Here is a 230,686-nt window from a genome sequence, read left to right as displayed (position 1 = left end):
CCCCGAGAGCAGCCAGAGTCGACCGTTTCCGCCGATTTCAATCATCACACATCCCCAATTCCCCACAGGTCCCAACATCATCGGTCAGGGTTTCCCGCACGGCAATGGCCTCCGCTCGTGATCCGCAGAACTGATTGCAGCAGGAATGCAATGTCGTAGGGTCAGCAGAGCCCGCCTCGTCGACGAGCGGCGCGGCGGCCGATCGTGAGGAGCGCCCGTGACGCAGCCGTCGCCGCAGGTCCCGCAGGCCGAACCCGAGCTGGTGGGGGTACGCAACTTCCGCGACGTCGGCGGGCTGCCGACCACCGACGGGCGGCGCGTCCGGTCCGGTGTGCTGTTCCGCAGCGGCCACCTCGCCCATGCCACCGACAGCGACGCGGCGTTCCTCGACTCGCTCGGCCTGCACACCGTCTTCGACTTCCGCAACGCGGCCGACATCAAGCTGGAGGGCCCGGACGTCTCCCTGACCGGCGTGCGGAACGTGAACCTTCCGCTGTCCGACCCGGCCGACGGCGCCGGATTCTGGACCATGGTGCGCGAGGGCGACCTCAACACCCTGCGTGAGCTGCTGGACGACGGGCGTGCCGAGCGGCGGATGATCAACGCGTACCGGGCCATCATCACCAGCCGCATCGTCGAGCACGGCCGGGTGCTCAGCGCCATGGCGGAGGACAGCTCCCCGGTGCTGATGCACTGTTCCGCGGGCAAGGACCGGGCCGGTCTGTCGATCGCGGTGACACTGCTCGCGCTCGGAGTCGAGCGGGAGGCGATCGAGGCCGACTATCTGCAGTCGGCCGCCGCCCACCGGCGTTACAAGATCTGGCGCAAGGGCAATCCCGCTGACGGGTCCGACCCGATGTCCCCGGAGGTGCTGGCGCTGCTGAGCCCGCTCTTCGACGCGCGCACCGCCTATCTGGAGGCGGCCTTCGAGACGATAGAGGAGACCTGGGGCGGCCCCGAGCGCTATCTCGCCGAGGGGCTGGGGCTGACCGCCCCGCAGCGCGAGCGACTGCGGGACCGGCTGCTCACCGCCTGACTCAGCCCTGCCCTCAGGCCCCGGCCTCGGGCTCGGTGACCCAGCCCGCCGTCAGCACCAGACCGGTGGCCCGGTGCACGGCCAGGAACGCGAACGGACGGTCGTAAGAGACCGTGACCAACCGGGCCTTCTCCTGCGGCGGGCCCCCGCCCGGCGCCACGGCGAACGCGGTCACGGCCGCCGCCCAGAACCCCTCGGCACTGAACGACGCGGTCATGGACTGCTGACCGGAGGAGAGCGCCAGCGGATTCGGGCTGATCCCCGGGAAGTGGCCGCGTGAGGTGTCCTGGGCGCTGCGCAGCCCGAACAGCTCCGCGTGACGCAGCAGATCGTGCCGGGCGGTCACGGTGAACTGCGGAGTGGTGAGGAAGAGCGAGGGGGTGGTGTCCCAGCTGGTGGCCTCCATGACCGTGACGCCCGGCCCCGCCTCGCCCAGCGGCAGCGCCGAACCTCCCCGGCCCGGGTACGCCCCGGCGACAGCGCCGATCCCGGCCTCCAGCACCTCGCCGCCCGCGGCCCCCTCTGCGCCGAGGACCAGATGGACGTCGAGCCCGTTGTCGCCCGCGACCCCCGACAGGGTGAGCGGCCCGGCCGGGGTGTCGGGGACGACCCGCAGCACCCCGTCGAGGTCGCCCGTCGTCCGGCTGAGACCGGCCAGCGTCCGGCCCTGCCACGGGCCGCTCCGCGGCTGGAGGAACCCCGGCTGGAACGGCTGCTGCCAGGCCGTCTTCACCGTGAGCGCGCCCGCCAGCACCAGCTGGGTGGTGGGCGTCAGCGGCACCGGCATCTCGGCGATCGCGCCCCGGGTGCACCGGGAGGCCCATGCGTCCAGCTCCTTGCCGTCGCGCTCGGTGTCGCCGGTCAGGGTGGACCGTACGCCCTGCGGAAGCTCCGCCTCCCAATCGGGCCGCACCGGCAGGTCGTGACGGGTCCACAGTCCGGTGGCGGCGTCGACGCCGTCGATCGCGGCCAGCGTCTCGACGGCCGCGCGGCCGAGCGCCGTCGCGTCCTCCGCCCCGACGCCGAGCGCCGCCTCCAGTTCGCCGCGGGCCGGGCCGTCGGCGGCGCCCGCGAGCAGCGCCAGCAGCGGCCAGGCCCCGGCGCCGGTGAAGACCGTGCCCTCGTCGTCCGTCACCGCGGCCCGCGCCCAGCGCCCGGTGAGCGCGTTGACGGCCCGTACGACACTCGTATCGATCATTACCCTGGTCCCCCGTCCGGTCAGCGGTGGGCCACCGCCTGCTTGACGAGAGTCCGGCCGAACTCCCACATCAGACCGCCGCCCCCGTGTGCGTCGTCCATGACCGCTGTGAACGCCTCGACGAAGCGGTCCACTTCCCGCTCGCCGATGATCAACGGTGGGATCAGCTTAATGACCTCCAGATGGTCGCCGGAGACCTGGGTGAGGATGCGATGGCGCTGGAGCAGCGGCGCCACGACCATCTGCGCGAACAGGCCCTTGCGCGCGGCCTGGAGCATCGCCCAGCGGCTGCGCAGCCCGAGGGACGCGGGCTTGCCGAACTCGATGCCGATCATCAGCCCGCGGCCGCGCACATCGTGCAGCAGCTCGTAGCGGTCGATGAGCGCGGTGAGCCGGTCGCGCAGCAGCTCGCCGGTGCGGCGGGCGCCTCCGACGATCTGCTCGTCCTCCATGACGGAGAGCACGGCGAGCCCCGCCGCCATGGCCTGGGCGTTCGCCCCGAAGCTCGCGGAGTGCACCAGCACCCGGTCCATGGAGGAGTAGACCCGTTTGAAGATCCAGTCCTTGCCGAGGGTCGCGCCGACCGGCACGTACCCGCCGGACAGCGCCTTGGCCACGCACACCAGGTCCGGTTCGACGCCGTCCTCGTGGCTGTAGGCGAAGAAGTCCCCGGTGCGGCCGAGTCCCGTCTGCACCTCGTCGGCGATGAGCAGCGCCTTGTGGCGGTGCAGCAGCTCCTGCGCGGCCCGCAGGAAGCCCGGCGGCGCCTCGTGCACCCCCTTGCCCTGGATCGGCTCCACGACGAACCCGGCGACGTCCCCGCGTCTCAGCTCCCGCTCCAGCGCGTCCAGGTCGCCCATCGGGATCGCGGTGTCGGGCAGCAGCGGCGCGAAGCCGTCGCGGAAGCCGTCCTCGCCGTTGACCGACAGCGAGCCGGTGGTCAGCCCGTGGAAGGCGTGCTCGCAGTAGAGGACGCGCGGTCTGCGGGTCGCGTAGCGGGCGAACTTGAGCGCGGTCTCGACGGCCTCCGTACCGCTGTTGCCGAAGAAGACCCGGTCCAGGTGGGGGGCGTGGCCGAGCAGCTTCTCGGCGAGCAGCCCGGGCAGCGGCTGGCAGTCGAAGCGGGTCAGATCGGCGAGCGAGGCGTCCAGCACGTCGTGCAGCGCCTTGCGGACGACGGGATGGTGGCGGCCCAGGCCCATCACCCCGAATCCGGCGAGCATGTCCAGGTAGTCCTGGCCCTCGTCGTCCCAGAAGTACGCGCCCTCGGCCCGCTCGTAGACCTTGTCGAAGCCGATGGTGTGCAGCATCCGCGGCAGCTGGTGGTTGAGGTACCGGGTGTGCAGGTCGTACCGCTCGGACCCGCGCCCGGCCAGGAGTTTCCCGAGATCGAACCCCGAGGTGACCGGGCGCTGCTCGGCTGCTGTCATGCGTCCCTCTCCTTGGCGGCGGCCTCCCCGGAGGCGGTGCGCACGTCGACGCGGGCGAGGGCCGCGCCGATGTGGCCCGCGATCTCGGCGGGGGTGAGTCCGATGTCGGCGAGCACTTCGCCGCGCTTGGCGTGCGGCAGGAACGCCTCGGGGATGCCGAACGTCCGCAGCGGCAGGTCGACCCCGGCGTCCCGCAGCGCCTGGCCGACGGCCGCGCCCACTCCGGCGCTGCGCACGTTGTCCTCGACGACGGCCACCGCGCGGTGGCGGGCCGCGAGCGCGGGCAGTTCGGGGTCGACGGGCTTGACCCAGCGCGGGTCGACCACGGTGCAGCCGATGCCGCGCTCGGCCAGCAGCTCGGCGGCGCGCAGACCCACCGGCGCCATGACCCCGGCCACCACGAGCAGCACGTCGTCGCCGCGGGCCAGCACATCCATCCCGCCGACGCGGTCGAGCGCCGGGATGGGCTGCCCCACCGACTCCTTGGGGAAGCGGACGACGGTCGGCGCGTCGTCCACGTCGATCGCCTCCCGCAGCTGGGCGCGCAGCTGGTCCGCGTCGCGCGGGGCGGCGATGCGCAGGCCCGGCACCACCTGGAGGACGGACATGTCCCACATGCCGTTGTGGCTGGGCCCGTCGGTGCCGGTGACGCCCGCCCGGTCGAGGACGAAGGTCACCCCGCACTTGTGCAGGGCGATGTCCATCAGCAGCTGGTCGAAGGCGCGGTTGAGGAAGGTCGCGTAGACGGCGATGACCGGATGCAGCCCGCCGGTGGCGAGCCCGGCCGCCGAGACCGCCGCGTGCTGCTCGGCGATGCCGACGTCCCACACCCGGTCCGGATACGCCTCGGCGAATCCCGCGAGGCCCACCGGGTCGAGCATCGCGGCGGTCAGGGCCACCACGTCGGGCCGCTCGGCCCCGATGGCCACCATCTCCTCGCCGAACACCGACGTCCACGACCGGCCGCCGGAGGGGATGAGGGGCGCGCAGGTGAGCGGGTCCATCGCGGCGACGGTGTGGAAGCGGTCGGCCTCGTCCTCCAGGGCGGGCCGGTAACCGCGCCCCTTCTCGGTGAGGCAGTGCACCAGGACGGGGCCGTGGAACCGCTTGGCGCCGCGCAGCGCCCCCTCGACGGCCTCCATGTCGTGCCCGTCGATGGGACCGACGTACTTCAGCCCCAGGTCCTCGAACATGCCCTGCGGCGCGAACGCCTCCTTGAACCCCTTCTTGGCGCCGTGCAGCGACCCGTACAGCGGCTGTCCCACGACGGGGGTGCGCTGGAGGACCTCCTTGCCCCAGGCGAGGAAGCGTTCGTAGCCGTCGGTGGTGCGGAGGGTGGCGAGGTGGCTTGCGAGGCCCCCGATGGTGGGTGCGTAGGAGCGTTCGTTGTCGTTGACGACGATGATCAGGGGTCGGTCGCGGGCGGCGGCGATGTTGTTCAGCGCCTCCCAGGCCATGCCGCCGGTGAGCGCGCCGTCGCCGATGACCGCGACGACGTGGTCGGTGCGGCCGCGAAGCTCGTGGGCCTTGGCGAGGCCGTCGGCCCAGCCCAGCACGGTGGAGGCATGGCTGTTCTCGATGACGTCGTGCTCGGATTCGGCGCGGGACGGATAGCCGGAGAGCCCGCCCTTGCCGCGGAGCTTGGAGAAGTCCTGGCGGCCGGTGAGCAGCTTGTGGACGTAACTCTGGTGGCCGGTGTCCCACAGGATGCGGTCCACCGGCGAGTCGAAGACGCGGTGCAGGGCTATGGACAGCTCGACGACGCCCAGGTTGGGGCCCAGATGGCCGCCGGTCCTGGCGACCGCGGTGATCAGGAACTCCCTGATCTCCTGAGCGAGTGCGGCGAGTTCCTCCCTGGTCAGCGCCTTGAGGTCGTGCGGGCCCCGGATGTTCTCCAGCATCGGCATGCTCGGTTCCCCTCCTCGTGTGTCAGCCCACGGCGCTCTCGCGGGCCGCCCGCAGCGACTCCTTGAGCGAGCCCATGGTGGCCAGGACGGCCGTGGGCTCGTAGCCGCAGTGGGCCATGCAGTTGTCGCAGCGCGGGTCCTTGCCCCGGCCGTACTTGTCCCAGTCGGTCTCCTCGATCAGCTGGCGGTAGGTGGGCACATATCCGTCGCTCATCAGGTAGCAGGGCCGCTGCCAGCCGAAGAGCGAGTAGTTGGGGATGCCCCAGGCGGTGCAGGGGAAGTCGGTCCTGCCCTCCAGGAAGTCAAGGAAGAGCGGGCTGTGGTTGAGCCTCCAGCGCCTGCGGTTGCCGCCGGCGAACGCCTTCCGGAACAGCTCGCGGGTCTGCTCGACCCCCAGGAAGTGCTCCTGGTCGGGCGCCTTCTCGTAGGCGTAGGCGGGCGAGATCATCATCTCGTCCACCTTGAGGTCGTCATTGAGGAAGTCCAGCACCTCGACCACGGTCTGCGGGGTGTCGGTGTTGAAGAAGGTGGAGTTGGTGGTGACCCGGAAGCCCCGCCGCTTGGCCTCCCTGATCGCCGCCACCGCCTCGTCGAACACCCCCTCCTTCGCCACCGAAGCGTCGTGCCGCTCGCGCAGCCCGTCGATGTGCACGGCGAACGCGAAGTACGGGGAGGGGGTGAAGTCGTCCATCTTCTTTCGCAGCAGCATCGCGTTGGTGCACAGGAAGACGTACTTCTTCCTGTGCACCAGCTGCCGGACGATCTCGTCGATCTGCGGATGCATCAGGGGCTCACCGCCCGCGATGGAGACCATCGGAGCGCCCGACTCCAGCACCGCGCCGACCGCCTGCGCCACCGGCATGCGCTGCTTGAGCACCCCCGCCGGATGCTGGATCTTCCCGCAGCCCTCGCACTTGAGATTGCAGGCGAACAGCGGTTCCAACTCCACGATCAGCGGGAACTTGTCCCGCCGCTTGATCACCTTCTGGTCAAAGAGATACGTCGCGACCCGGATGGTCTGGCGGAGCGGCATGGCCATCTAGCTCACCTCCTGGGAGAAGAGAGGAACGGTGCCAGTCGAAGAAAGCGGGAAGAACAGTTCGTAGTACCCGGAAAGCCGATATTCCACCGCGCAGTGTCCCGATGCGGACCAGCTCATGTTCAGGAGCGTCCACGATCACCCGGACGGCCGCAACAGGGCGTGCCCCTGCGCGCACCGCGCTGCGCAGGGTGGCGGCGGATTCCATGTCCACCGCGATGGCCCCGGTGGCGTGCAGTTCGGCCCGCTCCGCGCCCCGCACCACATGGTTGGAGCCGACGAGGGGCCCGATATGGACGGTGCCGGTGCCGGTGCCGGTCCGCCCGGCGCCGCCGCGGGCCCGCCGGGCGTGGCGGGCCAGCACCTCGGCGAGGAACCGGCTGTCGTGGCAGGGGGTGCGACCGGCCGGGTCGCGGGTCTCGTCGGCCACCACCAGATCCCCCGGGTGCATCCCCGGCGCCAGACCGGCGCAGAACCCGGTGGCGACGACGGCGGTACGCACCGCCGGACCCGGCCCCTCGGCCAGCGCGCGGCTCACCGCCCGCTCCGCCGCCTGCGGTCCCATGCCGGTGCGCAGCACCGTCACCGGCCCGCCCGAGCCGGGACCGGCCCCCCGCAGCGCGAAGCGCTCGATGCCGAGCGCGCAGGCGATCAGCAGCGGGGCGCCGCCGGTGTCCGGGGCCGGTCCGGAGGCCATCACGTCCTCCGCGGCCGCGCCCCGGTGGCCTCACCGCTCACATAGCGCCCGAGTGCGGTGAGCGGGAAGACCAGCCGGTACAGGTGGTAGTTGATGGAGAAGTCCCAGGGGAAGCCGGTGCCGGTGAAGTACGGCTCGTCCCAGGAGCCGTCCTGCTCCTGGGTGGCCGCGAGCCAGCCGACCGCGCGCTCGACCGCCTTGCTCTCCCGCTCCCCCGCCGCCAGCAGCGCCAGCAGCGCCCACGCGGTCTGCGAGGCGGTGGAGGCGCCGCGGCCCATCCACTCGGGGTCGGGGTACGAGCGCTGGTCCTCGCCCCAGCCGCCGTCCTCGTTCTGCACGCTCTCCAGCCAGCGCACGGCCCGCCGGACGGCCGGGTGGGAGGCCGGGATCCCGGCGGCGACCAGGGCGGGGACGACGGATCCCGTCCCGTACACATAGTTGGTGCCCCAGCGGCCGAACCAGGCGCCGCTGGGTTCCTGCTCGGCCAGCAGCCAGGTGATGGCGCGCCGGGTGCGCGGATCGCGGGCGCCGCCCTCGTGGGCCAGCATCTCCACGACATGGGCGGTGACATCCGCCGACGGCGGGTCGATGACCTCGCCGAAGTCGCAGAACGGCAGCCGGTTGGGCAGCGGGCTGGTGTTGTCGACGTCGAACGCGCCCCACGCGCCGTTGCGGGACTGCATGCCCAGCGTCCAGCGCACCCCGCGCCGCACGGCCGCCGCGATCCGCTCCGGCCGGGGGTGGTCGACGCGGCGCAGCGCGAGGATGACCTCGGCGGTGTCGTCGATGTCGGGGTAGTTGTCGTTGTGGAACTCGAAGGCCCAGCCGCCGGAGGCGAGCCGGGGCCGCTTGACCGACCAGTCACCCGGCCGGTCGATCTGCTCGTCGAGCATCCAGTCGGCGGCCTTGACCAGGGCGGGGTGGCCGGGGTCGAGCCCGGCGTCGGCGAGGGCGATGGCGGCCAGGCACGTGTCCCAGACCGGGGACTGGCACGCCTCGATCATGCGGCTGCCGTCCTCGCGCCAGACGGCGAAGCGGTCCAGCGATTCCAGCCCGGCGCGCATCACCGGGTGGTCGAGGTCGTAGCCGAGGAGGTGGAGCGCGATCACGGAGTAGACGGCGGGCGGCTGGATGCCGCCCCAGCAGCCGTCGTTCTCCTGCCGCTCCACGATCCAGCGGGCGCAGGAGCGCAGCGCCGCCCGGCGCAGCGGGCCGACGGCCACCTTGCGGTACAGGTGCAGGGCCCGGTCCAGCCGCTGGAAGGCGCCGTCCCAGGAGGCGAGCGGGGCGGCGGGGTGCGGCGGACGCGGTCTTCGCGGGTCGGCGTGGAGCTCGTCGAGAGGGAACGGGGCGGGGCGCACCGGGCGCTTCGCGGAGACGACGGTGAGCGGCACGATGGTCTGCCGCGCCCAGCAGCCGAAGTCGTAGAGGTTGAGCGGCAGCCAGCTCGGAAAGTAGATGATCTCCGGTGGCAGCTCGGGCAGGTCCTCCCAGGCCCACCAGCCGAAGAGGGCCAGCCAGATGCGGGTGAAGACGCGGCTGTTCGCGATCCCGCCCTGGTCCCGCACCCACGCCGAGGCGGCCGCCATATGGGGCGCTTCGGGGGCGTCACCGGCCAGCCGGAGGGCGACGTACGCCTCGACGGTGGCGGACAGGTCAGGCGGGCCGCCGTGGAAGGTGGCCCAGGTGCCATCGGCGTTCTGCTGCGAGCGGATGAAGCGGCCCGCGGCGTCGAGCACGCCGGGTTTCTGGATGCCGAGGAAGTGCCGGAGCATCAGGTCCTCGGCGTCCATGGTGACGTTGGTCTCCAGGTCGCCCTTCCACCAGCCCTGCTCGTCCTGGCGGGAGAGCAGATGCTGGACCGCGCGGCCCGTCGCCTCGCGGGCGAGCACTAACGTCTCGGACTCGGATGACTCGGACGGTTGGACGGTTGTCGCTGTCATGGCTTCCCCTCTGCAGTGTGATCTGCCGTCGTTGGGGCCTGCTGTCGGCCGGCACCGGGCTGGTGCCGGCCGGCACGACTGCGAGCCTGGTCCTACGGGACGGGCCTAGGCGCGGTCGGTTGTGATCATCTCTCCCGGACGACGACGAAGTCCGCGAGCGCCACGAACTGTTCTCGTACCTCGCCGGGCATGTCCACCTCGTCGAGGGCCTCGATCGCCCTCGCGTACTGCCGCCTGGCCTCCTGCGAGGTCCAGTCCCGGCCGCCCGCCTCCTCGATCAGCGCGGCGCGGGTCGCGAACTCCTCCTCGCTGAAGTCGGCGACCTCCTCCTCCGGCTTGTGCGCGTCGGCCGCGAGGATCTGGGCCAGGTCCTCGGAGGCCCGGCCGCCCGCGGCCAGGGCGGCGACGACCGGCAGCGACTTCTTGCGCTGCCGCAGGTCGCTCCAGGTCTGCTTGCCGGTCGAGACCGGGTCGCCCCAGATGCCGAGCACGTCGTCCACGGCCTGGAAGGCGAGCCCCAGGTGGTAGCCGTACCGCTCCAGGGTGTCGGCGGTGCGGTCGTCGGCGCCTCCGAGCACGGCGCCGATGGAGGCGGCGCAGGCGAGCAGCGCGCCCGTCTTGTTGCCCTCCATCTCCAGGCACTCCTCGACGGTGACCCGCTCCCGGTGCTCGTAACTGATGTCCTGCGCCTGGCCGTCGATCAGCTTGCGGGTCGCGGAGGTGAGGCGGCGGGTGGCCCGGCCCGCCTCCGCGGTGCCCAGCTCCAGCAGTATTTCCCCGGCGAGGGCGAAGAGCGCGTCCCCGACCAGGATCGCCTGGGCGGGACCGTGCACCTTCCACACCGTGTCGCGGTGGCGGCGCTGCTCGTCGCCGTCCATCAGGTCGTCGTGCAGCAGGGAGAAGTTGTGCACCAGCTCGACCGCGACCGCGCCGGGCACCCCGACCTCCGGGTCCGCGCCCGCCGCCTGCGCGGACAGCAGCGCGAGCGCCGGGCGCACCGCCTTGCCGCCGTCACCGGCGGCGGGGTGGCCATCGGCGTCGATCCACCCGAAGTGGTAGGCGGCGACGGTGTCCATGGGCGGAGCCAACCGGTCCACCGCCGCGCGCAGCACCGGCGTGGCAAGCGTACGGCCGCGCTCCAGCAGCGCGATGACGCCTGCGGAGTCGACAGCTGGGGTCGCCGGGGTCACGGTTACTCCTCTGGGTTCTGTGGTGGTGCTCATGCCGCCTCCTTGGGCGTCCCCCCGCCTACGGCGGGAAGCGGAATCACATGCGGGCGGCCGGTTTCGGAGAGGGCGGCACGGGCTGCGGTGAGCCCGCTGCGCACGGCGCCTTCCATGGTCGCGGGCCAGCCGGTGGCGGTCCACGCACCGGCCAGGTACAGGCCGGGCGCGTCAGTGGGGGCGCCGGGCCGCAGCCGGCCGACGCCGGGGACCGGGGCGAACGTCGCGGTGCGCTCCCGGGTGACGAAGAAGTCCCGTACCCGCGCGCCGCGGGCGGCCGGGAGCAGCCGCTCCAGCTCCGGCAGATAGCGGGCGCGCAGCTCGGCCACGGGACGGTCGATGTCGCCCTGGGCGGCGGACTGCGACACCGCCAGATACTGGCTGTCCCCGGCCCCCGGCGCGTCCCGCAGCCCCGAGGCGTCCGTACGGTCGAAGACCCACTGGACGGGGCTGCCGAGCGCGGCGAAGAACGGGCGGCGCAGCACGGTGCGGTCGTAGACGACGTGCAGGTTGAGGATGGGCGCGGTGCCGATGCGCAGCAGCCGGTCCGGGTCGCCGAGCGCGCCGTCGGGCAGCAGGGCGTGCGCGTCGCGCTGCGGTACGGCGAGGACCACGGTGTCCACCGGCTCGCCGAGCGGACCGCGGTCGGTGTGGGCCGTCCAGCGGCCGCCGGTGTCGGCGCGGACCGCGGTCACCCGGGTGCGCAGCTCGGTCCGCACGCCCGCCGTGTCCAGGGCGGCGCGGGCCAGGGTGTCGTGCAGCTCGCCGAGCGGGGCGCGGGCCCAGCCGATGTCGGCGGCGCCCGCCCCGGAGAGCAGCCCGGTCTTGAAGACCATCGCGGCCAGGGCCAGCGAGGCCTCCCCGGCGGTGGCGTTGAGGGTGGCCACGCCCACCAGGTCCCACAGCGCCTCGACGGCGCGCGGCGACTGGCCGTGGCGGCGCAGCCAGCCCGCGAAGTCCTCCGCGTCCAGCGCCGGGTCCAGCGGGTCGAGCCGCCCCAGGGCGAGCGCGGCGCGGCCCACCAGGGCGCGCTCGGCGAGCGAGAGATGGGGATAGGTGGCGAGGCTCTTGGCCAGGTGCAGCGGCACCGGCAGGCCGGTGCGGCGCAGCCGCCCGAGCCGCCGCCCGGGGCGGGCGGCCGCGTCCACCACGGGGACGTCCAGCCGGTCCTGGAGCCGGGTCAGCCGGGCGGCGCCGATCCGGTCCAGGAACCACTGGTACGCGGTGCAGCAGCGCAAGTAGACGTGCTGCCCGTTGTCGACGGTCAGCTCACCGGCCGGTGAGGGGCGCTGGAACGAGAAGGCGAGCCCGCCGAGCCGGGGGCGCCCTTCGAGCAGCGTGACGCGCACCCCGGCGTCGGCGAGCGCGAGCGCCGCGGTGGTCCCGGCGAGCCCGCCGCCGATCACCAGCGCGGTCCCGCGCGGGTCACGGACGAGCGCGGCCGCCCCCTCGGGGCGGCCTGCCGGGTCCGGGCCCGGGCGGTCGGCGGAGCGTGTGGTTCCGGCTGTCATGTGTTCACCCCCTCGGGTGAACACGACGCCGCATCGGGCCGCGAGGTTGCCCCGGTCACCGAAGCCCCCCGGCTCCGCGGCGGACGGCTGCGCGGGCGTCGAGACCGGCGAGGCCGCGCACCGCGACGTACGCCTTCTCATGGCCCGGAAGCGAAACGCGGCCGCGCAGAACGGCCGCGGGATCGTGGGCGATCCGCTCCAGGAGTCTGCGGTAGATGCCCGCCATGGCGGCCACGCACGCTCCGCTGCGCCGGTCCAGCATGGGCAGCAGCCGGTATCCCTCGGCGAAGAGCGCCCTGGCCCGCCGGACCTCGAACTGCACCAGCCCGGTGAAGTCGGCGTCGGGCGGGGCGACCGAGGTGTGGAAGGCGGCGGTGCAGCCGAACTTGGCGAGGTCGTCGGCGGGCAGATAGGTGCGCCCGGTCACGGCGTCCTCGCGGACGTCGCGCAGGATGTTGGTCAGCTGGAGCGCGAGGCCGAGCGTATCGGCGTATTCGGGGGCGCGATCGGCGTCGCGTGCGCCGGGCACGGTACCGAACACGCCGAGGGAGAGCCGCCCGATGGCGCCCGCCACACAGCGGCAGTAGTCCTTGAGGTCGTCCCAGGTCTCGTAGGTCTCCCCGGCCACGTCCTTCAGCACGCCGTCGATCAGCTCGTCGAGCCCGCCGAGCGGGATCGGGAAGCGCCGGGCGGCATGGCTGAGCGCGACGGCCACCGGGTCGGTGTCGTCCTCCTCGATCGCGCCGCCGCGGATCCGGTCGAGCAGTCCGCGGGTCTCGGCGAGCCGGGCCCGCTTGGCGTCGGCGGCCAGCGCGCCGTCACCGATGTCGTCGATGCGGCGCGAGAAGGCGTAGAGCGCCGACATCGCCTGGCGCTTCTCGGTGGGCAGCAGCCTGATGCCGTAGGCGAAGTTGCGGGCCTGGTGCCCGGTCACGGCCTCGCAGTAGCGGTACGCCGCGAGCACTGGCGCGGACGCGTGCGGAGATCCGTCCACGGTCCGGCTCACCCCTCTCTTCGCAGTGTCGCCCCCACCTCGCGCAGCAGGCTGAGCTTGGTGGGCCTGGGCGGTCCAGGGAGTACGTCATGATCCGCGGCCGCGACCGCCCGCAGGGCGGCCCGCCCCCCGGCCACGAATCCGGCGAGCAGCACCTTGAGCCTGCCGTGGACGCTACCCACCAGGGGGGTGCCTTCATTCAGCAGCTCTCGGGCGCGTTCCGCCTCGTACGCGACCAGGGCACACACCGATGCGCCACCCTTCGGGGCGGCGAGGTCGGCCTCGGACACTCCGAAGCGTTTCATGTCCTCCGCCGGGAGGTAGACGCGGTCCCTGCGAAGGTCCTCGGAGACGTCCTGAAGGTGCTCGATGATCTGGAGGGCGGTGCAGATCGCGTCGGAGCGGCGCACCCGCTCGGGGGTGGCGGTGCCGGTGATGCCGAGGACGAGCCTCCCCACCGGGTTGGCGGACAGCTCGCAGTAGTCCAGCAGCTCCTGGAAGGAGCCGTACCGCCGGACCCGCTGGTCCTGGCGGTTGGCCTCGATCAGGCCGCGGAAGGGCCCCGGGGTGAGACCGTGGCGGCGGACGGTGGGGCGCAGCGCGCGCAGCAGCGGATGGCGGGGCACCGCGGCCGGGGTGTCGTCGAAGACGCGGTCGAGATCGGCCTCGAAGGCGTCGAGCATCGCCACCGGATCGTCGGCGAGGGACCGGTCGAGGCCCAGCAGCTCGGCGTCGGCGCCGCCGGGCGGCAGATCGCCGTCGCCGATGTCGTCGACCAGCCGGGCGTAGCCGTAGACGGCCATGAGGTCGGCGCGCCAGGCGCGGGGGACGAAGAAGGGTGCCACGGGGAAGTTCTCGTGCGCGGCCTTGTCGAGCACGGCGCGCGTGGCTTCCTGTCCGCCGCTCAGGCTGCCCGGCATGGTAGAGGACCCGCTGCGCTCGTCCTCCGCGGTCACCGTGGACAGCCAGGCGTACGGGCGAGGGCCGGCACGCCGCGCGGATCCCGGTGACCGGGGCCCGTGGGCGTACTGGAGATGGGCCGTGGAGCCAATGCCGTCACATCCCCCGTTCTACACCGGTTACCAGCGTCGGCACGATCCGGACACGCCGCGCCGACACGTCAAGGACGTCCGGCCGCGCACCCCCGATCGGGTGACAGCCGCACACGTCCGACATGATCCGGTCGGGCATGATCCGGTAGGGCATTGCTACAGCTTACGCCCCTCCACGCACACACGTACGGGACCGCACCCCTACGACGTCCCGGCCGCCCGGACCCCTGCCGGGCGGCCGGGTCAGGCCGCGTCGTCGTAGAACTCGATGATGTCCAGCATGGTGCACAGGTCGCGCAGCTCGAACTCGAAGAACGACTTCCCCTCCGACAGCCCGAACGACATGTGCCCCAGCGCCTCCATGGAGATCACCCCGTACAGCCGCGCCCAGCAGCGCAGCATGACGGCGATGGCACCCGGCGGCATGTCGACGCCCTGGTCCTCGCTGAGCGCCCCGAGCTGACGGGCGAGCGCCGGATCCAGCTGCTCCTCCTCGGGGGCGGGGAAGCCCCGCACCCGCCACAGGTCGGAGACCAGGTCGGAGAAGACGGACCCGAAGACCCAGCCCATGGTGCGCTCGGGCTTGGTCTCCTCGCGCCCGAGGCCCGGGGCCCAGGGTCCGAGGATGAGCCCGAACTCGTGCGGGTGCTTGATGGCCCACACGCGCAGCGCCCGGGCGCCGCCGATCAGTCTGCGACCGGGCTCGCCCTCGGGGAGCTGCCCGATGACCCCGCGCATGTAGCGGGCCATCTCCGCGAAGATGTCCACCCGCAGCTGAAGGATCAACGCGTCCCGGCTGCTGAAGTAGCGATAGACGGCCGGCGCGGTCATGCCCATCTCACGGGCGATGGCCCGGATGGTCACATTTTCCGGGCCCTCCTGAACCAAGAGCGTCCGGGCGACGTCCTTGATTTCGCGGATGGTCGCAATGCGCAACCGCTCACGCCGTGAGTACGGTGCGACGTGCGCTTCCCCTGGCGACACGCGTCCCCCTCCCTCATACCCCGCCGCTCGGCAACCCGGCGTACACGCACACGATACAGCGCCTCCGTTTAGTGAACAGCGGCAGCGGCAGTACCTCTGCGTCACCCACGGCGCGCGGACGGCCCCGGGAGAGACGGCGCGACCGCGCCCGAATCCGAGGGACAGCCGGTCGGCGGCCTGCCGCGGCGCCGCGAAGCGCCTCCGACGGCCCGTCCACGCCCCACCAACGGGGCGAAATTCCACCTGGTGGACGTGTGTTCACCAGGTCCCTCCCCCGATGCGGAATGCAGCTTCCGCTTGCCTCGTGGTCATCAATTCCCGGCAGCAGTCGCACGCGTCACCCCCCGTAAGCCCGATGGCCCCTTCCGACCACCACCTTAGTAGGGCGGGGTGACAGTGCGTGAGCTTTTCCACAGGACGGGTGCACGACGAAGGGCCGGGACCGCCTCGCGGCCCCGGCCCTCCCAGGTTTTCGGCTACTTGCCGGTTTCCTTCTCGTACGCCTTGATGACCTCGTCCGTCGGACCGTCCATCAGCAGCTCGCCCTTCTCCAGCCACAGCACCCGGTCGCAGGTGTCCCGGATCGACTTGTTGTTGTGACTGACGAGGAAGACCGTTCCGGCGTCCTTCCGCAGCTCCCGGATGCGGGCCTCGGAGCGCTTCTGGAACTTCCGGTCACCGGTGGCCAGGGCCTCGTCGATCATCAGGACGTCGTGGTCCTTGGCCGCCGCGATGGAGAAGCGGAGCCGGGCCGCCATACCGGAGGAGTAGGTGCGCATGGGGAGGGTGATGAAGTCACCCTTCTCGTTGATGCCCGAGAAGTCCACGATGTCCGCATACCGCTCGCGGACCTGCTCGCGCGACATCCCCATGGCCAGACCGCCCAGTATGACGTTCCGCTCGCCGGTGAGGTCGTTCATCAGGGCCGCGTTGACGCCGAGCAGCGACGGCTGGCCGTCGGTGTAGACGCTGCCGCGCTCGGTGGGCAGAAGCCCCGCCACGGCCTTGAGGAGCGTCGACTTGCCGGATCCGTTGGAGCCGATGAGGCCGATCGACTCACCCTTGTACGCCACGAAGGTGACGCCGCGCACGGCGTGCACCTCGCGCATACCGGGGGCACCCTTGCGGCGCATGATGCGGCTCAGGGCGGCGGTGGCGCTGCCCTTGCCCTTGGGGCCGCCGTTGACGCGGTAGACGATGTGGACGTCGTCGGCGACGACGGTGGGCACACGCGCCTCGGCGGGCATGGCCTGCTCGACGGTTTCGAGAGTCTGTTCAGCCACGGCCGTACTGCTCCTCTGCCTTCCAGAAGTACACGAAACCCCCGGCCCCGAAGAGCACCGCCCAGCCCAGCGCCAACGCCCAGACGTGCGGGGGCAGGGCCTCGGGCATGCCGTCGATCAGCGCGTACCGCATCAGATCCATGTAGACCGCCGCCGGGTTCGCCAGCAGGACGTCGGAGACCCAGGAGTGCGCGCCCGCCTTCTGGAGCATGTGCTCCAGCGGGTACATCACGCCGGAGGCGTACATCCACGTGCGCAGGATGAACGGCAGCAACTGCGCCAGGTCCGGAGTCTTGGCGCCCATCCGGGCCATGATCAGGGCCAGACCGGTGTTGAAGACGAACTGGAGCGCCAGGGCCGGGATGACCAGGAGCCATGCGAAGCCCGGGTAGTGCCCGAAGCCCAGCAGGACGATGACCAGCACGATCATCGAGAACAGCAGCTGCTGGAGCTGCTGGAGCGAGAAGGAGATCGGGAGCGAGGCCCGCGGGAAGTGCAGGGCCCGCACCAGACCCAGGTTCCCGGAGATCGCCCGCACCCCGGCCATGGCGGAGTTCTGCGAGAAGGTGAAGACGAACACACCCGTCACCAGGAACGGGATGTACTGCTCGTTCTTCATGCCGCCCCTGCCGCCCAGCAGCAGGCCGAAGATGAAGAAGTACACCGCCGCGTTCAGCAGCGGCGTCGCGACCTGCCACAGCTGGCCCAGCTTGGCCTGGCTGTACTGCGCGGTCAGCTTGGCCTGGGAGAAGGCCAGGATGAAGTGGCGCCGACCCCACATCTGGCGGATGTACTCGCCGAGGCCCACCCGGGCTCCGCTGACCGACAGCCCGTACTTCTTCGCCAGCTCGGCCGGGGACAGGCCGTCGTCAGGTGATGGCGGGGCGCTCACGGCGACCGCACTGTCGTGCGTAGTCTCGCTCACAGTTGACACTTTCGTCTTCAGGGTGCGCTGAGCGGGGCCGCGCCCCGGTCGCGCTCGATGCGTATCTGATACGAGCTTGTCAGATGACAGGAGGCCGGCCCAGTCGGGTCAGGCGCCATACCGTACGCCACTTCATGGGCCGCCGTGGACCGCAAGGGGTCTTCCAGCCTTCGCGGAACCCTCCCAACCAGGCACGAAGCGCGGTTCCGGAGGGTCGCCTGGCCAGTGTGAGCAGCAGCCAGACGCCCAGATACACGGGTACGAGCAGGGCCGGAAGGTTTCGCCGGGCCAGCCAGACCCGGTTGCGCGCCACCATGCGGTGGTAGACCGCGTGCCGGCTGGGCGCGGTGGTCGGGTGGTACAGGACCATGTCCGACCGGTAGTCGATCATCCACCCGGCGTCCAGCGCACGCCAGGCCAGGTCGGTCTCCTCATGGGCGTAGAAGAAGTCGTCCGGCAACCCTCCGACCTGCTCGAACACCGCCGTGCGGACCGCGTTGGCGCCGCCGAGGAAGGTGGTGACACGCGAGGAGCGCATCGGGTCGGCGGCGCGCAGCCGGGGTACGTGGCGGCGCTGGGTGACGCCCGTGTCGGGGTCGGCGATGCGGAAGGAGATGATGCCCAGCTCCGGGTCGGCGGCGAACGCCTCCCGGCACAGCTCGGCCGTGTCGGTCTCCGGAAGCAGCCCGTCGTCGTCCAGGAACAGCAGGACGTCGACGTCGCGGCCGCCCGGTCCGAACGCCTCGATGCCGACGTTGCGCCCCGCCGGGATGCCCACGTTCTCGGGCAGCTCGACGGTCCGTACGGCCTCGGGCAGCGCCGGAAGGGGCGAGCCGTTGCCGACGACGACCACCTCGATCGGGTCGCCGTCCTGCTTGGCGACCGAGTCGAGCAGGGCGCGCAGCTCCTCGGGGCGGTTGCCCATCGTGAGGACAACCGCTCCGACCTTCATCGTGCCGCCCGTCACTTGAGCCTGCTCGACGCGAGGATGGACACGAGGTGAAGCAGGGTTTGCAGAAGGGCGATACCGGCCAGTACGGCAACGCCCAACCGGGTGAAGAACAGATCGCCGCGCACCTGGTCCACGACCGCCAGCACGAGGATGAGCAGCGACGCCTCGATCCCGAGGATCAGCCGGTGGAACTGGAGCGCCGCGGCCGCCTTGCGGGCCAGCGCCATCCCGGACGAGCGCGGCTCGGAGGCCGCCTCCTTGACCGGGGGCAGACCGCCCTGGTGCCGGGCGACCCCGACGAGGTCGGTCTCGGCCTTGATCAGGATCGCGCCGAGCGCGGCCAGCGTCCCGAGGAACGCCCACAGCCAGTCGATCCGCCCCGAGCCCCACAGGTCGGCGGCGCGCAGGCCGAAGCCGACGAGCACCGCGGCGTCGCACAGGTACGCGCCGACGCGGTCCAGATACACACCGCCCAGCGAGAACTGCTTCTTCCAGCGGGCTATCTCACCGTCGACGCAGTCCAGCAGCAGGTAGAGCTGGACCATCAGCACCCCGAGCACGGCGCCCGCGATCCCCGGCACCAGCAGGGCCGGGGCGGCGAGGACGCCGAAGACGGTCATCAGATAGGTCAGCTGATTGGGCGTGACCCGCGTGTTCACCAGGTACCGGTCGCACCGCAGCGAGATCTCCCGCATGTACAGGCGCCCGGCCCAGTGCTCACCGCTCCGCCGGTCCTTCACCCCCGCGGGGTGAACGACCGGGCGGAGTTCAGCCACTGATGGCTTGACTGACTGCTTTGGCATAGTCGGCGTATGCGTCCCTGATCGCGTCGGATGAGAGGTCGAGGTGTTCGAGGATCGTGTAGCGCCCGGGGCGGGTCTTCGGCGCGTACTCCACGACCTGGACGAACTCGTCCACGGTGAAGCCGATCTCCTCCGGCGTCACCGGAAGACCGTGCCGGTGCAGCACCTCGGCCATGAACGCCGACTGCTCGTGCTCCCCGCGCAGATACATCGCGAACGCCCCGCCAAGGCCGCACTGCTCGCCGTGGCTCGCCGCGCGCTTGGGGAACATGAGGTCGAAGGCGTGGTTGATCTCGTGGCAGGCGCCGGACGCCGGACGGGAGTCGCCCGCGACCGACATCGAGATGCCGGTGAGGACCAGGCCCTCGGCCAGCACCTGGAGGAAGCTGTCGTCGCCGACGCCGCCGGGGTGGCGCAGCACGGCCTCGCCCGCCTGGCGTGCCATGGCGGCGGCGAGTCCGTCGATCTGCTCGCCCGTCTCGCGGGCGGACAGCTCCCAGTCCCGCACCGCGGAGATGTTGGAGAGCGCGTCGCCGATGCCGGAGCGGACGAACCGGACCGGGGCCTCGCGGATCACATCGAGGTCGATGACCACGGCGATCGGGTTCGGCACGCCGTACGAGCCGCGGCCCGCGTCGTTGTCGAGGGTCGCGACCGGTGAGCACAGACCGTCGTGCGAGAGGTTCGTGGCGACGGCCACCAGCGGGAGGCCGATGCGCGCCGCGGCGAACTTCGCACAGTCGATGATCTTGCCGCCGCCGAGCCCCACGACCGCGTCGTAGTGCCCGGACTTCATCCGGTCGGCGAGCTTGATCGCGTCATCGATGGTGCCGCCGCCCACCTCGTACCAGCTCGCGCCGGGCAGCGCCGGGGCCAGCCGCTCGCGCAGCAGGGCCCCGGAGCCGCCGCTGATCGCGACGGCGAGCTTGCCGGAGGACGAGATCCGCTGGTCGGCCAGGACGTCCGCCAGGTCGTCCAGGGCGCCCGCGCGGATGTCGACGACGAGCGGCGAGGGGATGAGCCTCGTCAGTACTGGCACGCGATCTCACGGCCCTTCGCCAGATCGTCGTGGTTGTCGATCTCGACCCACTTGATGTCGCCGATGGGCTCCACGTCGACCTTGAAGCCGCGGTTGACCAGCTCCTGGTAGCCGTCCTCGTAGTAGAGGTCGGGGTCGCGCTCGAAGGTGGTCTTCAGCGCGTCGGCGAGATCGGCGGCGGCCTCGCCCTCGATGAGGGTGACGCCGATGTACTCACCGGTGGCCTCGGCCGGGTCCATCAGCTTGGTGATCTTCTGGACGCCCTTGGACGGGTCGCTGACGACCTTCATCTCCTCGTCGGCGAGCTGCTTCACCGTGTCGAGGGCGAGGATGATCTTCTGGCCGTTGCCGCGCGCGGCGAGCAGGGTCTTCTCGACGGAGACCGGGTGCACGGTGTCGCCGTTGGCGAGGATCACGCTGTGCTTGATCGCGTCACGGGCGCACCACAGGGAGTAGGCGTTGTTCCACTCCTCGGCCTTGTCGTTGTCGATCAGGGTGAGCTTGAGGCCGTATTTCTGCTCCAGGGCCTCCTTGCGCTCGTACACCGCTTCCTTGCGGTAGCCGACCACGATCGCGACCTCGGTCAGGCCGACCTCCGCGAAGTTGCCGAGGGTCAGGTCGAGGACGGTGGTCTCACCGTCGACCGGCACCAGGGCCTTGGGGAGGGTGTCGGTGTAGGGGCGCAGACGCCGTCCGGCGCCGGCCGCCAGCACGAGGCCGATCATGCGGGTTCTCCTGTTTCGTCGTGGACAGCGGGTGCTCCGGAGGACACCCAGAAGCGGATGCTCTCGATGAGCACCGTCAGCGCGATGACCACGGCGAGCGCGGTCAGCGCGATGGTGAAACCTTGGTTCGGGCCGCCCTGGCTCCGGCCGTGCAGCAGCGCGGCGATGGCCGTGACCACCAGGATCCGCCCCTCGTGCCCGCCGATCGCCCGCACCAGCCAGTGCGGGGGCGCCCCGGTGCCGCCGCGGATGCGGTACACCGTGTCGTAGTGATGGTAGGCGACGGCCGCCACCAGCCCGAAAGCAGCGGGCAACGCTCCGTTCACCTGCGAGCGGGCGGCGAGGATGAGGAAGGTCCCGTATTCGGCGGCCCGGAACAGGGGCGGCACCAGCCAGTCGAGCGGGCCCTTGAGGGGGGCGGCGACGGCGTAGCCCGCGAAGACGGCGTAGAGCGCGGCGCCCGCGACGGCGAGCCAGGACCCGGCGGGCAGCGCGGCGGCACCGGCGACGAGCAGCGCGGCGCCGAGGGCGGCCGCGACCGGGGACAGATGGCCGTGGGGCTTACGGGCCGCGGCCTTGGCGATCAGCTCGGCGAGCGGGCCGGAGTCCGCGAGGTCGGCCAGCGCCCGCGCGGCCCGGTCGGTGCGCTTCGCCTTGCGGGTGAGCGAGCGCAGCACGCGCCCGGCGGTGGTGTAGCAGGCGGCCAGCGCGCAGCCGATGAGCAGGGCGTAGAAGGTGACGCGGGGCGTGGTCAGCGCGGTCAGCACGGCGATCATCGCCCAGCGCTCGCCGATCGGCAGCACGATCATGCGCCGCACCCAGACCGTCCAGCCGACGCTGTTGAGGCGGTCGGAGAGGGCGGCGGTGGGGCTGGAGTTGCCGGTGGCGTCGTGGTTGGCCTCGGTGAAGGAGAAGTCCACGACGTGGCGGCAGGTCTGGAGCACCATCGCGCCGAGCGCCAGCGCCCATACGTCGTCCCCGCCGCCCGCGTTGGCCGCGCCGAGGGCGAGGCCCGCGTAGTACGCGTACTCCTTGGCGCGGTCGAACGTCGCGTCCAGCCAGGCGCCGAGGGTGGAGTACTGGAGCGAGTAGCGGGCCAGCTGGCCGTCGGTGCAGTCCAGCACGAACGAGGCGATCAGCAGCACCCCGGCCGCGACGAACCCGGGCCGGGTGCCGGTCGCGGCGCAGCCCGCCGCGATGAGGGCGGTGAGGAGGGAGGCGGTGGTGACCTGATTGGGGGTCAGTCCGCGGCGGGCGCACCAGCGGGCGATGTAGCGGGAGTAGGGGCTGATGCAGAAGGTCGTGAAGAAGCCGTCGCGCGCCTTCACGGCCGTGCGCAGCCGCACCTTCTCGTCGTCCACGGCGGCGGTCTCCGCCAGCGCCGCCGCCCGCCGCTCCGCGTCCACGGGCACGGTGGCGACGAGCACGCCCAGCTCGGGCCGGTGCGGGGCGGCGCCTTCGGCGTCGAGGGCGGCGGCGACATCGTCCACGAGGCAGTCGGTACGGGGGGCCGCGTCCGCGACCGCCGTGCCCCCGGCGCGCGGCGCGCCGTCCGCGTCCTCGGCGGGGGCCGCCGAGACGCCCGGGGTACCCGCCTCGGCGGACGCCAGCGCGCGGGTCAGGGCGGCGCGGGCCTCCGGCTGGGCCGTCAGCGCACCGGGCACGGCGGCCGCGGGGAAGCGCGGGTCGGTCAGCGCCAGGCGCAGGGCGTGGCCGTGGCCGACGAAACGGGGGTCGACGAGGGCCACCCGCTCACGCGGCGGGACGGCGGCCAGCTCCGTCGCCACCCCGGCCGCGTCGGCCGCCGTGCGCACGTCGAAACCCAGCGACCGCAGGTCGTCCTGGAGAGACGAGCCGGCGACCGGGGCACCGGTGAGAATCGCGGTCGACAGACGAACTCACTCCTTGGCAGCTGACATGGTGGCCGCGCCGCTCTGGCACAGGCCATAAAGCCCTGGGGACATCCCCTCGGAACAGCGGGCAGCGTGCGTCCCGGTCCCGGGTGGGGCGGGCGGCATGTCGGCAGAGGCTATCGGATCGATGGGAGCGACCGTTCACCGCACATTCACCACGCGATCGGGTGAACGACCGCTTCCGCGCGCCGCCGATCATCATGGTGGATGGCGTGTCTCCTCGACAAACGGGCGCCGCGCTGACCTGTGGATAGGGTGCCGTCATGACGTGGCTGATCACAGGTGGTGCCGGATATATCGGGTCGCATGTCGTGCGGGCGATGGCCCGGGCGGGCGAGCGGGTGGCCGTGCTCGACGACATCTCCAGCGGAATCCCCGGGCGGCTGCCCGAGGACGTTCCGCTCGTGCGCGGCTCCACACTGGACCGTGAGCTGCTGGACCGTACGTTCGCCGAGCACGGCATCACGGGTGTGGTGCATCTCGCGGCGAAGAAGCAGGTCGGGGAGTCGGTCGAGCAGCCGCTGCGGTACTACCGGGAGAACGTGCACGGCCTCATCGTGCTGCTGGAGGCCGTGACCGCCGCCGGGATCGGCAGCTTCCTCTTCTCCTCCTCCGCCGCCGTCTACGGCATGCCGGATGTGGAACTGGTCACCGAGGACACCCCGTGCGTGCCGATGAATCCGTACGGAGAGACCAAGCTCACCGGAGAATGGCTGGTCAGGGCCGTAGGAGCGGCGCATTCGATGTCGACGGCCTGTCTGCGCTACTTCAATGTGGCGGGTGCCACGCGGCCCGAGCTGTCCGACACCGGGGTTTCCAACATCATCCCCATGATGTTCGAGCGGATCACACATGGGGAGGCTCCGAGGATCTTCGGTGACGACTATCCGACCCCGGACGGCACCTGCGTCCGCGACTACATCCATGTCGAGGATCTGGCCTCCGCCCACCTCGCCGTGGCCCGCCGGCTGGCCGCCCGGCCGGGCGCGGGTGATCTGACCGTGAACATCGGCACCGGTCAGGGCGTCTCGGTGCGCGAGATGGCCGACCTGATCGCCGAGGTCACCGGCCGCCGTGAGCCCGCCCCCGTGGTCGAGCCCCGCCGCCCGGGCGACCCGGCCCGGGTCGTCGGCTCGACGGACCTGATCGCCGGGGAACTGGGCTGGAGCGCCCGGCACGATGTGCGCGCGATGGTGGAGTCGGCCTGGGAGGGCTGGTGCCTGAACCACCCCGAGGCGCGCGGCTGAAGCCCGGCCCCAGCACGGCTCGACCGGACGGCGGTATCCCTGCCCGTGGCGTGGCCTAGGGGGTGTCTTGTCGGTCAGGCCGGATCAGCGAGCGGCGTCCGGGGGCACCTCCCAGCGGTAGCTGGGGGAAGCTCGCAACCCGCGTGAGGAGAGCGCAGCGGGCACCTCCCAGCGGTAGCTGGGGGAGGCGCGGAGCGCGACGAGCGCGGGGCCGCGAGATGCCGTGCCAGGCGTCGGGAGCCCGGCATGATCGGCAAGACACCCCCTGGGCGTAGTTCACTGGGACAGGGGCCGCCCCTGGCAGGAGGGCCGTACGGACATGGGCGCAGGTCATGACCACCGCACCGCGGGCACCGCGCATCGGTGGCGGCTGCGGCTCGCGCTCCTGATCACCCTCACCGTGATGGCCGTGGAGATCGTCGGCGGGCTGCTCGCCGATTCGCTCGCGCTGCTGGCGGACGCGGGGCACATGGCGACCGACGCGCTCGGGCTCGCCATGTCGCTGCTGGCGATCCATTTCGCGGGGCGCCCGCCCAGCCCCCGGCGTACGTATGGATACGCGCGCGCCGAGATCCTTGCGGCGCTGGCGAACTGTCTGCTGCTGTTCGGGGTCGGCGGCTACATCCTCTACGAGGCGGTGCTGCGCTTCCTCCACCCCGCCGCGACCGAGGGCCGTCTGGTGATCGCCTTCGGGGCGGTCGGGCTGGCCGCGAACCTGGTGTCGCTGGCCCTCCTGCGGGGCGGGCAGCGGGAGAGCCTGAATGTGCGGGGCGCGTTCCTGGAGGTGCTGGCGGACGCCCTGGGGTCGGTCGCGGTGCTGGTGTCGGCCGGGATCATCCTGGCCACGGGGTGGCAGGCGGCCGATCCGATCGCCTCGCTCGCGATCGCGCTCATGATCGTGCCGCGTACATACACCCTGCTCCGGGAGACGCTGAACGTCCTCCTGGAGGCGGCACCGCGCAGCGTCGACACGGCCGCGGTGCGCGCCCACATCCTCGCGCTGCCCGGCGTGGAGGGGCTGCACGACCTCCACGTGTGGACCATCACCTCCGGAATGCCGGTGCTCTCCGCGCATGTGGTGGTCGGCCGACCGGTGCTCGACGCGGTCGGTCATGAGCGGCTGCTGCACGACCTCCAGGGATGTTTGGGGGAGCATTTCGACGTCGCACACTGCACGTTTCAGCTGGAACCGGGTGGACATGCTGATCACGAAGCCCGGCTGTGCCAGTGACACGTGCATGGGTGCGGCAGACTTGAGGGCCAACGTCAGAACTATGAGGACGGTCATGCCGATCACACCCGCAAGCGGTCCCTCCGCCGACACCGCCGCCGCGTCCCCCGCGCCGAACGGATCGACGGAATCGATCATGCTTGAACTGGTCGATGAGGACGGCGTCACGATCGGCACCGCGGAGAAGCTCTCCGCGCACCGGGCACCCGGGCAGCTGCACCGGGCGTTCTCCGTCTTCCTCTTCGACGAGCAGGGGCGGCTGCTGCTCCAGCGCCGCGCGCTCGGCAAGTACCACTCCCCCGGCGTCTGGTCGAACACCTGCTGCGGCCACCCGTACCCCGGTGAGCCGCCGTTCGTGGCCGCGGCCCGCCGCACCGGTGAGGAGCTGGGCATCGCGCCCGCGCTGCTCGGCGAGGCGGGCACGGTCCGCTACAACCACCCGGACCCGGCCTCGGGCCTGGTCGAGCAGGAGTACAACCACCTGTTCGTCGGGCTGCTGAAGGAGACGCCGCGGCCCGACCCGGAGGAGATCGGCGAGACCGCCTTCGTCACGCCGGACGAACTGACGAAGCTGCACGCGGAGGGCCCGTTCTCGGTCTGGTTCATGACCGTGCTGGACGCGGCCCGGCCGGCGATCCGGGAGCTGACCGGGGCGGCCGCAGGCTGGTGAGCGGCCCGCCGGGGGCGGGGTCCGGCGCGGCGGGGCCCGGCACGACGGGGCCCGTGGCGGCCGGGGTCAGCGGCAGGGTCGCCCAGACAGCCTTGCCGCCGCTCGCCGTGTGATCGACGTCGTACCTCCCGCCGGACTCCTCCGCGATCGCCCGCACCAGCAGCAGTCCGCGGCCGCCGGTCCGCCCCTGATCCGCCTCCAGCTCCAGGGGCCTGGGCCGGTACGGATGGTCGTCCTCGACGGCGACCCGCACCCAGCCCCGGCGGATCGACACCTCGACGGCGATCTGCGGGGACAGCACCGCCGCGTGCCGCACCGCGTTGGTGACCAGCTCGGAGACGATCAGCAGCAGATTCGGCACCAGATCGCCCTGCCCTGAAACCCCCTGATGGGCCAGCAGATCCCGCACCGCGTGCCGCGCCTGCGGTACGGAGGACTCCAGGGCCGGGGCGGTGAACCGCCACACCCCCTCGCCGACCGCCGGTCCGCGCGGCGGGGCGTGCCCCGGTTCGGAGGGGACTCTCCCGACGATCTCCATGCCCGACACACCCACCCATCGCCACGGCTCGACCTCTCGGATCGAGTGTGGGAACGGTCAGGTACGGACCGGCGGAGAGTACACAACTTGACGCCTATCGACCGCTTTTGTTCGTTGGCGTATGCCAGGGTCACTCGCTCGACTGTTCCTGCCCGTCTGAATGACGCCCCCTGGTGCCTATGGCTCGACCTGCCCGCCGCGGTGGCCCCGGCGGGAAGGTCGTCACGGCCCGGATACGATCCGCCGCATGGAGCCCTGCCTGCGGCACGACGTCACGGACGGCATAGCGACCGTCGTCATCCGCAATCCCACCAAGCGCAACGCGCTGACCCCGGCCATGTGGAGCGCGCTGCCCCCGCTGCTCGACCGGTTCGCCGCCGACCCCGCCGTACGGGCGCTGGTGCTCACCGGCCACGGGGACACCTTCTGCGCGGGCGCCGACATCGGCTCGCTGAGCGCGACGTACGAGGAGACGACCGGCCTCGCGCTGCCCGCCGAGGAGGCCCTGGCGGCCTTCCCCAAGCCGACGCTCGCCGCGGTGCGCGGCTACTGCGTGGGCGGCGGCTGCCAGCTCGCGGCCGCCTGCGATCTGCGGTTCGCTGAGGAGGGCGCGCTCTTCGGGATCACCCCGGCCAAGCTCGGCATCGTCTACGCCCCCGGCTCCACCCGGCGGTTGGTCGGGCTGATCGGACCGGCGACCGCCAAGTACCTGCTGTTCTCCGGCGAGTTGATCGACACCGAGCGGGCGCTGCGCACCGGCCTGGTCGACGAGGTGCTGCCGGTCGGCGAGCTGGACAAGCGGATCGCGGAGTTCACGAGGGTGCTGGTGTCCCGGTCGCAGCTCACCCAGGCGGCGGCCAAGGAGTTCGCGGCCGGGCCCGCCGAGGAGGAGCGGGTCGCGTACTGGCGGGAGCAGGCGCGGATCAGCGGGGAGGCCGGGGAGGGGATCGCCGCCTTCCTGGGGCGCCGGGCGCCGCGCTTCGGCTGGACCCCACCGGGCCCCTGACCGCCCCCGCGGGCCCGGCTTTCGGACTCGGCTGTCAGCTTTTCCTACCAGCCGGTAGCGTGCGGGCCATGACCACTCTTCCCGAGCGCGCCGCACGGCGCTGCCACTCCGTCGTCAATCCGCTGCACTCCTCCGTCTACTTCGCCCCGGACTACGCCAACGAGCTGGCCGCACTGGGCCTTGAGGAGCGCGGCGCCGTCTACTTCGTGGGCCGTGCGGCGGCGTTCGGCCGGGTGGGTCCGGGGACCGTCACCGCGACCTTCTACAACTTCAAGCACGAGCTGGTCGCCCGCCACATCCCGCGCGCCTGGGACGTGGTCTCCCCCGAGGACGCCCTGGCGGCCCGGCTGCGGGCCGCCGACTCCGTACTGCGGCGGCTGCTGGGGGACGACGCGCTGGCCTCGAAGGAGATGGCCGAGGCGGCCGAGCTGGCGCTGCGCGCCACCGAGGCGTGTTCCCGCTCCGCGCGCCCCCTGTACGCCGCCCACGCCGACCTGCCCGTACCCGAGGCCCCGCACCTGGCGCTGTGGCACGCCGCCACCCTGCTGCGCGAGCACCGCGGCGACGCCCATCTGCTGACCCTCGTCGCCGCCGGGCTCGACGGGGTGGAGGCCATCGTCAGCCATGCGGCGACCGGCAAGGGCATGTCCCCGAAGTGGCTCCTGGCCACCCGTGGCTGGACGGCCGAGGAGCTGGCCGCCGGACAGGACCGGCTGCGGACGCGCGGACTGCTGGACGAGGCGGGCGAGCTGACCCCGGCCGGTGCCGAGCTGCGCGAGTCCCTGGAGGACGAGACGGACCGTCTGGACGCCGCGCCGTACGAGCACCTGGGCGCGGCGGGCGTGGCCCGGCTGACGGAGCTGGCCGGGGCGTTCACGAGCCGGGCCATGGAGGCGGGCGCCTTCCCGGCGGACCTGCGGGGCAAGGGCTGACCCACTCCTCTGAGGTCGGGGGCGGGCCCCCTCGGATCGGGGCGGGTTTGCGGGGAGCAGGGCGGGATACCCGCTTGATGAGTGATCGGCCGCCCTTTTCACCGGGCGCCCAACCGCGCGCCGCGCACGCCGGCGAGTGCCCGTGCTCCGCGTACGTGCGGCGCCCGGCGGCGGCTGCCGTCCCGCTCCCGACCCGAGGGGAGGACTGAAGTGCTGAGAGCCATCGCGGATGTGCTCCGCGCCATCGGTTCCGCGATCGCCACGGTGGTGACCCTTCCGTTCCGCGCCGTGGCCCGGCTGTTCGGCGGGGCCGCCGACACCGCGGGCGGCGCGCGCCGCCGCAGGCACGTCTGAGGCCCGTACGCGCCCACTGTTGTGGTGCGACACCCGCCGAACACGTCGTCCGTGACCGCTTCGTCAGTGCCACCTGCCACAATGCAGTTGCAGTGCAGACCGAAAGCGGAGCGTGATCGTGACGACGTCCATCGAAGGCAGGATCGCCGAAGAACTCGGCGTACGGGAACGGCAGGTCAAGGCCGCCGTCGAGCTGCTCGACGGCGGCTCTACCGTGCCGTTCATCGCGCGCTACCGCAAGGAAGCGACGGAGATGCTCGACGATGCGCAGCTGCGCTCCCTGGAGGAGCGGCTGCGCTATCTGCGGGAGCTGGAGGAGCGGCGCACCGCGATCCTCGAATCGGTCCGGTCGCAGGGGAAGCTGGACGAGGCGCTGGAGGCGCAGATCCTCGCCGCCGACTCCAAGGCCCGTCTTGAGGACATCTACCTCCCGTTCAAGCCGAAGCGCCGCACCAAGGCGCAGATCGCCCGCGAGGCCGGTCTCGAACCGCTCGCCGAGGGGCTGCTCGGCGACCCGACCGTGGAGCCCACGGCGGCGGCCGCCGCGTTCGTGGACGCCGAGAAGGGCGTCGCGGACCCCGCGGCCGCGCTGGAGGGCGCGCGGGCGATCCTCACCGAGCGGTTCGGGGAGGACGCCGACCTCATCGGTGAGCTGCGCGAGCGCATGTGGGAGCGCGGCCGGGTCGCCACCAAGGTGCGGGACGGCAAGGAGGAGGCGGGCGCCAAGTTCGCCGACTACTTCGACTTCGCCGAGCCCTTCACCGACCTGCCCTCGCACCGGGTGCTGGCGATGTTCCGCGGCGAGAAGGAAGAGGTCCTGGACCTCACCCTGGAGCCCGAGGAGCCGTCGGAGGACCCCGGCCCCACCTCGTACGAGCGGTCCATCGCGCACCGCTTCGGCATCGCCGACCGCGGCCGCCCCGGCGACAAGTGGCTCGCCGACACCGTGCGGTGGGCGTGGCGCACCCGCGTCCTGGTCCACCTCGGCATCGATCTGCGGCTGCGGCTGCGGCAGGCCGCCGAGGACGAGGCCGTGCGCGTCTTCGCCGCCAACCTGCGCGATCTGCTGCTCGCCGCCCCCGCCGGGACGCGCGCCACGATGGGTCTCGACCCCGGCTTCCGTACGGGCGTGAAGGTGGCCGTCGTCGATGCGACCGGCAAGGTGGCCGCGACCGACACGATCTATCCGCACGTCCCGCGGAACCAGTGGGACCAGTCGCTGGACCGGCTCGCCAAGCTGGCCCGTGAGCACGACGTCGACCTGATCGCCATCGGCAACGGCACGGCGTCCCGGGAGACCGACAAGCTCGCGGGTGAGCTGTGCGGAAAGCACCCGGAGCTGAAGCTGACCAAGGTGATGGTCTCCGAGGCGGGCGCCTCCGTGTACTCCGCCTCCGCCTTCGCCTCCCAGGAGCTGCCCGACCTCGACGTCTCGCTGCGCGGCGCGGTGTCGATCGCGCGACGGCTCCAGGACCCGCTGGCCGAGTTGGTCAAAATCGATCCGAAGTCGATCGGGGTCGGTCAGTACCAGCACGATCTGTCCGAGGTAAAGCTGTCGCGGTCGCTGGACGCGGTCGTCGAGGACTGTGTGAACGGCGTCGGGGTCGACGTCAACACGGCCTCCGCGCCGCTTCTCAGCCGGGTGTCGGGTATCGGTGCCGGGCTCGCGGAGAACATCGTCGCCCACCGCGACACCAATGGGCCCTTCCGCAGCCGCAAGGCCCTCAAGGACGTGGCCCGGCTCGGGCCCAAGGCGTACGAGCAGTGCGCGGGCTTCCTCCGTATCCGCGGCGGTGACGACCCGCTGGACGCGTCCAGCGTGCACCCCGAGGCGTACCCGGTGGTGCGCCGTATGGTCACCTCGACCGGTGGCGATGTGGCCACGCTCATCGGCAACGCCTCTGCGCTGCGGTCGCTGCGGCCCGATGACTTCGTGGACGACGCCTTCGGTCTGCCGACCGTCACCGACATCCTGAAGGAGCTGGAGAAGCCGGGCCGTGACCCGCGCCCCGCCTTCAAGACGGCGACCTTCAAGGAGGGCGTCGAGAAGATCGGCGACCTGGCGTCCGGGATGGTCCTGGAGGGTGTCGTCACGAACGTGGCCGCGTTCGGGGCCTTCGTGGATGTCGGTGTGCATCAGGATGGGCTGGTGCACGTCTCCGCGATGTCCAAGACGTTCGTCAAGGATCCGCGGGATGTGGTGAAGCCGGGGGACATCGTGCGGGTGAAGGTCCTCGATGTGGACATTCCGCGGAAGCGGATCTCGTTGACGCTGCGGTTGGACGACGAGGCCGCCGGGGCCGGTGGGGGCGGCGGTCGTTCCGACCGCTCCGAGCGTTCCGACCGCTCTGAGCAGGGGGGTGGCGGACGCCGTTCCGCCCCGAAGCAGCGCCAGGGCGGCGGCGGGCGTGGCTCGCGCGGCGGCGGCCAGCGTGGCGGGGGCGGGCGCGATGCGGCTCCGGCCAATGGGGCGATGGCGGATGCGTTGCGGCGGGCGGGGTTGGTGGATCCCAAGCGGCGCTAGCGGTTCGGGGGGCGGGGTGGTTTTTCCCCACCCCGCCCCTTCCCGATTCGGGGGCTCCGGTCCGGAACGCGGGACGGGCACCCGCGTCGTCGGATGGCTGGGGGCTAGGGCTCGGTGATGTGGCCCTCTGATACGTGGAGGCGGCGGGTGGTGTGGACTGCTTCCAGCATGCGGCGGTCGTGGGTGACCAGGAGCAGCGTGCCCTGGTAGGACGCGAGGGCGGATTCCAGTTGCTCGATCGCCGGCAGGTCCAGGTGGTTGGTGGGCTCGTCCAGGACCAGCAGGTTCACGCCCCGGGCCTGGAGCAGGGCCAGGGCCGCGCGCGTCCGCTCGCCCGGGGACAGCGTGGACGCCGGGCGCAGCACATGCGCGGCCTTGAGGCCGAACTTCGCCAGCAGCGTCCGTACGTCCGCGGGCGCCATCTCCGGCGCCGCCGCACCGAAGGCGTCCAGCAGCGACTCGCCGCCGAAGAACAGCGCGCGGGCCTGGTCGACCTCGCCCACCACCACCCCCGGGCCGAGTGACGCATGGCCCTCGTCCAGCGGGAGGCGGCCGAGGAGGGCGGCCAGCAGGGTGGATTTGCCCGAGCCGTTCGCGCCGGTCACCGCGATCCGGTCGGCCCAGTCGACCTGCAAGTCGACGGGGCCGAAGTGGAAGTCGCCGCGCCGCACCTCCGCACCGCGCAGGGTCGCCACGACCGCGCCCGAGCGCGGGGCCGCGGCGATCTCCATCCGCAGTTCCCACTCCTTGCGCGGCTCCTCGATGACCTCAAGACGCTCGATCAGCCGGTCGGTCTGGCGCGCCTTGGCGGCCTGCTTCTCGGTGGACTCGACGCGGGCGTTACGGGCGATCTTGTCGCCGTCGGTGGCCTTGCGGCGGGCGTTCTTGACGCCCTTCTCCATCCAGGCGCGCTGGGTCCGGGCCCGGGCCTCCAGGCCGGCGCGGGTGTCCGCGTACTCCTCGTAGCGTTCGCGGGCGTGACGGCGGGCGGTCTCCCGCTCCTCCAGGTAGGCGGTGTAGCCGCCGCCGAACAGGTTCACCTGCTGCTGGGCCAGGTCGAGTTCGAGGACCTTGTCGACGGTACGGGCCAGGAACTCGCGGTCGTGGCTGACGAGCACCGTGCCCGCGCGCAGTCCCCTGACGAACGTCTCCAGGCGCTGGAGCCCGTCGAGGTCGAGGTCGTTCGTCGGCTCGTCGAGCAGGAAGACGTCGTACCGGCTGAGCAGCAGCGAGGCGAGACCGGCGCGGGCGGCCTGGCCGCCGGAGAGGGCGGTCATGGGGCGGTCGAGCGAGATGTCGAGCCCGAGGGAGGCGGCGACCTCGTCGGCGCGTTCATCGAGGTCGGCGGCGCCGAGGGTGAGCCAGCGCTCCAGCGCGACGGCGTACGCGTCGTCCGCACCGGGCGCGCCGTCCGCGAGCGCCTGGGTGGTGGCGTCGAGGTCGGTCTGGGCGGCGGCCACGCCGGTGCGGCGCGCCAGGAACGCCCGTACGGTCTCCCCCGCCCGCCGCTCGGGCTCCTGCGGAAGGTGCCCCACGGTGGCGTGCGGCGGGCTGATCCGGATGGCCCCCTGCTCGGGGTCGGTGAGCCCGGCGAGCATCCGCAGCAGGGTCGACTTCCCCGCTCCGTTCACCCCGACGAGGCCGATGACCTCGCCCGGGGCGACGACGAGGTCGAGCCCGGAGAAGAGGGGGCGGTCACCGTGTCCGGCGGCCAGGTCCTTGGCGACGAGAGTGGCAGTCATCAGACGGCCGATCCTAACGGCCGCCGCGACCCGTGGGCCCGCCATTTCTACGGGGTCAGTGGGGCCGTCAGGACCGTGGACGTCGTGTGGGCCGCCAGGTAGGACTCGCCGCGGAGGGTCTTCGGGGGGAGGGGGAGGCGGTGGAGACCCGGGGGCAGGGGGGCGTCGTGGAGGGGGTGGGTGTGGGGGCGGGAGAGGCGGTCCAGGCGGTGGGCGGCGAGGCGGACGCGGCACTCGGAGGCGACCTCGACGAGCGCCTCGCCGTTCCGCGCGGCGAGGCGGATCAGGCGGCGGTCCGGTGGGGTGGGATCCAGGGCCTGTTCGACCTGGGCGACGAGCAGGGGGACGATGGGGGCGAGGCCGGTGATGAAGACGGCGTCGGAGCGGGCCCTCGCGAAGGCGTCCCGTACGGCGTCGCGCTCGTCCTGACGGATCGTCCGGCCGAAGAACACCACGGCGTAGCGGCGGAGTTCGGCCACGTGGGCGCCGACCGCGTCGAGGGTGATCTCGGCGCCGATGCCGGTGCGCCGCAGGGCGGCGGCGAGCTTGGCGAAGAGGGCGGCGCGGCTGCCGACGAGGAGGACGCGGCGGTGGGCGGAGAGGTCGTGGGCGTCGGGGTCGCGCAACAGCCGCTCCAGTAGGGCGCGGTACTGCTCGCCGTGGAAGCGGTAGGGGCCGATGCCGTGGCAGGGGTCGGCCGGGGGCCGGTCGGTCTGCCATTGGACGTCCCGCCAGACGATGTCGGGTCCGTCGCATGCGATGACGGCGGTGACCATGCCACAGGCCGGTCCTTCGCATTCGGGGCAGCCGTAGAGGACGTACCGTCCGCCGTCGAGCGGTGGCTCGGTCTCCAGCAGGAGTCCGCGGATCTGGTCGGCGAAGACGGTGGGGCCGAGGTCGGAAGCGAGCGGGGTGACGGCGTCGAGGTCGGCGAGGCGGGGCAGCGGCGGGCTGCCGTTCACCTCGAAGTCCAGGAAGTCGCGGTGCGTTCGGTACGTGCCGTCGGGCAGGACGCCGCCGGCGCGCATGGCCGGTACCAGCCCGAACGTCGCGTACTCGGAGGTCATCCCCCAAGTATTCCCTCATCGGGGCAGTGTCACCGCGACGCGCCTATAACGGGAGGAAACCGAGCGCGCTGGGGTGACAACCCGCATCGCGTACGACCGGATCGCCGTCGCCGTGGGGTACGTGGTGGGGCAACCGCGCCGCGCGCTGTCGACCGGCGCTGGAGGTGCTGGGGCTGCACTCGGACCGGTCACGGGCGGCGGCGTGCCATGGCGGATGGCGTCGGTGAAGGCGGGGAGTTCGGCGAGGTAGGGCACGCCGGAGCCCCGGGCCGGATGCGCGGGGGCGCATCGGCTCGGGGCTCCGGCGGGTTGCGGTGCGGTGCGGGGTCAGCGGGTCGAATCGCTCGCGCCGACCCGGTCCTCGGCCGTCGAGGAGGCGTCGGCCTCGCCCGTACCGGCGGCACCGTCGATGTTCTCGGCGGGGTTCTCGGCGGGAGCGGCGGGGCCGATCCGGATCTCGAAGTCGCCGTCGTACTTCTCGTGTCCGGCGATGACGGCCATCTCGACCGCTTCCTCGCCCTTCTCGCCGCGCACGATCAGCGGGTCGCGGCGCAGGTCCTTCAGCAGGGCCCAACACAGGCCGACCATCACCAGGGTGAAGGGCGCGGCCACCAGGATCGTCAGGTTCTGCAACCCGGTGAGCGCGTCGTCACCGCCGCCGCCGACGAGCAGCATGACGGCCGCGACGGCGCCCGTGACGACACCCCAGAAGATGACGACGAAGCGGCTCGGCTCGAAGGAGCCCTTCTGCGAGAGGGTGCCCATCACGATCGAGGCGGCGTCCGCGCCGGAGACGAAGAAGATGCCGACGAGGATCATCACGATGACGCTCATGACGCTCGCGATCGGGTACTGCTCGAGCACGCCGAACAGCTGGCCCTCCGGCGTCGTCTCCTTGCCCAGCTTGCCCGCGGCCTGAAGCTTCATCGACGAGCCGCCGAAGATGGCGAACCAGATCAGGCTGACGGTGCTCGGCACCAGGATGACGCCGCCGACGAACTGCCGGATGGTGCGGCCACGGCTGATCCGCGCGATGAACATGCCGACGAACGGCGTCCAGGAGATCCACCAGGCCCAGTAGAAGACCGTCCAGTCGCTCAGCCAGCTAGCGACGGTCTGGCCGCCGGTCGCCTCGGTGCGGCCGACGAGCTGCGGCAGGTCACCGATGTAGGAGCCGATGGAGGTCGGCAGCAGGTCGAGGATGATGATCGTGGGACCGGCCACGAAGACGAACACGGCCAGGAACAGCGCCAGCACCATGTTGATGTTGGACAGCCACTGGATGCCCTTGGCGACGCCCGACACGGCGGAGGCGATGAACGCGACCGTGAGGACCGCGATCACGGCGACCAGCAGCCCGGTCCCGACGTTGCTCTTCCAGCCCAGCACCTCGACACCGCTGCCGATCTGGAGCGCGCCGAGTCCGAGGGACGCGGCGGAGCCGAAGAGGGTGGCGAAGATCGCGAGGATGTCGATGACACGGCCGCCCGCGCCGTTGGCGTGCCTGCTGCCGATCAGCGGGGTGAAGACGGCGCTGATGGTCTGGCGGCGGCCACGGCGGAAGGTGCTGTAGGCGATGGCGAGGCCCACGACGGCGTAGATGGCCCACGGGTGCAGCGTCCAGTGGAACAGCGTCGTGGACATGGCGATCTGCATCTTCTCGGCCGAGGTGCCGGGGTCGGTCCCGGGCGGCGGGGTGACGAAGTGCGCCAGCGGCTCACTCACCCCGTAGAACATCAGGCCGATGCCCATGCCCGCGCTGAACATCATCGCGACCCATGAGACGGTCTTGAACTCGGGGTCCTCGCCTTCCTTCCCGAGCGTGATCTTGCCGTAGCGGCTCATCGCCAGCCACAGCGCGAAGATCACAAAGCCGGTGGCGGCGAGGATGAACGCCCAGCCACCGTTGTGGATCAGTCCGGACAGCATGCTGTCCGAGACGCTCTCGAGCGCGCCTGTGAACAGGCATCCCCAGATCACGAACGCGAGGGTGAGTCCGGCGGAGACGCCGAACACCACGCGGTCGGTCTGGGGAGCCTTGGTCGGATCGGGACTGCCGGGAAGGTCTGCCGTGACCGGAGGGTCGCTTCTTACGTCCCCCGTGTCCTTCTGCTTCTCCGTCACGCATGAACCTTTCACTGGGTTTAATGGGTCGACGTTCCGGCTACCCACTAGTCGGATGCGTATGTCAGCACGACCCTCGTTGTGTCAGCACGTGTTCACGGGCTGACCTGCCGTGAGGTGATACGCCGCGCGGCCGTCGAGCAGCAGCGGGACGAGCGCCCGCAGCGACTGTCGCAGGGGGACGAGGACCTCGTGACCCGCGCCACGCAGGGCCTTCACCCGTATACCGTGCAGGGCCAGTTCATCGCGTACGTCGGCGTACTGCGCGGCGTCCAGCCGGTAGCCGCACGGCGGGTCCTGGAGGACGTCGTCCTCCCCCGCCGGGTCGTTGTCGGCGCCGCCGAGGTACACCGGACCGCGGTCGGCCCAGCCGGCGAGCCGGGCCGCGGTCGTGGCGGCCTCGATCCGCGGGCGCCGCTCCCTTACGAAGGCGAACGCGCCATCCAGCGCGGCGAGTTGGGAGCCCACCCGGCGCTTGTTGTTGACGGCGGGGTCGTCCTTCTCGGCGTCGGTGAGCGGGTCGACGCGGGTCTCGACCAGCAGCCCGAGGCTGTTCTTGACCCCGGCGGTGTTCCGCAGGATGCGCTCCTGGCCGTCCCCCGCCACCTGCTTGACCGGCTCACCGGTCTCCGGGTCGGTCCAGATGCCGTAGACGCCGGTGGAGAAGCCCGCGGACTCGGTGTGCGGGCGGACGTGAGCGTCGGAGAGGGTGCGCGCCTCGCGGTGTACGGGGTCGGCGGTGTTGAGGTTGCGCGGCCACAGGGCCAGCAGGTCCTTCATGTAGTACGGGACGGTGGCGCCGTACTCGTGCAGGTCGTAGACGGTGTCCGGGCGCCAGTCGCGGATGACGCGCGCCATGGCGCGGCCCTCGGCGGTGGTGAGCGCGATGTGGTCGCGGTTGATGTCCGTGCCGTCGGAGTTGCCGCGGGTGTCGGCGGCGCGGCCGTCGGGGTTGGCGGTGGGCACGACGATGACGTTCGTACGCTCCAGGAAGCGGCGGGTCTTCGGGTCCTTGGCGTAGGCGAGGTCGCGGATGGTGGTCAGGCACGCCTCGCGGCCTGATGGCTCGTCACCGTGCTGGGAGCAGATGAGCATCAGGGAGTTGCCGCGGGCGGCCCGGGCGGCGTCGGCGGGCGCCGCGGGGGCGCCGATCCGCACCAGGTTCAGGGGACGCCCCTGCTTCGTGGTGCCGATGGTGTCGACGGCGACGCGCGCGCTGGCCCTGTCGACGGCCGCGAGGAAATCCGCCTCCTCGGCCTGGCTGGTCCAGCGCTTGCCCTGGCTGGTCTCGAATCCGGTGCGCGGCGGCGCTCCCGGCTCGGCCCGCGCGGGGGCGGCCAGCAGCGATCCGGTGAGCAGCGCGCCGAGCGCGCCGCAGGCGGTGGCGGTGCGGATGAGGGGCGCGGGTGAGAACACGGTACGGACCTCCTGGGTGAGGGAGCGGTGAGGCGCCCGGGTGCGGGCGCCTCACCGTGGGGACTTCCGGGTCAGCGCAGGGGCAGGGGCGAGTCGAGGTGCGGGGTGCGGACGCCGCGCAGCGGTGCGCGCTCGGCCCCGGGTGCGGCGGCGCGTTCGGTCCTCAGGGCGCCGACCAGCGGCAGCCGTGCCGAGGTGCGGTGGAGGTCGAGGGTCAGCCGGGGTGTGGTGGCGGGCGGTTCGAGGAGCCCGGCGTCAGTACCGGCGATGATCAGGCCGAGCCGGTGGCCCGCCGGAATCACATGGTCGGTGGCGGCCAGGTCGAGGGTGAGGGTGTAGGGCTTGCCCGGGGTCAGCGGGCGCCCCTCGCGGGCGTCGGCGTAGTGGCCGAGGTCGGCCCAGCCGCGGCTGAAGACGGTCTGGTCGACCGCCTTGGTGTCGGCCGCGGTCACCTTGAAGCAGGCGCTGTCGCCCGCCGTGCTGCTCCCCCAGCAGGTGCGGTCGTCGAGGGTGACGATGCCCTCGCCCGCCGCGCCGTAGTCCCGGATGGTGTCGGGTCCGAGGTCGACCAGGACGGCGGAGAGGTGGGCGCTGGTGGTGGAGGGGGTGGCGGTGACCGTCACGCTGCCGGAGCCGGACAGGCGCAGGTCGCGGGTGAGCGGCGGCGTGCTGAAGCCCGCCTTGGCCGGGGTCGCCCGGTCGATGTCGGCGGCCCATTCGGTCTCGCTCAGCCGGGGGTCGTCGGTGAAGGCCGTGGTGGCGCCGGGCCGGGCCCGCCCGGTACCGAGGACGCCCACCCCGGGGGCCGTGCCGGGAGTGGGTCGCAGGGTGGTCTGCCGGGTGCCGGACGGGGGCCAGACGCGGTCGGTCGACCACTGGTCGGGGGCGCGCTCGACGTCGGCCATGGGGGTGCGCTCGATGCCGTTGTCGATGCCGAGGAGGTAGTGGTCGAACCAGCGGTGCAGGGTCGTGACCCAGGGTCCGCGGCGGAAGTCGAACGGGTCGACGTGGCCGGTCTGGGACAGCCAGATCTTGCGCTCCACGCCCGCGTCGGCGAGCGCGTTCCACCACTGGCCGAGGTGCTTGGTGCGGACGTTGAGGTCCTGCATGCCATGGACGGCGAAGACGCTGGCGCGCACCTTGCGGGCGTCGGGCACGTAGTCGCGCGCGCTCCACAGGCCGGTCCAGTCGCCGCTGCGCGGGGCGCCGTCGACGAGACGTTTCTGTACGGCGGCGCAGCGGCCGTGCGCCGCGTCGCTCTCGACGGCGTCGGCGAGCCCGTCGGGTCCGGAGCCGAAGAGGGCGGCGCCCTTGGCGAAGTAGTAGTCGTACCAGGAGGAGATGGCGCCGATGGGCACGATGGTCTTCAGGCCCTTGACGCCGGTGGCGGCGACGCCGTTGGCGATGGTGCCGTCGTAGCTCTTGCCGATCATGCCGGTGCGGCCGTTGGTCCAGGTGGCCTTGACGGGTCTGCCGCCCGCCGCGGCGCTGTATCCGGTGGCGCGGCCGTTCAGCCAGTCGACGACGGCCTTGGCGGACTGGATGTCGGAGCGGCCGCCGACGTCGGCACAGCCGTCGGAGCGGTTGGTTCCGGCGAGGTCGACCAGGACGGTGGCGTAGCCGCGCGGGACGAAGTAGTTGTCGTAGAAGAGCGGGAACAGGACCGGTTTGCCATTGGCGTCATAGGTCTTGGTCTGGCTCTCGTTGCCGCGTCCGCAGCAGGAGTAGTACGGACTGGCGTCCATGATCACGGGGACCTTGCGGCCCTGCCGTGCGGGTTCGCTCGGGCGCACGATGTCGACGGCGACCCGGTCGGTCCTGCCGTCGGCGTCGCCGTCGAGCTTCGTGTCCACCCATACGGATTCGCGTATGGCGTGGTCGTACGAGTACACCGGTCTGCTCTCCCGGACCGTGGCCGCGTGGGCCGGTGGGGTGCCGAGGGGCGACAGCGGTAAGAGGGTGGCGGCCACCAGTGCGGTGACCGCCGGAAGGAGGTGCCTGGCCCAGTGGATGCGGGGTTTCCGCCTACGTAGCAGCACGGCCGGACGGTAGCGCGAGTGAACTGGTGTGCAGAAGAGGGCGGACGGTGTGGCGGGCGACTGCCCGGGCCCGTGTGGCGGCTGGATGTCGATTGCATGTCAGATATCGGATGGACGGGAAGTGCGTGACGGGAGTACATAGGGTCGCGAGTGATCGTTCTCCCCTACGAGTTGGAGGACTCGTGCGTCACCACAGACTCCTCGTCCCGGGCGCGGCCGCGGCCTGCCTGCTGCTGGCGATCCCGGCCTCGGCGGCCGAACCGGCGCCCGGAGCGCCCGGCATCGGGGACTCCTACTACCTCTCGTACGGCAACGGCGGGTACGACGTCTCCCACTACGACCTGCGGCTGAAGTACCAGCCGACGAACGACCGCCTGGAGGGGACGGCGACGGTCGTCGCCACCGCGAAGCAGGATCTGTCCCGCTTCAACCTCGACTTCGCGCTCGATGTGCGCGAGGTGCTGGTGGGCGGCAAGAAGGCGGCGTTCACGAAGACCGGCGACCACGAGCTGGAGATCACCCCGCCCTCGGCGCTCGACTCCGGCCGTTCCTTCACCGTCGTGGTGCGCTACAGCGGCACCCCGTCGAAGGTGGAGGCGGGCGGCTTCACCGGCTGGCAGCGGACGCCGGACGGCGGGGTCGCGGCCAATGAGCCGGAGTCGGCGTGGTGGTGGTTCCCGAGCAACGACCATCCGCTGGACAAGGCCACGTACGACGTCTCGGTCGCGGTGCCGGACGGCACGCAGGCCATCAGCAACGGCACCCTGGCGTCGAGCAGTTCACAGCTGGGCTGGACCCGCTACAACTGGCGCTCCAGCAAGCCCCAGGCCACCTATCTGGCCACGCTCGCGGTCGGCAAGTTCGACATCACGAAGGACACCACCGCGGGCGGGCTGCCCGTCATCAACGCCTACAGCAAGGACCTCGGCGAGAACGCGGGCGCGGCGCGGGCAAGCGTCGAGCGCACGGCCGAGGTCGCCGACTGGGAGTCCACGGTCTTCGGTCCGTACCCCTTCGAGGCGCTGGGCGGCTATGTGCCGAACGTGTCGGCCGGATTCGCCCTGGAGACCCAGACCCGGCCCTTCTACGGCCCGAAGAAGTTCGCCAAGGGCTCGAACGTGTCGGTGGTCGTGCACGAGCTGGCGCACCAGTGGTTCGGCGACAGCGTCTCGCTGAAGGACTGGCGCGACATCTGGATCAACGAGGGCTTCGCGAGCTACGCGCAGTGGCTGTGGTCGGAGAAGGAGGGCGAGGGCACGGCGCAGGAGCTGGCGGACTACACGTACGCCTCCTACCCGGCCGACGACCCGTTCTGGAAGGTCGAGCCGGGCGACCCGGGCGCGGCGAACCAGTTCCACGAGGCGGTGTACGACCGGGGCGCGCTGGCCCTCCAGGCGCTGCGGAACCGCGTCGGCGACAAGGCGTTCTTCGCGATCCTCAAGGGGTGGACGACGGAGCACCGGTACGGCAACGCCTCGGTGAAGGACTTCGTGGCCTACGCCGAGAAGGTGTCGGGGAAGCCTCTCGCCTCGCTCTTCGACACCTGGCTGTTCACCCCGTCGAAGCCGGGTGCGGCGCAGGCGAAGGGTGCGGAGCTGAGCGCGGCGAAGGCGCCGGTGCGGCCGAAGTCCTGGCAGAAGATCCAGGCGGCGCACTCCGAGAAGTGACGCTCCGAGAAGTGGGGTGACGACGCCCCCGGCCGGTGCCCGCGCACCGGCCGGGGGCGTTCACCTTCGCGGTCAGTCCGCGGTGAGCGGGCGCAGCGTGAGGGTGTAGTCGTACGCCTTGTCGGCCTTGACCCGGTACTGGTCGCGCACCGGGTTCGGGGTGTCCCCGGCGCCGGTGACGGCGTGGTCGGCGTGCAGGGTGTTCCAGCCGTCGTTGCGCTTCAGGAAGTGCGGATAGGCGGCGCGGTCGAGGTCGTCGTACGCGCTGGCGCCCACCTCCAGGTCGCCCGAGACCAGCAGCCCGCCGGTGCGGCCGTCGGTGAGCGAGGCCCAGCGCACATCGTCGTGGTTGCCGTGGTCCTGGGGCTTCAGGTACTCCACGTACTGGTCCTCGACCGAGGAGGACCACACGCCCATGGGCGTGCCGTCCTTGCGGTCGTTGAAGTTCTCGACCGGCCCGCGGCCGTACCACCGGAACGTGTCGTACCGCTCCGGCACCTTCAGCTTCATGCCCACCCGCGGCAGATACGACAGCTTCGCCGCCTCGTCGCGCGCCTGGACCTGGTGCCGGATGCCGATCTCGCCGGAGCCGTCGACACGGTACGTCATGGTCTGGTCGAAGGACGCCTTGGTCGCCTCGGGTGGGGTCACGGTGGTGGTGAACGCGACGGTGACCGTGCCGTCGTCGCCCGGGGTCACCTCCGTGCCGATGTCGGTGGCGCGCAGCCGGTCGAGGCCGAGGGAGCGCCACTGCTTGCCCTCGGCGGTGCCCCAGTCGGAGCGCTCGTTGCTGATGGGGGCGCGCCAGACGTCGAGTTCGGGGCCTGAGGTGATCAGTTCGCGGCCGCCCGCGCGCATCGAGGTGAGCGTGCCCTTCTTCTTGTCGAAGGTGTAGCGGAAGTCCTTGCCGGTGACCTCGACGGTGTCGCCCCGGTCGGTGGTCTCGGTCCTGGCCTTGGCGTCGCCGGTACGGGACGGCTCGGGGACCTTCGTCCCACCGACCGCGAACTGCCCGAAGGAGACCACGTGTCCGGCCTTCGCCCAGTTCGTGTCGTGGGCGGTCACCGCCTGGACGGTGAGGTAGCGCTCGTAGCCGCCGGGGTTGGCGGGCGGGGCGGGCAGCTGGACCTCGTCGCTCGCGTCCGGTCCGACGTCCAGGGCGCGGGTGCCGCCGGCGACGGTCTTGGCGCCCTCGGTCACCTTCCAGCGCAGGCGCAGATCGGAGGTGCCGGTGAAGACGCGCTCGTTGGTGACCTTCACCTTGCCGGTGCGGGCGTCGGCGTCGGTGATCCGGATCGGTGCCTGCACCCAGGCGAGCTGGGCGGTCTCCGGCTCCGGCTTGCGGTCGGCGGTGACCAGGCCGTCGACGCCGGATTCGTAGAGGCCGTAACTGAGGTAGTCGCCCTTGCGCTGGAAGGTGTCGAAGTCCAGCGCGATCAGGGCGTCCCGCTTCGGGTCGGCACCGGCGGCGAGCCGGGCCGCGCCGAGCGCGGTGTCGTAGACGCGGACCTGGTCGATGGTGCCCTTGGCGGTGCGCCCGGGGTAGCCGTCCTCCATGGTGTCGGCGTTGCGGCCGACGCCGAGGTCGTAGCCGGTGTAGTCAAGCGGGCCGCTCCAGGCGGTCTCGGCGAGCTGCTTGCCGTCGACGTAGAGGCGCAAGTGCTCACCGTCGTAGGTGCCGGTGACGCGGTGCCAGGCGCCGGTCCAGCCCTCAGGCACGTCCGCGGTCACCGTGCGGGGCTTGCCCTCGCTGGTGATCGTGAACTCCAGGGTGTCGGCGTCCTTCATCCGCAGCACGTACTGGTCGCCCTTGCTGACCATGGTGAAGTCGCCGGTGAACGGCTCGGCGGGCTTGACCTGGGCGTCGAGGGTGACCGCCTTGCCTGTCAGGTCCAGCTTCGGATCGCGGTAGGTCTCCACGAAGTCGTCGAGGCCGGAGAGGTACAGCGCCTTGCCCTGCTTGCCGTCGACCACCTTCGGCTTGCCGGAGAGGCTGGCGGCGACGCGGTTGCCGGAGGAGTCGGGGGTGGTGATCAGGGGGCGCTTGATGTTCTGCTCGGCCCAGTCCCAGATGAAGCCGCCCTGCGCCCTGGGGTACTTCCGCATGACCTCCCAGAACTCCCGGAAGTTGCCGAGGCTGTTGCCCATCGCGTGCGCGTATTCGCCCATCACGATCGGCTTGGTGAAGGATTTGGCCTTGGATTCCAGTGAGGCGGGGGTGGGATAGCGCGGGCCCGCGACGTCGGCGAAGGGAGCGTCGCCGTCGGGGCGGTTGGGCTGGTGGTACAGCGGCCGGGTCGGCTCGTTCTTCTTCGTCCACTCGGCCATGGCGTAGTGCGCCTTGCCGAGCCCGGCCTCGTTGCCGGTGTCCCACATGATGACGCTGGGGTGGTTCTTGTCGCGCTCGACCATGCCCTGGTGGCGCTCCAGGAACGCCTTCTGCCACTCGGGCTTCTCGGCGAGGCAGTCGTCCGGGCAGTTCTCGAAGCTGTGGGTCTCGACCTCCATCTCGTCGTCGATGAGGATGCCCTCACGGTCGGCGAGTTCGTAGAGGTACGGGTCCGAGGGGTAGTGGGAGGTGCGGATCGCGTTGACGTTCAGCCGCTTCATCAGCCGTACGTCCTGCTCCATGCGCGCCCGGGTGGCGTGCCGGCCGGTGGTGGGGTCGGTCTCGGCGCGGTTGACGCCGCGGATGAGGATGCGCTTGCCGTTGAGCTTGAGCTGCTGGTCCTTGACCTCGACCTCGCGGAAGCCGACGCTCTGTTCGGCGGTCTGGGTCACCTTGCCGTCGGCGTCGCGCAGCGTCAGCTTCAGCTGGTACAGGTTCGGCGTCTCGTCCGACCACTTGGCGGGGTTCTTCATCTCCGCCGTCAGCTCGGCCTTGCCGTCCTTCTCCTCGGCGGTCAGCCGCCGCACTTCGCGGCCGCGCGGGTCGTACAGCACGCCGGTGACCCGCTGCCCGTCCTGCTCGCCGCCCTCGGCGCGCGCGATGTCGACCTGGGCGCGGAGGGTGGCGTCGCGGTAGTCGGCGTCGAGGTCGGTGGTGACGTACGCGTCCTCCATCCGGGTCTTGGGAGTGGAGTACAGCGACACGGAGCGGAAGATGCCCGCGAAGCGCCACTGGTCGTAGTCCTCCAGGTACGAGCCCGCGCTCCAGCGGTGCACCTGGACGGCGACGCGGTTGTGCCCTGGCCGCAGGTAGTCGGTGACGTCGAACTCGGCGGGGACGTAGCCGCCCTGGTCGTAGCCGACGTAACGGCCGTTGACCCAGACGAACGCGGCCGACGTCATCCCGTCGAAGCGGAGCACCTGGCGCCGCCCGTCCCAGCTCTTCGGCACGGTGACGTCCTTGACGTACGCCCCGGTGGGGTTGACGTCGTGCGGCACCTTCGGGGGGTTCTCGGGCACCATCTCGCCGTCGATGTTGCGGAAGATGGGGTGGTCGAGGTCGTCGGTCTGCCAGGTGTGCGGGACCTTCACACGCTGGAATCCCTGGGAAGAGGACGCGTCGTAGTCCTCCTTCCAGAAGCCCTGAGGCGCGTCCTCGGGCTTGTCGGCGAGGGCGAAGCGCCAGCTGCCGTCGAGGCTGCGCTGCCACTTCCCCGCGTCCTGCCCGGTGGGCTTCAGCCGGGTGTGCGGGGGCTCCTGGCCCTCACCCGTCTTCTCCGGGTCCTCGAGGTAACTGTGCACATCGGCGGGGAACTTGCCCGCGTCCGGCGCTCTTCCGGCGGCGCTGTCCGCCGTGGTGAGGGCGGCCCCCAGGGCGGTGGCCATGGCGGCCGCCACCGCGATCAGTCGTGTGCCGTACCTGCCGCGTACCGTGCCCAACCCGACCCCACCTCACATATTCGCAAGAAAACGAACACAGCTGAACAGCGATGCACGCTATTGGCCAGGTAAAGAGAGCGTCAACGGTGCGGACGGATCTCTGTGCGATCAGATAAGGCCGGAAGGTTTCACAGTGATGATGAGACAGCAATACTGATGCACCCGACTCCGCCCGACTCCACCCGACCGCCGGGCGGCACCCCCGAGAGCGAGGCACGCCGATGACCACCCCCGACAGCGAGGGGCCGACCAGCGAGGAACCGCCCCTCACCGTCGACGAGCTGGCGGCCCGGGCCGGGGTGACCGTCCGCACGATCCGCTTCTACGGCACCCGCGGACTGCTTCCGCCGCCCGCCATCGGCCCGCGCCGGGTGGGGCACTACGGGCCCGGGCACCTGTCGCGGCTCGCCCTCATCGAGGAGCTACAGCACCACGGCATGACCCTCTCCGCCATCGAGCGCTATCTGCGGCAGCTCCCGGCGGACCTCAGCGCCGACGACCTCGCCATCCACCGCGCCCTGGTCGCCTCCTGGGCGCCCGAGGCACCCGAGGAGACGACCCGCGAACAGCTGGCCCGGCGGGCCGGGCGCGAGCTGTCGGACGAGGACATCGACCGGCTGGCCGCTCTCCACGCGCTGGAGCGCACCGACCGTCCCGATGCCTTCCGCGTCGACCCCGGAGTGCTCCACCTCGGCCTGCGGCTGCTGGACGTCCCGATCGACCTGGAGACGATCCTCGCGGCCCATACGGTCGTCACGGAGCACAGCCGCTCCGTCGCCCGCGAGCTGGGCAGGCTCTTCCGCGACGAGGTGTGGGGCCCGGAGCGGGAGCCGGAGTCCGGCGGCGGGGCGGAGCGGGTGGCGGCGAAGAAGTCGCTGTCGGCGGACATGCAACCGCTGGTGGTGCAGGCCCTGGTGATCGCGTTTCAGCGGTCGATGAAGCAGGAGCTGCGGGCCTGGTACGGCACGGACGCCCCCTGAAGCCCGCTACGACCCGGTGTGCTCCCCCACGAGCGCGTCCGCCAGCTCGGCGGGGCGGACGGCGAACGGTGAGTGGCTGCCCGGCAGCGTCCGCACGGTGAAGGGCCGGTCCGGCATCGCCGCGTCCGCCTCCGCGATCATCAGATCCTGCACCGCGGGCGTGAGGGCCCGGTCCTCGGCGCACCGGATGAAGGTCCGCGGGACGCGGCCCCACCGCTCCCGGGTCAGGGCGACCGGGGTCGTCGGGATCGCGAACGGCATGTCGGGGCTCAGGGCGTGGCGCCAGCGGGCGAAGGACCCGGCGGGGACGTCGTGGTAGTACGCGGTGCGCAGCTCCTCGGCGTACTCCGGATCGGTGGACGCCGGATTGACGCGGAACGCGCCGATGGCCTCCGGGTCGCCCACCATCAGCCCCCCGCCGCGGGTCGCGGCCTGCTCAGGGGAGGCCATGTAGTCGCTGAAGCGGGGGCGCCCGGCGGGCACGACGGACGTCAGATAGACCAGCTCGTCGACGAGTTCGGGCGCCTGCTCGGCGGCCAGGGACGCGCTGACGCCACCGGCGCTGTGCGAGACGAGGACGACCCTTCGGTGGCCGCGCACCGCGCGCAGCGCCGAGACGACGGCCCCGGCGCACTCCTCCAGGGTCAGCCCGGCCAGCGCGGATTTCTCGGTCGCGAAACCAGGCTGGCCGGGGGCGTGATAGCCCGAGGGCACGGGGGCGTCGAAGCCGTGCCCCGGCAGATCGACGGCGAGGCTCACCGCGCCGAGCCCGGCCAGGGCGCGCTGGGTGGGCGCCCACTGCCAGGAGGAGTGCCAGGCGCCGTGGACCAATACGTACATGGTGGGTTGATCGTTGCTCATGGGAACAGTCCACCTGTTCGACATGGCATTATCCACGGCCATATCTCGCCATCGGTGCGCCGATATCCGCCAGATATCGGCGCACCGAAGGCGGTTCTCCGTTGAGGCCGAGCCCAGATGCCTGCTCCTCCGGCTTGAGCAGCGCGGCCGCATGGAGCACACCGCCATCGTCCGCTTCCTGCTCGCCGCCCTCTGCGCCGCCAGCCTGACCCGGTCACCCCCAACGCGCCCACGGGCGAGAACGCGGGCGCGGCAGCCGTTGATGAGTCGATGGTCAGACCTGAATCCGCCGGGCCGATCGCCGACGCCAGTTGCCCACTACCGAATAAGCCACCAGAACAAGGGCGATGGCTGCTGCCGCGACGCGGGTGACGCTCCATGTCGTTGTGACGATCGACGTTTGCAGCGAGCCTTCGTCACGCAGTCGCATAGAGCATTCGACGATGGCCACGAACGGGACGACCAACCGGCAGGGCAAACTGTACGGCCCATTGCGCGCCATGTTCCCGGCCACACCCAAGGCCGCCCCCAAGAGGCAGGCAAAAAAACACCATACCGCAGACATCGACAAGAAGTCGCCCCAAGAAAAATACGTCGTCTGCCCGGTCTTGTCGCTCAAGTCCGCCGTCTCGAAATCGCCCTGACCTGCCTTCGCCAGGTAGTAGGAGAGTACGGCAACCACGAGTGAGATCACCCCGATGGCGGTCGAGCGCTTTTTCGACTCGCCCATCATCCCCAGACAGAAGGCAAGGGCGGCCCAACTCCACCCGGAGCTAAAGGTTACATGCACCACATTCCCCACCCCGCCAGCAGCGGAGGCGAACAATGGGCCGCAGATCCCGACAATCACACCTGCAGCCACGGCAGAGGCATAAGAAATAAAAGAAGAATGCACGAACACACATCCTTGCGGGCTCCGGCATCCGGGGTCACATGGCATTTTAGTACCTCCGGGCCACGAGCGACGCCGGACACCGCGAGCGGGGCGAGCGGAACTCCTGATCAACCGCTTTGGGGCATCCAGCGGCCAGGAAAATGCGACATCGTGAGGCTTGACAGTGCGCTCTGGACCTAGAGCCGCATCAGCCTAATAAATACCCCAATAGGTGTAGCACGTGTGACCCATACCCGACTTACCGTATGCCTTGGCCCAAACATCGGCCTCTCTGACATCTTTATCGGTGTTACCGCCGATGGCGATGCTCGCGGAGTGCTTCTTGGACGGGTGGATGTAGTCCGAGTAGCACCCCTTGTAGGCGCCGTCCGTCCCTGTCCCGTAGCTCCACGTCCCACCGCCGACCTTCTTGCTGCCCAGAGGGGTCGCCGACCCTTCCGACGAGTTCAGGGGAATAGCGGCCACTCCCCAATCCGTGGGCTGCTCACCGTTCGGGCCGATCAGCCCCGCCGGAGGAGCGACAGAGCTGGACGAGTAGGCGTAGGCCTGGGGCCGCGGATCTGCCCCAGCCGGCCCCGCGGTGACCAGGGACCCAGCGGCCGCCGCCATGGACACAGCAAGGACAACGATCACTTTCCTCGACACTCGGGCTCCTTTTGATCTCCTGAGATTCAGCACGACCATCCTCAGTGACCACATCACCCTAGTAAAGGCTTAGAATAGCTTTACCTAATAAATGACCAAAATCGATCATTTAAAACTTTTCCAAGCCTTATTGTGGCGTATTTTCTGCGCAATTTTAGGCATAGCACCATCTAGGAGTTCCGATCCGTGAAGCGCTCGCCGCGCTCCGCCTTCTCCAGCAGCAGCGGCGACGGCGCGAACCGCTCGCCGTACGCCGCCTGGAGTTCCCTGGCACGGGCCGCGAAGCCCGCCACGCCGCCCTCGTAGCCGTTGATGTACTGGAGCACCCCGCCCGTCCAGCCGGGGAAGCCGATGCCCAGGATCGAGCCGATGTTGGCGTCGGCGACGGACGTCAGCACGCCCTCCTCCAGCAGCCGCACCGTGTCGAGGGCCTCGCAGAAGAGCATCCGCTCCTTCATGTCCTCGAAGGGGATCTCGGCGCCGGTGTCACTGAAGTGTTCGCGCAGCCCCGGCCACAGGCCCAGGCGCTTGCCGGTGGCCGCGTCGTACTCGTAGAAGCCCGCTCCCCCGCTGCGGCCCGGGCGCCCGAACTCGTCCACCATGCGGTCGATGACCGCGTCGGCCGGATGCGGCCGCCACTCGTCGCCCGCCTCCAGCGTCGCGCGCCGCGTCTCCTCGCGGATCTTGCGCGGGAGGGTGAGGGTGAGTTCGTCCATCAGGGAGAGCACCTTGGCGGGGTAGCCCGCCTGGGCGGCGGCCTGTTCGACCGAGGCCGGGTCGATGCCCTCGCCGACCATCGCCACGCCCTCGTTGATGAAGTGGCCGATGACACGCGAGGTGAAGAAGCCGCGGGAGTCGCTGACGACGATCGGGGTCTTGCTGATCTGCCGCACCAGGTCGAAGGCGCGGGCCAGCGCCTCCTCCCCGGTGCGCTCGCCCTTGATGATCTCGACCAGCGGCATCTTGTCGACGGGCGAGAAGAAGTGCAGCCCGATGAAGTCACCGGCGCGCTGCACCCCCTCCGCGAGCATCGTGATCGGCAGGGTGGAGGTGTTCGAGCACAGCAGGGGGTACCCCCGAACGGAGTTTGGGGGAGCGTCCGGCGCCACGATGGACTCGATCTCCTGGAACACCTTGTGCTTGAGCGCCGGGTCCTCGAAGACCGCCTCGATGACGGCGTCACAGCCCGCGAGGTCGCGCGGGTCGGCGGTCGGGGTGATGTGGGCCAGCAGCTCGTCGCGCCGGGCCTCGCTCGTACGGCCCTTGGCGACCGCCTTGGCCAGCAGCCCCTCCGCGTACGCCTTGCCCTTGGCCGCCGCCTCGTCGGAGACGTCCTTCAGCACGACGTCGATCCCGGCCTTCGCGCAGGCGTAGGCGATGCCCGCGCCCATCATCCCGGCGCCCAGTACCGCGACCTTGCGGACTTGGCGGGGCTCGATCCCCTGCGGCCGGTTGGCACCGGAGTTGACCGCCTGGAGGTCGAAGAAGAACGCCTGGATCATGTTCTTGGCGGTCTGGCCGACGACCAACTCGGTGAAGTACCGGGCCTCGATGGTCTGGGCCGTCTCGAAGTCGACCTGCGAGCCCTCGACGGCGGCGGCCAGGATGTTGCGCGGCGCCGGGTAGGGGGCGCCGTTCAGCTGCTTGCGCAGATTGGCCGGGAAGGCGGGCAGGTTGACGGCGAACTTCGGATCCGCCGGGGTGCCGCCGGGGATGCGGTAGCCCTTCTCGTCCCAGGGCTGCCGCGACTCGGGGTGCGCGTCGATGAAGGCCCGCGCCCGGGCCAGCAGCTCGTCGGCGGTGTCCACGACCTCGTGCACAAGCCCCGCCTCCAGCGCCCGCCGCGGGGCGTACCGGGTGCCCTGGAGCAGCACCTTGAGCAGCGCGTCGGCCACGCCGAGCAGCCGCACCGACCGTACGACGCCGCCGCTGCCCGGCAGCAGGCCGAGGGTGACCTCGGGGAAGCCGATGCGGGACGCGGGGGCGTCGAGCGCGATCCGGTGATGACACGCGAGCGCGATCTCGAACCCCCCGCCGAGCGCCGCCCCGTTGATGGCCGCGACGACGGGCTTGCCGAGCGTTTCGATGCGGCGCAGCGCGCGCTTGATGCGCAGGTTGGTCTCGAAGGCTTGCTGGGCCTGGTCAGGCCCCAGCGTGACCATGTCCTTGAGGTCGCCGCCCGCGAAGAAGGTCTTCTTGGCGGAGGTGACGATGACGCCGCGGACCGCCTCCCGCTCCGCCTCCAGCCGGTCGGCGACCGCGTCGAGGGAGGCGATGAAGGCGGCGTTCATGGTGTTGGCGGACTGACCGGGATCGTCGAGGACGAGGGTGACGACGCCGTCGTCGCCCTGCTCCCAGCGGATGGTCGAAGCGGTCGAGGCGGTGGCGGAGTTGCTCATCTTGCGGTCTCCAGGGGCGAGGGGTGAAGGGAAGCGGGTCGGATGTCGGTCGCGGACGACGTTGGGGGGCCGGGCTCCCCGTCGCCCCCGCCCTTCCCAGGCCGGGCCCGATGCCCGGGACCGGGCCGGGCACTGGCGGAGCCAGGAACCCGGTGCCCGGGGCCCGGCACCCAAGGTCGGGGGCCGGGGCGGAGCCCCGGTTCGGGGAGGGGCGGGGTGGGGAAAGGCCCGCGGCCACGGCCTACAGCCGCTCGACCACCGTTGCGATGCCCATGCCGCCCCCTACGCACAGCGTCGCCAGTCCGTAGCGCTCGTCGCGGCGCTCCAGCTCGTCGACCAGGGTGCCCAGGATCATCGCGCCGGTGGCGCCCAGCGGGTGGCCCATGGCGATCGCGCCGCCGTTGACGTTGATCTTGTCCAGGGCGAGGCCCATGTCCTCGGCGAAGCGGAGCACGACCGCGGCGAACGCCTCGTTGATCTCGACCAGGTCGATGTCGTCGATGGTCAGCCCGGCCTTGGCCAGGGCCTTGCGGGAGGCGGGGGCCGGGCCGGTGAGCATGATGGTGGGGTCGGCGCCGGAGACCGCGGCGGAGACGATACGGGCGCGGGGCGTGAGCCCGTAGCGCTCGCCGGTCTCGCGGTTGCCGATGGCGACGAGGGCCGCGCCGTCCACGATGCCGGAGGAGTTGCCCGCGTGGTGGACGTGGTCGATGGCCTCCACCCAGTGGTACTTCTGCAAGGCCACCGCGTCGAAGCCGCCCGCCTCGCCGATCGTCGCGAACGACGGCTTGAGCCCGGCCAGGGTCTCGGGCGTGGTGCCGGGGCGGATGTGCTCGTCGTGGTCGAGGACGGTCAGCCCGGCGCGGTCGCGGACCGGGACGACGGAGCGGTCGAAGCGCCCCTCCTTCCAGGCCAGGGCCGCCCGTTCCTGGGACAGAGCGGCGAAGGTGTCCACGTCGTGGCGGGTGAAGCCGCCGAGGGTGGCGATGAGGTCGGCGCCGATGCCCTGGGGGACGAAGCCGGTCTCGTAGTTGGTCATCGGGTCGGCGAACCACGCGCCGCCGTCGGAGCCCATCTTCACGCGCGACATGGATTCGACGCCGCCCGCGAGCACCAGGTCCTCCCAGCCCGAACGGACCTTGGCCGCGGCCAGGTTGACGGCCTCCAGGCCCGAGGCGCAGAAGCGGTTCTCCTGGACGCCCGCCACGGTGACGGGGAGCCCGGCCGCGATGGCCGCGACCTTGGCGATGTCGGAGCCCTGGTCGCCGAGCGGGCTGACGACGCCGAGCACCACGTCGTCGATCGCCGCCGGGTCCAGGTCGGGGAATCGCCGCCGGATCTCGTGGATGAGGCCCACGACGAGGTCGACGGGCTTGGTGCCGTGCAGGGCGCCGTCGGCCTTGCCGCGTCCGCGCGGGGTGCGGATGGCGTCGTACACGTACGCTTCGGTGCTCACGTCTGATGCCTTTCGGGGGTGGGCGGTTCAGGAGGCCGAGTCGGTGGGCGGCGTCGCAGCGACATCCGGTACGCCCCAGTCGCGTGCCACCTCCGCTGCGTGCGCGCCGGGCCTCGCGGGGCCGCCGCGCACCCGGCCGGGGGTCGCGGAGAAGCGCGGGGCGGGCGCTGGCTGGGTGATGCCCGCCTCGTCGACGAAGGTGCCGCGGGCGGCGAGCTGCGGATGGCGGGGGGCCTCGCGCAGCGACAGGACGGGCGCGACGCAGGCGTCCGACCCCTCGAAGACCGCCGTCCACTCCTCGCGGGTGCGCTGCTTGAAGCGGTCGGCGATGACGGTGCGCAGCCGGTCCCAGCTGTCGATGTCGCTCCGGGCGGGCACCTCGTCGGCGACCCCGAGCAGGTCGATGAACTCGGCGTAGAAGGCGGGTTCCAGCGCGCCGACCGCCATGTGGCCGCCGTCGGCGGTCTCGTACGTGCCGTAGAAGGGGCTGCCGCCGTCGAGGAGGTTGCTGCCGCGCCGGTCGCGCCAGCCGCCGGCCGCCATCATGCCGTGCAGCACTGCGGTCAGATGCGCGGTGCCGTCCACGATCGCCGCGTCCACCACTTGGCCGGTGCCGCCGGAGCGGGCGTGCTGGAGGGCGGCGAGGACGCCGATGACGAGGTAGAGCGAGCCGCCCGCGTAGTCGCCGAGGAGGTTCGCGGGCGCCACCGGCGGGCCGTCGGCCTCCCCGGTCATGCCGAGCGCGCCGGTGATGGCGATGTAGCCGATGTCGTGCCCGGCCGTCCCCGAGAGCGGGCCGTCCTGGCCCCAGCCGGTCATGCGGCCGTAGACGAGCCGGGGGTTGCGCTCCAGGCAGGTGTCGGGGCCGAGGCCCAGCCGCTCGGCGACGCCGGGGCGGTAGCCCTCGATGAGGATGTCGGCCCGCTCGACGAGGCCGAGCGCGGCGTCCCGGCCGTGCTCGGACTTCAGGTCGAGCAGGACGGAACGCTTGTTGCGGTTGGCGAGGTCGTACGCCGGGTCGATCTTCAGCCCGCCGGGGCGCCCCGGCCGGTCGATCCGTACGACGTCGGCGCCCAGGTCGCCGAGGAGCATCGCCGCGAACGGCCCGGGCCCGATCCCGGCCAGCTCCACCACCCGCACCCCGGCCAGCGGCCCGTGCCCCGTCGTTCCGCCCACGTCTGCTGCCGCCGCCATCCGGGTCCGTCCTCGCGCCTGAAGTATGACACCACCGCTGTAACACCGCCGATGCTAGGAACGCACCCCTCATTCCACAAGCCCCCACCCGGAGCGGGGTGTTCAGCCCGGCGTGTCCGCCGGGAGCGGGCGCTCCCGCAGCAGCTGGTCGCCGGTGAGCGACGGGTCCACCAGACGGCCCAGCCGACGCGGCACATCGGCCCCCACCAGCACGATCACCACCAGCGTCAGACCGGAGGTCAGCACCGCGAGCGCCTGCCCGAGCGGCATGCCCTCCGCCAGCCGCGCGCCCAGCACCGGGGCGACGGCGCCGCCGAGGGCGCCGGTGTTGTAGACGAAGCCGAGGGACGCGGCGCGGCTCATGGTGGGGAAGTGGCTCGCGATGTACTTCGGCAGGATGCCGGAGATCCCCTGGCTCAGGGCGAGCAGACAGAACAGCAGCACCCCGAGCCCCACGAGGGTGTCCCGCACCGCGAACACCGGGAAGACGAAGCACAGCGAGGCGAGCAGGGTGTACGCGTAGGCCCGACGGGTGCCGAACCGGTCCCCGGCGAACCCGGCCAGCCAGCATCCGGCCATCGTGCCGAAGCCCGCGTAGAACATGGCGTCGGCGACCCCGGAGGGCGCGTACCCCAGCTCGGTCTTGAGGTAGGTGGGCAGCAGCGCCTGGATGGGCCAGCTGTAGAGGAAGGCGCAGAAGACCGTGCACATCAGCGCCACGTACAGCAGCCAGCCCCGGCGCCCGCCGAGCTGGGCGGCGAAGGCGAGCAGGGCGCCCGCCGCCAGCAGCGACAGCGGCCATCGCCAGCCCGCCCCCAGCGGGGTGAAGACGCAGAACAGCGCGGCGCTCGCGGCCACCGCCAGGGCGGCGTTGAGGTAGCCGCGGCGGCCGGTGAACAGCGGCCGGAAGGGGTTCGGCCGGGCGGCGCCGGACGCGGCCACCTCCTCGCGCCAGTCCCCCGCCTCGGGAAGCGCGCGCCGCACCCACAGGGCGACGAACACCGGCAGGACGCCGATGTAGAACATCCAGCGCCAGCCCCAGTGCGGTACGACCCACTCGTACAGCTCGGCGGCGAGGATCGTGCCGCCCGCGTAACCGGAGATCAGAAAGCCGGAGGCACGGTTGCGGAGCTGGGCGGGCCAGCTCTCCAGGGCGTACGTCGCGCTAGCGCTGTATTCGCCAGCCATGCCCATGCCAATCAACAGCCGGGCGGTGAACAGGCTGAAGTAGTTCCAGGCGAAGCCGCACGCGAAGGTGCCCAGCGAGTAGAGCAGGATGCTGGCGATCATCGCGGGCTTGCGCCCGTACCGGTCCCCCATCGCGCCGAGCAGCGCCCCGCCGAGCCAGCGGGTGATGAAGGCCCCCGAGACCAGGCTCGCCGCCGACGCCGCGCTCAAGTCGAACTCGTCGGCCATCTCGGTCAGCACGAGGGTGATGAGCACGAAGTCGAAACCGTCGAGCAGATAGCCGATCCACGCGGCGAACAGCGACTTCCACTGGCGCCCCGAGACCTGGCGGTACCAGGGGACGCGCGGCGTCCCGGCCTCCTCAGTCACGGCAACAGCCCTCCCTCTTCCAGCAGTTGACGCACCGTCTTCACCGCGTCGCCTCCGAGCGGCACCTGCGGCGCGGCCGTCGCCGGGCAGGCGATGACGCCCAGCAGGTGCAGCGCCGCCTTGAAGGCGCCGAGCGCCGATGAGCTGCCGCCCAACGCGGCCGGGTCCCCGGCGTCGGTGAGGGCGAACAGCGCCGCCAGCCGGTCCTGTTCGGCCGCGGCCCGGTCCCAGTGGCCCGCGCGGGCGTGCCGGTAGAGCCGTACGTAGCCCGCCGGGTCGACGTTGCCGAGCCCGGGGACGACGCCGTGCGCCCCGGCCAGCAGCGCGCCGTCCACGGCGAGTTCGGAACCGGTGAGCACGGAGAAGGTGTCGGTGAGGCCGCGGCGGCGGGCCTCCACCAGCAGCCGCCGCAGCGCACCGTCGTCGCCGCTGCTGTCCTTGAGCCCGGCGAGCGTGCCGTCCGCCGCCAGCGGCAGCACGATCCCGGGGGTCAGCTTGGAGTGGACGGAGGCCGGGATGTCGTACGCGAACAGCGGCAGCCCCGCGCCCTCGCGCACCCGCCGGAAGTGGTCTGCGACCTCCACCGGATGGGTACGGGTGAAGAACGGCGCGGTGGCCACGATCCCGTCCGCGCCCAGCGCGGCGGCGGCACGGGCGTGGTCCACGACCCGCTCGGTCGCCGTGTCGATCGCCCCGGCCAGCACCGGCACCCGCCCGGCCGCCGTCCCGACCACGGTCTCCAGGACGGCACGGCGCCTGCCGTCGCCCAGATACGCGGCCTCGCCGCTGGAGCCGAGCGCGAACAGCCCGCTCACCCCCGCGCCGATCAGCCGCTCGGCGAGGGCGGCGAGCGAGGCCCGGTCGACGTCACCGGCGGGAGTGAGGGGGGTGCACAGGGGCGGGACGACACCGGTGAGCGGAGCCGGAAGACTCATCAGGACCCTGCCTTCCTTATGGGGCAATATGGACATCGGATGTCCTATGTGTGGGGCGAATCTGACTCAGCGCCAGCCCCCTGTCAAGTACGCCCACCTCGAGCGCACCGTCCAAATCCCGCCAGACATCGCGGCGCCCGCGGCCGACGATGAAACGCATGAGCGACAACGTGACCTATGAGATCCGGGCCCTCGCGCCCGAGGTGGCCGCGCAGCTGCGCATCCGGGACGACGCGGGCGATCCGCCGCGCATGGTGGTGGACGACGAGGAGGGCAACAGCCCGCTGCGCTGCTGCCTGGGCCGCAGCCGTCCGGGCGAGACCATCGCCCTCGTCTCCTACGCCCCGCTGCGCCGCTGGGCCGAGGAGACCGGCGCCGACCCTGGCCCGTACGACGAGCAGGGGCCGGTCTTCCTCCACGCCGAGGAGTGCGGCGGCTGGACAGGACCCGGTTTCCCGGCCGGCATGTGGGGCGACCACCGGGTGCTGCGCGCCTACTCCGCGAAGGGCGGCATCCTCGGCGGACGGCTGCTGACCGGCGGCGGGCAGCGGGCCTGCGAGGAGACCCTTGCGGAGCTGTACGCGGACCCGGAGGTGGCCGTGGTGCATGTGCGCTGCGTCGAGTTCGGCTGCTTCGTGGCCGAGACGCGGCGGGTGGGCTAGGGGGTGTCGGGCCAGAGGATGTCGGCCAGTGCGCGGCGGCACAGGGCGTCGGCGCGGCGGGTGGTCTCCGGCTGCCGGTAGTCGCGGGCCAGCGCGAGCGTGTGCGCGCACGCCTCGTCGAGGGTCACCCGGTGGCCCACGGACACGAACACCGGCTTCACCCCGTCCCGGGTGCGCAGCGCCCGGCCGACCTCCTCGTCCCCGTCGAGCAGCGGCGTCCAGTCGCCGCGGCGCGGTCCCGGCGGTTCGTGGCGGAAGGTGAACGGGTTCTTGGCGACGCCGATCGTCGGCAGCCCGGTGAACACCCCGAGATGACTGGCCAGCCCGAAGCGGCGGGGGTGGGCGAGGCCGTAGCCGTCGCACACCACCACATCGGGGCGGTGGCCGAGCCGCCGGTCGAGGGCGCCGAGCGCCTCCAGCACGGCCGGGATCTCGCGGAACGCCAGCAGCCCGGGTACGTACGGGAAGCCGACCCGGCCGACCGCCGTCGCCTCCTCGGCGACGGCGAGGGTACGGGCGTCCAGCGCGACGGCCGCCGCCGCGACGACGCCCCGCTCGTCGTCGTACGCCACATCCACCCCGGCGACGGTCCCGCCGCCGGGCGCCGGCACGGACCCGCCCGCCACCCGGACCGATTCCCGCAGCCGTTCCTGCACGGCGGTCGCCTCGGCCTCGGTGGTGGGCCAGTCGTGCGGGAGTTGATAGCGGGGATCGATCGCGCTGGTCATGACCGGTCACGCTACCGGGTCGACGGCTACCGGGTCGGCTCCAGGCGGGCGATGCGGCCCTTCTCGCCCGAGGCCCAGCAGGTGCCGTCCGGGGCGCAGTCGACGGTGTCGTACGAACCGGGGTCGAGCGCGCGCCAGGTGCGGCCGCCGTCCGCCGTGACGTCGGTGCCGGTCGGGCCGACCGCGAGGGCCCGGTGGCGGCTGTGGGGCAGCCAGGCGACGCCCGAACGGTAGGCGGACGGGGGCCGGGTGGCCGGGGTCCAGGCGGCGCCGCCGGTCGCGGTGACCGCGGCCGCGCGCGGGGACGGCTGGTCGGGGCGGTAGTCGCCGCCGACGGCGAGGCCGTGGCGAACGTCACGGAAGGCGAGGGCGAAGACACCGCGGGCGGGATCACCTGCGGGGAGCGGCGCGTCGGCGACGGTCCACGTACGGCCGCGGTCGGCGGTGTGGAACACCCGGGCGGTGGCGGCGCCTCCGGTGGCGAACCACGCGTCCCGGCGCCCGGCGCTCACCAGGCACTGCCCGCTCGCGGCGAACGCGGCCTCGCCCGCCTGCGCGGCGGGCATCCCGCCGGAGGGCAGGACCCGCCAATGGCGGCCGCCGTCACCGGTGGCGAGGATGCGGTACTTGCCGTCGACCGGGTCGCTGAGCGCGATGCCGTGGCGGGCGTCGAAGAAGGTCAGGCAGTCGTAGAAGGCGCGCGGCTCGGGATTACGGAACGTCTCGCTCCAGGTGGCGCCGCCGTCGTCCGTGCGGAACACCCGCGACGCCTCGCCCTCGCCGATGGCCAGGACCACCGCGCGCCGCGCCCCGAACGCCTCGACGTCGCGGAACTCCAGCCCCTCCGCGCCGGGCGGGGACACGTTCCGCCAGGTGCGCCCGCCGTCGCTCGTCCGCAGCACCGTGCCCTGCGTCCCCGCGACCCAGGCGGTCCCGCGGTCCACGGCGGCGAGTCCGCGGAAGCGGGCGTCGGTGCCGCTGTCCTTCAGCCGCCATCCGGTGTGCGCACCGGCCGGTTGGCCCTGCGCGGGCGAAGCGAGGGCGGCGGCGAGCGCCGCCCCGCAGAGTCCGGCGGCCGCCAGGCGTCTCATCGTGCCCATGATCCCCATGCCCGTCATGGGCGTGGAAGCTAGCCCATGGGCGGTACGCCGTCCATATGGCCGCACACACGACGGTGCCCGCGGGAATCCGCGGGCACCGTCGGTCGGTCGTCAGCCGTGCCGGGTCACTTGTTCACGCAGAGCTTGACCAGCAGCGACACGCAGTTCTGCGAATCGTCGGTGGGCGCCGCGGTCGGCGTGTCGGGCTGGCCCGGCTTCCCCTGCGGGTCCTTCGTGCCGCCGCCGTCGCCGGAGCCGTCCGTCGGGTCCTGCGACGGCGACGAGGGCTCGGAGGTGGGGTCGGACGTGGGCTTGGACGTCGGAGTCGACCCGGACTTCGTCGGGTCGGGCGATGCGGTCGGCTTCCCCGACGACGGGTCCGACGGAGCGGACGACGGCGCGGTGGACCGCGACGGGGACACCGCGCTCGACGGCACATCGGCCGGTCCCGGCGCCTTCGTGGACGGACGGCTCCGGGACGCCTCCCGCGTACCGTCCGCATGCGGCGCGTCCGGCTTCCGCGACGCGGCGTTCGTCGCGTCGGTACCGGATGAACCGGAAGAAGCAGAAGAATCCGAAGAACCCGAAGAACCCGAAGAAGTGGACGAGTCGGAAGGTTCATGGCTCGGCGCCGACGCCGCCGCGGGCTGTCCGGCCTCCGCCGCACCGCCGTTGGTGAGGGCGAGCCCCGTCATGACCGCCGCGCCCGCCAGGAACAGCACCCCGGCCCCGGCCACCGCCACCGCGACCGGGCCCGCCTCGCGGACCTGCCCGTGCATCAGGTGGCTCATCGACCGGCGGCCGGAGACCAGCGGGCCGTTCGCCGGGGCCGCGTGCGCGCCGCCGATCGGCACGGTCGCCGGACCGCCCACCCCAGCGGTCCCGGCGCCCGCCGCGGCGGCGCTCGTCGCGGCCCAGGCGCCCACGGCGGCCAGCGGCCGCAGATACGGCGCGGTGCCCCGGTCGTACAGCGCCACCAGCGCCGGCCCTGTCAGCGCGGCCAGTCGGCCGTCGGCCGCCACCAGCCGCTCCATGCGGGCCCGGCAGTCCCGGCAGCCGTCGATGTGCACCGCGATCTGCTCGGCCTGGTGCGGTTCGTCCGTGCCCTGGACATGGCCGGGCAGCGCGTCCCAGTGGCCACCGCACGCCGCGCTCGCGGGCGTGCCGGGATGGGCGCGCAGGAACTCGTGGCGCAGGCTCTCCCCGGCCCGCTCCACGAGTGTGGCCGACGCCTCGGGGGTCGTCCCCAGGCGACGGGCCGCCTCCTCCGGCGGCAGGTCCTCGGCCTCGGCGAGCCAGAGCGCCTTGACCCAGCGCTGCGGCAGCTCGCCGAGGACACGTATGAGCGGTTCGAGGAGCGACGCCTGCTGCGGCGGGCCCCAGTTCACGGAGGCCACCGCGAGCCCGCGGACGGCGCCCGTCAGTTCGCCCGGTACGGCGTCGGCGTCGAGCGGTTCCCCCGTGCGCAGCCGCCGCCAGACGCGGAAGTGCGCTTCGGCGACGAGATCCCCCGCCGTCCAGGGGTTGCCGGTGAGGGTGCGGGCGTACCCGACAAGTCGTGGATATTCGGATTCGTAAAGCCGGGTGTACGCGGCCGCATCCAGCGCCGCGGGACGGATCGTCATGGTGGAACAACCCCTGGGGTGGGTGCCTCGGGAGAGCGGAGTGCGGCGGAAGTTTTGTAACAGCTCCGCACGGCACCCGAGACCGTGCATGGATTTGGCAAGCCTAAATGCCGTATGTCCCCCCGAAAAACCGGTCGTGACGCACGTCACGCCCCGCGCGGGTGCACTGGCCAGTCGGCCCGTACGTCTTATGGACGTAGAGACGGCGAGGACCCGCAGCGAGGACCCGCACCGATCGCAAGGGAGCAGGCGTTGTGACCACTGTCATCGATCAAGCAGTCCAGGCCCACCTCATCGCGTCGACCCCGGAAGCACGCGCCATCCCGGCCTGCCTGCGCTACGAGCGCGACGACCCGTTCGCCGTCCGCGTCTCCTTCCCGCCCGTCGCGTCCCTCGACGGCTCCGCCGTGGAGTGGACCTTCGGGCGCGAACTGCTCGCGGCCGGGCTGCGCGGGCCCGCCGGCAGCGGGGACGTCCAGATGTGGCCGTGCGGAACGCAGCGCACCGTGCTGGAGTTCCACGCGCCGGAGGGCATGGCGATGGTCCAGTTCGACACCGCGGACCTGCGGCGGTTCCTGGGCCGCTCGTACGCGGTGGTCCCGGAGGGGGCCGAGGGCGGGGAGCTGCACCTGGACGACGGGCTGGCGTCGCTGCTCAGAGACTGCGCCTGAGAGAACTCCGCACCGATCAGCTGGTGCTCGTGGTCGCGACGGCGGTCGCCGCCGACAGCGCCGTGGCGACCGCGGCGGCGAGCCCCGCGCGCACATGGTCGACCACGCCCTCCAGCGCGGCCCCGGGCGCGCCGCTGCGCGCCTCCAGCTCCTCGATCCGCCGCCGGTGGGCCGTGAGGTCCTGGTGCGTGACGACGGTCGTCAGCCCGCCCGCCGCGGCGAGCGCGATCAGCGCCGCGTCCCGCTCGGACACCTCGGCCACGGGCTGTCCCCCGTGCAGGACGCGGACCGCCTCGTCCCGCATCCCCGCGACCGGCTCCGGCCGTTCCAGCGCGTACTCCTTGACCGGGAACAGTCCGAGCACCCGGCGTGAGGTCGTGCGCAGATACCCGGCCGCCCGCAGCTGTTCCCGTACCGCCTTCTCGGTCAGCTGCGGCTGATGTCCCACCCAGGTGCCCCAGGTGCGCGGCCGGGACTCCTCGATCAGCTCCAGCAACCCGTCCAGCGCCCGGTCCCCGGTCCGCGCGTCCGGCACCGGCTTGGGCCGCCCCCGCGCGTCGGCCAGCAGTTCGCGCTGCGCGAGTTCGGTGAGCGCCCCGGCCTGGACGAGATAGCCCAGATGGGTGACGGGCTTGCCGGTGTCCGGGTCGAAGGCGAGCAGGTAGAGCATGGCGGCGAGGGAGAGCGAACCGTTCGGCACGGGATCCTCCGGGCGGTGGCGTGGCGTGATCCGGTCGGGCGGGTGCACTGACCTTAGGGCGTGTGCCCTCCCCCGGCCGCGGCGACGCGCACCCCCGGTGCGTGCGCCCGGTTCCCGATGCGGGACGCGGGAATGTCCGCACGTACGCTGACTTGGGGGGATGACGCCCTCCTGGAACGCGCCCAGAACGTTCCAGCGGTACGGAGGAGGGGGACGGGGATGGGGATGGGGCCGATGGGCAGACCCGACGACGAGGTCGAGAGGTACGCCGCCCCGGACGCGGCGGCGGCTCGGGCGCGGCGGTTGGCGAAGGTGCGGCGGACCGACGGCGGCACGGGCGGGCCGGGGCGGGGGCGGTTACGGGCCGTCGCGGGCGACGCGGCGCCGGGCGGGGTGGCGTCCGGTGGGGCGGGGCGGGGTAGGTGGCCCGCGCGGCCGTGGGCCCTGGTGGCTGGCGCGGCCGCCGTCCTCGTGCTCGCCGTCACGGCCGTCGAGGTGCGCTCGTCGTCCGGCGGCGGCGGACCGCGGCGCGACACCGCCGCCCCGCCCGCGGCGACCTCGACGGCGCCCGAGGCGCCCGCGACGCGTCCGCCCACCGCAGGGGCCACCGCCCGCGGCAGCCTGGAGCGGCAGGAGAACGGCGGCGGGCCGCGGTCGAGCGGCGCGCCGCGCACCAGGACATCCGCCCGGCTGCCCCTCACCCTCAGCACCCGCTCCCACGTCTGGGAGAACGGCTGCGACCACCGCTACCTCATCGACCGGCCGCCCACCCGCGTCGCCCCGCCGCCCACCGAGCAGGACGCCCCGGCCTGGGCCGCCGCCCACGGCGCGGTGCACGGCGGGACCACCAACGTCGAGGTGACGGTCCGGGGCCGGGCGAAGGAGTCCGCGGTGGTGCTGCGCGCCCTGCACGTACGGGTGGTGGGGCGCCGCACGCCGCTCGCGTGGTCGTCGTTCGCCATGAACAACGGCTGCGGGGGCTCCCTCACCCCGCGCGCCTTCGCCGTCGACCTGGACGCCGCGCGCCCGCAGGCGCGCCCCACCGACGGCAACGACGAGGGCACGCCGATCCCCGCCGTCCGCTTCCCGTACCGGGTCTCCGCGTCCGACCCCGAGGTCCTGCTGGTCAACGCCCGTACGACGGGCTGCGACTGCAGCTGGTACCTGGAGCTGGAGTGGACGAGCGGGGACCGCTCAGGGACGGTGCGGATCGACGACGGGGGCGCGCCGTTCCGCACCAGCGGCGTCAAGGGCCGTCCCGCGTACGGGTACGACTACGCGGACGCCGCCTGGCGCGAGGACGGCTGACACCCCTACTCCCCCGCCGTCGTCAGCCGCAGCGCCGCGTCCCGCACATCGGGGTGCGGATGCTGCCGCAGGCCCCGCACCCGTTCCCGCCAGGGCTCCGCCCATGCCGTACGGGGGCCGCCGATGCCCGTGAGCACCGCGGCGAACAGCCCGGCGGCGTGGCCGCCGTCCTCCTCCAGCTGCCAGGCGGCGCGCAGCAACGCCTCGCCGCCGCCCGGCCGGGAGGCGGCGTCGAGCCGGTTCCGCAGCAGGTCGGCAGTGCGGGCGGCGAGCACGGGGCGGGAGGTGTGCAGCCGGGCGAGGCGGGCGAGCGCGGCGGTCAGGGCCGTCGGCCGGGCATCCAGGTCGAGGGCCTGGACGAGGACCTGGGCGGCCTCGGGGACGAACGTCTCGTATCCGGCGAGCAGTTCGGCGGCGCCGAGCGCGTGGCGCCGCATCTCCCGTGGCCGCATCCGCCCGTGCTGGGCGAGTCGATCGGCCAGATGGCGTACGCGCTGGCGGGCGGGCCGGTCGCGGTCCGGTTCGGCGTCGGGCATGCCGGTCCGGGCGTCGGCGGTGACGAGGGCGGCCAGCGCCCAGGCGAGCGGGTTGTCCTCGGCAGCGCCGTCGGGCGCGGTGGCCATGAGGGCGAGGAGGGCGTCGGCGGCGGACCGCCAGTTCGCCCGGTTGCCGAGGTCGGTGACGGCCGCGACCAGCAGCGCGGCCGCGTCCGGCGCCCACGGCGACCAGCGGGCGAGCGCGGCGTGGCCGGAGGCGGCCACCTCGGGGTCCTCGGTGTCGCAGACGACGCGGATGAGCTGGGCGTAGCGCTCGCGGTGGAGTTCGGGGAGGTCGAGCGGGCGGGCGCGCAGAACTGCGTGGCGCAGTTCGCGGCGCCCGCCCGCGGCGGCGGTCAGCAGTTCCCAGGCGCGTTTGGTGCCGAGCAGCCGGGCGGCGAAGCGGACGCAGACGGCCTGTACGTCGGGGTGCTGGCCGGGGAGCCCCTGGGCGTCGGCGAGCAGGGTGGCGGCGTCGGGGACGGGGAGGTGGGTGGCGGCGAGCCGGACGGCCTCCTTGCGGCTGGTGACCTTGGCCGGGACGGACGGTACGGCGGTGGCGACGCCGTCGGGCGCGAGGACGCCGCGGATGAGCCGGTCCAGCCGGGACGGCGGGACATGCCGGGCGGCCGCGGCCGCCGCGTACACCGCCACCCGCGCCCGGTCGCCGCCCGCGTGGGCGAGCAGCAGGGGCAGGGCGTCCCCGGGGCGGCGGGTGCGGGGCAGGGCGGCGAGCGCGGCCTCGGCGAGCGCCACGTCATCGGCGGCCGCCCACGTCCGGACGACGGGCGCGCCGCCCTCGTCGAGCGGCGCGGCGCGGGCGACGGCCGAAGCGCGTTCGTCCGTCGGCAGGGCGGTGTCGGCGGCGGCCTTCGCCAACAGGCGTGCCGCGGCGACCTGTTGCCGGGGCAGCCAGCGGACGGAGTCGCGGCCGGTGGGCGGGGTCCAGTGGGTGCCGTGGGTGAGGAAGCGGCCGTACGGCGGGGTGTCGCCGAGCACCAGGTCGAGCAGATCGGTGCGGCGCCGGGTCAGCACCGCGAGGACCGGCGGCAGGACGGCGGCCGAGGGCTCCTGGGCGAGGAGTTCGGCCACCCGGGCGTCCCGTTCGCGGGGCGGCTCCAGCCACAGGGCGATCGCGGTGCGGGCGGTTTCGCCACGCCCGAACGCGATGGCCTGGCCCAGCAGTTCCTGAAGCTCCGGCAGGGTGTGGGCGCGCCGACCGAGGGAGCGGACGAGGGCGAACGTCAGCTCGTGGTCGACGCGTTCGGCGCCCGCCTCCAGCCAGGGGCGCAGCGCCTCCACGACGGTGTGTTCCTGGCCGCGCCGCAACTGGTGGTCGAGGCGGCCGAGGTCGGCGGCGCCGACGCTGCCCGCGAGCCGGGTGACGGTACGCAGGCCCCAGCCGAGCAGTTCGCGCCGCCCGGTGACGGCGTGTTCGCGCAGCAGGGCGACGGCGAGGCGGCGCAGCGCGCGACGGGTGGCGGTGGAGGAGTCACGGGCCTGGATGGCGTCGGTGGCGACCCGGTCCAGGGGTTCGGCCGCGTCGTCGGTGAAGAGCGCGGGCGATAGGGCGGCGAGCGCGTCGAGCGCGGCGTGGCGCACCGGGTCCGGCTCGTTGCGCAGCCCCTCCAGCTGCCGCAGCAGCGCGGTGACGGCGTCCGGGTCGCCGGAGCGGGCGGCGTTGCGGATCAGCAGCGGGTAGGCGGTGGCGCGGTCGTCGGCGGCGGGGCGGCGGGTGGCCGCCAGCAGCTCGTCGTGCGCCTCCTCGACCGGCAGATACGCGACCGCTTCGAGGACCGTGGCCCAGTGCGCGCCGCGCTCGCGCGCCTGCTCGGCCATCCGGCGCGCCTCCGCGTGGCGGGCCGCGCGGGGCAGCGCGTCGAGGACGGCGGGGGCCAGGACGGCGTGGGCGCGGTCCCGTTCGGCGGTGGCGGCGTCGAAGAAGGCGGCGCGGCGGGCGGGCGGCAGGGCGGTCAGCAGCCGCGCCATGGCCTCGTCGTAGTGGGCCAGGGCGCGGCCCAGGGCGTCGAGTTCGGGCGGGTCGGCCGCCACGAGGCGGCGCAGCACGGCCCGTTCCAGACCGCGGCCGCGCACCAGGTGTATGTGCTCGGGCGTGAGCAGCAGATCGAGCGTGCGGCCGGGGTCGGCGGCCACCAGGGTGCCCAGCCGGTGCCGCAGGGGTGGGGGCAGCGGGCTGTGGCAGCGCCGCTCCAGCAGGTCCAGTACGCGGTGCGGTTCGGCCCGGGCGGCGAGCGCCACGCCGGGCGCGTACCGCGTCCACCAGCCGGCGCGCAGCGCCACGGGCAGGGCGGTCAGCTGCCGTTCGGCCTCGTCGAGGACGGCGGCGGGGTGGCGGGCGGTCAGCGGCCGCCAGCTGCCGATCGCGTGGAACAGCGCGGGCAGCAGCCGTACGGCGGTGTCCGCCCCGCAGCCGGGCAGCAGCCGCGCCGCCTCGGCGTCGCCCCAGCGCTCCCGCAGCGGGTCGACGAGCCGGTCGGCGAGGGCGGTGCGGTGCTGGGCGACGACGGTCCGGACGAGTTGGCGCCGTACGGAGGCGGGCGCGTCCTCGAACGCCGCCTCCAGCGCCTCGTCCCCGACCCGGACCCGCAGGGCGTGGCCCCGTACCAGGGGGTCGGGGTCGGCGAGCCGCGCCTCCAGATGGCCGGTCCGCCCGCCGATGGCCGCCGCGGCGGCGGCCAGCCGCCGCTCGTACGCCCCGCGCCCGGCCAACTCGCCGATGACCACGGCCAGCCGCCCTTGCGCACTGGCCGCCCGCACCCATCCGGCCAGCTCCCGCATGCGCCGCGGATACGGCAGGGGGTCGAGGGCGGCGATCAGTTCGTCGGCGAGGACGCGCGGCGCGTCGGGGTCGTACACCATGCGGAGGATTCTCCCCGCCGGGTCGTTCTCCCCCACCCCGCCCCTTCCCGAACAGTGGGCTTCCGCCCCCGGCCCCCGGCCAGGAGCCGAACGAACGCGGCCCCCAGCCACGCCCCCGCGCGGGACCCCGCCCGGAAGGCCGGGCACCCCCGGAGCGGCTGGAGGCGGGTGCCCCCGGGCAGGGGCCGGGCAGGAGGCCCAACGCCCATGCCGGGACCGGACGCTCCGGCACACCCCGGAGGCACGCCCGAGTGGCCGGAGGCTGCCCGGCACGGAGTGGCGCCACAACGTCCGGCCAACGGCCGGACGGGATGCGGAATCCGCGGCCTCACGTCTTCAGGTCGGAGCAGAGCGGGATGGTCCGGCGCGCCCTGGAGGCACCGCCCAGGTGGCCGGGGCGGGCCCGATCGGACGCGGCGCCCCTCGCGCCAGGACCCGGACCGCAACGCCAGGGCCAGGCCCGCGGCGCCGGGGGCGGCGTGCCCGGGAGGCCCAGCGGGCGGGCGTACGTCGTGCGGGGGCGCCCCGGGGCGCTTACGCTCGGTTTGTGGACCGGCCGTACGGGACCCCGTGCGTCGGCCGCCCGCCCGGGCTCGGGTCCGCCGAGAGGCACCTCCCAGCGGTAGCTGGCGGAGAACCGAGCCCCAGGAAGAGGGGGTGCTCATGCCGGAGCTGTTCATCGGCGGAGAGTGGACCGCCGCCCTCGACGGAAACACCCGGGAGATCCGCTGCCCGGCGGACGGGTCCCTGGTGGCCGCGGTGGACGAGGCCGGGCCGAAGGACGTGGCCGCGGCGGTCGCGGCGGCGCGGGACGCGTTCGACCGCGGGCCGTGGCCGGGCACTCCGGCCGCCGAGCGCGGGCGGCTGCTGTTGCGCGTCGCGGACCTGCTGGAGCGCGACAAGGCGGATCTGGCCCGCGCCGAGTCCCTGGACACCGGCAAACGCCTGGTGGAGAGTGAGTACGACCTCGACGACATCGCGGGGTGCTTCCGCTACTTCGGCCATCTGGTCGCCACCGGTGGCACGGACCGGGTGCTGGACACGGGCAGCCCGGAGATCGACAGCAAGGTGGTGCACGAGCCGGTCGGGGTGTGTGCCCTGATCACACCGTGGAACTACCCCCTGCTCCAGACGGCCTGGAAGGTGGCGCCCGCGCTGGCCGCCGGGAACACGTTCGTCCTCAAGCCCAGCGAGCTGACCCCGCACACCGCGATCGGGCTGCTGCGGCTGCTCACGGAGGCGGGCGTGCCGCCGGGGGCGGCGAATCTGGTCCTGGGGGCCGGGTCGACGGCGGGCGCGCCGCTGGTCACGGACGAGCGGGTGGACATGGTGTCCTTCACCGGCGGCGTGGTGACCGGCCGGTGGATCATGGCGGCGGCCGCGCCGACAGTCAAGAAGATCGCCCTGGAGCTGGGCGGCAAGAACCCCAACATCGTGTTCACCGACTCCGATTTCGACACGGCCGTGGACTACGCGCTCACGGCGGTGTTCCTGCACTCCGGGCAGGTGTGTTCGGCGGGTGCCCGGCTGCTGGTGCAGGAGCAGCTGCACGACGCGTTCGTGGACGAGGTGGTGGCCCGCGCCCGGGCGATCCGGCTCGGTGGCCCGTTCGACGAGGACGCCCGCACCGGACCGCTGATCTCGGCGGCGCACCGCGACAAGGTGGCGTCGTACGTGGCGGCGGGGCTGGACGAGGGCGCGGTGCTGCGCTGCGGCGGGGCGCCGCCCGACGAACCGTCGCTCGCGGGCGGCCACTACTACCTGCCGACGGTGCTGGACGACTGCACCCCGGACATGACGGTGGTGCAGGAGGAGTCCTTCGGCCCGGTGCTCACGGTGGAGCGGTTCCGGGACGAGGACGAGGCGGTGGCGCTCGCCAACGACACGGTGTACGGGCTGGCGGGCGCGGTGTGGACGCAGGACGCGGAGAAGGCGCACCGGGTGGCGTCGCGGCTGCGCGCCGGAACGGTCTGGATCAACGACTTCCATCCGTACGTCCCGCAGGCCGAATGGGGCGGGATGAAGCAGTCCGGCATCGGCCGTGAGCTGGGCCCGGCGGGGCTGCACGAGTACCAGGAGGCCAAGCACATCTGGCGGAACACCGCGCCCCGCCCGCTGCGGTGGTTCGTATGACGGGGGCCGATCCGCCCGAACCACACCGCCACGGCCGCCGCAAGGACACGGCACACGACGACGACTCGTCGCTCGCCGAACTCGGCTACCGGCCAGAACTCAAGCGCACGCTCGGCAACTTCCACACCTTCGCCGCCGGGATCAGCTACATCTCCATCCTGACCGGCACCTTCCAGCTGTTCTACTTCGGTGTGACACACGGCGGCCCGGCGTACTGGTGGTCGTGGCCGATGGTGTTCCTCGGCCAGCTGATGGTGGCGCTGTGCTTCTGCGAGCTGGCCGGGCGCTATCCGGTGGCAGGGTCGGTGTACAACTGGTCCAAGCTGCTGGGCGGCCCGCATGTCGGCTGGCTGGGCGGCTGGATGATGATGACCGCCTCGATGGTGTCGCTGGCGGCGGTGGCGCTCGCGTACCAGATCACGCTTCCGCAGATCTCCTCGTGGTTCCAGTTCGTCGGCGACGGCAGCAGCGGCACGGAGCGGGCGGCCAACGCCGTCGTGCTGGGTTCGATCCTGGTCCTGTTCACCACCCTGGTGAACGGGTTCGGGGTGAAGCTGATGGCCCGTATCAACTCGGCCGGGGTGGCCATCGAGCTGATCGCCGCGATCGTGCTGATCCTGCTGCTGGCCGCGCACCTCACCCGCGGCCCGGCCGTCGTGACGGACACCTTCGGCCGCGGCGAGGGGCAGTCGCTGGGCTACTTCGGCGCGTTCCTCACCGCCTCGTTGGCCTCCGCGTACGTCATGTACGGCTTCGACACGGCGTCGTCACTCGGCGAGGAGTCCGTGGACCCGGGCCGCAACGCGCCGCGCGCGATCCTGCGGGCGCTGATCGCGTCGTTCCTCATCGGCGGGCTCATCCTGCTGTTCGCGCTGATGGCGGTGGGGAATCTGCACGCGAAACAGCTGGCGGTGGACGGGCTGCAATACGTGGTGCTGTCCACCCTCGGGCACACCATGGGCGAGATCATGCTGTGGTGCGTGGTGATCGCCATCACGGTGTGCGCGCTGGCCGTGCACACCGCCAGCATCCGGCTGATGTTCGCCATGGCGCGGGACAACAACCTGCCCGGCGGCTCCCGGCTCGCCCATGTCCATCCGCGCTTCCAGACCCCGGTGCTCCCGGCGATCCTCATCGGCCTGGTGGCGATCGCGATCCTGGTCATCAACATCAACCAGCCGCAGATCTTCTCGGTCGTCACCAGCATCGCGATCATCATGATCTACATGGCGTATCTGCTGGTCACCGTGCCCATGCTGGTACGGCGGCTGCGGGGGCGGTGGCAACCGGCCGCGGGCCGCTTCTCGCTGGGCCGCCTCGGTGTGCCGGTCAACGCGCTGGCCGTGCTGTGGGGCCTCGCGATGTCCGTCAACCTCGCCTGGCCGCGCGCCCAGGTCTACAACGCGACCGGGCCGCAGCACTGGTATCTGCGCTGGGGCGCGGTCCTGTTCATCTGCGTGGTCGCGCTCGGCGGCTTCGCCTACTACTGGTTCGTGCAGCGCAGACACACCGGCGTACTCGCCGAGCACGCCGCCACCCCGTGAGGGAGGACAGGCCCGTGGACGAATTCGACTACGTGGTGGTGGGTGGCGGTACGGCCGGGTCGGTCGTCGCGGCGCGGCTGAGTGAGGACCCGTCGGTGACGGTGTGCCTGCTGGAGGCGGGCCCCTCGGACGTCGGCGACGACAACGTCCTGCGGCTGGACCGGTGGATGGCGCTGCTGGAGTCCGGCTACGACTGGGACTATCCCGTCGAGCCGCAGAAGAAGGGCAACAGCTTCCTGCGCCACGCCCGCGCCCGGGTGCTGGGCGGCTGCTCGTCCCACAACTCCTGCATCGCCTTCTGGGCGCCCGCCGAGGACCTGGACGAATGGGCAGGGACCGGCTGTACGGGATGGAGCGCCGAGGAGACGTTCCCACTGTTCCGGCGGCTGGAGAACAACGACGCGCCCGGGGACCACCACGGCCGGGGCGGCCCCGTCACCCTGCGCACCGTGCCGCCCCACGACCCGTGCGGGCGGGCGCTGCTGGCCGCGTGCGAGGAGGCGGGCATCCCACTCACGCCGTTCAACACCGGCCGGACGGTGGTGCGCGGCGCCCACTGGTTCCAGATCAACGCCCGCGAGGACGGCACCCGTTGCTCGGCTTCCGTCGCCTACCTCCACCCGGTCATGTCCGGCCGCCCCAATCTGTCCGTACGCACCGGGCTCCAGGCCAAGCGGCTGCTGCTGGACGCGGACCGGCGCTGCATCGGCGTGGACTACCTCGCCCCCGACCTCATCCACACCCACACCGTGCACGCGCGGCGCGAGGTCGTCGTCTCCTGCGGCGCCATCGACACCCCGAAGCTGCTGATGCTTTCCGGCATCGGGCCCGCTGACCAGCTGCGCGAGGTGGGCGTGGAGGTGATCGTGGACTCCCCCGGGGTCGGCGAGAACCTCCAGGACCACCCCGAGGGCGTCATCATGTGGAACGCCGAACAGCCCATGGTGCGCAGCTCCACCCAGTGGTGGGAGATCGGCATCTTCGCCGCCACCGAACCGGATCTGGACCGGCCCGACCTGATGTTCCACTACGGCTCGGTGCCGTTCGATCTGAACACCTACCGGCGCGGCTATCCGACGTCCGAGAACGCCTTCTGTCTCACCCCGAACGTCACCCGCGCCCGCTCCACCGGCACCGTACGGCTGCGCACCCGCGACTTCCGCGACAAGCCGAGGGTCGACCCCCGCTACTTCACCCACGACCACGACGTCCGCGTGATGATCCACGGCCTGCGGCTGGCCCGCAACATCGCCGCCCGCCCCGCCCTCGCCCTCTGGGCGGGCGCCGAACTCGCCCCCGGCCCCGACGTGGACACCGACGACGAGCTGTTCGCCTACATCCGCGACACCCACAACACCGTCTACCACCCGTCCTGCACGGTGAAGATGGGCGCCCCCGACGACGCCACCGCCCCGCTCGACCCGCGGCTACGGGTCAAGGGCGTGGGCGGCCTGCGGGTGGCCGACGGCTCGGCGATGCCGCATCTGGTGGCGGTCAATCCGTGCATCACGACGATGATGATCGGCGAGAAGTGTGCCGACATGATCAAGCACCCCCGGCCGTGAGGCATCTCGCCCACCGGTGGTAACTCCCCTGGCCAATCAAGGCGTTGGCACCGCGCGGCCACAGGATTCCCTTGAGCCCGCACACCCCCGGCGACCACTCTGATCGCACCTTCCGACAGGAGAGTCGGATGCGATGAGGGAGGAAGCCAGCCGATGCGAAGATTGCGTCGCCTCGTGGCCGTGGTGGGCGCCGCCGGGGTGGTGGCCGCCGCCATGGCCGCCCCGGCGGTCGGCGCCCAGCCGTCCCGGTCCGCCGCGAAGGCGCCACAGGCCGCCCCGCCGGTTCGTACGCAACAGCACACGGTCACCCTGATCACCGGTGACACGGTCACCGTCACCACCGGCCCGGACGGCAAATACGCCGTGGAGGTACAGCGGGCGCCGGGCCGCGAGTCGGCGGAGTTCGTGACCACCCAGCAGGACAAGGAGGTCAGCGTCGTACCCGTGGACGCGCTCCGGCTGCTGTCCAAGGGCCGCGTCGACGCGGACCTGTTCAACATCACCCAGCTCGTGAAGCAGGGGTACGACGACCGGAAGACCGGCTCGATCCCGGTCATCGCCACCTACCGCACCGACGGCGCGCACCCGACCCCCGAGGGCGCGCGCAAGACCTTCGCCCTGAGCAGCGTGGACGGCGCGGCGCTCAGCGCCAGGAAGGCCGACGCGGCCGACTTCTGGGCCGATGTCAGCCACGACAAGGGGTTACGGAAGCTCTGGCTGGACCGCAAGGTCAAGGCGTCGCTCGACGTCAGCGTTCCGCAGATCGGCGCGCCGGAGATGTGGAAGGCCGGACACGACGGCAAGGGCGTCAAGGTCGCCGTGCTGGACACCGGCATCGACGCCACCCACCCGGACGTCAAGGACGCGGTCGCCGACTCCAAGAGCTTCGTCCCGGACCAGAGCGTCAAGGACGGCCACGGCCACGGCACCCATGTGGCCGACACCGTCGCGGGCGGCGGCGCCGGGTCCGACGGGAAGTACAAGGGCGTGGCACCGGGCGCGAAGCTGCTGGTCGGCAAGGTGCTGAACGACGCGGGCGAGGGCTACTCGTCGTGGATCATCGAGGGCATGGAGTGGGCTGCCACGTCCGGCGCCAAGGTCGTCTCCATGTCGTTCGGCAGCACGGCGTCCGGCCCCTCGGATCCGCTGAGCGAGGCGGTCGACCAGCTGTCGGCGTCCTCCGGGGCGCTGTTCGTGATCGCGGCGGGCAACTCCGGCCCGTTCGAAGGGACCGTGGAGACCCCCGGCATCGCCGACTCGGCCCTCACCGTCGGCGCCGTCGACAAGTCCGACAAGTGGGCGACCTTCTCCAGCCGTGGGCCGCGCACCGGGGACTACGCGGTCAAGCCGGAGATCACCGCGCCCGGTGTGAACATCACGGCCGCCCGCGCGGCCGGTACGACCATGGGCACCCCCGTCAACGACCTGTACACCACGGCGAGCGGCACCTCGATGGCCACGCCGCACGTCGCGGGCGCGGCGGCGATCGTCGCGGAGGTCCACCCCGACTGGACCGGCCAGCAGATCAAGGACGCGCTGGCCAGCACGGCCAGGACCAGGGCGTCGGACGGTCCGTTCACCCAGGGCGACGGCCGGGTCGACGTACCGCGCGCGGCCACCCAGGACGTCTTCGGGACCCCGGTCCTCAACTACGGCCAGTACGCGTACGACGCCGACCAGGCCGACCCCAAGACCATCAAGTACACCAACGCCACCGACAAGCCGGTGACGCTGAAGCTGGCGTCCTCGGTCGACGGCGGCTCCCTCACCCTCGGCTCCGACACCGTGACCGTGCCCGCGAACGACGCCGTGAAGGTCCTGGTCACCGTCGACCCGGCCAAGGCGGCAGCGGGCCGCCACACCGGATACATCACCGCCACCGCCGACGACGGCGCGGGCGGCACGGTCAAGGTGACCACGGCCGTCGCCTACGAGAAGGCGGAGAAGCTCTACGACCTCGATGTCACGCTGCTGGACCGCGAGGGCAAGCAGTTGTCCGGGTCTGCGCTCTACACCCTCCAGAAGCTCAGCGACGCGAGCCAGAACCAGTTCGGCTTCGTCAGCGGCTCCGACACCTTCCAGCTGCCGCCCGGCACCTACTCCCTCGCCACCTGGATCCCGGTCTACGACAGCGGGAAGCGCGAGGTCGCGACGAGCGTCGTGGGTGATCCGCAGATCGAGCTGACGGGCGACACCTCCCTCACCCTCGACGCCCGCAAGGCCGTCGAGATCAAGCCACAGACGAACGAGAAGGACGTCGAACCCCAGGGTGTGACGACCTCCTGGCACCGGGAGCTGGCGGGCGGCAGCTCCTTCGGCCTGACCTACTCCATGGGCAAGTGGAAGAAGCACATCTACGCGGCGCCGACCGAGAAGGTCACCGAGGGCTTCTTCGAGTTCTACAGCCGATGGCGGCTGGCGAAGACGGAGCTGACCGCGCGCGTCACCAGCCCCGCGCGGGTCACCCTGAACCCGCAGTACGCGACCACGTACACCGGCTGGCCCGTCAAGATCGACGGCAAGCGGAAGGTGCCGGTGGTGTCCGCCGGGGCCGGTACGGCCGAGGACTTCGAGGGCCTGGACGTCAAGGGCAAGGCCGTGCTGGTGGGCCTGGCCCCCGACGGATGGCCCGACGAGGCGGTCATCAACGCCACCAAGGCGGGCGCCGCGTACGTCCTCGTCTACCGCAAGACCACGCTCGGCATGTGGATCACCGCGGTCGACAGCGCGACCATCCCCGTCATGTCGCTGCCCGGCGAGGAGGGCGACAAGCTGCTCGACCTGCTGGACGGCAAGTCCAAGGTGACCGTCGAGCTGGGCGGCACGGCCAACAGCCCGTACCTGTACGACGTGGTGCTGCCCGAACGGGACGCCATCGGCGAGAACCTGACGTACCCGCTCAACAGCCGCACCACCCACAAGGTCACCGCCCGCTACCACGGCCCCGGGAAGGGACACCTCGGCGCCGAGGCCACCCACACCTACCGCCCCTACCAGCTCTTCTCCGTGGAGGAGAAGTCCGAGATCCCGCTCGGCACCCAGCGCACCGAGTACTACAGCGCCGACCCCGACACCCGCGTATGGCGCACCGTCATGCAGGACTACGACGGTGGTGGACGGCAGTGGACACCACTGCGCACCTACGCGCCCGGGACGAAGGAGACCGCGAACTGGCTGTCGCCCGTCATCCGTCCCACCACCGCCGCGGAGTTCGGCGTCTCGCAGCGCGAGGGCGACCAACTCACCCTCGCCGTACCCGAGTTCTCCGACTCGGGCACCGGACACTACGGCTCGGCGGGCGCGGCCAAGGACGGTGTGGACGCGGTGAAGACCAGCCTCTACGCGAACGGCACGCTGATCGGTGAGGCACCGTACGGCTCGGGCACCTTCGCCGTACCGGCCGCGAAAGCCGACTACCGGCTGACCGTCGACGCGCGGCGCACCGCCGACTGGTCGGCGTACTCGACCAGGACCACCACCCAGTGGGACTTCGCCTCCGCGCACACCGCAGAGGCCACCGCACTCCCCCTGCTCTCCCTCGACTACGACCTCGGCGTCGACCTGCTCGGCCGCGCCAAGGCCGGACACGGCTTCACCTTCGGCCTCACCCCGCGCCACCAGGAGGGCACTTCGGCCACCAAGCTACGCACCGTCAAGGCATGGGTGACCTATGACGACGGCGCCACCTGGAAGGCGGTGAAACTCACCCGCGCCGGCGCCGCGTACCGGGCCGCCGTCGACCACCCCCGGCTCGGCGCCACCAACGGCTTCACGGGCCTGCGCGTCCAGGCCACCGATGCCGACGGCAACCGAATCGATCAAACGGTCATTCGCGCATATGGCCTGAAGTAGGCCGAAACCCTTCCTTCGGCTGTAACGAACACCGTCTAGCGTGCCGTTGTTTGAATCGTTGCATCGACACGCTGGAGCCGCCGGAAGTGGACAGCAGAGCAGCATCCGCACCCGACGAGACCTCTGCCGCGCCCCCGAGCCCCTGGGCCGCGGCAGGGGTCTCCGACTTCGACGAGACGCTGTACCACGCGATCCTCCACCAGCCCGACGCGGGCGTCACCGGCTGGGCGGAACTGCTCCGCACCTCCCCCTCCCGCATCCGCCGCGGCTGCGCCCGGCTCCTGAGCCTCGGCCTCCTCCAGGCGCCCGACTCCACGGGCGGGCTCCGTCCCGTCGACCCCCGCATCGCCGTACGGGCCCTCATCCGCAAACGCGAAACCGAATCGGAACTCCTCGCCGCCACCGCCGAGGACCTGGCCAAGGTCTACGCGGCCGGGCTGCTGCGGGCCGAACCGTCCGGGCTGATCGAAGTGGTGCACGGCGAAGGCGCCAACGCGGCACGGCTGGAAGAGCTGTACGCCCGGGCCGAACACGACATCTGCCTCTTCGACTCCCCGCCCTACCTCGCGCCGCTCACCCCGCAACTGGACCTCCAGAGCGAGGTGCTGCGCCGCGGGGTCTCCTACCGCACGATCTACTCCGTCTCCTCCCTGGAGACACCCCAGCTCCTCGCCTACGCCGAAGGCATGGTCGCCCTCGGCGAACAGGCCCGGGTGCTCCCCACCGTCCCCATGAAGCTCCTGGTCGTCGACGGCCGCTGCGCGATGCTCCCACTGACCAGCACGGACGCGGGTCCCGGCTACTGCGCCGTGATCGTCCGCCACTCCGCCCTCACGGACGCGCTGCGGACCCTCTTCGAAACCCTGTGGCAGCAGGCCACCCCACTGAGCGGCGTACGCGACGAGAGCCCCGAAGACCTCACCGAAGCGGACCGCGACCTGGTGGATCTGCTGGCGGTGGGCATGAAGGACGCGGCGATAGCCCGCCACCTTGGCATCAGCCTGCGCACCCTGCGCCGCCGCGTCAGCGCCCTCCAACGCCGCCTGGGCGCCCGAGGCCGCTTCCAAGCCGGCGCCCGAGCCGCCCACCGAGGCTGGACCTGACCCCGGTCCCCCACCGGCCGTTCCGGGGGCCCGGGGGTCTCGGGGGCCGGGGGCTTGGCCCCCGGGGTCGGGACCCCGTCAGCGCCACTGGGGCGTCGTGCCGCCCGCCCTGGGGGCCACCGCTTCGATCTTCTCGCGAATCTCCCGCATCACCGCCACGATCCGCTCCTCCCGCCCCTCCTCCAGCCGCGCCGTCGGCACCGAGCAGCTGATCGCGTCCACCGCGGGCGCGTCGTACCGCAGGGCGAAGCCGAAGCCCACGATGCCGGTGACGCCCTCCTCGCGGTCCACCGCGTAGCCGCGCTCCCTGGTGCGCGCCAGGTCGGCGACCAGGGAGGCCCGGTCCCGGTGGGTCTTCGGGGTCAGCGGTTCCAAGGGGCCGTCCGGCAACGGGAGTCCGTCGTCAGGGCGCTCGGCGAGGAGCGCCTTGCCGAGGGCTCCGGCGTACGAGGGGAGGCGGCGCCCCACTCGGCTGAAGGGCCGCAGGTATTCGTGCGACTCACGCGTGGCGAGGTAGACCACGTCGCCACCGTCCAGCCGCGCGAAGTGAATCGTCTCGCCGAGCGCGTCGGACGCCTCGTCCAGATAGGGCCGCGCGACCCGCACCCGAGGGTCGCTGTCCAGGTAGCTGGTGCCGGTGAGCAGGGCCCGGATGCCGATCCCGTACAGGGAGCCGGTCACATCGGTCCGCACCCACCCGCGGTCGATCAGCGTCTGGAGCAGCGCGTACATGCTGCTGCGCGGCACGTCCAGTTCCTCGGCCAGCTCCCGGAGCCGGGCGGGCTGGTCGCCGCGGGCCGCGAGCAGTTCGAGGAGCTGCACGGTGCGGCCCGCCGACTTCACTTCGCGTACGCCACCGGTTTCCGCCATGGGTCGCATCGTAATCCGCGGCACGCCGCCGACGTCCCGCCTATTGACGCCCCCGCGTGCACATTCCTAATCTCTATCTTCATACGTAGACGCCATCTACATAGGGAGACGAGTCATGACGGCCCTCACGGCCGATGCGGCGACCACTGCGGCCCGGCTGCGCGACGGGATGGCGAGCGGCGTGCTCTCGTTCCCGCTGACCAGCTTCACCGGCGGCAAGGGCGACCAGGGCAGCAAGGGGGACACCGCGCTCGACCTGCCCGCGTACCGCGACTACCTCGCGACGCAGATCGAGACCGCCCCGGGCGCGATCTTCCCCGCGTGCGGCACGGGGGAGTTCTTCTCCCTGGACGAGGACGAGTACCGCGAGGTCATCACCGCGGCCGTCCGCGAGGCCGACGGCCGCCTGCCGGTCGTGGCGGGCATCGGCTACGGCTGGGCGCAGGCGGCCCGGTTCGCCCGGATCGCGGAGGAGGCGGGCGCGGACGCCGCGCTCGTCCTGCCGCACTACCTGGTCAAGGGTCCGCAGTCGGGGCTCGTCGAACAGGTCCGGCAGATCGCCGCCCGCACCCGGCTGCCGCTCATCGCGTACCAGCGCGACCAGGTCGCGTTCACCATCGAGGGCCTGCGCGAGCTGGTCACGATCCCGGGCGTGATCGGGCTCAAGGACGGGCACAGCGATCTGGACCGGCTCCAGCGCCTGAAGCTGGCCGCGCCGGACGACTTCCTGTTCTTCAACGGCGCGGCGACCGCCGAGGTCCAGGCCCGCCCGTACGCCAGCATCGGCATCACCGCGTACTCCTCGGCCGTACACGCCTTCGCTCCCGAGATCGCGAGCACCTTCTTCACCGCCCAGCGCGACGGCGACGACGCCACGGTGGAGCGGCTGCTGCGTGACTTCTACGTACCCCTGGTCGAGCTGCGCGACCGCGTCCCCGGCTATGCCGTCTCGCTGGTCAAGGCGGCGGCGCGGCTGCGCGGACGGCCGGTCGGCCCGGTGCGCGCACCGCTCACCGACCCGGGACCGGACGACCTGGCCGACCTCGACGCCCTTCTGACCACCGGACTCGAACTCGTGGGAGCCGCACGATGACGCAGACGACGCAGGCGCAGAATCTGACCATCACCGAGGTACGGCTGACGCCCATCCTCGTCGCCGACCCGCCGCTGCTGAACACCCAGGGCGTCCACCAGCCCTACACCCCGCGGCTGATCATCGAGGTGGTCACCGGGAACGGCACGACCGGCATCGGGGAGACGTACGGCGACACCAAGTACCTCGAACTCGCCCGCCCGCTGGCCGAGAAGCTCCCCGGCCACAGCGTGACCGACCTCAACGGGCTGTTCACCCTGGCCGACGAGGTCGCCGTGGACTCCTCCCGGGTCGAGAACTCGGTCGACGTCGGCGGCCTGCGCGGCGTCCAGACGGCGGACAAGCTGCGCCTGTCGATCGTGTCCGGCTTCGAGGTGGCCTGCCTGGACGCCTGGGGCAAGGCGACCGGACTGCCCGTGCACGCGCTGCTCGGCGGCAAGGTCCGCGACCGCGTCGAGTACAGCGCGTACCTCTTCTACCGCTGGGCCGAGCACCCGGAGGGCGTCGCCTGCGAGGCCGACGACTGGGACGCGGCCGTCGATCCGGCCGGGGTGGTCGCCCAGGCCGAGCGCTTCTCCCGCGACTACGGCTTCACCTCCTTCAAGCTCAAGGGCGGCGTCTTCGAGCCCGACCAGGAGATCGCCGCGATCCGCGCGCTGGCCGAGCGCTTCCCCGGCCAGCCGTTGCGGCTGGACCCCAACGGCGCCTGGTCCGTGCCCACGTCGCTGCATGTGGCGGAGGAGCTGCGGGACGTCCTGGAGTACCTGGAGGACCCGACCAGCGGTACGCCAGGGATGGCCGAGGTGGCCAGGACCGCCGGGGTCCCGCTGGCCACCAACATGTGCGTGACCACCTTCGCGGAGATCCGGGAGGCGTTCACCCAGGGCGCGGTGCAGGTCGTCCTCTCCGACCACCACTACTGGGGCGGGCTGCGCAACACCCGCGAACTGGCCGCCATCTGCCGCACCTTCGGCGTCGGCCTGTCCATGCACTCCAACACCCATCTGGGCATCAGCCTGGCCGCCATGACCCATGTCGCGGCCACCGTGCCCAACCTGGACTACGCGTGCGACAGCCACTACCCGTGGCAGTCCGAGGACGTGATCACCGAGCGCCTCACCTTCCGCGACGGCCGTCTCGACGTCTCCGACGCCCCCGGGCTCGGCGTCGAGCTCGACCGCGACCGGCTCGCCGTACTGCACCAGCGCTGGCTGGACGACGACGGCACGATGCGGGACCGCGACGACGCCGCCGCGATGCGGGTGGCCGACCCCGAGTGGGTGACCCCGACGATTCCGCGCTGGTAGTCCGTTTTTCCGGACCGGTCCGGGCCGCTGAGGGGGCGGCCCGGACCACGTGCGCACTGCACCTTGACGCCACACCTTGACGTTGAACCGATTCATCGCTTCCATCGTGACCGCACCCCGCACCTGGGAGCGCTCCCAGGACCACCCCCTCCGCGAGAGGACCCCCTCCCATGCGCAGACTCTTAGCGTTTGTCATGGCCACGACTTTGTTAGTGCTGGGGCTGAGCCTCAGCACCGCCCACGCCGCCACGCCCGCCCCCACCAGCGCCCTGGGGAACGGCTCGGTGACCGACCCGAACATCGTCTACACCGGCCGCTGGGACCTCAGCTCCACCACCGCCGCCGTCCCCAACTGGACCGGCGGCTACCTCCAGACCGCGTTCACCGGGACGACGGTCAAGGTCAAGGCCCGGAACGCGGTGAACTTCTACGCCAGCGTCGACGGCGGCGCCGACGTCTTCTACGCGGGCGTCAAGGGCACCGTCAACCTCACCCCGACGCCCCTCCCCCAGGGCAACCACACCCTCCGCGTGTCCTACCGCTCCGGCGACACCGTCTTCCAGGGACTGGTCCTCGACGCGGGCGCGGGCACCACCGCCCCGCGCGTGCCCGGCAAGCTCATCGAGTTCGTCGGCGACTCCATCACCGCCGGTGCCCTCACCGACCGGCTCGCGCTCGACTCGTACGGCTGGAAGACCGGCGAACAACTCGGGATGCGCCACACCCAGATCGCCCGCGCGGGCTACTGCCTGGTCGGCAAGGACGGCTGCGTGGGCCTGGCCGCCCAGTTCTTCAAGACGGCCTCCACCGGCGACCAGAGCTGGGACTTCTCCCGCTACCAGGCCAACGCCGTCGTCATCAACCTGGGCACGAACGACATCGGGCACGGCGTCACCGGACCCGAGTTCCAGTCGGCGTACACCACCCTCCTCCGCGACATCCGCGCCAAGTACCCGAACGCCTCCCTCTTCGCCGTCCAGACCCTCAAGAAGCGCTACCTGACGGAGACCAAGGCGGCCGTGAGCGCGCGCAACGCGGCGGGTGACGCCAAGGTGAGTTACGTCGACACCACCGGCTGGCTCACCGACGGCACGGACTACGAGGACGGCAACGGCCACCCCAACGAGGCGGGCCACACCAAGTTCGCGAACCGCCTGGCCCCGATCGTCTCCGCGAAACTCGGCTCCGCAGCCCTGAAGGCCGCCGCCCCCGGCCAGCCGGGCGACCCGAACATCAAGTTCAGCGGCCGCTGGGACACCCAGACCTCCGCCACCGCCTACACCCCGTACTGGGCGGGCGCCTACTTCCGCACCGGCTTCACCGGCCGCACGCTCAAGCTCAAGCAACGCAACGCCATCGACCTGGGGCCAGCATCGACGGCGGCCCCGCCACCTTCTACGACGAGGCCAAGGGCACGGTGAACCTCACCCCCACCCCGCTCGCCGCCGGAAACCACACCCTCCAGGTCAACTACCAGGTCATCGCGGGCAGTTACCACGGTGACGCGGTCTTCCAGGGCCTGACCCTCGACAGCGGCGCCACCACCTTCACCCCGGCCACCCCGAAGAAGCTGATCGAGTTCGTCGGCGACTCCATCACCGTCGGCACCACCACCTCCCAGAACGCCCGCACCGCCTACGGCTGGCTCATCGGCGAACGCCTCGGCGCCGACCACACCCAGATCGCCCAGGGCGGCGCCGCGCTCGTCGACACCGCGGACGACCGGATGAGCCTGGAGCAGCAGTTCACCAAGCTCAACCCCAACGCCGCCACGCCCTCCTGGGACTTCTCCCGCTACCAGGCGAACGCCGTCGTCATCAACCTCGGCACCAACGACGTGGGCCGCGGCGTGAGTTCGGCGCAGTTCCAGGCGTCGTACGTAAGCCTCCTCCGCAAGGTCCGCACCGCCTACCCGGGCGCCTGGATCTTCGCCCTGCGCACCTTCAGCGGCCGCTTCGGCACCGAGACCAAGGCCGCCGTCACCGCCTTCGGCGACGCCCGGGCCTCCTACGTCGACACCACCGGCTGGCTGTCCAGCGGCGACCTCTCCGACTCCGTTCACCCCAACGACCAGGGCCACCGGACCGTCACCGACCGCCTGGCGCCCCTCGTCTCCGCCAGGCTCGGCGGCTGAGTTCCGCGGCCGTCAGTCGTTCAGCAGGGTTCCTATCGGTGGCACTCAGTGCCATAGTGCCGGGATGAGCTCCCCACTTTCCGCGGGTGCATCGCAGGCTTGGGCGGCACTGGGTGCAGACACTTCCCTGCTCGACCGGGTGTCCTACGGCGGTCCGTCCGGAGGACTGCCGGCGCGGCTGCCCGTCATGGAGCTGGCGCGGGCCACCGTCGCGGTGTGCTCGCTCGCGGCCGCCGAGCTCACTTCCGTACGCACGGGGCGGCCCGTCCCCCGAGTGCGGGTCGACGACGAGGCAGTGGCGACCGCGTTCCTCAGCGACCGGCTGGTGCGGGTCGACGGGCGGGCGTGGTCGGCCTTCGCGCCGCTGTCCCGGTTCTTGCGGGCGGCCGACGGATGGGTCCGTACACACGCCAACTACCCGCACCACCGGACCCGGCTGCTCGCCGCTCTCGGGGTGCCGGGGGACGCCGGCGAGGAGGCGGTGGACGCGGTGGCCAGGGCGATCGCGGGGAGTACCGCCCTGGAGGTGGAGGAGACGGTGTACGCGGCGGGCGGTCTGGCCGTTGCGGCACGCGGCCCCGAGGAGTGGGCCACGAGCGAGCAGGGGCCCTGGTCGCGGGGCAGCCGCTGCTGACGACGGCGCGCGTCGGCGACGCCCCGGGCCGGGTGCTCGGTGACGCCGCGCTGCCGTGCGCGGGGCTGCGCGTCCTGGATCTGACCCGGGTGCTCGCCGGGCCGGTCGCCACCCGGACGCTGGCGCTGCTCGGCGCGGACGTGCTGCGGATCGACGCCCCGCATCTGCCGGAGAGTCAGGAGGCCCACAACGACATGGGGATGGGGAAGCCCTCGGCCACCCTGGACCTGGGCGACACCACCGACCGCGGGTCTTCGAGGAGCTGCTCGACGAGGCGGACGTGGTGGTCACCGGTTACCGGCCGGGCGCGCTGGACCGGTTCGGGCTGACGCCCGAGGCGCTCGCCGGGCGCCGTCCGGGTCTCGTGATCGCCCAGCTGTCCGCGTGGGGCCGCTACGGGCCGTGGCACGAGCGGCGCGGCTTCGACAGCCTGGTCCAGGTGGCCACCGGCATCGCCGAGCTGGAGGGCGCACCGGACTCGCCCGGCGCACTGCCCGCCCAGACGCTCGACCACGGCACCGGCTATCTGCTGGCGGCCGGGGTGCTGCGTGCGCTCACCGAGCAGCACCGCGCGGGCGGCACTCGGCTGGTCCGCCTGGCCCTGACGCAGACCGCGCACTGGCTGGTCCACGACCTGGCCCCCACTCCGGGCGAGGACGACGGCTTCGACGCCGGGCGCCGGCTGACCGAGACCGACAGCCCCATGGGCCGACTGCGGCACGCGCTGCCGCCGGTGTCGTACGAGCAGGGCCCGGTGAACTGGGCACGCCCGCCAGGCTTGTGGGGCACGGACGCCCCGGTCTGGGTTGACGGAGCTCCCGTCTCCGGCCGAAGACGGATGACCACCCCGCGCTGCCCCGTCAGACTGGCCTCTTACTGTTACTCCTCGCGCGAAGGATGTACGTAATGCCTGTGCTATTGCTGAATGACGACGATGTACGCACTCACCTCGATGCTCCAACCGCCATCCGCGTCGTACGGGACGCTCTCATCGCTGCGCATGAAGGCGTTCTCCACGCGCCACCGCGGGTCCACGCTGACCTCGGGGACGGCCACCTGGTGTTCACGGCAGGACATCTGCGCACGGAGAAACTGTTCGGCTTCCGCGCTTACGACACCCTCGTCGGAGCGGAACAACTGGTGGCCCTGTGGAGCTGTGATGGCGGTCAACTCCGGGCCGTGGTACACGGCGATGAGCTGGGCGCCCGGCGAACCGGTGCTATTGGCGCCGTAGCGGTGGACACCGCGGCAAATCCCGGACCGATACGGCTCGGGCTGGTGGGAGCAGGTGCGCATGCCTGGACACAGCTGTGGGCCATCCGCGCAGTGCGGCATGTGAAGGAGGCCACGGTGGCGGCCCGCAGACCAGAACGCGCGGAAGTGTTCGCCCAGCGGGCTGCCGAGGAATTGGGGGTCAGGGTACGGGCGGTGCCTACTGCGGAGGAAGCAGTGCGTGATCACGATGTCGTGGTCATCGCCACGAACAGCACGGCGCCCGTGCTGGATGCGGACTGGATCGCGCCAGGGACGCATGTGACGACACTCGGGCCCAAAACGGTCTCGCGCCATGAAGTGCCTGCGGCCTTGGCAGACCGAGCTGGCGCGCTCCTTACCGACTCCCTCGCCCAGGCGGCCGGCTACAGCGAGCCCCACGTCCTCCCCGCCGACCGGATGGTGGACCTGGGCGCCGTCTTGGCTGGCGCTACGACCGGCCGTACCAGCCCTGACCAGATCACCATCTTCTGCTCTGTCGGTCTCGCCGGCACGGAGGTCGCTGTCGCTGCCGCGCTGTGGGAGGCAGCGCGGCAAACGCAGCCCAGCCGGCAAGCGTGATCATTAGCGCGCAGCGGCGAATCAGCGAAGGAAGCGAATCACGCTGCTCCCTCCCATGGCTCCATTGGCGAGATCACGTTCTCAGGGCGTGTGACCCACTCCTTGCCGCCGTTCGGCGGCCTCAGGAACGCGAGCCGAACCGGCTCCTTGGGGAGATGTCCCGGCTGGCTGCCGTCGATGTAGTCCACCACGTCCATCATCTGGTCAGCGAGTCGAGACACGTACCCGCCCTCATCGTCCGTACTCAGCAAGCATGGCTTGCCGTCGTCCGTCGTCCAGGGGAGTAATCGGGGCACGTCCGCAGTAGCTAGCCGGCAATGCCAAGATGAGCTGCCATGCTCCGCATCTCTTCCGTCAGCGTCCGCTTACGGGCCTTGAGAATGTCTCCCATCACGCACCGCGCCATGGGCTGGTGCGTAATCCACACGTCACCTGTTTCACGAAGGCCGACAAGCTCATCCATGGCGCCTTGATGGGACCCAAGAAGAACATGAGCACGGGCAACGTCCAGCCGGTGACGTCCCCAGTTGTTCGCGCTCAAACGGCCACAGTTCTTCACCGCCTTGGGGCTGAGCGGGCCTTCGTCAGCCCGATGCAGAACACCACGCGCATCACCGACGAGGGCCAGATCCTCAACAGCTTTCGCCTCAACAGTGACTGGGCCGAACCCACCCCAATGCGACGGGAAATCGGCGTGTTCTCGTTCCAGTGCCCCTCCAGCGGTAGCCGCCATTCGTCGGGCATGAGTCGCCTCATTCGGCCGGTCGTTCCTCCGGGCAGCAGCGGCTGCCCTGAGCCACAGTTCCCCCCAGACGGCAAGCTGCGCGGGTGTCGCCCGAGACATGGGCGGTTCGATTTCCGCGGCCGTCTGCGCCGCAAGGTGTTCGCTCTCGTCAAAGCGGTCTTGCCGGAGCAGCAACCAACACAGCCCCACAACCCCCGTTGAGGCCAGTTGAGTTTGCCCCGCCTCACGGGCAAGCCGGATCGCCTCCGCGAGCGCGTAGTAGGCCATGTCGTACTGCCGCACCTGCGTCAGGTACTTCCCCGTAAGTAGCAGCGCATGAGACCGCGCGATCATCGCATGTTGCCGCTCTTCACCCTCAAGGATCGACACCGCAGCCTCAGAGGAACGCAGCAAGCCGGGGAGCTTCCGGGCAACGGACGTGTACCGGTCGGCCTGGTAGAGCGCGTGACCGTCCTGTACGCGCTGCCGGATACTGGAGGGCTCCTCAGCCTCACCAGGCTCTGACAAGGGTGCAGCGAGCCCGATAGGGGGCATGAGGGCGCGCCTCAGCTCGGCGAGGTGTCGGCGGTTCGCCTCATCCTGCGGGCCGACAACCGGCTCAGGGGCCTCGCTGGCGAACAGGGCAGAAGTGGAGACCCCCCAGCGCGGCAGCAAGAGCGGCAAGGGTGTCCATGGACACGTGCCCGCCCTGCTCGACCTTACGGATCGTGCTGAGGGAGAGATCAGCCCCTTCGGCTAGCCCCTCTTGTGTCAGTCCGGTGGTGCGCCGGAGCCTCTTGATGTTGTCTGCCAAACCTGCGGACATCAGCACTGACGGCTGGGGCTGAGCGCGCCGGTCGGCGGGCTGAGAGGATGACGCGATCACAACAGAAGGAGAGTGGTGTGCATGATCGTGGTCCTCTTGGCCGGTGTCCTCGTGCTCGTCGTGGGAGGGTGCGTCTGCGTCTTCTGGGCGGCGCGGGGTGGCGCTCCGCGGTGGGTGCGGGGGGTGTCCAGGGTGACCCTGGCGGCGAGTTCGGTGACCAGGACCGCGTCGAAGCGCGGCAACCGGAGTTCGGGTCAGAACACGGGGGACGACTCGGACGGTTGAGCGCGGCATTCCATCAGGCGGCGAGAAACGGCCTCAGCAAGCCGAGCAGCGCCTCGGGGCGGTCGAGCGGGATGATGTGGCCGCAGTCCTCGATGAGGTGACCGGTGAGGTCGTCGGCGAGGGGCCGCACTTGCGCTTCGAGTGCGGTGCCCACCGGGTGGGCTCCGATCGTCATCGTGGGCATGGTGAGGCGGCGGCCGCCGTCCGCCTCGGCCTGGATCTGCCGGGCGCTGGTGGCCAGGGCGCGGTAGGTGGAGAAGGCGCAGCGCAGGGCCTCAGCCCCGGTGTGGGCGCGGACGAAGGCGTCGCGGAGGGCGGGACGCACCCCACGGCCGAGGGTGCCGGAGTCGAGGAACCAGTCGATGTAACGCGCTTCGTGGCCGGTCAGTACGGACTCGGCGAGGCCCGGTTCTGCGTGGAAGCCGAACCACCAGGGTGTCCCGCCCGCGAGGAACCCTTCGGCGCCCGGCAATCTGCCGAGCAGCGACTCCATGAGCACCAGCCGTCGGACGAGTTCGGGACGGCGCATGGCGAGCAGGAAGGCGGGTGGGGTTCCCGCGTCGATGGCCACCACGGACGCGGAGGTCTCGCCGAGGGCTTCGAGCAGCGCTTCAGCGTCGGTGGCGAGGGTCCGGGCGTCGTAGCCGTCCGCGGCGCGATCGCTCGCGCCGATGCCGCGCATATCCGGTGCGATGACGCGGTGTTGCGTGGCGAGGTCGTCGAGCACGTCGGTCCACAGCTGCCAGGTGTGCGGGAAGCCGTGCAGCAGCAGGACGGCGGGGCCTTCGCCGGCGAGGGCGACGTTGAGGGTGACGCCGCCCGCCGTGACGCGGCGCAGCTCGACGGCGGGGTGCGGGGTGACGGGCACGAGGGCTCCCAGGTGGTAACCATTGGTGACAAGGGAACGCTAAGTCCCTAGACTGGGCCCGCCAAGACCGTACTTGTCCCTCAGGTGGTGAGCTTCAGGTGACCTCCTCCCCGGCGGGGCCCGCCTCCGAGGGCGCGCGCGGCGATGTGTTCAGCCCGCAGTGCCCGACCCGCCGCCTGCTCGACCGGATCGGCACGAAGTGGACGTCGATGGCCATCAAGGTGCTGGCGGAGGCGTCGCCGGACGAGGTGCGCTTCGCGGAGTTGCGGCGCCGGATTCCGGGGGTTTCGCAGAAGATGCTCTCCGCCACGCTCCAGAGCCTGACCCGCGACGGCCTGGTCGGCCGCCGGGTGGAGCCAACGGTGCCGCCGCGCGTGCACTACCGGCTCACCCCGCTGGGGCTTTCGCTGGAGGGACCGCTGGCCGCGGTCCGGGCTTGGGCCGAGGAGCACATGGCGGAGATCGACCGTGCCAACCGGCTCAGTCAGGAGCTCGATCAGAGGTCACCCTGACGACGCGGCGCGCAGCAGGCGGAGTTGGCCGATCTCGGTGGCGTTCTTCATGAGTTCGGAGTTCACCCAGCCGATCATGTGGGCGACGGTGTGCTGCGGGTCGTTGTCCCACGGGAACGGGGCCGTGGCGTCCAGCTCGGCGTCGCCGAGCCCGTCCAGCACCGCCAGCCAGTCGTCGCGCAGACCGCGCAGCCACTCGATGGCCGCCTTCCCGCCTCCCGGCCATACGATCTCGGTCCGCTCCCGGGGCGCCCGCCCCCGGGCGTGGTCGATGGTCACGCTCCACCACCAGCCGATGTGCCAGCTCACCCAGCCGATGGTGGGAACCGGAACGGGATCGGGTTCGCTGTCGGCCCAGTCCGGCACCCAGGTCCCGTCGGCGGCCTGGCGCATCGTCCAGCAGTGGGATGCGGGCTCCCAGAGGAAGTCCCCGGGCTCCAGCCGCTCCAGGTGGTACTCGAAGAGGGACCAGGTCAGGTCGAACTGCCAGCGCAGGAGATCACATCGGGAAGCACTCATCCGCCGACCCTGACACGCCCTGGTACACCTGAGGAAATGGTTATCCGGGCAGGCCCGCGGGGCGGGTTTGAAAGCAGGGCAAACCGGTACCCGGGGGCCATGCGATGGGGATACACGATGATGACCGAGCAAGCCGGTCCGCGTCAGCTCGTGGCGGACGTGGTCCGGGCCGAGGAGGTCGGCTTCGACTTCTCGGTGACCTCCGACCACTACTTTCCGTGGCTCGATTCCCAGGGGCACTCCCCCTACGCCTGGAGTGTGCTCGGGGCGGCCGCACAGGCCACGTCGCGGATCCCGCTGACGACGTTCGTCACCTGCCCGAGTGTGCGCTACCACCCGGCGGTGGTCGCGCAGAAGGCCGCGACGATGCAGTTGCTGTCCGAGGGCCGGTTCCGGCTGGGCCTGGGGTCAGGTGAGAACCTGAACGAACACGTCGTGGGCACGCGCTGGCCGTCGGCGGACATCCGGCAGGAGATGCTGGAGGAGGCCGTCGAGATCATCCGCAAGTTGTTCAAGGGCGGCTACGTCAACCACCGGGGCACCCACTTCGACGTCGAGTCCGCCAAGCTGTGGGATCTGCCCGACGAGGCGCCGCCCATCGGGCTGGCCGCCTCCGGCGAGAAGTCCTGCCGTCTCGCCGGGCGGCTGGCGGACATGCTGATCGCCACCGAGCCGAAGCCGGGGCTGGTGGACGCCTTCGAGCGGCACGGTGGCGGCGGGAAGCCGCGCATCGGCCAGCTGCCGATCGCGTACGACCCCGACCGGGACGCGGCGGTCGCCCGGGCCCATGACCAGTTCCGCTGGTTCGGCGGCGGCTGGAAGGTCAACTCCGAGCTGCCGGGCCCGGCCTCCTTCGAGGGCGCCACGCAACACGTACGGCCCGAGGACGTGGCCGCGTCGCTCCCGTGCGGCGATGACGTAGGGGAGTTCGTGGACAAGCTCCGCCCGTTCGTGGACGCGGGCTTCACGGACGTGGCGCTGGTCCAGATCGGCGGGGCCCATCAGGGGCCCTTCTTCGACTGGGCCGAGAAGCAGCTGCTGCCCGCGCTCCGGGAGCTGTAGCCGGGAGTGACGCCAGTGACACCAGCCGGGCCGCGGGATTTCCGCGGCCCGGCCGTCGTTTATGAACATCTCCCATGACGTGTCCGGGATATGGAATCCGGGCCGTCGCTTCTTGACCAGCCGGACTTTCGCCTGCTTGTATCGATGCCATGAAGCGACAGGACCTCACGCGGCGACGCCACGTCGACCTTGCGCGTGTCTCCAGCGCGTCCTGTTGTTGTCGGGCCTGAGCGAACACGCCGCCCCTTCTCTTCCTCAGCACCCCTGATCCGACCACGCACGGTCCAGGGCTGTTTCCTTCCGGCCGCCGCCGCCATTCCGCGTAACCCCTCCCCCCATTCCTGTCGCGCGGCGACCGTATTCACGTGTGCCTGAATGCCCGTATTCACGCTCCGGGAGTTCCTCCATGTCCGCACATCCCCCTGCCGAATTCCGCAACGACCCGCTCCAGTTCGCCTATTGGGTGCCCAATGTCAGCGGTGGTCTGGTCACCAGCAAGATCGACCAGCGCACCGACTGGGGCTATGACTACAACCGCGAGCTGGCCGTGCTCGCGGAGAACAACGGCTTCGACTACGCCCTCAGCCAGGTGCGGTACATGGCCAGCTACGGCGCCGAGTACCAGCACGAGTCGACCAGCTTCAGCCTCGCGCTGCTGCTCGCCACCCAGCGGCTGAAGGTCATCGCCGCCGTCCACCCGGGGCTGTGGCATCCAGGTGTCCTGGCCAAGCTGGGCGCCACCGCCGATCAGCTGTCGGGCGGGCGGTTCGCGGTGAACGTCGTCAGCGGCTGGTTCAAGGGCGAGTTCACCGCGCTCGGCGAGCCCTGGCTGGAGCACGACGAGCGCTACCGCCGCGCGGAGGAGTTCATCAGCGCGCTGCGCACGATCTGGACCGAGGACCACGCCGAGCTGGCCGGGGACTTCTACCGGATCCGAGACTTCTCGCTCAAGCCCAAGCCCCTCAACAGCGCCGAGCGCCCGCATCCGGAGATCTTCCAGGGCGGCAACTCCACCGCGGCCCGCGCCATGGCCGGGCGGGTGTCCGACTGGTACTTCAGCAACGGCAAGGACTTCGACGGCGTCACCGAGCAGATCCGGGACGTCCGCGCCTCCGCCGCCACCGCGGGCCGCACCGCTCCCCGCTTCGGCCTCAACGCGTTCCTCATCGCCCGGGACACCGAGGCGGAGGCCCGCGACACGCTGCGCGAGATCGTCGCCAAGGCCGACACCGACGCCGTGCACGGCTTCCGCGACGCGGTACAGCAGGCGGGGCAGTCCACCTCCGACGGCAAGGGCATGTGGCAGGACTCCTCGTTCGAGGACCTGGTGCAGTACAACGACGGCTTCCGCACCGGGCTGATCGGCACGCCCGAGCAGATCGCCGAGCGCATCGTCGCCTACAAGCGGCTCGGCGTCGATCTGTTCCTGCTCGGCTTCCTGCACTACCTGGAGGAGGTCGAGTACTTCGGCAAGCGGGTGCTGCCGCTCGTGCGCGAGCTGGAGGCGCAGCAGCCGGACCCCCAGCCCGCGCCCGCCCTCATCTGATCCCCGCAACCACGCCCGGAAGGGAACGCACATGAGCACCGCCACCCGCACCGACTGGCAGACCCGTCCCCGCCCCACCGACGCCGACGGCTGGATCGGGCGCGCCGCCGAGGTCGCCGGTGTCCTGGCCACCGACGCGGCCGCCCGCGACCGGGCGGGCGCCACTCCGTACGCCGAGGTCCGGCTGCTGAAGGACGCGGGCCTGGTCACCCTCCTCGGGCCCGCCGCGCACGGGGGCGGCGGGCAGGACTGGACGACCGCCTACCGCGTGGTCCGGGAGATCGCCAAGGCCGACGGCTCCATCGGCCAGCTGCTCGGCTACCACTATCTGTGGAACTGGGCCGCCCGGCTGGTCGGCACCCGCAAGCAGTGGGAGCAGGTCGAGGCCGACGCGGCCCGCAACCAGTGGTTCTTCGGTGGCGCGGTCAATCCGCGCGACAACGACGTCGTCGTGCGGGACGAGGGCGACACCCTCACCTTCACCGGCCACAAGTCCTTCTCCACCGGCAGCAAGGTCTCCGACGTCACCGTCCTGGAGGGCGTCTTCGAGGGCACCGACCGCCATGTGTTCGCCATCGTCCCGTCCGACAGCGAGGGGCTGACCTTCCACGACGACTGGGACAACATCGGCCAGCGGCTCACCGAGAGCGGCAGCGTGACGCTCGACGGTGTACGCGTCCCCTGGGCGGCCGCCGCGGGCTACGTGGACAAGGAGTTCCAGCCCCGCGTCTACAACACGCTCAACGTGCCCACGATCCAGCTGGTCTTCGTCGCCTTCTACCTGGGCATCGCGGCCGGGGCGCTGGAGACCGCCGCCGTGTACACCCGCACCAAGTCCCGGTCCTGGCTGCACGGCGGGTTCGACGCGGCGGTCGACGAGCCGCATGTCATCGACACCTACGGCGATCTCACCGCCAAGCTGTGGGCCGTCGAGGCGCTCGCGGACACCGTGGCGGCCGAGGGGCAGCGGCTGCACGAGGACCCGGACGCGGTCACCGAGCAGGACCGCGGCGAGTTCGAGGTCAGGGTCGCCGCGGTGAAGGCGCGGGCCACCGATGTCGCGCTGGAGGTGACCAGCCGCATCTTCGAGGTCACCGGGGCCCGCGCGACCGCCGCCACGGAGGGTCTGGACCGCTTCTGGCGCAACGTACGCACCCACACCCTGCACGACCCGGTGGCCTACAAGCGGCGCGAGGTGGGCCGCCATGTGCTGACCGCCGAACTCCCCCAGCCCACCTGGTACTCCTGACCGCCACTTGTTTGAAAGGGGTCTTCATGGCCACCGTCCTGTCCATCTCCGGCTCGCCCTCCGCCACCTCCCGCACCGGCAAGCTGCTGCGCCACCTCGATGCCCGGCTCGCCGACCAGGGCCATGAGGTGGTCCCGCTGGACGTGCGCACCATCCCGGCCACCGCGCTGCTCGGCGCCGACTTCGCGCATCCGGACATCGTCCGGGCCAGGACGCTGGTCGAGCAGGCGGACGGGGTCGTGGTCGGCACCCCCGTCTACAAGGCCGCCTACTCCGGGCTGCTGAAGTCCCTGCTGGATCTGCTGCCGCAGTACGCGCTGGCGGGCAAGACCGTGCTGCCGCTGGCCACCGGCGGCAGCACGGCCCACGTCCTGGCCATCGACTACGCGCTGCGGCCGGTGCTGTCCTCGATGGGCGCGGCGCACATCGTGCAGGGCTGGTTCACGCTCGACAAGGACATCAGCGCCACCCCCGACGGCGGAGTGATCGTCACTCCGGGCGCGGCCGAGGCGCTGGAGCAGGTCGTCGACCAGTTCTCCGTGGCGCTCGGGTCCAGGCCCCTGCTGGCGGCGGCGAGCTGACGGCCGCCATGACGTCCCATCCCACAGCTTCTCCCGCAACCGCCCACCGCATCGCCGATGACGCGGAGGCCCTGGAGGTGGCCGCGAAGCTCGCCGAGGAGTTCCGTACGGGCGCGGCCGGGCGCGACGCGGACCGCGCCCTGCCCCGCGCCGAACTGGACCGGCTGTCCGCTTCCGGGCTGCTGGCGATCACCGTCCCGCGCGAACACGGTGGCGCGGACGTCTCGGCGGTCACCCTCGCGGAGGTGTTCCGGCTGCTGGCGGCCGCCGACGCCAGCCTCGCCCAGATCCCGCAGAGCCACTTCGTGTACCTCAATGTGCTGCGCCGCCAGGGCACGGACGAGCAGCAGGCGTATCTCTTCGCCGAGGTGCTGGCGGGCAGGCGGTTCGGCAACGCCCAGTCGGAGGCGGGGACGAAGCACATCCAGGACATCCGCACCCGGCTTGAGCCACGCCCCGACGGCTCGTACGCGCTGACGGGCGTCAAGCACTACTCCACCGGCGCGCTGTTCGCCGACTGGATCCCGGTGCTGGCACGCGGCCGGAACGAGGAGCTGTACGTGGCGTACGTGCCGCGCGAAGCGCCGGGCGTGACGGTCGTGGACGACTGGGACGGCATGGGGCAGCGGACGACCGCCAGCGGCACCGTACGGCTGGAGGGCGTGTCAGTGCCCGCCGACCGCGTGGTGCCGCACCACCTCACCTTCCGTGGTCCCCAACTGCACGGCGCCGTGGCCCAGTTGCTGCATGCCGCCATCGACGCGGGGATCGCCTCGGGCGCGCTCGCGGAGGCGGTGGCGTTCGTCCGCACCAAGAGCCGTCCGTGGTTCGAGAGCGGCTTCGAGACGGCCGCCGAGGACCCGCTGCTCATCCAGCGGTTCGGCGAACTCGCCATCCAGGTGCGATCGGCGGAGGCGCTGCTGTCCGCCGCGGCGCGGTCGGTGGACGCCGCCCGCGCGGATCTCACCGACGACACAGCGGCCGAGGCGTCGATCGCCGTGGCCACCGCGAAGGTGTCGGCGGGCGCCGCGGCGGTGGAGGCGGGCAGCGCGCTGTTCGAGGTGTCCGGCACCCGCTCGGCGCTGGACTCGCTCAACCTCCACCGCCACTGGCGGGACGCCCGTACCCACACCCTGCACGACCCACCCCGCTGGAAGGTCCAGCACATCGGCCGCTACGTGCTGAACGGCACCGCGCCGCCCCGGCACGGCCTTCTGTAACACCCCCTGTCACAGCCCCGATTGGAGCCGCACACCATGTCCCTCACCTTCCACTGGTTCCTGCCCACCAACGGCGACAGCCGCCATGTCGTCGGCGGCGGCCATGGAACGCCCGTCACCGCGGCCGGTGGCGACCGTCCACCGTCCGTCGGCTACCTCACCCAGATCGCCCGCGCCGCCGAGGACCTGGGCTTCGTCGGGGCGCTGACGCCGACCGGGGCATGGTGCGAGGACGCGTGGCTGACGACCGCGATGGTCAGCCAGCACACCGAGCGGCTGAAGTTCCTGGTGGCGTTCCGGCCGGGCTTCGTCTCCCCCACGCTCGCCGCGCAGATGGCCTCGACGTACCAGCGGCAGACCGGCGGTCGGCTGCTGCTGAACGTGGTCACCGGGGGCGAGACCCATGAGCAGCGGGCGTACGGCGACTTCCTCGACAAGCAGGCGCGCTACGAGCGCACCGGTGAGTTCCTGGAGATCGTGCGCGGGCTGTGGGACGGCAAGACGGTGGATCTGGCGGGCGACCACCTCCAGGTGGCGGACGCGTCCCTGGCCCGGCTGCCCGACCCGGTGCCCGAGGTGTACTTCGGCGGCTCCTCCCCCATCGCCGGTGAGGTGGCGGCGCGCCATGTGGACGTGTATCTCACCTGGGGCGAACCGCCCGCGCAGGTCGCGGAGAAGATCGCCTGGATCCGGGGCCTTGCCGCCAAGGAGGGCCGCAAGATCCGCTTCGGCATCCGGCTGCACGTCATCACCCGCGACACCAGCGAGCAGGCGTGGGCGGAGGCGCAGCGGCTGCTGGACGGCTTCGACCCGGAGACGGTGAAGTCCGTGCAGGCCGGGCTCGCGCGCAGCGAGTCCGAGGGGCAGAAGCGCATGCTGGCACTGCACGGCGGTGGCCGGGACGGGCTGGAGATCCACCCCAATCTGTGGGCGGGCATCGGCCTGGTGCGCGGCGGTGCCGGTACGGCGCTGGTCGGCAGCCATGCGGAGGTGGCGGAGCGGATCGCGGAGTACCACCGGATCGGGATCGACGAGTTCGTGCTGTCCGGCTATCCGCATCTGGAGGAGGCGTACTGGTTCGGCGAGGGCGTGCTGCCGCGCCTGCAGCAGCAGGGGCTGTGGTCGCATCCGGCGCGTCCCACCGCCGCCGCACAGCCCGCCGCGCAGGTGCCCTTCGCGGGCTCCGGGAGCCGATGATGGCCCAGGTGATCGCCACCGGGGCCGAGGCGGTCGGGGTGGCGGCGGCCTCGGCCACGCTTCCTGGCCCACACCACACCGGCGACCACCGTCACGGCGACCACCGCGATGGCGGGGCCACCGAGGCCGAGCACGCGGTGGAGTGAGGTCGCGGCGGCGTATCCGGCCCCCGCTTCGGCCGTGGCCCACAGGCAGGCGGCGGTGGCGCTGTAGGGGGCGATGCGGTGGTACGGCAGCCGGGTGGCGCCCGCGAAATGGGGGGCGAGGGTGCGGACCACGGGCAGAAAGCGGGCCAGGAAGACGGCCCGGCCGCCGTGGCGGGTCATCAGTGCCTCGGCGTGCCGCCAGGCCGGGTCCGGGATGCCGCGCCCCAGGCGCCCCGCCCGCAGCCGGTCGCCCAGGAGCGTGCCCGTGCGATGGGCGAGGAAGTCACCCGCGACAACGGCTCCGGCCGCGACCGCCATGACGGCGGGGAGGCTGATGTGGCCGGTGCGGGCCAGCGCACCGGCGGTCAGCAGCAGCGTGAGCGTGGGGACGAAGGCACCGATGAGAAGGATCGACTCGGCCAGGACGGCCACGGCCACCACCGCGTAGGCCGGGGCGGGCGGAAGGTGGCCGAGGAGGTCGGACGGGGTGTTCACCGGCGGGCCAGGTCCCCGGGGCCGCTCCTGCTCACCGGGGGACGCAAGGGGGCGCCGCAGGTGCCACACATGGGCCGGGGGCAGGTTGGCCCATACGGTCCGGCGGCCGGTGGCGTAATCGCGCTGGTACCCGGCCATGACCTCGTCCACCGCGCTGTGCCTGCGCGCCTCGGCCCGCGACGCGGTCAGGGCGCGGGCGGTGCGGGTGCCGACGTAGGCGAAGTAGGTCAGGGTGCCGCCGGGGCGCAGCATCTCCAGGTACCGGGCCATGATGCGGTCGACCTGCGCGGGGCGGAAGTTGGTCAGCGGAAGGCCGGAGACGATCACGTCGTAGCGCTGGTCGGTGCCGAGGCGTTCGACGTACGTCTCGTGCACGGTCACCTGCCGGGGCGCGCCGGTCAGTTGGGGGTACGCGGCGATGAGGTGGCGGAGTCGCGCGGCGAAGCGCGGGTTGGCCTCGACGATGTCCAGACGGCTGCCGCGGGGCAGCTGCGGTATCAGGGTGCGGGTGACCGCGCCGGTTCCGGCGCCCGCCTCCAGGACTGACAGCGAGCGGGGGCTCCCGGCCCGCAGGGGTGCGGTCAGCGCACGGGCGAGGGCCCTGCCGCTGGGGGCGAGCGCGCCGGTGGTCCGCATGTCGCGGGCCGCTTCGAGGAGGAACATCCAGCCCTCGGCGCGGCGCTGCGCCAGGACTCGGTCGTGGGAGGTGGTCCAGTGGTTCATGGTGGCGACGCTAGAAACCCGCGCCCCTGCGCGAATCCCTCGTTGTGCGACGGCCACTCGCTACGAAAGTAGGGGGTCGGCGTAGCAGATCGTCGGACGGGCGTGCGGGGTGGTCTGCCTAGGATTGCCCGGATGAGCTGGAAGCAGGGCCCGAGATGGGCCGCGTACGGGCGGGCCGGGCTGGTGGTGGTGCTGGGCTCGATCGCCGTGCAGAACGGCGCGTCGGTCAGCGACGGCGGTTATCTGGCCCCCGTGTCCGTCGCCGCCCTGCTGTGCGGGGTGGCCCTGCTCGTGCGCCGACTTCCCTGGTATGCCGCCCCGCTCCTGGTCACCGCGGCGACGGCGGGGTGGGGATGGCCCGTCCTGCCGCTGCTGCTGGTCGCGTTGTTCGACCTGGCCTCGCACCGCCGCGCCCGGGTGGCGATGGCCTGCGTCGTCGCCGCGCTGGCCGGCAACCTGCTCACCCGGCCCTCGACCTCGCTGTGGATGCCGCAGCAGTACGGGGCCGTCGTGTTCCTGCTGCTGGTCGTGGTCGGTGGCCTGTGGCTGGGCAACCGGCGGCGTCTGGTGGCCGCGCTGGCCACCCAGGTCGAACACCTGCGGGTCGAGTCGCGCTTGCGCGAGGAGGCGGCCCGGGCCGCCGAACGGTCCCGCATCGCCGCGGAGATGCACGATGTGCTGGCCCACCGCCTGAGCCTGATCGCCCTGCACACCGGCGTCCTGGCCACCCGCAGCGACACCCTGCCCGAGCCGGTGGCGACACGCCTGGACCTGCTGCGCACCGCCTCCACCGAGGCCCTGGCCGACCTGCGCGATGTCCTCGGTGCCCTGCGCGACCCCGACGCCACTCCGACGAGTTCCGCGCCCGCCCCCGCGTTGCGGGACGTGCGCGAGCTGGTCGACGAGGCCCGCGCCGCCGGGCAGCGCGTCGGGCTGACGGCCGACGGCCCGCCCGAGGCCGCTCCCACCACCCACCGTCTGGCCGCGTACCGCATCGTCCAGGAGGCGCTGACCAACGCCCGCAAGCACGCCGACGGCGCCGAGGTGACCGTACGCGTCGACTACGGCCCGCCCGCCACCCTGGTCGAGGTCACCAACGCGCCCGGTGCGCCCGGCACGGGCACCGTCGAATCGGGCTACGGGCTCGTCGGCCTCCGCGAACGGGTCACCGCTCTCGGCGGACAGCTGGATGCCGGACCGGCCGGGGCGGGCGCCTGGCGGCTGGCCGCCCGCCTCCCCCACCCGATCGGCCCCGAACAGAACGACACCGAACAGAACGGCACCCGCACATGATCCGCGCCATGATCGTCGACGATGACGCCCTGGTCCGCCTGGGCCTCGCCGACCTCCTCGAAGGCGACCCGGGCATCGAGGTCGTCGCGCAGGCCGCCGACGGACTCCAGGCCATCGAGCAGGCCACCGCGCACCGCGTCGACGTCGCCCTCGTCGACGTACGGATGCCCCGCATGGACGGCATCACCGCCACCACCCGGCTGCGAACCCTCCCCCACCCGCCGAAGGTGATCACGCTGACCACCTTCGACCTCGACGAATACGTCTACAGCGCCCTCGCCGCCGGAGCCGACGGGTTCCTCCTCAAGGACACCGACCCGGCCGAAATCCTGCGCGCCGTCCACCTGGTGGCCGCCGGTTCGGCCATGCTCCACCCCACCGCGGCCCGCCGCCTCATCGACCGCTACCACGCCACCACCCGGCCGAAGGCCGCCGCGGCCCGGGACCGGCTGGACCGGCTCACACCCCGGGAACGGGATGTGCTGGCCCTGCTCGCCCGGGGCGACACCAACGCGGACATCGCCGCCCACCTCGCCATGCGGGAAAGCACCGTCAAGGCCCATGTGAGCCGCATCCTGGCAGCGCTGGAGGTCACCAACCGCGTCCAAGCCGCCCTCCTGGCCCGGGACGCGAGCCTGGAGGGCGGCTCGGACACCCCCTAGGGTCCCCGAAGTCGCTCGCCCCCGCCTACGCCGACTGGCCGAAGGAGCTGCCCGCGGGAGCCGACCGCGCGAAGTGGCGCTGCGAGGTGTCGGCAGCGTACGGACGCATCGGGCTGGGCGGGCTCGACCTCCCCGGCATCAAGCCCATTACGCTCGTCCACGCCGAGGGCCCGCTGCCCGACGGCACGTTCGGCCACCACGCCCGCGGCCACCGGCTGCGGTCCCCTCGGCCGTGCGCTCAACCACCGTTTCGCCCTGCCCGCCGCCTCCGGTGACAGCGTGGTCACATATACGGCGTACTACACCTTCAGGACGTACGGCCGTCTCCCGTCCGCCTGAGCGAACTCGCCGGCCGACGGCCGAGATTGCACGCTCCGCGCCCGGAGCCGGGCTGCCAAGATGAGCGAATGATCTACCCAGCCGATACACAACGGTCGACTGCGGATCAGACACGGCTGTTACTGGTCGAGGACGACCGGGAGACCGCAGACATGCTGGCCGAATTGTTCGTCTCAGAGGGCTACGCCGTCGATGTGGCATTCGACGGCCACCGGGGACTCCATCTCGGCCTCGGCCGCCGCCATCAGGTGATGGTCATCGACCGGATGCTGCCCGGCATCGACGGTCTGGACCTGGTGAAACGATTACGGCGGGTCGGGGTCACCACCCGGGTCCTGGTGCTGACCGCGCTCGGCGAGCTGGGCGACCGGGTCACCGGCCTCGATTCCGGGGCCGACGACTACCTGGTCAAGCCCTTCGAGGTGGACGAGCTGCTGGCCAGGGTGCGGGCGCTGCACCGGCGCGACCTCGCGGACGCCGAGGTTCTGCCGCTCGGCGACGGGGACGGCGGGCAGCTGGATCTGCGGCGCCACGAGGTGTGCCTCGCCGATGGCAGCCGTGTCGAACTGTCGTTGCGCGAGTTCGGCCTGCTCCATGCCCTCGCGGACGGCCCCAAGCTGGTGCACGACCGCTCGCACCTGCGCGAGCGCGTGTTTCCCGATACGTCGGCCGAGTCCATCGTCGACACCTACGTCTACTATCTGCGGCGGAAGCTGGGCCGTGACGTCGTCCGTACCGTGCGGGGGCGCGGCTACCAGATGGGCACCCTGTGATCTCCCTCCCGGTCCGCCTCTCCCGCCGTACGGCTGCCGGTCCCGAGCAGCGGCGGCTCGCCTCCGCCCAGTGGTCGATCACCCTCCGCATCTCGGTGGTGATGTCGGTGATCATGCTGCTGGTGGTGGCCATCGTCTACTCCGTCGTGCTGTTCGCCCAGCGCGCCGACGCCGAGCGCGAGACGGCGTGGGGCATCCGGCACAACACCGTCGAGAGCCCGCCGGTCTGCATGTGGATCACCGTGGAACGGGACGGGGTGGTCCGCAGCACCCGCGGCATCCCGGACGGCCTGCCCGTGCTGTCCAGCCTGACCGCGGTCCGCGCGGGCGGCCCGCCGGTGCTGGAGCGGGTGGAGCGCGACGGCGAGCAGTACACGGTGCGCACCGCGCGGCGCGGCGACGAGGTCGTACAGGCCGCGTACGGCGAACGGTTCCAGCGGGCGGACCGCAAGCATCTGCTGCTGGCGTTCGCGACGGCCGAGTCGATCGGGCTGCTGCTCGTCGCGGCGGCGAGCGGGATGCTCGCCCGGCGGGCGATGACGCCGCTGTCCGACGCCCTGGACCGGCAGCGGCGGTTCGTCGCGGACGCCAGTCATGAACTGCGCACCCCGCTGACCCAGTTGCACACCCGCGCCCAGTTGCTCGCCCGGCGCTCCGGTACGGAGCGCCCGCAGCAGCTGGCCGCCGACCTCCAGCGGCTGGTGACCGGGACCCGGCAGCTCGGTGACGTCATCGACGATCTGCTGCTGTCCGCGCGGCTGTCCCAGTCGCCGGGCTCGTGCGATCCGGTGGACCTGGCCGCGCTGGCGGAGGAGGCGGTGGCCGCCGAGGACGCCCGGGCCCAGTCGATGGGGCTGACCGTGCGGCTGCGGCCCGGTCCTGGGCGGCAGGTGGTGATGGGCACCGCCCCGGCGCTGCGCCGGGTGATCGCCGCGCTGGTCGACAACGCGATGGGGCACACCCCGCCCGGTGGGGAGGTCGTGGTGTCCGTGGACGCCCCGCGCCCCGGTGTCGTATCGCTGTCCGTACGCGATACGGGGGTGGGCTTCGCGCCGGAGGAGGCCGATCGCCTCTTCGAACGGTTCGCCCGGGGCACGTCCGGGCGGGGCAGGCGGTTCGGTCTTGGCCTGGCGCTGGCCCGGGAGGTGGTCGAGAGCCATCGGGGCCGGATCACGGCCGTGGGACGCCCGGGGCAGGGCGCGCTGTTCACCGTCGAACTCCCGGCGGCCCGGACGGACGAGGCGGCGGGCGGCACGATTCCGCGGCAGCGGTCGCTCGCGGCGTGCCTGTCCGTGGTGGCCCGGCAGCCGGACGGGCCAGCCCGCTGAACACCCGCCGCTCATGAGGCTCGTGGGCGGCGCCCGTCGAGCAGGGCGCCGCCGTCGATGTCCTCGGCGAGGGCGGCCAGCGGTGAGCCCGCCGACCACACCAGCCGGGTGCGGCGCCACAGCCGCCCGTCGGCCAGCCGTTTCAGGGCGATGCCCGGGCAGCGGTCGTCAGGGGCGGCGAAGACGCCGACCGCGTCCCCGGCGCCGACGATGGCCGCCGCGGTGGTCTGGTCGGCGCCGAAGTAGCGGAAGCGCGGCGTGAACCCGGCCCGCTCGCAGGCGATCCGCAGACTCAGGCCCAGGCCGTCGGAGCGGTCTCCGGGGGCGACCCAGATCTCCTCGGCCAGCTCTTCGAGGGTGATCGTCGGCCGGTGGGCCAGCCGGTGGCCGGGGGCCAGCCCGATCAGCACCGGGTCGGTGCCGAGGTCGCGCACGGTGAACTCGCGGACCGCGGGCGGCCCGACGTCCGGGAACTCGCTGACGACCGCGAGCGCGATCTTCTCGGTGCGCAGCAGCTCCAGCACGGCCTGGGACGAGGGCTCCAGATAGGTGAGCTGTTCGTGGTGCGGCAGCCGCTCCCGTACGAACGCGGCGATCCGTGGCACCCAGGGGTTGTCCACCCCGCCGAGCGCGACGGCCTGCGGCGGTTCGGCGGGCTGGGCGAGCGTACGGGCCGTGGTGAGCAGATCGCCGAACTCGTCCAGCAGCTCCCGGGCCCGGCCGACCACATGGACGCCCAGCTCGGTCGGTACGACACCCTGCGGGCGGCGGCGGAACAGCGGACCGCCCAACTCGGCCTCGATGCGCCTGAGTTGGGTGGAGAGGCCGGATTGCGCGATGTTCAGCGTGGCGGCCGCGCGGCTGATACTGCCGGATTCAGCCACGGTGAGCACGATCCGCAGGTGGCGCAGACCCATATCCACTTCCTGCCTCCGTCGGTGATGGTCGTGGCCGGAAATAGCCGATGACGAGTGCGGCACCGGCCAGCGACAGCAGCGCCGTCCACGTGGCGGTGACGTACAGGGCGTGCAGATAGGCCCGGTCGGCGGCGGCGACGAGTTCGGGCCGGTGCAGCGACGCGGCCACCGCCCGGGTGGCCTCCGCGGAGTCCAGGGCCCGGTCCCGTGGCCCCGGGGCCAGGCCGTCGAGCGCGGGCCGGATCTCCCCGCGGTAGGAGGTGGCGAGCACCGAGCCGAGGACGGCTACCCCGAGGGTGCTGCCCACGGGCCGGGTGGCGGCGCTGATGGCGGCGCCCGCGCCGGTGTAGCGGGAGGGCAGGACGGCCATCATCTCCGCCGTCATCGGCGCCACCACCAGCCCGATACCGGCGCCCTGCGCGAGCAGCACGACGGCGATGGCGCCCACCGGGGTGTCCGCGTCCCAGAACACATAGGCGCCGAAGGTGGCGCTCGACAGCAGGATTCCGGCGACCGCGCACCAGCGGACGGTGAGCCACCGGGCCAGCGCCGGGGATACCTGGTTGCCGAGCACGATGCCACCGGCGGCGGAGGCCATCACCACTCCGGCCGCGAGCGCCGACAGACCGTGCACGCCTTGCAGATAGAAGGCGCAGTAGAAGAGCTGCCCGGCCAGCCCGAAGAAGAGCAGCAGGAGGGTCACGCTGCCGCCCGCGAAGCGCGGTTCGGTGAACAGCCGCACGTCGAAGCCCGGCGACTCCCGGTGGCGCTGCGCCGTTACGAACACCACCAGCAGTAGGGCCCCGGCGGCCAGCGGCAGCATCGCGCCCGGGCTCGTCCAGCCGGACGGGCGGCCGCCCTGGATGACGCCGTACACCACCAGGCCGAGCCCCAGGACGGAGAGCAGCAATGCAGAAGGGTCGAGCACCCGGCGCTCGGCGTAGCGCAGTTCGGGCACCAGCAGCGCCACCCCGGCCAGGCATACGGCCACCACCGGCAGGTTGACCAGGAACACCGAGCCCCACCAGAACCGGGTGAGCAGCGCGCCGCCCACCACCGGCCCGAGCGCGACGGCCGCGCCGCCCGCCGAGGCCCACACCGCGATGGCCCGGGTCCGGTGGGCGGGCGGGGTGCCGCGGGTGACGATGGCCAGCGTGGCCGGGGTGATGAGCGCCCCGCCCGCGCCCATGAACCCACGGGTGACGACGAGTTCGGTGGCGCCGGGCGAGAACGCGGCCACCGTGGAGGCGACGGCCAGGAGCAGCAGTCCGGCGGTCAGGGTGCGGCGCGGCCCGTAGCGGTCGGCGAGGGCGCCACCGGCGAAGCTGCCCGCGGCGAACACCAGCGAGTACGAGGCGTTGGCCCACGCCAGCTCCGCGGAGTCGGCGCCGAGGCCGCGTACCGGGTCGGCGAGGGTTTCCATCGCCACGTTGAGGACCGTGTTGTCCAGCAGGACCAGGGTCTGCGCCAGGACCGCCACGGCCACGGCCCACCACTGCCTCACGGCGTCAGCGCCGCTCTCCCCGCGACGACGGTCCGGGTGACCTCCAAGACCCGCTCGCCGAGGTGTTCCGCGGTGGCGAGGTCCGACGGGTGCACGGTGCCCGACCGGTCGTCCACCGGGGACTGCGCGCCCGCGCCCTGGAAGAAGCCGAGCCGGTTGGGGTCGGATTCGCTGCCCCGGCTGGAGTTCCACCCCGGGGCCAGCCCGAGGCTGACCCAGAGCATGCCGTGCTGGGCGGCGAGGGTGGCGAAGTAGCCCAGCGTCCCGGACTTGTCCCCGGCCATGGAGCCGGAGTTGGTGAACCCGGCCGCCACCTTGTCCTGCCAGCGGCGGGCCAGCCAGCGCCGGGCGCTCGCCTCGGCGAAGGTGTGGAACGCGGCGGAGGCGGTGCCCATGTACGTGGGCGCGCCGAAGACGATGGCGTGGGCGTCGTCGAGCACGCCCCAGTCCTCGTCGGCGATCCGGTCGACCCGGACGAGGGTGACCTTGGTGTCCGGGGCCCGGCTCGCTCCGGTGTGTACGGCCTCCCCCAGCCGTGCGGTGTGTCCGCGGCCGCCGTGACAGGCGATCGCGATGTGTACCGGGTGGGTCAGGGCGGTCAAGCCGGCCTCCTCGAAAACGCTGTTCCGGGTCCGGTTCTTGCGCAGAGCCGTCGGCCAGCCTGCCACAGGAGTCTCAGAGGTTTCTCAGAGCCGCATAACCGCGGAGTGATGGAGATTCGCTATCGGCTCGCCTTCGTACGGGCGTGCCATTCTGACCCGGCAATCCCGAAGCACCGTCCACCCGTTGGAAGAGGTGTTCCCGGCACATGACCGATTTGGGCAAGTCACTCCGGATGCGGAGACTCTCCGCCGTGGGGGACGGCAGATATCTCTTCGTCCCGCTCGACCACAGTGTGTCCGACGGGCCGGTGGTGCCCCAGTCCCGCTGGAACGGGCTGCTCAGCGCGCTGGTGGACGGTGGCGCGGACGCGGTGGTCGTCCACAAGGGCCGGGCGCGCGCCATCGCGCCGGGCATCCTGCGCGGCTGCGCGCTGGTGGTGCACCTGAGCGCCGGAACCGTGTACCAGGCCGACACCGACGCCAAGGTGCTCGTCGGCGATGTGGAAGAGGCCGTACGGCTGGGCGCGGACGCGGTGAGCGTGCATGTGAACCTCGGCTCGGACACCGAACACCGGCAGCTCACCGACCTCGGGACCGTCGCGGCCTCGTGCGACACCTGGAACATGCCACTCCTCGCGATGATCTATCCGCGGGGCCCGCGGATCGCCGATCCGCACGACCCCGCGCTGCTCGCCCACGCCGTCAACATCGCCGCGGACCTCGGCGCCGACCTGGTGAAGACGTCGGTCGCGCTGCCGCTGGACCGGATGGCCGAGGTGGTCGACAGCTGCCCGCTGCCGGTCCTCGCCGCGGGCGGCCCGCCCGACGGTACGGATCTGATCAGCCACGGAACCTCGTTGATGCTCGCCGGCTGCCGTGGCCTCGCCGTCGGCCGCCGGATCTTCTCCTCACCCTCCCCCGCCTCGCTGGTGAAGCGGCTCGCGGCCGTCGTCCACGCCGCCGACGCCGAACACACCGCCGACGCCGCAACGGCCCCCCATCCCCCGACGATTGCGACAGGTGCCGCATGAAGTTCGCCTGGATCGACCTCAGAACCGTTCCGCGGAAGCATCTCGAATCCGTCGTGGACGCCGCCATCCACACCCGGATGCGGGGCGTGCTCTGCGACGACGCGGCCGTCCTGGAGGCGCTGCCCCCGACCATCACCGGCGTCGCCACCACCCCGGTGACCGACGAGAAGCAGCTGGACGGCCTCGCCGCCGACACCGCAGGCGCCGACACCCCAGGCGCCGACGCCGAGGGCCGGGTCGTCGCGGGCTGGGTCGACGTCCACGACGAACCGTCGCTGCGGCTGGCCTGCGACGCCGCCGTCGCGCTGCCCTTCACCGTGGTCCGCTTCGCCGACCCCACCAAGATCCCGCTGGAGATCGTGCTCGCCGCCGCGGACCGCTCCGAGGGCAAGCTGATCACGGTGTGCGCGGACCTTGAGGAGGCCGCCACCGTCCTCGACGTACTCGAACGCGGCTCGGACGGCATATTGCTGGCCCCCTCGTCAGCGGGTGAGGTGTTCGCACTGGCCCGGCTGCTGGAGGCCGGTACGACACCGCTGAACCTGACCACGCTGACCGTCGACGGCATCGAACACCACGGTCTCGGCGACCGGGTGTGCGTGGACACCTGCACCCACTTCGCCGAGGACGAGGGCATCCTCGTCGGCTCGTACTCCACCGGCTTCATCCTGTGCTGCAGCGAGACCCATCCGCTGCCGTACATGCCGACCCGCCCCTTCCGGGTCAACGCGGGCGCCCTCCACTCGTACGTCCTCGGCCCGGACAACCGCACCAACTACCTCAGCGAGCTGCGCGCGGGCCGCACCACGCTGGCCGTCAACGCCGACGGCCGCACCCGGCCGGTCCTGATCGGCCGCGCCAAGCTGGAGTCCCGGCCGCTGCTGACCATCACCGCGCGCTCCCCCGAGGGCATCGAGGTGAGCCTGACCGTGCAGGACGACTGGCACGTACGGGTGCTCGGGCCCGGTGCGAAGGTCCACAACGTCACCGAGCTGCGGCCCGGCGACGAACTGCTCGGCTATCTGGCCACCGACCAGCGCCATGTGGGCTTCCCCATCGGCGAGTTCTGCCGGGAACAGTGATGAGCGGCGACATCGGCATGCGGGCACTCGTCGAGACGCTGTTCGACGCCCACCCCGGTGGGTGGCCGTTCCTCGTACACGGCGACGACCCGCTGAGCCGCGCCGAGGTGCGCGCCGCCGCGGCCACCGAGGCGGAGGTCTTCGCCGAGTACGGCATCGGCGAGGGCACCACGGTGATGCTGCGGATACCGCCGAGCTTCACCCAGATCGAGGTGCTGCTCGCGCTGTGGCGGCTGGGCGCCCAGGTGATGCTGACCGACCACCGGCTCAAAGAGTCCGAAGTGGACGCCCTGCGCGCGCTGTGCCATCCGCAGTTCCTGGTCAGCGCGGGTACGGCGGGGCGCGCGCCGCTGCGCTTCGAGCCCCGGTACGAGGTGGTCACCTCCCGCTTCCCGGACGGCCGCCCCGCGGCGACCGGCCACCGGCTGGTGCAGTTCAGCTCCGGCTCCACCGGGCTGCCCAAGGTGATCGGGCGGACCCCGGCCTCCCTGGCCGCCGAGATCGCGCGGTTCACCCGCATCGAGGGCATGCCGACGCTGGGCGAGCGGGTGCTGCTGCTCAGCTCGACCGCGCACAGCTTCGGGCTGATCGCCGGGGTGCTCCACTCGCTGACCGCGGGCGTATCGGCCGTGTTCGCCCGCCGGGTGTCGGCCAAGGACATCCTCGCCGCCGCCGGACGCCACGATGTGCACGCACTGTTCGGCACCCCCTTCCACTACGAACTCCTCGCCACCGCACGGGAGTTGCCCCCGCTGCCCGCCTTGCGCGCCGCGGTGTCCGGCGGCGAGATCATGCCCCCGGAGACGGCAGCCCGGTTCGCCGACCGCTTCGGCATCGGAGTCGGCGAATCGTACGGAACCACCGAGACGGGCGTGGTCGCGATGGAGGTCAGCGGCGCCTCGCGGCCGTCCGTCGGACGGGCGGCCCCCGGTGTGCGCCTGCGCATCCACGAGGGCGAGCTGGACGTCTGGCTGCCGGACGGCTCGCCGTATCTGCACGACTCCGGCGGCGGCCGGTTCACCGACGGCTGGCTGCACACCCGCGACCGGGTCGAGCTGGACGACTCCGGCGGTGTGCGGCTGCTGGGCCGCGGCGACTCGCTCGTGGTCATCGGCGGGCTGAAGGTCGATCTGACCGAGGTGGAGGACGTGTTGCGCCGCCACCCCGGGGTCAGCGGCGCCGTCGTCGTCCACGCCGGTACGACCGAGGCGTACGTGTCCACCGAACCGGACGGCCCCTCGGCCGGGGAGCTGCTGCGCTGGTGCCGGGGCCGACTGGCCGACTACAAGGTGCCGCGCGTCGTCCAGGTCCTCCCGGACCTGCCCCGCACCTCCAACGGCAAGCTCGTCCGGCGCCGCGACGCGCTGCTCGCCCGCTCCCCCGCCCGCTGACCCCGTATCCCCTGTGTTGTTCACCGCTGCTACGGAAGGGTTGTTGCACCATGGCCACGCAGACGGCATTGGAGAAGGAGATCCGTCAGTTCGTGCTCAGCACGATCAGCGACGACATGAACCACCCGCTCGACGCGGACGAGATCACCGATGACAGCCCCCTGGGCACCGGTGGCATCGACATCGACTCGCTGAGCCTGATCGAGCTGGTGCTGCGCATCGAGCGCCGGTTCGGCGTGAAGTTCCCGGACACGGACTTCGAGCCGGTCGGCGCCATGAATCTCGGCGACCTGGTCGACGACGTCATCAAGCGGGGCGCCACGGCATGACCGCGGACATCACCGTCGACATGGTGCGGGACCTGCTGTCCGACCCCAAGATCTTCGCCGCGCTGCCGGACGAACTGGACGACGACGCCGACCTGGCGCTCGATTCGCTGGGCCTGGTGTGGTTCCTGCACCAACTGGAGCTGCGCCACGGCGTGGAGATCGAACCGGCCGAGGCGCTTCTCGCCGAGTTCACCTCGGTGCGCCGCATCACCGACTACCTGAACAGCCATCATCTGGCGGACCGTCCATGAGCCATGAGGTGCTGCTGACCGGCTTCGGCGTGCGGACGGCCTTCGGCGCTGGCGCGGGCGCGCTGCGGGAGGGCGTGTTCGACGGAAGCCCCGCGTTCGCGCCGATCACCCGCTTCGACACCGGCCCGTACCGTACGGGGCTGGCCGCCACCGGTGGCGGGGCCGTCGTCCCGCTGCGGGAGGTACTGGCCGAGGTGGCGGAGGCGGCGGTCGGGATGGCGGGGCTGCCGAGGGGCGCGGAGGCGGCGGTTCTGGTGGGCACCGCAGGCGACTTCACCGCCCTGACCCACTTCTGGCGCGGAGCCGCCGAGCCCGGCCGCGCCGCCGAGACCGTGCCCGCGTGGCAGGCCGAGGCCCTCGGCGACGCGCTCGGGGTGCGCGGCACCCGGCTGGCGTTCACAGGCGCGTGTGTCGCCTCCGCCACCGCCCTCGCCCACGGCTGCGCGCTCATCGCCTCGGGCCGTACCGACCTCGCGATCTGCGCGGGGGCGTACCTGGTGGAGGAGGAGAACCTGGCCAAGTTCGGCTCCGGTTTCGCCCTTTCCCGCGACGGGATGGTGCGCCCGTTCTGCGCCGATCGCAGCGGGCTGCTGCTCGGCGACGGGGCCGCCGCCGTCGTCCTGGAGTCCGCCGAGAGCGCGCGGCGCCGAGGGGCGCGGGCGCTCGGCGCGCTGACCGGCTGGGGCGCCGCGTCCGACGCCCACCACATCGCGCGCCCGCACCCCGACGGCACCGGGCTGGTCACCGCCGCCCGGCGGGCGCTGCGGCGGGCGGGCGGGCCGCGCATCGACTACGTGAACGCCCACGGCACCGCCACCAAGACCAACGATCCCGCCGAGACGCGCGGACTGCACACGCTCTTCGGCGCGGACGCGCCCCAGGTGCCGGTCAGCTCGACCAAGAGCACGACGGGACATCTGCTGGAGGCTTCCGGAGTGGTGGAACTCGTGATCACCCTGCTCGCGCTGCGGGACGGTGTCGTGCCGCCCACCGCCGGTTTCACCGAACCCGACCCGGCCTGCGACCTCGACTACGTACCGAACCGCCCCCACAAGGCAGACCTCCGCCGCGCGCTCAGCGTCAACGCCGCGTTCGGCGGCGCCAACACCGCACTGATCCTGGAGCGGGCATGATCGCCGCGATGTCGGGTCCGGACGCGCCGCCCGTCGCCGGGTTCGTGGAGTCCCCGTTCAACCCACTCGTCCACCAGGCCGTCGAACGGGCCCTGACCGCCCGCCCCGGTGACGGCTCCCGGACCGCGATGGTGCTGGCCAGCACGATGGGCGATGCCACCACCCTCGACCTCGGCAGCCGTCGGCTCGTGGCCGGGCAGGTGCACAATCCGCTGCTGTTCATGCAGAGCACCGCCAACGCGATCCTCGGCCAGCTCAGCCGCGACTTCGCCATCACCGGACCGCTGCTGTGCCTGTCCACGGTGGCGGATCTGGCCGATGAGCTGCTGGCCACCGCCGAACTCCTCTGGGAAGACGACGAGTTGGACCGCGTCGTCCTCATCGGCGTCGAGCTGACCGGCACCGAGCGCACCACGGCCGCGTACCGCGCGCTGGGCCGCGTCGGCCCGCCCGCCACCGACCTCGCCGTGGCGCTCGTACTCGACCGCGGCGAACCGCACCCCCGTCCCCCATCGCCCATCCCGCCGACCGAGCACGGCACCCTCCGCGGCCTGGTCGAGCTGGCCGCCCGAGCCCAAGGGACCAGCCCATGATCACTAAGGAAGAACGCGCGCGGATCAGCGAGGACGCCGCCTTGGGTGCCGGAAACGTGATCCACCGGCTGAAGGCGTACGGCAGACCGCTCGACGAGCAGGTGCTGTGGACCGACGACCGCTGGCAGACCCCGGACGGCAGCCACCCCGAGGTGCTGACCTTCGGTGAGCTGCACGAGGTGGTCGCCACGTACGCGAGCTGGTACCACGCGCACGGCGTGCGGCCGCGCGACCCGGTGGCGATCCAGACGTACTCCAGCACCGAGTTCGCCATCAACTTCCTCGCGCTCACCTCCCTCGGCGCGATCCCGTCCTTCGTCAACGGCAACCTCCGACCCGAGATCGCCCGCGAATACGTGCGCCGCCAGGGCGCGGTGGGCGCCCTCACCGACCGGGAGCACCACCCCGTCCTCGCTCCCCACCAGGCCGAACTGGGCCTCGGGTTCTGCGCCACCGCGGCCGACATCCGCACCTCTGCGCACCGGCCGCTCCCCGCGTCGTACCCGTACGCCCACCACCCCACCGACCCGATCATCATTTCCCACTCCTCCGGCACCACCGGCATGCCCAAGGCCGTGCCGCACACCCACGAGACGCTGCTGTACGCGCAGTTGCACCGGCTGAAGCTGTCGGTCGGCTCCTCGATGGGCAGGCTGCTGGTCGCGATGCCCGGCTCGCACAACGCGTCCATCTCGGTGATGCTGTTCGGCTTCCTGCTGCGCTCGCCGGTGCTGCTGCTGTCCAGCCAGCGCGGGACGGATGTGCTGGACGCGATGGAGTCGTTCCGCCCGACCACGGTGTTCGCGTTCGCCGGTACGTACGGGGAGATGGCGGCGCAGGACCTCTCCGCGCGCGAGCTGTCCAGCGTCGAAGCCTGGTACAACACCGGCGACGCGGCACACGAGACCCACATCAGGGCGCTCATCGCGCAGGGCAGCCACGAGACGGTCGGCCGCGACCTCAAGCGCTGCCGGGTGCGAGGCTCGGTGTTCACCGACGGGCTCGGCTCCTCCGAGACCGGCTACTCGCTCTTCCACAACGGCCACAAGCCGGGCCGGTCGTCGTTCTCCCGATGCGTCGGCAAGCCGATGAGCTTCGCCGAGGCCGCGGTGCTGTCCGAGGACGGCACGCCGCTGCCGCCCGGCGAGGTGGGCCGCCTCGGCGTGCGCTCCCCCACCCTCACCCCCGGCTACTGGAACGACTCGCTGACGTTCCACCGGCTGCGGCTCGGCGGCTACTGGCTCACCGGCGACCTGTCCTACCGGGACGAGGACGGCAACTTCTACCACCTCGACCGCGTCCCCGACGCCATCCGCACCGCCGCGGGCCTGGTGTTCAGCACCCGCACCGAGGAGGTGCTGCTGCGCGAGCTGCCCGAACTCGACGACTGCACGGTGGTGGCTGTCGCCCCCGAGGGCGTGTCGGCCGACTGGGAAGGCGACGGAACCGCCGACGCGTACGTCCTGCTCCAGGTGCGCCCGGACGCGACGGACCCCGGCGACTGGACGGCCAGGGTCAACCAGGCCCTCACCGCCGAGGGATACCCGCCCCTCACCGGAGCGCTCCGGATGGACGCGAACGACGTGGTGAAGGGCGCCACCGGCAAGGTGCTCAAACGGGAGATGCGCGAACGCTTCCGGGCCCGGCTGGCGGGCGGGGCCGGGCTGGACGGGACGGTGCGATGACCAGCCCACGCCCCAAACCCATGGACGTGTACCGCCAGTGGTGGCTGCACGACGCGCGCTGGTACCAGGGCGTGGCGCGGCGGTTCGGCCACGCGGTGGCCAACGAGATCAACGCCGAGGCGCTGCGCTATGTGGCCACCCAGACGGGCAAGCGCATCCACCGTCAGCACGGCGGAAAACCCGCCGCCGACCTCGAAGAACTCCGCCAGCGGTACGACGCCTGCTCGGAGTGGATGTTCCCGAGCGAACTGCGCGACGGCGGCACGGAAGTGCTCCCGGACGGCGACATCGAGCTGACCATGCGGCAGAACTTCGCCGTGACCATGGTGCGGATGGCCGGTTCGCTGGACGGCTACGAGTGTCCGTGCACCGACATCCACGCGGGCTGGTCGGAGGGGCTGGGCGTCGAACTCACCCGCAACTGCGCCACCGCGTGCCTGCGCGACGGCGACCCGGCGTGCCGCTTGCTGATGCGGCCCCGCGAAGCCGACCCCGGCAAGACCGACCCCGGCAAGACCGACCCCGGCGAGGCCGACCCCGGCGAGGCCGATGGGAGCTGACCCGCCTACGGCGTGTCGACCATCAGCCGCGCCACGCCCTGCGCGCTGAACACGTCCCGGGTGGCGAGGGCGATGGCGCCGTGAATCCCGGAGCTGTCGCCGAGCCGGGGCGTGGTGATGGTCATCTTGCTGGTGGCCAGGGCCACCGCGCGCCGGTAGACCACCGCGCGGACCCCGGACAGGAGCTCGTCGCGGAGTGCGCTCAGCGGGCCGCCGACGACCAGCGTGCGCGGGTTGTACATGGAGACCAGCATGGCCGCGATCTCGCCGACGTCGGATCCGGCCTGGCGCAGCGCCCGTATGGCGCGCGGTTCGTTGTCGGCGACGCGCTCCGCCAGCACGCGCGCGCCGTGCAGCGGGTCCTCCTCGGTCGACTCGGGGATGCCGAGGCCGCGCAGGACGGCCGGGCGGGAGGCGAGCGCCGAGAGGCAGCCGGTGTTGCCGCAGGAGCACAGGACGTCGCCGGCGCCTGCGGCCCGGATGTGGCCGACGTCGCCTGCGGCTCCGTCCGCCCCGCGGTACAGCTGGCCCTCCGCGGTGACGATCCCGGCCCCCACCCCCGCGGAGATCTTGATGCACAGCAGCGGCGTTTCGGACTCCTCCTGGCACGCCTCGCCGAGGGCCATCAGGTTGGCGTCGTTGTCCACCAGGGCGGGGCACCGGAAGCGCCTGCTCAGCTCCTCGGCCACCGGATAGCCCGCCCAGCCGGGCATCCCGGTCGGCCGCACCGCGCGGCCGCGCTGGACGTCCACCGGCGCGGGCAGGCCCATCACCACCTCACGGACCCGGCCGGGGTCGCGCCCGCACCGCGCCAGCAGGCCGCGCAGGCGCTCCGTCACCGTCTCCAGCACGGTCTCCGGCCCGGTGTCGATCCGCAGGGGTACGGTCTCCTGCGCGAGCACGCGCCCCGCGAGATCGGCGATCGCCACCTGTGACGCCAGCGTGTCGACGTCCGCCACGGCGACGGTCCCCGCGCGCGGGCTGAGCGTCAGCACCCTCGGCGGGCGGCCGCGCACCGACTCGCTCGGCTCGATCTCCTCCAGGATGCCGCGCTCGACGAGATGGTCGACCTGTTTCCCGACGGTCGTCCGGACCAGACCGCTGCGCCGCGCGATCTCGGCACGGCTGGTCGCCTCGCCCGACACCACGAGGTCCAGCACCCTTCGCAGCCCCACGGAGACGGAGGGCAGAAGGACCGGATCGGGCCGATAGCCCTCGCCTTTATGCACGTCCATGACAGTAATTTCGGCCCCCGAGGCCGTCAATGAGCGCGTCAAAGGTCTCTCACCGGCCCATCTTTAGTCCACTCAAAAAATTAAAAGCGGCGTCTTGTCCCCATGGCGCGAACTAAACGATGGTGACCGCACCGCATCGCGCCCCCCGAGAGGAACCCGCACCATGACCAGGCAAACGCACCGCATCGGCATTCTGGGCAGCGGCAACATCTTCGGCCGGTACGTCACCGGCCTGGCCCGCCACCCGGAGCTGGAGATCGTGCGCGTGGGCGACATCGACACGGCCCGGGCGAAGCAGGCCGCCGCCGAACACGACATTCCGGCCTGGGGCGACGATGCGGAGCTGTACGCCGACGAGTCGGTGGACATCATCGTGAACCTCACCCCGCCGGTGCACCACGCCCGCACCATCATCACCGCCCTGGACGCCGGAAAACACGTCTACGTCGAAAAACCCCTGGCCACGACGGTCGAGGAGGGCCGGGCGGTACTCGAAGCGGCCGCCAGGAGCGGGCGCATCCTCGGCTCGGCGCCGGACACGTTCCTCGGCAGCGCGAGCCAGACGGCGCGCAAGGCCATCGACGACGGGCTCATCGGCGCACCGATCGGCGCCTCGACGTTCATCGGCCACAGCAAGGCGGAGACCTGGCATCCGGACCCGCGCTTCCTCTTCCAGCCGGGCGGCGGCCCGGTGATGGACATGGGGCCGTACTACATCGCCATCCTCGTCAACTGCCTGGGCCCGATACAGGCCATCAGCGCGGCGAGCCGGATCGGCGCGCCGCACCGGCCGGTGACCTCGCCCGGCCGGGCCGTGGACTCCATCGAGGTCACGATCCCCACCCACACCGCGGCCGTACTGACCTTCGCCTCTGGCGTCCTCGGCACGGCGCAGATGAGCTTCGACGTATGGGACTCGGACCTGCCCTTCATGGAGATCTACGGCACCGAGGGCACGCTCTCCCTCGGCAACCCGAACCACTTCGACGGCGAGGTGCGGCTCAGGCGGCACGGCGACGCCGAGTGGACGGTGCTGGAGCCGGTGGTCGAGCTGTTCGGCGCCGTCGGCACCAAGGAGCAGGCCCGCCGCGGACTCGGCGTCCGCGACCTCGCGGACGCGGTCGAGGGCGGCCCGCACCGCGCCACCGCCACGTTCGCCTTCCACGTCCTCGAAGCGCTGTGCGCGGTGGCGGAAGCCTCCCAGCAGACCAGCGTCGTCCACCTGAGCAGTACGTGTGAGCGCCCGCAGCCGCGCTACCAAGCGTGAGCCCCGCTCACGGTCCGACGCCCCCGGCATACCCCCAGGAAACCCTCAAGGAGCAGCGATGTCGCCGAGAACGACGCCCTGGCGAACCCGACTGATAGCAGGCGCCGCCGCGGTCGCGGCAGTGTTCACCTCCGCCGCGTGCAGCGCCGCGACCCACCCCGCCGGTGCCTCCGGCGGGAAGTCCACGGCCGCGGGCCCGGTACGCGACGGCGGCACCCTCACCGTCGCGCAGGCGAGCGACGCCGACCCCGGCTCGTTCCTCAAGACCTCCGTCGGCAACATCCTGACCGAGTACACGGTCCTGGAGACGCTGACCCTCATGGACGCCAAGACCGGCAAGCCGAAGGGCGTCCTCGCGAAGTCGTGGAAGCTCGCGCCCGACGCCAAGAGCATCGACATCACCCTTCGCGACGACGTGACGTTCCACAGCGGCCGCAAGCTCACGGCGCGCGATGTCATCTTCACCCTGAAGAAGGCGCAGGACCCGGCGACGGGCGCGGCGGGCCAGACGATCGCCGCTCAGATCAAGTCGATGCGGGCCAACGGCGACCACGCGCTCACGCTCACCTTCAAGAAGCCGACGCCGAACATCTTCGACCTGTTCGAGACGACCCCGATCCTCAACCCCGCGACCTACGACAAGTACGCGGCGGGCAAGGTCGTCGACGGCACCGGCCGCTTCGAGTGGAAGTCGTGGACGCCCGGGGGCCGCATCACGCTCACCAAGTACGCGAAGTACCGGGACGCGAAGAACACCCATCTCGACAAGATCAACGTCGAGGTCATCAGTGACCCGACCGCCATCGTCTCGGCCATCCGCAGCGGCCGCGCGCAGTACGGCGTCGGCGCGGCCGCCCTCGACGCCCGCACCCTGAGCCAGCAGCCCGGATACGCCCTGCTGTCGTCGGGCGGCTCGGCGATCCCGCTCTCCCTGGACGTGACGAAGCCGCCGTTCGACAAGAAGGCGGTCCGCCAGGCCGTCCAGTACGCGATCGACCGCCGCCGCATCGTGCAGCAGGTCGAGGGCGGTCACGCGGACGCCACCGACCTGCCGTGGAAGACGTCCGCCGTCGGCTACGACGCCAAGCAGGCGAAGCACTACAGCTATCAGCCGGACAAGGCCAAGAAGCTGCTCGCCGAGGCGGGGGTGAAGGGCGCCACGTTCAAGGTCGTCACCCTCAACACCCCCGAGGCCACCGGCATCTTCCAGATCGTCAAGAACAACCTCGCCGCCGTCGGGCTGAACGCCAAGCCCGACGTCATCAGCGCGACCGAATACGACGGGCGGATCGCCAAGCGGGACATGGGTGCGCCCGCGGTCCAGATGATGAACAGCAACGCGCTGCTGCCCGCGAGCGCGGTCGCCAGCAGGCCCGAGTTCGTCCCGGAGAACAACCTCCTGCACTTCAAGAGCCCCGCCTATACGAAGCTCGTCCAGGCCATGACCGCCGCCAGCACGCCCGCCGCGCAGAGGAAGGCGCTGCACGCCTACAACGCCTACTTCCTCGACCAGGCGTTCGCGGTGCCGCTGATCACCCGCCCGACCCTGTCGGTCAGGTCGACGTCCGTCGGCGGCATCGAACCCACCCAGGGGGGCTTCCTGAACCTCGGCCAGGCGTGGCTGTCCGACCCGAAGGGGTAGCGAGGCAATGATCCGGTTCATGGCGCGCAAGGCGCCATCAGTCCTCTTCGCCCTCCTCGCCAGCTCGGTCGTCGCCTTCGCCCTGCCGCGGCTCGCCCCCGGAGACGTCGCGGTCAGCCTCGCCGGTACGGATCCGAGCGCCGCCAACGTCGCCGCCATCCGGAAGGAGCTGGGGCTTGACCGGTCTCCCGTCGTGCAGTACTGGGACTGGATCTCCGGGCTGTTCCACGGCGACCTGGGCCAGTCCTACCGCCTCCACCGCAGCGTCGCGAGCCTCATCGGCGACCGGCTGGAGAGCACCGTGGAGCTGGCCGTGTTCGCCACGCTGCTCGTCGTCGTCATCGGCACCGCGCTCGGAGCGCTCGCCGGTTCCACCCGGCACCGGTGGACGCGGGCGGTCCTCGACCTGGGCAACAGCCTCCTGGTCGCCGTCCCGCCGTTCCTCACGGGCCTGGCCCTGATCCTGGTCTTCGGCGTGTACCACCGCTGGCTGCCCGTCAGCGGCGAGGTGAGCCTGCTGGAGAACCCCTCGATCGGCATCCAGTACCTGACCCTTCCCGCCGTCGCGCTGGCGCTGTCGTCCTCCGGCATCGTGGCCCGGCTGCTCCAGTCGGAGATGGCCAAGGTCCGCACCGAGGACTACGTCGATCTGGCCCTGGCCAAGGGAACCCCGCCCGGGCGGATCACCCGGCGCCACGTCCTGCGCAACAGCTTCGGCACCGCGGTCGTCGCGATCGGACTGCAGATCGGCACCCTGCTCGCCGGTGCGGTGATCATCGAGTCGATCTTCAACCGCAACGGCCTCGGCCAGCTCGCCGTCTCCAGCGTGCAGTCCCGCGACTTCACCGTCCTCCAGGTGCTGATCCTCGGTGTGGTCTTCGTGGCGGTGATCTGCCAAATCGTCACCGAGATGGTCCTCGCGACGCTCGACCCGCGGATCAGGTTGGGAGCCCAGACATGACCGACGCACCCCTGTGGGCGCCCGGCGCGGCGGCCACGGCGACGCGCCGCAGGCTCAATCCGACGCTGGCCCGCTACCTGTCCGCCTTCCGCACCCCGCGGGGCGTGATCGGGCTGTCGATCCTCGCGATCATGGTGCTCGCCGCCCTGCTCGCCCCCGTCCTGTTCCCGGGCGGCTACGACCAGCAGGGCGCGAACGCCCTGACCGGGCCATCGGCCCAGCACATCTTCGGTGTGGACGAATTCGGCCGCGACATCTTCATCCGCAGCGTCTACGGACTCCGCGTCGACCTCAGCCTCATCCTCACCGCGGTGCCGCTCAGCATGGCGATCGGCACCCTGATCGGCCTCTCCGGCGCGATCTCCGAATGGCTCGGCGCCGGGTTGCAACGGGTGCTCGACGTCATCATCGGCTTCCCCGGGCTGATCCTCGGCGTGTGCCTGGTGGCCATCCTCGGCCCCGGGTGGTTCCCGCTGTTCCTCACCATCCTCATCGGCGGCCTGCCCACCGCCGGACGCCTGGCCCGCGGCGCCTGGCTCACCCAGCAGGGCAGGGAGTACGTCCTGGCCGCCCGGGTGCTCGGCGTCCCGCGCCGGAAACTGCTCGTCCGGCACGTACTGCCCAACGCGATGGACGCCATCGTCGTCAACGGCGCCGTCTGGATGGTCATCGGCATCTACATCGAGGCGGGCCTGTCCATCGTCGGCCTGGGCGTGCAGCCACCGACGCCGTCGATCGGCGTGCTGCTGAACAACGGACTCCGGTTCGTCACCCAGGCCCCCACGTACATCATCGGCCCCGGAGTGGTGCTCCTGCTGCTCTCGGTGGGCTTCAGCCTGATATCGGACGCGCTCAACGAGGCGGTGAACCGTCGATGACGTCGATGACCCCAGTGACGCCGACGACGACCAACGACGTACCGCTGCTGCGCGTCGAGGGCCTGAAGACGGAATTCCAGCTGAAGTCCGGCCCCGTCACGGCCGTGGGCGACGTCAGCTTCGACATCTACCCCGGTGACGTCCTCGGCATCGTCGGCGAATCCGGCTCGGGCAAGTCCGTCACCGCGCGGTCCATCATGCGGATGCTGCGCCCGCCGGGCGACATCACCGCCGGGTCGGTGCGGTTCGACGGCGAAGACCTGCTCGCCCTGCCCGAACGCGAGATGCGGCGGCGGCGCGGAGCCAAGGTCGCGATGGTCTTCCAGGACCCGCAGGCCGCGCTCAACCCCGTCCTCAAGGTCGGCGACCAGATCGTGGAGGCCATGACGGTCCACGGCGTCGACAAGAAGACGGCGCGCAAACGGGCCGTCGAGCTGCTGGAACAGGTCGGCATCCCCGACGTCCCGACGAAGATCGACCACTATCCGCATCAGTTCTCCGGCGGAATGCGCCAGCGCGTCGTCATCGCCATCGCCCTGGCCAACGACCCCGCGCTGCTCATCGCCGACGAACCGACGACCGCCCTCGACGTCACGATCCAGGCCCAGATCCTGCGGCTGCTGGCCAAACTGCGCACCGAACTCGGCATCGCCGTCGCCATCATCACCCACGACATGGGCGTGGTCGCCGAGCTGTGCACGGACGTCGTGGTGATGTACGGCGGCCGCACGGTCGAGAAGGGCACCGCCGAGCAGGTCTTCCGGCACCCGCGCCACCCCTACACGGCGGCGCTGCTGGAGGCCATGCCACGCCTCGACGCCGACCGCACCGGCCAGCCGCTCCCCGCCATCCCCGGCAGCCCGCCCGACCCCGCGACACCCCCGCCGGGCTGCGCGTTCGCGCCACGCTGCCGTTACGCCGAGGAGAGGTGCACCCACGAATCCCCGGCGCTGATGGCCATCGGGGACGCCGGGCAGACCGCGGCGTGCTTCGTAGCCCAACGCGGCGTCACCCTCGCCCCGAGCGGCACCGACGTGGCACCGGTACCGCGTACCGCCCCTGCCGCCGCCGCGCCCGTGCTGGAGATACGCGACGTCAGGGTCGACGTCGGATCGCGCGGGCGCGGGCTGTTCCGCCGGGAACCCCCTGTGTACGCCGTCGACTCGGTCAGCCTGTCCGTCCACCCGGGCCGCACCCTCGGGCTCGTGGGCGAGAGCGGCTGCGGCAAGTCGACGCTGTCCCGCGCCGTCGTCGGCATCAACCCGATCGCGGGCGGTTCCGTTCTGGTGGACGGAACGGACGTGAGCGCGATGCGCGAGGACGACCTCAAACGGGTCCGCGGCTCGGTGCAGTACCTGTTCCAGGACCCCTACGCCTCGCTCAACCCACGCCGTACGATCCGGCAGTCCCTCACCGAAGCGCTCGCGTTCCGGGGCATCGGCGGTCGGGCTCTGGAAACGGCGGCGCGCGAGCTGATGACGCAGGTGGGGCTGCGCCCGGAACACCTCGACCGCTACCCGCACGCGTTCTCCGGCGGGCAGCGCCAGCGGATCGGCATCGCACGGGCCCTGGCCCGGCAGCCGAGGACGCTGATCCTCGACGAGCCGGTCTCCGCGCTGGACATGTCGATCCAGGCGCAGATCATCAACCTGCTGGAACGGCTACAGAACGAACTCGGCCTGGCCTACCTGTTCATCGCGCACGACCTGTCGGTCGTACGCCACCTCAGCGACACCGTCGCCGTCATGTACCTCGGCAGGATCGTCGAGCACGGCGACGTCGCCGAGGTCTACGGCAACCCGCAGCATCCGTACACCGCTTCGCTGCTCTCGTCGTCGCCGGTGCCGAGCGTGGGGGCGCGTACGCGGGAACGCATCGTCCTGCGCGGTGACCTCCCGAGCCCCGCGAACCCGCCCTCGGGCTGCCGGTTCCGCACCCGCTGCCCGATCGGCCCGCTGACCCACCCGGAGCGCACGATCTGCGCGGACACCGCGCCACCCCTCGCCCTCACCCCCGCCGGTCAGCACGCCGCCTGCCACTTCGCGGGCGAACTCGCGCCCTGACCCGACCTCTTCGAAGGGAAACGTACGTGCGTATCGCACTCAACCCGATCCAGTGGATGGCCAGCGACGACGGCTGGCTCGACCCGTCCAAGGCCCCCGAGCGGAAGCAACTGCTGTCGCTGATCAAGCAGTCCGGTTTCGACGCGGTCATGGCCGAGGTCCCGGCCGACTGGACCGTGGAGCAGTACCGGGCGGCCCTGGACGAGGTCGGCCTGACCCTGGCCCCCGGCTACTTCGTATGCCGCTCGGACGGCCGGGACGGGATGGAGGCCGACGTTCTCGCGGCCGCTGCCGCTGTCGCGCGCCAGCACGCCGAACTGGGCATGTCGGAGATCGGCCTCGGCCTGGCCATGGGCAAGGACAAGCCGCGCGTGGCGCACCCGGCGCAGGCGTACGAGCCGGACGCGGCGCGCGTCGAGGCGGTGACGGAGCTGATCGGGAAGATCGCCGACGCGATGACCGCCGAAGGCGTCCGGCCCAGCCTGCACCCCCACGTCGGCACGTGGATCGAGACCGAGGAAGAGGGCCGGGCGGTCCTGGATGCCCTGCCGGAGTCGAAGCTGGGCTTCCTGCCCGACACCGGCCACCTGGCGTGGGCGGGCTCGGACGTCGGCGGGTTCATCAAGGACTACGCGGAGCGGATTCCGTTCGTGCACGTGAAGGACTGCCGCCTGAGCGTGGCGGCCCAGGGCCGCGAAGCGGATTGGGGCTACCAGCAGACCGTCATGGCCGGGCTCTGGGTCGAACCCGGCCGCGGCGAACTGGACCTCAAGGGCATCCTCGCCAACCTGCCCGCCACGTTCGACGGCTGGCTGATGGTAGAGGTCGACTGCCCGGACATCGCCGACCCCTACGACAGCGCGGTCGCCTCGGCGCGCTGGATGCGCGTCACGTACGGCGGCTGAGCGGCCTCAGCCGCCCGCGGCGAACCGCACGAAGCGGGTCCAGGTGTCGGGCGTGACGGCGAAGTGGGGACGGGCCGTGTCCTTGGAGTCCCGTACGTGAACGGCCTCATCGGCCACGGCCACCTCCACGCAGTCGTCGCCTTGGGCGCTGCTGTAGCTGGACTTGAACCAGTCGAGCTCAGGCGTGCTCATACGAACCGCACAAACCGCGCCCAGATGTCGGGCGTCACGGCGAAGTGCGGGCGGCTCACGTCCTTGGAGTCACGGACGTGGACAGCCTGTTCGGTGACAGCAACCTCAACGCAGTCGTCACCCTGGGTCCCGCTGTAACTGGACTTGAACCAAGCGAGTTCTGATGTACTCATAGCTCTCCCCGCATCCGCTCCAGCAGGCCCCGCGAGTCTTTGGTGTTGAGGGCCTGTGAGCGCAGTGTGTCATAACGCTGTTGGAGGAGAGATACCTCTTTCCTGTCAGAGATGAGCCGTCCGTTCTGCTGGCCCTCCGAGTAGGCGAAGTGCCGCCCGTCCGGCGTCTCCAGCAACCGCATGGGGCCATCCAGACACGCATGGAACTCGGCGTCCAGCGGCATGATTTGAAGGCTTACGTTGCGCGGCGCGCTGTGCTCCAACACGTAGTCCAGCAGGCCCCGCATCACCTCCGGGCCGCCGAGCCTCTTCCGGAACACGGACTCCTCCACGATGAAACTGAACGGCACGTTCGGCCGCTCGTATAGCGTCTGCCGCTCCAGCCGAGCGATGAGCTGTGCCTCCAACTGCTCGTCCGTCAGCAGCGGGATGCTGTTGTCGAACACCGCTCGCGCGTAGGGCCCCGACTGCAACAGCCCCGGCACCAGCCTGCACTCGTACGTGCACAGGCTCACCGCCGTCTTCTCCTTCTCCGCCCACCGCCGGAACCACGCCGCGATCCCCGGCTCGCCCCGCGACAGGAACCCGGCCGCCCTCCGCAGCGCGCCCGTGTTGCCCAACACCTCCTCCGCCCGCTCCACGAACGCCTCCTCCGGCATCCGTCGTCCCAGCTCCACCGACGTCACGGTGTGCTTCGAGAACCGGACCAACTCCCCGAACTCTGCCCGGCTCAGACCCGCGTGTTCTCGCAGGGCCTGGACGACGGCCCCGAACGTCCGCAGACTGTCCGACGGATCGGGTTCCCGGTCTCCTCCAGCCCCACAAGCATGTTCAATCGTCATACGCGGACACCTCCGGTGCGTACGTTGTGCGAGGGCCCCCGCGCTCGACTCACCCAGGGTGACGGATCGAGCCACGCACCGTCCACCGAACGCGCATGCACGCTGACGCAGCGTACATGGCGCGCCGCTGGCGAAGGCCCCCGACGGCCCACCACCGTTGCCCCATGAACGCACGCACACCCCAACTCCCCACCACCGCACGAACCTTTGCCCAACGCTTGTCCTCCACGCGACGCGGGGCCCGCCTCGCCCGGCTGCTCGCCGTGGGACAGCTCCGCGCCTGGCCGGTGTCACCCGCCGTCACCGAACGCGCCGAGCGGATCGTCGCCGAGCTGGCCGCCAACGCGGCGATCCACGGGCGCGTACAGGGCCGGGACTTCCGGCTCGCCCTGACACTTGATGAAGCACGCGGAACCCTGCGCATCGAGGTCGCCGACACCCGTGGCGAGAAACTGCCGGTGCTCGGCCCCGCCCCCGCCCCGGACAGCGAATCAGGCCGCGGCCTGCTCCTCGTCTCGGCACTCGCCGACCGCTGGGGCACCCAGCCGCGCCACCCCGTGGGCAAGACCGTATGGGCGGAACTGGACTCCCGTCAGGTGTCGGACGGATAGAACTGCGCGTACCAACGGCGCAACGCCTTGATGCCCTTCTCGTGCGGAAGCAGGACGGGGCGCGGCTGGTGGATCTTGTGGTCCCAGATCCGGACCTCCTCCCGCACCTCGCCCAGGGCCTCCGCCCGGAAGACCAGCTTGAACACCGGCGCCAGCAGGGGCAGTCGCGTCGGTTTGCGGATGTAGTACAGCATCCGCATCTCGCTCGTGCGGTCGTCGACGGGGGTGGTGAGGGCGACGGCGGTGACCGACAGAACAGGGCCGAGGACACGCACCACCATCACGCCCGGCCCGTACATGGACACATCGAAGGTGTTGTTGATGTCCCGGCCGAGCACACGCCGGTGGATCCGGCCGCGGACCTCCGCGAACGGACCGTCCGGCAACAGCTCCTGCACCGGCGGTTCGCTCTGGCCGTGGATGAAGTGGAAGTGGGACTCGTCCACGATGTTCTCGCGCATCTCCTGGATGTGGATGCGCGCGCGGCACACGTCGTCGATCGGCGAGGCGAAGTCGCCGGAACTCGTCTCCGGGATGTCCGGCACCTCCCACGAGGGCGCGTCCGGACCGTGGTAGACGAAGATCAGCCCGCTGTGCTCGCGGACCGGGAACCCGCCGAGGGACACCTTGGGCGTACGGACCGCGAACGGCGCATGCGTACACCGGCCGTCCGTCCCGAATCGCCACCCGTGGAACGGACACTCCACGGTGCCCCCGACGACCTTCCCTCCGGCGCCCAGATGCGCGCCGTAGTGCGGGCAGTGGGCGTCACGTACACCCGCCTGCCCGTCCGCGCCGCGGAAGGCGATGAGGGCGCGTCCGAAGTAGTGCAGGCTGACGACCCGCCCCGCCCGCAGCTCTCCGCTGCGGAGCACGGCGTACCAGCCGTAGGGAACGGGGGGCATCGGGTACGCGTCGGCTCGCGGATCGCGCGGCAGGTCGGCGAGCTTGTCATGACTACGACGTAACGGCATGCGCCGATGCTACGGGCGCTCAGTCGATACAGAACTCGTTGCCCTCGATGTCCTGCATCACGATGCACGAGTCGTTGCCGTCGTACAGGAGCCGCACGCGTACCGCGCCGAGCGGGAGCAGGCGTGCGCATTCGGCCTCAAGCGCGGCCAGTCGCTCTTCACCCACGAGCCCGGTGCCGACCCGCACGCAAAGATGCACGCGGTTCTTGACGACCTTGCTTTCGGGTACGCGCTGGAAGTACAGCCGAGCGCCCACACCTGAGGGATCACCGCAGGCCGCCGACGACCCCCGATCCTCGGGCGGCGGCGCCATGACGTACCCCAGCACCTCGCACCAGAAACGAGCAACGCGCTCGGGTTCCGCGCAGTCGAAGGTGACTTGGAACTGCTTGACCGATGCCATCGGCGCACCCTAGCAGGGGCGTTCATCTCCCCGTCAGATCCGCCATCAGCGCCCGGCGCCACTGCTCGGTGACCGAACGCCGCAACCGCTCCGTGTCGACGGCCCCGGGGTCGAGCTGACGTCCCACAGGCCCGTCGTTCCATCAACGGAGCCGGTCGCGAGTGTCTTGCCGTCGGGACTGAACGCCACGGACAGCACGCTGTCGGTGTGGCCGGTCAGTACATGCCGGACACGGCTGGTGGGGAGGCCCCAGATCCGGGCCGTGTGATCGGTGCTTCCGGTGGCGAGACGGCGTCCGTCAGGGCTGAAGGCGGCCGACGTCACCAGGCCGCTGTGGCCGGTGAGCACCATCCGCGTCTGGTCGTCCGCCGTGTTCCACAGCCGTGCCGTGTTGTCGCAACGTAGCGGAGCGGAACCTCGCTGTGAGGAGGTGTCGTGGGTCTCTCCCGCTCGGCTCTCACAGTTTTCGACCCCGACCGGTTCCCCCTGGCCACCCGCGTCGGAAGCGCCGCGGGCGCCGCCCACCAAGGCATGTACAACCCTGACCATGCCTTCAGCTCCGGACTGCGACGCATCCTGGACGGTCTCGCCCACCTCATGAGTCAGCCTCGGTGACGACAGCTGGGGTGCGGGTCAGTGGCCGCCGCTCGACTCGACGGCGAGGCGCTTGGTAAAGGTCGTGCCGCCGTCCTTCGACTCGTACACGCCGTTCTGCGTCGCGGCCAGGACGTGCTGGGCATCGACGGCGGTGAGCGCCTGAGGCTGTCCACCGGGGACGGTGGCGAGCTTCTGCCAGGTGGCGCCGCCGTCGGTGCTGCGGCTCAGCTTGCCGGAGGTGGCGACGCCGTAGAGGGCGTTCTTGGCCTTCCAGGAGAGGAAGGCCATCACCGGCTGCTTGGCTGTGGCGAAGGTCTTGCCGCCGTCGGTACTGCGGGCCACCCCTTCCGCGGTGGTGGCGAGGACGAGGCCCGCGTCGTCCGGGTTGACCGCGATGTCGAGCGCCTGGAACGTTGCTCCGTCCTTCCAGGTGGTGCCGTCCTTGCTGGTGCGGAGCAGGCCGTTGGTTGAGTCGTAGCCGTAGATGGTGCCGTGTGCGTAGTCCAGGGCGTGGAAGTCGGACTTCCCCGAGAGGGAGAGCGACCGCCAGGTCCTGCCCGCGTCGGTGCTCTTGATCAGTCCCTTGTTGCCGGGGCCGTCCGACCCGGAGGCGGGGTGGCCGCTGGCGTAGAAGGTCTTGCCCTGGGCCACCGTGAAGCCCATGAAGTCGTCCTTGCTGTCGCCCACCAGCTTGGGATTGCCCTGGGAGTCGGGGGTGTAGATGCCTTCGTGGGTCGCGACGTACAGGCGCTGGCCTGACGGGTCCAGCCCGAGTCCGTGGATGTGGCTGACAGTGGTGACGGCAGCGGACGAGTCCGTGTCGCCGTCTCCGCCGGAGCAGGCGGCCAGCGTGAGGCCGAGGGCGACAGCGGCGGCTGCCCGGACGGCGCGGTGCATCTTCATGAGTCCTCGGGAATCGTGGGGCGGGCCGGGACATGACCGGGCGCGGCCCGAGTGAGGCGTGTGAGGGGGGCGACCGCCCCGGGCTCCCCGGAATGACCGGCTGAGCCCGGAACGGTCGGCGTGTGATCGGATCAGAGCTTGTCGAGGATGCCCTGGAGCTGCTTGACCTCAGCGGTCTGGTCCTTGACGACATCGTCGGCGAGCTTCTTCGCGGTGGCGTTCTTACCGCTCTTCTGCTCGTCCTTCGCCATGTCGATCGCCCCGTTGTGGTGGCCGATCATCATCTCCACGAACATCTTGTCGAAGTCCGTGCCCTTGGCGGCCTTCAGCTCCTTCATGTCCTTGTCGGACATCATCCCGGCCATGCCCGAGTCGTCGGAGCCGCCGGAACCGTGGTCCATGCCGGGCATGCTGCTGCCGGAACCGTGGTCCATACCGGGCATGCTGCTGCCCGACTCGGGCTTGCCCCAGGCCTTGAGCCAGGACTTCATCTTCTTGATCTCGGGGCCCTGCGCCTTCTCGATGTTCCCGGCGAGGGTCTTGACCTTGGCGTCCTCGGCACGCTCGTCGGCGAGCTCGGACATCTCGATGGCCTGCTCGTGGTGGGGGATCATCATCTGCGCGAATTTCACGTCCGCGTCGTTGAACGTGCCCGGTGCGGGGTTCTCCCCGCTGCTCGCGCTCGCCGAGGCGGAGCTCTTGCCCTTGCTCCCGTGGTCCATACCGCTCATGTCGTCGTCGTTGCCACAGGCGGCGAGGACCAAGCCTGCGGCGGCGACGATGCTGACGAGAGCGATGCGGCGGACGCGCGGACGGAGCCCGCTGCGCTTGATGGCGGTCATGTCGAAAACCTCGTGGTGTCTGTTCTGCGGAAAGGTGGTCGAACGGGGTACGCGGGCAGCGCGAGCCGCCCACGGTGGCGTTCGGCCTAGATCCGCAGGACTGACAGTTGAGCGAGGTCAGGCGGTCTGCGCGGAGGGGGATTGGGGTGCAGGGCCGCCATGGCGCCGTCGCGAAGCCGCGCCAGCCAGTCCGTCCCGCGGCTCAGAACCGCGCGGAGAAGACCGGCGAGAACCCACGTGCCGAGCACGGCCACGCACAGCGAGGCCATGTCCATCCCCATGGCCGGGGAGTGGGAGAACGCCTTGCTGTCCTGGTGGGAATCCGAAGTGCGCGAGGTGGCGGCAACGTCCCGCGGCGAGGACATACCGCCGCCTGCGTGGGCGGTCGTGGCCGATGCGTGAGCCGCTCCCACGCTCGTGTGGGAGGCGCCGTCGGGATGGCCCATCGAGTGCATCACGAAGACGCCCATCGCGAGCACGACGACGAGCAGCAGGTGCCCGAGGGCACCTCCTGTTCGTACGCATCGGCTCACCTGCACGTCGTGACTCCCTCTGTGGTCGCTCCGCTCTCCGACGCCACCGAAGCGGACCGGATCATGCTGCGCGGGTCGGGCGCGGGGGTGACCTACTAAGTTGCTTGGTAGTAATGGTAACGGCAGAGAAACGGACGCATGCACCGGGCTGGACGGAGGAGCGGGCGGGATGAGCGTCGAGGGGTTCGCCGCGGACGGCTACGAAGCGGTGCGCGAGGTCTTACAGCGATTGGTGGACGACGGCTCGGAAACCGGGGCGGGGCTCTCGGTCTGGCGGGACGGCCGCGAGGTCGTCCGGCTGAACGCCGGGTGGGCCGATACCGGGCGGAGCCGTCCCTGGCGCGGCGACACCCTGGTCCAGCCCTACTCGCTGTCGAAGGCGTTCGTCACCATCGCCGCACTGGTGGCGGTTCGCGAGGGCGCGCTGGCACTGGACGAGCCGATCGCCGACTACTGGGGCGGGTACGGCGTCCGGGGCAAGGAACGGACCACACTCCGTCACGTGCTCACCCACCGCGCGGGCCAGCCCCGTTTCACGGCCGGCGCCGCACATCTCGACCTGCTGGACGACAGTGGGCTGCGGGAGGACCTGGCGCAGGCGGCACCGGAGTACCCGCCCGGGACGGCGCTCGGAGAACACGCGTTGACCTACGGTCACTTGGTCGACGGCATCCTGCGCGCAGGCGCCGGGACGACACTGGGGGACGTCTTCAACGATGTGGTGCGACCTGCGCTGAGCCTCGATGCCTGGTTCGGAGTGCCGGACCGGGCGCTGGACCGTGTCGCCGACCTGGAGTACGCCGACCCGAGCTGGCCGCGGCAGCTCCACGCGGCGCCGTGGCTCCAGATCCCCGCCGGGGCCCTGGACACAGAGCGGGTCAACTCCCGGGCATGGCGGCAGTCGGTCTTCGGAGCGGTCAACCTGCACACGACCGCGACCGCGATGGCGGCGTTCTTCTCCCACCTCTCCGCCGAGGACGGACCGCTACGCCACCTCCTGGGTCCACAGCTGCACACCGAGCTCCTCACTTCCCAAGTCACCGACTACGACGAGGTGTTCGGCACCGAGATCACCTGGACGCTGGGCTTCGTACGCGACAAGGGCAAGATCGCCAAGGGCGGCATCGGCGGCTCCGTCGCGTGGTGGTCACTTCGGCACCACCACGCCTGCGCTTACCTGACGCGACGGTTGGACGATCACTCACGGGCAGCCGAAATCGCCGCCGCCCTGGGAGATGACCTGACCGTCGTCGGCGAGGACTGAACCTCGGCAGCACGAGTGAGGCCACGAAGCCGTCGACAGGACCGTGAGGCGGATCACGTCTGACGGCGGCCAATCGGCCATGGCCCGCGCGAAAGTGTGCCGACGGTGGAACGACCTGCCGTTTCATCAGACCCGGAGCGTCGGCCTGATCCCGTGCGCGAAATCTGTGTGCCACTGTTAACTCGGCGTTTCCGAGAGAAGTTTGCGCCGCGCCGTCGGGCAATGGTTACGATCACGACATGGTTACGGCTTGGTCGCGCTCCGGCATGCGGCGGCCCCGCTCCGCGGGGCCGTTGCGCCTGCTGTGGCTGGCCGTTCTGGTGCTCGGCGTCCTGGTCACGCACGGCGCGAGCGCTGAGAGCGCCGAGGGGCACGCAGGGGCCGGTGCGACCGCGTCCGCACGCGCGTCCACCGTGATTCAGGCAGGTCAAACGGGCAGGACCGAAGGAGGCGGCGCTGCCGCGTGCGCGTCGCCCGACGTTGCGGCAGCCGACGGCCAGCACGAGGGTGACGGCTCTGCCCACCCGGTTGAGGACTGCCTCTCGGGCCAGCCCCAGCAGGACCTGTGTCTGGCCGCTCCCCGTCTGTCCACGTGGGGCACCGTGCCATTGGCGTACCCGTTTGCGTTGGGGAAGTCCGACCCTTTCCGATCGAAGTCGGCCGTTCTTTCGTTGACGGGTTCGAGAGCCTCCGTGGTTCAGCAGGTCTAGATTCCGGCGTCCCCGACTGGCCGCCGCTCTCCTGAGAGATGACAGCCCCCGTCCTGCGGGACGGGTCGGCCACGTGCGGTCTGTTCCCGGCACCCTGGGCGCACGTAGCCACGCTTCCTCGCGTGGGACGGGTCCGCTCCCGGTGCCCGCTCGGATGCCTGCTGATCCCGATCCGCCGCTCCCTCGCCACGCCGTGGGAGCAGCGGCCGCTCCCCGGAGGAACCGTGCTGTTCCACCCCCTTTCCCCCGCTCACCTCAGCCGCCCGGCTACCAGGGCTCGGCTGCTGCGGCTGCTGGTCTTCGTCCTCGGAGGCTTGCTGCTGTGGACGTTCGACTGTTCTGCCACGCACGCTGACAACAGCCTCACGCGGGGCCGACCCGCGGCCTCGGCCGTTCTCCTCCCGCTCGCGCAGGCGGACACCGTGCGTGCGATGCCCCACGGACCGCATCCACACTCCGGTGCACATTGCACGTCGTACGCGGTCAGCCAAGTCCGGCCGCACGCCCGGCAGTTGTCGACGGGCACCGCGGCCCCGGCCGCCTTCGCCGGAGTGGCGGCCGGAGTGACCGCTGCCGTGGCCGGCCGGCAGGGGGCCGCTCGGCCCGGAGGAAGCAGACCCCGGATACGGCGTTCGGGCCGGTCCACCCTCGCCGTCGTCTGTCGGTGGCGGATCTAGACGGGCCTTCGCGGTCGTCGACACCGGCCGCGCGTGCTGCCACCAGATCCCGGGGCGGATGCCTCGTCCTGGGCCGGACGGCACGTCCGACGCATACCCCGTCACACCACCGATGAGAGCGGAAGATGCACCCGCAGACCACCACCGAGATCACACCCCCTGCCCGCTCGGCCCTGTCCGGGCTCGTGGGCGACACCCCGGTTCTCCGGATCTCCGAGCCCCTCACCCCCGCCGGCCGGGGGTTCTGGGCGAAGCTGGAGGGCTTCAACCCCGGCGGGATCAAGGACCGGCCCGGCCTGTACATGGTCGAGCGGGCCCGCGCCCGCGGCGATCTGCGCCCCGGCGCCAGGATCATCGAATCCACCAGCGGCACCCTCGGCCTGGGACTGGCCCTGGCGGGCATGGTCCACGGCCACCCCGTCACCCTGGTCACCGACCCGGGCCTGGAGCGGTCCATGACCCAGCTGCTGACCACCTACGGAGCAAGGGTCGACGTCGTCTCCGCACCCCACCCCACCGGCGGCTGGCAGCAGGCGCGGCGCGAGCGGGTGGCTCAGCTCATGGCCCAGCACCCCGGCTCGTGGTGCCCCGACCAGTACAACAATCCCGACAACACCACCGCCTACACCCCGCTCGCGCTGGAGCTGGCCTCCGAACTGGGCCACCTCGACGTGCTGGTGTGCAGCGTGGGTACCGGCGGCCACTCCGCCGGCGTCTCCCGGGTGTTGCAGGCCCTGTACCCGGAGCTGAAGCTCGTCGGCGTCGACACCATCGGCTCGACCATCTTCGGGCAGCCCGCCCGCACCCGGCTGATGCGCGGCCTGGGTTCCAGCATCTATCCCCGCAACGTCGCCTACGACAACTTCAGCGAGGTGCACTGGGTGGCACCGGCCGAGGCGGTGTGGACCTGCCGCCAGCTCGCCGCCTCCCACTACGCCAGCGGCGGCTGGAGCGTCGGCGCGGTCTCCCTGGTGGCGGGCTGGCTGGCCCGCACCCTGCCCGCGGATACGAAGATCGCGGCAATCTTCCCCGACGGCCCGCAACGCTATCTCGGCACGGTCTACGACGACGACTACTGCGCCGCCCACGGTCTGCTCGAGTCCCCGCCGCCCGTCGAACCGGAGACGATCGGCCGCCTGGACGAGAAGGAAGTCAGCCGCTGGACCCGGTGCACCACCGTGGTCGACCCGCTCACCCTGTCCGATCCGGCACAGGAGAACGACGCTGCCGAGCTCCCTGAGTTCGACACCCAGGTGGAGCAGGTGGAGGGAGACCGGTGATGGACCGGCAGTCACTTTCCGGGGGAACCCTGGCACAGCTGCGCTCCTACCCGCGCAGCGTCCAGTTGTTGATGGTGAACCAGTTCTCCATCAACCTCGGCTTCTACATGCTGATGCCGTACTTGGCCGCGCACCTGTCCGGCACGGTCGGGCTGGCCGGCTGGGCCGTCGGGCTCGTGCTCGGCATACGCAACTTCAGCCAGCAGGGGATGTTCCTGGTCGGCGGAACCCTGGCCGACCGGCTCGGCTACAAGCCGCTGATCATCGCCGGGCTGATGCTCCGCATCGTCGGTTTCGCGACCCTCGGACTGGTGGACGCGCTGCCCGCGCTGCTCGCCGCGTCCGCGGCGACCGGGCTGGCGGGCGCCCTGTTCAACCCGGCGGTCAGGGCCTATCTGGCGGCGGACGCCGGGGAGCGCAGGGTCGAAGCGTTCGGGCTGTTCAACATCTTCTACCAGGCCGGCATCCTGCTCGGCCCCCTCGTCGGCATGGTGCTCACCGGTGTCGACTTCCGCGTCGCCTGCCTGGTGTCGGCCGGGATCTTCGCGCTGCTGAGCATCGTGCAGCTCCGCAGTCTGCCCGCCCGCCGGGCGGACGACGCGCCGGCCACCAAGGGAAGCGGCGGGCAGGACGGCGTGCTGTCCCAGTGGCGCACCATCGTGGCCAACCGGCCGTTCCTGCTGTTCTCGGTCGCCATGATCGGCTTCTACGTCATGCAGTTCCAGGTCTATCTCGCCCTGCCGCTGGAAGTGCGGCGCCTGGGCGGCGACGGAACGTCCGGGACAGCGGCGGTGGCGATGCTCTTCGCTGTTTCGGGCCTGAGCACGATCCTCTTCCAGACCAAGGTGACCGCGTGGTGCAAGGCCCGCATGGAGCCGGGCCGGGCACTTGCCTGGGGGCTGTTCACCATGGGTGTGGCGTTCCTGCCCCTGCTGGTGCCGACGGCCGTGCCCGTCCCGGAGGGCGGCGTGGGGTTGTGGCTGCTCGCGGCCGTCCCGCCCGCGCTCTCCGCTCTGCTCCTGGCGGTGGGGACGATGATTGCCTACCCGTTCGAGATGGACACCATCGTCCGACTCTCCGGTGACCGTCTGGTCGCCACCCACTACGGGCTCTACAACACCATCTGCGGCGTCGGCATCACGCTCGGAAACCTGCTGACCGGGGCCTCTCTGGACGCCGCCCGCGCGGCCGGCGTCTCCGCGCTCCCGTGGATCGTGCTCTGCGCGCTCGGCCTGGCCTGTGCCGCCGCCCTGTACGGACTGCACCGCACCGGCCGCCTCGCGCCGCCGGTACGTGAGACACAGCCCGAGTCGGTGTCCACCTGACCGATGGTCCTGCCGCAGGGAGGACGAGCCTTCCTTCGTCCTCCCTGCGGGCCATGCAGCGAAGCCACCGCCGTATGCGGCCGCCGGGGCGGCCGTTCTTCAACGAACCCGTAGGGATGGAAATTCACCGTGAGCTCGAAACCTGTCGTACTCGTGGCGGAGAAGCTGTCGCCCGCCACTGTCGGCGCCCTGGGCCCGGACTTCGAGATCCGGCACTGCGATGGCGCCGATCGAGCCGAACTCCTCTCCGTGATCGCGGATGCCGACGCGCTCCTGGTGCGCAGCGCGACCACGGTCGACGCGGAGGCCATCGCCGCCGCCAAGAAGCTGAAGGTCGTCGCCCGCGCCGGGGTCGGCCTCGACAACGTCGACGTCTCCGCCGCCACCCAGGCGGGCGTCATGGTCGTCAACGCCCCGACGTCCAACATCGTCACCGCCGCCGAGCTCGCCTGCGGTCTGCTCGTCGCCACCGCGCGGAACATTCCGCAGGCCCATACGGCGCTGAAGAACGGCGAGTGGAAGCGCAGCAAGTACACCGGCGTCGAGCTGAGTGAGAAGACCCTCGGCGTGGTCGGTCTCGGCCGCATTGGTGTGCTGGTCGCCCAGCGGATGTCCGCCTTCGGCATGGAGGTCATCGCCTACGACCCGTACGTGCCCCCCCGCACACGCCGCGCAGCTGGGCGTCAAGCTCCTCTCCCTCGACGAGCTGCTGGAGGTCGCCGACTTCCTCACGGTCCACCTCCCGAAGACGCCCGAGACCGTCGGCTTGATCGGCGACGAGGCCCTGCACAAGGTCAAGCCCGAGGTCCGGATCGTCAACGCCGCACGAGGCGGGATCGTCGACGAGCAGGCACTGGCCAGCGCGCTCAAGGAGGGCCGCGTCGCCGCCGCGGGCCTGGACGTCTTCGCCCAGGAGCCGTGCACCGACTCCCCGCTCTTCGCGTTCGACAACGTCGTGGCCACCCCACACCTGGGCGCCTCGACCGATGAGGCCCAGGAGAAGGCGGGCATCGCCGTCGCCACGTCGGTGCGGCTGGCGCTCGCGGGAGAGCTGGTCCCGGACGCGGTCAACGTCGAGGGCGGCGTCATCGCCGAGGACGTCCGCCCCTGCGTGCCGCTCGCCGTGAACCTCGGCCGGATCTTCACCGCCCTGGCCGGCGAGGTCGCGGTCCGGCTCGATATCGAGGTGTACGGCGACATCACCCGGCACAACGTCAAGGTGCTGGAACTCTCCGCGCTCAAGGGCGTCTTCGAGAACATCGTCGACCAGGCGGTCTCCTACGTCAATGCACCACTGCTCGCGCGGGAACGGGGGGTCGAGGTGCGCCACACCACCAGCTCGCACTGCCCCGACCACCACCATGTGGTGACCGTCCGCGGCACCCTGAACAACGGTGAGCAGGTCGCGGTCTCCGGCACGCTGGCCGGCCCCAGGAACATCCAGAAGATCGTGTCGGTGGGCCGGCACACCATCGACCTCGCGGTCAGCGACCACCTGATCTTCCTGCGGTACAAGGACCGGCCCGGCATCGTCGGCGCCGTCGGCCACGCACTCGGCGAGGCGGGCCTCAACATCGCCGGCATGCAGGTCTCCCGGTCCGTGCCGGGCGGTGAGACGCTCGCCGTCCTGAACGTCGACAGCGACGTCCCGGCCGACGTACTCGACGAAATCGCCCAGGATATCGACGCCACCTTCGCCCGCGCGGTCACCCTCGACTGACCACCTCAAGGTCGCGGAACCCGGGCCGCTCACTGCTTCGGCGGTGGGCGGCCCGCAACGACATTTCCCCACGGTCGACGAGCAACCGTGGAGAAGTGCGCGGCTCAACGCAGGGCGGGGATCTGGCCGGAGAAGGTGAACTTCAGCACGTAGGCCAGCGCGCCGTACGGTGCCGAGGGGGACGGGAGGCTGATGTGCAACCCGTCGCCGCTCTGGGTGGGGGCGGGCAGGTTCGTGTACGTGCCCGCGGTGCTGCCCAGCAACTGCAACGACGTCAGCGAGCGCATGTCGATGCGGCCGGCGGCAAGCGTGCTGATCACCGTCGACGTGCCCGGCCAGCCGAGGATCGTCGCGTACAGCACCTTGTTGGACTTGTCGCGGGTGAACCTGATGTCCTTGGGGGTACCGGCGCGCGGCTCGGTGAAGGATCCGCCGCCCATCTTGGTCGGGCCTTCGCCGTAGGCCCTCCAGGCACGCGTGACGTAGAGGGACTCGCCGAAGCGCTTGAGATGGTCGCCGATGCCGAGGAGTACGTCGCGCTGCCCCTGCGGAATGCTGCCGTCGGCCATGGGGGCGATGTTGAGGAGCATGTTCCCGTTCTTGCTGATCCGGTCGATCATCGCGTGCAGCAGCTGGGTGGTGGAGTAGTAGCCGATGCCTTGCGTGTAGCACCAGCTCGAGCTGCTGATGCTGTCGTCGGTGAGCCAGTACGGGAACGTGAGGTCGCCCGGACCACCGCGTTCGTAGTCGAAGACCTCGCCCTTGTTGTTGTAGCCGTCCTTGTAGGTGGCCACGACGTCCTTGCCCCACGCGAGGGCCTGGTTGTAGTAGTACGACAGGAAGTTCAGGCGCCGGGCCTCGTCGACCTTGGTGAGGTCGAAGTCCTCCCAGAGGATGTCCGGCTGGGCCTGGTCGACCACTTCCTTGAGCTTGTCGTACCACAACTGGTTCTCGGCGGCCCGGTCCAGCTGGCCGTAGAGCTTCTTCAGGCTGGGGGTCGGCTGGGCGGGCACGTGATCGTAGTAGCCGTTGAAGTTGTACGCGTGGTGCATGGCCACCAGCAGCTTCAGCCCCTTGCCGCGGATGGCGTCGCGGAAGAGCCGGAGGAGATCCAGCCGGGGGCCACGCCGCACCGAGTTCCATTCGTTGACCGCGCTGTCCCACATGGAGAAGCCGTCGTGGTGCTCGGCGACAGGACCGGCGAACCCGGCACCGGCGTCGGCGAAGAGCTGGGCCCAGGCATTCGGGTCGAACTTGCCGCCCGCGGAGGCGAGTCTGGGGGCGAACTGGACCATGTTGCCGGCCTTGTCGCGGGCTCCGTCGATGAAGTTGTGGTACGGCCATGCGGAGGGCTCGCCGTAGGTGGCCGTGTGGTGCCTGTTCGCGGCGCTGCCACCGATGTACATGTTCCGCGGATACCACTCGTTGTCGAACGCGGGCACGCTGAAGGCGCCCCAGTGGAAGTAGATGCCGAACTTGGCGTCCTGGAACCACTCGGGCGCCGCGGGGTGCTGATCGACCGAGGGCCAGGTGGGTGAGTACGACGAAGGCGCGGCAAGCGCTGCCCCGGGGGCGATCCCGAGATCTGCTGCCGTGGCGGCGGCGACGGTGGCGACTCCGGACAGGAACAGGCGCCTGTTGATCGTCATGAGAAGACCTTTCGGGTACGAGCGCGAGTGGCGCCCCCAGGTCCGGCGTGCCGACGAGGCGCATCTGCCATGGAGGCGGACGCCTGCCCGCTACGGTTGCCGCAGCGGGCAGGGCTAGTTGTCGTTCGTCGCTGTCACAGGGCCGTGACCCAGGACGTTCCGTTGCTGGTGGCGTCGCCCCGGAGGCGGTCACGGGCGGCGGTGTCGCCGTACAGGCCCCAGCGGAACCAGTCCAGGAAGGTGTTCTCCGTCTGGGCGTAGTACGGGTACTGCGGCGTCAGGAACGAGCCGTGGTCGGCACCGTTCTGGGTGAGGAACGCCTTGGGCGCGGGGAGTTCGCTGTACGCCTGCCGTGCCGAGCTGATGGGGCAGGTCCCGTCGTTGCTGCCGTGGATGAACAGCACCTTGGCTTTGAGGCCGGCGGGGTTGCCCATGTCCACGCAGGCGACCGGGACGGCGGCGACGATGCGGTTGTCCGGCCAGGCGGTGAGCAGGCCGTGGGTGGTCATCCCGCCCATCGAGTGGCCGGAGACGCCGACACCGGTACTGGTGTCGATGTGTCCGGCGAACGGGCTGCCCGACGCGCTGTTCAGCGCCAGTGTCCGGGTAATGACCTCGGAGACGTCCTTCGACCAGTTGCCGTTGTAGACGCTGCCGATGTTGGTGTTGTCGGAGAACGAGGGAGCGGGGCAGATGAAACCGGCGGCGGCCAGGTCGTGGGTCTGCGAGGAGTAGCAGTCGGAGTTGCACCCCATGCCGTGGCTCCACTCGGCGATGGGGAAGACGCCGCTGGCGAGAGGGGCGTCCGGGACGGGGGTGCCGCCCGGGTTGCCGGTGGCGGCCGGGTAGAAGATCTTGGTGAGGAGCTGGCGCCCGCCGCGGGACCAGTTGTACTGCCGAACCCCGATGGGGAACTTCTGGGTGGGCGCCTGCCGCGGGGAAGCCGCCCGGGGTGTGGCGGTGCCGGCGACCGCTGTGCCGCCGAGCGCGGATAAGCCCACGCCGGCCGCTGCGGCCGTGCCGAGGAAGGTGCGCCGTCGCATCGACATCGATGACTCCTGGTGGTGGATGATGAGGGTGATGTGGTGGCCGGGGTCCAGTCACCCGAACACCTTGGCGCGGCGCTACTTCGACGCCGTCGCCGCGGAGGCGGCGGTGAACCGCCACCAATTCATGTTGAGCAGATAGCCACTGCCGCCGGTGAACCTCAGATACAGGTCCTGGGTGCCCGTCGCGCCGGTGACCGGGCAGGACACCGTCGTCCAGGTCTGCCACCCACCGGTGTTCGGCACACCGCACCGGCCCGCCACCGTCCCGCTGGGGCCGCCCAGGCGCAGTTCGACGGCGCTGCCGCCGACTGCCGAGGCCACACGTGCCGTGAAGGACGACGCACCCGCGCCGAATCCGACGCCCTTGACCTTGATGTAGTCGCCGTTGTCGATGTATCCGACGTTCAGCCCTCCGTCACCGGACGGCTCGGTCTCGACCCCGGACTCCCAGGCGATCGTCTCGGCTTCCTGACGTGTGTACGGATCGAGCGTGCCGGCCTGAGGCGCCCCGGCGTTGGTCATGTTGATCGTCGGGATCGTGCCGTCGGACCTGTAGGAGAACCTCTCCACGGCGACCGAGCGCGTGTAGCCGCCCCCGCCCGGGAGTGCGCCGTTGTGGTAGAAGAAGTAGGAACTCCCCTTGAAGTCGATGATCCCCGGGTGGTTGGTGAAGCTGCCGCCCTGGGTGGGCATGACCGTGCCTCGGTAGGTCCACGGCCCGGTCGGGCCGGGGGCGGTCGAATAGGCGATGAACTCCGGGCAGCACTTGGCCGCGAAGACGTTGTAGTACAGGCCGCCCCGCTTGTAGACCCAGGGCCCCTCTTCGAACAGGGTGGGCCGGCCCGCGTCTCCCGTACGGGTACCGAAGCCCGCGGTGGTGAGCGGGATCTTGGTGGGGCTGCCCGCGTAGGAGGTCATGTCCGCGTTCAGCTTGACGTACCACAGGTCCGGGTTGCCCCAGTACAGGTATGCCTGGCCGTCGTCGTCGATGAAGACCGTCGGGTCGAACTGGCCGTTCTCCACCAGGGGATGACCGAGGGCGTCACGGAACGGCCCGGTGGGGCTGTCGGCCACGGCCACGCCGATGGCCATCCGGCCGGTCGCCCGGTCCGTCATCGGCACGTACCAGTAGAACTTGCCGTTGCGGTAGACGGCCTGTCCCGCCCAGGCGTTGGAGGATGCCCAGCTGAAGGAGGACAGGTCGAGCGGGGAGCCGTGATCGGTCCAGTTGACCGTGTCGTCGGAGGACCAGACCCGCCATTCCTTCATGGTGTAGTTGGTGGAGTTGTCCTCGTCGTGCCCGGTGTAGAGGTACACCCGGCCGTTGTGGACCAGCGGGGCGGGGTCTGCGGTGTAGATGGTCTGCACGATCGGGTTGTCCGCCCTTGCCGCGGTGGGCTGGACCACGGCGGGGACGGCGAGGGCGAGCATGAGGCCCACCACCCAGGCGACGGCTCGCCTGAGTCTCCTGCTGGTCGAAAGCGGTAACGCCGGCGAAAGCGGCCGGGGGTAGGTCATCGTCGGCTCCAGGGGCGCTGGCTGACGCGGAGGGGCGGCGGTCACGAGCGCGCCCGCCGCGAGCAGGACGAGGGCGGCGGCCGCTCCGAGGGGAAGACGAGCTGGTCAGCGGTAGCCGGCGGCGACCACATTGGCCTGGACGGCGTTCTCCGTCTGATCGGACGGATAGCCTGCCACCATGGCGCCCTCGTAGAAGGTCCCGGCGCTGAGGTTGGCGCCGCCGCCGGGCTTGCAGCAGTCGCCACCGCTGCCCAGGACGATGGCCCCCTGCCTCTTCATGGGGCTGTAGCCGCCTGGCAGGGCGCCGTCCCAGAGGGTGGTCAGGCCGCCGGACTGGGCATCGCTGCCCTTGATGGCGAAGCGGGAAGTGCCGTTGTTCTTCAGGGTGGCGGTGACGAACTTGCTGGTGAAGGCCCGCTGCTTGGGGTTCCAGGACTGGCTTCCCCCCGGATACAGGCCCCATTCGAGGTCCGCCTGGACCCATGGGCCGCGGCCGGAGCACCCGCCGAACCAGCACGAGGTGCTGAAGTTGATGGCGTCCATGGCTCCGGCGGCGTCCGCCTTCCGCGTGGTCTCGCTGTTGCCGTAGTCGAAGCAGCAGCCGCTGTTGACGTGCGTCCCGCTCGTCACCATGTACATACCCTCGGGGGCGCTGCCGGTGGGGATGCCGGTGGCGTGGCCGTCACGCCAGTAGCTGTTGCCGGGGTTGATGTACAGGGAATACGCCTTGCTGCCACCGGCGGTCAGGGACTCGGACGTCGCCTTCGCGGGGCTGCTCTGGCTTGAGCCGGGGACCTGAGCGGACCCTTGGTACCACAGGTCGTTTCCGCGTCCGGACTGGTCGTAGACGACGGTGACCACGCAGGTGGCGCCGGAACAGAAGGAGTCCTGGGCGGCAGCGTTGGCGACGCCACCCGCGCCGAGGGCGCCGATGTCCCGGGTGGCGTTGTCCGACGAACGCCTGACCTGGTACAGCTTGCCACCGTAGGCCCCGTAGAGCGCGCGGACCGTGCTGTGCGCGGCCACGCAGGGGGTGCCGCCCGAGGCGTAGAGGTCGCACGGCCCGGTGGCGGCCGCCGACGCCGGTACCGGCCAGGTGAACGCGGTCGCCAGTGCCGCGATCGACATCAGCGCCGAGCGTGCGGCAACACCTGCGGATGAATGCCGGCTGCGGGGCTGTGGCGCCGGCGGGGATGCTGACGAAGGCTGCATGGCTCTCCTCTTGGAGGGACGCGTCGACGATGGGCCGGTGAGCGGCCACATCGCAGGCGCGTCAGATCATGCGCATGACAAATCACACCTGAACCCTGTACGCGGCTGCGGAGCCCACGAGCAACACGACATTCGATATGTCGAACATGTGTCGTACTCTCGGATAGCCAGGATCGTAGAGCGGCCCCGAGGTTTGTCAACCCTCTCGGTGACGAGAGGGATGCCGGCCCGCCCGGCTGCGGTCGGCGGGCAGGTCAGCCGAAGACCCGGCGCTGGATCTCGCGCCGGTAGTCCTCGAGCGTGTTGTCGAGGTGGGTCATGGTGGCCCGAGCCGCCGCCTCCGGGTCGCCGTCCCTGATGGCCCGGCAGATCGAGGCGTGTTCGTCCACGGCTTCCGCGGCATGGCCTCCGACCGTGCCGTGCAGTCCGATCGTGCTGGACTGGCGCTGCAACCGGCGCGCCTCGCGTACCGCCGCGACGAGGAACGGGTTGTGCGAGGCGGTGGCGATGCCGATGTGGAAGTCGTCGTCACCGCGGTCGAACAAGGCCCGCTGCCCCGTCACGTGCCCCTCCCGGCACATCTCCGCCGCGGTCTCGATGGCACGCAGCTCGACGGGGGTCGCCCGGGCGGCGGCCAACCGGCTCGCCGCGGCTTCCTGCACTCGCCGGAACTCGAAGAGCTGGTAGACGTGTTCCAGGTCGGTCGGCAGGAAGGGGCTCCCCCAGCGCGAGGAGCCCAGCAGGCCCTCGTCATCCGTCACGTAGAGGCCGCGCCCCTTCTGGGCCCGCACCCGCCCGATCGCGGAGAGGATCTTCACCGCCTCCCGCACCACCGTGCGACTCGCGCCCAGGCGGGAGGCCAGCTCGTGCTCCGTCGGCATCCGGTCACCCGGCTGAAGCCGCGACTCGGCGATGAGTTCGAGGATCTGCTCGGCCACGAGCTCGTACCCGGGGCGATAGGCGCCCGTCGACTCGGCATGGCGTCGCTGCGGGGGTGGCGTGTGACCGGCCGCCGGTACGGGCTTTCCGTCCAACCGCTCGTCTCCTTCGACGCAGGGAGGAGTCGCCCGATCCTGGCCGCCCCCATCCCTGAAAAGCATATACCTGGCCATATTCGAAAAATATGTCTGACTCTCCCGTTGACGGCACCCCAGACGGGCGGTCTTATGTGTGACCAACTCGGCCCGGTGCCCTGCCCCGAAGGGAGCACTGATGCGATCCGTGATCACGGCCTCGGTACCACTGCTGGAGCCGCCGGGCTGGGCGACTGCGCAGCGTGCCCTGTTCGACCTGCTCGACCACGCCTGGCGCCGGTTCGCCGATGACTTCACCGACTCCGACGGGCGACTGCGGTACACCGGCGGACTCAGTTCACGCGACGGCGCGGACGACTTCTACGAGGTCTTCTTCAACTGGCCACAGCTCTACCTCCTCGGCGGGCACGAGGACCTGCTGGCCCAGGCCGAACGGCACTGGGAGGGAGTCACCCGGCAGCTGACCGAACTGGGCATGCTCAAAGACGAGTACGAGCGCGGCTACGACTGGTTCCACCAGGGCGAAAGCCTGCTGCTGTTCTACTTCCTGTGCATGGCCGCCCCCGACCGCTGGAAACAGCGGGCGCGGCGCTTCGCGGACCTCTATGTGGATCCCCGGCACGGCAACTACGACCCGGAACACCGCATCATCCGCCGGCCGCACAATGGCAGCGATCCCGACCGCGAGGGGCTCTTCGACGGCGACGCCTACCCCTGGCTTCCCCAGGAGGCCCGGACCTACGGCTTCCCTCTGGAGTGGACGGTGCCGGACGGCGCCGATGCCCCGCCGCCCGGCCGCGACCCGCGACTGGGCGACGAGATGCGGCGGCGTATGGGGGCGGGAGACACCGCGGTCAACCTGGCCGCCTCGGGACTCGTCCTCAACGCCCTGATCCTCACCGGTGATCCGCGCTACCGCGACTGGATCGCCGAGTACGTGGGCGCCTGGCGCGAACGCGCCGCTGCCCTCGGCGGGATCCTCCCCGACAACGTCGCCCCGGACGGCACGGTGGGCGGACTGCTGGGCGGCCGCTGGTACGGCGGGCACTACGGCTGGTCCTGGCCGCACGGCTGGTACAGCGTCGGGCACGCCGCGACGGTCGCGGCCCTGGCGGGCGCGGCCGCCACGGGCGACGGCTCCTATCTGGACCTGGTCCGCCCCGCGCTGGACGAGATCATCTCCCAGGGCAGGGTCATGACTTTCTCGGAGGCGGACTCCAGCCTCCGGTCCAAGTGGTCCGTCCAACTCCGCGAAGACATGATCACCCCTACACTCCATGTGCCGTTCCGGTACGCCGACCGGGGCTGGTTCGACCACAACCCGATGCTGATGGCGGTCCCGATCGCCCTGTGGCACCACTCCGCCTCGGCCGCGGACCGGGCACGCCTCGAACGGCTCCGCTCGGCCGGCGGGCACGACTGGCGCACCGTGCGCCCCTTCCGCAGCAAGGAGGAGGCCGGGCACGAGGAAGCGTGGTTCGCCTTCCTCACCGGCGACAACCCTGATTACCCGGAGCGGATCCTGGCCGCCGCGCAGGCCCAGGTACGCCACCGGCTGGCCCGGATGGAGCGCTACCGCGGCGCGGACGTGCCCGAGGCCGACCTCCACCTGTGGCAGCAGTCGAACCCGGTGGTCACCGAGGCCCTGGTCCAGCTGACCTGGGGCGGACCGCAAGTCATCTACAACGGCGGCCTGCAACAGGCACGCGTGCGCTACTACGACGCCGTCGCCCGGCGCCCCGGTCTGCCCTCCTCGGTCGCGGCCCTGGTCTCGAGCGTCGACCCGGAGGCCACCGTGGTCGACCTGGTCAACCTCGACCCCGAGGGCGCGCGATCGGTGATCGTGCAGGCGGGGGCGTTCGCCGAACACAGCATGCGCACCGTGTGCCACACCGTGTGCGAGGACCCCGCCTGGATGGGCGGTCTCTACGACTACGGCCACGGCCGACCGGCCGTCACCTCCGCCACGGCCCGTGTCGACGGGCCGTGGCTGCGCGTGGATCTGCCGCGTTCCACCCGGATCCGCCTGTCGCTCGGGCTCGACCTGCACAGCCGTCCGCCGTCCTGTCGCACGCCATTCGACGGACCGGACGGCGAGGAGACGTCATGACCAGGAAAGTCCACGAACTTCTCACCCCCGAGGATGCTCATGTTCCGCCAACCAGGAAGAGCACTCGCCGCCCTCACCGCGGCCCTCACGGCCTTAACGGCCTTCACCGGGACCATGCTCCCCGCGGCCCACGCAGCCACCGGGGCCAGGGCCGTCGCCAGAATCACGGTGTCCCCCGAAGGCAGTGACCGCGACGCAGGCACGGCCGACCACCCCGTTGCCACCCTCGCCAAGGCGCGGCAACTCGCCCGGGCCCAGTCCGGCACGTCCGACGTGGTGGTGGAGCTGATGGGCGGCACCTACCGCCTGGCAGAGCCGTTACGACTGACCGGAGCCGACGCGGGACGCAACGGTCACACCGTCACCTGGCGGGCGCGGCCCGGGCAGACTCCCGTCCTGTCCGGCGCGCTGCGGGTGACCGGCTGGCAAGTCCACGACGCGGCGGCGAACATCTACGCCGCACCGGTGCCGAAGGGAACGGATTCGCGCCAGCTCTACGTCGACGGCGCCGGCGCGCCCCGCGCCTCGATCACGATCTCGCGCAACGACATCCAGGTCACCAAGACCGGGATGACCATCGTCAACCCGAACCTGAAGTACCTCGCCTCACTGCCCCGGCAGAACCGGATCGAGGTGGAGAGCCAGAATTCCTTCACCGACCGCTACGCACCCGTCCAGAACATCAACGGCACCACCATCACGATGCAGCAGCCGGCGTGGAACAACAACAACTGGGGTTACGACACCCTCGCCAAGCCCTTCGCCGGCGGCACCCTCATGCTCCAGAACTCCTACTCCTTCCTCAAAACGGCCGGGCAGTGGTACCTCGACCAGGACGCCGGCCAGCTCTACTACAAGGCACCGCCCGGCAAGAATCCCGCCGACAGCGACGTCGAGCTGCCGCAGCTCGCCTCGCTGATGCAGATCGGCGGCACCTACGACAATCCGGCCCACGACATCACCGTCGAGAACATCCGTTTCGAGTACTCCACCTGGCTCCAGCCGGGCACCTCGATCGGCTACGCCGACCAGCAGAACGGGGCCTTCCTCGCGGCCACTCACCAGCAGCCGAACGACTTCCTCACGTCCTGCCAGTCCGGCTGCCCGCTGTTCGAGGCGGCGCGCAACAGCTGGCACCAGATCCCCGCGGCCGTACAGGTGTCGGCCGCGCGCGGCATCACCTTCACCGGCAATACCTTCACCCATCTCGGCCAGGTAGGTCTCGGCATAGGCAACGACGCCAACGCCCATGCCTCCGGTGTCGGTCTGGGCGCGTCGAACATCACCGTCCAGCGCAACACCTTCACCGACCTCGCCGGCGCCGGCATCGTGGCCGGCGGTGTGCAGCCCGACGCCCACCACCCGTCCAACCCCGCGATGGTCGACAAGGACATCACGATCAAGAACAATCTGGTGACCAGGGTCGCCCAGGACTACAAGGACATGTCCGGCATCCTGACCACCTACGTCACCCACGCGGTCATCGAGCACAACGAGGTGTCCGACCTCGCCTACGACGGCATCGACGCCGGATGGGGCTGGGGAGCCAACGACCCCGGCGGCAGCACGGACTACAGGAACCGGGGCCTGTACAACTACCAGCCGGTCTACAGCACACCGACCACGTTGTCGGACAACTCCGTGCGCTACAACCTCATCCACGGCACCAAGAAGGTCTTCCACGACGGTGGCAGCCTGTACAACCTGTCGGCGAGTCCCCGCACCGTCATCGAGGGCAACTACATCTACGACAACCGCAACACCGTCGGCCTCTATCTGGACGAGGGCTCCCGGTACGTGACGCTGTCGCACAACGTGATCCGGGACTCCGGGGTGTGGGCCTTCACCAACGCCGGTCCCACCAACAACACCAACGACAGCACCTTCTCGGAGAACTGGTACAACAGCGGCGCGACCCAGGTGGCGACCGGTTCCCCGCACAACAACGTCCTGCGCGGAAACGTCCAGGTGAGCGGTGGCAACTGGCCGACGGCCGCACGACAGGTCATGGACCGGGCCGGCATCGAGCCCGGCCAGCGGCCCCCCGCCGCCCGCTAGGCCGAGCCCGAGGACACAGCATCAGTAGCCGTAGATCATCTTGTAGGCGGCCTCGGGGAGGAACTGGCCGGCCGAGGAGCCGGATCCGACGCCGCAGTTGCCGTCGGACTCACCCGGGGTCTTGATCCACAGGAGCATTTCGGCGCCTCCGCCCAGCTGGGTGGGGGCGCCGATGCGGCGGCCCGACGGGTTGCACCACTGGCCGTTGGAGCCGTTGCCGTTGCGGCTGGTGTCCACGACGAACGGCTTGGTGTAGCCGTAGCGGGCGCCCAGTTCGCGGTTGACGGCGTTGCCGTAGGCGGTGTTCTCGGCCGTGGTGAAGTAGTTGGAGACGTTGAGGGAGAAGCCGTGGGCCTGTCGGAGGCCGGCTTCGTGGAGGCGCCGGGCCATGGTCGCCGCGTCCGCCCAGCCCGGGTTGCCGGCGTCGAGGTAGACCCAGGTGTTGGGGGCCTGACGGCTGAACTGGGCGAGGGCGCCGGTGAGCATGCCCTCGCGTTCGTCGATCTGGGCCTGGGTCATGCAGCCGTAGTCCCCGAGGGAGTCCGGCTCGAGGATCACGACAGCCGGGCGGTTGGCGATTCCGCCGGCGAACTGGGCGATCCAGGTCGCGTAGGCGGACGGCGAAGCGGCCCCGCCCGCGGAGTGCCCGCCGCAGTAGTCGCGGTTGTAGATGTTGTAGGCGACAAGGATGGGCAGTCTATCCGCATTGTCCGCGGCGCCCGCGTACGCGCCGGTGGCGGTGCCGATGGTGCCGCTCCAGGAGCCGAACCAGCGGGCCATCGGGGTATTGGCGATGGAGACGTTGATCGCGGACGCCCGGCCGTCGCCGGGGTTGGCGGCGACCCACCGCTTCGCGCTGGAGTCGGGGTCCGTGTAGAACCCGTTGGTCATGGTGGTCGGGTCGGCGGCGTGGGCGGACGGTGCGAGGGCGAGCGCCAGCGGCAGAGCGAAGAACGCTGCCACCAGGGCGCGGAGTCCGTGGCGCATGACTGTACCTCGGTTTCCTGGCAGGGATGCGTCGCACGCTCTCGGTCACCGGCGAGCGACACGCTGAGGAAGTGCGGTGATACGAGGCGCCCTTGCGCGGCGACTCCCCGGCGGGGACGACAGGCCGAAGGGCGGCGGGCGAACATTTGGGAGCGCTCCCATGAGGAGCGCTCCCAATGGCGCTGAAAGTGCTCGGGGTGTGGGACGTATCGTGTTGCGGGCTGGTGGAACTGTCAAGGGCCGACGTACGACTCGCCCTTCACGGGGCGGGGACAAGGCTCTTCAGCCCCCCAACATGGGAGTCCGCCTATGTCATTGACCGACAAGGCAATCGCACGCATCAGGGAGATGATCCAGACCGGCCAACTGCCGCCGGGCGCCAAGCTGCCGCCCGAGCAACAACTGGCCACAGAGCTCGGTCTGTCCAGGAATCTGATGCGCGAGGCGGTCAGAGCGCTCGTGGTCGCGCGGGTCCTGGATGTCAGGCGGGGAGACGGAACCTATGTGACGAGTCTGGAGCCCGCACTGCTGCTCGAGGGGCTGGGCTCGGCGGTGGAATTGCTCCACGGTGACACCCTGCTGGAACTGACCGAAGTGCGCAGGCTCTTCGAGCCGGTCGCCACGAGGCTCGCCGCCACCCGGATCTCCGACGACGACCTCATCAAGATCAGGCACCACCTTGACGCGATGAGGGCCGTCCGCGACGACGTCGAGCTGCTCAACGAGCACGACGCCGCCTTCCATAACGCGGTGATCGCAGCCGCTGGAAACAGGACCCTGGCTACGCTGCTGGAGGGCATCTCCAGCCGCACCGTGCGCGCCCGGGTCTGGCGGGGCATGGTCGACGACCATGCCGGTGACCGGACCATCGCCGAGCACGAGGCGATCTACGCCGCCCTGCTGCGCAGGGACTCCGCACTGGCCGAGGCCGCGGCGCTGATGCATGTGAGCACGACGGAGCAGTGGCTGCGTCAGCACCTCGACCACGACGAGACACGGAGTGGCGCCGTACGAGAATGACCGGCAGTTCTCCTGGGTGATGGTTCAGACGCCGGTGACGGTCCATTCGTTGTTGGTGCTGGAGTTCGGAGTCCACATCACCGCGGTCGAGCCGGCCATGGTGCTGCCACTGCCGTCAAGGGCGGTACCGGTGCCCCGATTGATGATCTGGTAGCGGTTGCCGCCGAGGCTGTTGAGTGACCACTGCTGGTTGTTGCCACCGTTCCATGCCTCCTGCCGGGCCGGAGCGCCGTTGGCGGAGTCGCCCCAACTGTCGGCGGCCATGCCGTTGGTGCGGTTCATGATGCGGTAGTAGCCGTTGCCGAGGTCGATCAGCTGCCACTGCAGATTGGTACTCCCGTCGTAGTTCCACTGCTTGAGGTTGGAGCCGGATGCGACGTTGCCCCCGCTGTCGAGCACCAGTCCGCTGGTCACGTTGGCGATCTTCACCCAGGTGGTGGAGCCCCCCGGCGCGCCCAGGACGGGGATCTCACCGGAGAAGGTGAGCTTGACCGTGTACGCCAGGGCACTGAACGGCGGGTTGGACGAGGGCATGGTGAGGTGCAGGCCGGAGGCATCCTGGGTCGGTGCGGGCAGGTCTATGGAGGAGCCGGCGGTGTTGTCGAGCAGTGTGGCGCCTGTCAGGCTGCTGAGGTTGATCTGGTTCGAGTTCAGCGTCGTGATGGTCATGGTGCCGCCCTGCCAGCCGAGCGCGGTGGCGTAGAGGACCTTGTTGTCCCGGCTGCGGGTGAACCGGATGTCCTGTGGTTTGCCGGCCACCGGTCCGCTGAACGAGCCTCCGCCCATCTTGGTGGGGCCTTCGCCATAACTGGTCCAGGCGCGGGTGGCGTAGACCGCCTCTCCGAAGCGGCCGAGCCAGTCGCCCATGGCGAGCAGGATGGACTGCTGCCCGGAGGGGATGGTGCCGTCGGCCATCGGGGCGATGTTCAGCAGCATGCTGCCGCCCTTGCTGACCCGGTCGATCAGCGAGTGGAGCAGCGCCTGCGTCGGGTAGTAGCCGATGCCCTCCGTGTAGCACCAGCTGGAGGAGGAGATGCTGTCGTCGGTCAGCCAGTACGGTGTGAGCAGTCCTGCCGGGCCGCCGCGCTCGAAGTCGAAGACCTCACCCTTGTTGTTGAGGCCGTCCTTGTAGGTCGCGACCACGTCCTTGTTCCACGCGACCGCCTGGTTGTAGTAGTGCGCGAGGAACTGGAGCCGGTAGGACTCCTGCACCAGGTTCAGGTCGAAGTCCTGCCAGACCAGGTCCGGCTGGTAGCCGTCGATGATCTCGACCAGCTTGTCGTACCAGAGCTTGTTCTCCGCGGCCGAACCCTGTTGGCCGTAGAGGATGCGCAGGTTCGGGTCCGACTGGTTCGGCACGTGGTCGTAGTAGCCGTTGAAGTGGTAGGCGTGGTGCAGCGAGGCCATGAACTTCAGCCCCTGCCCGCGGATGGCCTGCGCGTGCAGCCCCACCAGGTCGAGTCGGGGGCCGCGCTGGACCGAGTTCCAGGGGCTGGAGCGGCTGTTCCACATGGAGAAGCCGTCGTGGTGCTCGGCGACCGGGCCGGCGAACCTGGCGCCCGCGGCCTTGAACAGCCGCGCCCAGGCCTCCGGATCGAACTTGCCGCCCTGGGAGGCGAGTTTCGGAGCGAATTGCACGAACTTGCCGGCCTTGTCGCGGGCGCCGTCGATGAAGTTGTGGTACGGCCAGGCCGAGGGGTCGCCGTAGGTGGCGTTGTGGTGCCGGTTCTCGGCCGAGCCGCCGATGTACATGTTGCGCGGATACCACTCGTTCCCGAACGCGGGAACGCTGAAGGCGCCCCAGTGGTAGTAGATGCCGAACTTGGCGTCCTGGAACCAGGCCGGGGCCGGAGGGTGCTGGTCCACGGAGGACCAGCTCGGGGTGTAGCTTGCGGGGCCGTCGGTCGCGGCGGCCTCGGGAGCGAACCGCAGCAGGCCGAAGGCCGTGGCCGCGCCGGCCGCCGCCGCCAGCAGTCGGCGCCGGCTGAGCGGCAGGGAAGAGGAAGACATGTGGGGGCCTCTCGGGGGAATTGGCGTAGGCGGTGCGGCAGTCGGTGATCGTCAGCCGGTCACCGGATCAGCCGCGCGTCCACTTCTGGTTGCTGCTGCCGTTGCAGGTCCATAGCTGGAGCAAGGTGCCGTTGGCCGTTCCCGCACCGGTGGCGTCCAGGCACAGGCCGGACTGGACACCGGTGATCGTGCCGTCGGCATGGAGCGTCCACTTCTGATTGCTTCCGCCGGTGCAGTCCCAGATGTCCACCTTGGTGCCGGGGCTGGTGCCCTGGCCCGAGGCGTCCAGGCAGTGGCTGCCGTAGACGCGCAGCTCGCCGGCCGGGGTGTCCGTCCACTGCTGGTTGCTTCCGCCGTTGCAGTCCCACAGCTCCACCTGGGTTCCGGGCGTCTGCGACTGGTTCGGCACGTCCACGCACCGGCCGGAACCGGCCCCGACGATCGTGCCGGTCGTGCCGTCGTTCCCGCCGCTGCCGGGGGTGATGGACAGGTTGTCGAACTGCGCCGTCTCGCCCTGGCTGGTCGCGTAGCCGATCTGCCCGCCGGCCCAGGTGCGGTCGTTCACGGATCCGACCGTGGCACCGTCGATGACGGCGGTGATGGTGGTGCCGGAGAAGGTGAGGGCCAGGGTGTGCCATCGGTTCGTGCCCGGCGCCGCGAGCGTGCCGCGGGCCAGGGTGGAGACGTTGCCGCCGGTGTTGGTGTTCAGGATCGACCAGGCCCCGGTGTCGCTCACCCGCAGGTGGTAGCCGTTGAGCCCGCCGGTGCTGTTGTAGTCCTGTGCGTTGGCACGGCCGATCAGCTCGGCGTATCCGGGCTGTTCGAGCATCACGTCGGACGAGACGGTGTAGTTGCTCCAGCCCACGTCACCGAGCAAGGCGTGCGGATCGGACAGCGCGTCCCAGGTGATCGGTTTCTGCGGGCTCATCTGGCGCACGCACTTGCCGCCGCGACCGCCGCCGCAGCCCACCTCCTCGAAGGCGCCCTGCCAGTCCATGAGGTACTTGGCCTCGGTGCCGGTGGCGTAGCTGTCGAAGGAGTCGCTGTACGGCAGGCTCAGTCGGCCCCGGCCGGGGCCGACGGCGGTGCCCTTGCCCTGTCCGGTCGTGGTGGTGAGGGTGTACATGTGGCCGGGTTGTACGGTCAGACTGAAACCGCTGCCGGACGGGGTGATGTCCGTGGCGTGCACGAAGTAGTCGGCCGAGTTCCCGGACGTGACGTCGGTGGACCAGACGTGGACGGTTTTGGCGGACAGCCCCCCGGTGACGTTGAAGTTCAGCGTCTGGGCGCTGCCGGCGTCCATCGTCTCGATGACCGTGGAGTAGTCGTCGTTGTTGGCGGACTTGAGCGAGACGTAGCTTCCGTTGTTGCGGTTGCCGCCGATGTAGCCGCTGGAGGCGTCGAGGTACCGCCACCCCGGGGTGGTGAACTGGCTGGTATGTGCCATCACCCAGGTGTTCTTGCCGATCGAGTAGGAGCCGGACCACGGCTGCGAGGCCAGGGCCAGACCCATGGTGGGGTACGGCAGGTTGGGGGTGAGCGCGGCGACCACCGGCCAGTTGAGGTACGCGGTCATCCGTCCGTCGATGTATCCGCGGTTGATGCCGCGGGCCATGGCCTGCGCTCCCCCGTTGTAGTCGTCCGAGCCGTTCTCGCTCGCCCACAGCGTCTTGCCGGACGATGTGGCGGCCGACGGCACCGAGCAGTTGGATTGGGAGGAGCGGTAGCCGCAGGGATAGTGCGTGCCGATGGCACTCACCGAGGCGGCGAACGCCGGGTTGGAGTTGATGTCGCCCGCCACGGCCCAGTCCGAGTCCGCCGCGACGATCTTGACATTGCCGTAGCCGCCGCTGTTGAGCGCGCCACGCAACTGCTGGTACCAGGAGACGTTGTACCCTCGCTCGTTCCACCCGCCGAGGTAGTCGATGCTCAGCCCGTGCTGCCTGGCGCAGCCCAGCCACGAGAGCAGATAGTTGATCGTGTCGGTGGACCAGAAGTTCCCGCCACCGATCCAGCCGGGCGCGCCCCAGGCGAGCCCGTACAGCTTGATGTCCGGGTTGCGCTCTTTGGCCCGCTCCATCAGCCACCATTCGTAGCCCCGGTCGCAGTTCAGGTCGGACCGGGTGTGCTGGTGGCTCGGCTCGGCCCCCGAGGTGGAGTTGGTGTCACCGCCGATCTCGGCCTTGAGGATCTGGAGGGATGCTCCGTAGCCGGGCCGGAACAGGTAGTCGAGGATCTGGCCGCGCTGGGGCTCGGGATAGTCGATCAGGAGTCTGCTGTTGCCGCCCCCGCCGCTGATCGCGCCGACGCCGTCGAAGGTCCGGCCGCCGGACGCGCCGTTGATCGTGATGGAGGTGGCGGCCTGGGCCGGCGTGGCGGCCGTGCCCACGATGCCGCCGGCGGTCAGGAGGAGGCCCGCGAGCACGGCCGTCGAGGCGCGCGGGCGCCGGAATAATCGGCTGAATGCTGACACGGTGGTTTCCTTTCGCAGGTCGGAGGTCCCGTGGTGCCGCGGTCAGCGGAGGATGAAGTCCTGGTTGGTGCCGGGCGTGTTCTTGCACGGCCACTGGTCCAGTTGCTGCCCCGGGTTGTCGCCGCCGCCGTAGACGTCCAGGCACAGACCACTGTTCTTGTTCTGGAACGCGTAGGAGCCGTCGGACTGCCGCACGGGCGCCCAGAGGCTGTTGGCCGCGGCGCCGGGGGCCTGCTGGACGATGTCCGGTACGCCCGCCGCCGTGGAACTGTCGGCCACCGCCACGTCCAGGCCGGAGTTCTGGGCCCGCAGTTCGCCGTAGCCGCCCGAGGCGGGTACGAACCGGAACTGCTGGTTGCCCTGCCCGTTGCAGGTCCACTGGTCGATCGCGGCGCCCGTGCTGCCGGAGTTGTCGTACACATCCATGCACAGGTTGTCGCTGGCGACCACGAGTTGGTGGTAGCCGTCAGGGAAGCCCTCGCCGCCCGACGAGGCTGGTGTGAGATAGACGGCGAACGCGTCGTGCGAGCCCTGGAACGTGAACGGCACGGTGAGCGAGCCGCCCGAGGTGCTCACATTCCGGTCGTATACGGTCTGTGGCGCACTGAGCGGCGCCTGGTCCGGGATGCGGTGCACGGTGACGTGCACGCCGCCGGCGTTCGCCAGCCAGGGTACGGAGGACAGCCCGTCGAACGTCACGGACGCGGCGCCGGTGTACCCGCCTGAGTCACCGATGACCGCCACCGCTCGCTTGGCGGAGGAGTCCTCGGCGGCCGAGATCGCCGTCGAGCCGACCTGGCCGGAGGTTTCCACGAGGGTGCCGGTCATATCGGCATAGTCCCGAAGCGCCCACCAGTTGCCGGTCGGCTGCCAGCTGCCCCCGCTCTGGGTCAGGACTCCGGTCAGATTCGGGACGACGCAGCACACCCAGTTGCCGCGCATCGCGTTGGTGTACCCGGACTGCGCGAACCGCGCCAGGTACCAGGCGGTCACCCCGGCAGTCTGCCGGTCGGCCGGCTGGTACTCGTTCGAGGACAGCGGCAGCGGACCGATGCCCGCAGCGGTCAGGGCGCCGTTCAGGGCCCGCGCGACGGTGACCGGGTCGTCGACATCGCCCTCGTTGTGGTTGGCGATCATGTCCGGCACCGTCCCGGCCGCTTTCACATGCGCGAGCCAGGTCCGCCATTGGCCCGGGTTGCGCTCCGGGGTGAACGCGAAGGAGGGCCCTACGATCTGCGCCCCGGGGGCGAGGCGCCGGATCTCGCGGTAGGCGGTGTCCCACATCTGGAAGTACTGGGCGCTGTTCACTCCGCGGGTCCAGAAGGCGGAGATGTCCGGCTCGTTCCAGATGTCGTAGGAGAACGTGAGCCCCGAAGCCCGCAGCGCTCCCACCGTGGAGTCGATGAAGCTGACCCAGTTGGAGCAGTCGCCGTTGTCGCACGGATACCTCGTGTTCGACGGCTGGCCGCCGTTCGCGCCGTAGATGTCGCTCACCAGCACCTGGTACTGCGCGTGATAGGGGGCCCGGGTGAGCCGTTTCGCCTGCGCGACGATCGAGTCGACGTCGGCCCGGGTGGCCGAGCCGTACTGGTAGCCGTCCCTGATCCAGCCGCCGGAGAACCATCCGCCGCCGCGGAAGGCGTTGATCCCCAGCGGCTGGAGGAACTGGTCCACCGGCCGGCTGCCGTCTTCGCTGATGCCGTAGAGAAACCCCTCCCCCACGCCGGTCGACGGCCCGCGGGTCGATGCCAGATTCACGCTCAGCGACTTGTCCGACGCTGCCTGACTCGTGGCCGTCGACAGCAGCGGCAGCACGAGTGCCAGTAACGTGCAGGCCACCAGTGCCAGACGGCCGGGTCTCGCTCTCGCCCTCATCCGATCCTCCTGCGGTTCGGCGCCGCTGGGCTGCGGCGCGTGTGGCAGCTCCAGATCTCCACCTGGGTATCGGCCGGGGTGGTCGAGTGGGGACAGGGCGCTCGAGAGCATCCACGAAGAACTCTCATACATCCCATGTCCCCTAGTGATTCCACCGGCCCCTCACACTGTCAATAGACATGTCCCTCTCAATCGGGACCTGATCCATCCCATGTTTCCCTTGCGCTGGTCACCCCTGCGTGAGAAGACGCCGGTCACCAAGCGGAACCCCAGCCGGCGCGCGGCTGGGGTTCTCGGTGGATCAGGCAGGTCAGCGCTGAAGGGTAAGGACGCCCGGCCGCCAGGGCAGTTGATCGTAGGGGCCGTTCGCGGAGGGGGACTTGCCCTGGTAGAGGAACTGGAGGTTGCAGGGGTCGATGGTCATGGTCTGGTCGGGGTTGTTGCGGACCAGGTCACCGTGGCTGATGTCGTTGGTCCACGTGGCACCGCTGTTGGCCTTGCCCGCGAAGGGGTTCCTTTCGCTGCTGGCCTGCGGGGTCCACGAACCGCTCAGGCTGGAGGCCGTGAACGAGCGGAAGTAGCGCCCGTTCGCACCCATCGCCTCAACGATCATGAGGTACTGGTTCTGGTCCTGGACCTTGTAGACCTGCACCCCCTCGAACAGGTTGTTCGTCGAGTCGCTCATGACCGTCGTGTACGACGAGCCGAAGCTGCCCGGGAAGTTCCCGAGCGGCATGCTGGCTCGGTAGATCTTGCCGTTGTCACCGGCGAAGAACAGGTACATGTTCTGGCCGTCACCGATCAGGGTCTGGTCGATCGGGCCGGTGCCGGAGCCGGAGACGCTGCCGGTGAACAGCGGCTTCGGCGAAGACCAGCCGTTGGGGTTGGTGGGGTCGCTCGACGTGCGATAGATGAAGGGCCACGCACCCCACTGGTACGCCAGCACCCAGATGTTCTTGGGCGCGAAGTAGAACAGCGTGGGCGCCACCGCGGCCTGGCCCATCCCGGTCTGGCCCGCCGACGCCATGTCCGACCAGTTCGTGAAGGGACTGAACCTCATCGAGCCGTAGGACGATCCCGACACGTTCGACGCGTAGACCAAGTGCTTGCCGTTGTACACCACGTTGGTGAAGTCCTTCAGCGAGACCCACCCGTTCGCCGGCTGCGCCAACACACCCGTCGATGTCCACCGGTACGTCGACGGGAGAGAACACGCGCTGGTGGCCGCCTGAGCCGGGTTGGCGACGAGCGTCGCCGCCAACGAGACCAGGGCCGCGACCGCGGCGGAGAGCATCACGGACAGACGTTTGCGGCTGAAGCTTCCTCTACGCATGAGGACCTCTTGATTCTTGAGCCCGGCCCGCCGGGACGGTACGGGCGCGGGACATTGACGAGTCCATGACATGTCGTACCCAGAGGTGCCCTGCTGTGCGGGTGGAGCAGCTCTGCGTGTTCGTGATATCGAACAAAGGCCGAAGTGTCGAGCAACCTGGATAGTAGGGGAACAGCGGGCCGCGTCAATACCCCTCGCAAGGTTCGAGAGCAGCGTCGAATCGCTCGCAAGGCTTGCTTTCACCGCAACCACCGGTCACGACTCCTCCGACGGCTCGTCACACACCAGGCCACGGGATCCGCCGGACGGCGCCGCCCTCGCCCGGCTCAGGTGACGGACAAGCCTTGGAAGCCGGCGATCCCGCGGGTGCCGGTCCAGCCGTTGGCGGCCGTCATGAACACCCCGATGTCCTGTGCGTCGGCGGCGCCGCCCGGGGTGGCCGTGCCGACCGTGGTCCATGAGACGACGTCACCGCTGCACTCGCCGGCATAGGCGTCGCCGGCGCGCGTCAGCCGCAAATGCACCGGGGCGGTGAAGGATCCGCGCAGACCGCGCAAAGCTCGCAAATCAGGCACACTCCTGGCCGCTGCTCTGGCCCTGACGCTCGTACCGTCCGTGGCCGATCCTCTCACCACACCGGCGTGGGCGGATCCCGCCGACCGGGCAAAGGTGACCCGCGGCCCGGGCGCCCTCACCGTGTCCGTGCCGGCCACCAGGAAGACCCCCGGCTACACCGTCGACATCGCCACCGACGAACTCGCCCTCACCACCGAGCGCGCGGGTAAAGCCGTGCTCAGCACCGCGGGCGGCGAGACGGGGGGCCTGCGCTTCCGGTCCGGCCTGTGACCCGGCGGCCAGGTCCCCGACCGCGCACACCCCGCGAGCGGAAAGGATCACAAGCGGCTGAGCGGTGCCGGTATCTGGATCAGTACCCCACGGCCCACGCCCCTCACAACGGTACTGGCGCCGGCGCAGCGCCGTACCTTGCGAACGGTCCGAGATCCGCGGGGCCGACTACGCTACAGCGGCACGACGGGCCCTCCGCGCTGTGCCTGGTCCCGCGACTCCCACCTCAAGGAAGCAGAGACGGCGATGCCGCTTGGACAGCCCCGCGGGGGCGATGTGACCGCGCCCGTGCCACTTTCGATCTCCGTGCCCGATCGTGGGATCCATGACACCGCCCCCGCCGACTCCTGGACCGACGGTTTCCTCACCGGCAGCGGTGAGTACGGAGCCGTGCTGTACGGGGAGCCCGCACGGGAGAGGGTGATTTTCAACCACCATCGACTCGTCTTGCCGAACGGCACCCGCGAGGTCACCCCGCCCGTGCTCGCCGAGCGCCTGGAGCCCGTCCGGGACAAGGCGCTGGCCGGGGACTACTCGGGAGCGAACCGGGACTTCGCCGCCGGGTGGGAACTGCTCTGGACGCAGATGTACCACCCCGCGTACGAGCTCCGGATCGACGCGGACGTGGCCGTCGCCGACGGATACGGCCGGACCACCGATTTCCGCACAGGTCAGGTCAGCTCCACCTGGACGGACGGCCGCGGCACGTGGTCCCGCCGGATCTTCGCCTCCCGTGCCGACCGGGTCATCGTCCACGAGATGGTGCCGCCCCCGGGCCGGACCATCGATGTCACGCTGAGCGTGCACACGGCGCTCGACGACGCTCCGAGCGCCCACGGGGCAGGCGACGACCTGCACACCCGGGTGGATTTCACCACTCTCGCCACAGTGGCTGACGGCTCAGGATGGCTCAACCTGCGCGGTACCTACCCGAAGGGGCTGGGGGCATACGGCTACGAGGGCGTGACCCGCGTCGTGCCCACCGGGGGTGCGGTCGGCGTCAGCGGATCGGCCGTTGTGGTCGCCGGGGCGGCGCGGCTCACGCTGCTCACCCGCCTGGACCGGTACGAGGCACCGGCCGTCTGGGACACCCGGCCGCTGCACGCACAGCTGGCGGAGCTGGAAGCCGACTACGCGGCGCTGCTCGCCCGGCATACCGCGATCCACTCCGAGTTGTACGACCGCTCCCGTCTCGATCTGGACGTGCCCGAGGCCGACCGCCGGCTGTCGACCACCGCGTTGCTCAAGCGTCAGAAGGCCACCCCCGCGGTGATCGATCGCGCCCTGCTCGAGCGGCTCTACGACTGTGGCCGTTACCTCTTCCTCAGCTCCAGTGGCATCCTGCCGCCCCGGCTGACCGGTATCTGGACCGGGGCTTGGAGCAGCGCGTGGGCCGGTGACTTCACCACGGACGCGAATGTCAACCTCCAGGTGGCCCAGGGCAGCATTCTGGACCTGACCGAGGTCATGGAGGGCTACTTCGATCTGGTGGTGGGCCAGCTCGACCACTGGCGGACCAACGCGAGAAACCTTTACGGCGCTCGCGGCTACCTCGCCCCCTCCCGCACGGACGGCGAGTACGGGCACATGCTCCACTTCGACAACGGCGAGTTCCCCGGCCACTGCTGGACCGGTGGCGCGGACTGGCTGCTCCAGCCGCTGCTGGAGTACTACGAGGTCACCGGCGATGGAACGTTCCTGCGGGACAGGTTGGGCCCGGCCCTGATGGAGCTCGCCCTGTTCTACGAGGATTTCCTGACCCGCACCGATGCCCACGGGAAGGTGGTGTTCGTGCCGTCCTTCTCCATGGAGAACAGCCCCGGCGATACCGGCGTATGCCTCTCGATCAACGCCACCGGTGACATCTCCGCGGGCCGGCACGCCCTCACGGCCGCCATCGACGCGGCGAACGCGCTGGGGGCCGAGCAGGGTGACGGCGAAGGCGTCGAGCGCTGGACCGCGTTGCTGGCCAGGTTGCCCGACTACGCGGTCAACGAGGACGGCGCCCTGGCCGAGTGGTCCTGGGACGGTCTGGCGGACCGCTACGACCACCGGCACGTCCAGCACCTCTACGCGGCCTGGCCGCTGCACGAGATCAACCCGGAGGAGCGTCCCGACCTTCTGGCCCCTGCGCTCAAGGCGCTCGACGTGCGCGGAGACCAGAACCTGTCCGCGCACGGCAGCCTGCATCGCGCCCTGGTGGCCGCCCGGCTCAAGGACGGCGCCGCGGTGTACGACAACCTGAGGAAGATCATCGGCAATGACATGCTCTTCCGGTCGCTGATGACCTCCCACAATCCCGGTCTGGACGTCTACAACGCGGACGCCGCGAACACCCTGCCCGCCGTGCTGGCCGAAGCGCTGCTCTACACCAGGCCGGGTGTTCTGGAGCTCCTTCCCGCGCTACCCGAGCCGTGGGGCAAGGGCACGATCACGGGCATCCGGGGCCGGGGCGGGATACGGGTGCACAGTCTGGAGTGGGACCTGCCCGCCCGTACCACCGTGGTGACGGTCACCTCGGACACCACCCAGGACGTCACGCTGATCAGCCGCCGCTGGATGGCCTCCGTCGCCACTTCGGCGGACGTCGCCGACTCTCCGCTCGGCCCGCACGCCAGGAGGGTCTCCTTGGCCGCCGGGCAGCGGACACGGATCAGGGTCTCCGGCTGACCGCCCGGTGATGGTCGGCCGACCGGCCCGGCGGCGGGGTCCGTGGGCGGCGCGGGAGACGGGATCCGGGGCAGGGCCCTTCGAACCGACGCCCGACGCCCCTCATCCCGGGTCGTCGGTGAAGCGCCGTTCCAGCGCAAGCTCCCGCGCCAGTTCGACACCGGTCTCCACGCCGCCGTACAGGATCCCCTGATCCCCGAGGGTCGACACCGCCAGCCGCGGCAGTTCGAAGGGCACGACCTGGGACAGCTCCGCCCTCAGCGCGGGGATGTAATCGTGGAGCTGGCCGCCCACACCGCCACCCAGAATGATCAGCTCGGGGTCCACGACGGTGATGATCGAGGCGAGCGCGAGGGCGAGGGCGCGGGCCTCGTCGGCCATGATCTTACGAGCAGTCGCGTCTCCCGCCCCGGCGGCCGCCAGGACGTCTTCGGCCCGCTCGGCGTCTGCCAGGCCGTTTCGGCGGGCCGCGTCGACGATGGCGTCGCCGGCGGTGGCGCTCTCCAGCATGCCGCGTTCCCGCACTTCCGGAGGCAGACCGCGCCGCGGGACGGGGAGGACGGGCATGAACGCCACCTCGCCCGCCATGCCGCGAGCACCGCGCAGCGGCTTGCCGTTCAGCACGATACCCGCGCCGACGCCGGAACCGACGTGCAGGTAGACGAAGTTGTCGATGCCCCGGCCCAGACCTCTGGCGCACTCGCCGAGCGCGCCCAGATCCACGTCGTTCTCGAAGCGGACGGCCCCGGCCTCGGCGAAGAACTCGGCGAGCTTCCTCACGTGCAGCGCGTACTCCCAGCCCGGCAGGTTGGAGGCGAGCTTGAAGGATTGCTCCTCCGGGTCGTAGACGCCCGGGGAGCCCACCACGACCTGGAGCAGGTCGGCCATGGTCAGCGAGCGTTCCCTGAGGGTGGAGGCCACCACGTCCTCGATGACGCCGACCAGCCCCTCAGCGTCCCGGGCCGACGGAACCCGCGCCACATGGACCACGTCGCCGACCAGGTCGGAGAGCGCCAGCCTCACCCAGCGACGCCCGATGTCCAGGACGATGACCCATCCCGCGGTGGGTTCCGGCCCGAAGAGCTGCGGCGCCCGCCCGGCCTTGCCGGTGCGCAGGCCCAGCCGCCGCACGAGCCCGGCGTCGACCAGCACGGCGACCGCGGCGGTAACGGTCGGCTTCGACAGCCCCGACACCTTGACGAGTTGCGGGATGGAGACGGAATCGGCCGCGTACACATGGTGGAAGACCGATCGCTCGTTGAGGTGGCGCATGTAGGTGGTGCTGGTGGCCACCGGCGTCAGCTTGCCCAACGGCTCCCCCTCGGCTCTGAGACGTGAAGACAGGGTATCGCTCCCAAGCCCTTGTTAATTTAGGAGCCTCCCTTACAATCATCGCCATGAAAGCGCTTGCACCCCTCGGTCCTGTCGTGGCCATCGACGTGGGTGGCACGAAGACCGCCCTCCTCGTCGCCGGTCAGCAGGGCGGTTCGGCACCTCGCGCGGACCGCCTGCCGACCCTCGCCGCGCGAGGCCCCCGGGATCTCTTCGCACGGATCGAGGCGTCGTTGAGGCGGCTGCTCGGCCCGGACGCCGGACTCACCGATGTCGTGGGCGTCGGTATGGTCTGTCCCGGGATCGCCACCGACGACGGAGTGCTGTTCGCACCGAACACCCCCGGCTGGGAGAACCTGCGGGTGCGCGACGTGCTGGCCGACATGTTCCCCGCGGCGCGGATCACCGTCATGAACGACGTCAAGGCGGCCGCCCTGGCCGAGACCCGGCAGGGCTTGCTGAACGGCGTGGAATACGGCCTGTACCTCAATGTCGGCACCGGACTCTCCTGTGCCCTGGTGGTACGGGGGACCGTGCTGGACGGCGCGAACGGCGCGGCCGGCGAGATCGCGTACCAGGTGCTGGACCCCGACGACCCCGGCGTACGCGACGGCAGAGCTCCGCTGGAGGAGACGTTCTCCGGCGCCGCGCTCACCGAGGTGGCACGCGCCTGGACGGGAGACGGGACCACCGCCGGTACGGCGTTCGACCTGGCACGGGCCGAGCCCGATTTCAACGAACTGATCAACGTGCGTGTCCGGCGGTTCGCCACCGCCGTCGCCAACCTCGCCACCGCCTTCGACCCGGCCCGGATCGTCGTGGGCGGCGGGATGGCCGAACACACCGAGGTGTTCGCCGAACTCGCCGTGGCGCTCAAGCGGCTGGTGCCCTTCCCGCCCGGCCTGCTGCGCTCGGACATGCACGACGACGCCGCGCTCACGGGTGCCCTGATCGCCGCGCGCGAGGCGGCACGGCCTGCGCGAGGCGCCGCTGCCCCGGCCGATACGGCGCCTTCCGTTCCGTTATCGGAGCGCACCGGTGCGTCTCCGTCCGGACTACGGACCATCTGCGGCTGATCCTCGGATCCCCCTTCCCGCCCTGCCGGGCGGCAGTACGTCTCACGTGAGCGCGACGAAAGTTGGACGGCATGCGAAACAAGCTCATACCCCTCGCGACGGTGTTCGCCCTCAGCCTGACCGGCTGTGCCTTCGGTGGCGAAAGCCCCAGCGGAAACCAATCGGACACGCTGAAGTTCTGGCTCTCCGGCGACGGGGCCCAGGGTGGCGGGTTCGCCGCGATGGCGAAGGAATACACCAAGGAGACCGGCGTCAAGGTCGAGGTCGTCGACATCCCCTACGACGACCTGACGACAAAGCTGCGCAACGCGGCGCAGGCGGACGATCTGCCCGCACTGGCCCGCGTGGGGACGGTCGACCCGGTGTGGGCCGACTCCCTGCTCGACCTCGGCAAGGTCGCCACCACGAACCACATCAAACCCGGCCTTCTGTCGAAGTCCCCCAAGGGGCACGTCGAGGCGCTCCCGACGGACCTGACGGCGGTCGGGCTGTTCATCAACAAGAGCCTGTTCGACAAGGCGAAGGTGGCCTATCCGACGTCGGGCGACGCCCAGTGGACCTGGGACGAGTTCACCGCGGCGGTGAAGAAGGTCCAGAAGAACGCGGATGCCAAGTACGGCCTGGTGATGGACTCCTCCAGCCACCGGCTGCGTTCCTTCCTCTACCAGTTCGGAAGCAACGGCTTCCCGCTGAACGCCCAGGGCAAGTTCACCACCGGCAAAAAGACCGCCACCGCGCTGGAACGCTTCAAGGCGATGAACGACGACAAGCTCATGCCGCGCTCGGTGTGGCTGTCCGACGACGATGCCGGCGCGTTGTTCAAGAGCGGCCGGGTCGCCGCCTACTACTCAGGTGTCTGGCAGATCACCGACTTCTCCAAGAACATCAAGGACTTCGCGTGGACGTCCGTCCTCATGCCCAAGCAGCCGGTGCGTGCGACGAACCTGGGGACGAACTACCTCGTCGGATACAACGGCCCGAACGCGAAGAAGACCCGGAAGTTCATCAACTGGCTCTACAGCCCGAAGAACTACGCGAAGCTCTGTGAGATCTCCGGCTTCCTTCCGGTGGAGGACGGCGTCAACGTCGACTACAAGGACCACAAGGCGGCGTACGACCTCTACAACGACGAGATCGCCAAGTCCGATCCGGTGTCGGCCCAGCAGATGAAGAACGAGCTCACCTACGCCTACAAGGGCATGAGCGGCGACAGCGACCCGATCAAGGACGAGACCGTCAAGTTCCTCAGCGGGAAGCAGGACGTCCGCCGGACGATCGACGCGATCGAGAAGCAGATGGACGCCCAGCTCACCGGATGACGTGCGGGAAGACGAGGAAGTGGAGAGGCCGACGCCGATGACGATCACCGCGGAACCCCACCGCATCAGTCCGCCGTTGCCCGAAGCGGCCCGGCGGCGCCGGCGCAGCCGTTACGTGCTCGCACCCGTCGCGTTCGCGGCGGTCAACATCGTCATGTTCCTGCTGTTCTTCATCTGGCCAGGCGCGCTCGGCCTTCTCTACTCGTTCACCAACTACCGCGGATTCGGGCAGGCCGACTTCGTGGGGTTCGACAACTACCACACGCTCTTCTCGGACCCGGAGTTCTACGCGGCACTGCGGCGTACGGCGGTCTACGTGCTGCTGTCCGTCCCCCTGACCTACGTGCTGTCCCTGGGCGTGGCGGTGCTCCTCGTCAGCAAGTTCACCCGCGGCAAGACACTCGCCAAGACGGTGTTCTTCTTCCCCTGGCTGATCTCCCCGATCGTCACGGGCGTGATCTGGCGCTGGCTCTTCGGCGAGAACTTCGGCTTCGTCAACTTCGTCCTGGGCGAGCTCGGCTTCTCGGAGGTGGAGTGGTCGTCCAACGGCGACCTGTCCCTGGCCATCGTGATCTTCGCCAGCGCCTGGGCGGCCACGGCCTTCAACATGCTCCTGTTCATCGCGGCCCTGAAGAACGTGCCACGCTCCTACTACGAGGCGTCGGAGCTCGACGGGGCCGGCGGCTGGCAGCGGTTCCGGTACATCACCCTGCCGGCGATCGCACCCACGTCCTTCATGGTGATCCTGCTGTCGACGATCAACTCCATGAAGGAGTTCGCGATGGTCCAAGCGCTCAACGGCGGTGGTCCGGGCACCGAGAACCGGCTGATAGTGCAGTACATCTACGAGACCGGATTCAAGCAGGCCAAGGTGGGCTACGCCAGCGCCGTGTCCATGGTCCTCATGGTGATTCTCATGGTGATCGCGCTGGTTCAGATGCGTGTGGGCAGAGGGCGGGGAGCGTCATGAAGGACGGCAGGAGCGTTGTGAAGGACATCGGCGTCGCGACAGTGCGACGGCGCCCCCGGGGCGCGGGAACGGCCACGCGCACGGCCGGTTTCACCCTCGTGCTGTGGGCCTTGGCCGCCTTGTTCGCCTTTCCGGTGGTGTGGTTCGTCCTCAGCGCCTTCAAGCCGGGCAGCGAACTGTTCAGCTATCCACTCTCCATCCTCCCGCGCCACTGGACCCTTCAGGGATTCGAGACCGCCTGGCAGCGGATCCACTTCGCGCGCTACTTCACCAACACCCTCGTCGTGGCGAGCCTGACCACCGTCCTCACGGTCCTCGCCAGCGCCAGTACGGGCTATGCCCTCGCCAAGTACTCCGCGTGGTGGATCAAAGCCTTCTTCATCTGCGTCCTGGCGACAACCATGCTGCCCACCGAGGTCATCCTGACGCCGTCCTTCACCGTCGTGCGGAACCTCGGCCTCTACGACTCCCTGGCGGGCGTCATGGTGCCGTCGATCATCACCGCGACCGGCATCTTCATGTTCCGCCAGTTCTTCCTGACCGTTCCCGACGAGCTGCTGGAGGCGGCCCGCCTGGACGGCGCGAGCGAATTCGGCATCTTCTTCAGGATCATGCTGCCGATCGCCCGGCCGATCGTGGTAACCCTGGCGATCTTCTCGTTCCAGTGGCGCTGGAACGACTACATCTGGCCGCTGATCGTGCTCAACGATCAGAAGCGGTTCACGCTTCAGGTGGCCCTGCGCAATCTCATCGGAGCCGAGAACATCGACTGGTCCGTGCTGCTGGCGGCCTCCGTCATCTCGCTGCTGCCGCTGGTGCTGATCTTCTTGGTGTTCCAGCGCCACGTCATGAACGCCGACATCGAGGCGGGGCTGAAGGACTGACATGACACCGGCCTCCCTTCTCGGCCCCGGTACCGACCTGGGGTTCGTGGACGCCCTGGTCGGGCCGCTCGACCGGCGCATCCCCGGCATCGTCACCGACTGGACGGACGGTGGCTACGCGACCGCCCAGCACCGCCTCCTCGCGGCCGACGCCAAGGCGCTCCTCACTGCCTTGGCGTGCCCTCGCTCGCGCTGGCACCGCGACGCGGAGACCTTGCTGGGTCCTGCTCAGGGCCTGATCAGTCAGCTCACCACCCTTCAGGGAGACGACGGCCTGTTCGGCGGCGACAACCTCGCCTCACCCCCCGACTCGTCGTTCACCGTGGGCGACGTCTGTGTGATGACCGAGCTGATCGGCACCACGGGCGTCGGGGACCTGCCACAGATGGGAGAGCTGTACGCGGCGCTGGCCGGCATCCGGCGCGCCGTGACCCCGGCGCTCCTGACCGGAGGGGTACACACCCCCAACCACCGCTGGGAACTGTGCGCCGCCCTCGCCCGGCTCCACCACATCGAGCCCGATCCGCGGCTTCCTGCCCGCATCGGCCAATGGCTCGCGGAGGGCATCGACATCTACCCCGACGGGATGTACTCCGAGCGCAGCCCCCTGTACGCCGCGTTCGTGACGAACCCCTCGCTCCTCGTCATCGCGGACGTGCTCGCCCGTCCCGAACTGGAGGAGAAGGTGCGGCGCAACCTCGACGCCTTCGCCCCGCTCTTCGACGAGGACGGCACGGTGGAATCCGTGCACTCCCGCCGTCAGGACCAGCGGATGCGCTTCGACGGCGCCGGATTCCTGCTTCAATACCGGCGCCTCGCCCTCCGCGAGTCGCGCGGTGACCATGCCCGGCTGGTCACCGACATCCTCGCGCGCGGAGTCGACGGCGAAATCGCGGGCCACGCCCTCGCGGAGGTACTCCTGGACCCTCGGCTGGCCGGGCCCCTGCCCTCGGCCGGACCCGTGCGTCCCGCCGTCGGACGGACGGTGCTCGCCGACTCGGGGCTGGCCCGCGTCCGCGCCGGGCGACGCGGCGTCACGGTCTTCGGCGGCAGTGACAACGCCCGGTTCCCACGCATCGCCTCCGGCCTGTCGACCAACCCCACCTTCCTGCGGTTCCGCCAGGGGAACGCGGTCCTGGAGTCGTTGCGGCTGTCGGTCGCCTTCTTCGACCTCGGGCCCTTCCGCAGCGAGGGCCTGTACGTCAGGGGTGAGGGCCGCTACGCGCTCACCCAGACCACCCAGGCCCACTTCTACCAGCCGCTCCCGGCCTACCGGCACCGGGCCGACGGACGTTACGAACTGGGCGACGAGGGACGCTTCTTCGCCTCGATGGACTTCCCCCACCGCCCCACCGACGACCATCAGCTGCGGATCGACGCCGACGTCGACGTGACCGAATCCGGCGTCGACGTCCGGCTGGATCTGCGCGCCATCCCGACCTCGTACGTCCTGGAACTCGTCTTCCGTCCCGGCGGGACGCTCAAGGGCGTCCGGCCCCTCAGCGACCCCGACTCGTACGAACTCGTCGAGGGCACGGGCAGCTACACCGTGGGCGGGGACACCATCCGGTTCGGCCCCGGCAACGGTTCAGGTCCCGCCCAGCCTCCGGTCTTCGACGACGGCGAGCAGTTCTCCTACCTCGGCGCCCGCGATCCCGTACCAGGGACAAGGGTCTGCATCACCGGACGGGTCCCGAGCACCTACACGCTGTCCCTCATCGGCACGCAGCCCTGAAACCGCCCCCGGCCTCGGCGCGGTTCACGTGCCGGGACCGAGGGCGTCCTCCAGACGGCGGGAAGCGTGTGGAGCAGCGGTTCGGTCCAGCCGCCCTTGTCCGAAGCGCCGTACCTGACTCCCCAGCGGTGCGCCGGGGGCGCTGTTCGCGTGCCGAGGTCACACTCGACCCGCACAACGGCAAATCCCCACGGTCGACGAGCAACCGTGGGGATCTGGTACGTGTCCGAGGGGGGATCTGGACCAATACCCCACGGATCACGCCGCTGACGACGGTGCTGGCGCTGGCGTAGCCACTGGATTGGACACGCAAGGTGGTTGTGACCTGGTAGTTCGCGATCTACCTGCACCTGACGCGGTTCCACACGCTGAACCATGCGCCCTCGCCCTCGGCCCAGGGCCGCAGACTCCTGCGCTGACAAGCATCAAGATCGCCAAGGCCCAGCCACCCAGCCCCACCGAGCAAGGCCCGAAAGACCCGGTACAGATGCCGTCCAACCAGGTCACCCGTAACAAGGCGCTGTTCGACAAGCGCGGGCTCTACGTCCGGCCCTGCCACATCGTCGAACACGAGGACAACGAGACGATGCGGGCCCAGGAGTGGGCCTGGCCGTCCGAGGCTGTCGATGTCTTCGAGCAGTAGCAGGCAGCGGGTGCGCATCGGCCGGCTGATGCGCAGCTGAAAAGATCATGTCAGCGGTGGGGGTGGCCGGGATGGAGAGGCTCCCCCTCTAGGTAAGGACATGCTTTCTGTTGACGAGGAGGACCTGGCTGAGGAACTCGGCGATGAGCCCTTCAAGAAAGGCCATACATCATTCCTCGGGCCGACGCACAGCGCTACGCTGCTTGTCTCAGAAGGCACGGCATGGCACAGCACTCGCGTGGAGGATGATTGTGTCAGCGGTTCCCCCTCCCGAAACGCCGGAGACTCCCGATCCGCCCGCCCGCGCGCCGGCGCCGCCTAGCGCGGCAGGCTCCTCCGGTGGCAGCCCTGAGAGACCCTCCTTAAGGGCCATGACCGGCGATTTCTTCGCGCCCGGGTCGAGCGGCATGGCACAGCCCACCAGGAAGAAGTACATCAGCCTGACCATCGCTTTGGGGCTTGTCACCTTCCTCGTCGCAAGCATATTCGGTTATTACGTGGGGTTCGTCGGTGACACCAAGACGCAGGAATCTCGCACGAAAACAGAGCAGGACGTCGAAGACAAGCTGGATCAGGAAGAGAAGCCGTTCACCGGCACCATCGATTACGACCGCAGCGAACCGGAGAACTGGACCGTCGTACTGGACCGCACGCTGACTGCGGCGGAGCAGAAGCAGCTCTCCGCAATGATCCCTTACACGAGCGGCAGCATGCGGAAGGCGCGTGCCTTCCTCACCTCCCTGGGCGGCCGCACCCTTCGGTTCCCGACGACGCTGGAGAACAACCCTACGGCCTTCAACAACGTCGGAACGGACTCGACGGCCTTCACCATGAACCTCTTCAGCAAACGGAACACCCAGCTCTCGATCATCGACATGAAGGCCGGCGACATCTCCTGTCGCGAACCCTCGGCGAAGTCGGTCTTCGTGTTCCCGCCCCAGGGAGAGGCTTCGTACACGGGCATCCTCTACGACCTCACACAGCCGGACTTCGCCCCGCTCATCACCGATCCGGGCAAGGACCAGGCCCGGCCCTACTTCAGCCGGAAGAGGATGGACCTGGGCGGCGGGGAATCGCCAGGAGGGTTCCGCATCGAGGCGGTCACCCGCGGCAAGACCTGCACCTGGGATATCAAGGCCCGCTACCGCGACGCGAATCAGCAGACAGGAGAGGTCACGCTGAAGGACGGGAAGAAGCCCTTCGTCGCCGAGGCGTCTCCCGCGCGTCCGCAACAGCTGTGGTACGTGGACATGAGCGCGCCCACAGGACAGAACTGGGTTCCCTGCCACGAGAAGCCGGAGAACGTCTCATGCCGCGCGTGGTGGGAGGAACACACACCCGCCACCGCGGAACGGTAGGACGGACTACAGCCGCTTCCACGGCTCGGCGACCGCACCGCCTACGCGCTCCGTTCCTCGGGGAGGACACGGACGAAGGGCACGTGATCACGTCCGATCCGCTGGTAGTCCTCCGCGCTGCCGTCGGTCTCCAAACCGCACACCCGCGTCAGGCTACGGGCCAGGCGCGGGGGCCGCTGTGTGTAGGTGGCCATCAGGCGCTCGGATTCTTCCGGGCCCAGCGGCTGCGGCCGCCAACATCCGGTGCCGTCCAGCTGTCGGCGAGGCGGGGCAGGGGGCTCGAGCCTGGCTTGGCCGGGATGGCCGGAGGCGAGTGCGACTCCGATCGCCGACCGCGCGTTCGGTGAGTCGTTACCCGGCCATGTGGCTGGGATGCGTCTCTGGATGAACGCGACAAACACCGGAGAATAGACCAGGGGGAGAGAAGCCGACGGAGGGGGCGTCGTGGCAGACGTGCGCCTGGTACAGGTCGGAGTAAACAACGGCAGGCTATTGGACGCCGTCATCAGTCTTGGCGACCGGCACCGCAAAACGCTTGGCCTTTTACCACGCGAAGCCTTCCGGGAGAGCGCAGCCGCCGGGACGCTGCTGGCGGCGATGGTGGGTCGGCAATTGGCCGGGTACGCGTTGTACGGGCTGCCCCGTCAGGAGGTCCGCTTGGCGCACCTGTGCGTCGCTCCGGAGTGGAACGGCCATAAGGTAGCCCGGCGGCTCGTCGAAGAGATCACGCGTCGGCACCCCGATCGACGGGGTATCAAGCTCAATTGCCGTCGCAATTACGGTCTCAATGGCATGTGGGAGAAGCTCGGGTTCGTCCCGCTGAGTGACCGGCCGGGCCGGGGCTCGGATCACGCCGTGCTCACGACGTGGTGGAAGGATCACGGGCTTCCGGATCTTTTCTCCTCGCAAGCTGATGAGGCCCCTCTGATCGTGGCCATCGACTGCGGTGTGATGACCGAGATGCACGGCGCTGCTGAATCTGCGGCTGCCCAAGATGCGCAGGCGCTGCGCGCCGAGTGGCTGAGCGATCTCCTGCATATCGTGGTGACTCCACGCTTGCTGCACGACATTGACAAGATCGCAGATGATGGCGAGCGGCAAAGAACACTACGGGCAACGCACAGCTATCACCGTCCGTCGATCCCGGACGACGTCGTACGGCAGCATATGGAGCACCTGGCCGGTGCGGCCGAGCGTCACCTAGCGATCCTTTCCGATGGGGCCGCGGCTGATCGGATCAGGTATGCCGCCGAGGCCGCCGCCGCAGGGGCGCACGTCTTGGTCAGCACCGACGAAATTCTCACCTCGCTGGCGGAAGAGATCTGGGAAAAATGCCAGCTACAGGTGCTCCCGCCCGCGGCGGTGGTATCGAATGTGCACAACCTCCGCGAGTCTCAGGGATACAGTCCCGGGCTGCTGGGGACGTCCTTGGAAGCCCGGGTCCTGACCTCGTGGCAGGACGGTCTGCTCACCTCGTTCGGCATTCAGCAGGGCGCAGGTGTGGACTCCCACCTCGCGGCGCGGCTTCGGGCAGCCATCTCGCGCGGCGATGGGCGATGCGTACTCATCGCAGATGCCGAAGGGCAGCCGCTCGCGCTGTACGCATGGCGCATGGACGAGCGCGTCCTGGAGGTCCGGGTCTTACGAACCGTCGCGCACCGATTGGAACCGACCTTGGCTCGGCAACTGGTCTTCACCCTGCGCCGACACTGCCGGGACGGCGGCGGCCACGCGGTGCGCGTGACGGATCCGGGGTTGTCGGACCACGTGCGCTCGGCGCTCGACTCCGACGGATTCACGCGGCGTGACGAGGAATGGGCCGGCCTGGTCATCGACGTGTGCGCCGACACCGCGAACGTTGTCGAAGCGGTCCAACGCGCGGTGCAGACCATCTCGGTAGCCCCACCGGCGATTCCAGCCTCGGCCTCCGCCTACATCGCCGCCTCCGTGGAACGCACGCTGTGGCCGGCCAAACTGATCGATTCGCCCCTCCCGTCGTTCCTGGTCCCGATCAAACCAGGCCCAGCCGACTTACTGTTCGGCCTCCGGGAGTCACTGATCCCCCGGCCCGACGAACTCGGCATCAGCCGGGAGCATGTCTACTACCGGGCGCCGACCCGCCATGGTGAGACCGCACCGGCCCGCCTGCTGTGGTACGCCAGCACAGACAGGAGCACCGCCATCTCGGCGGTGGTCGCCTGCTCGCGCCTCGACCAGGTTGTGGTCAACGAAGCGGACGCGTTGTACGACCGCTTCCGTCACCTCGGAGTCTTCGACCGGGCGCAGGTCAGGAACATCGCACACCGTCACGAGGGACGCGCGATGGCACTTCGCTTCTCCGATACACAAATATTGTCGCGCCCGGTGCCTCTGGCTCGTCTCCGGCACCTCGCCGAGGCTCAGGGGCATAAGTTGTCCCTGCGGTCGATCTTCCGGATCAGCCCGCGACTGTTCCGCGCCGTGTACGAGGAAGGGCACGCCAGACCGTGACACCACCATCGAAACAAGCGGTCCTGATGTCGATCCGTCCGCGCTTCGCCTCGGCGATTCTCGACGGCACCAAGACCGTCGAGCTGCGTCGGCGTCGGGTCGCCTTCCCGCCGGGGACCTTCGTGGTGCTCTACGCCTCCGCGCCCGAGATGGCACTGGCCGGCACCGTCCGTGTCGACACCGTCGTCACCGCTGAACCCGGCCACCTGTGGGAGAGCGTTGCCACCCGATCGGGAATCACCCGGCGCGAATACGATGAGTACGCGACCGGGTCCGGCGCGCTGTCGGCGCTCTTCCTCGATACCCCGAGCAAACTACCCGCTCCCGTGCCGCTCACCACGCTACGCCGAGCGTGCTCGCCCTTTACCGTCCCGCAGAGTTACCGCTATCTCAACGTGGAGGAACTCAAGTCCATCGCAAGCGCAGACGCAGCAGGTGCCGAACTCCTCCAGCGGGTCATCGACTCAGGCTCCGCCTGATCGAGAACCCAAGGGGCCGTCCGCGCCCGGTCGGCCATCGACAGGGCCCGCTTCACGGCATCCTGAGCCACCGACCCGACGCAGCGCCTCACCGCCGACGGTCCTCCCCCTTTGGGTCACAGGACGGAATACGGCCGTCCCGCCGAGGTGGTCCATCAGCACCTCGCGGCGCGCGCCCTTCACCGACAGCGCCCTGCGAGCTGAACTACTCAGGCACCTGGGACCGCTGGGAGTGCCGGGACGCGTCCCGAGAGGCGGGCGGCGCCCCTTCGTCCCGGTCCGCAGCGCCACCGCGTCCCGCGTGCCGCCGCGGCAGCGCCCGCACCACCTCACCCGATCAGACACATGTTCTTCTTATCTTTCGCACAACCTTTACCGCATCTGTGTAGTCAGCATCCGCATGCACCTTCATCGCGTCACCCGGCAACCCTGGCCGAACCGGCTCATCCCGCGGGCGCCCGGCACTACGGGGGTCCAGCGTGCAGGCATGCGGCGCGAAGGCGTGTTCGGCGTGGTGCCGTTCACGGCCGAACGCCGGAGCCAGCGCTGCTGATGATTCGAGACCCGATGCCGCCCATCCCCTTGCGTGACGACATGGCTGCGCATAAGTTAACTCGTTGACAATGTCAACGAGTCACTGAACGGCAAATAACGTCATCGATGGTGAACGGTGACGGCTTCCACACTCTCCGCTGTGTCACGATGGCGGTTGTGTGACAGCAGGTACAGGGGGCGCGTTCTGCTGGGGAACGGCGCGAACAGAGCAATGGGGGGCGGCTGTGAGCCACGAATTGATCGATGGCCGGTTCCGCATAGGTAACGTCATCGGCAAGGGCAACATGGGGGAGGTTCACCGAGCGGAAGATCTCCAGGCCGCGGACGGCACCCCCGAACGAAGAGTCGCCGTCAAGACGATTCTGCGCCGCCGCACGGGCACCCGGATCGACACCGCCGCCGACCCCAAGGCCGTGGAGCGTTTCGCCCGCGAGGTGCGGATCATGCGCCGCCTCGACCACCGCAACCTCACGCGGCTCATCGACGGCGGAGTCGCCGAGGACAATGACGGCCTGCCCTATCTCGCGATGGAGTTCCTGGACGGCGAGACGTTACGTGACCTCGTCGAGGAGGAGCGGCAGCTCCCCATCTCCTGGGTCGCCGCCATCGGCGCCCAGATCGCGGACGGCCTCGCCGCCGCGCACACCGCCGGCATCGTCCACCGTGACCTGAAGCCCGCCAACGTCATGCTGACCCAGGGCGGCACGGTCAAGGTCCTCGACTTCGGAATGGGCCGCATCGTCGACGACCCCGACGAGACCCGGTTGACCAGTACGGGCGTCAGCGTGGGTACCGCCCGTTACATGGCTCCCGAGCAGTTCCGGGCCAACCAGGTCACTCAGGCCGCCGATCTATACGCGCTGGGCTGCGTCCTCTACGAAATGCTCGTCGGCGTCCCCCCGTTCACAAGCGAGTCCCCCTACGAACTCGCCCGTAAGCATGTGGGGGAAGCTCCGACGCCCATCGCGGTGATCCGCACGGGGGTCCCCGCCGAGCTCGCCCGTCTCGTAGACCGGCTGCTCGCCAAGGATCCGGCAGACCGCCCCGTGGATGCCGTGGCCGTCCGTGGCGCGCTGCTTCCGCTGGCGGGACAGGCAGAGGACAACGCCTCGCAGATGCCGCACTGGAGCGCTCTGGATCCGACCCGTCCCCTGCGCGAGGACGGCGCCGAGACCCCCGCCCGTCCGGCCACCGCCGAGGAACCCGCCCCGCAGCCCGTGCCGGTGACCGCTTCCGGAGCCGGCATGGATGTCTTCGGCGTCCATCGCACGCTCATCGAGGACTACCGCCTCTTCACCGAAGGCGGCACGGTCATCCGGGATGAGCGCATCGAGGCGTTCGTCGAGGATGACCTCAACGCCAAGTCGCAGTGGCCCAACCCCTGGCTCTCGCTCAACCCGTTCTTCAGGAGCGGCGGCACGGTCGCCGAACTGTCCGGACAGGGCGTGCTGCACGAGGAGTGCGCCCGGATCTTCCAGGCCGGGAAGACCGAAGGCGGCACGGTGTGCGACGGCCGTCCCCTGACGCTCCACCAGCACCAGAGCGCGGCCGTCGAGGCCGCCACGTCCGGCGCGTCGTACGTGCTGACGACCGGCACCGGCTCCGGCAAGTCGCTGGCGTACATCGTTCCGATCGTGAACAAGGCGCTCCGGCAGCGGGACGCCGAAGGGCCCACGGCCCGCAAGCGGGTGCGGGCCATCATCGTGTATCCGATGAACGCGCTCGCCAACAGCCAGCTCAGGGAGCTGGAGAAGTATCTGCGCGACGGTTACGGCGCGGGACGCGAGCCGGTCACCTTCGCCCGGTACACGGGCCAGGAGGACGACGAGAAGCGAAAGGAGATCCGCGACAATCCGCCCGACATCCTGCTCACCAACTACGTGATGTTGGAACTGATGCTGACCCGCCCCGCCGACCGGGCCAGCCTCATCACGATGGCGCGCGGCCTGGAGTTCCTGGTCTTCGACGAGCTGCACACCTACCGCGGCAGGCAGGGCGCCGACGTGGCCCTGCTGATCCGTCGCGTCCGCGAGGCCTGCCAGGCGGCGGACCTGCAATGCATCGGCACGTCGGCCACCATGTCGACGGAAGGGCCCCTCGACGACCAGAAGAAGGTCGTCGCCGATGTGGCGAGCACCTTGTTCGGTACGACGGTGCACCCCGAGCACGTCATCGGCGAGACCCTGGTCCGCGCGACCGGCGATACGCCGGGCACCGTCCCCGCCAGCCGCCTCACCTCACCCGCCGCGCCGCGCGCGTACGACGATCTGGTGCGCGACCCGCTGGCCCGCTGGATCGAGACCCGTTTCGGCCTGGCCACCGACGAGGCCACGGGGCGGCTGGTGCGCCGGCGGCCCACGAAGATCGAGGTCGCCGCGGCGGAGCTGGCCGAGGAGTCCGGGGTCGGCGAGGACGAGTGCGCCGCCGCCATCCGCGCCACCCTGGAGGCCGGTGCGCAGGCGAGGCATCCGGTGACGGACCGGCCGCTGTTCGCGTTCCGCCTGCACCAGTTCCTCTCCAAGGGCGACACCGTGTACGTCACCCTGGAGGACAAGCTCTCCCGTCATCTCACCCGCTCCTACCAGCTCGAACAGCCGGGCAGCGGCGGCAAGCTGCTGATGCCGCTGGCGTTCTGCCGCGAGTGCGGCCAGGAATACCTGACGGTGTGGCGCAACGAGAAGGACGGAGAGGTCCGGTACGAGGCGCGCCGTGATACCTCGGCGACGGGCGGGCGGCAGGGCGACGGCTATCTGTACGTCGACCACGAGCGCGGCTGGCCGTCCGACACCCAGTACGCGGTGGACGACCGCCGGCTGCCCGAGTCCTGGCTGGAGCTGGACGACAAGGGCCAGGAGGTGGTGAGGAAGTCGTACCGCGACCGGGTGCCGCGTGCCGTCACCGTCGACCCGCTCGGCTACGAGGGCCGAGGCGAGCTCCGGGCCGCGTTCATCCCGTCCCCGTTCCTGTTCTGCCTGCAATGCGGGGTGGCGTACGAGCAGACGCGCGGCCGGGACTTCGCGAAGCTGGCAACGCTCGACCAGGAGGGCCGATCCTCCGCGACCTCCCTGATATCGGCGTCGGTGGTGCGGTCGCTGAAGTCGGTGCCGGAAAAGGCCCTGGACGAGGAGGCGCGCAAGCTCCTCACCTTCGTCGACAACCGGCAGGACGCGTCCCTCCAGGCCGGCCACTTCAACGACTTCGTCCAGATCACCCAGTTGCGCGGCGCGCTGTACCGGGCGGCCGTGGACGCGGGCGAGGACGGCATCCACCACGAGGAACTTGCCTCCGCGGTGACGAACGCGCTCGCCATCGACCCGGCCGACTACACCGGTGAGAGCGATCTCCCGCCGTCGCTCGCCCGCAACGCCGCCAAGACGCTCCGCGATGTGATCGCCTTCCGTCTCTACCTGGACCTGGAGCGCGGCTGGCGCATCACCATGCCCAACTTGGAGCAGACCGGCCTGCTGGAGATCGACTACGAGGATCTGGCCTGGGTGGCGGGCAAGCAGGACCGGTGGGAGGCCACGCATCAGGCGCTGCGTGACGCGGACCCGGCACTGCGCGCCGAGATCATGAAGGCGCTGCTCAACGAGATGCGCCGTTCCCTCGCCATCGACGTGTCGTACTTCCGTGACGACTTCGACTCGCTCCAGCGGGCGAGCGAGGAGCGGCTGGTGGACCCGTGGGTGTTGTCGGCGTCCGACAAGCCGAGGGTCGGCACCGCCTATCCCCATCCCTCGCGTCCGGGTCTGGACCGCTCCAGTCTGTTCCTGTCCGCACGCGGCAAGTTCGGCAAGTACCTGCGGCGCGCGGACCGGTCCTTCAAGGAGCTGGACACCGGCGATCTCCAGCTCGTCATCGAGGAGCTGCTGAAGGTCCTGAGCAAGGCGGGCCTGGTGAAGGAGGTCTCCGACGCTCCGCAGCGCGCGGGCCGCTACCGCAGGCCGACCGCCCCCGCCGCGACCGGCTACCGGGTGGCCGCGCAATCGCTCATCTGGCGTGCGGGCAAGGGCGAGACGGGCACCCACGACCCGCTGACCCGCACCTACCCCAGCGGTGAAGGGCCGCGCGTGAACACGTTCTTCCGTGACCTGTACCAGGACGCCGCGGGTGCGCTGTCCGGGCTGTTCGCCCGCGAGCACACCGCGCAGGTCGCGCCGGAGGAGCGGGAGAAGCGCGAGGAGGCGTTCCGCAAGGCGAAGCTGAAACTGCTGTACTGCTCGCCGACGATGGAGCTGGGTGTCGACATCTCCTCGCTGAACGCGGTGATGATGCGCAACGTGCCGCCCACGCCCGCGAACTACGCGCAGCGCTCGGGCCGTGCGGGCCGCAGTGGCCAGCCCGCCCTGGTGACCACGTACTGCGCGACGGGCAACAGCCACGACCAGTACTACTTCCGCCGCTCGGAGCGGATGGTGGCGGGCGCGGTCGCCCCGCCCCGCCTGGACCTCGCCAACGAGGACCTGGTCCTTTCCCACCTCCAGGGCATCTGGATCGCCGAGGCCGGCCTGAAGCTGGGCCGCGCCATCCCCGAAGTCCTCGACGTGTCGTACCCGGACACCGGCGACCGCCCGGACCCCGCCCTGGAGCTGCTGCCCGACATCCTGGCGGCCTCCCGCGACGAGAGCGCCCAGCGACGCACCGTCGACGCCGCCTTACGAGTCCTGGGCCCGCTGCTGCCGGACTTCGTGGACACGACGTGGTGGCACGACGACTGGATCCAGGACAAGGTCCGCACCGTGCCGGAGCGGTTCGACGATGCCTTCGAGCGGTGGCGCAAGCTGTTCCGGGCCGCGCTCGACGACCAGTACATCCAGAACAAGCGCCGCCTCGACTACAGCCTCACCGAGAGCGACCGCAACCGGGCCAACGCCCGCCGCCGTGAGGCGGAGACGCAGCTCAATCTGCTGATGAACGAGAGCGCCGACAGCAAGTCGGTCCTCTCGGACTTCAACCCCTACCGGTACCTGGCGTCCGAGGGCTTCCTGCCCGGCTACAGCTTCCCGCGACTGCCGCTCGCCGCGTACATCCCCACGGTGGGACGCCGCCGAGGCGACGGCGACTACCTCCAGCGGCCCCGCTTCCTCGCCATCCGGGAGTTCGGTCCCGGCGCCCTCATCTACCACGAGGGCGCCCGCTACCAGGTCACGCGCATCCAGCTCCCGCCGGACTCCTCCGGCGACCTGGCCACCAGCCAGGCCCGCCGCTGCGCGCAGTGCGGTTACCACCACGACCCGGAAGAGCGCGCCGACCGCTGCGAGATGTGCGGCGAGCCCCTGGGTGCCCCGACCTACGGCCTGCTGCACCTGCACACCGTGTACACGACCCGCCGTGAGCGGATCTCCTCCGACGAGGAGGAGCGGCGCCGCGCCGGCTACAAGTTGGAGACGTCGTACCGCTTCCACGACCACGGCGCCCGCAAGGGCCGGCTGAACGCCTCCGTCTCCGACGCCTCCGGCACACCCGTCGCCGAGCTGGCGTACGGGGACTCGGCGACGGTGCGCATCACCAACACCAGCCGGGTGCGCGCCAAGAACGACGAGCCGCCGGGCTACTGGCTCGACCTGGCCGACGGCCGCTGGATGAACGACAAGGACGCCGCCGAGGCGTCCGGCGACTCCGGCGAACTGCCCAGGATCGACGCGGACGGCAACGAGCGGCGCCGCAAGAAGCGGGTCATCCCTTTCGTGGAGGACCGCCGCAACATCCTCGTCGTGACCCTCGACGAGCCGCTGCCGGAACCGGTCGCGGTGTCCGTGATGTACGCCCTCGAGCGGGGCATCGAGGCCGCGTTCGAACTGGAGGACGTGGAGCTGTCCGGCGAACTCCTGCCACCGGACGACGGCCCCCGCAACCGCATCCTGTTCATGGAGGCCGCCGAGGGCGGCGCGGGTGTGCTGCGCCGTCTCCAGTCGGAGAAGGACGCACTGGCGAAGGCGGCCCGGCAGGCCCTCGCCATCTGCCACTTCGACGAGGACGGCACCGACCTGCGCGGCCCGCACCCGGACCGGCCGTGCGCGCTCGGCTGCTACGAGTGCCTGCTGACCTACGGCAACCAGCTCAACCACGCCCTGATCAACCGGCACGCGGCGCGCGACCTGCTGGTGCGGCTCGCGTCGGCGACGGCGGCGAAGGAAGCGCGGAGCGAGTCCCGTTCCGAGCGGTTCAAGCGGCTCCTCGACCAGGTGCCCGCCACACCCACGGCGGTGGAAACCGCGGTCCGCGAGGCCGTCGCGCAGGACAACCTCCTCACCTGGCTGAAGGCCCGCGGCCTCCGGCTCCCCGACGAGGGCGAAACGCTGATCACCGAGGCCAACGTCCTGGCGGACTACGTGTACCGGCTGCCCGGGGTCAACCTCGCCGTGTTCGTCGACCTGCCGGACACCGAGACGACGGCGCTGCGCGACGAGGAGGCCGAGGAGCGGCTGCTCGACGCGCGCTGGGACGTCATCCGCTTCCCGCACGACGCCGACTGGGACGACATCGTCGCACCCCACCCCCGCTACTTCGGCACGCCGTCCGCCCGCTGAACGCATCCCCCGAGGACTTGACGATTCACATGGCACCCACATACTCCGCCGGATCCCTGGTGACCGCCCGCGGCCGCGAATGGGTGGTGCTCCCGGAGAGCGAACCCGACCTGCTCGTGCTGCGCCCGCTCGGCGGCTCCGACGACGACATCGCCGCCGTGTTCCCCGCGATCGAGAAGGTGACGGGCGCCGAGTTCGCTCCCCCCGAGCCGAGTGACCTCGGCGACCAGCGCGCGGCGGGCCTGTTGCGCACGGCGCTGCGCATCGGTTTCCGCTCGGGGGCGGGCCCGTTCCGCTCCCTGGCCGGGATCGCGGTGGAGCCCCGCGCGTACCAGCTCGTGCCGCTGCTGATGGCCGTGCGCCAGCAGACCGTACGGATGCTGATCTCCGATGACGTCGGTATCGGCAAGACGATCGAAGCGGGCCTGATCGCGAGCGAACTCCTCGCGCAGGGCGAGGCGACCGGATTAGCCGTGCTCTGCTCCCCTGCGCTCGCCGAGCAGTGGCAGCAGGAGCTGCGCGGCAAGTTCGGCATCGACGCGGAACTGGTCCTCGCCTCCACGGTGTCGCGCCTGGAGCGGGGCCTGGACCTGGGCCAGTCCCTCTTCGACAAGTATCCGCACGTCATCGTCTCGACGGACTTCATCAAGTCCACGCGCCACCGCGACGACTTCGTCCGGCACTGCCCCGACCTGGTGATCGTGGACGAGGCACACACGTGCGTGGCCGCCGACGACACCTCCGCCGGGTCGCAGAACCAGCTCCGCTACGAACTCCTCCGCCGCGTCGCGCAGGACGAGACCCGGCATCTGCTCCTGGTCACGGCGACGCCGCACAGCGGCAAGGAGTCCGCGTTCCGCAACCTGCTGGGCCTGGTCAAACCGGAACTGGCGACCGTGAGCCTGGAGTCGAAAGCCGGACGGACGCTCCTCGCCCAGCACTTCGTGGCGCGCAAGCGGGCGGACGTACGCCAGTACCTCACCAAGGAGGACGGACTCGGCGACGACAGCCTCGCCGAGCGGACCGCGTTCCCCTCGGACCGCTACTTCAAGGACGAGACGTACAAGCTGTCCCCGGCCTACCGCGCCCTGCTCGACGACGCCATCGCGTACGCGAGCGAGCGCGTCGAGGCGGCCGACAGCCAGGGTCGGCGGGAGGCGCGGATCGCCTGGTGGTCGGCCATCGCCCTGCTGCGTTCGCTGGTGTCCTCGCCCCGGGCGGCGGCGCAGACGCTGCGGACCCGCTCGGCCGCGGCGGTGGCCGCGTCAGCGGAGGAGGCCGACCGGCTGGGCGCCCCGCTGACCAGCGACTCGGCGGACAGCGACGCGCTGGAAGGCATGGACGTGGCGCCCGGCGCGGAGACGGACACCGAAGCGGCGGCGGAGAACGCCGGATCGCGCTTGGCCGAACTCGCGGACCGGGCGGCGCAGCTGGAGGGCGTGAAGCATGACCTGAAGCTGAAGGCGCTCATCAAGCATCTTCAGGCGCTGCTCGCCGACGGCCACAACCCGATCGTGTTCTGCCGCTACATCCCGACCGCGGAATACCTGGCCGCACATCTGGCCAACGACCCGGAGACCAAGAAACGGGGCCCGCTCGGCGCGAGGACCGTGGTCAAGGCGGTCACCGGCACCCTCTCCCCGCAGCAGCGCGTGGAGCGCATCGAACAGCTCGCGACGGAGGCGGGCGACGACCCCGCCGCCCGCCGGGTCCTGATCGCCACCGACTGCCTGTCCGAGGGCGTCAACCTCCAGCACCACTTCGACGCCGTCCTCCACTACGACCTGGCCTGGAACCCGACCCGCCACGACCAGCGCGAGGGCCGCGTCGACCGGTACGGCCAGAAGAAGGACCAAGTCCGCGTCGTCACCCTGTACGGCGACGACAACGGCATCGACGGCAAGGTCCTCGAAGTCCTCATCAAGAAGCACCGGCAGATCAAGAAGGACCTCGGCATCTCCGTCTCCGTCCCCGACGAGATGTCCACCGGCGTCACGGACGCGATCGTGGAGTGGCTGCTCGTACGCGGCCGACAAGGCGAGCAGCAGACCCTGTTCGACTCGGACGACTTCCAGCAGAGCTTCGCGGACCTGGACAAGGACTGGAACTCGGCCGCCGACCGCGAGAAGGCGTCCCGTTCGCGGTTCGCGCAGCGCTCCATCCACCCGGAGGAGGTGGCCCGCGAGGTCGCCGCGATCCGGGACGCGCTGGGCGGCGCTGGCGAGATCCACACCTTCGTACGGGAATCGCTGGGCGCGCTCAACGCGGTGCTGCGGGGGGACGGTGACGACTTCACGGCCCAGGTGGGCGGCGCCCCGGCCGGCCTGCGGGACGCGCTCGCGCCCGTCGTCGGACCGGAGGCCATCGAGAAGGACCGCCCGATCCCGTTCCGCACCGACCCGGCGGTCGCACGAGGCGAGGCCGCCTTGGTGCGCACGGACCCCGTCGTCGGCGCCCTCGCGGCCCACGTCCTGAACGCCGCCCTGGACACCCAGGCCGACGGCGCGCGCCCGGCCCGCCGCTGCGGCGTCATCACCACGGACGCGGTGGCGACGCGTACGACGCTGCTGCTGGTCCGCTACCGCTTCCACCTCACTCTGCCGTCCCGGCGCGGCGAGAAGCAGCTCGTCGCGGAGGACGCCCGGCTGCTGGCCTTCCAGGGCTCCCCGAAGAACGCGGTGTGGCTGCCGCCGGAGGAGGCGGCGGCCCTGCTGGACGCGACCGCCTCCGAGAACACCGATCCGCACTTCGGCGAGCGCACCATGACCCGGATACTCGCCCAGCTTCCCGACGCCTCGGGGCACCTGGAGGCATACGGCGATGAACTGGCCGCCGAGCTGGACGCCTCGCACCGCCGGGTGCGGTCCGCCTCCGGCGAGATCGTCCGGGGCCTGTCCGTCACCGCCCAGAAGCCCGCCGACGTCCTCGGCGCGTACGTCTACCTGCCCGCCGCGCCCGCCGCTTCCGCCCCGGGGCCCGCCACCACTGGCGCCGCCACGTCCGGTTCCGCCGCTTCCGCTGGAGTGTCCGCCTGATGTCCGCCACCACCCGCAACCAGGTGTTCTCCGCCGTCCACACCGTCGGCGCGCTGCTCCCGGCCGACATGCTGGTCAGGATCTCCGAGGGCAAGGACGTTCCGGGCTCGAAGCCCGCCGACTACGGCCTGCCGTCGTCCCGCTCGGTACGGGACGAGGCCGAGCGCAGCTGGGAATACCTCAAGCCGCTCTGGCGCGAGCTGCGCAAGCGGCTCCCCGAGGACCCGGCCACGGGCCTCCCGGCCGCCGACCCGACGGGCATCGCCCCGGCCGACTGGCTGGCCCCGCTCTGGCGCGAGCTGGGCTTCGGACGGCTGACGGCGATCGGGGCGGGTGGCGTCACGGCCGACTCCGACGCGGAGAAGAGCTTTGACGTCTCCCACCGATGGCAGCACACCCTCGTCCACCAGAGCACCTGGAACGCCGACCTGGACAAGCGGCCCGGCGGCGCGGGCACGGTCCCGCCGCAGTCGATGCTTCAGGAGTGCCTGAACCGGACCGAGGCACACCTGTGGGGCATGCTCACCAACGGCCGCCAGGTCCGTCTGCTGCGCGACTCCAGCGCACTGGCCACGGCGTCTTACGTCGAGTTCGACCTTGAGGCCATCTTCGACGGCGAGCTGTTCAGCGAGTTCGTGCTGCTGTACCGGCTGCTGCACGTATCGAGGTTTGAGGTCGCGGAAGACGCCGCGCCGTCGGCCTGCTGGCTGGAGAAGTGGCGTACGGAGGCGATCGCGTCGGGGACGCGGGCGCTGGACCAGCTCCGCAAGGGCGTCCAGACGGCGATCACCACGCTCGGCACGGGCTTCCTCAAGCACCCCGACAACCGCGAACTGCGCGAGACGCTGGACGTCACGACCTTCCACTACGCGCTGCTGCGCCTGGTCTACCGGCTGCTGTTCCTGTTCGTGGCCGAGGACCGGGAGGTGCTGCTGTCACCGTCGGCGGACTCCACGGCCAAGAAACGCTATGCCACGTACTTCTCCTCCGCCCGGTTACGACGGCACGCCCAGCGGCGCCGGGGTACCGCTCACGGCGACCTTTACCAGGCGCTGCGGTTCGTCCTCTCCGGTCTCGGGAACGACGACGGCCGCCCGGAGCTGGGCCTGCCGGGCCTCGGCGGCATCTTCGACGACCTTGAGGCCGACAAGCTCCTGCACGATCTTGCTCTGTCGAACGAGCCGCTGCTGGAAGCCGTACGCGCGCTGTCGATCGTGCGCGACGCCGGTTCGAAGCGAAACCGCGTGGTCGACTACCGCCACCTGGACGCCGAGGAACTCGGCTCCATCTACGAGTCCCTGCTGGAGCTCGTCCCCCAGCACAACGCCACCGAGCGCACCTTCGAACTCGTGGAGCTGGCGGGCAACGCCCGCAAGACGACCGGCTCGTACTACACCCCGTCCTCGCTGATCGACTGCCTGCTCGACTCCGCGCTCGACCCGGTCATCGACGACGCGGTCAAGCGCGGCGAGATCCGCGCCACGCGCTCGGGTCAGCCGGACCCTCGCGATGCCATCGCTGAGGAGCTGCTGTCGCTGACGGTCTGCGACCCCGCCTGTGGTTCCGGGCACTTCCTGGTGGCCGCCGCACGCCGCATCGCCAAGCGCCTGGCGGCCGTGCGGGAGCAGAACCCCGAGCCCACGCTGGACGCCGTACGGCACGCCCTGCACGAGGTCGTGGCGCGCTGCATCTACGGCGTGGACCTCAACCCCATGGCGGTGGAGCTGGCCAAGGTGTCGCTGTGGCTGGAGGCATTGGAGCCGGGGAAGCCGCTGGGCTTCCTGGACGCTCATGTGAAGCACGGCAACGCGCTCATCGGTGCGACTCCGGCGTTGCTCGCGGGCGGTATACCTGACGACGCCTTCAAGCCGATCGAGGGTGACGACAAGAAGATCGCTTCCGCTGTGAAGAAGCGGAACGCAAAGGAACGCGGCGGCCAGCTCAGCTTCCACACCGAAGAGCGCATCTGGGTGTCCAACGCGGCCTTCGCGGCGCACCTGCGGGACATCACGGTCGCGTCGGCGGAAACCCTGCGGGACGTGCGTCTGCAGTCGAGCCGCTTCCGCGATCTGGAGCAGTCGGCGGACTACCTCCGCGCCCTTCACGTCGCCGATGCTTGGTGTGCGGCGTTTGTGTGGCCGAAGTGGCAAGGGGCGCCAACTCCCGTCACCGAGGGGGTCTTCCGCGACCTCCAGAGCCCCGGCGCGGGCATCCCGGTGACGACGGACAAGGAGATCACCCGCCTCGCCCAGCAGCACCGGTTCTTCCACTGGCACCTGGAGTTCCCCGAGGTGTTCCACGTCCCCGAGGCTGCGAACACCGACGTTGATCCTGATGTTGGGTGGGCTGGGGGCTTCTCGTGTGTACTGGGCAACCCGCCGTGGGAGCGCATCAAGCTTCAGGAGCAGGAGTTCTTCGCCCAGCGAGACGTGTCCATCGCCACCGCGAAGAACGCTGCCGCGCGCAAAAAGCTCATCGCGGCACTCCCGGAGACAAATCCTGACCTTCACACCGAGTTCACCACGGCCAAACGGCGTGCGGAGGGCGAGAGCCAGTTCCTGCGTTCCTCACTGCGCTATCCGCTCACCGGACGTGGGGACATCAACACCTACGCCGTCTTCGCGGAGACCGCTCGGAACATGCTCCATCCAACGGGTCAATCCGGCCTCGTTCTGCCCATCGGCATCGGCACGGATGCCACAACCGCCCCCTTCTTCTCGGACCTGGTCAGAGGGAGGAAGCTTGTCTCTTATCTCGGATTTGAGAACGAGGGGTACATTCTTAGCCGGGATGTCGATCACCGCGTCAACTTTTGCCTGCTGGCGATGGCGGGTCGTTCCTCGCAAGTCTCCCAGGCGTTCTTCTCCTCGAAGGTCCGCTACATGGAGGAGCTGCCAGACCGGCGCTTCAGCATGAGCCCTGAGGACATCCTGCTCGTCAACCCGAACACCGGCTCCTCTCCCACCTTCCGGACCCCTCGTGATGCCGAAATTACCCTTGGCATCTATCGGCGTGTTCCGGTGCTCATCAAGGAAGGCGACGAGCACGGAAATCCCTGGGGCCTGTCGTTCATGACCATGTTCCACATGTCGAACGACTCGGGCCTCTTCCGCACCCGCGAGGAGCTTGAGGCGGAGGGCTGGAGCTTAGAAGGGAACATCTTCATCAAGCCGGAATCTCGCATGCTCCCGCTGTACGAAGCGAAGATGCTTCACCACTACGACCACCGGCTCGGTACGTATGAGCGTCAGACCGAAGCGCAGGCCAATATGGGCACGCTGCCGCGACTGACACCGCAGCAGCAGGATGATCCAACCGTCACCGCTCTCACCCGTTACTGGGTTCCCGAATCCGAAGTCAGTGCAAAGCTGTCTTCTAAGTCGTGGACCAGCGAGTGGCTTCTTGGGTGGCGCGACATAACCAACAGCACCAATGAGCGCACAATGATCGCCGCACTTTCCCCCATTGCTGGCTTCGGTCACACCTATCCGCTGCTATTCGTGGAACGCCTCGGCCTCGCCCCGGTGCTCTACGCAAACCTCGCATCGTTTGTCTTCGACTACGTAACCCGCCAAAAAATCGGCGGTACCCACCTCACGTACTCCTACGCCGAGCAGCTTCCTGTCCTGACACCAGATCTGGCTGCTCTTCACTTGCCCTTCGCTGCTCCTCGTGTACTCGAAATCACCTACACCACCTTGGATATGACCCCGTTCGCGCGAGACCTGGGCGACGAAGGAGCTCCGTTCCGCTGGAACGAATTCCGCCGCCAAGTGATCCGCGCCGAACTCGACGCCCTGTTCTTCCACCTCTACGGAATCTCCCGCGAGGACGCCGACTACATCCTCGACACCTTTCCCATCGTCCGCCGCAAGGACGAGGCCAAGTACGGTTCCTACCGCACCAAGGAGCTGATCCTCGCCGAGTATGACCGCATGGCCGCAGCTGGCGTCAGCCTGGAGAACCCGTTGGTGGACGGTGAGAACTACACCTCCACGCTCAACCCGCCCCCAGGCCACGGCCCTCGCCACCCGGCCTGACCCGGGGCACACGGATATCGTGACCGCATGCCGACGACCCACCTCGTAATCATCAGCGACCGCACCGCCCTGAGTTGGGTGCTCACCGAGCAGCGCATGGCCTTCCCTCCCGGCCGGGCGCGTGCGGCGCAGGCCATCGCAGAGGGCGACGAGGTGCTGCTGTACTCCACGCGAGGCTGCTTCGGGAACCCGACCCGCGATCTGGGACGGATCATCGGCCACGCCACCGTGTCCTCACCCGTGCGCAGCCTCGCCGACCCCGTCGTCTTTGGCGACCGAAGCTTCACTGAGGGATGCGAACTGAGCATCCACGGCCTCGCACCCTTCCGTGAAGGCGTCGTGCTACGCGATCACGTAGACCGTCTCAGCGTGTTCCCGGAGCCGAAGCACTGGAGTGTTCGCATGCGACGGGCCTCCCTGTCGCTCCCGGCGGCTGACGCCGACGTACTCCGGGACGAGTTGCGTCCGCTCCTCAAGCCGCACGCGGACGTGGTTGAGGCGTACCGCTGGCCCCGGTAAAAGGGGATGCCAACGGTACGCCTCGGTCTCAGTTCTCCGACGCGAACCGTACGAACTGCGTCCAGCCGTCACGACCAACGGCAAGGCCGGGGCGTGCCACGTCCTTGGAGTCACGGACGTGGACGGCCTCTCCGGTGACGGCCACCTCCACGCAGCTGTCACCCTGACTGCCGCTGTAACTGGACTTGAACCAAGCAAGTTCCGTCGCGCTCATAGCTCTCCTCGCAGTCGCTCCAGCAAGCCCCGAGAGTCTTGGGGAGTCAGGGCTTGCGAGCGCAGTGTGTCATAGCGCTGACAGAGCAGGCTCACCTCTTTCCGGTCGGCGATCAGCCGTCCGTTCTGCTGGCCTTCGGAGTATGCGAGGCGCCGTCCTTCCGGCGTTTCCAACAGCTGCACCGGACCGTCAAGGCACGCGTGCAACCCAGCTTCCAGCGGTACCACTTGCAACTTCACATTGCGCAGTGCACTGTGCTCCAGTACGTGGTCGAGCAAGGCCAGCCTCTGTTCCCTGTCGCCGAACCCGCGCCGGAACACGGACTCCTCCACGATGAAGCTGAATGGGACGTGCGGCCGCGCGCGCAGCATCTTCTGCCGCTCGGTCCGCGCCACAAGCTGGGCCTCCAACTGCTCATCCGTCAGCAGAGGGATGGTGCCCTCGAACACCGCCCGCGCGTAGTCCTCCGACTGCAACAACCCCGGAACCAACCGACACTCATACGTGCACAGGCTCACCGCGATCCGCTCCAGCCGCGCCCACCGCCGGAACCACGCCGCGAACCCCGGGTCGCCCCGCGTCAGGAACTCGGCCGCCTTCCGCAGCGCGCCCGTGTTGCCCGTGGCCTCCTCCGCCCGTTCCACGAACGACTCGTCCGGCATGCGCCGCCCCAGCTCCACCGACGCCACGGTGTGCTTGGAGAATCGGACCAGCTCCCCGAACTGAGCGCGGGTGAGGCCCGCGTGCTCGCGGAGGGCCTGGACGACGGCCCCGAAGGTCCGCAGACTGTCGGAAGGATCGGGCTCCCGTTCCCAGTCGCCGTCTCCGGCCGCACAGGCATGGTCAATCGTCATACGCGGACACCTCCAGGTGCGTCGTACATGCGAGGGCCCCCGCGCTCGACTCACCCAGGGTGACGGATCAACCGGCGTACCGTCCACGGAACGCGCATGTACGCTGACCCTGCGTACGCGGCGCGGTGCTGGCCAGGGCCGATGATCACCCGCCACCGTGGCCGCATGAACGCAAGCACGTCCCAACTCCCGGCCGGTACCCGCACCTTCACCCAACGCCTGTCCTCGACCCGGCGCGGGGCCCGGCTCGCCCGGCTGCTCGCCGCCGAACAGCTCCGCACCTGGCCGGTGCCGCCGACCATCACCGAACGCGCCGAGGGAATCATCGCCGAGCTGGCCAGCAACGCGGCGCTGCACGGCCGCGTCCCCGGCCGGGACTTCCGGCTCGGCCTCACGCTCCAGGAAGCAACGGGGACCCTCCGCATCGAGGTCACCGACACGCGCGGCGAGAAGCTGCCCGCGCTCCAGCCGGTCCCGCCGCCGGACCGGGAGTCCGGACGCGGCCTGCTCCTGGTCGTCGCGCTCGCCGACCGCTGGGGCACGGAGCCTCACGAGCCGGTGGGCAAGACCATCTGGGCGGAACTGGACTCCCGCCCGGGCTGATCACCCGCGGCAGGCAAAGGTCCGGACGGTCAGGTGAGGTCAGGCGGAAAGCTCGCCTTCGATTTCGCCCTCGTCCTCCAGAGAGAGCCCTCCGATGTCGGCCTGCTCACCGTCGGCGTGCCCCTGCCGATAGCCGCTGCCGGTGAAACGCGTGCGCCGGGCCTTACCGAGCTTCGGGTAGCGGGACTTGAGCCGGGCGTCGACCGCCGTGGTCCGGTCGGCGAGGACGAGAGCCACGCTGCGGCCCTGAGCGGCGTCGGCCGCATCGCTCTGCCGGTCCCGTTCGGACTCCTCCCGGGCCACGCGCGCGGCCTCGCCGATACGCCAGGTCACGGCCCGGATGAAGCCGAGCATCCAGGAGCGTTTGTAGGCGCGCCGGTCCTCCTGTGCCGGGCGATGTGCCGCGTCCGCCGCTTCGGCGCCGCGCAGCATCTGCAAGCGCAGGCTCGCGTACAGGACGTCCACGGCGTGCAGGTCCGACTCGAAGCCGAACAGGTGCACCCGGTGCCTGTGCGCTTTGCCGCCCGGGTACACGGCCTGGCAGCGCAGTTCCCTGGCGATGGAGGAGAGGAGCCTCTTGCACTCGCGCATCCAGGGAGCGGTGACCTCGACCACGCGGTCCGCGGGCTGTTCGGAGACCGGGTCGTCGCCATGGAGCATGGCCTGCTCGATGCCGTACTTGGCCATCAGCTCCGTCGCCTTCTGCAGGAAGGCCTCGGACTCCTCCGATGTGGCTCCCGGGTCCTCTGCCTGGCGCAGGATTGCTTTCACCCGGGCCAGCAAGTGCGGGGGGAGGGGGCCGCCGACTGGAGGTGGGGGCGCAGCGGGGCCGCCCGAGCCGTGCGTCCCGGTGGTCCTCGCCGAATCCTGGTGGGTGGAGTCCTCACCACCGTCGGGCGGGCCATCGGACGGGCCGTCGGAACGGTCCGGACGGCCCCACTCATCGGTGTCGGAGCCGGGACCGTCGTCCTCCTCTTCCTCGTGGGCGATCACGTCTGCGAGGTCGCCGACATCCGGCACCAGCGTCCGCAGGTGAGTCAGCGCGCCCCGGGCCCAGTCGGCGGCATCACCGGGACGGACTTCTGCGCGCAGCGACCGGAGGAGGACGAAGTCACCGTCCGCGCCCTGGGCCAGGAATTCAAGGCGTGCGTGGCCGAGTGCGGAAAGGGCGAGCAGTTCGCAGAGGTCGGCGGCGCTGTGCCGGGAGTACCGCAGTGCGATGCCGGGCTCGGGGTACCACTCCTCCGGTCCGTCGGGCGCGTCCGGCCAGTCCAGGTCGAAGAGATCGAACTGCTGGGGGCCGACGACATCGGCGTGTATCCGGATCGCGGAGGACGTCGCCGCGCCCGAGAAGGCCAGCGCGGCCGCACGTTCCTGCGGGGAGGTGACGATGTGGTACCAGACCGGAACGGACCCGCGCATGCCGTGCCAGGTCAGCTCTCCCCGCGCCGCGCGTTCGCCGGCTTCCCGGCGGACTCCGTCCTCAAGTGCCCCTTCCGCCGGAGCACACGCCGACGGCCCGCTCACGCAGTCGAGGAATTCGGCCAGGTACTCGTGTGTGGCACGCGGTGCGGCGAACGCGGCCGTCTGGTACAGGGCGTGCTCGCAGTCCGAGAGCGCGTCGATCACGGGGTCGACGACCTCGTTGAGGTAATTCTCGTCGGCGGACGTGTACAGCTCTTCCAGGAACGCCCCGGTGGCCTTCGAGGCGCCACTCGCGTGCTTCTCGCACCACTCGCCCAGGCGCTCGGCACAGAGCTGCTGTTCGGCGAGGAACTCCAGGTGTCCGGCGTTCTGGAGGACCTCTTCGTAGACGGCCAGGGAGTCCTCGATCGCCTCGACGACCTCCGGCCGGGAGAGGATCGCTTGCCCGAGCAGGTTCAGGGGCTCCGGCCCCGACGCCAGGTGCCCGGCCAGAGAGGAGAGCGACAGCCCGTACTGCTCGGGTGCGCGCTCGGGGTGGTGGACGTCCGCGGTCGCGGCCGTGCGCATGCCCCACCGGGAGATCAGTTCATCATCAGCCTGTGACGGCTTCACCCTCAGCGCCCTGTCCCGCCTCCAGAGCGCGAGAACGAGCTCTTCCCAGCCTTGGGCGTTCCAGGACCAGAGCGCGGGGTCCTCGGCCGCGGTGAGGGCGGAGCGGATCTCGCGTACGGCGCCGCCCAGGTCGTAGCGGTGACCGTTGGGGATCAACAGCTTCAGCCAGGCAACGCTTTCCGACACCGGCTGGACACGCGCTTCGTCCGCCGCGACGCGCGTCAGCACCAGCGCGTTCACCAGTCGCTGGTCGCCCAGGTCGAAAGGGGCCAGGGCGTGCAGCTGAGGACCGAGCTCGGAGAGCTCCTCGCTCAGTTCGGTGACCCGGGCTTGCAGCCAGGCCCTGCGGGCCGTGGCGAAGGCCGAGGCCGAGCCGTGGGTCGCGCCGCGCTCCGTCATGACGTTGTGCCCTCCCCTGGGGGCGTCCGTACCGGACTGCCCCCGCACCGCAGATCGAAAACGAGTCCACATCCTAGGACGCTGGCGACAAGCGGAATCCTGCGGGCGGGGCCGACGCGTGGGGAGCACGCGCGCGCCGACGGACCAGAACGCGTGTGTACACAGATTCGAATGTCTACTCTTCATAAAATACGTTGACAGCGCTAACAGGTTTCCCTCATGGTGGTGGAACCAACGGTGCGGCTGATGTGTCTGAGTTCACCTCAACTCCCGTACGCCGCAAGAGGAGCAGAGCGATGTCCGACGAAATCGGCTCCACCCACACGCCCCTGCGGGACGTACTTCTCGGGCGCCTGGCCGAGTCCGGTCTGGCACCCGAGGTCCGGGAGGTGCTGCGGGACCTGTTACCCCATGCCACGGTCAGAGGCAACGAGCGGGCCCGTTCCCTCTATCTGCGGTCCATCACCGCCGCGGGATGGCGCGGCATCGGTCCCGCCACCACGCTCGACCTTCGGCCCGAGCCAGGGCTGACGGTCATCGCGGGGCGCAACGGCTCCGGAAAGTCGAGCCTCGCCGAAGCCGCGGAGATGGCGCTCACCGGGAGCAACTACCGCTGGCAGGACCGGACCCAGATCTGGAAGCAGGGCTGGCGCAACCTGCACGACCACACCGACCCCCACGTGTCCGTCGAACTCTGCGCAGAGGGCACGAGCACTCCGGTCACCGTCCGTCGGCGCTGGGCCGGCACGGGGCTGGACGACTGCCGTACCGAGGTCGAGGGGGCGGCGTCCGCTCTGCACGAGGTCATCGACCCCGAACAGATATCGCTCTACCGGCCCTTCCTCCCGTACAGCGAACTCGGGGCGATGATCAGCGGGCCCCTCACCGCGCTCCATGACGCGCTCGCCCAGCTTCTGGGCCTTGAGCTGCTCAGCGAAACGGACAAGAAGGCGCGTGCCCTGCTCAAGACACTCAATGACGACGTCACGGCGGCCACGACACTCACCGAGACCGTCGTGCGCGAACTGGCCGAGCACGACGACCCGCGTGCCGCGGAAGCGGTCACCGCGCTCGGCGGGCGTCGGCCCGACCTCGACCGCGTGCGCCTGCTCCTCAAGGGAAACGCCGCCGCCGACGACACCGCGCTCGCTCGGTTGCGCCGCCTGGCCGCGCTGCCCGCCCCCGACCGGCAAGCCGTCACCACCGCCGTGGCCCGGCTCCGGAAGGCCGCCGCTGACGCGGAGGACGTGCGGTACAGCTCCGCGGAGGACGCACGACAGCTGATCGAGTTGCTGGAAAGGGCACTGGACCACCGCCGGCGCCACCCCGATACCGCCGAGTGCCCCGTGTGCGGCAGCGCCGACCGCCTCGACGGGACCTGGGCGGAAGGGGCTCGTGAGCAGGTCGAGCGCCTGCAAGCGGAAGCGGCCCAGGCGCAGGCCGCCCGCCGGGATTTGGCGGCCGCTGTGCGGGACGTCCATGACGCGGTGCATCCCGTCCCGGAATGGCTCCAGGCTGACGAACCATCGATCGCCGCCCTCTGGCGCGACTGGGCCGCGTGCCGTGCCGTGCTGGACCCACGGGAGTTGGCCGACCGGGCCGAGCGGGCCGAGGCCGTGCTCGGCGATGCCTGCCACCAGGTCAGGGAACACGCCACGCGGCGTCTCGACGAGCAGGACAGTCGATGGCAGACCATCGCCGGACGCCTCACCGAATGGCTGAGGCACGCCGAGGCCGCTGAGCGAGCGCAGCCCCGTATCAAGCAGGTCAAGGCCGCGCGTACGTGGCTGAGGAAGGTCACCGACGAGCTTCGTGAAGCACGGCTGAAGCCGATCGCCGACCAGTCGCAGATGGTCTGGAAGCTGCTGTGCGAGCGCAGCAGCGTCTCACTCGGTTCGGTCGGTCTTACGGGCACGGCCAACGCGCGGAAGGTAGTGCTCGACGTCTCGGTGGACGCCGTGGACGCGCCCGCCTTCGGCGTCATGAGCCAGGGCGAACTGCACTCGCTGGCGCTGTCGCTGTTCGTACCACGGGCAACTCACGAGAGCAGCCCCTTCAAGTTTCTGGTGATCGACGACCCCGTCCAGTCCATGGATCCGGAGAAGGTCGACGGTCTGGCCAGGGTTTTGGACCTCTACGCCCAGCACCGGCAGGTCGTCGTCTTCACCCATGACACCCGGCTGGAGGAGGCCATCCGCCGCCTCGGCATCGCGGCGACGATCAAACAGGTGTCCCGCCAGACCGACTCCGTCGTCCGGGTCGTCCCGGTCAGTGACCCGGTGACCCAGGCTCTGGAGGAGGCCCGAGCCGTCTCGCTGGACGAGAACCTGCCCGACGACGTGGCGGACCGGGTGCTTCCGGCGATGTGCCGGGTGGTTCTGGAGGCGGCCTTTCTGACCGTCGCCCGCCGCACGCTGCGCGTCGCGGGAGTGAGTTCGCGCGTAGCCGAGGACAGGATCGCGAAGGCCGGCCCTCTCACCGGACTCGCCGCGCTCGCTCTGGCGGTGCCGCACGACACCGTTCTCGACGCCCTTGCCCGTGATCACGGCCCCTGGGCGAAGGATCTGATCCGGCAGTGCAACTCGGCATCCCACCAGAAGCCCGCGCACGTGACCGACCGCAAGGACTTGATCCGTCGAACCGAGCGGCTCGCCAAGGCGGTGCTGGCCCAGTGACTCTGCCCACGGGAAGCCTTCTCGGCGCTGCCGATCGGCTGCTCAATCCGCCCCCGGAGACCGCCTCCACCCTCGCCCCGGGGCTTCGTGCCCGTGCCGCGGCGGTCCTGCTCCGGCTGGCACTGGACGAGACACTCGACATGTTCTGGGCCGATGTCAGCCCGGCCATGACCCGTAATGGGCGCACCAGAATGCTCTGTCTCCAGTGGTACGTCAGCCGATCGGTCGCCCGGCAGTGGCACACCACGTGGTGTGCGCTCAGCGCCGCCTGTCACCACCACACCTACGAACTGCCGCCGACGCCGGCAGAAGTGCGGGCCTGGCATCAGGACGTGGCCGAACTGCTGCGCGTATTGCCCTCCGCCCGAATATGAGCCCGGCCCCGAGGGCCTGCAATCCGAAGAGGTATGGCACATGGAGACCCGTCGCTACCGCATGGTGGTTGCCAGTGGACTCGACTACGTCACGACCGGTGCCCAGGTCGACCGGCAACTGCGCAACTGGTTGGCGCAACCACCGAAGGCTTACGACATCGACGCGTTCGCCGAGGGACGTAACGAGATCGCCCGTGGTGTGACGCTCGACCATGATGCCACCACCGCGGCCGTCGGGGCCTACGGACGCTGGCGGCTGAGGGAGAAGACACCCAGTGGGTCGTGGCAGACCACGGTGCTGATCCGGCAGGTCGCGGACGGCCCGATCTGGGTCCAGCTGGACGTCGAGCATGTGCCGGACGACCCCGACGTCGTGCCCGATGCGGCGAAGACGCCACGCCTGGCGAAGAGCCTGCTCGAGGTACTGGACGCGCGCGACAGCCTCGCGGACGTGACGGCGATGCCTCAAGTCGTCGAAGGGGACGACGTCGACGCCGTCATCGACGAACTCTGTGACGGGGCCCGGCGTCTGCCGATCGTCGTGGCGAGCACTCCTCATGGTGCCGACTTCGACACCTGGCTGGAGCAGACGATCGATCCTCTCGTCCGCCCCCTGGCCGGGATCGCCGTCCTCTACATTCTCGCCCCGGATGCCGAGGCGCGGTTCAACCGCAGACTGGAGTACCACCGCGTCTACGGAGGTGGCGTTCGCACCTACCTGCCCGGGGTGGATCCGGCCTGGCCGGCGGACGGCCAGCGGCACCGGGTGATGTCGCGGCGCCTCATCACCGAAAAGCCATACCAAGCCCGCAGGATCCTGGCCCAGCTCCCGCAGAACATGGCTGCCCGCCTGCCGCTCCCGGCCGCGCTCGACTCGGTCCCGGTCATGCGGACCCGGGCCAGGGACGGAGTGGGGAGCACCGAGCTGGAGCGGTTGCGGGACGAGAACAACGCGCTTCACGAGATCCTGGAGGAGGCGGGGAAGGAGCAGCGTGTCCGTGCTGATGAGATCCGTGAGCTGAAGCGCGAGCTGAGCAAGGCCGGCGACAACGAGACGCAATTCATCGTCGATTACGACGAACAGTACGGTGAGCTCCACAAGGTGAAGCTGCATGTGCTGGCGCTTCAAAGGAGGCTGGCGGGATTCATCGCGGCCGAGGAGGCGTTTGCCCTCGCCGCGGACTCCGACGACGACCCCGCAACCTTCGAGGAGCTGCTCGGCCGGATCGGCGACATGCCCCGCGTCCACTTCACCGGCTACCGGAAGTACACCCTTGAACTGGACGCCCAGGCGTACGGCTCGTCCTGGGTCCGCATGGCCTGGGACGCCGTGCTGGCACTGCGGGACTTCGCCGACGCGGCCGCGGAGGGCAGAGCAGGGTGTGACTTCAAGCAGTGGTGCAGCGACGCGCCCAGCGGGGTGCACACCATCTCGCCTCGCAAAATCGTCCGTGACGAGTCGAAGAGCGTGAAGGCCAAGGCAGCATGGCGCAAGGAGCGGACCTTCCCCGTGCCGGAGCAGGTGAACGCGGACAGACAGGTCTTCATGGGCGCCCACCTGCGCATCGGTGGGGGCAACACGGTCGCGCCACGGCTCCACTACTACGACGGTCACTGCTCCGACCACGGAATATTCATCGGCTACATCGGCCCGCACCTGAGCAACACACTCAGCTGAACGTCCTGGCACCCTGAGATGAAAACGCGTGGAGAACGTCGAGCCGAGGAGTGGGTTTGGGCGAGCGAGACACAAGGCAGTCCATGGTCGACGAGTACCCGGAGTTCCGGCTGCAGCTGCCGAACGGAGGGCCGTACGCACGAGGGCGCGTCCTGCCGGAGAAGGGGATGAACGGGAGCCTGAAGTTCCTCGTCCTCGCCGGATCGCCGCTCCGCGCGGAGACGATGCCCGGCATCGGGCGCCACGCGGCGGCACAGCGGGAGCGGCTGCGGGGCGACGGCGGCGTCCGCCCGTCGGACCGGTGGGCCGGGTATCTGGAGGCCACACGGGACATCGAGTGCAACTCTCCCTCGGCCGCGGCTTCGGTGGTGGCCGGGCGGAGCACGGACGGTTTGTCCGGGTGGCGCACCGAGGACGGCTTCCCCCTGGCCGACTACCTCGGCCACACCTGGCGCACCCCGCACAAGACCTGGCTGGTGCGCGGCTCCAACGTCTCGGGCCGCGACCTCGTGAAGCGGCTGTGGGTGTCCGAGGGCTGGGTCACCCTGGCGGCCTCGCACCTGCCGCCGCTGGCCGAACCGGAACCGACGAAGAGCACCCTGCGGCGGTACGTCCAGGAGGGGTACGACGCCACCACCTCGTACAGCCAGAAGCAGGCCATGGTCGATGAGCTGCACTGCTTCCTCACTCAGATGCGGCGCGGAGACACACTGTGCACGATCTCCGGCGGGCAGTTGTACGTCGGCACGGTCACGGGCGACCTCGAACAGGTCGAGTCCGACGGCGGCTTGTCCAATCTGCGGCGGAAGGCCGACTGGCGGCGCGAGGGCTTCCCCTACGACACCCTGCCGGAGGAGCTCCAGCAGAAGCTGTCCGTCCAGCACGACGTCGTCGACCTCACCTCGGTGCAGGCCCTCGTCGAAGGGCTCGGCCTGAGCGATGAGGAACTGGCCGAGGAGGCCGAGGCCACCGAGCGCGACCCGAGCGCGGCGATCTCGGCGATCACCGCCCGCCGCGACCCCGAGCTGCCCGAACCCACCGCCGGGCTGGCCGCCGAACTGCTGGTCCACGACATCGCATGGCTCCGTGAGGTGCGCGACCTGCTGGCGGACGAGCGGCATCTGGTGCTGTACGGCCCGCCGGGCACGGGCAAGACCTACCTCGCGCTGAAGCTCGCGGAGTTCCTGGGCGGCGGGCCCGAGCAGGTGAAGCTCGTGCAGTTCCACCCCTCGTACGCGTACGAGGACTTCTTCGAGGGGTTCCGTCCGCGGGAGGACCCCGAGACGCGGGAGGTCGCCTTCCGGCTGACCGCCGGGCCGCTGCGGGAGCTGGCGGACCTGGCCTCGCGTGAGGGCAACCGGCACGTCCCGCACTTCCTGATCATCGATGAGATCAACCGGGCCAACCTGGCGAAGGTCTTCGGCGAGCTGTACTTCCTCCTCGAATACCGGAACAAGTCCGTGCGGCTCACCTACTCCGGCGACGACTTCGCGCTGCCGCCGAACCTCTTCGTGATCGGCACGATGAACACCGCGGACCGGTCCATCGCGCTCGTGGACGCGGCGATGCGCCGCCGGTTCGCCTTCGTGGAGCTGTCCCCGGGCACCGAGCCGACCAGCGGGCTGCTGCGGCGCTGGCTGGCGAGGGAGGGGAAGGACGCCGAGCCCGCCGATCTGCTCGACGCGCTCAACTCCCGCATCGACGACGCCGACTTCCGGATCGGCCCCTCGTACCTGATGAAGAAGGGCGTCCACCGGGAAGGCGGGCTGGAGCGGACCTGGCGGACGAAGATCCTGCCGCTGTTGGAGGAGCACCATTACGGCGAGGGCATCGACATCGAGAAGCGGTACGGGCTCGCCGCGCTGCGGGAGTCGCTGGGGTGAGCTCCACGGTGCACCCCGAAGGGAACCCCGCCCCGGATCCCGCGGTACGTCCCGAGGCGCCCACCACCGTCGAGCTGGTGGAGCACGCACCGGCCCGTTCCGTGCCGCTGCCGGACACGGTCGGCCGGGCACTGGCCGCCGCCCGGGTCGTGGACGCCGCCCCCGACCCGTACGCGCCGGGACACTGGTCGCTGCGGGCGGGCAGCAAGGTCGGGGCGGTCTCCGTCGCCGTGCCAGATGGCAGCCCGTCGTTCACCGTCCGCGTCACGCCCAAGGTGCCCATCGCCCGCCTCTTCTTCCTGCTCGGCTACAGCCTCGACCCGCGCGGCGGCTGGCGCGACGGAGAGGTGGAGGCGGCGGACCACCACGGCCTGCTGCCCGCGGTCGCGCACGCCGTGGAGCGCCAGGTGGACCGGGCGCTGCGGCAGGGACTCCTCCAGGGGTACCGGGCGACGGAGGAGACCACCCTCGTCGTCCGCGGACGCGTCCGGGAGGCCGAGCAGATCCGCCGTCACTTCGGTGCGACGCTGCCCGTGGAGGTGGCGTACGACGAGTTCACCACGGACATCGCGGAGAACCGCATCCTGCGCACGGCCGTGGAGCGACTGCTGCGTCTGCCCGGCGTACCGCGTGACGTGCGCCGCAGGCTGCTGCACCAGCGCGCCCGCCTCGCCGACGTCAGCCCGCTTCCGCGCGGCGGGCCGCTCCCCGACTGGCATCCCACCCGGCTCAACGCCCGCTACCACCATGCCCTGCGCCTGGCGCGTGCCGTCCTGGACGGCGCCTCCCCGGAGCACGCACCCGGCGGACTGCGCGTCGACGGCTTCCTGTTCGACATGAACAAGCTCTTCGAGGACTTCGTGACGGTCGCCCTGCGGGAGGCCTTCCGGGGCTCGGGCCGCGCGGCCCGCCTCCAGGACCCGCACCACCTCGACGAGGCGTCCGCGATCCGCATGAAGCCGGACTTCGTGCTGTACGGGGCGGACGGCACCCCGTCGGCGGTGGTGGACGCCAAGTACAAGGCGGAGAAACGGGACGGCTACCCGGACGCCGACCTGTATCAGATGCTGGCCTACTGCACCGCCCTGGGACTCGGGGAGGGGCATCTGGTGTACGCGAAGGGCAATGCCGCGCACACCGCGCACCGGGTGCGGCACGCCGGCATCATCATCCACCAGCACGCCGTCGATCTCGATCAGGAACCGGCCGGGCTGCTCACGGACATCGCGGCCGTGGCCCGGCGGATGGACACCACTCTGCGCATGTGATCGACTGCGGAGTGTCCGTTCAGGGGTGGGGGAGGTCACTCGTGCCGCAGCTCGCGTTCGCCAACAGCTTCTGGGAGAGCTACGACGTCCTGGAGAAGCCCGTCAAATCCGGCGTGCGCAAGGCCATGGAGAAGTTCCAGCGGCTCACCGTGGCCGAGCTGCACGCGGACAAGGGGCTCCACCTGGAAAACGTCGACAAGGCGCGCGACCCGCGGATGCGGACCATCCGCATCAACGACTTCTGGCGCGGCGTCGTCCTGGCACCGGACGACGGCAGCGATGTGTTCCTGCTCGTCAACGTCGTCCCGCACGACGACGCGTACACCTGGGCGGCCAAGCGGCTGTACACGACGAACTCCGCGACGCGCGGCCTCGAGGTACGCAACGTGGCCGCGATCGAGCAGCTCACCCCCGCCCTGGAGAAGGCCGCCGCCAAGGCCCCTTCGCTGCTGTTCGCGAAGTACTCCAACACGGTCCTGCGCGAGCTGGGCATCGACGACCAGGTGATGCGGGCGGTGCGGACGATCATCGACAAGCCGCAGCTGGAGGCCTTCGGCACCCTGCTGCCGGAGGACCAGTTCGAGGCCCTGCAGTACCTCGCCGAGGGGTTCAGCGCGGAGGAGGTGTACCGCGACGTGGTCGCCGTACGCCGCCCGGCCGACGCGGAGCCCGAGGCGGACGAGAGCCTGGCCATCGCGATCTCCATCACCACGAGCCGTATCACCCTGGTCACCGGCCCCGAAGAGCTGGCCGACATCCTGGAGAAGCCGTTCGCGACCTGGCGGGTGTTCCTGCATCCGTCGCAGCGGCGCGTTGCCTACCGAACGTCGTACGGCGGTCCGGCGCAGGTCACGGGCGGTCCCGGCACGGGCAAGACAGTCGTGGCGCTGCACCGTGTCAAGCACCTCCTCACCCGCGCGCCCGAAGCGCGCATCCTGCTCACCACGTACACAGGCGCCCTGGCCGCCGCGCTCCGCGAGAACCTGGCCCTCCTCCTCGACCACGACCCGTCGCTGCTCGGCCGGGTGGAGGTGACGACGGTCGACTCCTACGCGTACGGCCTCGTGAGCCGCCTGGACGGCAGGGTCCCCTCCCCCATCAGGGACCGGGCGGAGCGGGAGCTGTGGCAGCGGATCGTCAAGAAGCTCGGGCTCCCCTGGACGGAACAGTTCCTGGCCCAGGAATACCGGCACGTCATCCTCGCCCAGGACATCCGCGACCTGGACGCCTACCGGGCCGCGTCCCGGCGCGGGCGCGGAAGTCCACTGCCGACCGGACGGCGTGAGCGGCTCTGGCCCGCCGTCGAGCTGTTCGAGTCGATGCTGCGCGAACAGGGGAGGACCACGCATCTGCGGGTCTGCGCCCGCGCGGCGGAGCTCCTGGCCCGTACGGCACCGGCGTTCGACCATGTCGTGGTCGACGAGGCGCAGGATCTGCACCCCGCGCAGTGGCGCGTTCTGCGCGGCGCGGTGGCGCCGGGACACGACGACCTGTTCATCACGGGCGACCCGCATCAGCGCATCTACGACTCACGGGTCTCCCTGGGCTCGCTCGGTATCCCGGTGGCCGGGCGCACCAGCCGTCTGCGCGTCAACTACCGCTCCACGGAGGAGATCCTGTCCTGGTCGACCGGCATCCTCAGCCCCGTGTCGGTCGACGACCTGGGCGGCGAAGGCAGTGACACGCTGGCCGGCTACCGCTCGCTGCTGCACGGCCGCAGGCCGTGGGTGGACGGGTACGGTTCCGAGCAGGCGGAGGTCGCGGCGCTGGTGGAACGTGTCGAGGACTGGATGGCCCAGGGCATACGCCCGTCCGAGATCGGCGTGTGCGCCCGCTTCAACGTGCTCCTCGACAAGGCGTACGACAAGTTGACCGCGGCCGGGGTGCCGGTGGTCCGGGTCAAGGACGCCCCGGGGCCGGACGTGGCGGGGGTGCGGCTCGCCACCATGCACGCCATGAAGGGCCTGGAGTTCCGGTGCGTCGCCGTGCTCGGGATGACGGCGAGCGCGATGCCCTTCGCCCGCGAGGTCACACCGGCGGATGTGGATGTGCTCCAGCACGATGCGGATCTGCTGCGGGAGCGGTGCCTGCTGTTCGTGGCGTGCACCCGGGCGCGGGAAGCGCTGACCGTGTCGTGGAGCGGCCGGGCCAGTTCGTTCGTACCGCGCGGCTCCGCACAGCCCGGACCAGCCGAGGACTAACCGTCCTTGCCGCCCTCGGGAACGAGGGTGCCGTTGCCCAGCCCGTCCCTGGCGAGCGCTGCCGCGTCCCGGCTCAGCTCCGCCAGCCGCCGCGTACGCTCCTCGAACTCCTGGAGCGCGCGGAAGGCGGTTCCGTAACGGCGCTGGTCGGCGATGTCCATCCGAGGGATACGGGCGCCTCGGCCGTCGAGGCGGAAGGTGCCGCTGGCGCTCGTGGAGCGACGGTTGTTCGCCGCGCTGCGCAGGAAACCCCGCAGGTAATCGGTGTCGAGCTGGTCCGTCACCGAGACCGGCTCAGGGTCGGTGTACTCGACGAGTCCGGCGCGAGCGAGCTCCGCGACACTGATCGTGGGCCCGTCCGGAGAGGCAGGGCCGTCGCCCGCGGTCAGCGCCGGCAGCAGCTCCTCGATCCCCTGGAGCTGTTGTGCCAGCTCCTGCCGCAGAGAGCGGTATTCGGCAGCGAGATCACGATGCGGCTCCGCGACGTGGCGGCCGGGCGTGAGGTCCACCGCGTCATCCAGCAGATCGACGAGCGGCACGTCCACGACCTGGCCGGGGCCGGGCTCAAGGGAACCGTCCGGGTCACCCGCGGTCAGATCGGTCAGCGTTACGGACGTGGCGGCGTCATCGGGCGATGCGGGCCGGCGCAGTTGCCAGAGGTGGACGGGGAGGGCGTGGGCGGCCGAGGTGCCGGGTGGCAGGGCGATGACATGCGTGAGGATGCCACGTCGTACGAGCGCGGCGCGGATACGGCGACCGGCCTTGCGGTAGGCGACCGAGGCGGGCATCACCATGAGAACGCGACCGCCGGGGGCCGTGTGGGCGTAGGCGTGCTGGAGCCAGGCGAGTTCGCCCTCGGCACGTGAGGGGGTACCCAGTTCCCAGCGGGAGTCGAGAAGCAGCTCCGCCCGCCCCCAGTCGGTGACACCCACCGGGGGGTCACATACGACGAGTTCGGCCTCGATGTCCGGCCACTGGTCGTCGCGCAGGGAGTCACCCGTGGCGACGGTGACGTCCGTTCGGCCCGTCAGGTCGGCGCGCATCTGCGCGACATCCGCGCTGCGGGGGTCCGATTCCTGCCCGTACCGCTCGCCTGTTCCCTCGGGGGCGACGGCGAGGAGGAGCGTGCCGATGCCGCAGGCCGGATCGAAAACGGTCGCGTCACTCGCCACCTCGCCGGCGAAGTGGCGCACGGCACGGACCACACGAGGCGAGGTGACCTGGTCCGAGCCGACCCGGCGCACCGAGTCGGTGAAGCGCTCGCAGAGAGCGTCGGCCACGTCGCCCGCGGAGGTACTCGCGGAGAGGTTCCGCGCCAGCCGGGCAGCCTTCTCCGGCAATCCGTGCGTCTGTCTTCCATCGGCAAGCAGGCGGAGGACGGCGGCGATTCCGCCGAGGATCTCCTCACCGTAGGCTCCGCGCAGCACTTGCCAGAGCTGGACCTCCTCGGAGACTCCCTGCCCCTTGCGCTGTCGATCCAGCCACGCCTCCACATCCGGCAGAGCGAACAGTGGGCTGTTCGCACCGCCCCCAGCAGGCGTGGGGAAGTCGTCGTAGCGCCGTCTCCAGTTGGAGACCGCGGCGCGGGTGACCCCCGCGAGACGGGCGATCTCCGAGCCGGAGACGAGGAGAACGGCCGTGGGGGCGGCATCTTCTCTCATGGCCCCAAACGTACACGCAATGCCGGTTCACTTCCAGCAATAAACTGTTGACTATGTACACAAGTGTGTGCGGCGGTCGCATGTCGACGGACGAGGGTAACGAGATGGGGAGCTTGCGGTATGCGAAGAGCCCAGGGAGGACGGATCGCTGCCTGGTTCATCGGAGTCCTCAGCCGCTTGGCCGGATACCAGCAAGCACTGCGCCGACTGCCGTGCACTCTGTGGGATGTGCGGGTAGGGCCCATACTTTCAGGGCGCCTTGTACTCGCGTCACCACTCGCCATGAGTGTGCTGTGGTCCGTGGCACGAGGGTCTGAACAGGCGGGTCAGGTTCCCGTGCGCAGGTGTTGGGTGAGGTGTTTGAGGGTGGTCCAGGTCTGGTCGTCGGTGCCGTCACCGAGGGCGTAGTGCAGGGCGGGGCGGGAGGTGGGGCCGAGTTGGGTGGGGTGAGGTTGAGGGGTGGGTGCTGGGCGTGGTGGGTGCCGATGTCGTGGACGGTGTCGGAGCCCAGGGTGAGAGCGACGGGGGGGTGTCGCGATGTGTGGGGGGATGGTGAGGTCGCGCGGGCCGTGGCCCAGTGAGGTGAGCATCGAGGTCAGGCCGTGCTCGGTGGCCAGGGTCTCGGCGAGGGGTCCGCGATGCGCACGGTGGCGAGTGCGGGGCGGTCGGGGTGGCCGATGGCGATCAGCCAGGTGGATTGAGGTGCGCGCTGGCGGGCGAGGGCGGTCAGCTGGCGGGCGGACCAGGGCAGGTTGACGGGCTCGGCGGTGCTCCAACCGGCGGGTGGGGCGCCGGTGAGGTGGTGCCAGGCGGTTTCCAGGGCACGGCCGAGGACGAGTTCTTCGTCTGCGGGATGGCGGGTGCGAATGGCGAGGATAAGTTGGCGATCGCCGGTGTCCGTGGTGTCGGTGAAGGCTTTGGCGACGGGCGTTGTGCCGGATGAGGTGCGGGCGGGGGCGAAGGTGCCGTTTTGCCAGTGCAGCACAGCGCCGGAGAGGCCGTCGTAGTAGCCGTCCTGTGGGTCTTGGATGACCCAGCGGTTGGGGTATCCGCCCAGGGCGTTGCGGGTGGGGAGGGTGAGGCGGGCAGTGTTGGGGGTGACGATGTGCAGGGCGCGGTCGCTGGTGATGGCGGTGCGCAGGCCATCGGAGAGCCAGCTGGTCATGGGGATGACCGGGCGGTCTTGGAGGACGACTGCTGTCGTGTCGGTGAGGACGTCGATGGCGGGGTGGGCGTTTGCTGGGGCTGCCGGACCGTCGGCGGTGAGGGGGGTGACGTCGGTGGTCGCCGCTTCCGGTGGCCAGGTGATGCCGTGGAGGACGGTGGCGAGGCGCCCGGCGAAGTAGTCGGCGAGCTGTCCGGCCTCGGGTACGGCGGTGGTGGCGCGGGCTTCCGTCCACCAGACAGGGGCGTCCGAGGCGGTGATCCTGAGGAGGCGGGCCGGTTCGCCGGGGGTGTGGATGAGGAATGGGGGCCTCGATGGAGACGAGGGTGCTGCCGTCCGGGGCGCAGAGCTGGACGACGGCGTCGCCGGCGGCTGTTCGTACACGAAGGTTGGGGCCGCCCGCGTAGAGCCCGGCCAGCAGAGTGGATACGTCGGGCATGGTGGGGGTGAGGGCGATGACGTCCTTGGTCACGTGGCGTCGTCCGGGGTGGTGTCAGGGGCGAGGGCGGTCTGGATGAGCTTGTGGGTGCGGCCGCGGCGGACGAGGGTGCCGCGGCCGGGCGGTTGGGCCGAGGCGTAGAGGCCGGGGAAGAGCTGGCCCTCGGTGCGGTCGCCGGTCATGACGAGGGCGGCGGTTCCGGTCTCGCGCAGCGTGGTCAGCAGCGGTTCGTACAGGGCCCGGGAGGATCCGGCGGTGCGGCGGGCGATGACGAAGTGCAGCCCGATGTCCTGGGCGGAGGGAACGTAGGGCAGGAAGTCGGCCAGGGGCTGTTGGCCTGCGGTGGTGAGGATGTCGTAGTCGTCGACGAGGATGACGATGCGTGGTCCGCTGAAGGCGGGTGCGTCCGCGAGCGCGTCATGGTCGACGGTCTCGTCCGGAGTCCTCGTCCACAAGATCCTCGCCCAGACCCAACGCCTCATCAAGCGCGACGCGACCACAGCCCGGTCCCCGCTCGCCGACCTCCTGACCGCCGCGACCGAACACATCTGCAATCAGCACGCCAGCCACCTGTCCTCCCACCACGCCGCATGGCTCGAAGCCGAGGCGGCCTCGCACGTTGTCAACGTCGCCGGATGGTCGCTGACCGGCCTGACCGACCCAGCCCTACCCCACTGCCTCACCCGCCTCGACCAACGCCCCCACCCCGCACGACTGAACCTACTGGCCACCGCAAGCCCACCGCACCGACCCGGACCGCCCGGCCACACCCGTCATGGCCTCCGTACCTACCCAGCGCACGCGGTCCGGCAAGCCGACCGGCAGACGGGTGGGGCCTTGTCCCTGCGCATGCAATAACGGCGGGTTCTGCGGCGGCTGCGGGCACGCCGGATGCGGAGGACGGCGGTAACCCAGTCGGATACGAGTGCCGCTGCGCAGGGACCCCAATCGGGTGCCTGCGCAGCGGCACTCGTATCCGAGGAGATCGTGTCCTCCCACACCGGGTCCGTCACCCGCCGGCTCAGCTCTCGCTCACCAGTCGCTCGCCTTCGCGAAGAAGGCGTCGCTTTTCAGGATCTCGACCGTTGCGGCCTGCTCGACGGCGAGCACTTGTCATCAATTGGTGGAAGTTTTGCCATCTTTGTAGACCTGGTAATAGTTCACAGGAGTCATGCTCATTTTGAAAACCATTCCGAACTTATCGCGAATGCCGGCAATGGTCTTCGGCTCCGGTCTGCGAGAGCAGCGTGATACCGGAGGATCAGGTTTCGCACATTTAGGCGGTTGCTCGATCAATGTCCGATGCTGTTTGGTGCGGACCATATCCCACTCCAACGTCTGCGAACCGTCGGAGAGCTGCACGGGCTCGGTCGCGTGGGGTCCACTCGGGTTGGGCGCGTGTCCCCGGTAGTAGGCAACCAGCTTGTTGCGGTAGTCGTCGTGACCGAAGTCGACGCCTTCGCCCGGGGTCGTAGCAGATGCCTGTCGGTCACCTGCGGACAGTATCCCGTCCATCACGTCGCCGACCTGGTCCCGGTCGGCGCCGTAGTAGCCGGCGACATCGACAGTGCAACGGATCTTGTATCTGTCGTCGCCCGATGGCAACGCGCCTCCCGAGCCGCTCGCGCAGTAGTCCTTCACGGTGACCAGAGCGAGGGTGAGGGGGGTTTTCTTGTCATATGTATGAGCGATACTCACGAGATGCTGTTCAGCCTTTTGCCTGGCCTGCTCAGCCTTGGCACTGCCCCCGAGCTTCCGAGTTTCTTCAAGGCTGATGGCGTTGTCTCCGGCAGAGCATGAGGCGACACCAAGCATGCCGACAGCCCATACGGCAGCCACGATCTTCCGAGCTGCGCGAGAGGTACGAGACAGCGTCATGCCGACTCTCCTTGTCCCTGTCTTGACATAGGCATTGTGCTCGTCTTCATCAGGCGGTGCCTGAGTACGCGTACTCAGGCACCGCCACCGATCAGTAGGACGCCTGGGGCTGTCCTACTTCAGCGCCTGTTCCAGCACGTTGGTGTACAGCCGTGCGCCCGCGATCTTCGGGTGGAAGGTGGCCATCCCGACCTCGGTGAGACCGAAGTTGTCCGCTTTGGACAGCCCCGTCTTGACGATGCCGTTGACGTCTTCCGGGTCGCCGCAGACCGTCTTGCCTTCGAACTCGTTGCGCGGGTCCGCGAACACCGCTTTTGCTCCGGACTGGTTGGCGTCCGACACGGCGCCCTTCATCTCTTCGTCCAGGGTGTCCGCGACCTGGTTCAGCCATGGGGCCTCCCCGGTGCCGATGCCCGGAATGCACTGGCCGCCCGCGGACAGCAGCCGCGGATAGCCCATGAGGATGATCTTCGCGTTTGGCGCCTTACTGTGGATTACGTTCAGCGTCTTCGCTATGCGTGGACGGATCTGGTCGTGCAGCCACTTCGGGGCCCAGTCCTTCAGCGGGCCGGTATCCCCCGGCAGGGTATGTCCGTCGTCCGGGTCTTTGTTGTCGATCGACGTGTCCTGGCACAAGTCCACGCCTGCCTTCAGCACGCACTGCATGAACACGTCGGTGAATCGGGCATCGTTGCCACCTACCGACAGCGTCACCAAGGTGGTGTTGTCGTCGAGGTAGCCGGTGTCGACCTGTGCGCCCTCACTCATCTGGTCATGGTTGAGGATGTCGTAGTGACGCGCCCCGGAGCAGGCGACGAAGTGGTAATCCATTTGCGGGTCGAGGCTGTCGGCCAGATCACCGATGGACTTCGAGGAGCCGGGAAGGGTCGCCTGCCTGGACCAGGCAAGCTTGGAGCGGTGGCACTTGTCGATGAGCTTGTCGTTCAGCTTGTCGTAGTGGTCCGTCTCCGGGAAGAAGTCCGCGCCGCCCGGTGCACTGACGCCTTCGCCCGAGGAGTAGGAGTCACCCATGGCCACGACGAAGTTTTTCGGCTTGGCCGTGAGAGGCTGGAAGGCCACGGCGCCCCAGGCGATGTCCTCGTCCGCTGTGCCGTCCGCTGTATCGTTCGACAGCTCGACCTGAGGGGTGCCGGTGAAGTGGAACACTCCCAAGGGGACCCAGCCTCCGGCCCGCTGGAGCACCCTGCGTTTCGGGCTGCTGCTGTCCGAACCGTGAACGACGTAGGTGGCCTGCCGTGTCTGGGCTCCGGTGTCGGGCAGATGGACCAGAACACGCGCCCAGTTGAGGTTCTGCCCGAGAGTCCAGGTTCCGTTGATGGCCATGTAGCCGTTGGGGCCGCCGAGGTGGGCCGGGTTGCGGGTGTGGGTGTACCAGTAGTGGCCGCCGTAGCCGCCGCCGACTTGGTGCAGATCCGCCTTGGCCTCGTAGCGGCCCTCGGTCCCGGGGTAGAACGTGAACTGGAAGCTGCCTGAAGAGGTGGCCTGGCCGCAGTCGCTCCACGTTTCAGTCCCCTTGGGAACGGAGGCGACGACGTGGGATCCGTCCGGGACGCCGGAGCACACGGGGGTTCCGTCCTTGAGCCGGTATCCGCGCCCGGGCTCCGGGATCTCCGTTTGGTACTTGATGTTCTCGTGGCCGCAGCTGGTGTCGCAGTTGACCTTCCATGCCACGTTGGGCTGGTTCCACCAGTACTTCGCGTAGCACGCTTCGTTCGGGCAATCCGGCGGCGTATCCGGGTTGCAGTTGTTGTTGCTGTTGCAGAAGGTGTCCAACGGGGGCGAGACGAGGCTGCGCTGTCCCGGGGTGGTCCACCAGGCGGGCTGGAAGCCGGCCGAGGAGAAGCCGGACTCGCCGAGCCAGTCCTGACGGCCCGAGGTGCCGTAGGAGAATCCGGTGTCGATGGACCATGCGGCCCATCCCATCACCTTTTCCTCGTACGGCCAGTCCTGCGGATGTGCCGCATCATGGTTGGCTCCCGGGTCGACGCTGGTGTCCATGAACGGGTGGCCCCAGCTCTTCTTGTAGATCGGGTTGGCTGGGTTGTTGTACCAGCCCAGGCCCCAGTGCCCGTCGTGTTTCGATGCCTCTGATGGCGGGTTGAAGCCGAGGTTGTAGTTCCACGCGGCGGTGAACCAGTTCTCCACCATGGCCGGATTATCGTTGTTGACGGTGACCTTCTGACCGTCCGTGTGGACCTCGTTCCACTTGTCGGCGAGGATCTTCATAGAGGCGGCGACATTCGTCGCATAGTCGACCGCCACGGCCTTCTGCAAGGCCGGAGACAGGCTCGTGTCGTGGGGGTTCTTCTCGTGTCCTGCCAGACGCATGCCGTCGGTGACCTGTCCAACGCCGTAGCCGCAATCGGACTTGTCCCAATGGATCTGCCAGTAGGCATCCGGGTTACCCTCAACGACCTTGTGGCCGTAGTAGCCGTCCACGGCAGCCTGAGGTGACCCCATCTGGCCAGGGATCGCACCGGATTCGGCCTGCCACAGGTTCGACTCCTGGGCCATGATGCCGAGCAGTACATTGACGGGGATGCGCCCGCCACCGGTCAACTTCGGAAGAGGAAAGAGGCCCTGCGGGTCGATGCTGCTCATGCCGGTTTGGCTGCGGTAGCCGCCCTGCCGGATCGAACTGGCACGGAGCTTTCCTCGTACTGCCATGTCGACGGCCCATTCGACCTGGTTCGGGGTCGGCTGCAACGCCTGCGCGTTCACATCGTTGCGAGAGATGGAGCACCAGCGGTCGGTGTCGACCGGCGTGTTGGACACACCTGCTGCGATGCGTTTCAGATGCGTCTGCTTGCCGTTGGGCCCGCTGGCCGTCAGGGCGGGCGAGAAGGTCCCCTTCCCTGTGGGGTTCATCGCTTCCTGGACGGACTGGGTGATCTTCTCCCCGGTGGTGGTGGCGATGGAGGTCACCGTCGTCGGCGCGTCCGCCGTCACGGTTGCGGGAGCCTGGGCGGCCCGTTCCTGCGAGGAAGGGTCTGCCTTGCTGAAGCCTTTGCCCGAGTTCTTGATCCGTTCCAGGCCGGCGTGGACGCCGGAAGTGAGGACCGGGTTGACCGCGAGGCGCCCCAGGGTAGAGACGTCTGTGTCCGCGGGGGCGTTGATGCGGGTGACCCCGGTGCCCTTCGTGCGGAGGGTGCCGGTGGGGTGGCCGGTGAGGAAGACCCGGCCCGCCGCGCCTTGGTGCAGGCCAAGGTCGCCGAGCTTGCCGGCGGTGATGACGGCCGGCCTGCCGTGCCCGGTGAACAGTTTGACGTGCGCGCTGGTGTTGTCACTGCGGTCGACGAAGGCGATCTTCCCCTGTGCGGCGGGGCGGATGTCGACGGGTACGCTGTCGGCGGTGGTCAGGTCTTTCACCTTGCCTGACCGGTTGATGTGAACCAGGTGGCGGCCACGTGCGGCGATCGTGCCGTCCTTCACCGGAACGGCGCTGGTGACCTCACCGCCCGTCACGGTCTCGCCAGTCGTCTTTCCTGCCGGGTTGACGCTCACCACCCGGGTCTTCGTGTTTCGAGGGTCGTTCATGTCCCGGTAGGCAGTGAACGCGGCAGTGTGGGTGTCCGGGTTGCAGGTCGGGTCGAAGTAGGCCAGCGAAGCGGTGAACGGCAGCTTGGTGACGTTCCCGCTGTCAAGGTTGACGATCGCGGCGAACGCTCCGCCTTGCATCAGATCCGGCTTGTTCGTGAATGTGCGCGGCGCGTAGACGACGGCGGCGTGCTCGTGGTCGATGACGCACTGGTTACCGATCCACGAATCCGCGGGCATGCCCGGTTCACTCAGGACGGTAACGTTCTTCCACTCGTACGCCTTCGCGCTGTCGGCGACAAGGACGTGCGCGCCATCACTGTCGGCGGCGAGGGTGACCGCCCGGTCCGTGGACGTGCTCCAGCCCTTGCCGAGCTTGCTGCCCGGATCAGCAACCCGGCCCGGAGGAGCCGACGGTGTGGTGTGGCTGCGGCCGTGGTTCGGCTTGGGCGCGGCGGCAGCGGGCGCTGCTTGCAGGAGGCCGCCGGTCAGCGCGGCACAGGCCACCACAGCGGCCAAGGACGCATCTGTTGGCCTTCTGAGCCTCAGAGGTGTGGACACAGATAAGCGAGCGCGTCTGCGTCTGCTTCGTCTCATGATTCAACTCCGTACGTATGGATGCACTACCGCCCCCCTGGTCTTGCCACGCGCAGGAACGGATTACCTCTGGGTGAAAAGACACTGAGAAGGCGTCACCGAGTTTCGGCTCGCCTGGGCGAGGTTTAGGGGGAATTCATTCGAGTCCTGAGTCGACCAGTTGGCCGAATGTCTGCAGACTCGCGGTGTAGGTGCGCGTCACGCATTCCCACCCGATACACGTAAGTACGATGAGGATGAGAAGCGAGGGAATACCGACACGGCGGCCCCTACGACTTATTGACGCAGGAGCCGCCTCAATGTCAGCCGAACTTATCCACTTTCTTGCTCTTGACGACGGCCACCTGGGGGTTTTCCGGGACTGGGGCTCCCGGATCTCTCGCGGTGAGTTCTGCGGGCCATGAAGTCCCGGGATACAAGCCGACCACTTCGCTCTTCATGTGAACCGTCGCGTCGAATCCATGAGGGCCGGTAACACGGATGTCGACATCGTAGAACGCACGTCGATCGCCATGATTGGTGATTTTTACCGGCACGATCAGAGCGGATCCGCTGCGGACGGGCTTGAAGAGCGTCACGTCTCCCCGGGTCGTGACAGGGTGGCTGAAGTTCTCACTCTCCTTGCCGTCCCCCGGCGTGACCGGGACGCCGCTGGGGGCTGCTGCAGCCCGTTCCCGGCCCGCCTCCTCTTGCGCTCGCTGCATGGCCGTCTGGGGAGTGGGAGAGCCCTCCGCCGCTGATGCGGAAGGTTTGGGAGCGACCGTTGAAGAGGGTGAATTCGCGGCCATCGGTGCCCTCGAGGGCGGTGCGGTGGCAGCGCTTGAGTCATCCCCGTGGGCACCGCAAGCAGTGGTGAGAACGCCTGCTGACAACATCAGCACGGTGAGAGTGAGTGCCGAACCACGCCCTCCCGGCCGACGGCGCGTGAGGGCGGACTGTTGTGCCGATGTGTGCATGATTCCGTTCCACTGGTAGGAAGCGCAAGCGTGGCTGGAGGAGCCGGTTGCCGTGCGGTCACCGTACGGTTCCGGCTTGCGGAGGGACTCCCGGTTCCTCAGCCGCAGAAGGGACCACGGACCGCATCAATGATCGCCTTGCCGTTGCCGTTCTTCATGATTGCCGTGATCTGCGGACAGTTGTCCATACGTACCGGGCCGGCGTACTGGGTGAAGCTTCCCTCGTCGGTTTGACACCTGGGGTTGGAGGTCTTGTTCTCGCAGATCTTGAGCTTCATGTACCGGGCGCCGTCCTGGTTGTTGTCGAACAGCGTGCAGGCATAGTTATTCGGACCGGTACCCCCCTTGACGTAGATGAAGAGGGTCCCGTACCTCCGCTCGTCAGGCAGTCTCTCGGCGCTGTACAGCTCGTAGCCCGACCCACAGAGATTGGCCATTACTCGAACCGTCTGAGGTTTTTGTGCAGCGATCGTACGCGTGGCGGTGTCGGCCCTAGCCGAAACCTTGACGCCGGACTGCGGCGTGTCAGCGGCGACGGCTTGCGGGGCAATCAGCCCCAAGGCGGCGATAGAAGCGGCCGCAACAGCGGCGCGTAAACCAGACCTCCGGCCGGTGGTCATACGTGTCCCCTCCCATGAAGTGATGCGGAAACAGGGCTGCGCGAAGAGACGCCTGATTTACCCCCCGGTACAGACGCACCGCAGCCAAGGCGGGCCCGAGACTACGTATCGAACGAGGTTCCGAAAAGGAGGTTCCCGACGATCGGCCCCTCCGATTCACTCTTTTGGCTACCTACCGTCACGAATCTTGATCCGTCGAGCCGTGCTGCGCCAGGACACCTCGGTAAATGACGCCTAAATCTTCACCAACAGTCACATTGTGCTCTTCATCACAAACTGCACCACTTACAGTCAGGCATTATCTTCTATCTGATGTAGCACCAACCAATCCTGTGCAATGACTTGTCCTACTTTCGACAAAGTGCCGCAACTGCTTGTGCTGGTGCGCGCGGACGCCAACTCGACGCAGGTCGGTCATGCAACTTCCGCCCCCAGCTTGACTCTGGCGAGGCTCAGCCAGCTGGCTCACCATCTCCCTCTCGGACTGAGTAGCCTGAGCGAGTGGACTGGAGCGAACGGGCAGCCGGCGTGATCGTTGGCGCAGCGGTGGGCGACGCGCTGGGAGCCCCGTTCGAGTTCGGCGCCGCGGGAGTGTTCTCTGCCCGCTTCCCGGTAGGCGGCATCGGCGGCGAGATGTGCGGGGGAGGCGGCTGGGATCCGGGTGAGGCGACGGACGACACGCAGATGGCAGTCCTGGTCGCGGAGTCCTTGATCGAGCAGGGTGGCTTGGATCTGCCGGACATCTTCGCCCGCTTTCAGCGGTGGGCCGCGTCCGAGCCGAAGGACATCGGTCTGCAGACCGAGGACGTGCTCACCAACGGCATGCCCTGGGACTTGGCCGCCGCCATCCACTTCCAGGTCAACGTGCGGGCGGCGGGCAACGGATCGCTGATGCGGGCCTCCACGGCAGCGGTCTACTTCGCCCCTGACGGACAGCAGGCCACCTTGGAAGCGGCGCGGCGCATCGCTGCCCTCACCCATGGCGATCGCGCCGCGTGGGAAGGCACCGCTGTCTTCCACGAACTTCTGCGCCTCGCGCTCCACGGTGACGATCCTCTTGCCGCGCTCCCGGAGATCCTGGACCTGGTGCACCCCGATCACCGGGACCGGTACGCGGCCGTCCTCGGCCCCGGCTGGCACCCCGACCATGCCACCGAGTTCAACGGCGCCGTCTGGCCCTGTCTGGGCTCCGCCGTATGGGCGCTACGCGCCACCGACACGTTCGAGGAGGCGGTACGGGCCGCGATCGACCTCGGCGGCGATACCGACACCGTCGCCGCGGTCACCGGCGGCCTCGCAGGTGCCTGCTACGGGCTGGACACCATTCCCACCCGGTGGACCGAGCCACTTCACGTTCCTCTCCCAGGCTTCGGTAACCGGACACTGCGGCTACCAGAACTTCTCCACCTCGCTCACCGCCTCGTGACCTGACCCATCCGCGAGCTTGGCGAGCGCCAATGGGTGGTGTGCTTCGTGAAGTTGCTGGTCACGGGTCCGGGGTGAGTACAGGCATGGTCAAGAGCCAGTGGCGAGCCATCAGCGAGCCACCGGAGACTAGGGCAAGACAGCACGGGCCGGGTGCCGCCCAGCTCGCAGGGCGGCACCCGGTCATTGGCTGCAGGCGACTCTATTTGTCGTCGCCGGTGGAGGCCGTGGTGCTGAGTCGGTACGTGCGGGGGCGTTCGGTGACTTGTTCGGCGATGCTCTGCTTGGTCAGGGTGGTCAACGCGTTGGCGATGGCGCCCGAGCTCTTGTCGATGGCCCGGCTGATGCGGGTGGCGGTTCACGCCTCGTCGGGGTGGGCGGTCAGGTGGTCGATGACCATCTGACGCAGGGCGCCAGGGGCGAGGCGAACCTTGTGGCTGTTGGAGAGGGCGGTCGGTTGGGGGTTTTGCGGTTCTGCGGGCGGTTCGGCTTCCTCTGCCGCCGAGGGCTCAGGGGTGTGCACCGGGGTCGGTGAGTCGTCGGCTTCTGCCGCCTGCGCCGGTTCGTCCGGGGAGTCGGGCTGGAGGTCGTGCCTTCCCTGCGGGGCCTCGCCATCAGCAGCATCCCCGTCTTGCTTGTCGCCACCGGGTTCCGACGGCTCGGTCGTGTCAGTGATGTGCTCGGTTTCGGGACTGGACACGGTGGAGCTTGTGTCTTCTGCCGACGGCTCGTCAGCGTCAACCGTGTGCGGGGGCGTTCCGTCTTCAACGCTCGGAATCGCGTACCAGTAGTTCACCGGGCGTCCGTTGCCCTCGGGGACGGCGGTCTCACGGCGGGCGAGGCCGGTCTGTTCCAAGTGGCGCAGCGCTTTGGTCGTGGTGGATCGCCCGGCTCCGGCAGTGGTGGCGAGGATGGCGCTGCCGGTTTCCCGACCAGTACGCGCTCGCCAACCGCGTCCAGCATCCCCGCAACGTATACCTGCGTGAGAGCTGAGTCGTCCCACCCCTCGACGACTGGCTGGCCAAAGTGTTCCTCCCGCATCGTCTGGACGACACCATCGACCTCATGGCCACCGCGGCGGCCCCCGAACAAGAGACCGCAGCCGTTGCGGCTGCCCGTAAGGCGATCGCCGACTGCGACTCCAAGCTCGCCACCCACCGGGCCGCCCTCGAAGCAGGCGCCGACCCCGCCGTCGTCACCCAGTGGATCGCCGAGACCCAGGCCCGCCGGGTCAGGGCCGAAGCCGGGCTGCGATCGTCACCGAAGGGGGCGGGGGCCCGGATGTCTCGCGATGAGATCGCCCGGCTCGTCCGCTCGATCAAGGATCTGGCCGCTGTGGTGCGCCAGGCCGAGCCCGAGGACAAGGCCGAGATCTACCGGCACCTCGGAGTGCGGCTCACGTACGACTCCGGGAAACACAAAGTGCTGGCCGAGATGAGACTCGACCAGCACTCTCGCAAAGCCCGTGGGCCATCAGTACGTGTCCGAGGGGGGACTTGAACCCCCACGCCCGATAAAGGGCACTAGCACCTCAAGCTAGCGCGTCTGCCATTCCGCCACCCGGACAAGGTGTGCCCCGCGGTTCCCCGCGGCGACATGGACAACGATACCAAGGTTTTGGGGTGCGTTTCACCGGCGTATGCGTGGCGCCCGGGCCGGTGCCGACCTGCGGGGACGCGGGGGCGGGCGAGGCGTGGATACGGGGGATCACGGAGGGTGACGCGGGGCGGGGCGCGGGGTCTCGGCGACTTGATCGAACGATTGACGTACGGCCCCTGGACATCGATCGGCCGATGCGGGATAACGGGTTTCATACAGGATAACGTCGACTGTATGCAATCTACTGCGAGACCGCACCGACCCCTAACGAAGGGACGCGATTCGGCATGCCCGACGACAGCCAGGACCTCATCTCCGGCGGGCACTTGGTCGCCAAGGCGCTCAAAGCGGAGGGCGTTGACGTCATCTACACGCTCTGCGGCGGCCACATCATCGACATCTACGACGGGTGCGTCGACGAGGGCATCGATGTCGTCGACGTACGCCATGAACAGGTGGCCGCGCATGCCGCCGATGGGCATGCGCGGATCACCGGGAAGCCCGGGTGTGCGGTGGTCACCGCGGGGCCGGGGACCACCGATGCGGTGACCGGGGTGGCCAATGCCTTCCGGGCCGAGTCGCCCATGCTGCTGATCGGTGGGCAGGGGGCGCATACGCAGCACAAGATGGGGTCCCTCCAGGACCTCCCGCACGTCGACATGATGGCGCCGATCACGAAGTTCGCGGCGACCGTGCCGGATACGGCGCGGGCCGCGGACATGGTGTCGATGGCGTTCCGGGAGTGCTTCCACGGGGCGCCGGGGCCGTCGTTCCTGGAGATTCCGCGGGATGTGCTGGACGCCAAGGTGCCGGTGGAGAAGGCGCGGGTGCCGAAGGCGGGGGCGTATCGGGCGTCGACGCGGAGCGCGGGGGATCCGGAGGCGGTCGAGAAGCTGGCCGATCTGCTGGTGCACGCGGAGAAGCCGGCGATCCTGCTGGGGAGCCAGGTGTGGACGTGCCGGGCGACCGACGCGGCGACCGAGCTGGTGCGGACGCTGAACGTGCCCGCGTACATGAACGGGGCGGGGCGCGGCACGCTGCCGCCCGGGGATCCGCATCACTTCCAGCTGTCGCGCCGGTACGCGTTCTCCAACGCCGATCTGATCGTGATCGTCGGGACGCCGTTCGACTTCCGGATGGGGTACGGGAAGCGACTGTCGCCCGATGCGACGGTGGTCCAGATCGACCTGGATTACCGAACGGTCGGCAAGAATCGGGATATTGATCTCGGGATAGTGGGTGACAGTAGTCAGATTCTGTCAGCCGTCACCCAGGCGGCGTCCGGCCGGATCAACGGCGGGGCGGGCAAGCGCAAGGAGTGGCTGGACGAGCTGCGCGCGGCCGAGCAGACGGCGATCGAGAAGCGGCTGCCTCAGCTGCGGTCCGACGCCTCCCCCATTCATCCGTACCGCCTGGTCAGCGAGATCAATGACTTTCTGACCGAGGATTCCATCTATATCGGTGACGGGGGCGACATCGTCACGTTCTCGGGCCAGGTCGTGCAGCCCCGGACGCCCGGCCACTGGATGGACCCGGGGCCGCTGGGGACGCTCGGCGTCGGCGTGCCGTTCGTGATGGCCGCCAAGAAGGCCCGCCCCGACAAGGAGGTGGTGGCGCTCTTCGGTGACGGCGCGTTCTCGCTGACCGGCTGGGACTTCGAGACGCTGGTCCGCTTCGACCTGCCGTTCGTCGGCATCGTCGGCAACAACTCGTCGATGAACCAGATCCGTTACGGCCAGAAGGCCAAGTACGGGGACGCCCGCGAGCGGATCGGCAACACGCTCGGCGACGTTCCGTACGACCAGTTCGCGCGGATGCTGGGCGGCTACGGCGAGGAGGTGCGGGACCCGGCCGACATCGCGCCCGCGCTGCGGCGCGCCCGCGAGTCCGGCAAGCCGTCGCTCATCAACGTCTGGGTCGACCCGGACGCGTACGCCCCCGGAACGATGAACCAGACGATGTACAAGTAAGGGGCCGCCACCATGACCAAGGCTCTGGAGGGCGTCCGCGTCCTCGACATGACGCACGTACAGTCCGGTCCGTCCGCCACCCAGCTGCTCGCGTGGCTCGGCGCGGACGTCATCAAGCTGGAGTCCCCGACCGGTGACATCACGCGCAAGCAGCTGCGCGACCTCCCGGACGTCGACTCGCTCTACTTCACGATGCTCAACTGCAACAAGCGGAGCATCACCCTCAACACCAAGTCCGAGCGCGGCAAGGAGATCCTGACCGAGCTGATCCGCCGCAGCGACGTCATGGTGGAGAACTTCGGTCCTGGCGCGGTGGACCGGATGGGCTTCACCTGGGAGCGCATCCAGGAGATCAATCCGCGGATCGTGTACGCGTCGATCAAGGGGTTCGGCGAGGGGCCGTACACCAAGTTCAAGGCGTACGAGGTGGTCGCGCAGGCCATGGGCGGGTCGATGTCCACGACCGGTTTCGAGGACGGGCCGCCGCTGGCGACCGGCGCCCAGATCGGCGATTCGGGCACCGGCGTGCACTGTGTGGCGGGCATCCTGGCCGCGCTCTACCAGCGCACCCGCACCGGGCGCGGCCAGCGGGTGAACGTGGCGATGCAGCACGCGGTGCTCAATCTGTGCCGGGTCAAGCTGCGCGACCAGCAGCGGCTGACGCACGGCCCGCTCGCCGAGTACCCGAACGAGAGCTTCGGCGACGAGGTGCCGCGCAGCGGCAACGCGAGCGGCGGCGGGCAGCCCGGCTGGGCGGTCAAGTGCGCGCCCGGCGGCCCCAACGACTACGTGTACGTGATCGTGCAGCCGGTCGGCTGGGAGCCGATCACGCAGCTGATCGGGCGGCCCGAGCTGGCAGAGGATCCGGAGTGGGCGACGCCGGAGGCGCGGCTGCCGAAGCTGGCGAAGATGTTCCAGCTGATCGAGGAGTGGTCCAGCACGCTGCCCAAGTGGGCGGTGCTGGAGCAGCTGAACAGCCACAACATCCCGTGCGGGCCGATCCTGTCCACCAAGGAGATCGTCGAGGACGCGTCGCTGGCGGCGAACGAGATGGTCGTCCGCGTCGACCATCCGGAGCGCGGTGAGTTCACCACGGTCGGCTCCCCGCTCAAGCTCTCCGACTCCCCCGTCCAGGTCGACCGCTCGCCGCTGCTGGGCGAGCACAACGCGGACGTGTACGGCGAGCTGGGGATCGGCGACGACGAAGTGCGGCTGCTCAAGGCGAACGGGGTGATCTGACGGTGAGCACATACAACAAGGACGCCGTACGCGCGGTTCTGGACGCCGTACGCGCCGAGGGGCGCACCACGCTGACCGCGCCCGAGGGCAAGCGGATCACCGACGCGTACGGGATACCGACCCCGGCCGAGGGGCTGGCCGAGTCCGCTGACGAGGCGGTGGCGCTGGCCGACCGGATCGGCTTCCCCGTCGTCCTCAAGATCGTCTCCCCGGAGATCTCGCACAAGACGGACGCGGGCGGCGTCCGGGTGGGGCTGGGGTCGGCGGCCGAGGTGCGCGGCGCGTACACGGCGATCGTCGCGAACGCCCGCGCGTACGACCCGACGGCGCGCATCCTGGGCGTACAGGTGCAGCAGATGGTCCCGGGCGGCGGTCAGGAGGTGATCGTCGGCGCGGTCACCGATCCGACGTTCGGGAAGGTGGTCGCCTTCGGGCTCGGCGGGGTGCTGGTGGAGGTGCTGAAGGACATCACCTTCCGGCTGGCCCCGGCGAGCCGGGACGACGCGCTGTCGATGCTGGACGGCATCCGGGCCGCCGAGGTGCTGCGCGGGGTGCGCGGCGGGGAGCCGGTGGACCGGGACGCGCTCGCCGATCTGATCGTCCGGGTGTCGGACCTGGTCACGGACTTTCCCGAACTGACCGAGGTCGATCTCAACCCGGTGTTCGCGACCGCGAGCGGTGTGCTCGCCGCCGATGTACGGCTGCTGCTCGGCGACGCCGCGCCCTCGGCCCGCCGCCGCTACTCCCGCGAGGAGATCCTGAGCGCGATGCGGCGGCTGATGCGGCCGCGCTCGGTGACCGTGGTGGGCGCCTCCAACGAGCCGGGCAAGATCGGCAATTCGGTGATGCGCAACCTCATCGACGGCGGCTTCCCCGGCGAGATCCACCCGGTCAACCCGAAGGCCGACGACATCCTGGGCCGCAAGGCGTACGCGTCGGTGACGGACGTGCCGGGCGAGGTGGACGTGGCGGTCTTCGCGATCCCCGCGAAGTTCGTACCGGCCGCGCTGGAGGAGGTCGGCCGCAAGGGCATCCCGAACGCCGTGCTGATCCCGTCCGGCTTCGCCGAGACCGGCGAGCACGAGTTGCAGGACCGGATCGTGGCCATCGCCGAGGAGCACGGCGTGCGGCTGCTGGGGCCGAACATCTACGGCTACTACTCCACCTGGCAGGACCTGTGCGCCACGTTCTGCACCCCGTACGACGTCAAGGGCCCGGTGGCGCTCACCTCGCAGTCCGGCGGCATCGGGATGGCGATCCTGGGCTTCGCGCGGACGACGAAGACCGGCGTCTCGGCGATCGTCGGGCTCGGCAACAAGTCGGACGTGGACGAGGACGACCTGCTCACCTGGTTCGGCGAGGACCCGAACACCCAGTGCATCGCGATGCACCTGGAGGATCTGAAGGACGGCCGCGCGTTCGTGGAGGCGGCGCGCGCCACGGTGCCGCACAAGCCGGTGGTGGTGCTGAAGGCGGGCCGTACTGCGGCGGGCGCGCGGGCCGCCGGATCGCACACCGGCGCGCTGGCCGGGGACGACGCGGTGTACGACGACATCCTGCGGCAGGCCGGGGTGATCAGGGCGCCGGGGCTGAACGAGATGCTGGAGTACGCGCGGGCGCTGCCGGTGCTGCCCACGCCGAAGGGTGACAACGTCGTCGTCATCACCGGCGCCGGGGGCTCGGGCGTGCTGCTGTCGGACGCCATCGTGGACAACGGGCTGTCGCTGATGGAGATCCCGCCGGACCTGGACGCCGCGTTCCGCCGCTTCATCCCGCCGTTCGGCGCGGCCGGGAACCCGGTGGACATCACCGGCGGCGAGCCGCCCGCCACGTACGAGGCGACCATCCGGCTGGGCCTGGAGGATCCGCGTATCCACGCGCTCGTCCTCGGCTACTGGCACACCATCGTCACCCCGCCCATGGTGTTCGCCGAACTGACCGCGCGGGTCGTGGCGGAATTCCGGGAGCGCGGCATCGAGAAGCCGGTGGTGGCCTCGCTCGCGGGCGACACCGAGGTCGAGGAGGCCAGCCAGTACCTCTTCGAACGCGGCGTCGTCGCCTACCCGTACACCACGGAAAAGCCGGTGGCCGCGCTGGGCGCGAAATACCGCTGGGCGCGGTCGGCGGGGCTGCTCACGTAGACCGCACCCGCTCTCCGCAGCACGAAGCGTTGGAACAGGGGGCGCCGGCCGGGTCACTTCGAAGCCAAGGGGACGCACATGAGCACAGCGGAACAACCGGAAGGGATAGCTGTCTTCCGGGAAGTGCAAGACGGCAAGGGGCGCGTGTATCGCGTCGGCGAGACGGACCGCGACATTCTCGGCTTCGACCGGAAGCTGATGGTGTATCTGCCGTGGATCGCCATGATGGCGATCAGCGTGTCCGAGTACGCGTACGGGTCGGCCGAGGACACGCTCTCGGAGGCGCACGGCTGGACCCAGAGCAACACCTTCTGGATCCTCAGCGTCTGGGTCTTCTTCCAGGCGGGAATCGCCTTTCCGGCGGGCTGGCTGCGGGAAAAGGGCATTCTGACCGCACGCCGGGCGATGCTGGCCGGGGCGGGGCTCTGCCTCATCGGCTTCCTCGCCTTATCGCATCTGGACGACGTCTTCGCCGCGATCTGCGGCTTCGGCGTGATCGGCGGGCTCGGCTCCGGGCTCGTCTACGCCACCTGCATCAACATGGTCGGCAAGTGGTTCCCGGAGCGGCGCGGGGCGAAGACCGGCTTTGTGAACGGCGGCTTCGCCTATGGCTCGCTGCCCTTCATCTTCATCTTCAACTACTGGTTCGACACCGGCAATTACCATGAGGTGCTGGACTTCATCGGCGTCTATGTGCTGGCCGTCGTCGCGATCTGCGGCTGGTTCTTCAAGGACCCGCCCAAGAACTGGTGGCCCGCGCACATCGATCCGCTCACCTTCGGCGGCAACGCCAAGAGCGCGCGGAGCCTGGCGAAGAATCCGCCCGCGGTGCGTCAGTACACCCCCAAGGAGGCCATCAGGACGGGCATGCTGCCCCTGATGTGGCTATCGCTCGTCCTGACCGCCGGGGTATCCATCTTCGGCATCTCCTTCCAGGTCGACTACGCCAAGGAAGTGGGATTCGGCCCGCTGGTCGCGGCCTCCTCGATGGGCATCATGTCCGTCATCAACGGTATCGGCCGCGGGCTGGTGGGGTGGCTCTCGGACTTCTGGGGACGCAAGACGACCCTGATATTCGTCATCGTGGTGCTGGGCCTCGCCCAGTTCGGGGTGATCTGGGCGGGCAACGTCCGCAGCGAATGGCTGTTCCTGTTCTTCGCCTTCCTCTCCGGCTTCGGCGGCGGCGCGTTCTACCCGATGTTCGCGGCGCTCACCCCGGACTATTTCGGCGAGAACTACAACGCCACCAACTACGGCCTGGTGTACAGCGGGAAGCTCATCAGCGGGCTGTTCGGCGGCGGGCTCGGCTCGATGGTCGTCGACGACTGGGGCTACGACGGGGCGTACGCGCTCGCCGGTGGCATCTCCATGCTCGCGGCCGCGGTCGCCCTGCTGCTGCGGCAGCCGGGCCGGCCGCGGGTCCGGGACATCGCCCCGAACCCGCGGCCGATCAGCCGCGAAGCGGTGTGAATCACCAGGGTGCTCAGTCGCCGCAGCGCCCCGTGCGCAGGTAGCGGGCCGAGCGGCGGGCGGTGGTGAGCGAGTCGGCCGGGTTGTCGTGCTCCACCATCCACTGGTGGTTCCGGCCCCCGTGGGTCCTGCCGACCCTGCCGAGGAACCGTACGTAGTCGATGTCACCGTCCCCGACGTCCACCATCCGGTAGCCGTCGGGGACGGTTTCGTCGCGCTCGCCGTCCTTGACGTGGAACAGCGGATAGCGGTTCGGGGCGCGCAGTACGTAGTCGAGCGGTTCGAAGGGCGCCGGGGTGCCGTCGGCCCGCTTGCCGAAGCGGTGCTGGGCGACGTACGCCCAGTAGATGTCCATCTCCAGGTGGACCAGCTCCGGATCGGTCTCGGCGAGCAGCACGTCGTACAGGCGGACGTCCGGCTTGTCGGTGGCGAAGGAGAACTCCTCGGCGTGGTTGTGCTGGTAGAACTTCATCCCGCGCGCCTTCGCGGCCGCGCCATAGGTGTTGAAGTCCTCGGCGCAGCGCTTCCAGCCGTCGACCGTCGTGCCGTAGCGCCATGGCCCGGAGGCGGTGCCGACGTGCGGCAGGCCGAGGGCCTGCGCGTCGTCCAGCACCTGGGTGAGGTTGGTGGCGAAGGTGTACGCCTTCGGGTCGTCGGAGTAGTAGCCGACGTGGCTGCCGATGCCGCGCAGCCCGTTGTCCCGCAGCAGCCGCTTGAGCTGCTTGAGGGTGATGGCACCCGCCGACCCTTGGGTGTATCCGGCGAACTCCACCTGGTCGTAGCCGTACTCCGCCAGCTCCTCGAAGACCCGGGCGAAGCCGATGGACTGCACCTGGTCGCGGAGGGTGTAGAGCTGGATGCCGAGGTGGCCGCGCGGGACGATCGGACCGCGCTTCCCGCTCGTGGTGGCCTGTGCGGGGGTGGTGCCGAGCAGGGTGGCGGCGGTGGCTCCGGCGGCGACGCCGAGGAAGCCGCGGCGGCGGAGGGTCGCGGCGAGTTCCGGGTGCTGGGCGCTCTTCACGTGCGTGTCTCCTGTCGGTTGGGGTCCAGTCCGGCGAGGCGGAGGAGCAGCGATTTGACGTCGGTGGCGGCCACCCGGCCGGACACGGCGTCCGGCCGGGAGCAGATGAGCACGGGCCCGTCCTCGTCGCGGTCCGGCAGCCGTCCGTGGCTGCCGCGCACCGGGGACGGATCGAGCGGGACGACGGCCATCCGGTAGCGCATCCCGAGCTTCTTGCGGGCCAGCGCGGTGGCCGCCTTCACGCGCACATACGGGTCGACGGGGTCGAGGAACAGCTCGGCCGGGTCGTAGCCGGGCTTGCGGTGGATGTCCACCAGCTGGGCGAAGTCGGGCGCGCGGGCGTCGTCCAGCCAGTAGTAGTACGTGAACCAGGCGTCGGGAGCCGCCACCGCGACCAGTTCCCCGGCGCGGGGGTGGTCGAGGCCGTGCGCCTTCTTCCCCTCGTCGTCGAGGAGTTCGGCGAGCCCGGGCAGGTCGGCGAGGGCGGCCCGGGTGGCGGCCAGGTCCTCGGCGCGGCGTACGTAGACGTGGGCGAGCTGGTGGTCGGCGACGGCGAAGGCGCGGGAGGCGCCCGGGTCCAGGTACTCCATGCCGTCCTGGGTGTGCACCTCCAGCAGCCCGGCGCGGCGCAGCGCCCGGTTGATGTCCACGGGACGGGACACGCGGGTGATGCCGTACTCGGACAGCGCCACGACGGTACGGCCCCGGGCCCGCGCGTCGTCCAGCAGCGGGCCGAGCGCGGTGTCGAGGGCGGCCGCGGCGGCGTGCGCTCGGGGGTCGTCGGGGCCGTAGCGCTGGAGGTCGTAGTCGAGGTGCGGGAGGTAGCTGAGGGTGAGGTCGGTGGGGTGGTGGCGCAGGATGTGGCGGGTCGCGTCGATGATCCACCGGGTGGACACCAGATCGGCCCCCGGGCCCCAGAAGTGGAACAGGGGGAAGGTGCCGTGGGCGGCGGTGAGTTCGTCGTGCAGGGCGGGCGGCCGGGTGTAGCAGTCGGGCTCCTTGCGGCCGTCGGCGTAGTAGACGGGGCGCGGGGTGACGGTGATGTCGGTGTCCGCGCCCATCGCGTACCACCAGCAGATGTTGGCGACCGTGTAGCCGGGGTGGGCGCGGCGGGCCGCGTCCCACAGCTTGTCGCCGCCGACCAGGCCGTTGTGCTGCCGCCACAGCAGGACGTGGCCCTGCTCGCGGAAGTACCAGCCGTTGCCGACGATGCCGTGCTCGGCGGGGGTCGCGCCGGTGAGGAACGTCGACTGGGCGGCGCAGGTGACGGCGGGCAGCACGGTGCCGAGCGGGGCGTACGAGCCGGAGTCGGCCAGGGCGCGCAGCTGGGGCATGTGGGCGAGCAGGCGCGGGGTGAGGCCGACGACGTCGAGGACGAGGAGGGGCTCGGGGGCCGACGTGGGGCTCATGGCAGCTCCTTGAGGCCGAGGTCGGTCAGCAGGTCGCGGGCGAGGGCGAGTTCGGCGGCGATGCCGTCGGCCAGCCGGTCGCGGTTGCGGGGCCGCAGCTCGGGCGGCAGCGCCTGCCAGGTGTACGTCTCGACCTCCAGGTGGCGGGTGAGCGGCGCCGGGCCGCCGACCAGCCGGGCGAGGGTGTCGGTGAGGACGGGCAGGGTGGAGGTCAGCGGCGGCTCGGGCGGGGCGTGCAGCGGTACGTGGAAGTGGGAGCGCCAGGGGGCGGCGGTGTCGAGCCCGCCCGGGGCGAGGGCCTGGTCGAGGTCGTCGGTGCCGCGGATGCCGTGGGCGGGCGTGTGGGTGCGGGTCTGGTGGAGGAAGCGCGGCTCGGCGAAGGCGGCGAGTGCGGTGCGTACGTCGGGGCGGTGCGGCTCCTCGGCGTGCAGGGCGGCCGAGAGCTGCGCCTTGACGATGGGCACACCGGCCGCGGTGAGGGCGGCGGTGGCGGTGTCCGGGTCCTCGAACTGCGTGGCGAGATGGCAGGTGTCCAGGCACAGGCCGATGCGTCGGCGGGGGGTGCCCTCGGGGAGCGCGGTCAGCGCGTCGATGGCCTGGGCGGTGGTCTCCACGGTGCAGCCCGGCTCGGGTTCCAGGCCGATGCGGATCGACCGGCCGGTGAGGTCCTGGAGCGCGTCGAGCCGCGTGGCGAGCGTGGTGAGGTGGGCCAGGGCGGCCCCGCGCCGCGCGGGACCGAACGGGGTGCGCCAGGCGAGCGGCAGGGTCGAGACGCTGCCCTCGGTGACGTCGTCCGGGAGCAGGGCGGCCAGCAGCCGGGCGAGGTGGCCGGTGTGCGTCAGCCGCTCGGTCTCCGTCCAGTCCGGCCGGTACACCCGGTACTTGACCTCCTGGGCGCCGAACCCCTCGTACGGGAAGCCGTTGAGGGTGACGACCTCCAGGCCGCGCCGGTCGAGTTCGGTGCGCAGGCGGCGGAGCGCGGCCGGGTCTGCGGTCAGGGTGCGGGCGGCGTCGCGGGCCAGCCACAGGCCGATGCCGAGCCGGTCGCGGCCCAGGCGGCGGCGCACCGGCTCGCAGTGGTGGCGGAGCTGGTCCACGACGCCGTCGAGGTCTTCGGCGGGGTGGACGTTGGTGCAGTAGGCCAGGTGGACGGTGGAGCCGTCGGGGTGGCGGAAGCGCATGGGGTCACCGGCCTTCGGTCGTCACTGGCGCGCCGCGGAGGATGGAGTTCCCCTCGTGGGTGGCTTGGGGGGTGGTCTCCTCGACGTCGAGGTCCAGCCGTCCGCTGAGCCCGTAGAACGCCACGGGGTTGCGCCACAGCACCTGGTCGACGTCGTCCTCGGTGAAGCCCGCCGCCAGCATCGCCTCGCCGACGTGGCGCGTCTTCAGCGGATCGCTGCGGCCCCAGTCCGCTGCGGAGTTCACCAGGATGCGGTCCCTTTCGGTGGCGTACTCGCGCAGCACGCGCACCATGCGGTCCGGGTCCATCTTGGTGTCCGGGTAGATCGAGAACCCGAGCCAGCAGCCGCTGTCGGTGGCCGCCCTTACGGTGGTCTCGTTGAGGTGGTCGAGCAGGACGCGGTCGGTGGGGAGGGCGGATTCGTGGACGACGTCGAGCGTGCGGGCGAGTCCCGCGGCCTTGTCGCGGTGCGGGGTGTGCACGAGGGCGGGCAGCCCGTGGTCGGCGGCGAGCTGGAGCTGCGCGGCGAGCGCGGTGTCCTCGGCGGGGGTCATCGCGTCATAGCCGATCTCGCCGACGGCGACCACGCCGTCCTTGACGAGATAGCGCGGCAGTTCGTCCAGGACGGGGCGGCAGCGGGGGTCGTTGGCCTCCTTGGGGTTGAGGGCGAGCGTGCAGTGGTGGGCGATGCCGTGCTGGGCGGCGCGGAAGGGTTCCCAGCCGAGGAGGGCGTCGAAGTAGTCGTAGAAACTGGCGGGCGAGGTGCGGGGCTGGCCCAGCCAGAAGGACGGCTCGACGAGGGCGCGCACGCCCGCGGCGTACATGGCCTCGTAGTCGTCCGTGGTGCGGGAGGTCATGTGGATGTGCGGGTCGAAGATGCGCATCAGGGCTCCTCGGGGGTGGTGTGGGCCAGGACGCGGGTCAGATCCGCGGGCACGTCCCGCCCGGCGGCGGTGCGTTCGTGCGCGTAGTCGGTGAGCATGCGGGCCAGCTCGGCGTCGCCCCGGGCCCGGGCGGGCCACTCGGCGACGGCGTCGATGGGCACCCCGGTGAACAGGCACTTCAGAACGGCCTGCCGCCAGCCGTGCGCATCGAGGTGGCGCGCCGCGTACGGGCCGACGGCGGCGGCCAGCAGGCGGGTGTCGTTGGTGCGCAGCGCGTCCTCGACCAGGGGGAGGGCGTCCGGGCTGTCGGGTTCGAGGTGGGTGAGGGCGAGGAGGACGGCGCGGCGTTCGGCGGCCGTGCCGTGTGTATAGAGGCGGGTGAGCGTGGGCACGTCGGGGCGGGCGGCGTGGAGGATCAGGACGCGGGCGGCGTCGGCGAGTTCGCTGTGCCGATCGCCGTTGCGGCGGCAGTGGCGGGCCGCGGCGGCGAAGTCCGCCTCCCAGCCGGGGTCCGGGGCCCCGTCGAGGGCCCGGTCCAGCCAGGCGGCGCCGTCGGCGTCCAGGTGGTCGCGTACGGTCGCCCGGAGGTCCGCGATCAGCATGGGACACCGCCGCTGGTGGTGGCACGCTCCGCCGCCGCCTTGAGGTACGCCAGGGAGGAGCGGGCCAGGGCCGGTCCGGCGTGCGAGTGGCGGGGCAGCTCGACGCCGACCAGGCCCCGGTAGTCCATGGCGCTCAGCGCCGCCAGCACCGGCGGCACGTCCATCTCGCCCTCCCCGAACGGCAGGTGCTCGTGCACACCGCGCCGCATGTCCTCGATCTGTACGTGCCGTATCCACGGCGCGGCGGCGCGCACGCAGTCGGCGGGCGGGGTGGCTTCCAGGCACTGGCAGTGGCCGATGTCGAGGGTCAGTCCGAGGGCGGGCGGGTCGCTGAGGGCCTTGCGGAGCCGGTGGAACCCGGCGAGATCGCCCAGCAGATGCCCCGGCTCGGGCTCGATGGCAAGGGGCACGCCCGCGGACGTGGCGGCCTCCAGCACGGGCTGAAGCGCAGCGCCCAGCCGCTGCCACGCGGTGTCCTCGTCCGTGCCCGGCGGTCGGGCACCGCTGAAACAGTGCACCGCGTGCGCCCCCAACTCCGCCGCCACCCGCACCGCGCGCAGCAGCAGATCCACGCGGACGGCACGGGCCTCGGAGTCCGGATCGAGGAGCGTGGGGTGATGCTTACGCGCCGGGTCGAGCACGTAGCGGGCCCCGGTCTCGATGGCGACGCCGAGCCCGAGCCGGGCCAGCCGCTCCCCTACGCGGCGGGTGCGGGCCGCGAGGTCCGGGGCGAGGGGGTCGAGGTGCATGTGGTCGAGCGTGAGCGAGACCCCGTCGTAGCCGAGGTCGGCGAGCAGGGTGAGGGCATCGTCGAGCCGGAGGTCGGTCAGGCCGTTGGTGCCGTATGCGAAACGGAGGTTGCTCATGTCGGGCTGACCTTTCTGGACAGTCGCCGCGCGACGGGCATCAACGCCAGCAACCCCGCTCCGACCCGCCCCGCCCCGGCCCGTGAGGCCAGCACCGCCTGAAGCGGAATCATCGCCCGGATGCCGCCACCGACGGCCCGCTGGAGGAGGTAGGGGGAGGGATTGAGCGCGGCGTGCGCGAGGGGACGAGCGGCGGTGGCGAGGTAGGTGGCGGCGAGCGCGGCGGAGGGCAGCCCGCGCAACGCGCCGCCGGGGCGCGGACTGGCCGCCCGGGCGCGGCTTGGTGCCGCGGCCCGGGTTGCCGCCGGGGCCGGGACCCGCGGGGCCGCCGTCCAGGCGATCGTCGTGGCCGTGGCCAGGGCTGCAAGAGGGGCCTTCGATGAGCCGCCCTGGGCCTCGTGGCGGGAGACCGCCGTCACCGCGAGCGTGTGGGCGCCCAGGAGGGCGGACGGCGCGAGCGCCTGTCGGGTGGCGGGGGCGTACGTGGCGGTGGCGCCCAGGAGGAGGTCCAGGGCGCGGGCCGTGGCCATCGTGTACGGGCCCGCCGGGGTGTTCTTCAGGCCCAGGTCGTACGCCCACACCGTGCCCGCCAGCGCCGCCGCCGTGGCGAGCGCGCGGCGGCCCGCCAGGGCCGCGCAGGCCAGCCCCGCGCACGTGAGGCCCGTCGCGGCGGTCAGGGCGGCGGCCGGGGTGACGCGGCCCGAGGGCAGGGGGCGGCCGGGGCGTTCGACGGCGTCGAGGTCGCGGTCCGCCCAGTCGTTGAGCGCCATCCCCGCCTCGTACAGGCACAGCGACGCGCCCACGGCGAGCGCCGTGCCGCGGTTCGGGGCGGTCCGGGTGGCCGCCGCGCCCGCGAGGGCGTCGCCGGGGACGGTGAACAGGGCGGAGATCCTCAGGAGTTCCGCCCAGGCCCGCGCCGACGTCACGACCGCTCCCGCAGCCGGGCCGCGAGGCCGGTCAGGGCCGCGTACTGGTCGGCGAGGGCGGACGGGCCGCCGTCCGGGTCCTTGAAGTAGAAGCCGAGTTCGGTGAGCGGCCCCGTCAGACCCGCCTCGTGGGCGCGCGCCGTGAGGCGGGCCAGGTCGAGGACGAGGGGTGCGGCGAGGGCCGAGTCGCAGCCCTGCCAGGTGGTCTGGAGGACCATACGGGCGCCGAGGAAGCCGTCGAACGCGACGTGGTCCCAGGCGGTCTTCCAGTCGCCGAGCGCGGGCACGTTGTCGATGTGGAGCTCGCCGTCCGGGAGTTCGCCGAGGGTGTCGGCGAGGACCCGCGCCTTGCCCGCGTTCTTCGCGGCCGCGGCGGCGGGGTCGGCGAGCGCGGCGCCGTCGCCGCCGCCCAGCAGGTTGGTGCCGGACCAGGCCCGTACGGGCAGCGCGCGCTGCGCGAACATCGGCGCGAGGACGGAGCGCAGCAGCGTCTGCCCCGTCTTGCCGTCGCGCCCGGCGTACGGCAGCCCGGCGCTGGCCGCTTCGGCGCGGAGGCGGGGGTGGTGCAGTCCGGTGGAGGGCGTGAAGTTGACGTACGGGCACCCGGCGCGGAGGGCGGCGGAGGCGTAGAGGGAGCTGGGCGGCAGCCGGTCCCCGCCGGGGGCGGGCGCGGGTTCGGTGGAGGCGACGTTGACGACGACGGCGCGGGCGAGGCGGTGGGTACGGAGGAACGCGTCGAGGTCGGCGGCGTAGGCGTCGATCAGCGCGTCGTCGCCGCGGGTGTCCCCGGGTTGCGGTCCGCCGGGGCGGATCGCGTCGTCGGCGGCGGTCAGCTCGGCGCGTACGGCGTCGGGCAGTCCGTACGGCAGAACGCCCTCGGCGGCCAGCGCCTCGGCGCGCTTGGGGAGCGGGGTGGTGGCGGTGTCATGGCCGCCGAAGACCAGATCGCCGAGCGCGGGCAGACCGCTGTCCGCGAACGGCGCGGTCTCGGTGACCATCCCGGTCGGTGGCTGCAACCCCGCCGCGACGGCGGCACACCCGGCGACGGCGGTGGTGGCGACCGAACCGCGCGCGCCGATGAGCCAGATGCCGGTGCGGGTGGAGTGGGAGCGGGGCTGGGTGGTGTCGGGGCCGGTGGTCACTGGCTGCCTCCCGGGTGACGGTCAATTGCGGGGTTGCGGATTCGCCGTGGCGGTAGCGGTAGGAGACCGGGGTGGTGCGGTGTCGCCCGTGCGGGGTGGGGGTGCGGTCCGGTGGTGTGGGTGATGCGTTAGGGCCCGCAACTCTGGCGGTCTTGCTTCGTGCGGTCGTACTCGGCGGTGGCTCTGGCGCGGTGCCGCGTTCGGCGGCGCGCCCGCCCCCGTCCGGTTGCCCGGGCCGGAGGCCGCTGCGCGGCGGGGAGGAGGCGGCGTACTCCTCCCCGCCGCCTGATGCCGCCCGCGGCTCCCCTCGGGCCGTTGGGCGGCAGATCGGAGGGCCGGTCAGGGCGACGGCAGTTCCCGTACGCGGATGTTGCGGAACGCGACCTTGTCGCCGTCACCGTGGTTCTGGATGCCGACATGGCCGTCGCGCAGGCTGCGCGCCGGGTCCTGGTTGGTGAAGTCGTTGATCAGTGCGCCGTTGAGCCAGATCTGGAGCCGTTCGCCGCGCACCCGGATCTCGTACGTGTTCCACTCCCCCGGCGGGTTCAGCGCCGCGTCCCGCCGGGCGAGGTCGGCGGACTGGAAGCCGTACACCGCGCCGGTGGTGCGATCGGGGGTGTCCGTCGCGTCGATCTGGATCTCGTAGCCGCGGTCGACCGCCGACCAGGGGTCGTCGGAGGCGGGGAAGCCGACGAAGACTCCGGAGTTGTCGTCCCCGGTGTCCCCGGCCATCCGCCAGTCCAGCTTCAGGGAGTACGAGCGCAGCTCGCGCGCCTCGTACCAGAGCAGACCCATGCCGCCCGTCGAGGTGAGGGTGCCGGTGGCCGGGTCGAGGGTGAAGGCGCCGGGTCCGGCCTGTTTCCAGCCCGCCACCGACGTGCCGTCGAACAGCGACCGGTAGCCGCGCTCCGGGCGGCAGTCGGCCCGGAGCGCGCCCGTGGCGTAGCGGATGCCGCCGAGCAGGTGCTGCCGGAAGGCGGGGTCGGCGTAGGACTCCCTGGTGTGGCCGAGGCCGGTGTAGAAGGCGCGGCCGCCTCGGTAGTCCTGGCACCAGGAGATGGGGTGGTCCTCGCCCATCGAACCGCCCTCGTAGGAGGCTTCGTCGAGGGTGGCGAGGACATGGACCCCGTCGCGCGGGTTGCTGCGGTAGTCGTACCACTCGTCGGTGCGCTGCCATGCCGCGCCCAGGTGCGCGGTGGCCGGGTGGGCGCGGTCCTCGACGTTGACGGTGGCCTGCTGGACGGCGGGGTGGGTGCGGAAGTACGCGCCGACGAGGCCGCCGTAGAACGGCCAGTCGTACTCGGTGTCGGCTGCCGCGTGCACCCCGGCGAATCCGCCGCCCGCCCGGATGTAGCGCTCGAAGGCGTACTGCTGCTTGGCGTCGAGGACGTCGCCGGTGGTGGAGAGGAAGACGACGGCGTCGTAACGGGCCAGGTTGGCGCGGGTGAAGGCGGTGGCGTCCTCGGTGGCGTCGACGGCGAAGCCGTGCTGGGCGCCGAGGTCGCGGATGGCGGCGATGCCGTCGGGGATCGCGTCGTGGCGGAAGGCGGCCGTCTTGGAGAAGACGAGAACGCGGTCCTCGGACGCCGCGGACGCCGCGGGCGCGCCGGAGGCCGCCGCCGGGGGGAGGGCGGTGGCGGCGAGCAGCAGCGCGGCGACGGCGGACGTGCGGAGAAGTGGGAAACGGAAGCGGTGGTTGCGTCTGGAGCGGCGGGGGTGCGGGGGCATGGGCGGGTAACTCCTTCCTCCGGGTACGGACCCGGGCCCGGGGCGGACGGTCGCGCCCGCCCCGGGACACAGGCGGGCGGTCAGCCGGTGCCGATGGTGAAGTCGTCCACGTCGTACAGCGCTCCCGCCCCGCCCTTGAAGACGAGGTAGAGCGTGGTGGTGCGGGTCGGGGGCTTGCGCAGCGTCGTCTTGACGTCCTGGAACTTCTCCCAGTCGCCGGTCACCGGAACGGTGGCCTTGCCGAGCAGCTGCCCGGTCGGGGACCCGGCGCGCACTTCGAGGGTGCCGCCGGCGCCCGCGGAGGAGACGCGTGCGGTGAAGTCCTTGGCGTTGCCGAGGAGATACGGGGTGAAGGCGATCCAGTCGCCGTTGTCGATGTTGCCGACCGTCTTGCCGCCGTTGGCCGGGGTGTGGTTGATGACGTCGATGCCCTTGGAGTCGCCGTGGTGCTCGGCCTGGCGGTGCCGGGGCTGGACGACGCTCTGGTCGTGGGTGGTCAGCGACGGCTGGCCGCCCCCGCCGTTGTCGGTGTACTCGGCGTCGAAGACCCCGAAGATGTTGGCGTTGGGGTCGTGCTCGCTGTCGGCGCTGGTCTTGAGGGTGCCGGAGCAGCCGTTGGCCGAGGTGATGGGGTGGCCGTGGCTGTCGTGGCCGAGGACGTGGGTGACCTTGACCTTGGCGCAGTCGATGGTCCCGTCCTCGGGGTCGGTCACCTTCACCTTGAACGGCACCTCGTCGCCGAAGGTGAACAGCTGGCCGTCACCGGGCAGTTGCAGCGTCACCTTGGGGGCGGTGTTGCCGACCGTGAGGTGCACGCTGGCGCTGCCGCTGCGGCCGGTGGGGTCCGTGGCGGTGACGGTGGCGGTGTAGGTGCCGTTCTTGGTGTACCGGTGGGTGGGGTTGGGCGCGGTGGAAGTGTGGCCGTCGCCGAAGTCCCAGCGGTACGTGAGGGCGTCGCCGTCGGCGTCGGCGGTGCCCGCCGAGCTGAACGCGACCTTCATGGGTGCCTGGCCGGACGTACGGTCGGCGGAGGCCTCCGCGATGGGCGAGTAGCCGTCGGTGGCGTTCTCGATGCGGTAGAGGGCGGAGTGTTCGTCGCCGTTGAAGTAGCCGAGGCCGTAGTCGAGGACGTACAGCGCGCCGTCCGGGCCGAAGGCGGAGTCCATCACCTGGGTGCCGGACCACGGGAAGTCGTTGATCTTCTCCACGGTGCCGTCGGCGCCCTGCTCGATGCGCTTGATCCACTCGCGGCCGAACTCGCCCGCGAAGAAGTTCCCGTCGTACGCCTCGGGGAACTTCACCGGCGAGTCGAGCGCGGCGTCATAGCGGTAGACCGGACCGGCCATCGGCGATTCGGAGCCGGTGCCGAACTCGGGCACCGAGTCGTTGTCGTACGGGATCCAGGCGGGCTGGGCGGGCGGCAGGTCGGTCAGCCCGGTGTTGTGCGGCGAGGTGTTCTTCGGCGCGGCGCAGTCGAAGGCCGGTCCTGAGGTCTTGGTGGCGAAGTCGTAGTCCCGGTACGGCTTGTTGTCGGCGATGCAGTACGGCCAGCC

At 70.6% G+C, this 230,686-nt stretch carries 172 protein-coding genes, 1 tRNA gene and 9 pseudogenes (2 of these 182 cut by a window edge); 88 read left to right on the top strand and 94 right to left on the bottom strand.

Annotation, left to right across the window (positions count from 1 at the left end):
* On the bottom strand, positions 1 to 45 hold the 5' portion of the coding sequence (locus ACH4TL_RS07890) for an alpha-galactosidase (RefSeq protein ID WP_398310255.1). Its footprint begins 2,067 nt before the window's first position; 45 of the gene's 2,112 nt are visible here — the first part of the coding sequence; it begins with the start codon at positions 43 to 45; its stop codon lies beyond the left edge, outside the window.
* Positions 46 to 217: 172 nt separating this feature from the next.
* Between ACH4TL_RS07890 and ACH4TL_RS07885 the strand changes: the two genes are divergently transcribed.
* Complete coding sequence (locus tag ACH4TL_RS07885) at positions 218 to 1,036, top strand: tyrosine-protein phosphatase (protein WP_398310258.1); 819 nt, start codon at positions 218 to 220, stop codon at positions 1,034 to 1,036.
* A gap of 13 nt (positions 1,037 to 1,049) precedes the next feature.
* Here ACH4TL_RS07885 and ACH4TL_RS07880 read toward each other — a convergent pair whose 3' ends face one another.
* The 18 genes from ACH4TL_RS07880 to ACH4TL_RS07795 form a co-directional block, all read right to left on the bottom strand.
* Positions 1,050 to 2,234 (bottom strand): serpin family protein, encoded by a 1,185-nt coding sequence (locus tag ACH4TL_RS07880; RefSeq protein WP_398310261.1) that lies wholly within the window; start codon positions 2,232 to 2,234, stop codon positions 1,050 to 1,052.
* A 20-nt stretch (positions 2,235 to 2,254) separates the two neighbouring features.
* A complete protein-coding gene (locus ACH4TL_RS07875) occupies positions 2,255 to 3,664 on the bottom strand; it encodes an aspartate aminotransferase family protein (protein WP_398310264.1) in 1,410 nt (469 codons plus the stop codon).
* Entirely contained in the window at positions 3,661 to 5,571 is a 1,911-nt protein-coding gene (dxs, locus tag ACH4TL_RS07870; protein WP_398310268.1) for a 1-deoxy-D-xylulose-5-phosphate synthase, read from the bottom strand. The genes ACH4TL_RS07875 and dxs overlap by 4 nt, the downstream gene beginning before the upstream one ends.
* A gap of 22 nt (positions 5,572 to 5,593) precedes the next feature.
* On the bottom strand, positions 5,594 to 6,610 hold the full coding sequence (hpnH, locus tag ACH4TL_RS07865; RefSeq protein ID WP_398310271.1) for an adenosyl-hopene transferase HpnH: 1,017 nt from the start codon (positions 6,608 to 6,610) through the stop codon (positions 5,594 to 5,596).
* On the bottom strand, positions 6,561 to 7,307 hold the full coding sequence (locus tag ACH4TL_RS07860) for a 1-hydroxy-2-methyl-2-butenyl 4-diphosphate reductase (RefSeq protein ID WP_398310274.1): 747 nt from the start codon (positions 7,305 to 7,307) through the stop codon (positions 6,561 to 6,563). Before ACH4TL_RS07860 ends, hpnH begins: the two co-directional genes overlap by 50 nt.
* Positions 7,307 to 9,250 (bottom strand): squalene--hopene cyclase, encoded by a 1,944-nt coding sequence (gene shc, locus ACH4TL_RS07855; protein WP_398310277.1) that lies wholly within the window; start codon positions 9,248 to 9,250, stop codon positions 7,307 to 7,309. The genes ACH4TL_RS07860 and shc overlap by 1 nt, the downstream gene beginning before the upstream one ends.
* Before the next feature lie 125 nt (positions 9,251 to 9,375).
* Complete coding sequence (locus ACH4TL_RS07850) at positions 9,376 to 10,473, bottom strand: polyprenyl synthetase family protein (RefSeq protein WP_398310280.1); 1,098 nt, start codon at positions 10,471 to 10,473, stop codon at positions 9,376 to 9,378.
* Entirely contained in the window at positions 10,470 to 11,984 is a 1,515-nt protein-coding gene (hpnE, locus tag ACH4TL_RS07845; protein ID WP_398310283.1) for a hydroxysqualene dehydroxylase HpnE, read from the bottom strand. The genes ACH4TL_RS07850 and hpnE overlap by 4 nt, the downstream gene beginning before the upstream one ends.
* A 55-nt stretch (positions 11,985 to 12,039) precedes the next feature.
* A complete protein-coding gene (hpnD, locus tag ACH4TL_RS07840) occupies positions 12,040 to 12,990 on the bottom strand; it encodes a presqualene diphosphate synthase HpnD (protein WP_398310286.1) in 951 nt (316 codons plus the stop codon).
* Positions 12,987 to 13,856, bottom strand: coding sequence for a squalene synthase HpnC (gene hpnC / locus ACH4TL_RS07835; protein WP_398311563.1), 870 nt, complete (start codon positions 13,854 to 13,856; stop codon positions 12,987 to 12,989). Before hpnC ends, hpnD begins: the two co-directional genes overlap by 4 nt.
* A gap of 417 nt (positions 13,857 to 14,273) precedes the next feature.
* Positions 14,274 to 15,014, bottom strand: coding sequence for a TetR/AcrR family transcriptional regulator (locus ACH4TL_RS07830; protein ID WP_398310290.1), 741 nt, complete (start codon positions 15,012 to 15,014; stop codon positions 14,274 to 14,276).
* 476 nt (positions 15,015 to 15,490) lie between these two features.
* Positions 15,491 to 16,261 (bottom strand): ABC transporter ATP-binding protein, encoded by a 771-nt coding sequence (locus ACH4TL_RS07825; protein ID WP_398311566.1) that lies wholly within the window; start codon positions 16,259 to 16,261, stop codon positions 15,491 to 15,493.
* Between the two features lie 28 nt (positions 16,262 to 16,289).
* Positions 16,290 to 17,222: an ABC transporter permease gene (locus tag ACH4TL_RS07820; RefSeq protein ID WP_398310292.1), complete on the bottom strand. Its 933-nt coding sequence runs from the start codon at positions 17,220 to 17,222 to the stop codon at positions 16,290 to 16,292.
* A 79-nt stretch (positions 17,223 to 17,301) separates the two neighbouring features.
* The gene (locus ACH4TL_RS07815; protein WP_398311568.1) at positions 17,302 to 18,174 is read right to left on the bottom strand and encodes a glycosyltransferase family 2 protein; all 873 of its coding nucleotides are present in this window, start codon (positions 18,172 to 18,174) and stop codon (positions 17,302 to 17,304) included.
* Between the two features lie 11 nt (positions 18,175 to 18,185).
* Positions 18,186 to 18,977, bottom strand: coding sequence for a CDP-alcohol phosphatidyltransferase family protein (locus ACH4TL_RS07810; RefSeq protein WP_398310295.1), 792 nt, complete (start codon positions 18,975 to 18,977; stop codon positions 18,186 to 18,188).
* Positions 18,943 to 20,016 (bottom strand): iron-containing alcohol dehydrogenase family protein, encoded by a 1,074-nt coding sequence (locus tag ACH4TL_RS07805; protein WP_398310298.1) that lies wholly within the window; start codon positions 20,014 to 20,016, stop codon positions 18,943 to 18,945. Before ACH4TL_RS07805 ends, ACH4TL_RS07810 begins: the two co-directional genes overlap by 35 nt.
* Complete coding sequence (locus ACH4TL_RS07800; protein WP_398310301.1) at positions 20,004 to 20,741, bottom strand: sugar phosphate nucleotidyltransferase; 738 nt, start codon at positions 20,739 to 20,741, stop codon at positions 20,004 to 20,006. Before ACH4TL_RS07800 ends, ACH4TL_RS07805 begins: the two co-directional genes overlap by 13 nt.
* Entirely contained in the window at positions 20,738 to 22,633 is a 1,896-nt protein-coding gene (locus ACH4TL_RS07795; RefSeq protein ID WP_398311571.1) for a DUF5941 domain-containing protein, read from the bottom strand. The genes ACH4TL_RS07800 and ACH4TL_RS07795 overlap by 4 nt, the downstream gene beginning before the upstream one ends.
* A 284-nt stretch (positions 22,634 to 22,917) precedes the next feature.
* On the opposite strand from ACH4TL_RS07795, the gene galE reads away from it, so the two are divergent.
* The 3 genes from galE to idi all read left to right on the top strand — a co-directional run bounded on the left by galE (position 22,918) and on the right by idi (position 25,802).
* Positions 22,918 to 23,901, top strand: coding sequence for a UDP-glucose 4-epimerase GalE (galE, locus tag ACH4TL_RS07790; RefSeq protein WP_398310304.1), 984 nt, complete (start codon positions 22,918 to 22,920; stop codon positions 23,899 to 23,901).
* 319 nt (positions 23,902 to 24,220) lie between these two features.
* Positions 24,221 to 25,132: a cation diffusion facilitator family transporter gene (locus ACH4TL_RS07785; RefSeq protein ID WP_398310307.1), complete on the top strand. Its 912-nt coding sequence runs from the start codon at positions 24,221 to 24,223 to the stop codon at positions 25,130 to 25,132.
* Positions 25,133 to 25,187: 55 nt separating this feature from the next.
* Complete coding sequence (gene idi / locus ACH4TL_RS07780) at positions 25,188 to 25,802, top strand: isopentenyl-diphosphate Delta-isomerase (RefSeq protein WP_398310310.1); 615 nt, start codon at positions 25,188 to 25,190, stop codon at positions 25,800 to 25,802.
* On the opposite strand, the gene ACH4TL_RS07775 is transcribed toward idi, so the two are convergent.
* Positions 25,735 to 26,340, bottom strand: a complete 606-nt coding sequence (locus ACH4TL_RS07775) for an ATP-binding protein (RefSeq protein ID WP_398310313.1) — start codon at positions 26,338 to 26,340, stop codon at positions 25,735 to 25,737. The two genes, idi and ACH4TL_RS07775, sit on opposite strands and share 68 nt — an antisense overlap.
* Before the next feature lie 247 nt (positions 26,341 to 26,587).
* Between ACH4TL_RS07775 and ACH4TL_RS07770 the strand changes: the two genes are divergently transcribed.
* The 4 genes from ACH4TL_RS07770 to ACH4TL_RS07755 all read left to right on the top strand — a co-directional run bounded on the left by ACH4TL_RS07770 (position 26,588) and on the right by ACH4TL_RS07755 (position 31,156).
* Positions 26,588 to 27,346 (top strand): enoyl-CoA hydratase/isomerase family protein, encoded by a 759-nt coding sequence (locus tag ACH4TL_RS07770; protein ID WP_398310316.1) that lies wholly within the window; start codon positions 26,588 to 26,590, stop codon positions 27,344 to 27,346.
* A gap of 68 nt (positions 27,347 to 27,414) precedes the next feature.
* Complete coding sequence (locus tag ACH4TL_RS07765) at positions 27,415 to 28,278, top strand: hypothetical protein (protein ID WP_398310319.1); 864 nt, start codon at positions 27,415 to 27,417, stop codon at positions 28,276 to 28,278.
* 210 nt (positions 28,279 to 28,488) lie between these two features.
* Entirely contained in the window at positions 28,489 to 28,632 is a 144-nt protein-coding gene (locus tag ACH4TL_RS07760) for an LPFR motif small protein (protein WP_398310322.1), read from the top strand.
* A 118-nt stretch (positions 28,633 to 28,750) separates the two neighbouring features.
* The gene (locus ACH4TL_RS07755; protein WP_398310325.1) at positions 28,751 to 31,156 is read left to right on the top strand and encodes a Tex family protein; all 2,406 of its coding nucleotides are present in this window, start codon (positions 28,751 to 28,753) and stop codon (positions 31,154 to 31,156) included.
* Between the two features lie 104 nt (positions 31,157 to 31,260).
* Here the strand turns inward: ACH4TL_RS07755 and ACH4TL_RS07750 are convergent, their stop codons facing one another.
* The 5 genes from ACH4TL_RS07750 to ACH4TL_RS07730 form a co-directional block, all read right to left on the bottom strand.
* Positions 31,261 to 32,898: an ABC-F family ATP-binding cassette domain-containing protein gene (locus ACH4TL_RS07750; RefSeq protein ID WP_398310328.1), complete on the bottom strand. Its 1,638-nt coding sequence runs from the start codon at positions 32,896 to 32,898 to the stop codon at positions 31,261 to 31,263.
* A 47-nt stretch (positions 32,899 to 32,945) separates the two neighbouring features.
* Positions 32,946 to 33,965 carry an oxidoreductase gene (locus ACH4TL_RS07745; protein WP_398310331.1) on the bottom strand — a complete coding sequence of 340 codons (1,020 nt, stop codon included), beginning with the start codon at positions 33,963 to 33,965 and terminating at the stop codon, positions 32,946 to 32,948.
* A gap of 327 nt (positions 33,966 to 34,292) precedes the next feature.
* Positions 34,293 to 36,089, bottom strand: a complete 1,797-nt coding sequence (locus ACH4TL_RS07740) for a BCCT family transporter (protein WP_398310334.1) — start codon at positions 36,087 to 36,089, stop codon at positions 34,293 to 34,295.
* An 84-nt stretch (positions 36,090 to 36,173) separates the two neighbouring features.
* Complete coding sequence (locus ACH4TL_RS07735; protein WP_398310337.1) at positions 36,174 to 37,505, bottom strand: M14 family metallocarboxypeptidase; 1,332 nt, start codon at positions 37,503 to 37,505, stop codon at positions 36,174 to 36,176.
* A gap of 71 nt (positions 37,506 to 37,576) precedes the next feature.
* Positions 37,577 to 39,541 (bottom strand): Xaa-Pro dipeptidyl-peptidase, encoded by a 1,965-nt coding sequence (locus ACH4TL_RS07730; RefSeq protein WP_398311574.1) that lies wholly within the window; start codon positions 39,539 to 39,541, stop codon positions 37,577 to 37,579.
* 185 nt (positions 39,542 to 39,726) lie between these two features.
* Here ACH4TL_RS07730 and ACH4TL_RS07725 point away from each other — a divergent pair, with 185 nt between their 5' ends.
* Positions 39,727 to 41,211: a M1 family metallopeptidase gene (locus ACH4TL_RS07725; protein WP_398310341.1), complete on the top strand. Its 1,485-nt coding sequence runs from the start codon at positions 39,727 to 39,729 to the stop codon at positions 41,209 to 41,211.
* Positions 41,212 to 41,283: 72 nt separating this feature from the next.
* On the opposite strand, the gene ACH4TL_RS07720 is transcribed toward ACH4TL_RS07725, so the two are convergent.
* Positions 41,284 to 45,039 carry a glycoside hydrolase family 2 TIM barrel-domain containing protein gene (locus ACH4TL_RS07720; RefSeq protein WP_398310344.1) on the bottom strand — a complete coding sequence of 1,252 codons (3,756 nt, stop codon included), beginning with the start codon at positions 45,037 to 45,039 and terminating at the stop codon, positions 41,284 to 41,286.
* 221 nt (positions 45,040 to 45,260) lie between these two features.
* Here ACH4TL_RS07720 and ACH4TL_RS07715 point away from each other — a divergent pair, with 221 nt between their 5' ends.
* Entirely contained in the window at positions 45,261 to 46,019 is a 759-nt protein-coding gene (locus ACH4TL_RS07715) for a MerR family transcriptional regulator (RefSeq protein WP_398310347.1), read from the top strand.
* A gap of 6 nt (positions 46,020 to 46,025) precedes the next feature.
* Here the strand turns inward: ACH4TL_RS07715 and ACH4TL_RS07710 are convergent, their stop codons facing one another.
* The 8 genes from ACH4TL_RS07710 to ACH4TL_RS07675 all read right to left on the bottom strand — a co-directional run bounded on the left by ACH4TL_RS07710 (position 46,026) and on the right by ACH4TL_RS07675 (position 55,961).
* On the bottom strand, positions 46,026 to 46,880 hold the full coding sequence (locus ACH4TL_RS07710; protein WP_398310350.1) for an alpha/beta fold hydrolase: 855 nt from the start codon (positions 46,878 to 46,880) through the stop codon (positions 46,026 to 46,028).
* Positions 46,881 to 47,154: 274 nt separating this feature from the next.
* Entirely contained in the window at positions 47,155 to 47,775 is a 621-nt protein-coding gene (locus tag ACH4TL_RS07705; protein WP_398310353.1) for a hypothetical protein, read from the bottom strand.
* A gap of 192 nt (positions 47,776 to 47,967) precedes the next feature.
* The gene (locus ACH4TL_RS07700) at positions 47,968 to 48,384 is read right to left on the bottom strand and encodes a lactococcin 972 family bacteriocin (RefSeq protein ID WP_398425212.1); all 417 of its coding nucleotides are present in this window, start codon (positions 48,382 to 48,384) and stop codon (positions 47,968 to 47,970) included.
* Positions 48,385 to 48,590: 206 nt separating this feature from the next.
* A complete protein-coding gene (locus ACH4TL_RS07695; protein WP_398310356.1) occupies positions 48,591 to 50,819 on the bottom strand; it encodes a 3-hydroxyacyl-CoA dehydrogenase NAD-binding domain-containing protein in 2,229 nt (742 codons plus the stop codon).
* 241 nt (positions 50,820 to 51,060) lie between these two features.
* On the bottom strand, positions 51,061 to 52,275 hold the full coding sequence (locus ACH4TL_RS07690) for an acetyl-CoA C-acetyltransferase (RefSeq protein ID WP_398310359.1): 1,215 nt from the start codon (positions 52,273 to 52,275) through the stop codon (positions 51,061 to 51,063).
* Between the two features lie 27 nt (positions 52,276 to 52,302).
* Entirely contained in the window at positions 52,303 to 53,469 is a 1,167-nt protein-coding gene (locus ACH4TL_RS07685; protein WP_398310362.1) for a CaiB/BaiF CoA transferase family protein, read from the bottom strand.
* Between the two features lie 102 nt (positions 53,470 to 53,571).
* Positions 53,572 to 55,026, bottom strand: coding sequence for a sialate:H+ symport family MFS transporter (locus tag ACH4TL_RS07680; RefSeq protein ID WP_398310365.1), 1,455 nt, complete (start codon positions 55,024 to 55,026; stop codon positions 53,572 to 53,574).
* The gene (locus ACH4TL_RS07675) at positions 55,023 to 55,961 is read right to left on the bottom strand and encodes a dihydrodipicolinate synthase family protein (RefSeq protein WP_398310368.1); all 939 of its coding nucleotides are present in this window, start codon (positions 55,959 to 55,961) and stop codon (positions 55,023 to 55,025) included. Before ACH4TL_RS07675 ends, ACH4TL_RS07680 begins: the two co-directional genes overlap by 4 nt.
* A gap of 158 nt (positions 55,962 to 56,119) precedes the next feature.
* Here ACH4TL_RS07675 and ACH4TL_RS07670 point away from each other — a divergent pair, with 158 nt between their 5' ends.
* Positions 56,120 to 56,623 (top strand): DUF1203 domain-containing protein, encoded by a 504-nt coding sequence (locus ACH4TL_RS07670; protein ID WP_398310371.1) that lies wholly within the window; start codon positions 56,120 to 56,122, stop codon positions 56,621 to 56,623.
* Here the strand turns inward: ACH4TL_RS07670 and ACH4TL_RS07665 are convergent.
* From ACH4TL_RS07665 to ACH4TL_RS07655, 3 genes are all read right to left on the bottom strand, one after another.
* On the bottom strand, positions 56,620 to 57,351 hold the full coding sequence (locus tag ACH4TL_RS07665; protein ID WP_398310374.1) for an endonuclease V: 732 nt from the start codon (positions 57,349 to 57,351) through the stop codon (positions 56,620 to 56,622). The genes ACH4TL_RS07670 and ACH4TL_RS07665 overlap by 4 nt on opposite strands.
* A gap of 26 nt (positions 57,352 to 57,377) precedes the next feature.
* On the bottom strand, positions 57,378 to 58,451 hold the full coding sequence (locus tag ACH4TL_RS07660) for a WD40/YVTN/BNR-like repeat-containing protein (RefSeq protein WP_398311580.1): 1,074 nt from the start codon (positions 58,449 to 58,451) through the stop codon (positions 57,378 to 57,380).
* A 125-nt stretch (positions 58,452 to 58,576) separates the two neighbouring features.
* A complete protein-coding gene (locus ACH4TL_RS07655; protein ID WP_398310377.1) occupies positions 58,577 to 60,076 on the bottom strand; it encodes a sigma factor in 1,500 nt (499 codons plus the stop codon).
* A gap of 254 nt (positions 60,077 to 60,330) precedes the next feature.
* Between ACH4TL_RS07655 and ACH4TL_RS07650 the strand changes: the two genes are divergently transcribed.
* The gene (locus tag ACH4TL_RS07650) at positions 60,331 to 60,747 is read left to right on the top strand and encodes an SsgA family sporulation/cell division regulator (RefSeq protein ID WP_398310380.1); all 417 of its coding nucleotides are present in this window, start codon (positions 60,331 to 60,333) and stop codon (positions 60,745 to 60,747) included.
* A gap of 16 nt (positions 60,748 to 60,763) precedes the next feature.
* On the opposite strand, the gene ACH4TL_RS07645 is transcribed toward ACH4TL_RS07650, so the two are convergent.
* Positions 60,764 to 61,447 (bottom strand): GPP34 family phosphoprotein, encoded by a 684-nt coding sequence (locus ACH4TL_RS07645; RefSeq protein ID WP_398310383.1) that lies wholly within the window; start codon positions 61,445 to 61,447, stop codon positions 60,764 to 60,766.
* Positions 61,448 to 61,681: 234 nt separating this feature from the next.
* Here ACH4TL_RS07645 and ACH4TL_RS07640 point away from each other — a divergent pair, with 234 nt between their 5' ends.
* Entirely contained in the window at positions 61,682 to 62,755 is a 1,074-nt protein-coding gene (locus ACH4TL_RS07640; RefSeq protein ID WP_398310386.1) for a hypothetical protein, read from the top strand.
* Positions 62,756 to 62,760: 5 nt separating this feature from the next.
* On the opposite strand, the gene ACH4TL_RS07635 is transcribed toward ACH4TL_RS07640, so the two are convergent.
* Positions 62,761 to 66,171 carry a hypothetical protein gene (locus ACH4TL_RS07635; RefSeq protein WP_398310389.1) on the bottom strand — a complete coding sequence of 1,137 codons (3,411 nt, stop codon included), beginning with the start codon at positions 66,169 to 66,171 and terminating at the stop codon, positions 62,761 to 62,763.
* 663 nt (positions 66,172 to 66,834) lie between these two features.
* On the opposite strand from ACH4TL_RS07635, the gene ACH4TL_RS07630 reads away from it, so the two are divergent.
* The 5 genes from ACH4TL_RS07630 to ACH4TL_RS07610 all read left to right on the top strand — a co-directional run bounded on the left by ACH4TL_RS07630 (position 66,835) and on the right by ACH4TL_RS07610 (position 76,368).
* Positions 66,835 to 68,304, top strand: coding sequence for an aldehyde dehydrogenase family protein (locus tag ACH4TL_RS07630; protein WP_398310392.1), 1,470 nt, complete (start codon positions 66,835 to 66,837; stop codon positions 68,302 to 68,304).
* Positions 68,301 to 69,848: an APC family permease gene (locus ACH4TL_RS07625; RefSeq protein ID WP_398310397.1), complete on the top strand. Its 1,548-nt coding sequence runs from the start codon at positions 68,301 to 68,303 to the stop codon at positions 69,846 to 69,848. Before ACH4TL_RS07630 ends, ACH4TL_RS07625 begins: the two co-directional genes overlap by 4 nt.
* A 14-nt stretch (positions 69,849 to 69,862) precedes the next feature.
* Positions 69,863 to 71,413 (top strand): GMC family oxidoreductase, encoded by a 1,551-nt coding sequence (locus tag ACH4TL_RS07620; RefSeq protein ID WP_398310400.1) that lies wholly within the window; start codon positions 69,863 to 69,865, stop codon positions 71,411 to 71,413.
* 153 nt (positions 71,414 to 71,566) lie between these two features.
* Complete coding sequence (locus ACH4TL_RS07615) at positions 71,567 to 75,265, top strand: S8 family serine peptidase (RefSeq protein ID WP_398310403.1); 3,699 nt, start codon at positions 71,567 to 71,569, stop codon at positions 75,263 to 75,265.
* A 50-nt stretch (positions 75,266 to 75,315) separates the two neighbouring features.
* A complete protein-coding gene (locus ACH4TL_RS07610; RefSeq protein WP_398425185.1) occupies positions 75,316 to 76,368 on the top strand; it encodes a helix-turn-helix transcriptional regulator in 1,053 nt (350 codons plus the stop codon).
* Positions 76,369 to 76,446: 78 nt separating this feature from the next.
* Here ACH4TL_RS07610 and ACH4TL_RS07605 read toward each other — a convergent pair whose 3' ends face one another.
* Positions 76,447 to 77,238 carry an IclR family transcriptional regulator gene (locus ACH4TL_RS07605; RefSeq protein ID WP_398310409.1) on the bottom strand — a complete coding sequence of 264 codons (792 nt, stop codon included), beginning with the start codon at positions 77,236 to 77,238 and terminating at the stop codon, positions 76,447 to 76,449.
* Positions 77,239 to 77,353: 115 nt separating this feature from the next.
* Here ACH4TL_RS07605 and ACH4TL_RS07600 point away from each other — a divergent pair, with 115 nt between their 5' ends.
* The 6 genes and pseudogenes from ACH4TL_RS07600 to ACH4TL_RS07575 all read left to right on the top strand — a co-directional run bounded on the left by ACH4TL_RS07600 (position 77,354) and on the right by ACH4TL_RS07575 (position 84,239).
* The gene (locus ACH4TL_RS07600) at positions 77,354 to 78,331 is read left to right on the top strand and encodes a 5-dehydro-4-deoxyglucarate dehydratase (RefSeq protein WP_398310412.1); all 978 of its coding nucleotides are present in this window, start codon (positions 77,354 to 77,356) and stop codon (positions 78,329 to 78,331) included.
* On the top strand, positions 78,328 to 79,638 hold the full coding sequence (locus ACH4TL_RS07595) for a glucarate dehydratase family protein (protein ID WP_398310415.1): 1,311 nt from the start codon (positions 78,328 to 78,330) through the stop codon (positions 79,636 to 79,638). Before ACH4TL_RS07600 ends, ACH4TL_RS07595 begins: the two co-directional genes overlap by 4 nt.
* A gap of 194 nt (positions 79,639 to 79,832) precedes the next feature.
* Complete coding sequence (locus tag ACH4TL_RS07590; protein WP_398310418.1) at positions 79,833 to 81,059, top strand: GDSL-type esterase/lipase family protein; 1,227 nt, start codon at positions 79,833 to 79,835, stop codon at positions 81,057 to 81,059.
* The gene (locus ACH4TL_RS07585; RefSeq protein WP_398310421.1) at positions 81,056 to 81,772 is read left to right on the top strand and encodes an SGNH/GDSL hydrolase family protein; all 717 of its coding nucleotides are present in this window, start codon (positions 81,056 to 81,058) and stop codon (positions 81,770 to 81,772) included. The genes ACH4TL_RS07590 and ACH4TL_RS07585 overlap by 4 nt, the downstream gene beginning before the upstream one ends.
* Before the next feature lie 64 nt (positions 81,773 to 81,836).
* A pseudogene (locus tag ACH4TL_RS07580) lies at positions 81,837 to 83,211 on the top strand (CoA transferase); the annotation flags it as partial.
* Between the two features lie 92 nt (positions 83,212 to 83,303).
* Positions 83,304 to 84,239 carry an ornithine cyclodeaminase family protein gene (locus ACH4TL_RS07575; RefSeq protein WP_398425183.1) on the top strand — a complete coding sequence of 312 codons (936 nt, stop codon included), beginning with the start codon at positions 83,304 to 83,306 and terminating at the stop codon, positions 84,237 to 84,239.
* Positions 84,240 to 84,546: 307 nt separating this feature from the next.
* Here ACH4TL_RS07575 and ACH4TL_RS07570 read toward each other — a convergent pair whose 3' ends face one another.
* Positions 84,547 to 85,377, bottom strand: a complete 831-nt coding sequence (locus tag ACH4TL_RS07570) for a transcriptional regulator (RefSeq protein WP_398310430.1) — start codon at positions 85,375 to 85,377, stop codon at positions 84,547 to 84,549.
* A 205-nt stretch (positions 85,378 to 85,582) separates the two neighbouring features.
* Entirely contained in the window at positions 85,583 to 85,789 is a 207-nt protein-coding gene (locus ACH4TL_RS07565; RefSeq protein WP_398311583.1) for a helix-turn-helix transcriptional regulator, read from the bottom strand.
* An 81-nt stretch (positions 85,790 to 85,870) separates the two neighbouring features.
* On the opposite strand from ACH4TL_RS07565, the gene ACH4TL_RS07560 reads away from it, so the two are divergent.
* Entirely contained in the window at positions 85,871 to 86,074 is a 204-nt protein-coding gene (locus ACH4TL_RS07560; RefSeq protein ID WP_398310433.1) for a hypothetical protein, read from the top strand.
* 13 nt (positions 86,075 to 86,087) lie between these two features.
* Here ACH4TL_RS07560 and ACH4TL_RS07555 read toward each other — a convergent pair whose 3' ends face one another.
* Positions 86,088 to 86,942 carry an alpha/beta fold hydrolase gene (locus tag ACH4TL_RS07555; protein WP_398310436.1) on the bottom strand — a complete coding sequence of 285 codons (855 nt, stop codon included), beginning with the start codon at positions 86,940 to 86,942 and terminating at the stop codon, positions 86,088 to 86,090.
* Between the two features lie 98 nt (positions 86,943 to 87,040).
* Between ACH4TL_RS07555 and ACH4TL_RS07550 the strand changes: the two genes are divergently transcribed.
* Positions 87,041 to 87,454, top strand: coding sequence for a winged helix-turn-helix transcriptional regulator (locus ACH4TL_RS07550; RefSeq protein WP_398310440.1), 414 nt, complete (start codon positions 87,041 to 87,043; stop codon positions 87,452 to 87,454).
* On the opposite strand, the gene ACH4TL_RS07545 is transcribed toward ACH4TL_RS07550, so the two are convergent.
* On the bottom strand, positions 87,446 to 87,973 hold the full coding sequence (locus ACH4TL_RS07545) for a DinB family protein (protein WP_398310442.1): 528 nt from the start codon (positions 87,971 to 87,973) through the stop codon (positions 87,446 to 87,448). The genes ACH4TL_RS07550 and ACH4TL_RS07545 overlap by 9 nt on opposite strands.
* A gap of 99 nt (positions 87,974 to 88,072) precedes the next feature.
* On the opposite strand from ACH4TL_RS07545, the gene ACH4TL_RS07540 reads away from it, so the two are divergent.
* The 6 genes from ACH4TL_RS07540 (at position 88,073) to ACH4TL_RS07515 (ending at position 94,828) form a co-directional block, all read left to right on the top strand.
* Positions 88,073 to 89,035, top strand: a complete 963-nt coding sequence (locus ACH4TL_RS07540) for an LLM class F420-dependent oxidoreductase (protein ID WP_398310444.1) — start codon at positions 88,073 to 88,075, stop codon at positions 89,033 to 89,035.
* A 406-nt stretch (positions 89,036 to 89,441) separates the two neighbouring features.
* Positions 89,442 to 90,581, top strand: a complete 1,140-nt coding sequence (sfnG, locus tag ACH4TL_RS07535; RefSeq protein ID WP_398310447.1) for a dimethylsulfone monooxygenase SfnG — start codon at positions 89,442 to 89,444, stop codon at positions 90,579 to 90,581.
* 31 nt (positions 90,582 to 90,612) lie between these two features.
* Complete coding sequence (locus ACH4TL_RS07530; RefSeq protein WP_398310450.1) at positions 90,613 to 91,830, top strand: acyl-CoA dehydrogenase family protein; 1,218 nt, start codon at positions 90,613 to 90,615, stop codon at positions 91,828 to 91,830.
* Positions 91,831 to 91,856: 26 nt separating this feature from the next.
* A complete protein-coding gene (gene ssuE, locus ACH4TL_RS07525; protein ID WP_398310453.1) occupies positions 91,857 to 92,411 on the top strand; it encodes an NADPH-dependent FMN reductase in 555 nt (184 codons plus the stop codon).
* A gap of 8 nt (positions 92,412 to 92,419) precedes the next feature.
* Positions 92,420 to 93,631, top strand: a complete 1,212-nt coding sequence (locus ACH4TL_RS07520; RefSeq protein ID WP_398310456.1) for an SfnB family sulfur acquisition oxidoreductase — start codon at positions 92,420 to 92,422, stop codon at positions 93,629 to 93,631.
* A 36-nt stretch (positions 93,632 to 93,667) separates the two neighbouring features.
* Positions 93,668 to 94,828, top strand: coding sequence for an LLM class flavin-dependent oxidoreductase (locus ACH4TL_RS07515; protein WP_398310459.1), 1,161 nt, complete (start codon positions 93,668 to 93,670; stop codon positions 94,826 to 94,828).
* 218 nt (positions 94,829 to 95,046) lie between these two features.
* On the opposite strand, the pseudogene ACH4TL_RS07510 reads toward ACH4TL_RS07515, so the two are convergent.
* Positions 95,047 to 95,406, bottom strand: a pseudogene (locus ACH4TL_RS07510) (DedA family protein); the annotation flags it as partial.
* A gap of 96 nt (positions 95,407 to 95,502) precedes the next feature.
* Positions 95,503 to 96,192, bottom strand: a pseudogene (locus tag ACH4TL_RS07505) (class I SAM-dependent methyltransferase); the annotation flags it as partial.
* 132 nt (positions 96,193 to 96,324) lie between these two features.
* Here ACH4TL_RS07505 and ACH4TL_RS07500 point away from each other — a divergent pair.
* The 4 genes from ACH4TL_RS07500 to ACH4TL_RS07485 all read left to right on the top strand — a co-directional run bounded on the left by ACH4TL_RS07500 (position 96,325) and on the right by ACH4TL_RS07485 (position 100,587).
* Positions 96,325 to 97,485 carry a sensor histidine kinase gene (locus tag ACH4TL_RS07500; RefSeq protein ID WP_398310462.1) on the top strand — a complete coding sequence of 387 codons (1,161 nt, stop codon included), beginning with the start codon at positions 96,325 to 96,327 and terminating at the stop codon, positions 97,483 to 97,485.
* Positions 97,482 to 98,147, top strand: a complete 666-nt coding sequence (locus ACH4TL_RS07495; protein WP_398310465.1) for a response regulator — start codon at positions 97,482 to 97,484, stop codon at positions 98,145 to 98,147. Before ACH4TL_RS07500 ends, ACH4TL_RS07495 begins: the two co-directional genes overlap by 4 nt.
* Before the next feature lie 407 nt (positions 98,148 to 98,554).
* Positions 98,555 to 99,259: a response regulator transcription factor gene (locus ACH4TL_RS07490; RefSeq protein ID WP_398310468.1), complete on the top strand. Its 705-nt coding sequence runs from the start codon at positions 98,555 to 98,557 to the stop codon at positions 99,257 to 99,259.
* Positions 99,256 to 100,587: a sensor histidine kinase gene (locus tag ACH4TL_RS07485; RefSeq protein ID WP_398310471.1), complete on the top strand. Its 1,332-nt coding sequence runs from the start codon at positions 99,256 to 99,258 to the stop codon at positions 100,585 to 100,587. Before ACH4TL_RS07490 ends, ACH4TL_RS07485 begins: the two co-directional genes overlap by 4 nt.
* A gap of 11 nt (positions 100,588 to 100,598) precedes the next feature.
* Here ACH4TL_RS07485 and ACH4TL_RS07480 read toward each other — a convergent pair whose 3' ends face one another.
* Genes ACH4TL_RS07480 through ACH4TL_RS07470 form a run of 3 tightly spaced genes read right to left on the bottom strand, consistent with a single transcriptional unit; the run spans position 100,599 to position 103,610 of the window.
* The gene (locus tag ACH4TL_RS07480; RefSeq protein WP_398310474.1) at positions 100,599 to 101,504 is read right to left on the bottom strand and encodes a LysR family transcriptional regulator; all 906 of its coding nucleotides are present in this window, start codon (positions 101,502 to 101,504) and stop codon (positions 100,599 to 100,601) included.
* Positions 101,464 to 102,990: an MFS transporter gene (locus ACH4TL_RS07475; RefSeq protein ID WP_398310477.1), complete on the bottom strand. Its 1,527-nt coding sequence runs from the start codon at positions 102,988 to 102,990 to the stop codon at positions 101,464 to 101,466. The genes ACH4TL_RS07480 and ACH4TL_RS07475 overlap by 41 nt, the downstream gene beginning before the upstream one ends.
* A gap of 14 nt (positions 102,991 to 103,004) precedes the next feature.
* A complete protein-coding gene (locus ACH4TL_RS07470; RefSeq protein ID WP_398310480.1) occupies positions 103,005 to 103,610 on the bottom strand; it encodes a flavodoxin family protein in 606 nt (201 codons plus the stop codon).
* Positions 103,611 to 103,816: 206 nt separating this feature from the next.
* On the opposite strand from ACH4TL_RS07470, the gene ACH4TL_RS07465 reads away from it, so the two are divergent.
* From ACH4TL_RS07465 to ACH4TL_RS07425, 9 genes are read left to right on the top strand one after another with little or no spacing between them, the layout of a single operon-like run.
* Positions 103,817 to 104,641, top strand: a complete 825-nt coding sequence (locus tag ACH4TL_RS07465) for a 2-amino-3,7-dideoxy-D-threo-hept-6-ulosonate synthase (RefSeq protein ID WP_398310483.1) — start codon at positions 103,817 to 103,819, stop codon at positions 104,639 to 104,641.
* Complete coding sequence (locus ACH4TL_RS07460) at positions 104,638 to 105,723, top strand: 3-dehydroquinate synthase II (protein WP_398310486.1); 1,086 nt, start codon at positions 104,638 to 104,640, stop codon at positions 105,721 to 105,723. Before ACH4TL_RS07465 ends, ACH4TL_RS07460 begins: the two co-directional genes overlap by 4 nt.
* On the top strand, positions 105,723 to 107,114 hold the full coding sequence (locus ACH4TL_RS07455) for a class I adenylate-forming enzyme family protein (protein ID WP_398310489.1): 1,392 nt from the start codon (positions 105,723 to 105,725) through the stop codon (positions 107,112 to 107,114). The genes ACH4TL_RS07460 and ACH4TL_RS07455 overlap by 1 nt, the downstream gene beginning before the upstream one ends.
* A gap of 50 nt (positions 107,115 to 107,164) precedes the next feature.
* A complete protein-coding gene (locus ACH4TL_RS07450) occupies positions 107,165 to 107,443 on the top strand; it encodes an acyl carrier protein (RefSeq protein WP_398310492.1) in 279 nt (92 codons plus the stop codon).
* Positions 107,440 to 107,694, top strand: coding sequence for a phosphopantetheine-binding protein (locus tag ACH4TL_RS07445; protein ID WP_398310495.1), 255 nt, complete (start codon positions 107,440 to 107,442; stop codon positions 107,692 to 107,694). The genes ACH4TL_RS07450 and ACH4TL_RS07445 overlap by 4 nt, the downstream gene beginning before the upstream one ends.
* On the top strand, positions 107,691 to 108,827 hold the full coding sequence (locus tag ACH4TL_RS07440; RefSeq protein ID WP_398310498.1) for a beta-ketoacyl-[acyl-carrier-protein] synthase family protein: 1,137 nt from the start codon (positions 107,691 to 107,693) through the stop codon (positions 108,825 to 108,827). The genes ACH4TL_RS07445 and ACH4TL_RS07440 overlap by 4 nt, the downstream gene beginning before the upstream one ends.
* Positions 108,824 to 109,420 carry a hypothetical protein gene (locus ACH4TL_RS07435; RefSeq protein WP_398310501.1) on the top strand — a complete coding sequence of 199 codons (597 nt, stop codon included), beginning with the start codon at positions 108,824 to 108,826 and terminating at the stop codon, positions 109,418 to 109,420. The genes ACH4TL_RS07440 and ACH4TL_RS07435 overlap by 4 nt, the downstream gene beginning before the upstream one ends.
* Entirely contained in the window at positions 109,417 to 111,105 is a 1,689-nt protein-coding gene (locus ACH4TL_RS07430; RefSeq protein ID WP_398310504.1) for a class I adenylate-forming enzyme family protein, read from the top strand. The genes ACH4TL_RS07435 and ACH4TL_RS07430 overlap by 4 nt, the downstream gene beginning before the upstream one ends.
* A complete protein-coding gene (locus tag ACH4TL_RS07425) occupies positions 111,102 to 111,665 on the top strand; it encodes a hypothetical protein (protein WP_398310507.1) in 564 nt (187 codons plus the stop codon). The genes ACH4TL_RS07430 and ACH4TL_RS07425 overlap by 4 nt, the downstream gene beginning before the upstream one ends.
* 5 nt (positions 111,666 to 111,670) lie before the next feature.
* Here ACH4TL_RS07425 and ACH4TL_RS07420 read toward each other — a convergent pair whose 3' ends face one another.
* On the bottom strand, positions 111,671 to 112,900 hold the full coding sequence (locus ACH4TL_RS07420) for an ROK family protein (protein WP_398310510.1): 1,230 nt from the start codon (positions 112,898 to 112,900) through the stop codon (positions 111,671 to 111,673).
* 163 nt (positions 112,901 to 113,063) lie between these two features.
* On the opposite strand from ACH4TL_RS07420, the gene ACH4TL_RS07415 reads away from it, so the two are divergent.
* The 6 genes from ACH4TL_RS07415 to ACH4TL_RS07390 are packed head-to-tail and all read left to right on the top strand — an operon-like array spanning position 113,064 to position 120,616.
* Positions 113,064 to 114,167, top strand: a complete 1,104-nt coding sequence (locus ACH4TL_RS07415; RefSeq protein WP_398310513.1) for a Gfo/Idh/MocA family protein — start codon at positions 113,064 to 113,066, stop codon at positions 114,165 to 114,167.
* Positions 114,168 to 114,225: 58 nt separating this feature from the next.
* On the top strand, positions 114,226 to 115,809 hold the full coding sequence (locus tag ACH4TL_RS07410) for an ABC transporter substrate-binding protein (RefSeq protein WP_398310516.1): 1,584 nt from the start codon (positions 114,226 to 114,228) through the stop codon (positions 115,807 to 115,809).
* Positions 115,810 to 115,828: 19 nt separating this feature from the next.
* Entirely contained in the window at positions 115,829 to 116,770 is a 942-nt protein-coding gene (locus ACH4TL_RS07405) for an ABC transporter permease (RefSeq protein ID WP_398310519.1), read from the top strand.
* Positions 116,767 to 117,648 (top strand): ABC transporter permease, encoded by an 882-nt coding sequence (locus ACH4TL_RS07400; RefSeq protein ID WP_398310522.1) that lies wholly within the window; start codon positions 116,767 to 116,769, stop codon positions 117,646 to 117,648. Before ACH4TL_RS07405 ends, ACH4TL_RS07400 begins: the two co-directional genes overlap by 4 nt.
* A gap of 5 nt (positions 117,649 to 117,653) precedes the next feature.
* Positions 117,654 to 119,711, top strand: coding sequence for a dipeptide ABC transporter ATP-binding protein (locus tag ACH4TL_RS07395; RefSeq protein ID WP_398310525.1), 2,058 nt, complete (start codon positions 117,654 to 117,656; stop codon positions 119,709 to 119,711).
* A gap of 26 nt (positions 119,712 to 119,737) precedes the next feature.
* Complete coding sequence (locus tag ACH4TL_RS07390; RefSeq protein ID WP_398310528.1) at positions 119,738 to 120,616, top strand: sugar phosphate isomerase/epimerase family protein; 879 nt, start codon at positions 119,738 to 119,740, stop codon at positions 120,614 to 120,616.
* 6 nt (positions 120,617 to 120,622) lie between these two features.
* Here the strand turns inward: ACH4TL_RS07390 and ACH4TL_RS07385 are convergent, their stop codons facing one another.
* Genes ACH4TL_RS07385 through ACH4TL_RS07375 form a run of 3 tightly spaced genes read right to left on the bottom strand, consistent with a single transcriptional unit; the run spans position 120,623 to position 121,823 of the window.
* Positions 120,623 to 120,808, bottom strand: a complete 186-nt coding sequence (locus ACH4TL_RS07385) for a DUF397 domain-containing protein (protein WP_398310531.1) — start codon at positions 120,806 to 120,808, stop codon at positions 120,623 to 120,625.
* Complete coding sequence (locus ACH4TL_RS07380) at positions 120,805 to 120,981, bottom strand: DUF397 domain-containing protein (protein WP_398310534.1); 177 nt, start codon at positions 120,979 to 120,981, stop codon at positions 120,805 to 120,807. The genes ACH4TL_RS07385 and ACH4TL_RS07380 overlap by 4 nt, the downstream gene beginning before the upstream one ends.
* The gene (locus ACH4TL_RS07375; RefSeq protein ID WP_398310537.1) at positions 120,978 to 121,823 is read right to left on the bottom strand and encodes a helix-turn-helix domain-containing protein; all 846 of its coding nucleotides are present in this window, start codon (positions 121,821 to 121,823) and stop codon (positions 120,978 to 120,980) included. Before ACH4TL_RS07375 ends, ACH4TL_RS07380 begins: the two co-directional genes overlap by 4 nt.
* Before the next feature lie 164 nt (positions 121,824 to 121,987).
* Here ACH4TL_RS07375 and ACH4TL_RS07370 point away from each other — a divergent pair, with 164 nt between their 5' ends.
* The gene (locus ACH4TL_RS07370) at positions 121,988 to 122,434 is read left to right on the top strand and encodes an ATP-binding protein (protein WP_398310540.1); all 447 of its coding nucleotides are present in this window, start codon (positions 121,988 to 121,990) and stop codon (positions 122,432 to 122,434) included.
* Here ACH4TL_RS07370 and ACH4TL_RS07365 read toward each other — a convergent pair.
* The 6 genes and pseudogenes from ACH4TL_RS07365 to ACH4TL_RS07340 all read right to left on the bottom strand — a co-directional run bounded on the left by ACH4TL_RS07365 (position 122,416) and on the right by ACH4TL_RS07340 (position 126,599).
* Entirely contained in the window at positions 122,416 to 123,408 is a 993-nt protein-coding gene (locus ACH4TL_RS07365) for a Rieske 2Fe-2S domain-containing protein (RefSeq protein WP_398310543.1), read from the bottom strand. The two genes, ACH4TL_RS07370 and ACH4TL_RS07365, sit on opposite strands and share 19 nt — an antisense overlap.
* Before the next feature lie 19 nt (positions 123,409 to 123,427).
* On the bottom strand, positions 123,428 to 123,811 hold the full coding sequence (locus ACH4TL_RS07360; RefSeq protein ID WP_398310546.1) for a VOC family protein: 384 nt from the start codon (positions 123,809 to 123,811) through the stop codon (positions 123,428 to 123,430).
* Positions 123,812 to 123,982: 171 nt separating this feature from the next.
* Positions 123,983 to 124,162 (bottom strand): annotated as a pseudogene (locus tag ACH4TL_RS07355) (WD40 repeat domain-containing protein); the annotation flags it as partial.
* A gap of 282 nt (positions 124,163 to 124,444) precedes the next feature.
* Positions 124,445 to 125,305 (bottom strand): F510_1955 family glycosylhydrolase, encoded by an 861-nt coding sequence (locus tag ACH4TL_RS07350; protein WP_398311586.1) that lies wholly within the window; start codon positions 125,303 to 125,305, stop codon positions 124,445 to 124,447.
* 137 nt (positions 125,306 to 125,442) lie between these two features.
* The gene (locus ACH4TL_RS07345; RefSeq protein WP_398310549.1) at positions 125,443 to 126,153 is read right to left on the bottom strand and encodes a DUF305 domain-containing protein; all 711 of its coding nucleotides are present in this window, start codon (positions 126,151 to 126,153) and stop codon (positions 125,443 to 125,445) included.
* A gap of 86 nt (positions 126,154 to 126,239) precedes the next feature.
* Positions 126,240 to 126,599 (bottom strand): hypothetical protein, encoded by a 360-nt coding sequence (locus tag ACH4TL_RS07340; RefSeq protein WP_398425210.1) that lies wholly within the window; start codon positions 126,597 to 126,599, stop codon positions 126,240 to 126,242.
* On the opposite strand from ACH4TL_RS07340, the gene ACH4TL_RS07335 reads away from it, so the two are divergent.
* The 5 genes and pseudogenes from ACH4TL_RS07335 (at position 126,591) to serA (ending at position 133,662) form a co-directional block, all read left to right on the top strand.
* Positions 126,591 to 126,785 (top strand): hypothetical protein, encoded by a 195-nt coding sequence (locus tag ACH4TL_RS07335; protein ID WP_398425214.1) that lies wholly within the window; start codon positions 126,591 to 126,593, stop codon positions 126,783 to 126,785. The genes ACH4TL_RS07340 and ACH4TL_RS07335 overlap by 9 nt on opposite strands.
* 70 nt (positions 126,786 to 126,855) lie before the next feature.
* Complete coding sequence (locus ACH4TL_RS07330; RefSeq protein ID WP_398310552.1) at positions 126,856 to 127,950, top strand: serine hydrolase domain-containing protein; 1,095 nt, start codon at positions 126,856 to 126,858, stop codon at positions 127,948 to 127,950.
* Positions 127,951 to 129,462: 1,512 nt separating this feature from the next.
* Positions 129,463 to 130,617, top strand: a complete 1,155-nt coding sequence (locus tag ACH4TL_RS07325) for a PLP-dependent cysteine synthase family protein (protein WP_398310555.1) — start codon at positions 129,463 to 129,465, stop codon at positions 130,615 to 130,617.
* Positions 130,617 to 131,942, top strand: coding sequence for an MFS transporter (locus ACH4TL_RS07320; RefSeq protein WP_398310558.1), 1,326 nt, complete (start codon positions 130,617 to 130,619; stop codon positions 131,940 to 131,942). The genes ACH4TL_RS07325 and ACH4TL_RS07320 overlap by 1 nt, the downstream gene beginning before the upstream one ends.
* Before the next feature lie 129 nt (positions 131,943 to 132,071).
* A pseudogene (gene serA / locus ACH4TL_RS07315) lies at positions 132,072 to 133,662 on the top strand (phosphoglycerate dehydrogenase).
* Positions 133,663 to 133,766: 104 nt separating this feature from the next.
* On the opposite strand, the gene ACH4TL_RS07310 reads toward serA, so the two are convergent.
* The 5 genes and pseudogenes from ACH4TL_RS07310 to ACH4TL_RS07290 form a co-directional block, all read right to left on the bottom strand.
* On the bottom strand, positions 133,767 to 135,311 hold the full coding sequence (locus ACH4TL_RS07310; protein ID WP_398310561.1) for an alpha-L-fucosidase: 1,545 nt from the start codon (positions 135,309 to 135,311) through the stop codon (positions 133,767 to 133,769).
* Between the two features lie 134 nt (positions 135,312 to 135,445).
* Positions 135,446 to 136,360 (bottom strand): alpha/beta hydrolase, encoded by a 915-nt coding sequence (locus ACH4TL_RS07305; protein WP_398310564.1) that lies wholly within the window; start codon positions 136,358 to 136,360, stop codon positions 135,446 to 135,448.
* 75 nt (positions 136,361 to 136,435) lie between these two features.
* The gene (locus ACH4TL_RS07300; protein ID WP_398311592.1) at positions 136,436 to 137,800 is read right to left on the bottom strand and encodes a glycoside hydrolase family 43 protein; all 1,365 of its coding nucleotides are present in this window, start codon (positions 137,798 to 137,800) and stop codon (positions 136,436 to 136,438) included.
* Between the two features lie 183 nt (positions 137,801 to 137,983).
* Positions 137,984 to 138,946: pseudogene (locus ACH4TL_RS07295) on the bottom strand (arabinofuranosidase catalytic domain-containing protein); the annotation flags it as partial.
* Between the two features lie 398 nt (positions 138,947 to 139,344).
* A complete protein-coding gene (locus ACH4TL_RS07290) occupies positions 139,345 to 140,124 on the bottom strand; it encodes a FadR/GntR family transcriptional regulator (RefSeq protein ID WP_398310567.1) in 780 nt (259 codons plus the stop codon).
* A 178-nt stretch (positions 140,125 to 140,302) separates the two neighbouring features.
* On the opposite strand from ACH4TL_RS07290, the gene ACH4TL_RS07285 reads away from it, so the two are divergent.
* Together ACH4TL_RS07285 and ACH4TL_RS07280 are read left to right on the top strand one after the other, a co-directional pair.
* The gene (locus tag ACH4TL_RS07285; RefSeq protein WP_398310570.1) at positions 140,303 to 142,234 is read left to right on the top strand and encodes a hypothetical protein; all 1,932 of its coding nucleotides are present in this window, start codon (positions 140,303 to 140,305) and stop codon (positions 142,232 to 142,234) included.
* A gap of 39 nt (positions 142,235 to 142,273) precedes the next feature.
* The gene (locus tag ACH4TL_RS07280) at positions 142,274 to 144,292 is read left to right on the top strand and encodes a right-handed parallel beta-helix repeat-containing protein (RefSeq protein WP_398310573.1); all 2,019 of its coding nucleotides are present in this window, start codon (positions 142,274 to 142,276) and stop codon (positions 144,290 to 144,292) included.
* Between the two features lie 21 nt (positions 144,293 to 144,313).
* Here ACH4TL_RS07280 and ACH4TL_RS07275 read toward each other — a convergent pair whose 3' ends face one another.
* The gene (locus ACH4TL_RS07275; protein WP_398310576.1) at positions 144,314 to 145,279 is read right to left on the bottom strand and encodes a glycoside hydrolase family 6 protein; all 966 of its coding nucleotides are present in this window, start codon (positions 145,277 to 145,279) and stop codon (positions 144,314 to 144,316) included.
* A gap of 309 nt (positions 145,280 to 145,588) precedes the next feature.
* Here ACH4TL_RS07275 and ACH4TL_RS07270 point away from each other — a divergent pair, with 309 nt between their 5' ends.
* Positions 145,589 to 146,299 carry a FadR/GntR family transcriptional regulator gene (locus tag ACH4TL_RS07270; protein ID WP_398310579.1) on the top strand — a complete coding sequence of 237 codons (711 nt, stop codon included), beginning with the start codon at positions 145,589 to 145,591 and terminating at the stop codon, positions 146,297 to 146,299.
* Positions 146,300 to 146,323: 24 nt separating this feature from the next.
* On the opposite strand, the gene ACH4TL_RS07265 is transcribed toward ACH4TL_RS07270, so the two are convergent.
* From ACH4TL_RS07265 to ACH4TL_RS07245, 5 genes and pseudogenes are all read right to left on the bottom strand, one after another.
* A complete protein-coding gene (locus ACH4TL_RS07265; protein WP_398310582.1) occupies positions 146,324 to 148,309 on the bottom strand; it encodes an alpha-L-fucosidase in 1,986 nt (661 codons plus the stop codon).
* A 67-nt stretch (positions 148,310 to 148,376) separates the two neighbouring features.
* Positions 148,377 to 150,782, bottom strand: coding sequence for a ricin-type beta-trefoil lectin domain protein (locus tag ACH4TL_RS07260; RefSeq protein WP_398310585.1), 2,406 nt, complete (start codon positions 150,780 to 150,782; stop codon positions 148,377 to 148,379).
* 42 nt (positions 150,783 to 150,824) lie between these two features.
* Positions 150,825 to 152,657: an RICIN domain-containing protein gene (locus ACH4TL_RS07255; RefSeq protein ID WP_398310588.1), complete on the bottom strand. Its 1,833-nt coding sequence runs from the start codon at positions 152,655 to 152,657 to the stop codon at positions 150,825 to 150,827.
* Positions 152,658 to 152,967: 310 nt separating this feature from the next.
* Positions 152,968 to 153,870 (bottom strand): annotated as a pseudogene (locus ACH4TL_RS07250) (non-reducing end alpha-L-arabinofuranosidase family hydrolase); the annotation flags it as partial.
* A gap of 446 nt (positions 153,871 to 154,316) precedes the next feature.
* Positions 154,317 to 154,556, bottom strand: coding sequence for a hypothetical protein (locus tag ACH4TL_RS07245; RefSeq protein WP_398310591.1), 240 nt, complete (start codon positions 154,554 to 154,556; stop codon positions 154,317 to 154,319).
* A gap of 49 nt (positions 154,557 to 154,605) precedes the next feature.
* On the opposite strand from ACH4TL_RS07245, the gene ACH4TL_RS07240 reads away from it, so the two are divergent.
* Together ACH4TL_RS07240 and ACH4TL_RS07235 are read left to right on the top strand one after the other, a co-directional pair.
* Positions 154,606 to 154,836 carry a hypothetical protein gene (locus ACH4TL_RS07240; RefSeq protein ID WP_398310594.1) on the top strand — a complete coding sequence of 77 codons (231 nt, stop codon included), beginning with the start codon at positions 154,606 to 154,608 and terminating at the stop codon, positions 154,834 to 154,836.
* A gap of 306 nt (positions 154,837 to 155,142) precedes the next feature.
* Positions 155,143 to 157,506, top strand: a complete 2,364-nt coding sequence (locus tag ACH4TL_RS07235) for a glycosyl hydrolase family 95 catalytic domain-containing protein (RefSeq protein WP_398310597.1) — start codon at positions 155,143 to 155,145, stop codon at positions 157,504 to 157,506.
* Positions 157,507 to 157,608: 102 nt separating this feature from the next.
* On the opposite strand, the gene ACH4TL_RS07230 is transcribed toward ACH4TL_RS07235, so the two are convergent.
* Positions 157,609 to 158,817: an ROK family transcriptional regulator gene (locus ACH4TL_RS07230; protein WP_398310601.1), complete on the bottom strand. Its 1,209-nt coding sequence runs from the start codon at positions 158,815 to 158,817 to the stop codon at positions 157,609 to 157,611.
* A gap of 86 nt (positions 158,818 to 158,903) precedes the next feature.
* On the opposite strand from ACH4TL_RS07230, the gene ACH4TL_RS07225 reads away from it, so the two are divergent.
* The 7 genes from ACH4TL_RS07225 (at position 158,904) to ACH4TL_RS07195 (ending at position 166,823) form a co-directional block, all read left to right on the top strand.
* The gene (locus ACH4TL_RS07225) at positions 158,904 to 159,914 is read left to right on the top strand and encodes an ROK family protein (protein WP_398310604.1); all 1,011 of its coding nucleotides are present in this window, start codon (positions 158,904 to 158,906) and stop codon (positions 159,912 to 159,914) included.
* A 71-nt stretch (positions 159,915 to 159,985) separates the two neighbouring features.
* The gene (locus tag ACH4TL_RS07220) at positions 159,986 to 161,233 is read left to right on the top strand and encodes an ABC transporter substrate-binding protein (protein ID WP_398310607.1); all 1,248 of its coding nucleotides are present in this window, start codon (positions 159,986 to 159,988) and stop codon (positions 161,231 to 161,233) included.
* A 37-nt stretch (positions 161,234 to 161,270) separates the two neighbouring features.
* Positions 161,271 to 162,203, top strand: coding sequence for a carbohydrate ABC transporter permease (locus tag ACH4TL_RS07215; protein ID WP_398310610.1), 933 nt, complete (start codon positions 161,271 to 161,273; stop codon positions 162,201 to 162,203).
* Entirely contained in the window at positions 162,200 to 163,087 is an 888-nt protein-coding gene (locus tag ACH4TL_RS07210; protein WP_398310613.1) for a carbohydrate ABC transporter permease, read from the top strand. The genes ACH4TL_RS07215 and ACH4TL_RS07210 overlap by 4 nt, the downstream gene beginning before the upstream one ends.
* Before the next feature lies 1 nt (position 163,088).
* A complete protein-coding gene (locus tag ACH4TL_RS07205) occupies positions 163,089 to 164,822 on the top strand; it encodes a hypothetical protein (protein WP_398310616.1) in 1,734 nt (577 codons plus the stop codon).
* 487 nt (positions 164,823 to 165,309) lie between these two features.
* Complete coding sequence (locus ACH4TL_RS07200; RefSeq protein WP_398310619.1) at positions 165,310 to 165,465, top strand: hypothetical protein; 156 nt, start codon at positions 165,310 to 165,312, stop codon at positions 165,463 to 165,465.
* Between the two features lie 371 nt (positions 165,466 to 165,836).
* Positions 165,837 to 166,823, top strand: a complete 987-nt coding sequence (locus tag ACH4TL_RS07195) for a hypothetical protein (protein WP_398310622.1) — start codon at positions 165,837 to 165,839, stop codon at positions 166,821 to 166,823.
* Positions 166,824 to 166,864: 41 nt separating this feature from the next.
* Here ACH4TL_RS07195 and ACH4TL_RS07190 read toward each other — a convergent pair whose 3' ends face one another.
* Positions 166,865 to 167,017 (bottom strand): hypothetical protein, encoded by a 153-nt coding sequence (locus tag ACH4TL_RS07190; protein WP_398425180.1) that lies wholly within the window; start codon positions 167,015 to 167,017, stop codon positions 166,865 to 166,867.
* 250 nt (positions 167,018 to 167,267) lie between these two features.
* Here ACH4TL_RS07190 and ACH4TL_RS07185 point away from each other — a divergent pair, with 250 nt between their 5' ends.
* The 6 genes from ACH4TL_RS07185 (at position 167,268) to ACH4TL_RS07160 (ending at position 184,471) form a co-directional block, all read left to right on the top strand.
* The gene (locus ACH4TL_RS07185; RefSeq protein ID WP_398310625.1) at positions 167,268 to 169,313 is read left to right on the top strand and encodes a GNAT family N-acetyltransferase; all 2,046 of its coding nucleotides are present in this window, start codon (positions 167,268 to 167,270) and stop codon (positions 169,311 to 169,313) included.
* Positions 169,314 to 169,339: 26 nt separating this feature from the next.
* Positions 169,340 to 169,792, top strand: coding sequence for an ASCH domain-containing protein (locus ACH4TL_RS07180; protein ID WP_398310628.1), 453 nt, complete (start codon positions 169,340 to 169,342; stop codon positions 169,790 to 169,792).
* A 779-nt stretch (positions 169,793 to 170,571) separates the two neighbouring features.
* A complete protein-coding gene (locus tag ACH4TL_RS07175) occupies positions 170,572 to 176,877 on the top strand; it encodes a protein kinase (protein ID WP_398310630.1) in 6,306 nt (2,101 codons plus the stop codon).
* Positions 176,878 to 176,906: 29 nt separating this feature from the next.
* A complete protein-coding gene (locus ACH4TL_RS07170) occupies positions 176,907 to 179,912 on the top strand; it encodes a DEAD/DEAH box helicase (RefSeq protein WP_398310633.1) in 3,006 nt (1,001 codons plus the stop codon).
* The gene (locus ACH4TL_RS07165) at positions 179,912 to 183,952 is read left to right on the top strand and encodes an Eco57I restriction-modification methylase domain-containing protein (RefSeq protein ID WP_398310636.1); all 4,041 of its coding nucleotides are present in this window, start codon (positions 179,912 to 179,914) and stop codon (positions 183,950 to 183,952) included. Before ACH4TL_RS07170 ends, ACH4TL_RS07165 begins: the two co-directional genes overlap by 1 nt.
* Positions 183,953 to 183,979: 27 nt before the next feature.
* On the top strand, positions 183,980 to 184,471 hold the full coding sequence (locus tag ACH4TL_RS07160; RefSeq protein WP_398310639.1) for a hypothetical protein: 492 nt from the start codon (positions 183,980 to 183,982) through the stop codon (positions 184,469 to 184,471).
* A gap of 28 nt (positions 184,472 to 184,499) precedes the next feature.
* On the opposite strand, the gene ACH4TL_RS07155 is transcribed toward ACH4TL_RS07160, so the two are convergent.
* The gene (locus ACH4TL_RS07155; RefSeq protein WP_398310642.1) at positions 184,500 to 184,685 is read right to left on the bottom strand and encodes a DUF397 domain-containing protein; all 186 of its coding nucleotides are present in this window, start codon (positions 184,683 to 184,685) and stop codon (positions 184,500 to 184,502) included.
* On the bottom strand, positions 184,682 to 185,539 hold the full coding sequence (locus ACH4TL_RS07150) for a Scr1 family TA system antitoxin-like transcriptional regulator (protein ID WP_398310645.1): 858 nt from the start codon (positions 185,537 to 185,539) through the stop codon (positions 184,682 to 184,684). The genes ACH4TL_RS07155 and ACH4TL_RS07150 overlap by 4 nt, the downstream gene beginning before the upstream one ends.
* 165 nt (positions 185,540 to 185,704) lie before the next feature.
* On the opposite strand from ACH4TL_RS07150, the gene ACH4TL_RS07145 reads away from it, so the two are divergent.
* Positions 185,705 to 186,142 carry an ATP-binding protein gene (locus ACH4TL_RS07145; protein ID WP_398310648.1) on the top strand — a complete coding sequence of 146 codons (438 nt, stop codon included), beginning with the start codon at positions 185,705 to 185,707 and terminating at the stop codon, positions 186,140 to 186,142.
* A 39-nt stretch (positions 186,143 to 186,181) separates the two neighbouring features.
* On the opposite strand, the gene ACH4TL_RS07140 is transcribed toward ACH4TL_RS07145, so the two are convergent.
* Positions 186,182 to 188,578 carry a DUF2786 domain-containing protein gene (locus ACH4TL_RS07140; protein ID WP_398310651.1) on the bottom strand — a complete coding sequence of 799 codons (2,397 nt, stop codon included), beginning with the start codon at positions 188,576 to 188,578 and terminating at the stop codon, positions 186,182 to 186,184.
* 296 nt (positions 188,579 to 188,874) lie between these two features.
* Between ACH4TL_RS07140 and ACH4TL_RS07135 the strand changes: the two genes are divergently transcribed.
* The 6 genes from ACH4TL_RS07135 (at position 188,875) to ACH4TL_RS07110 (ending at position 198,657) form a co-directional block, all read left to right on the top strand.
* Entirely contained in the window at positions 188,875 to 191,253 is a 2,379-nt protein-coding gene (locus ACH4TL_RS07135; protein WP_398310654.1) for an AAA family ATPase, read from the top strand.
* On the top strand, positions 191,250 to 191,627 hold the full coding sequence (locus tag ACH4TL_RS07130; protein WP_398310657.1) for a hypothetical protein: 378 nt from the start codon (positions 191,250 to 191,252) through the stop codon (positions 191,625 to 191,627). The genes ACH4TL_RS07135 and ACH4TL_RS07130 overlap by 4 nt, the downstream gene beginning before the upstream one ends.
* Before the next feature lie 40 nt (positions 191,628 to 191,667).
* Positions 191,668 to 193,305 (top strand): hypothetical protein, encoded by a 1,638-nt coding sequence (locus ACH4TL_RS07125; RefSeq protein WP_398310660.1) that lies wholly within the window; start codon positions 191,668 to 191,670, stop codon positions 193,303 to 193,305.
* 83 nt (positions 193,306 to 193,388) lie between these two features.
* Positions 193,389 to 195,188, top strand: coding sequence for a DUF4357 domain-containing protein (locus ACH4TL_RS07120; RefSeq protein WP_398311595.1), 1,800 nt, complete (start codon positions 193,389 to 193,391; stop codon positions 195,186 to 195,188).
* 74 nt (positions 195,189 to 195,262) lie between these two features.
* The gene (locus ACH4TL_RS07115; RefSeq protein WP_398311598.1) at positions 195,263 to 196,456 is read left to right on the top strand and encodes an McrC family protein; all 1,194 of its coding nucleotides are present in this window, start codon (positions 195,263 to 195,265) and stop codon (positions 196,454 to 196,456) included.
* 41 nt (positions 196,457 to 196,497) lie between these two features.
* Positions 196,498 to 198,657, top strand: a complete 2,160-nt coding sequence (locus ACH4TL_RS07110) for a UvrD-helicase domain-containing protein (protein ID WP_398310663.1) — start codon at positions 196,498 to 196,500, stop codon at positions 198,655 to 198,657.
* Here ACH4TL_RS07110 and ACH4TL_RS07105 read toward each other — a convergent pair.
* From ACH4TL_RS07105 to ACH4TL_RS07075, 7 genes and pseudogenes are all read right to left on the bottom strand, one after another.
* On the bottom strand, positions 198,654 to 200,318 hold the full coding sequence (locus tag ACH4TL_RS07105) for an N-6 DNA methylase (RefSeq protein ID WP_398310667.1): 1,665 nt from the start codon (positions 200,316 to 200,318) through the stop codon (positions 198,654 to 198,656). The genes ACH4TL_RS07110 and ACH4TL_RS07105 overlap by 4 nt on opposite strands.
* Positions 200,319 to 200,644: 326 nt before the next feature.
* Positions 200,645 to 201,867, bottom strand: a pseudogene (locus tag ACH4TL_RS07100) (DUF6177 family protein).
* A gap of 84 nt (positions 201,868 to 201,951) precedes the next feature.
* Positions 201,952 to 202,356: pseudogene (locus tag ACH4TL_RS07095) on the bottom strand (type VII secretion protein EccC); the annotation flags it as partial.
* A 682-nt stretch (positions 202,357 to 203,038) separates the two neighbouring features.
* Positions 203,039 to 203,800, bottom strand: coding sequence for a hypothetical protein (locus tag ACH4TL_RS07090; protein WP_398310670.1), 762 nt, complete (start codon positions 203,798 to 203,800; stop codon positions 203,039 to 203,041).
* Positions 203,801 to 203,914: 114 nt separating this feature from the next.
* A complete protein-coding gene (locus ACH4TL_RS07085) occupies positions 203,915 to 207,868 on the bottom strand; it encodes an SGNH/GDSL hydrolase family protein (protein WP_398311601.1) in 3,954 nt (1,317 codons plus the stop codon).
* A gap of 389 nt (positions 207,869 to 208,257) precedes the next feature.
* Complete coding sequence (locus ACH4TL_RS07080; RefSeq protein WP_398310673.1) at positions 208,258 to 208,533, bottom strand: hypothetical protein; 276 nt, start codon at positions 208,531 to 208,533, stop codon at positions 208,258 to 208,260.
* A 476-nt stretch (positions 208,534 to 209,009) separates the two neighbouring features.
* Positions 209,010 to 209,531: a hypothetical protein gene (locus tag ACH4TL_RS07075; protein WP_398310676.1), complete on the bottom strand. Its 522-nt coding sequence runs from the start codon at positions 209,529 to 209,531 to the stop codon at positions 209,010 to 209,012.
* A gap of 501 nt (positions 209,532 to 210,032) precedes the next feature.
* Here ACH4TL_RS07075 and ACH4TL_RS07070 point away from each other — a divergent pair.
* A complete protein-coding gene (locus ACH4TL_RS07070) occupies positions 210,033 to 210,962 on the top strand; it encodes an ADP-ribosylglycohydrolase family protein (protein ID WP_398310679.1) in 930 nt (309 codons plus the stop codon).
* Between the two features lie 352 nt (positions 210,963 to 211,314).
* Here ACH4TL_RS07070 and ACH4TL_RS07065 read toward each other — a convergent pair whose 3' ends face one another.
* Complete coding sequence (locus ACH4TL_RS07065; RefSeq protein WP_398310682.1) at positions 211,315 to 211,812, bottom strand: hypothetical protein; 498 nt, start codon at positions 211,810 to 211,812, stop codon at positions 211,315 to 211,317.
* A gap of 170 nt (positions 211,813 to 211,982) precedes the next feature.
* On the opposite strand from ACH4TL_RS07065, the gene ACH4TL_RS07060 reads away from it, so the two are divergent.
* On the top strand, positions 211,983 to 212,456 hold the full coding sequence (locus tag ACH4TL_RS07060) for a hypothetical protein (RefSeq protein WP_398310685.1): 474 nt from the start codon (positions 211,983 to 211,985) through the stop codon (positions 212,454 to 212,456).
* Here ACH4TL_RS07060 and ACH4TL_RS07055 read toward each other — a convergent pair.
* Positions 212,438 to 212,522, bottom strand: a tRNA-Leu gene (locus ACH4TL_RS07055). The genes ACH4TL_RS07060 and ACH4TL_RS07055 overlap by 19 nt on opposite strands.
* A 320-nt stretch (positions 212,523 to 212,842) precedes the next feature.
* On the opposite strand from ACH4TL_RS07055, the gene ACH4TL_RS07050 reads away from it, so the two are divergent.
* The 4 genes from ACH4TL_RS07050 to ACH4TL_RS07035 all read left to right on the top strand — a co-directional run bounded on the left by ACH4TL_RS07050 (position 212,843) and on the right by ACH4TL_RS07035 (position 219,375).
* A complete protein-coding gene (locus tag ACH4TL_RS07050) occupies positions 212,843 to 214,525 on the top strand; it encodes a thiamine pyrophosphate-binding protein (RefSeq protein ID WP_398310688.1) in 1,683 nt (560 codons plus the stop codon).
* Positions 214,526 to 214,537: 12 nt separating this feature from the next.
* Positions 214,538 to 215,764, top strand: a complete 1,227-nt coding sequence (gene frc, locus ACH4TL_RS07045; protein ID WP_398310691.1) for a formyl-CoA transferase — start codon at positions 214,538 to 214,540, stop codon at positions 215,762 to 215,764.
* A gap of 2 nt (positions 215,765 to 215,766) precedes the next feature.
* Entirely contained in the window at positions 215,767 to 217,905 is a 2,139-nt protein-coding gene (locus ACH4TL_RS07040) for an acetate--CoA ligase family protein (RefSeq protein WP_398310694.1), read from the top strand.
* Positions 217,906 to 217,983: 78 nt separating this feature from the next.
* Positions 217,984 to 219,375 carry an OFA family MFS transporter gene (locus ACH4TL_RS07035; RefSeq protein WP_398310697.1) on the top strand — a complete coding sequence of 464 codons (1,392 nt, stop codon included), beginning with the start codon at positions 217,984 to 217,986 and terminating at the stop codon, positions 219,373 to 219,375.
* A 13-nt stretch (positions 219,376 to 219,388) separates the two neighbouring features.
* Here ACH4TL_RS07035 and ACH4TL_RS07030 read toward each other — a convergent pair whose 3' ends face one another.
* From ACH4TL_RS07030 to ACH4TL_RS06985, 10 genes are all read right to left on the bottom strand, one after another.
* The gene (locus tag ACH4TL_RS07030; protein WP_398310700.1) at positions 219,389 to 220,396 is read right to left on the bottom strand and encodes a sugar phosphate isomerase/epimerase family protein; all 1,008 of its coding nucleotides are present in this window, start codon (positions 220,394 to 220,396) and stop codon (positions 219,389 to 219,391) included.
* A complete protein-coding gene (locus ACH4TL_RS07025; RefSeq protein WP_398310703.1) occupies positions 220,393 to 221,805 on the bottom strand; it encodes a nucleotide pyrophosphatase/phosphodiesterase family protein in 1,413 nt (470 codons plus the stop codon). Before ACH4TL_RS07025 ends, ACH4TL_RS07030 begins: the two co-directional genes overlap by 4 nt.
* Positions 221,802 to 222,986 carry a metabolite traffic protein EboE gene (gene eboE, locus ACH4TL_RS07020; RefSeq protein ID WP_398310706.1) on the bottom strand — a complete coding sequence of 395 codons (1,185 nt, stop codon included), beginning with the start codon at positions 222,984 to 222,986 and terminating at the stop codon, positions 221,802 to 221,804. The genes ACH4TL_RS07025 and eboE overlap by 4 nt, the downstream gene beginning before the upstream one ends.
* Positions 222,987 to 222,990: 4 nt before the next feature.
* Positions 222,991 to 223,869 (bottom strand): TatD family hydrolase, encoded by an 879-nt coding sequence (locus ACH4TL_RS07015; RefSeq protein ID WP_398310710.1) that lies wholly within the window; start codon positions 223,867 to 223,869, stop codon positions 222,991 to 222,993.
* Positions 223,869 to 224,471: an EboA domain-containing protein gene (locus ACH4TL_RS07010; RefSeq protein ID WP_398310713.1), complete on the bottom strand. Its 603-nt coding sequence runs from the start codon at positions 224,469 to 224,471 to the stop codon at positions 223,869 to 223,871. The genes ACH4TL_RS07015 and ACH4TL_RS07010 overlap by 1 nt, the downstream gene beginning before the upstream one ends.
* Positions 224,465 to 225,337 (bottom strand): sugar phosphate isomerase/epimerase family protein, encoded by an 873-nt coding sequence (locus ACH4TL_RS07005; RefSeq protein WP_398310716.1) that lies wholly within the window; start codon positions 225,335 to 225,337, stop codon positions 224,465 to 224,467. Before ACH4TL_RS07005 ends, ACH4TL_RS07010 begins: the two co-directional genes overlap by 7 nt.
* Entirely contained in the window at positions 225,334 to 226,263 is a 930-nt protein-coding gene (locus ACH4TL_RS07000; protein ID WP_398310719.1) for an SCO3242 family prenyltransferase, read from the bottom strand. Before ACH4TL_RS07000 ends, ACH4TL_RS07005 begins: the two co-directional genes overlap by 4 nt.
* Positions 226,260 to 227,405 carry an inositol-3-phosphate synthase gene (locus tag ACH4TL_RS06995; RefSeq protein WP_398310722.1) on the bottom strand — a complete coding sequence of 382 codons (1,146 nt, stop codon included), beginning with the start codon at positions 227,403 to 227,405 and terminating at the stop codon, positions 226,260 to 226,262. Before ACH4TL_RS06995 ends, ACH4TL_RS07000 begins: the two co-directional genes overlap by 4 nt.
* 339 nt (positions 227,406 to 227,744) lie before the next feature.
* Complete coding sequence (locus tag ACH4TL_RS06990) at positions 227,745 to 229,133, bottom strand: ThuA domain-containing protein (RefSeq protein ID WP_398310725.1); 1,389 nt, start codon at positions 229,131 to 229,133, stop codon at positions 227,745 to 227,747.
* Between the two features lie 80 nt (positions 229,134 to 229,213).
* On the bottom strand, positions 229,214 to 230,686 hold the 3' portion of the coding sequence (locus ACH4TL_RS06985) for a PQQ-dependent sugar dehydrogenase (protein WP_398310728.1). 969 nt of this gene lie beyond the right edge of the window; only the last 1,473 of its 2,442 coding nucleotides appear in the window; the start codon falls outside the window, past its right edge — the gene reads right to left on this strand; it ends in the stop codon at positions 229,214 to 229,216.

Origin of the sequence: Streptomyces sp. NPDC021115, from assembly GCF_044333065.1 — a bacterium.
Lineage (GTDB): Bacteria > Actinomycetota > Actinomycetes > Streptomycetales > Streptomycetaceae > Streptomyces.
Note: the sequence above shows the minus strand (reverse complement) of the source record. Positions and strands in the feature narration are given on the sequence as shown.

What these genes read in the sequence shown, in the direction of transcription:
- ACH4TL_RS07335 (WP_398425214.1), top strand. Translation starts at nt 126,591, where the DNA reads ATGGCCCATCGAGTGCATCACGAAGACGCCCATCGCGAGCACGACGAC.
- ACH4TL_RS07015 (WP_398310710.1), bottom strand. Translation starts at nt 223,869, where the DNA reads ATGCGCATCTTCGACCCGCACATCCACATGACCTCCCGCACCACGGAC.
- ACH4TL_RS07715 (WP_398310347.1), top strand. Translation starts at nt 45,261, where the DNA reads ATGACCACCCCCGACAGCGAGGGGCCGACCAGCGAGGAACCGCCCCTC.
- ACH4TL_RS07125 (WP_398310660.1), top strand. Translation starts at nt 191,668, where the DNA reads ATGGAGACCCGTCGCTACCGCATGGTGGTTGCCAGTGGACTCGACTAC.
- ACH4TL_RS07600 (WP_398310412.1), top strand. Translation starts at nt 77,354, where the DNA reads ATGACGGCCCTCACGGCCGATGCGGCGACCACTGCGGCCCGGCTGCGC.
- ACH4TL_RS07545 (WP_398310442.1), bottom strand. Translation starts at nt 87,973, where the DNA reads ATGAGTGCTTCCCGATGTGATCTCCTGCGCTGGCAGTTCGACCTGACC.
- ACH4TL_RS07180 (WP_398310628.1), top strand. Translation starts at nt 169,340, where the DNA reads ATGTCGATCCGTCCGCGCTTCGCCTCGGCGATTCTCGACGGCACCAAG.
- ACH4TL_RS07480 (WP_398310474.1), bottom strand. Translation starts at nt 101,504, where the DNA reads ATGGGTCTGCGCCACCTGCGGATCGTGCTCACCGTGGCTGAATCCGGC.
- ACH4TL_RS07450 (WP_398310492.1), top strand. Translation starts at nt 107,165, where the DNA reads ATGGCCACGCAGACGGCATTGGAGAAGGAGATCCGTCAGTTCGTGCTC.
- hpnE (WP_398310283.1), bottom strand. Translation starts at nt 11,984, where the DNA reads ATGACAGCCGGAACCACACGCTCCGCCGACCGCCCGGGCCCGGACCCG.
- ACH4TL_RS07565 (WP_398311583.1), bottom strand. Translation starts at nt 85,789, where the DNA reads ATGTCCGCAGGTTTGGCAGACAACATCAAGAGGCTCCGGCGCACCACC.
- ACH4TL_RS07210 (WP_398310613.1), top strand. Translation starts at nt 162,200, where the DNA reads ATGAAGGACGGCAGGAGCGTTGTGAAGGACATCGGCGTCGCGACAGTG.
- ACH4TL_RS07365 (WP_398310543.1), bottom strand. Translation starts at nt 123,408, where the DNA reads ATGCCGTTACGTCGTAGTCATGACAAGCTCGCCGACCTGCCGCGCGAT.
- ACH4TL_RS07400 (WP_398310522.1), top strand. Translation starts at nt 116,767, where the DNA reads ATGACCGACGCACCCCTGTGGGCGCCCGGCGCGGCGGCCACGGCGACG.
- sfnG (WP_398310447.1), top strand. Translation starts at nt 89,442, where the DNA reads ATGTCCGCACATCCCCCTGCCGAATTCCGCAACGACCCGCTCCAGTTC.
- ACH4TL_RS07225 (WP_398310604.1), top strand. Translation starts at nt 158,904, where the DNA reads ATGAAAGCGCTTGCACCCCTCGGTCCTGTCGTGGCCATCGACGTGGGT.
- ACH4TL_RS07105 (WP_398310667.1), bottom strand. Translation starts at nt 200,318, where the DNA reads ATGAGAGAAGATGCCGCCCCCACGGCCGTTCTCCTCGTCTCCGGCTCG.
- ACH4TL_RS07460 (WP_398310486.1), top strand. Translation starts at nt 104,638, where the DNA reads ATGAAGTTCGCCTGGATCGACCTCAGAACCGTTCCGCGGAAGCATCTC.
- ACH4TL_RS06990 (WP_398310725.1), bottom strand. Translation starts at nt 229,133, where the DNA reads ATGCCCCCGCACCCCCGCCGCTCCAGACGCAACCACCGCTTCCGTTTC.
- ACH4TL_RS07800 (WP_398310301.1), bottom strand. Translation starts at nt 20,741, where the DNA reads ATGATCGGCCTCGTGCTGGCGGCCGGCGCCGGACGGCGTCTGCGCCCC.
- ACH4TL_RS07520 (WP_398310456.1), top strand. Translation starts at nt 92,420, where the DNA reads ATGACGTCCCATCCCACAGCTTCTCCCGCAACCGCCCACCGCATCGCC.
- ACH4TL_RS07785 (WP_398310307.1), top strand. Translation starts at nt 24,221, where the DNA reads ATGGGCGCAGGTCATGACCACCGCACCGCGGGCACCGCGCATCGGTGG.
- ACH4TL_RS07220 (WP_398310607.1), top strand. Translation starts at nt 159,986, where the DNA reads ATGCGAAACAAGCTCATACCCCTCGCGACGGTGTTCGCCCTCAGCCTG.
- ACH4TL_RS07360 (WP_398310546.1), bottom strand. Translation starts at nt 123,811, where the DNA reads ATGGCATCGGTCAAGCAGTTCCAAGTCACCTTCGACTGCGCGGAACCC.
- ACH4TL_RS07150 (WP_398310645.1), bottom strand. Translation starts at nt 185,539, where the DNA reads ATGACGATTGACCATGCCTGTGCGGCCGGAGACGGCGACTGGGAACGG.
- galE (WP_398310304.1), top strand. Translation starts at nt 22,918, where the DNA reads ATGACGTGGCTGATCACAGGTGGTGCCGGATATATCGGGTCGCATGTC.
- ACH4TL_RS07385 (WP_398310531.1), bottom strand. Translation starts at nt 120,808, where the DNA reads ATGAGCACGCCTGAGCTCGACTGGTTCAAGTCCAGCTACAGCAGCGCC.
- ACH4TL_RS07420 (WP_398310510.1), bottom strand. Translation starts at nt 112,900, where the DNA reads ATGGACGTGCATAAAGGCGAGGGCTATCGGCCCGATCCGGTCCTTCTG.
- ACH4TL_RS07770 (WP_398310316.1), top strand. Translation starts at nt 26,588, where the DNA reads ATGGAGCCCTGCCTGCGGCACGACGTCACGGACGGCATAGCGACCGTC.
- ACH4TL_RS07010 (WP_398310713.1), bottom strand. Translation starts at nt 224,471, where the DNA reads ATGCTGATCGCGGACCTCCGGGCGACCGTACGCGACCACCTGGACGCC.
- ACH4TL_RS07140 (WP_398310651.1), bottom strand. Translation starts at nt 188,578, where the DNA reads ATGACGGAGCGCGGCGCGACCCACGGCTCGGCCTCGGCCTTCGCCACG.
- ACH4TL_RS07090 (WP_398310670.1), bottom strand. Translation starts at nt 203,800, where the DNA reads ATGACGCTGTCTCGTACCTCTCGCGCAGCTCGGAAGATCGTGGCTGCC.
- ACH4TL_RS07370 (WP_398310540.1), top strand. Translation starts at nt 121,988, where the DNA reads ATGAACGCACGCACACCCCAACTCCCCACCACCGCACGAACCTTTGCC.
- ACH4TL_RS07635 (WP_398310389.1), bottom strand. Translation starts at nt 66,171, where the DNA reads ATGGTGTACGACCCCGACGCGCCGCGCGTCCTCGCCGACGAACTGATC.
- ACH4TL_RS07395 (WP_398310525.1), top strand. Translation starts at nt 117,654, where the DNA reads ATGACCCCAGTGACGCCGACGACGACCAACGACGTACCGCTGCTGCGC.
- ACH4TL_RS07165 (WP_398310636.1), top strand. Translation starts at nt 179,912, where the DNA reads ATGTCCGCCACCACCCGCAACCAGGTGTTCTCCGCCGTCCACACCGTC.
- ACH4TL_RS07515 (WP_398310459.1), top strand. Translation starts at nt 93,668, where the DNA reads ATGTCCCTCACCTTCCACTGGTTCCTGCCCACCAACGGCGACAGCCGC.
- ACH4TL_RS07745 (WP_398310331.1), bottom strand. Translation starts at nt 33,965, where the DNA reads ATGACCTCCGAGTACGCGACGTTCGGGCTGGTACCGGCCATGCGCGCC.
- ACH4TL_RS07490 (WP_398310468.1), top strand. Translation starts at nt 98,555, where the DNA reads ATGATCTACCCAGCCGATACACAACGGTCGACTGCGGATCAGACACGG.
- ACH4TL_RS07035 (WP_398310697.1), top strand. Translation starts at nt 217,984, where the DNA reads ATGAGCACAGCGGAACAACCGGAAGGGATAGCTGTCTTCCGGGAAGTG.
- ACH4TL_RS07465 (WP_398310483.1), top strand. Translation starts at nt 103,817, where the DNA reads ATGACCGATTTGGGCAAGTCACTCCGGATGCGGAGACTCTCCGCCGTG.
- ACH4TL_RS07670 (WP_398310371.1), top strand. Translation starts at nt 56,120, where the DNA reads ATGAGCGACAACGTGACCTATGAGATCCGGGCCCTCGCGCCCGAGGTG.
- ACH4TL_RS07025 (WP_398310703.1), bottom strand. Translation starts at nt 221,805, where the DNA reads ATGAGCCCCACGTCGGCCCCCGAGCCCCTCCTCGTCCTCGACGTCGTC.
- ACH4TL_RS07170 (WP_398310633.1), top strand. Translation starts at nt 176,907, where the DNA reads ATGGCACCCACATACTCCGCCGGATCCCTGGTGACCGCCCGCGGCCGC.
- ACH4TL_RS07310 (WP_398310561.1), bottom strand. Translation starts at nt 135,311, where the DNA reads ATGACGATCAACAGGCGCCTGTTCCTGTCCGGAGTCGCCACCGTCGCC.
- ACH4TL_RS07700 (WP_398425212.1), bottom strand. Translation starts at nt 48,384, where the DNA reads ATGGCGGCGGCCGCTGGGTCCCTGGTCACCGCGGGGCCGGCTGGGGCA.
- ACH4TL_RS07750 (WP_398310328.1), bottom strand. Translation starts at nt 32,898, where the DNA reads ATGACTGCCACTCTCGTCGCCAAGGACCTGGCCGCCGGACACGGTGAC.
- ACH4TL_RS07280 (WP_398310573.1), top strand. Translation starts at nt 142,274, where the DNA reads ATGTTCCGCCAACCAGGAAGAGCACTCGCCGCCCTCACCGCGGCCCTC.
- ACH4TL_RS07375 (WP_398310537.1), bottom strand. Translation starts at nt 121,823, where the DNA reads ATGACGATTGAACATGCTTGTGGGGCTGGAGGAGACCGGGAACCCGAT.
- ACH4TL_RS07345 (WP_398310549.1), bottom strand. Translation starts at nt 126,153, where the DNA reads ATGACCGCCATCAAGCGCAGCGGGCTCCGTCCGCGCGTCCGCCGCATC.
- ACH4TL_RS07695 (WP_398310356.1), bottom strand. Translation starts at nt 50,819, where the DNA reads ATGAGCAACTCCGCCACCGCCTCGACCGCTTCGACCATCCGCTGGGAG.
- ACH4TL_RS07630 (WP_398310392.1), top strand. Translation starts at nt 66,835, where the DNA reads ATGCCGGAGCTGTTCATCGGCGGAGAGTGGACCGCCGCCCTCGACGGA.
- idi (WP_398310310.1), top strand. Translation starts at nt 25,188, where the DNA reads ATGCCGATCACACCCGCAAGCGGTCCCTCCGCCGACACCGCCGCCGCG.
- ACH4TL_RS07500 (WP_398310462.1), top strand. Translation starts at nt 96,325, where the DNA reads ATGAGCTGGAAGCAGGGCCCGAGATGGGCCGCGTACGGGCGGGCCGGG.
- ACH4TL_RS07685 (WP_398310362.1), bottom strand. Translation starts at nt 53,469, where the DNA reads ATGGCGGCGGCAGCAGACGTGGGCGGAACGACGGGGCACGGGCCGCTG.
- ACH4TL_RS07775 (WP_398310313.1), bottom strand. Translation starts at nt 26,340, where the DNA reads ATGGAGATCGTCGGGAGAGTCCCCTCCGAACCGGGGCACGCCCCGCCG.
- ACH4TL_RS07195 (WP_398310622.1), top strand. Translation starts at nt 165,837, where the DNA reads ATGACCGGCGATTTCTTCGCGCCCGGGTCGAGCGGCATGGCACAGCCC.
- ACH4TL_RS07530 (WP_398310450.1), top strand. Translation starts at nt 90,613, where the DNA reads ATGAGCACCGCCACCCGCACCGACTGGCAGACCCGTCCCCGCCCCACC.
- ACH4TL_RS07340 (WP_398425210.1), bottom strand. Translation starts at nt 126,599, where the DNA reads ATGGGCCATCCCGACGGCGCCTCCCACACGAGCGTGGGAGCGGCTCAC.
- ACH4TL_RS07655 (WP_398310377.1), bottom strand. Translation starts at nt 60,076, where the DNA reads ATGACGATCCGTCCCGCGGCGCTGGATGCGGCCGCGTACACCCGGCTT.
- ACH4TL_RS07215 (WP_398310610.1), top strand. Translation starts at nt 161,271, where the DNA reads ATGACGATCACCGCGGAACCCCACCGCATCAGTCCGCCGTTGCCCGAA.
- ACH4TL_RS07325 (WP_398310555.1), top strand. Translation starts at nt 129,463, where the DNA reads ATGCACCCGCAGACCACCACCGAGATCACACCCCCTGCCCGCTCGGCC.
- ACH4TL_RS07350 (WP_398311586.1), bottom strand. Translation starts at nt 125,305, where the DNA reads ATGCACCGCGCCGTCCGGGCAGCCGCCGCTGTCGCCCTCGGCCTCACG.
- ACH4TL_RS07305 (WP_398310564.1), bottom strand. Translation starts at nt 136,360, where the DNA reads ATGTCGATGCGACGGCGCACCTTCCTCGGCACGGCCGCAGCGGCCGGC.
- ACH4TL_RS07860 (WP_398310274.1), bottom strand. Translation starts at nt 7,307, where the DNA reads ATGGCCTCCGGACCGGCCCCGGACACCGGCGGCGCCCCGCTGCTGATC.
- ACH4TL_RS07410 (WP_398310516.1), top strand. Translation starts at nt 114,226, where the DNA reads ATGTCGCCGAGAACGACGCCCTGGCGAACCCGACTGATAGCAGGCGCC.
- ACH4TL_RS07205 (WP_398310616.1), top strand. Translation starts at nt 163,089, where the DNA reads ATGACACCGGCCTCCCTTCTCGGCCCCGGTACCGACCTGGGGTTCGTG.
- ACH4TL_RS07590 (WP_398310418.1), top strand. Translation starts at nt 79,833, where the DNA reads ATGGCCACGACTTTGTTAGTGCTGGGGCTGAGCCTCAGCACCGCCCAC.
- ACH4TL_RS07675 (WP_398310368.1), bottom strand. Translation starts at nt 55,961, where the DNA reads ATGAGTCTTCCGGCTCCGCTCACCGGTGTCGTCCCGCCCCTGTGCACC.
- ACH4TL_RS07810 (WP_398310295.1), bottom strand. Translation starts at nt 18,977, where the DNA reads ATGCCAAAGCAGTCAGTCAAGCCATCAGTGGCTGAACTCCGCCCGGTC.
- ACH4TL_RS07275 (WP_398310576.1), bottom strand. Translation starts at nt 145,279, where the DNA reads ATGCGCCACGGACTCCGCGCCCTGGTGGCAGCGTTCTTCGCTCTGCCG.
- frc (WP_398310691.1), top strand. Translation starts at nt 214,538, where the DNA reads ATGACCAAGGCTCTGGAGGGCGTCCGCGTCCTCGACATGACGCACGTA.
- hpnH (WP_398310271.1), bottom strand. Translation starts at nt 6,610, where the DNA reads ATGGCCATGCCGCTCCGCCAGACCATCCGGGTCGCGACGTATCTCTTT.
- ACH4TL_RS07405 (WP_398310519.1), top strand. Translation starts at nt 115,829, where the DNA reads ATGGCGCGCAAGGCGCCATCAGTCCTCTTCGCCCTCCTCGCCAGCTCG.
- ACH4TL_RS07435 (WP_398310501.1), top strand. Translation starts at nt 108,824, where the DNA reads ATGATCGCCGCGATGTCGGGTCCGGACGCGCCGCCCGTCGCCGGGTTC.
- ACH4TL_RS07425 (WP_398310507.1), top strand. Translation starts at nt 111,102, where the DNA reads ATGACCAGCCCACGCCCCAAACCCATGGACGTGTACCGCCAGTGGTGG.
- ACH4TL_RS07575 (WP_398425183.1), top strand. Translation starts at nt 83,304, where the DNA reads ATGTACGTAATGCCTGTGCTATTGCTGAATGACGACGATGTACGCACT.
- ACH4TL_RS07595 (WP_398310415.1), top strand. Translation starts at nt 78,328, where the DNA reads ATGACGCAGACGACGCAGGCGCAGAATCTGACCATCACCGAGGTACGG.
- ACH4TL_RS07145 (WP_398310648.1), top strand. Translation starts at nt 185,705, where the DNA reads ATGAACGCAAGCACGTCCCAACTCCCGGCCGGTACCCGCACCTTCACC.
- ACH4TL_RS07200 (WP_398310619.1), top strand. Translation starts at nt 165,310, where the DNA reads ATGCCGTCCAACCAGGTCACCCGTAACAAGGCGCTGTTCGACAAGCGC.
- ACH4TL_RS07265 (WP_398310582.1), bottom strand. Translation starts at nt 148,309, where the DNA reads ATGTCTTCCTCTTCCCTGCCGCTCAGCCGGCGCCGACTGCTGGCGGCG.
- ACH4TL_RS07710 (WP_398310350.1), bottom strand. Translation starts at nt 46,880, where the DNA reads ATGAGCAACGATCAACCCACCATGTACGTATTGGTCCACGGCGCCTGG.
- ACH4TL_RS07440 (WP_398310498.1), top strand. Translation starts at nt 107,691, where the DNA reads ATGAGCCATGAGGTGCTGCTGACCGGCTTCGGCGTGCGGACGGCCTTC.
- ACH4TL_RS07605 (WP_398310409.1), bottom strand. Translation starts at nt 77,238, where the DNA reads ATGGCGGAAACCGGTGGCGTACGCGAAGTGAAGTCGGCGGGCCGCACC.
- ACH4TL_RS07135 (WP_398310654.1), top strand. Translation starts at nt 188,875, where the DNA reads ATGTCCGACGAAATCGGCTCCACCCACACGCCCCTGCGGGACGTACTT.
- ACH4TL_RS07455 (WP_398310489.1), top strand. Translation starts at nt 105,723, where the DNA reads ATGAGCGGCGACATCGGCATGCGGGCACTCGTCGAGACGCTGTTCGAC.
- ACH4TL_RS07850 (WP_398310280.1), bottom strand. Translation starts at nt 10,473, where the DNA reads ATGAGCACCACCACAGAACCCAGAGGAGTAACCGTGACCCCGGCGACC.
- ACH4TL_RS07320 (WP_398310558.1), top strand. Translation starts at nt 130,617, where the DNA reads ATGGACCGGCAGTCACTTTCCGGGGGAACCCTGGCACAGCTGCGCTCC.
- ACH4TL_RS07495 (WP_398310465.1), top strand. Translation starts at nt 97,482, where the DNA reads ATGATCCGCGCCATGATCGTCGACGATGACGCCCTGGTCCGCCTGGGC.
- ACH4TL_RS07270 (WP_398310579.1), top strand. Translation starts at nt 145,589, where the DNA reads ATGTCATTGACCGACAAGGCAATCGCACGCATCAGGGAGATGATCCAG.
- ACH4TL_RS07415 (WP_398310513.1), top strand. Translation starts at nt 113,064, where the DNA reads ATGACCAGGCAAACGCACCGCATCGGCATTCTGGGCAGCGGCAACATC.
- ACH4TL_RS07190 (WP_398425180.1), bottom strand. Translation starts at nt 167,017, where the DNA reads ATGGCCACCTACACACAGCGGCCCCCGCGCCTGGCCCGTAGCCTGACG.
- ACH4TL_RS07330 (WP_398310552.1), top strand. Translation starts at nt 126,856, where the DNA reads ATGAGCGTCGAGGGGTTCGCCGCGGACGGCTACGAAGCGGTGCGCGAG.
- ACH4TL_RS07075 (WP_398310676.1), bottom strand. Translation starts at nt 209,531, where the DNA reads ATGACCACCGGCCGGAGGTCTGGTTTACGCGCCGCTGTTGCGGCCGCT.
- ACH4TL_RS07560 (WP_398310433.1), top strand. Translation starts at nt 85,871, where the DNA reads ATGATCGTGGTCCTCTTGGCCGGTGTCCTCGTGCTCGTCGTGGGAGGG.
- ACH4TL_RS07160 (WP_398310639.1), top strand. Translation starts at nt 183,980, where the DNA reads ATGCCGACGACCCACCTCGTAATCATCAGCGACCGCACCGCCCTGAGT.
- ACH4TL_RS07625 (WP_398310397.1), top strand. Translation starts at nt 68,301, where the DNA reads ATGACGGGGGCCGATCCGCCCGAACCACACCGCCACGGCCGCCGCAAG.
- ACH4TL_RS07815 (WP_398311568.1), bottom strand. Translation starts at nt 18,174, where the DNA reads ATGAAGGTCGGAGCGGTTGTCCTCACGATGGGCAACCGCCCCGAGGAG.
- ACH4TL_RS07445 (WP_398310495.1), top strand. Translation starts at nt 107,440, where the DNA reads ATGACCGCGGACATCACCGTCGACATGGTGCGGGACCTGCTGTCCGAC.
- ACH4TL_RS07120 (WP_398311595.1), top strand. Translation starts at nt 193,389, where the DNA reads ATGGTCGACGAGTACCCGGAGTTCCGGCTGCAGCTGCCGAACGGAGGG.
- ACH4TL_RS07825 (WP_398311566.1), bottom strand. Translation starts at nt 16,261, where the DNA reads ATGCCCGCCGAGGCGCGTGTGCCCACCGTCGTCGCCGACGACGTCCAC.
- eboE (WP_398310706.1), bottom strand. Translation starts at nt 222,986, where the DNA reads ATGCGCTTCCGCCACCCCGACGGCTCCACCGTCCACCTGGCCTACTGC.
- shc (WP_398310277.1), bottom strand. Translation starts at nt 9,250, where the DNA reads ATGACAGCGACAACCGTCCAACCGTCCGAGTCATCCGAGTCCGAGACG.
- ACH4TL_RS07660 (WP_398311580.1), bottom strand. Translation starts at nt 58,451, where the DNA reads ATGGGCACGATGAGACGCCTGGCGGCCGCCGGACTCTGCGGGGCGGCG.
- ACH4TL_RS07255 (WP_398310588.1), bottom strand. Translation starts at nt 152,657, where the DNA reads ATGAGGGCGAGAGCGAGACCCGGCCGTCTGGCACTGGTGGCCTGCACG.
- ACH4TL_RS07540 (WP_398310444.1), top strand. Translation starts at nt 88,073, where the DNA reads ATGCGATGGGGATACACGATGATGACCGAGCAAGCCGGTCCGCGTCAG.
- ACH4TL_RS07380 (WP_398310534.1), bottom strand. Translation starts at nt 120,981, where the DNA reads ATGAGTACATCAGAACTCGCTTGGTTCAAGTCCAGTTACAGCGGGACC.
- ACH4TL_RS07665 (WP_398310374.1), bottom strand. Translation starts at nt 57,351, where the DNA reads ATGACCAGCGCGATCGATCCCCGCTATCAACTCCCGCACGACTGGCCC.
- ACH4TL_RS07615 (WP_398310403.1), top strand. Translation starts at nt 71,567, where the DNA reads ATGCGAAGATTGCGTCGCCTCGTGGCCGTGGTGGGCGCCGCCGGGGTG.
- ACH4TL_RS07005 (WP_398310716.1), bottom strand. Translation starts at nt 225,337, where the DNA reads ATGAGCAACCTCCGTTTCGCATACGGCACCAACGGCCTGACCGACCTC.
- ACH4TL_RS07875 (WP_398310264.1), bottom strand. Translation starts at nt 3,664, where the DNA reads ATGACAGCAGCCGAGCAGCGCCCGGTCACCTCGGGGTTCGATCTCGGG.
- ACH4TL_RS07155 (WP_398310642.1), bottom strand. Translation starts at nt 184,685, where the DNA reads ATGAGCGCGACGGAACTTGCTTGGTTCAAGTCCAGTTACAGCGGCAGT.
- ssuE (WP_398310453.1), top strand. Translation starts at nt 91,857, where the DNA reads ATGGCCACCGTCCTGTCCATCTCCGGCTCGCCCTCCGCCACCTCCCGC.
- ACH4TL_RS07430 (WP_398310504.1), top strand. Translation starts at nt 109,417, where the DNA reads ATGATCACTAAGGAAGAACGCGCGCGGATCAGCGAGGACGCCGCCTTG.
- ACH4TL_RS07880 (WP_398310261.1), bottom strand. Translation starts at nt 2,234, where the DNA reads ATGATCGATACGAGTGTCGTACGGGCCGTCAACGCGCTCACCGGGCGC.
- dxs (WP_398310268.1), bottom strand. Translation starts at nt 5,571, where the DNA reads ATGCCGATGCTGGAGAACATCCGGGGCCCGCACGACCTCAAGGCGCTG.
- ACH4TL_RS07765 (WP_398310319.1), top strand. Translation starts at nt 27,415, where the DNA reads ATGACCACTCTTCCCGAGCGCGCCGCACGGCGCTGCCACTCCGTCGTC.
- ACH4TL_RS07640 (WP_398310386.1), top strand. Translation starts at nt 61,682, where the DNA reads ATGGGCAGACCCGACGACGAGGTCGAGAGGTACGCCGCCCCGGACGCG.
- ACH4TL_RS07285 (WP_398310570.1), top strand. Translation starts at nt 140,303, where the DNA reads ATGCGATCCGTGATCACGGCCTCGGTACCACTGCTGGAGCCGCCGGGC.
- ACH4TL_RS07050 (WP_398310688.1), top strand. Translation starts at nt 212,843, where the DNA reads ATGCCCGACGACAGCCAGGACCTCATCTCCGGCGGGCACTTGGTCGCC.